Origin of the sequence: Legionella cincinnatiensis (assembly GCF_900452415.1) — a bacterium.
GTDB lineage: Bacteria > Pseudomonadota > Gammaproteobacteria > Legionellales > Legionellaceae > Legionella > Legionella cincinnatiensis.
Map to the genome: position 1 here is coordinate 2,363,362 of NZ_UGNX01000001.1, position 230,686 is coordinate 2,594,047.

Sequence of the window (230,686 nt, forward strand, 5' to 3'; positions counted from 1 at the left end):
CAAGTTCACTAAATCAAATCCAATTACAAAATGAAAGTTTATACATTATTAAATGAATCGTGCACGTCAGCCTTTTTATCCGTGTCCGGCCGAGGAAAAGTCGTGGTATTTCATTTTCCGTAATTTTTACAGGGCCGTGGATCCATACCTGAGTGTCCAAGATTAGGAAAGAATTAATATACTTTTTATGGAAATTTCGGGATAATGCATTGGATTTTTCGGAATAATATGTTGGATAAATCGGAATAATAATCTGGATTTTTCGGAATAAATAACAATATACTTTAATAATATATTAATTCAGTCTCAAATTATCAGGCGATAAAAATGTTTGAAAGAAAATTAACTGCTGTTGTTATTGAATTGTTAAAAGAGTTTCGCATCGTTTACCTTACTGGACCACGGCAAGCAGGCAAGACCACATTGACAAAATCTATTTCACCTGACTACGGACTTGAATATGTTTCATTTGATAATCAAAATATACTTCAATCTGCTCAAAACGATCCAATTGGCTTTATAGACTCTTTTAAAAGCAAAAAGTTGATATTAGACGAATTTCAATATATCCCAGAATTAATTCCCGCAATTAAACAAGCATCAGATAATCTTCCTATAGATGAGAAAGGTAAATTTCTTTTAACTGGCTCTGCTGATATTTTCAGATCTGGAAAAACTCAGGAAGCTTTGCCAGGCCACATGGCCAGCCTTGAACTTTACCCCCTATCCTTATCGGAAAAATTTAATACCCAAAACAACATCATCGATTTATTATGTAACCAAAATTTTAATATTAATCTGATAGAAAATCTTAGCCGTCAGCAATTGGCAGATTTGATCCTTCAAGGGGGTTATCCTGAAGTCCAAGATAAAAGTTCGAGAGGTAAACGGATTTGGTATGATTCTTATCTTGAAGGTCGCTTATTTAAAGATTTTGAAACATTATATGCTGCTCGAGGTGACTATCGCTCCAAATTAAAATCATTAGTACCCTATCTGGCAGGTCTTGCTGGAAATCTTATTAAATACTCAAATATCTCGAATGATCTTGGCCAAGAAGACAAACTGATAAAAGCATACATAGAGATTCTTGAATTAATGTTCATCATTAAAATCGTTCCCGCTTACTTAAAAAACAAGGCTAAGCGGCAAGCGATTAGCATGCCTAAACTTCAAATGATTGATACTGGTCTGGCATGTAGCCTTCTCGGTATTAAAAACAAAGATCAATTAATAAATAGTTCTTATTTTGGCGGACTTTTAGAAAATTTGATTTTCATGGAATTATTAAAACAAAATGGTTGGTCAAATGAACAGGTAGGTCTTTTTCATTTTCGAGATAAGTACAAGAATGAAGTGGATATAGTCTTAGAGCGAGATAATCATCAAATCATCGGAATTGAAGTTAAGGCCTCTGCTACTATAAAGCAACAAGATTTTAAAGGACTAATCAAGCTGGCAGAATTTAATCCCGCAAAATTTCAATATGGCATTGTCTTTTATTCTGGCAAAGAGGTATTACCTTTCTCACAAAATAATGTGCAACTATATGCTTTGCCAACAGGTTTATTTTTAAAATAACTACTAAATAAGAGCTTCCAGAGAAGCTCTGTGCCCTAAGGGCTAAGTCCTGCAGAAGTAGTATTATTAATTTATGCTTCAATTTTCAAATCAATTTATGAATTTGCCTGCTTCGACTGTACTGTTCGAAATGACATTTTTAGTGGATTCCTCCGATAAATTACTGGGGGGAATTTGCGTATTTGAGTACGACACTATTATACATCGTAGGACATTTATAGTGACTCTATGAGATATGAATTATAATAAAATCAATTGCCTATTTTTCAACTAGAGGACTAAAAATCCTCCTGTCGGCAGCTCGACTCTGCCTCTGGCTACCATGAGAATCCGAGTATAATCAATAAGTCAAACGCTTTTTTATCTCTCTTAAATAGATTAGATTAAAATCATCTAATCTCCCTCCCTATCCTAGTCCCATTAGAAAATATAATTAAATTATGGCCTATAATTTAAACATGTTGCATTAATTTTTAGTCTGCCATGAAATTAAAAATTGACCCCACTTTGATTAATAACTCCCCTCAGGAAGCACAAGCATTAGGTGCTTACTTGATTAAGAATGATTTAGCTTTTCTAGAAAAGAAAGGAGAACATAAGGTAACACCTTCTCTCGAACTAGAAATAACTCATAATTTGATTCTTGATCAAGAAAATAACAATTCTAACATTAAACGGTACTATGTTATAAGTAAAGACTTTCTAGGAAAAGGGGCTTTCAGTAAGGCCAGAGGAGCTATGGGTTATATTGACGTTGACATAGCAAGTGGTAATGTTTCATATACACCAAGTGGAGACAAGGCTATTAGAGTAAAAAACACCAAGTACGCCCAAAAGAAAAGACAAGATGCGGGTACAACTCCATATAGCCATTCAGAAGCAGTTGCAGATTATCAACAAACTAGAAACTTTAGTCATATAGGTATGCAATCCCCTATTGAGGTTAAAAAATCTCACGCTCAACTCGGCTTATTTTCAAAAAGTTATGCGATCATGAATAAGTTAAAAGGTCGAGATCTTGATGTAGAAATTGACGATTTTATTGATAATGCTGCTCCTGACACTGCAACAATGGTTAAACGTGTCCTGCTCCCTATATTGGAAGCATATAAAATACAAATTTCCGATAAAAATTTTGTTCACAGAGATATCAAACTAGAGAACATACGAGCTTATCTATCTGTGTTGGGATCTACAATTAATTTTTTAGATGTAGATAGTGCTTTAAAACTTGGTGCAAATGATACTGCTTATGGTAGCCCAGGCTTTTTACCACCAGAGCTCTCTCAAATTACATCATCAAATACAATACCAGTGACTCAAGCAAGAGACATTTTTCAACTTGGTGTATTGTTGATAGCGTGTTTGAATCCTACTTTAAATCCTAACGCTTACTTTCCAAATGAGTTAAATGCACAGAATGGTAATGAGGTTGTTCAATTCGCGCTTGAACAACTACAACAGAATGGATGTTACGATCCAGACAAGATGGGACATGATTTATTTGAGTACATCCAAGACTCTCTCATCATTTCTCCATCAGAAGAAACTGACCTACGTAACGAGATAAAGGAAATTTTAAAGAAAATGACAAATAATGATCCGACTATACGTCCTGACGTTGATACTGTTATTTCTAAACTTAATGATGTATTAGTTAGGTTAGAACCGCAGCAACCAGGTATCGTAATGTAGGATGCAAGCAAACCAAGATTCTAGTAATGAAACATTATTTGACTCAGAAGAATGAGAACAAATACGTCATTGATTTCTCACCACAACTTCCCTAGTCTCATTGGACTTAAATACCTTCAGCAAATTATTAGCCGATGAATCATCATGATTCGATCTCACATATTTCCCATTGACTTGGTGAAAACTAGATACATAAATTTTGCCATTCTGCATCAATCTGGCCAATTCTTGTGCACGAAATTTTCTCCTGTCCTCAAGTTCAAAAATTACGAAACGTCGTAATTTGTGAGAGTATTCTGCTGAGCGCATCCTCGCCATCATCGAAGTAATAATAACCTGAGCAAACAAGACCATATTGCCATTCACTACTAAAGCTGAATCAGGAGTACCATCAACAGATAGTTCACCGGCAGGAGTTGAATCATCAAGAGAATCAGCAAGTAAGCTTAGTTGAGCACCTAGGCCGGAACCCAGGCTGTCTCGAAGAACATTAGGGGCATTGTCAAGTTCCACGCCGCTGTTCCAAACTTTCTGCACCAGTGTTAGCCACAAAAGAATACCTAGAGCAGTTAGGCTTCCTACTCCAGTGAAGAGAAGTGCCGATGCTCCAACGGTTATTACCCATCTCAGCGCTCCATAGAATATCTCATCGCTGTCATCAACATCTACATCAATTCCGGATGTATCCATAGTCATGCCTGTTGTACCACGGATCAGCACCGGAATAGCCACACCATTAAAGTCTATATCAACATCGGGAGCCACATCTATAACAGGTGTATCAATTGCTCGAATTACATGTCCTGTTATTTGAATTCCATTATCAGCCATCGACATTGACAAGGATGTTATCTTGGCACTGTCAACTTCCTGACCTATTTTGGCAGTGGCGCCTCTCCCCAACACCATGTCCAAAAAATTCCTGTTATATGCTATAGCAAGTCCGGTTCGTGGTGCGACAAAACTTTCTGTTATTGTTAATGCTGCAGACGTTGTTGGCGGGCTGGCTGATACTACGAAGGCATCGACACTGTCAGAACCAGCCGGTGTTAAGGTAATCTCAACATCCCATTCAGAAGCTTCGGGCTTAGTATCGGGAACGATGAATCTTGTGTTATTCAGACCTTCCACCAGACTATTGGCGATCGGCAGCCGTGTATTTGCCAGTATATCCTGCACTTCAGAACTATTCATGAAATTGTCGATATCACTTGCAATTTCAGCAGGTGAAGGAGTTCCGTCAACTCCATCATAGCGAAAGCCGATCTCCGCAACTGGATCAGAATCTACCAAGATGACTGTTAATTTTGCTGCAGCATCAAGAGGGACCGTCAATGGAGGTGCATTTGGATCAGAGGCAGGTCGTATTTCGATCGTTCCCAAAATACGTAATACACTTCGGGGAGAATCAGGTCCCTGAGTTATCATTGCAAACTCTAACGGATCGAGAAGAACAGTAATATGAGATAGTTGTCCTCCAATGTCCCGGTCAAACTCCAGATGATCCGGTAATCGGCCAAGCCGAGTTAACTCACGAAGAAAATCAGTGATTACACTAAAAGAAATTCCAACTGCAGCATCTGCGTTTCCTAAATCAATATTCATGATAATCTCCCTATTTGAAATATTTCATGCTATTAGGACGCCTTTCCATTCCATTAATTTGCCATTGCTTCACTTCATTAATATCCATTTCTGAAATAGCAAGCAACGGTTTGATCTTTAGTAGATAAATATTGATAATTCCATACAAATCATTGCAGAATCTCTTATAATTATAGCCAATTTTTTTATAAATAGCTCAAGGAGACTGTCCTTTCAAATGGTTGGAAAAATAACTTGGTTTTAGTTACAGCGCGCATCTTGGTTGCTTGCCACCAGATTTATCAAATACATCAACGATATTATGGTTTTCTTAAAGCATTTTCTCATGAATTTCTTGTAAGAATTTCAAGAAAACACGTATTTTTTTAGGAATAATACGACTTTGAATATATATAGCGTAAATAGGGGTTGGAGGAGGATAAAAATTAGATAAAATTTCTTCTAATTGATGACGCTTGATGGCCTGATTGACCATGTAATTTGGCAATCTCGCAATACCTAACCCACTTAATGCTGACTCCAATAATATTGAACTACTATTCACTTCCAATTTAGGGTTGATAACAACTGGTATCATTGCTGAATCAATTAAAAAAGGCCAATGACTCTGTCTTTGATTATACGAATAGATTAAACAATTATGATTTAATAATTCCTTCGGATGCGAAGGCACCCCTTTTTTCTTTAAATATTGTGGGGATGCACAAATAATCTCTTGATATACACCGATTTTTTTTGCCACCCTATCTAGTGGAGGCTCATGAGTCAAGCGGATAGCCACATCTATTTTTTGATCAACTAAATTGACTAATTGTCCAGTGAGGTTTATTTCCACTCTGATTTGAGGATAATCCTTAAAAAAATGGGGCAGATTAGATGCTAAAATGCAGTTGGCATAGGTAGGAGGAGCGGTTAAGCGTAACAACCCTTCTGCTTTATTTTGCAAACTTGCAATAGTATTTTCAGTATTTAGGTATTCTCTAACAATCAACGCCGCATGTTCAAATATTGCCTCTCCAGCTTGTGTAAGCTGTATGACTCTAGTATTACGATGTAACAATATAACGCCAATTTTTGATTCTAATTCATGCACCTGCTTGCTCACATAACCCTTTGAATAATTCAGGTGATGAGCAGCCTTAGTGAAACTCTTAAAGAGAGAAACATAATAAAAAATAATAAGTTGATAATAGTGCTTTTCCATTTATTGTTTCCCATCAGTAAACAATCTGTTCACCTTTATCTATGTTGTTCATTATAACATAAACAATTAACATGGCCTTGATACAAACAGTCCGATAAATAAACACAAGGCAACATGTTATGAAATCATTCATGAGTAAAAACTTATCCCACAAGCTGACCAAGCTTAAATTCTTTAACTGCAATAACAGGGGCGCATTTAAGAAATATTCTCTCCATACTGAGAGTAGTACCCGCTACCCCTTCAGCAACCTGAATAAACTAGGTGAAGTAACAGGTGTTACACCGGATATAGAAAAGCTTGGAGAGGAACAAACGGCAAAGTATCAAAAAGAATGGCAGAAACACGTAGAGAAAGTACATAAAGAGTTGTATACCCAAGGTAAAAATGAGCATAAATTTATAAAAAGTGCGACTATACGCTCTTACGACTATGCAGCTTTGAGATACATGGGTTTATCTACAGAATCAGTTTTTAAGATAAATCAAGATTTGATTACCTTTCTCGACAAATACGGGTTATTCACTGAAGGCCACACTGGTTGCTGGGATGGTGATATTTATATTGATAATCGCAACGCATTTATGGAAGTATTATTTAACAAAGGATATCCTAGCTCTAACATTACTTCGCACGTAAGAAGTATGGGTTTTTATGATAATCCCAGCATAAAAAAGCTTAATCAATATCTCACTTTACAAATTCGCAATCTAGATAAAGAACAGAAGAAAGAATTAATTGATTTTAATCCTCAGCCATTTAATCAATCGTATAAAATATAAATTAATGTGATTAAGAATTAACTCTACCCATACTGGGCTTAACGCCCAGCCTACTCTTGCTAATTCCACTGCCTTTTGATCGATGTCAATTAGCATAAAATTTGTACCTTATTTTCTATAAAATACTGCCATTATCACCCCTCCTTAGGTGTATCCATCCTACCAGTAGGACAAATAATGAAGAAGGCAGAAAAGTATTCGCACAATTGGTTGCTCAATACAACCAAGTAAACACAATTGGATTACTAATAAGGACAAATCCACCCATAACAAGTTCATGTTGAGATTTCCTCATTGGTTTGAAACAAAAGCGAAACTCATTTAATTAAGTATTAAATTTTTATTCATCCTCATAGCCCAGACATTTAATGAGATTATGAGCTATAATTAAAGTAGTATGTTTGATATTTAAACAATGCGTTAAATGGAGGTCATAAATATGTTCTTATCTACGATGAAAGATATCTACGAAGCTCGAGTTAAAATTGGGAATAATATAATATCAAAAATTACTGGAATAAAAGTTGATCCGTTGAAGGTACATTTGAGCGTACAATGTGATTTGGAGTCTTCAGGAGCTAACGGAGAAATCATAGATCTTATTACTGGTAAAATTATTTACAGATGCCGTAAGCAAACCATTGTAGATAAATAATTAATAAGAACTATTTTAAATTAAAAACAATGTTGATTCATAGTCTTGTCCTTTCATAAATCAGAAGCCTAATTTCACCATTATGTCTATCAATGCACACACAATAATCAATAAAAAAACATAATGGCACATAAGGTTCACTGTAAAGCACGTTTGGTAATACGAATAAAGATTTTTTTATAATTATGCGCTAAATAAAATTAACTACTTATCAAAGGTGCTTTTCATCAGCAGCAATACAGTTTCATTAATTGCTTGAAACGCTTTGTTGCTTTGGCGTTATGATGAGGCACTCAATTCCAACTGTCTTGAAATAAAATTTAAAAAGTTGCTACTTTTTATTTTATAATTTGGGCAAACGATACCGGGCATTATTGTCTGAGTAAATGTTTTACTTTATGCCGGCGGCGGCACCGCCAACATGTCAACATTGCTGAGCTGTAATAATCGTTTAGCCACACTTCCCATTAGCAAGTAGTGTAGTTTAGAATGTCCTTGTGTCCCAAAAGCTAATAAATCTGCCTTCCAGTTTTTTGACTGCAGATTAATTGTATCGGCCAAATAACCACCCATGATTTTTTTCTCAAATTGATCCTGTTTAACATGGCACTCTTTTAAAAAATGGTCTAGCTGAGCCATAATATTCTTTGATTCATCATGATCTATTTTTGATTTAAGTGTGCCAACAGCATCACCATTTAATTGCTGACTATTAAAAATATCCACAACATGCAGCAGCTGAAATCTGGCTTCTGGAAAGCATTGAAAAGTGAATTCAATGGCTTTTTTACTGGGTTTTGAAAAGTCAGTGGCAATAAGTATTCTACTATAGGAAAATGAGGGCTCCGTTTTGATTAGCAAAACAGGGGTGTTCCCTTCTCCTAAAATATCACTCGATGTGGTTCCTAACACATGCTCATCAATATAATACTGTCCATGAGCTCCTAAAATGATTAAATTTCCTTGATTTTGTTCTGTATATTGAATGATTTCATCTGCTGCCCTTCCAGCAAGAACTGACAGATCAACTGAAATATTGGTAGAATATTTCTTAATAAGGGAAGACAGCTTATCCAACGTATCTTTCTCTAATGAACGAATATCGTTTTGTTGTTCTCTGGTTGAATACGGTCCAAAACTTACTGATGGTTGTGGTAATACGTGTACAAAATGAAGAGAGATATGATGTCGCTCAGCTAAAGATATAGCTCTTTGTAAGGCATATTCGGCGTATTTAGAAAAATCAGTAGCAATTACTGGATGTTTTAGTGGCATTATCTTTCCTCTCAAAAAATATTTAATACAGTATGGCATGCTTGCTTTTTTAACAATTTCTAGGCTAGGAAAAAACAAGACCTTGCCCCACAACATCAATCAATAAGCCCTTACAGGTGATACAAAACCCTGTGGTTTAAGTGCCCAAAGCGAACAATCGATTTTTTGCAGAATATTTTCGGCTGTATTACCAATAATAAAACCAGATATTCCTGTTCGTGCTACTGTCCCCATTACTAAAATGTCAATTTTATTCTCCTTGATGCACGAAGGGATAAGTTCTGTAGGACGCCCTTTCAGGTGATATATGGTTGGTTGATCTTTTATGCCCGATTCATGAATCAGTGCACCTAAGGCACTATAATGCGAGCGACTCTCTTTCATAACCATTTCATCCAGCTCTGGTGGGGGAATATCAATAAGAACGCTACAGCGCAGATAATCTTCCAAAACCAATTCCCAGCAAGTAATAACACTTAATCGACTCTTATAATGAATTGAAAGAGCATGGGATAACCTTAAAAGGTTAATAGCGAGATCATGGCCTGAAACTTCTTCATCTTTGGGATCGATAGCAACAGCGATATGAATGGTTTCATCAGAGCTTATCGGACGATGAAGAAACAAAGCGCAAGGGCACTGGCGTAATAGAGCCATATCTAATGCTCTAAATCCTTTTTTATTCCCATTTTTTTCTGCTGCTTTCACTACAAGATCGTAGGAGTGACGAAGTACGCGCTGAATGATACGAATATCAGGTGTATTTCCATACTCGATTTCTATTTGTATTGATGGTTTTTTCTTATTAGGAGATAAAGAGCTTTTCGCAGAGTTAATGGTCCGATGCATTTTTTCTATAAGAAAAGTCTCATACGAGCTTTTATATTCATCAAGACTACGAGGGAAGGGAGGACATGTTATCAAAATATCAAGATTTGCGTTATTATCAGCTGCCAATCTTATAGCATGTCCTAAGGCATTTGTTTCTTCGTCAATTCCGTTACTTACAAACAGAATATTATGAAATTGCTTCATCCTTTTTCCTCCATGAGTTCATAAGCCAAATTTGACCTTCATTACTTTATTTAATTGATTTTTAGAGTAAACTTTAATAATTACATTTTAGGCTATTTTCTTGAGTAGGCAGTGAGCATAGAAAAAAATTAAGAAAAGGACTATTTAAATTGCATCATTCGCTCCCCCTGATTACCACCATCGCGATGGGATTTGCTTTAGCATTAATCTTAGGCTTAATGGCTGCACGCCTTAAGATTTCTCCACTAGTTGGTTATTTATTAGCTGGTGTTGTTATTGGACCATTTACTCCTGGATTAATGGCAGACATCAGCATTGCCCAGGAGCTTGCCGAAATTGGAGTCATGCTGCTGATGTTTGGTGTAGGATTACATTTTTCATTGTCCGATTTGATGCGAGTTCGCAAAATTGCTATCCCTGGAGCGCTAGTTCAAATCATTGCAGCAACCTTACTTGGAGGTAGTGTTGCAATCCTATGGGGTTGGAATTATGGCAGTGCTCTAATTTTTGGACTTTCTCTATCCGTAGCCAGTACCGTTGTATTATTGAGGGCTCTTGAAGAACGAGGCGCACTTGAGTCGATTAATGGCCACATTGCTGTGGGCTGGCTTCTAGTCGAAGACTTGGCTATGGTTATTGTGCTGGTGTTACTCCCACCACTGACACATTGGCAGGGTGACAACTCCTCCGTTGGCGTTCATAACAAGCCTCTATGGTTTGTTTTTGGTCTAACACTCCTTAAGGTATCAACATTCATTGCGTTCATGCTCTTACTCGGCCGACGATATTTTCCTAAGTTACTTTGGCTTGTTGCACGAACCGGCTCACGTGAATTATTTACTTTATGTGTGATTACTGCAGCAATTAGCATTGCCTACGTGGCGTCTAAATTATTTGGCGTTTCATTTGCATTAGGCGCATTTTTTGCTGGTATGATCATGCGAGAGTCTTCGTTTAGCCATCGTGCTGCTGAAGAATCCTTGCCACTTAGAGATGCGTTTGCTGTATTGTTTTTTGTTTCAGTCGGTATGTTGTTTAATCCCACTGTTTTGGTTGAACAACCCTTACAAATTTTAATGGTGGTTGGTATTATCGTTATCGGCAAGTCAATTGCAGCATTTATACTAGTTCTTGCTTTTCGCTACCCATTACAATCCGCATTAATCGTATCAGCAAGTCTGGCACAAATTGGTGAATTTTCATTCATCCTTGCTGAGCTAGGGATTCGCTTAGGAATGCTTCCTGAAAAAGGTCAAAGTTTTATTCTGGCTGGTGCACTGATATCCATAGCGATTAACCCTCTTATATTTAAATTAATAAATCCTGTACATGCGTGGATAAAGTCTTACCCTCGATTACTTCATTTTTTTGAACACACTCATGATTCTTTGGCTGAATTACCGATATCCACAAAAGATGAGTATCTTGCAGGGCAAGTGGTTTTAGTGGGTTATGGACGTGTTGGGAAACACGTTGCTCACTTGCTCTCTGAAAAAAACATTCCTTATGTTGTAGTTGAGGAAAACAGAGAATTAATCGCAAGTCTTCGGGCTACCGGGTTACCTGCGGTGTACGGTGATGCATCCGAGCCTTCCGTGCTGATTCAAAGTCATATTGTTCACGCCAGTATGCTTATGATTGTTATATCAGATGCTGTCCACCTAAGAAAAATGATTCAATATGCTTATCAACTTAATTCAGAAATAGAAATTGTTGTCCGTACACATGATGAAGAAGAAGCTGCGTTATTACAGAAAGAAATTCCCGGCAAAGTATTTTTTGCTGAGGGAGAAATCGCTAAAAGTATGGGAGAATATGCCTTAAGACGATATGGAAAATCATGAATGATCGTGTTTAAAATCAGTTTTTGGAGGTATAGCAAGCATATCCACAGTACTAAGATGGAGAATTCGTTTTGCAACACTCCCCATAAGTAAGTAATGTAATCTCGATTTACTCTGTGTCCCAAATGCCAACAAATCAGCATTCCATTTTTGGGTTTGTCTAATAATACAATCAGCATAGTAGCCACCCATAATTTTTTTTTCGAACTTGCTTTTATCGACCTGGCATTGATTTAGAAAATCATCCAGTTTTTCAAAAATACTTTTTGTTTTAGGCTGTTTGGGGTCTACAAATTCTTCACTTATGTCGGTTGGATTGAAGAATTGTTGGTTATGAATATTAATGATATGTAACAACTGAAAAATAGCCTTGGGAAAACGGTTAAACGTAAATTGTACCGTCTCTTTGCTTGCTTCTGTAAGATCTGTTGCTATCACTATCCGATTGTAAGCAAAGTCAGGTTCTTTTTTTATCAGCAACACAGGAACATGACTTTGGCTAATAACGGAGCTAGAAGTGGTACCTAAAACGTACTCATTAATATAATAACGGCCATGGGCACCAACAACAATTAGTTCACAATGATTTTCATCAGAATATCGGACAATCTCCTCAGATGCTCTACCCCATACCACTGCCGCGTTGGTAAAGGGTTTATAGGTATTATCTTTTAATTTTTTTAAAATCTGCTCTTCGATTTCTTTTTTTTCAGACAGCAATTCCATATCTGAAGATGGCACTATACGACTTAATGGCGATGTTATGACATGGAGGAAATGAATCTTTGCCTGGTTTGACTTTGCTAAATCAATGGCTCGCTGCAAAGCCCAATCGGCATGTTTTGAGAAATCGCTGGCAATCAATAAATTTTTTAATATCATGGCTATCCCTAAATAAGAAAAACAGAGTCATCTTTCTTATCCTAACCAGTCCTTCACAATAGGAAGAATAAGAGCGTGACTATTCGATTGACTCAGTTTTTATCAATGTACTATCGGTTATTTAAATAACTAACCTGATTTGGTCATTTTCTTAAAAAATCACCTATTGACTAAGTAAATCCTATCACATCAAACTTATTTATTAAAGAATACGGAAAGTTGGGCTTAGCGATTCTTGGTGACTATTCGATAAATGATGTACAAACTATGTTAGAGGAGCATTATCACAATTGTTATGATTCTGGGTTGATTTTGCCAGAAGGCTGTTTGAAAAATTATTACAACTACTTTTCGATACAAACACCGCAGCTCAATTGGAGACTGCAGTATTTGAATAATTTTTGTGGGGGTCTCTCAGGAACAAGTCGCGGCACATAGTCGGGGAGATAAATTATCAACATGCGACTCTAAAACAAAAGCAATGAGGATAATTGTAAAAAAAACTTAATGCTAGCCATTTTTAATGATAGAGTCACCCACGAAACTAGTTTTAGGGAAAAATATGTTGTCATCATCTGTAAAAATGCCCAAAGGAATTATCCCTCTGTATTTAATACAGGCTTTTTCAACCTTTTCATACGCTATCTTTTATTCGTCATTGTCATTGTTTCTTACTAAACAGTTAGGTTTATCTAATACAGTATCCAATAGTATCGTTGGGTTATTCCTAGCTTTTAATTATGTATTACATTTACTCGGCGGTGTTATTGGTGGACGCTTTCTAAGCAACCGTGCGTTGTTTTTTATTAGTACAGCAATACAAACTATTGGTATCTTATTCGTAGCGCTTTTGCTGAAATCGGTTCTTTATATTGGCCTGAGTTTATTTTTAGTTGGATGTGGCTTAAATACTACAGCGTACAACAGCATGCTGACACAACGTTTTGCACCAGATGATCATCGAAGAGACAAAGCGTTTTTCTTAAGCTATGCTGCTATGAATGTTGGATTCTCAGCTGGTTATATCATCAGCGGATTTTTTGATTATTCGAACCAATATCAAAATTTATTCTACGCAAGCATTATTCCAAACGTAATTACGCTTATTTTAATGTGGTGCTATTGGCCAAGCTTGAATGATAGTAATACTCCATTGCTTAAAAGCAACCAAGCCACTATGAGTCTGAAAAAGGCAGCTGGCTGGATGCTGGTTTTATCACTAATTCCCTTTAATTTACTTTGCTTTCATATCTCTCAATTAAGCAACGGAGTTGTTGTGGGCCTCAGCACTATCATGTTTTTTGTTATTTTGTACCTAGGCTTTAAGCAAAAAACACTACAAGATAAACAAAAGATCATGACGTTTCTGATTTTGACAGTCACATCCATTCTATTCTGGATGATTTACTTTACCGGACCAATGGGGATCACCTTATTCATCAAAAATAATGTTGATCGACACATTTTTCATTATGAAATGGCGACACAATGGATTTTAAATATCAATGCCGTCATTATTATTATTGGTGCTCCACTCTTATCAATGTTATTGACAAACCTTCAGGAAAAAGGATACAAGATTTCAGTTAGCACACAATTTATCTGGGCCTTTATAATACTTGCCCTCTCTTTCTTCCTCTTATCTAGCGGCATTCTTTCAGCCGATAGTTATGGATACAGTAACATCTATTGGGTGATTTTCCATATTATCACACAAAGTATCGCTGAATTACTTATCGGGCCTGTAGGCTATGCAATGATCGGCAGAATTTCTCCACCACAATTACAAGGTGTGCTCATGGGCACCTGGATGATGGCATCAGGCGTTTCTGCATCACTATCCCATTACTTTTCCAACGCCATGAATAAAACCGATTCAATCGACCCAATCATATCTAATCATGATTATTTGCATGTATTTAATCAATTAGGTATTTGGGCACTGGTGGGTGCTTTTTTTCTATATCTGATTGCAAGAAAAATTACGCCAATTATTGACCAAGAGAATAATTCGGCTGCGTCCGCAAAAATTACGACAACATAAATAAATATGCACCCAATTTATAATTAGCTACAAAAAAAGAGTTTTGTTATTTGGTTTAATTCCTGGATAACATTATAAATCGAATTATTGACACATTAGCTTCCAGTAGCTTACGAATTTAACGCAGAGCATGTTTTAGTCATTGATTAATCAGCTTTTGAAAATGGAACTCTTTACATTCAGAAGTTATCCTATATAAATTGATTTAAAAATACAAATAAAAGGAATGTATTATGCAAACTAAATTACATTTAGAAATTGTTAATAATCTAAAAACATTGAAAATTAATGAAGATTGCATCCAGCGTATCATGGATGCAGTGGATAAAATGCCCGGGAAAGAGCATGTAAAAGGAGCACTAAAATTTCTGACCGAAATTACTTCTCAAAAAAGCAGACGTGAAAGTTATTATCAATATTCACATTACTTTGCAGAATACTTCTGCACTATATCAAATCTAGGCCTTTTTGCTGTAGCCTATTATTATGGAGATTATGCGACTCTCGCTGCCGCTACATTTTCTGCATTGAGTCATGCTATTCCATTACAAAGATTACATGATCTTGATCTGCTCGGCGTTTTTATCATTTTTGGAAAAGCAATTAGCCAATATAAAATAATCATGGAAAGACCAGAGGTGCTTGCTTGGGGAACGGCGGCCTTAGGAGTCAATATTATGGATACACTAATTACACGAAAGCACCTAGATAAAATTGGTCCAGCAATACATGTAGTCTGGCATTTAGCCGCAGCTTTTGCACTATATAAGTTTAATCAAGCTCAAGTTGAAATCGCAGAAAATGAACTTCAAAATGTTCTAGAAGCTATTCCCACACACCAAATTCCCGGTTTTCTTCAAAGCTCGTATGAAGTAATATCTGACTATATTTACAATTTTTCAATTCAGACTAATTGTGTCCTTCAATAGGTTACTCCAATACCCTGCTATTTAAAAGCTAAGGAAATAATTAACGTTTAAATACCAGGGGTAAATTCTTTCTCCCACATTACTTACAATGATTGATTGGCAATAAATTTTTTTGATATAGGACAGAATTTATTACTTAGTGAATTCAAAAAGCTGATCTTAATTAATCAGCTTTTCAACTTCATTTTATGAATTTAAAGTTAACCACCACATACTTTTTGATAAGTTTCGGTTGGAACTTGACATTTTGCTGGCAACGCTTTTATTGATTTACAAATGGTTGCTTTAGCTTCTTCAGCACTATCAAAAGTCCAGCCTGGTTGTTGAATATAAACGCCACGAAATAGCTTGCTAAAATCGCCAGTGGTATTTGCTAAATTAATACTACTATTGCCTTCACTAATGTTATTTGCATAATTTTCAATAGTACTTTTTTGATCATCAAATAATACAATACATTCGTTTTTCGCATCCGACATACCACCTTTAGTACCAGAATTATCTGGTGAGCGTACATAATCTTCGTAATAGAATTCAGCAATTGATTCTAACCCTTCATGCTTATAAGGCCAGCTAGTGCAAGAATGACTAAAGTTTTCTTTGCAACCACCACTGTATTGAAATAAAGTGTCACGGTTGACATCCCCAGGATGTTCCATTGTTTCTTCACCCTCTCCAATAATATCAATTAAATCAGTAGATTGGTGGTAAGTATTATAAGCAGCATACACAAAATCATAATAGCGATCGCCAGTGTCAGGATGTAAAGCCTCTAAGCTTTTGCCACGCTCTGAAACGCCATTATAAATAGCATTCATCGACACTTGTGCAGTGTCTTTATTTTCACCAGTATTAATTCCAACGCCATATCCTAATTGTGCGCAAATTTTTGTGGCTTCGAGTGATCCTGGTTCCGTTAAAGTCCCATCAATATCAAACACACAGACACCGACAGGAGGCAATAGTGTGTACTCCATAGCGCAGGCTTGGTAGCTGCCCCCTAATAATGCAGTTACTAATAAAATTTTTAGTTTTTTCATTATCATAGAATATAAATCCACCCCAATGTTACTCATCTTAGGTGTAAAATAATACATCAACTGTACAAAATTTGCCAGATCTCTCCGAAATTGTAGGAGACAAACCTTTTAATATAATGACTGTAACATAGCCCCTTCATAAGGACGAATCATTTCATTATTATGTAATTGTTGGATTAAGTTTGGATTTGCGATAAAAGGCCTGCCAATTCCAAGTAAATCAAAGTCATTGTTTTCAATTTGATCTTGCCCTTCTTTGAAATCGTAGCTTCCACAAGCAATTAGCGTCCCTTTGTAATGCGAACGTATAAAACTTGTCATAGTTTGACTATTCAACTCTTCGAAGGTCGTTTTATCATTAAAATTGCCGGTATGAACGTAGGCAATTGGAACGAGATTAAGTTGTTCTAATAAATATTTGAATACAAGAGCATCACGGTTATCGCCAATAATCTCATTAAGATACGCTCCTGGTGAAAGTCGAATGCCTACTCGTTCATAACCAATAGCCTCACCACAGGCTTTAACTACTTCTAAGGCAAAACGCGCCATATTTTCAGGAGTCTCCCCGTAAGCATCTCTCCGATGATTTGTGTGGTAATGTAAAAACTGATCGATGAGATAACCATTGGCTCCGTGAATCTCAACGCCATCAAAACACGCTGTGATTGCATTTTTGGCGGCAATTGCATAACTATTAATAATGTCTTTTATTTCATTTAATGTAGCTGCACGCGACGCTCCATAGTTTAAGCCCTCAGCTCGCGTCACTCTGCCTGTCATTAGTGTTTCTGAGGCGGAAATAGGTAATTGACCATTTAAAAAATGAGGGTGCGACACTCTACCCAGATGCCAAATTTGTGAAAAAATATGGCCTGAGTTTGCATGGACTGAATCTGTTATATGGCGCCAACCTTCGATGTGTTCGCGCGTGAAAATACCTGGAACATTACTATATCCTTTTGCGTCAGCACGAATAATGGTCCCTTCGGTGATAATTAATCCTGCGTCGGCCCTTCGTGTATAATAATCTTTCATCAATGAGGTTGGGCTAAGATCATCATTAGCCATATTACGCGTCATTGGAGCCATTACAATGCGATTTTTTAATCGGATTTCTTTATTTAATTGGAATGGCGATAAAAGTAAATCAAGATTCATAACAGCCTCCTTTAAGTAAATCTATATATCGCAAATTTTCGATTAATAGCTGTAAAAAATTTTATAGTGCGTTTTTCAATTGATCCATGAAGTCACTAATAAAGGGTTTATTGAGCTTATAGTAAGTCCATTGACCTCGGCGTTCCATTATAATCAGTCCAGCCTGCTGAAGCTGCAAAAGATATTGGGAGACTGTGGATTGTGATAAACCTATTTTTTGCTCAATTAAACCCACGCAAACACCATCAGTGCTTACATCACAATGCGATGAAGTGAAGTGTTTGCTTGGCTCTTTTAGCCATTCAAGGATTTGTAAGCGATTCTTATTAGAGAGCGCTTTTAAAACAATTAATCGATTCATGTAGATCAGTATATCGGAATTTTCCGATATATCAAATTGTTTTTACAGGACTCATGAAAAATACTCATCTGCCTTATCAAAAAAAGCAATACCCAGGACTTGCAAAATTGTAGCGCATTTTAAAGAACATGTTGGACAATAATTACTCACACAAGCAACATCTATTTTTATACGGGGTTTGACAGAATATAAACAGACTTATCCACAGAAAATGTGCATAACTAACGATAAGGTATTTTATCGACTAAATGAAAAAACCCATATAGAACAAGGCGCCTACTAATTCGATGTTTGAAGAAGGGGTGTTTGGTGTAATAAATATCCACAGGAAAAAATGCGGGAAAAGGAAATAATTGCTTGGCTATTTTAAACAAATCAAAATTAAAAAAACAGACTTGACTTCGACTATTTTCTATTAAAACTGCCTATACGGCAATAAACAAAAGGTGAGCATTCAGTGCATCAGACATGAATGGCTACAATATCCCCTATTATGTACAAAGCCTAGTCTCAAAAGAGCTAGGAAATTCTTGCTGTTGAATAAGGTTTGAAATATGTTGATGATCCAGAAATAACGTTTTGTTAATGAAATCTTGATGCAAATCATTTCGGGAAAACTGAACAAATTGCATTTCCAGTAAATTAAAAAGAAACTCAGTTGTGAAATTATCTGAACGCTCCATCTTCAAAAGAATATTTTGGAGCGCTTGTTCTATTTCATCGCGATGCTCTTCAGAACAATAAGGAAAAAATCCTATAGTTGTTGTAATCACACTGCTTCCATGCTTAGCAATTCCCCCAATTTGACTAAGAATTCTACGTAAATCAAGAATCTGTTCGTTTATTTTCCATTTAATCCCTAAGCTTCCATTCGCATTTAATAATATGGATTCAATTTCCAACTTAACGAGAGGATTATTTTGTATTTGATTAACAATAGATTGATCAACAGAGTCTGTAACTAAAGAGGCATGGCTATCGTAGGTGATAAAACGGTGAATATCTATAGTTTCACTCTCAATTTTTAATATTTTTCTCAAAAGAGCAGGTGTTAAATGAGTAAAAATTTCCTCTAGATTCATGCTGTTGAGAAGCAATGCTTTACACTGATTAATTTTCTCAATTTCTTCTGGCGCTGGTTGATATTGGATTAACTTTACATATAAGTAAGATCGAACAAGGCAGTTATCCCAGCTGCTTTTATCATAAGAATCAATAACTCTCATTGCAGTTATTGTAGTATGAGGATTATCAATTACAGCAAACGAAGTGGGTTTTATTGGTTCATTGGATTCACAAATGAACTCCTTTTTCTCCTCACTTGGAATAGCTTTGGAAAAATAGGTGAGTAATTCTTTTTGGAAGTTACGAATAAATTGGCCTATAGGCGTAGTCACATCATGAAAGATGACGAGCGTTTCGCCAAAAGAACCAAGCACTTTATTCGCTCTATTTAAACGCACCATGTCCTCATTAATAGGGGCAGTTTTCAGGAGTATATTCTCTAGCTTTCTATTCGTCTGGGAGGCAAAAAAAGTGTTATTGCTCGTTTTTAACAGTGCTCGCATAATTCGTCCATTCCAATACAGAGGATTCTTCTTAACGCTCTCTTAATGATCATTATTTATACTACTAGTAATATTATTTTTTTCATAGCGATTTATACTATGGTAACAATTTCTTTTGGCCAAGCACTATTACTTTTAATGAATAAGTACAAAGATACTCCACTCACCTGCAATAATTTGAAACAATTTTATATCCAAGGCATAGTTTCACCAACAGAGCTCAATTACATTCAACAATTATTTGACGAAAGTGGCTTAACAAAAGAATACGAAATTTCTTACAGTGAGAAAGAGATCGATGAAGATCCTTCCCGGCGCTATTTTGAGACCCATTTGGCATTTGAAACGTTATTAAATTCCTTGGGTAAAATAAACATAGAAGATCTTGCAAAATATTATCAAGCACTCTACAACACCTTGCCTGAAGTAATTAAAAATAAATATAATCATTTTATAGAAGGTAAAATTTCTTCAAAAGAGGATAGTTTTGCTACGGAATATATGGATGCACTACAAAAAGTGCAAGACCACGAAAATTACCAAAGATTATTACCAGAGCAAAAAGAAAAAGTACTATTAATACTAAAAACCTCTTGGTTAGGTGTATTACATGCTAAGAATCCACAAGTCCCTCTTAATCTTTATGGTACTGGATTTTTCTCGGAAGCAAATAGAGGAAGGATCGTTAAAGAAAAACCAGGCTTACCTACTGAAAAGTCACCTTACTACTCCAATCATTTTGGGCTGATGAAAACCTACATGCCAGTACCTCGAAATGATATCGCCTATGCAGAGAGTGGTTTCACGTTCCTAAAGCCCTCCGATCAAAATACGTTTAATCCAGAATCAGCGTGGTCTAAACAGAATTTTTCAAAATTAGTTCATCCTTTTTCCTGCTCCATATCAGGCACTACATTATGTCAATTACGTGTCATGAAAAAATTACAGGAGGACGAGGGACAATTACCCTTTAATTCGCAAGAAAAATTTTCTACTTTTTTAAAATGTTTTATGTCGAGTTTATTATTTAACAGTGGTGGTCATTGTTTCAATGAGTTTTTAAGTGTATTGGAAATACCCCAAATCAAAAAAGAATTTAGCTTTATTGATGGGTTTGAGCAAATCAATGCGACAACTTTATTGTTCCATGGAAATGAAGAAGCTTTTGATAAAGCTCTAAAAGATACCCTAGAGTACACTCAAGTGTTATTGGCAAAAAAAGAAATGCATCACGAACTGAAGGCTCAATTTGGATTTTAAATTGAGTTCAATTAATGTTCATTTGATCTAATAATATTTTGGATTTGCTTTCAGGAAGATTAGATAGTAAAGATTATATGATAACTCGTTTACTGACACCCTGCTGAAAACTCCCGATTAAATGCGTAACTATCCCATCCATTATTTGTGTTCATATTCTCTTAATTATTTATTGATAGAATCACGTCACTTTTGATCTGAAAATGAGGTTTTTATGATTACTGAAGAAGAAGTGCTTAGTCAACAAGAAAATACTATTGCCCTTCCAGCAAGAAAAAAAAAGAAAACAGTTTCTTGGAATGACAACCAAAGTGAAGGGAAAATTAGTGAACAACACCTTAAAGTTGGTCCGAGTGCTACTCCATCTAAAAAAACGCTAGATACTCAAATGAAACAACTAGTGGAGAAAGAGGGATATTCCGAACTTGAAGCTGCTGCGTTTACTGGAAAACCCCAGACTCTCAGTGGCGAAGTAATTCTTACGGAGCCAACTTTTTATATTTCTCCGGAAGAGATACAGAAACAAGTTGCTGAAAAAAAAGAACTTAAAAGTGCGAATGCCAACCAAGAAAAAAGTATTAAAAATAGTTTTTTCAGACCCAAGATGATTCACATTGGAATGCCTAACCCAGATGCGCAAGAAAAAAACATGAAGGATAAAAATGAAGAAAAAAGAACTATCCAAGGGCATGAAAATACTTTCTTTGGTACCCGACGTCCACTTATTATTGGAGCAACATCTATAGATACTTCTGTAATTATGGCTTTAGCTAATTTCAATTATTAATTTATCAAGAGATGACTTACTTCATATTGCTATGATAATTAGGTACGACCATTTTGTAAGTAATGAGTCATCAAGTTAACCGTCACATCGCGGCGGTTAATTATTAAAATTAACTTTGTTTCTTTGCTTATGCAAGATCAATCTCCTCAAACAAATAATACGGTCAAACCACGTCTTTCTCAAAATTGACTAAAATTAGAATAGAACGAACAAAATAAAGGCTATCTTATGTTGCAACTAATTTATATTAGCTCAGCAACTAAAGTGTTTACCAGTCAAGAACTCAGAATGCTATTGAACCAGTCAAGAGCTCGTAATTTAAAACAGGATATTACTAGCCTCTTGATTTATTCTGGGCATTCCTTTATGCAGTTATTAGAGGGAAGTGAGATAGATGTGAGGGACGTTTATGCATCTATACTTAATGATCCTAGAAATATGGGCAACTTTATAGTTCTTGAACAGCATGTAGAGCAGAGACTGCTCTTAAATTGGCAAATGCAACTCCGTAAATTAGAACTTAATTTATTTAGTGATTTGTATGGATTATGCTTAAACAATAAAGCCGATTTCATTCAAAAATTGATAGATTTAGCGAATGATACACACCCATATGGTAAAGAATTCAATCCCAACAATCTTCCTTTTTTTAAAGAAAAAGAGGTGATAGAAACACCCTTTAAAGATGATTTTTTTAGATTTTCAACAGAAGTTGGCGCTGATGAAGTCTTTTTAATGAGGGATGATTCTAGCATTGTCTATGTCAATCACTCTGCATGTCAAAAACTTGGTTATACCAATAAGGAATTAATTGGTATGTATGTTTGGGAGTGGGACCCTCTTTTTCCAAAAGAAAGTTGGCCTGGCTTTTGGGAGGAATTCCTCAAAAAAAGACGACTTCATTTTGAGACCAAACATAAAAAAAAATCTGGAGAAATATTTCCAGTTGAAATTCATGCTCATTTGTATACGCATGATGGGAATGATTACGCCTTGGCATTTGTTAATGATATCAGTCAAAGAAAACAAATCGAAGCTGAGCTATTAACTCACAAAATGCAATTAGAAAAAATTATTGAATCAAGAAATGAGAAATTAAAAAAATTAATTAGTAAATTATCTTTGCATAAAAGAATATTGGATACCCATTGCAGTGTGGCCATAACAAATGCCGATGGCACTATAACATATGTGAACAACAAATTTTGTGAGCTATCTGGTTATTCGAAAGATGAACTTCTTGGGGCCAATCATAGAATTCTTATGTCTGATTATCACGATAGAATATTTTATAAAAATATGTATCAAACTATAACCATGGGAAGTATTTGGAAAGGTATTTTTTGTAATAAAGCGAAAGACGGCCACTTATATTGGATTGATATCAGTATCATTCCCAAACTGGATAAGACTGGGAAGCCTTTTGAATACTATTCCGTATGCACTGACATTACTGCTAGAAAACTCATAGAATTAACTTTGGAAAATAAGGAAAAACAGGTCAGAACCATTTTGGAATTAGCTGGAGATGGTATCCATATTCTTGATAAGAATGGCTTTGTTATAGAATGTAGCGAATCATTTGCTAAATCTTTAGGATATACGAAAGAGGAGGTACTAAAGTTGAACGTGCTGGACTGGGACGCAAAAATTCCTAAAGAAAAAATGCACAATATTCTTAAGCATTTATTACATTCTGTTGAAGTATTTGAAACCAAACATAAACGGCAAAATGGTTCTGTTTTTGATGTTGAAATTAATGCAAAAGGAATTGTTCTTGATGGACAGCATTATATCTATGCTTCTTCTAGAGATATCACTGAACGACTAAAAGCTCAAAGAAGAATTGCAAAAATGGCTAATTTCGATCAGTTAACTGGATTAGCGAATAGGCATAAATTATTAGAAGCTTTCGAAAATTACATGCAAATCGCGCGAAGAGATCAAAAAAAATTAATACTCATTTTAGCGGATATGGATAGTTTCAAACATATTAATGATACCTACGGCCATTTAGCTGGCGATGCAGCATTAAAACATGTAGCTGGAAAATTGAAAAAAAAATGTCGACCGTATGATATAGCAGCGAGAATTGGAGGAGATGAATTTGCAGTTCTTATATTTAACGCTGAATTATCAGTGGGTATCCAATATATAGAACAGGTATGTTCAAAAATAAAAAATACATTCTTAATTCAGGATAATCCCCTTTTGTTAAGCTTAAGTATAGGTGTTGCGATGTTTCCGGATCACGCTCAGTCAATAGACGAATTATTTAGAAAGGCAGATTTAGCACTTTATCAATCCAAAAAAGATAGTAGAGTGAGGTATTGTGTGTACGGAGATTATGCCTCTAACCCGAATAATTGGTTTTATTAAGATAACGTAGGCTGGGCTATACACTACTTCTACTTGCAAACACCTTATGTCTAAGTCAGCCAACCTTTTAAAATCGGTGCGATTGTTATTCTTCCTGCTCATTTTGCCTCTTTTAGCTCTAACTCAAAGCGATGGAATTTAATAAAAGATACGTGCTCAAGGTAAATTAAGTATTATTAATCAATAAGTTAATTCATATTTTTTCAACATGCCTGTCTCCTACCTAAGTTTATAGTTTAGAGTGTTAATTGCTCCTTTCAGTGTAGAATGATTGTCCCGCATTATAATGATTATTATATTGACACATTATAAATGTATTGATACCTTTGGTGAAAATTTTAACCTTTAACTTTAAATGGAGTTACCAATGCAAGAAAAAAAAGAAAATCTAACTCAATCACAAGAGCTTTCCATGAAGCGCAGTAATAGTATGTCTAAAATCATGGAATCTCTTTCTAAAGAAACACAAACTAATTCTAATGATCAATATGAAACAATCTCCAAAATCAATGATTCTCTTTCAAAGGAAGAGATAAAAGAAAATTCAAAGGAAGAGATTCAAATTAATCCCATGGCATTGATAAATAATGCGCCAAAAATGATGGAAGAGATGGAAAAGCAACTCAAGGAAATTGAGGGCGATAAAGAAATTGATGAGCTAGAAAAAGGCTTTAAAATGATGGGAGTGGGTTTAGTCGGAGTTTTAGGATTACTTGCTAACAGCGCTAAAGATAATAAAGATCAAGAAAATAATACTGAAAAATTAGAGTGCAGAATATTTTAACCTAGAAAAAGCAGTTGACCTCGTAGCGAAAAGTTCGACTCCACTGCTACCCCCCCATAAAAATCAGCGAATTACGGTGATTTCCCGAACACCACAAAAGTGTGGTGGGGGGATTTTGAGGGGTACAACAACCAAAATATTAAAAACTAATTACCGTCCCTTCTTGTGTTGTCTCTTTTGCTTTTCTTAAGTTAACTTTTAAGATAAAGCGATATTTATTTGCTTATTTTTGTATTTTCTGTATAATTTTTAAACATTTCATTTACTGATTTAACTATGACTAAAAATGTAACTCCCATAAAAAACCCATTATCTGCCGCGAATACTTGGCGATTAGTGATCGATGGATGTCTACAAGCTGATAAGCATGAATATGGTTTATTGTCCGCATGGCAACACGTAAGTAACACATTAGGCTCGCCACTTAATCTCAATTTCTCCAATAAGCACAAATAAATTATTAATCGAAATAACTAATAACCCCTCTTCTTGCAATAAACTCTTCACAAATATTTCTAATATTCAAACATTAACCAAAATATTCAACGCACCTGAGCAAAAATAAATTATATTCAATAAATTGATAAATAACGAAGCAATCCTGAATGAGCTATTTTCCTTTGCCTATGATGTTGAAGAATTAGCTGATACATTCCATACGACAGAACAACATAAAATTTTATTTAATCTCTTATTAAATAATGAAATAGCTCTAAATAAACTATTCTCCGATAGTTCATATTTTAAAATAATAGCTAAAATTTTTTCACCTCTTGCTGATGCAGAAAAAATTTTTAAACGATCTCGTGAGAGTGAACCAAAAATTTCTTCTTCGACTCTTGGGTTCTTTAATCAAAATGACTTAGAACTAAATAGTAAAAAAAGAGCAGCGACTCAATAACTTATGTGTTCTTAAATCACAAAATATGGTAGCAACCCCTCTTTTTTACTAAAGAAATGTTCATTGATACCAAGAACAACGGGGCGGGCTTATTGATGGAGTAGCTCTTTATTTTGCTCTTGGTAATGACGTTGATACAAGGGTTCTATGGTGGATTTTACTTTCTTATAACATTCACTAAGGTATTTTTTCCTTGAAAAGAAAAAATTAAACACACTACTATTATGGGCCACATGAGCACTATTAGAAAATTTCTGAATAAGCTAGTCTGTATATTTTTTTGTCTTCGACAACCCCTTTTATTTAGGGGATAGACTTATAGCACTGTCAGTCAATATTTCCGGTTTTACATATTTATGGGTGTATTCGAGTAATCCTTCGTTAAATTCCGGTTTGATAGCTATTACTATGGGAGCTTCCTTCTTATCCATGCCCTTTTGTTGGATTAATGATGTACCTGTTATTGCGTCACAAAGTATATTAAATTTTCCAATTAAGTTTTTAGTATTCAAAGAAGTAGAGTCTGCCAAGATCAAATGATAGGTTGCCGGAGACTTATTTGGTTTCCAGGTGGATTTTAATAAACCACTGGCGTGATCTGCACAAATCTCTATAGCTAATGATTGAGTTTTGTTTAAAGATATTATATTTCTATTGGTACCGGGCTGAAATAAAGTACTGCCTTGTACCAAGGGCGCTCTCACCGTTGAACTATTAGGTAAAGTATATTCAAAACAAGGGACACGTTTGTCCACTTTATTCAATACTATCCCCCCACTTAACAGATAACAAACATTGCGTACAACAGTAATTGTATGGTCAGAATTATTGGTTTGTGATTTATTTAAATAGTTTTCAAAGTCTTCTTGTTCAACAGTATAAGCACTTTTTTTGTGCGAATTTTCTTGGTAGCGTTGCGCCATTTTTAGCAACTTAGGAAATTGATATTCATTTTGATATTCTTTGGCGAAGGCGTATGGAAAAATAATAACGCAATTTTGATTTACTCGAGTAAACTCTTTTAATCTTTCCTGGATCCTCAGATGCTCGGAATAATCGAGAATTTTCGAATTTGAAGGGTTGGCCTTTGTTATTGCATATTCATGAGTGAGCAGAATGATTCTATGCTTGGGAAATTTTTGTTTTGCTAAGTTATATCCATCTTCAAAAGCACTCAGATACAGCTGCAGCTTTTCTTCAAATGAGGTAAATTTGGGGCTGACATCACCAGTAAGTTTTGAAAAATTAAAGCTTAAGATAAGATTTTTCATAAAGTTCCACTAAGTTTAAATATAAATATTTGCTCATATTGAATTATAATCGACTATTATGAAGAGAAAATATGAAGGAATTATTAAAAATCACTTATTTCCTTTTCTGCACTATTCCAAACAATTTAAAGGAGTTAATGGTAAACAAAGCAGGTCAAATAAAAGCCGCCACATTTGTAGAAAGCTGCAGTGTCTTTAATGGTTATATTGTAGAGTCAGGAACCCATAACGAACTACTAGCAATGAGGAGCGCTTATCATACTTATTGGACTCATCAGTCAAATGGATTCATTAAAAGTTAAAGATCCAGAATATGGAGAGGCAACTAGTGCCAAGTACAGTTCGGTGGCGATAATGGTAACAAGACTTTTAAGGTTTAATCAAGTTGGCAGAATTCAATCTGGCAAAATTTCAATCTGGAGTTGTCTTTTATTCCGGCAAAGAGGTGTTCACTTTATCACCAAATAATATTCAACTATATGCTTTGCCAAAATGTGCTTTATGATACCATATTAGGATGAATTACAGATGATTCTACTGACTAAAATCAGATTATTGGAGCGTTAATATGTGGAAAAAAATTCCAAGTAATTTTAAGAATTTGAAAGATAACAATAAAATTACTTTTCTCGGGAAGCGATTTATTTCTGATTCTTCGTATGAAAAAAGTTATAAGTTAATTGAAAAATATTGCGCTTATGATCCTAAATTTTGGGGAGAAATAAAAGAGGCAGTACAAAAAATTGAGCATGCTGAAAAAAATAAATCTCCATTGTTCCCTGAAGACATTGAAAAGTTACAGCAAATCCAACACACTTTATTGCGATCTTATGATTTTCCCGATTTATTTACAAAATTCAATCCCTTGCTTTCGACATTGAATAAAGCAGATAACTTACCCTACAAAAATACACCATTTTATTGAACACTTGGCGAACTAAGGCCTATCATAATAACAAAGATTGGCTTTGGAGCGAGTGTTTTCATGGCATTATTTATCACTCCAGCGTTTGATTGTAAAATATGGGCGGCATCTGAGGATACCTCAGACACCGTACCAATTTTTGAGTAATTCCATTCCCCACAACCTAATCGCGTCAAATCAGGATGCTTGTTCTAACTTTCAAATTTCCTGCGATAACCCTCTTTCATAAACTAAAAAATCAAAACTCATATTAAATACATCCATACTATACTAATAGTATTCATTGTGAATAAAATTTAACTTTATTGTGCTTAAATACGCTATGAGGAACTAAAATGAGTAAGAGTAAAATACTTAAAGAGTTAATGAAAAAAAATGCAAAGGACCTCGTAGAAAAACCAAGAGAGAAAAGAGAACCTTCTTATGCATCAACTAATAAAAGTCAACCAACTTCAAAAGAGAATGGGCGTGAAAGTGATAAAAATGAATTTAATTCAAAAGAAAATGAGCGTAATGAATTAAATGCAAAAGAAAATACGAGCACAAGAAGTAATAATAATTATGAGGAAAAAAATACAACTCAAGTTATCAATGAAAATGAAGAGTACGACTCAAGTAATTACGGTTCAGGCGCCATGTGGAACCATGTTTTTGATTCCAGGGATGATTTCAGTGTAAGTGTAATCGATATAGATGGTGTTATAGAGAGCTATATAAGTAAAGAACATGACTTAAGCACGGCTCAGAATATTCCTCTTTCATGGAAAGAACTAGAAATTCTTAACCAAATGTCTATTAAATTCAATGGAACGGAAATAATGGATCTCAATGAAAAGGTTGCCTTAATAATGCTAAGGGAATCTATTCATGATCCAAAAGCATTAAAGGAACAATTACCAAGTATGAAGCAACAAATGGAATTTACATCAAACGATTATCATACATATCCAGCCCTTCCATTGCCAAAATACAATATTCAGCTGCGCGATACAATAAAAGAACTAAGAAAAATACAAAAAAGCCCGATACATGACAAACAATTAAAACCAATAATTAATGAGGCTATAAAGGAAGCAAGAAAAAGCATGGGGATAACAGACAAGAAATCAAAATTTGAATATCCACTCCCAGAAAGATTCAATGAAATTACTACTGACAAGAGCAGGATAGTTACAAGACAGCAAGTACTGAAGAAAAATTTATCAAAGTCAAGAAAAAATCCAATGATTGCAAATCAAGAGCTTGGTAAAAATGATATACGGAGACGATATTATCATTATCAATCAAACTTAAATAATACAAAAAAGACTGTATACATACCAGATAATTATGTTGTAACTAACATAAGCAAGTATTTGGAAAAATTAAAAAAAGGAATAGAACAAGCAAATAATGGCATTGAAGGTATAGATAATGAATCATTCAAAGGATCTTTTAATAACATAAGTTGGCATACATGCAGTGAATTTTTACAACATCATTTTCATCATTTTGATCATATTATTCAAGGGTTTAGAAATAGCACCTTTGAAACATCAGTTGATATAGTAAAATCACTAGGAGAAAAGTATTTAGATTATACAGAGTATTGCAAGAAACAAAATAAACAGGCTGTTAATTATGACGAGTTCATCGATGCATTGATTAAAGCAGCAGAATCACAAGGGTTAAAGCTTGACCCTAACATTTTAACAGAAAACGATATCGTTTTACTCCCAGAAACAATGAGTATAGATGGTTTTGAGTATATCAGCGCTACACGTTTAATCAATGAAATTGCCTATCGATGTCCAAATGCGGTAGCACAAAGCGAAAAAACTAAAACTGAAACGACATTGGTTCGCTTTGAGGGAGAGCATGGGTTGGAAAAATTTAACGAAGGTAAAATAGGCGTTTATTATACTCGGGGCTTACCCGTTTGTGGTTTAAAAGATTGCAAAGATATCGAGATGCATCCGATACAACTCGCTTATTTATTAAATATTTCAGTAGGACCATTTCATCAATTATTAAAAGACAGGGAGCTGCTTGAAAATGGATATAAATATTTACAAGATAAGGCGTTGGGGATCAAATCAGATCCCAAATATGAAAATGCCTATAATAGCTGGATGAAAAATTATGAAAATCCACCAGATAATGGTTATAAGGGTTATATACTCACCATTCAAGTAAAAGAAGGTACTGAATTATGTCATAGCAAAACAACCGGAGGAGAGGGGAATCCTTTTGCAGATGAGGTTTATTTAAATGAACCTCCTAGTGATAAAAATATAAAGAAAACCATGGAGAAATTTCAGAATGGATGTAGTTATCCTATTTATGATGTTGATAATGGAGAAGTAAGAATTGTTAAAGTAAACGGCAATGCCCCATTTTTGAATGTTAGGGTGGTTGTTCCTGAATGTACTCCAACACCAGTAAATAATTTACGCGTACCCTACGATAATACAGGGGGGTTAACAAAAGATGATTTAGATAAAATCGATGATCAACTTAATGGCATTGATGAAGGAATAACTAAATTAAAAGATGTTCGTGGCATGGGTTTATACTAGCTTTATCACTGGTGGAAAATTATAGAGGATTTAAATAATGGAAATTATAACGCTTCAAGAATTAGTTAAATTAAGTAAGGATATAGTGAATAAGTATTATTCAGATGATCCAACGTTTTGGGATGTTATAAACAAAAGGATCAGTTATATTGAGAAAACTGGAACATTGAAAGCAGCTGATTCAGAGGATGAACTTTCAAATGATAAAATTACTTACATTCTTTCACGAAAATATTGCACGGTAGATGATATTAATATAATGAACCCACTCTTCGAGCTATGGGATAGAGCCTCATGAAGAGAGTTAAGCAGGAATCACGGAGTCGAGCATAGGCATATTCTTTATATCATGGCTTAATTTTTGCAAGAATAATTAATTACTTCAAGCGGCCTGCCACATAACGGCTAATCAATTGGCCAATAATGATTGCTAAATAACCTTGTCCTGTAAAGGACTCCAGCCATACAAAAGTTTGAGCAATCGGTTTAAGTGGAATAATTTCACCAAATCCTACGGTGGTTAAGGTAATAAATGAAAAATAAATTGCTTGTATTTCATCCATTGTCTGTAACCCCGCGAAAGATACAGGATTTACTAGTTCAATCAATAAGTAAATATAGGCAAAAATAAAACCAATAAATAAATAAGCGGACAAAGAACCAAATAAGGTAGTTACACTAATTGTTTGATCTCGCAACGTGAAACAGAGACAAAAGTAGGTCATTAGAGTTAAAAAAATGACAACCGTGAATAACCTTATTGCATTTACAGCCGTTTCATTAAAGTAGTATTGTAGTATTAATAAAATAATCTTCAGCAAAACAAGAGCTGTAATAAATAACAGCACATGTTTATTCTGTCCAATGATCAATAAGCTTGATGCTGTAAGAAGCCCAAAAATAACATCAGTTCGATCAGTCCACCCCAATTCGGCATAGACCGCTTTAAAGAGACAAAATGCAATCAGGATGATAAATAAAGCTAGAAATCGATAACGAGAGATCAACTTAACCATATTATTCCTTGGTGAAATAAATCCTTTCTAATAACCCACTCTGCTCATGATACAACGTTTCATTACAGCTTCAATTATTGTATAAATAAAACCGGCATAAAATAAATGGAAATTAGAGCTTCTTTGAAATAATGGTCATTCTTGATATTTTTTTAACTATGTTTGGGTGTGAACCAACGGATCAGTACTACGATCCGTTCAACTTATTGAAGGCATTGTGAAAGATACTAATAGTTACACTAAACATTGATTATTAGCAAAATTCTCCGCTTCGGAGCGGGTTTTATTCATACCACCACTTGAATAGGCAAAAGTATAACTATCAATATAACATTGCAATGAATTTCTTATGTAAAATTTTGACGCTTCATAATCACTAATCTTCGCAGCAGTTTTCTTTGCTTCTGACCTGGTTTTATCCATACCGGTGCTTGCATAAGCAAAAGTATAAGCGGGTTTAAACACTTTAAAGTAAGCTGCTGGACAATATTGATTTGTAATTAACGTAGCAAATTTTTCTGCATCAGAGGCTGTATCATTCAGGCCACTAGAACTATAAGCCCATTTATAAGCCTCTTGAAATACTTCAGTTTTCTTACCACACGTAGTCTCACTGGGTTGGCTTATGACAGCATCGATTTGATTGGCTAATTCCCCTGTCATTTTTAGTTGTTCGGCACTTAATGAATACTCAATGTAATAAACTTTTTCTGCGAGTCTATACAATTTATCATATAAACTAGGATTGCTCGTCGATGCTATGGCTGTCATAGATAAGGAGCACAGCACTATTGATACTGATTTATTGATAATTTTCATTATTTCCACTTCCGTTTAATAGGCGCAATGCATTGTAGTATGAACATGCGACTTAGCCAAGTTTATCACTTGTTAACTTATTAATAAATTTGAAATAACAGATTAGATCATCCAAATCTTTATCATGCAATCCAATGTAACTCGAACCACTCATTCGACCATTAGGAATTTTTCTTACTGATTGAGGATCGCGTACAAACTGCTTAAATTGTTTTATGTCTGGATAATAATCAAATGGATTTTTAGGCCACATCAAGTCAGGCCCTATACTTGCCTTTCCTTGATAATTTATCGTATGGCAAGAAGAGCAATGACTCACATAGACTTTATAGCCATTTAAAATTTGATTTTTTCGAGATAAGGGGAGATTTTTTGGAGCCGGTATCACTCCCATCATTGAAGTATGTTCGATTATTTTAGTAACACTCCATGCCCAATATTCATCTGAAATATAAGAGCGCTCTGGATTTGTCCATATGAGGGCATAAGGCCCTGCTGTGGTATTAGTATAATTCTCCAGAATTGGCCATTTATTTTTTGGTTCAATGACCAAATAAGCTACAGATGCAGTTTCCTTACAGTTTAATACATAGTGAGCAGGGATTAATACCGAAAAATTGTCTTCAGCGATAAACTCAAGAATGCTGTTTGGTTTAATGGAATCATTCTTCAATAAATTACATAATCTAATCCCCTTATAATTCATTAATCTCTTAGGATAAGCCCGACTGTAATCCATTTTTATTGTCTCTAATTTCATATTAATCAAGGCATCTCTTGAAAATGATGTTGTTTTTATATGGGTAATTAGTGTCAATGGTTTGTTGTCTGATGCACTATAGGCATGTTGGCTTTCTAGACTTGCAAGCAAGACGATCATCAATAAACAGAACAGGTTCATTTAATTAACTCTCAAAACAATCTCAATGAAGGTCAGTGGAGAGTAATTGAATTAAAACAATCTTATTACCGTATAAATACAGTAGCGTTTAAATGAGATTAAAATCTTTTTTGCTCAGAAAATGGGAAGGAATGTATCTTAAATAGCCTCTGTTTATTGCAAGACATATTAGTTCTGCTTTTGATGTACACCCCATTTTATTTTTAATATTTTCTAGATAAAATTCGACAGTTCTTTTTGATAAATCAAGTTGTTCCGCTATTTGTTTTGCAGTCATCGATCTAAGAGTAAAAAATAAACATTCCAATTCTCGATGTGAAAGCTGAAAGGGATTGTCTACAGCATCTATATAATATTCATAAGGTTTTTGGTTTGGGCAATTATTTTTTACATCATAAGCAATCAATTGTTTTATAAAATTGGATTGAATTAATGGCATACAATGATAAAGGATTCCAGTAATTTCATTTTCTTTATTCATAAGTGGTTTTTTTATAAGATAATAATAAGAACCATCATACGGTGAGGATGAACGGTGAATACAACGCACTGTTTTACCTTTTAAGGCTAGGACATCATTTTTGTGATGAAAACTATAATTTTCTTCAGAATAGTCCAACAACTCAAAATCACTCAGTCCTTGTATTTGGCTAGGAAATTTAAGGCCCATAAGTACTGCCAAATTATTATTACAGGTTAAGTAGATTCCTTGAGCATTTTTCATAGCCGCATAACCAGGAATCTGAGACCATAATTGAGAGTAATCTTGAAAGTCCATAAAGTCCCTTAGTAGTGAATCTACGTCGCTATTAAGCATTCACTATTTATGTTTCACCCAAACAATGATCCAAATCTGCCCTGCTTTTTGTCTATTAATATAATAAGCAGGAATGAGAATACCTTCATTAAACCAATCAACATATTCTGTTACTTAAACCCTTATTACAATTTTAAGAAAATGTTTCTCAACTGTTCACCAATACCCTCTGGCTGTGAAAAGCAACCACTGGGATAAGAGACTATATCATATTGAGGCTCTGTTACGTATAGCCGAGACATTGCCCAATCGCAAAGAGTAAAAAAATAAAATACACATTCCTATTATTTTAATGTATGTTACTCACTAAAATATTTATTATTCGGTTGCAAGCAATGGCTATATATTTTTTGTTTGGTAAAACTGGCTCAGGAAAAAGTTACATAGGAAGGCTACTCGAACAGCTCAACATCATCCATATCGATGGCGATAAACACATCACTCCAAGGATGCTAGACTGTTTAATTGAAGATGAACAAATGACCCCAGAAATGATCGATGAGTTTGTCAATGTCTTGATTGATGTTATCAAGACACAAAAAGAAAAAACCCCGACGCAGAGTTTTGTTATCTCACAAGCCATGTATCTCGACAAAAACCGACTTAAACTATTAAATGCTATATCCGAGCTTAAATTTGTAATGATTGACGTCGCACCAAAACTTCGAAAAAGTTTCATCACCAGCCGATTTCAAAATAAAGAAAGTACAGTAAGCCCGCAATATGCCAAAGAGATGGATAAATTTTTTGAGAAGCCTTCCCATGAAATAATACTATTTGAAAACAATCAGCAAGCAGATGAAATTCTTATCGAACAAATCCATGAAAAAATGCCAGCTCTCTTTAACATAGTGACAAAAAAAGAAGAATTAAGCTCATATATGCAACTACAATTTACCTAAATTCAATCCCTTTCAAATGAGTATGAATTTATCGATGAGTTTACCAAAAAAAGATTTTTATTCAACAAATGCAGACTTTAGTTCAGCACACCATAATTTTTTATCAATTTTCATAGTACCTACTCAATAATCTGGTTGCTCTGACAACACACTTATATCGAAGTTGAAACCTACTTGATTCAGCGTCTTCTCTTGGAGCAAAGAGGATAAGACTGATTAATTGGTGAAGATCGAAATTTGATCATTTGAGCATAAATACTACAATATATATATTATTTGTTTATTTAAAGTTGTAAGAAAATGCCTCCTATAGTAGTCCGCCTTAATGATACTAACAGCCAAATTAAATCTAAAACGAGCTCAATAGAAGAAAATGAGCGAATGCAACGGGAATTAAGCCAAAAAATTAAAACTGATTCCCAAGCATTAAAGCTTTTAGAACAAGATCTCAGTGAAAAAATCCGCATAAAGAATGAACTTCAGAGTAACAACCAGAAAACATTAAGCCAAATGCAATCTTACTTAAAATCAATAGACATTCCCACTGAGGGGATTGATAAGATTGATAGCAAAGATGGAATTATGCATTTTATACAGCCCAAATTAGTTGCAATAACAGAAGAATTTGAACGATTTAAAGAAATTTCTAATTTAGACTCAATAGATAAAAAAATTAAGCTGTTAGAATCCGTACAAGAATATCTTAAAGATAATGAATTCTCGATAAATGCGCTAAATGACATTGTAGATTCTTCAGATTTTGCAAAATCGGCTCCTCATCACACCCAAAAAGGGTTTGACCTATTACTGAGCCTAGTCGAGCAAGATAAATCAGAGTATGAAAAATTCCTTCAATTTAATAAAGATAAAAAAAATCTTCTAAATAATGCTGTTTCGAATAAAATTGATAAACTCCGCGAGATTTATGAAATAGCCAGAAGAGAAGAAACAGAAGCATCAGAAGAAGTAAATCTTCAAGCTGCAAAGATGGGTGAATTTAAAAATGAAATAGGTGCTAATTTTTCTAAGATTGATGAGTTAGAAAAAGAAATTGGGGAAATGTCAAAAAAACTTGAGACAAATCGAAAAGCCCTTGGAGAGGATGAGCAAAAATGTAAACAATTGAAGGAAATTCACTCAGGACTAGAAAGTGATATAAAAAAATTGAACGAAGAAAAAACCAAGCAGGAGGAATTGTTTCAACAGTCTCAAGCACTTTCAAAAAGAAAAGATATAACTCTTCAAAAAATCGATAATGCGATAGGTGCCTTAGAAGCTAAAATACCAGACATAAAAAACGAAGATGCTCGTAAAGCCTCAGAAGAAATATTGGTAGACTTAAAGAAACATAGACAAAGCTATAGTGAAAAACTAGAGAACATCATTTCAGAGATGCCAAAAGATAGAGATGCTTTGATTTCTGAGGCCGGCGAGCAATTTATTAAAAATTGCGATCAGGCAATTAATTTGAGACAAAAAAGACTAGACGGAGAACAACTTAGTCTCTTTTCCTCTTTTCTCAATACTGTAAAATCAATCATTAATCCTTGGTTAAAAAAGCCATTCGATCTCGAAATTACAAAAACACAGCAAATCGTAAAGAACTTTAAAGAGACTTTTAATCAACAAAAAGAGACACACGTTGAAAAAGAACAAGCACAAGAAAAAACACAAGAAGCTCCTCCTCGACCTTTTATATAGCTGTACTTGATAGTTAAAAGTATATTGGCAATACTTCTTCTTTGTCCTCAACCAAAATAAGTTGGGCTTCTCCTGCAAAACAGAGGAAAATATCACCCCTACTATGGTTTTATCCTCCAAAGAATACAATGAAACAACGGAATTAGTCATTTACTGCCCCCATAAATGAGTATCCGAGGTGGATTACTAGATAATTTGGATTAACCATCAATTGGTGCTGCCAGCTTAATCCAAACTTTATCCTAACATTATGAACACTATTTAATTACAAAGCGATTGATATGGCTAATTTGCATATTTGCTCGTCCAAAACTAGGAGGAGGAAAACCAGGTATACTAGGGTCATACACGCCTATCCCTTCGCCACCTGCAGCAAGATTAACATTCAAATAATAACCATTATCAAACCCGTGTGTTAAAGAGTCGAACATAACTTCAGCCTCTGTTAAAGGCATAGGTACATTTAAAACAAGATTGCATCTGTTTGACTCCACGGTACAACATCTTGGACTAGAACTTGTACACCATATTAGTTGCTGCTCCCCATTAACTTCTCTTTCTGCACTAAAAATCATGTTACCTGTTGTCTCACTTTTCTTACGAGTTATAGTTAGAGAAGTATATTTAATGCCATCATAGTACCAGCTGAGAACATAACTAGTAAGTGAGACTCCATCCTTTCGCTCCCAAGTGAACCCATAGTTATGCCAGTTAGATGAATCTGCAACTGGATATAAAGGCAATATTTGTCTGTCATAATCTCCTATATTATTAATATAATTCCATGAGGTTGCAGTTTCATTGGCTAAATAACCATAATGTATTGAACCAATAATAGGAGTGGTTGCAGTCCAACCACCGTTAATTAGTTCCAAAATATCAATTTCCATAGCAGATGGCCAAAGATTTTTTGGTATAAATGTTTCTGAATTAAAGCGAAATGTATCATCTATATAGGGCGACATCATCCATACAGCAGGCCACGCTCCTTTTTGATAAAGCTGGTCCATTGTTAAATTGGGATCTTCTTTTTCAATTCTTAGTCTAATCTCTATACCACCATGATTAATAGTTTTTCCTTGAGAATCTTTATTAACATAAAAACCCTTACGATATGAATAAAAAGCTCCTGATGTGTATGTGCATGTTCCGGTAGATACTATAGCCCGATTGTTTGGATCAACGTATCCTCTTCCTATGCATGGAAAATCAGCGGAAGGAATCGCTGATAACTTAATAAAAGCCGGAGATTCCGTATTTTTGGGGATAAAAGTAATATTCTTTGGCAGGTACTCTTGATATTCTTGTGTCCCAACATGATAACCATTGACGATAGTAAAATAATTATCGAAAGTTGATTGCTCTCCACTAAAAATTGAGAGCTTCTCAGTACATAAATTTGTATCACATAATGACTGGATGTTTTTTATATTAAGAGAATTTTCCTCGCTTGGTTGATAACATTGAAGACCATTACCTCGTTGACATACTTGTGGTCCACTAACTATATTACTTTTCAATTCACTTCCATCGACATACAGACCTAAAATGCAGGACTGCTTATATCCTAGCGTAAATACATTGGGACAATATCCCGGGCTTGTTATTTGACTTATGCCTGGTATGGGAGTCATTACCAAAGAATGAGTTCTTTTTGATTGGTTGGTAACTGTATATTTTACGGTTTGCTTACTGTTTCCAATGATGGTTAATGTAGTGTCAGTTAAAGGCACAAATGTCCATAAAGGACTTGCAGTAGAAGCCATAGCCATGGATATAGAAAAAAAAGTCAATAACCCACCGAATATCTTGTTCATGAAGTAACATTTTTTCATAGTGTGTCCGTACATAAAAAGTGAGCATGGATTACAAAATTCGCAAGTGAGCTAGGGTTGAAGTCATATATGGTCATGCATCTCATGTAACATTGACGAAACCAATTACCACGAACTTTATTTTAGATATTATCTAACGTATTGAGAGGAACAGTCAATGAACAAGATCTTAAGTGACAGCAAAATAGAGTAACTCAAGTAATTTATCTAATTTTCGCAAGAAAAAACACCATGTTTCAAAAGAATATCTAACATACTGTAATCAATCGTTTTTTAGAACTTTTCTGTAGCCTCATAATTTTTTCTTAATTTCTTCAATGTAAATTACAAAAATAATAATCATTACACATAGTTTATCTATATAATCCTAAAATTAACAATTGAATCTACTACGAGACGCACGTTTAGGATAATTGATCAACATGCCTAGAACCGTTACTACAAGGAAAATGCAATGATAAAAAAAATAAGTCTCATCGTATTAGGCTTTATTTTAGTTGCTTGTACTCGGAGCAAAGAACCCCAGTATTATCTATTAAATCCTATCGCTATGCCCAATAAACAGATGAATCACTATAATAATTTACATTTGGGCATTGATGACATTACCATTCCCGCCTACCTTGAAAAACCGCAAATAATGATCTCTTACTCACCAAACCGAGTCGAATTGGAAGAATACCATCAATGGGCTGGAGCTCTTGATAAAAACATAAAAAGTGTCATTTCAACTAATTTAAGCAGTTTACTACCCGGCGCCATTGTTGAAAGTTCACCTTGGAATGTTAAATTCAAACCAAACTATCAATTACAAATTGATATTGAACAATTTACTATCGATATGCAAGGCAATAGCATATTACGTGCTGAATTCATTCTTTATCATCAAGATAATATTTTTAAGAAACAAAACGTTTATTATCGATTAAAAGTTCCCCACATCACGATAGAAAATCTTATAGCCAGTATGAACAATAACTTGACGCATTTGACACAAGACATTGCTAAAGCTTTTCGCTCTTTCCATGATAAATCATAACACTGTCGTCATAATGAACTAATAAAAAATACTATTAAAATTGCTTTAGTTTTTTACGCTTTACCCCGTAATAAAGATTCGGGATGTCGCGCTAAATAATCAGTTAAATTTTCAAATGAATTTGCCGCTTTTGAAAATTGAGTTAAAGCTTGAGTAAAATAAGCAATAAATGGCGGTGTATTTAGATCTAGATTATTGGCTAATTTTTCAATACTATCAGCCATAGCTTTAGTTTGCTTAATTACTTGCGCAACTTCTTTGGATTGTAGCAAATTATTAATAGTATTTAACGTTGTTTTAACTGATGTTAATGCATCAGTTAAAGAGGTTGTTTTCTTATTTTCTACCGTGGGAAAAACTGGATATTGATTATAAAAACTTTTTTTATTAGTGAACTTTTCTGTAGATTTTTTAGATGGGATGAGAGCAATTTCTGCATCTCCAGTTAAAAAGTTAGTCTGCGTTACAGTGGCTGCATAACCTTTTTTTATTAAAATATCAACGGGATGATATTTTGCTCCATAGGTCCTTGCAACATAAAAGTCGACATACACAGGTATTTCAACTTCGGTTTTATCTTTATTTTCTGCAATTTCTATAAGCTTAACTTCACCAATTTTAACTCCACGATAAGTTACTTTTGACGTAACCTTTAAACCGGTTAATGAACCCTGAAAAAACATTACATAAGTATCATGACGTGCTACTAAGTATTCTTTATACAAAAATCTAGCGGCAAAAATCATCAAACAAAGTGCACCCACAACAAAAATACCCACGAATGTATAATATCGTTCTTGATGCATAATTGTCCTATTCCCAATAATTCAAACAAAGCCCTGTTAGAGCGAGCCATAAAAAGCCTCTCGTCATCATCCGTGATACGGTTAGCCTTAATGAAAGGCTTCTAACAGTCATGTCATAATAGTAATACCCTATTGTCAAGCTAACAATGGTACAATACAGTGTCGTTTTTAAAATGGAGTAGACCACGTCGTAAATTGTTATAGCAGTGAGTATACGTACCATGGGTACATAGAGATTAGTATACAAAAAATATTGGTACGTAATATAAATGCTTATAAAAAATGCCGCAACAGCATAGGCATACAACAACCCACCCGCAATATTAATGCCAATGAGTACTGGCAATATATGGTTAACAACAACTTGCTGAGGTGCATTAAGCTCCTCTTCATTTACTTTCACATTAATGAAATTTAATGCAGATTGTATGCATAACAATACTCCAATGACAAAAGGCACTAAATCATGGGTTAAAATATTCTGTGCAATTAACCGTCCATCACGTTGCAAATTATAAGGTGTTAGAATGCTATTCACTTTCATAACCATTGAAATGCCTAAGAAAGTACTGATGAACATAAAAGGAATTACAAGCTTGACACCTGCATAATATATTGTCCTTACAATGTTAAGCCACGCAAGACGTAATCGTCCCATCAGCATATTAATAAGGCTGCAATATAAATGCCCCATGAAACGTAAAAATAATATAAATGAATAAACAAACTCTACAACGTAAGTGCCCAATTTGTTGAAAACATACATCATATTATCCTTAATTAATTATGATGATCATGAAAACTTTATCAAAATAACGATGTGATAGATACGGTGTAGTTCTTTAAAAACTCATTTTCAAGATTAGATTGTTAAGAAAGCGGTTATCAGAAGCCGCTAATTCAACAAGGTGATATTTTCTTAATTAAAGTCTATTTTTCGGCTACACTTTAATGAAACATTCAAAAAGCATTATAGGAAATGACTGCTCTATTTTTAAATACAAAATTGCACCCACTTTTTTTAAAAAATGAAAGAAAAAATCGTTTTTAAAAAAATAGTCTTATATAATCTGGTTGTTATTTTTTTCTATATTTTAAGCGGCTTTTTAGGGCTTATGCTTGCCGTACCTCCAGGTTATGCGACCACAATTTGGGCCTCATCAGGGATTGCGCTTGGTTCCGTGCTCGTTTGGAATTTGCGAACTTTACCTGGTATTTTTATTGCCTCATTTATCCTTAATTGTTATATAACATTTAACAATGTTGGGGATTTATTTGATTTTTCGAAATTATTTCCAGGATTAATAACAGGAGCCGGTGCTTTACTTCAGGCATTATTTGGTTGGTGGCTTGTCAAACGATTTGTCCGATTAAACAACCCCCTACATCTCCCTAAGGATATTCTTATTTTTGCACTTCTTACGGGCCCAGTTTCTTGTGTTATTGCTGCAACTATAAGTAATGTAGGCTTATATTGGTTAGGAGTAATATCTTCTGAAAATCTCTCTTTAAGCTGGATTACCTGGTGGATAGGAGACAGTATTGGCGTGCTGATTTTTACTCCAGTTTTTCTGATTTTATTTGCCAAACCCAGAAAATTATGGCGAAGCCGAATAATCCCTATCCTCGTTCCCTTATGTTTGACGTTCATTATCGTGATTATTGCTCATGTATTTTATAGATACTCAGAATTTAAACACATTCAATCAAAATTCGCTGGAGCCATTCAATATAAATTTAACCTGCTCACCGAAAAACTTAAATTAACAAAGGAAACTGCCCATACAACTTCTCTTTTCCTTGCCGCAGCACCCATTATCAATAAAGAAGAGTTTCAACGCCTAGGAACTTTGCTGTTACAAGAAAATTCAATCATTCAATCCATACAATGGGTACCCAAAGTAACCAACAGAGAGAATTTTGAAAAAAAATATCATCTTGAAATTTTGGGAAAAAACTCTAAAAACTATTCCTCTTCAAAGAAAAAATCGGTGTATTACCCTATTCTTTTTACCGTTTCAAAAAGTCATAATATTTTTCCTAATGGTTATGATTTATCATCAAACCCCAATCTCATTAACAGGCTAAACGACACACCTGTACTATTAGGAAGTAAAGGAAAAATTGATAAGATGCTCATTATTTCTCCGGTTTATCGATCTAATCAAATTGCAGGATTTACTATTTTACAAATTAATTTTGTTCAGTTATTCAATCAATTTTTTGATAATTTTTTAAATTACTCAAACCTTATGATTAAAATAAGCTCACCTGATTTAAATTCCCCTATTTTTGAGATTTATAATAAAACCATGCGATACAATCCTGACGAATCATATAGTATTTCTTATACAAAATATTTTGCAGATTCAGCATGGAATATTACTGCTACTTTATCTCCATACTTTTCGCTTAGTCGATTTCCTTGGCATGCATGGTTAGCCCTAACAACAACTCTATTTTTTTGTGTGTTAATGAATATCATTTTATTTATTCTCTACGGCCAGCGTTATTTAATCCAATATCTTGCTTATGCAAAAACGATGCAACTAAAAACAGAAAAGGCAAAAAATTTATTACTGTTAAATGCAGCAGGCGAAGGCATATTTCGAATAGATATCAATTATAAAATCACGTTTATTAATCCAGCTGCCAAAAAATTACTAGGCTACTCAAGTAACGAATTGAAAAATGAATCTATAATTAAAATTCTGTGCGAAAAAATAACTCCTCCCAACAAAATTGAGAGCACATCAATTTATAAGGCGATCCAGGAGCAAACGATCATTAGAGCAAAAGAAGCGGTATTCTGGAAAAAGGATCATAGTTACCTTTCAGTGGAATATACCTGCATCCCTGTCATAATAAATCACAAAGTTATAGGTGCTGCTATCATTTTTAGTGATATTACTGAACGATTGGATAATGAGAAAAAATTAATAAAGATGGCTCATTATGATCCTTTAACCAAATTGCCCAATCGACAGAGTTTTTTTGACTACTTAGAACATGCCTTAGGTCGAGCGTGCAGAAACAAAACCCAATTAGGCTTATGTTTTATTGATATTGATAATTTTAAAGTGATTAACGATACTTTTGGACATGCCTATGGCGATAAATTATTAATGGCTTTGTCTGAAATTATAACTCCTTATTTACGGGAAATTGATTATTTTGCAAGAATAGGAGGAGACGAATTTGGGTTGATTTTTGAACAAATTCATCAACATGATGATTTAATTAAAATATTCGAACGCATTTTATCCGCTTTTCATAATCCGATTCAAATAGATGATCTATTCATCAAAGCATCCATCAGTATTGGAGTCGCAATGTATCCTAAACATGGTTCGGATACGCAAACACTTTTTGTGAACGCTGATATTGCTATGTATCATGCTAAAGCACAAGGAAAAGCCACCTACTCTTTTTTTAGGTGAAGTGATCACTAAACGTAGCAATTTCTTTTGCTTACGGAACAATGAATTAATTTTTTCAATCAATTAGGAAATATCGCTAGCAAAAACCCATTTCATCCAAACGATGGCTCAGTTTTCTTGGGTCCTTAATTCTTTTATCTTAAGTTCCGGCACTATTCGATATACGAATCGCAATATTTTCAAAAAATAAAAATAGAGTGAATTAATCATTAAATCAACAAATACATATAAAATTGCGGCTGCGGAAGGGGTAAACCCGATAGGAGGGAAATGAGGATGAGCTCCTGTAACCCCATACCATGACCAGGTGTAAAATATGGTGCCCATCAATTCCAAGTAGTACGTCATAGCAAACATAAACAAATAAAAAAGCTTATTTTTGCGAAAACGTAAAACGACCAGAAATGTAAGGTAACCAAGGAAGCCCGCAACATCGTTGATCATAAATAACGACAGGAATGCGGCTAGAAAAGCAAATTGAGCCAGACATTGTTTCACTTTTACTTTGTTCCGAATTATACAGGGGTGTCTACTGGTGTAGTAAACCATCGCATAGAGAAGAGCATGACCCAGCGGAATATAGACTGGAATATTTTTTAAGCGATACTCATAAAGCCCTAGAATCAAAGAGCCAAAAATTTCACCACCCAAACCGCATAAAGTCATTAATAAAATCAGCCAATACAGTTTTTCGCGAGTATAAAAAAGGAAGAGGCTATAAGTGACGATACTGATTATATTACAGATATCTTGTCCATGGCTAATGAATTGAGCTGCCCAGGGACTATCAATTAATAAAAACAAAGGAAGGCCAAGCAACACGAAATTGACCAGTCTATACATCATTTGATCTGAATGAATAGAGCTATTTACTGACATATTCTATGTTTATTAAAAAGAATGATTGATATGATAACGTAGCTTCTATTGAGAAAGCATTATAAAATATATTTTTTTTAAAGGAAATTTTGATGAGCAAGGAAAAGAAAATTCTGCTGTTAAAGAACTGGATTGAGCAACTTGTTCGTAATCCTAATCTCTATGTTGCCCTGGCAGTCAGTGCACTGCTTGGCGGCGGTAGTGGAGGGGCCATTGGCCTTTTCTCGGGTGGGTTCATTGGTCAGTCATTTTCTCTTTGCAACAACCCCAGTAACTTTGTTTTGAATCTTACTCCAGGAATTATGGTTGGAGCACTTTTAGGATTAATTGCGGGGGCACTCTTAGGAGGAGGCATTACTATCACTATAACTTTGTTTAAAATTTATAAAAAAACTAAAAACTATCCTGTGTTATCACACGATAATATCGTGCAAGTATTGTCCGCATCCTTCTGGATCAATCTAGAAATTATCATCGGAATGGGTTTGGGAGCGATTATCGGTAGCCTAAAATCCAGAGGAGTAGGAACTCTAACAGGGGCTGCTCTTGGTCTGTTGATTATTGGGTTGACCTCTACACTTAAATCCCCTAAAAAAAGTGAAAAAACAGTAAGAAACTGATTTCATTTCAGCTCCTGGTAAAATCCATGCCCTTATCTTCTCTGACAATAAAAAAGTCATTCGTAATTGTTTGTGCCATTCATTGTTAAATTAGAATGAAAAACACTATAGTCTTAACCTGTTATCTGTACTGTATTCATTGTTAAGCAGGTAGATTTGATACAGACTATATAGAAATAAATAAGTAGAGACAGGGTTGATCTAGTTTCTCTATAAGTTCTGTTTTTATTTGATGTAATGACGTAAGCGGGAGCATGATTTCAGGAAGTACAATAATATGAACAAAAATAGCCCTTCCTGCTTTTCGTATAAATATTTTTGTAATAAATTTATCTAAATTTTTCTCTTTAAAATGCTCATAAACGATACGATCAATTTTATTGCCTAATTGACTATCGGACATTACATCCAAAAGTTCCTCTGAATTTATTTTTAATAATTTAATCGGTTCACGTATAATGATAAAAACTAAACAAATAACGAGCACAGGATCAATATAAGGAATAATAAAAGCATATGCAGTGCCATTGAGACCGACACCCAAGAAAAATGCAATGCTCAACATAATACTTTGTAACCCATCAATAAACCACACCAGTCCTTGGGACAATAACAACTGATTGTTCTTGGGTCTTGCAAAACGATAAAAAAGAAATGCCATCAAAAAGCAGGCACCAGCAGCTATTCCTTGATAAAAAGCTGGCAATAAAAAATTCTTGATATGATGTAAATGGATGATGTCTCTAACAGCAGAGGTTAAAGCAAAGGCACAAGAACCTATAATCAATGCACCTTCACCTAGAATTACCAGTGGTTCAAGTTTATAGTAACCAAACTGAAATTTCTTAGAATAATGCAAGTTCATTTTCTGACTGGTCAGAAAAATCAGATAGGTACTAAAAATCCCTATCGAACAATACATCCCATCGATAGTAATGGCGGTAGAATCAATATGCGCGCCAATAAGGATACCTATTATTCCCATAACAGCAGTAAGGGCAATAGAAATCTTTATAAGATCCTGCTCTTTTCGAAAATCATCCGAAATTAAGTTTTTCATTTCAAATAATATGTTAAAAGCGTTGATAATATGATCACTTACTTTTCAGTATATCACAGCTATACCTTGCAAATGGATAAACCCATGTTTTTAACTCAACTAAGTTTATATTTAAATATAATTTAGTTGCGCTACTAGGGATTTGCTTTTGCCACTGAACCGAAATAATTACCACTACTGGTACATGGCTTTTATCATAATCAATTTGTAAAATTAGAGCTCACTCTACTTTTCTAATCCAAAATCTAGCTTCAATATATCAAGCTGATGAACTATGGTAGTGTCCTCATCCTTCTTTTATCAGTCACACAAGCTTATCCAAAGTTTGGGATCAAATGACTCTTTATATTTCTTTGCTTCAGGAAATATCCAAAGGAGTTACCGCAAAAATTTGTGCCAAAATTTTGCTATACTTTGTTACATCTATGCATAAATACCATCAATCAAAATAAGGATAGACGATGCACAAACTATATGGATCTCTTGTTTGGTTGATCGTTACCTTATTTGTTGTTTATTCTTTTTGTTTAAATACTGCCGCAGCAGTATTTTCTGAGCCAATAAAGCAGACCCTAAGTACCAGTGATTATGGGGTTTCTATTGCCACGGGGGCATTTATTTTAGGTTTCGCTTGTATGCAAATTCCTGCGGGTTATTTTCTTGATAAATTTAGTCCAAGAATAGTAGTTAGCGGAGGAGTTTTTTTATTGGCCTTCGGAAATATTTTTATTTCTATTGCGGATAATTTGCCTGTTTTTACCTTTGCTAATTTGATACAAGGAGTAGGTGCTTCTTTTGCATTTGTCGCCGCAGCAGTTTTAATTTCGCAATGGTTTTCAACAAAAGTCTTTCCTATATTATTTGGTTTAACGCAAACACTTTCATGTATTTTAGCTGGAGTACTGCATTATTATTTTAAAGTTGAATTGATATCGCATACTTGGAATGAGATTTATCAAAAACTTGCTATTTTTGGTATCATTTTATTTATTTTATCTTTGATTATTGTTCGTGCTCCCAATAAAAAAGACACCTCTGTATCACTCAAGAGCTCTTTGTTATTCGTGTTTAAAAACAAACAAATTTTACTGTGTTCGCTTGCTGCAGCAATGTCATTTGGTGTCTTACTTGCTTATGCAAGCCTGTGGTTTATGCCGATTCAAAACTATTATTCAGTAGATACTCTACAATCAATCCTGATTAGCAGTTTGATTTTTGCAGGAATTGGCATTGGTACCCCCCTATTAGGTTGGCTTTCAAATGCAGTCAAATCAAGACTTATGATCATACATATTACCTTAGTCACAGGAACGATGGCGTTATTGCTTGGTATTTATCTTCCTCATTACAACACTAGTGCTGACATCATCACCAAAATAGTTTCTTTTTTTATTGGTTTCTTACTTTCTGGTTCAATGCTTTTTTATACTATGGTTAATGAAATTTCATCAGATAACACACGAGGTGTAGCGATAAGTGTATTGAATACAGCTGTTTTTTTATTTAATACGCTTTTGCTTTTTATTCCCTATTTATTCATCACTACTGTTTCCAAAGAATTTTTTACTTATTTATGGATACTACCTTTTTTCATACTTTTTTCAATTTTGTTGATTTATTTTATTAAGGACACAAGCCCATAACTCATGGAGATTGTTATGAGTGATAAAATAGCTTACCGAGGTACACTCTTTTATTTTAAGGACACAGCAACTCTTGAAAATTTTCCTATTAAGAAAGACAAACCATCAGAACAAGAATGCCAATATGTTTATATCGAAGATGGCATACTGATCGTTGAAGCGGGAAGAATTCTTGATGTAGGCAGCTATGCCGATTTAAAGAATAAAATTAGTGAGATAAAACAAGTTGATTATAAAGATAAATTAATTACTCCTGGGTTTATTGATACACATCAACATGCTTCACAAAGCTCCATAGTTGCCGCTTATGGGGAAAAGCTTCTGGAATGGCTGGAAGACTATGTATTCCCTGGTGAGAGCGTTTATAGTGATAGAGAGAGTGCAACAAAAGATTTAAATTTCTTTTTGGACCATCTTTTAAGAAATGGGACGACCACAGCCGTTTCTTATGGACCATTATTTTATGAAGCCTCTGACATCTTTTTTGACGAGTTGCAAAGAAGAAATATGCGTTTTGTGACTGGTAATATTTTAATGGATGAAAACTCTCCTGATAAACTCCGCTTAACGACACAGGAGAATTATGACAATTGTGTTCGATTAATTAAAAAATGGCACAATAAAGGACGTTTATCCTACTGTATTTCTCCACGATTTGCTTTATCGTGCTCTAATACAATGCTTGAATTGTGTGGATCCCTTAAAAAAGAACATCCAGATTGTTACATCCAAACCCACTTGGATGAAAATGTGAATGAAGTGGCGTCAGTAAAAAAACTTTATCCTTGGAGTAAACATTATATGGATGTTTATGATCATTTTGGTTTGGTAACAGACCGAAGTATATTTGGCCATTGCATCCATACAACCGATGAAGAGCTGGAATTATTTAAAAAATCGGGTGCAATTATATCCTGGTGTCCATTGAGTAATAACTTTTTAGGCAGTGGTTTATTTAATTTTGCAAGAACATCCAAATATACCAACAAAATTACTTTAGGAACGGATTGGGGAGCCGGAAACAGTCTTTCCATGTTTGCTGTTTTAGACGATGCATATAAGGTTTCTATGTTAAACAGTGTCAAATTACCTAGTATGGTGCGCTGGTATATGGCAACTTTAGGTGCAGCAAAAGCATTACAACTGGATAAGCAAATTGGTTCTTTTAAACCAGGAAAGGAAGCTGATTTTATTGTCATTGATCCCGATGCAACAACGTACCTGAAATATCGTCGTGAAAAAGTAGATGATATTTTCGAGTTGCTTTTTATTTTGATGACTTTGGGATCTGAGGATAATATTAAAGCGACTTACATCATGGGTAAGCCCGCATATATCAATAACGTGAGTTCGACATAAAAGGCATAGCAATTCCCTTTATGTCGCTAAACGACCGTTAAATTAATGTGAGTTTCGGATAAAGAATCTATTTAGATCCAGTCATTATTTAGAGCCTCTCAACCTGAGGAGAGGCAAAATGCCTCGTCCCGAAGGCTTGGTATGCTCCTATTAAAGCTTCGAGACAGCGCTTTGCGCTTCCTCAGCTCGAACGATCCAAGGGGAGAATCGAACAAAATCATTTTTTAGTTTTAATTTTGTGGGCCTTTCTCAATTCGAGACCTGCTCTATCCCCACGAAATTTAAAAATGAGGAGCCCGTCCTTATTTAGAGCCGTTCAGCCTGAGGAGAGGCAAAATGCCTCGTCCCGAAGGCTTGGTATGCTCCTATTAAAGCTTCGAGACAGCGCTTTGCGCTTCCTCAGCTCGAACGATCCAAGGGGAGAATCGAACAAAATCATTTTTTAGTTTTAATTTTGTGGGCCTTTCTCAATTCGAGACCTGCTCTATCCCCACGAAATTTAAAAATGAGGAGCCCGTCCTTATTTAGAGCCGTTCAGCCTGAGGAGAGGCAAAATGCCTCGTCTCGAAGGCTTGGTATGCTCCTATTAAAGCTTCGAGACAGCGCTTTGCGCTTCCTCAGCCCCGAAATCCACATTCGTTTATACGAAACTCACGTTAATTTAATAGTTCATTGCCCCTATGCCCCAGGGAAAAGTGAATCTTATTGTATGACGCTCATGTTGAGTTAGCACACTCATCATCCCCAATTATTGTTGAAATGAGCAAAGCATTTCTTTTTAGGTTTTTCATGGCATTGAAACACTTTCATAACTTTTAAGATTTGCAATGAGCCAAAAATACTTGATATAGAAGTATCAAAAGCATATGAATGAATAAAATAAAAACTTTTTGGCTGTTGCAACTTTAGATATTCAGTTTGATTATAGATGTAATTAACGACACCTCGTTGTTCCACTAACACACCTTTGGGTTTACCAGTCGAACCTGAGGTGTAAATGAGATATGCTAAACAATTAGGCCCACTGATTTTCTTTAGATTGACACTATCACACTCAGCAAGCTGTTTTTTTATTTTAATGTCATCTAATACAAGTAATTTATTAGAATATAATTTAGAGATAAAAGCATATTTCGCAACAATATCCTCCTCAGTGATAATTAATAGCGGTTGGCAATCTTCCAAAATATATTTTAACCGCTCTTCTGGATATTCCGGATCTAAAGGAACATAGGCGGCTCCAGCCTTGAGAATACCCAAAATTCCTATAATCATATTCAAAGATCTAGGCACACAAATTCCTACTAAAGTATCCGCATGCAAAGAGTCATTTTGATTATGTTGATAGAGTCTACGAATCAAGTTTGCGAGTTAATTCGCCCTTTGATTAATTTCTTCATAAGTATAAACATGTTCATCATATTGTATTGCGATTCTTTGCGGATCTTTTAACACTTGCTCTTCAAAGAGTTGAGGAATCGTTTTATCTAGGGAATACCCTTTCGCTCTTCCGCACCATTCATTCAGAATTTGCAATCGCTGTTGCTCAGTTAAGATTTGGATATTTTTAAGTTGCTTTTTGGGAAACGCAACAAACTGTTCTAGAATCAGTTTAAAACTTTCGAATAAAGCTTTAATACTTTCATCATCAAAATACGTGCCATTATGATCGAATTTTAAGTATATTTTCTCTAAATATTGAAAATGACATCCTAAATCTTCTATATGTTGCAACTCCCTGGGATATGTTTGACATTCACAATGTTCAAGTTGTAGTGGCACCAATCCAAGTGTTGTCTCAGCTATAGAAACATTCAAAGCATTTTCTTCATAATTATTAGTTCTACGTAAACGTGAAACAATATCAAATAAAGGAATTTTCTGATGCCGTTTTGAAATTGCTCTTTGTTGTGTCACATGTTCAATAAATTCTTTAACTGTATTATTTGAATTAATAGAGAGCTTAATCAATCCCATATTAACGAAACATCCTAATAAGGGTTGCAATGCTTTTGGCTTAAGATTAACAGGATAACTGAGCACACACTCTTTCTGAGCAGTGTATTTTTCAATTAATAAAGAAAATGCACTCATCAGAAAAATAAATAAAGTGGTATTGTTTTGCCGAACAGCAGATAATATTTTTTGACTTAATTGTCTGTCCAATGAAAACAGTTGATGTGTCGGTTTTTCCTGAGAAAATTTAATTTTGGGTAAATTAATATGGAGTTCTGTTGAAGCAAGCTCTTTCTCCCAAAATATAAGATCTTGTTTGTATTCATTTTTCGTATAGTATTTTTTTTCATAATCTATATATTCGTTAATATTAACTAATTTGGGCTCTTGAACTACTTTATTTGCGATGAGAGCGTTATAAGTCCGCGAAATATACCCAACAAAATTACTAAAAATGCCCCATCACCCACTATATGATGCCAAACACTAGTGAAAAGATACTCATTTTGAGACCGCTTTATGAGTGCATAACGATACAGTGGTAAAACTTTAAGATTGAACTTATTTTGATGAATAGATGTTAATAATTGTTGGGCAGCATTTTTTTGCATTTTCGTTTAAGTGGCTAATATCATAAAATTCCAATTCAAAATTTTTAATATTATCAACAATGACTTGTTTCAGCTTATTTTCTTCTTCTATAAAAAATGTTCTTTGATTTTGCCCGTAATTAATAAACTGAATGATTGATTTTTCAAGTAATTGAATATCAAGAGTCCCATGAATTTCAAACAATAAAAATAAGTTATACTTAATTGAGTCAGGATCAAGTTTCCATTCTAAATAGAAATTCTTTTGGTAGCTGGAAGCTTCTATTTTTATCATCGCTATCCTTAGCAGTTATATGTCTGCAAATTGAACAGACTGTTCTTTTTAAAATCCATCTACTATTTAGAGTAGCATGCGGGCGATCTTTTTCAACTTAAGCTAATTTTTTATTTATTGTGCTTAAGTAACTTTATCCTTTAATATCATTAATAATGAGATCTGTTTTTAATAAATTTTTAATAGGTGAGATAAGTCGGCATTTTTTATTGTTTTTTTTAAACGAAAAAAGAGAATAATCGCACCTAATATCATTCCAAAGGTTAAACCATACCAGATACCTTGAACATTATGATTCAATACAATTCCCATTAAATAGGCTAAAAAAACCCCTAAAATGGAAAAACAAAATATGTTGACATACATCGTAAATTTTGTATCTTTTAATCCACGTAATGCTCCAGCTTCTAACACACGAATAGAATCAAAAACCTGAAATACTCCCAGAGTAAAAAACAGCGGTATAACAATCTGAACGATGTTTGCGTGTTCATGAATATTGAAATCAATACTGAGCATTTTCATAGGAAATAATACCAAAATTAAAAAAATCACTAATGAAATAAGAAAACCAAGAATAATTCCCACATAACTCGCATAAATTACTCCTGTTTTATCCATTCGTCCTACCTGGATTCCAACACGAACCGTAATTGCCTGAGATATGGAATGAGGAATATTAACAATAACCCCTTCAAACTGTAGAATGATTTGATGAGCAGCAAGCGCTATATTATTAAATCGAGAAACGAAATAAGTTACTACGGTGAATCCAACTAATTCGATAAAATAGGTAAATCCAATAGGCAAACCAATCCTTAACATTTCTTTACAAGGAGCCCAATTGAATGTCCCGATATGTTTAAAAATCTGAAAGGGTTTTGCAAATTTTGCACCATATAAATATATGAAGATAAAGATGCTCGTTAATGTGAAGGAAAATGCTAAGCCATAACCTACTCCTGCTATCCCAAAAGCAGGAATACCTAATTTTCCAAAAACAAAAATATAAATAAATACTATCTCGAGCGGAATTTCTATTAAACTGATGCATAAGCTCATTTTCGTTTTGCCAATTCCGGCCAAAAAATGGCCTATAATTGCAAGTGTAATTACACCTGGAACAGCATATATAAGTGCATGCGCATACTCCGCTGCATACATTAATACCTCTAGATTACGTGCGCTCCAATGCACTAAAAATGGAATCATCCACAAAAGCCCCATCATTGGAATCCAAGAAAAAAAATTCAACAGCAAGGCTTGTCCCATGATTTCACTGATAGCTTCATTATTATTGGCTCCCATTTGTTGTGGAATTAAAATACTCACCGCATGAAAAAGACCAAACCAGAAGGTAATGCCAGCCATCCAAATTGTTCCCACTAAAACACTACCTGCTAATGCATCTTTTCCCAAATGAGCAATCATCGCCGTGCCTGCAAAAGGCCCGAGTGAATGAATAAACCAGGCTGCCATTAATGGTAAACTAAGCAACAGATTTGCTTTGATCTCTGTTAGTATAGAATGTGGTATAATTGGTTTATCCATAAACTTACCCTCATTACAGACTTTTACGTCACTTCAATTAAATATATCACATAGTTGTGAATACCCCTTTTATTCTTACCCTCTAGATTTTTTCTATACTTGTTTGCTCTTATTGAAAGATGAGGTTTAAATCGAGTAACTTATAGTGTAAGTTTTTCAAATGGATATACGAGTAAGGACGCTTAAATGGCCAACAACGAAACGACGAGAAATAGAAGTAGCATCATCCGATGGATAGTGATTACTCTTTATCTTTTGGCAACTCTCTTTTCTGCTGCCTGGCATGGCCCGGTCGCAGTAATCTTTTTACCCATTATTCTTGTCTTGACTATTTTTATTGCGGCTTGTCTACATGGTAAAGAGCGATATGGAATAAAGAATATAATTTTATTTTTTATAATAACTTGGCTTGTCAGTCATTTCTTTGAGGCATTAAGTATTCAGACGGGATTTCCTTTTGGACATTATTATTATGATAAATTAGCTGGACCAAGATTATTTCAAGTACCCCTCATTATTATGTTTGCTTATTTTGGAACGGGTTATGCTTCTTGGATTCTAGCTCATATACTCTTGGGACAATACGCTGCTCCACTGACTGGGAAACAGATATTTTTTGTGCCTTTGATTGCCACTTTTATTATGGTGATATGGGATGTATGTATGGATCCTCTTTCTTCAACAGTCTATTCATTATGGGTATGGAAGAATGGAGGAATGTATTTTGGTGTTCCGTTACAAAATTATTTTGGTTGGTTTTTAGTAGTTTATATTATCTATCAAATTTTTGCAGTTTATATTGCCAAGTATGATGTTATCGCTGTAAACAATTGTAACGCATTTTCTTCTAAAAACTTTTGGAGAGAAGCAGTCGCTATTTATAGCATACAAGGTTTAACCCAATTAGTTGACCCTTTTGGGGCTTCAACTCATTTAGAGATTTATGCATCGATGGCATTAATTACCGTGTTTACAATGATGTTCGTATCTTTATTGGCTTTACTTAAAATTAATTCGAGTCATTTAAGAGATAAAAAAATGACTCGAATTAGAAGTAATGTACCAGGTTGAATTGGAAGCTTTGGACGAACTAAAGTAATCCCTTTTAAGTCTCTCAAAATAAACAAACTTTCAAGAAAGCTCTAAAGAGCTGATAGTTATGCTCCAGAAACGAGCAAGTGACTCATTATTGTTGAAAAATTTTCGACATAATTTTCTGGAACATACCGCTCATAAGTCTTTTTAAACTGGCCATTTTTTTCAAATTCAAGCAAAGCATTATTAATCTGCTGCAATAATTCACTGTCACTTTTATTTACAGCAATACCAAATCCATATCCATAGATAAACGATTTTCCAAATGTAGTAAACTCAGGAAACTCGGTGGCCCAATACTGTGCTGACAATACATCTTGCAACACAAAATCAACCTCTCCCTCGCTCAAAGCATTAATAAGCTGAGGGGTAGAATTATAACTTACAATTTTAACATTAGAAAAACCTGAGTCTTTAATATTCTATCAAAAATGGTGCCAACCTGAATACCTATTTTTTTTCCATCAAAAACATCCTCAGAAAAAGGCACAGTAGCCCATTTTTTTAATGCCAGATATTGAACATCACTTGGAAGGTAAGAAATGGAAAAATTGATGCGCTGACTTCGATCTAAAGTAATTGTAATAGAGGCAATACCTATATCTGCCTCATGTTTTTCTATATTAGATATAATGGTGTTTTCGAAAAATAGAGGACGATTGACACTCACGATGTATAATTTGGCAAATATCTTCCAACATTTCTATATCAAAACCAAATAATTGATTATTTGCTCCTTGCATAATAAAAGGAGGATTAAAGATTTCTGTAGCCACTACAAGTGGTCGTACTGGCTCAGCATAGGAAAAAGACATAGAGAAAGAAAAAATTAATAAAATTCGAATCTAACGTCTCTTTATACCCAAAAATCTCAAGTAAGAGAAAATTATGGTTTGCATCATCACAGACATTCCTTGTATTGTGAGCCCCTGATTTTTAAAAAATGTATCTCATTTTCAGGAATGATTCAATGACAGAGGCATTGGCCTAAGAGCCATATAAATTAATTATGAGGTAATTTTAATCAAAGTTGTCTATATTTAATAATAAAACTCGTTGATAATAGATATGTTTGCCAAAGAATTTAATGACGTTTTTTTAAATAAATATGCCCGCCAATTACAAACTTATAAAGGAATAACCAAAAATGATGGGGCTATTCCTTTGTATATACAAGGCATTACCACGAGCTTAAGTGGATTTATTGACAAACAATCAAAAGATCTGAATGGAGATACCTTTAAAAAAACAGCCGAAGCCTCGTCAAATGGCGGCGAGCTCTTTATTGAATTAGAAGAAAAGTCTGGAAAAAAACGAACCTGGACCACTGTTTTCGCAATTGGCGCTTTAGCAGCGCTCCGTAAAGAAAAAATAGGACAACATAGTCCGGAACACGAACCTCTTGATAAAATAATTGATGGGTTAAACCAAGGTTGGGTAGAGGGATTTGGTGGCTTGTCCTTGAGTGGTATATCCATAAATGAGGAAGTGATTAATAAATTATTAGGGGGTATAGAAGAATGGGTTAAAAATTTGGAACCCAATAAACCTAACCCTCAAGCGTTTTCAGAAACTGTTATCGCAGCGGTTACCTTAGTCAACATCTTAGAAACGAAACTCATTGAAAATAAATCAAGAGTCGAAGGCAAAATTCCAAATGCGTTTACAGTCCTAGCCGAAACGAAAAAAACACTGATGCTAAAAGCGCCCCAATTAGCCCTGAGCTATTATTCCCAAGACAACAGCTTATTATCGGAACTTCTTGATAAGCAACCAGCAATTGCGCTAAACCTTTTTAAAGAAAAGCCCTCTCTTATTGGTTCTTTATCTCTGACTACGCGTATAGCAGAAAATTTTGCTAAATTTTTAGGAAATAATCCAGAATTTGCTTTAGAGCTGCTTGGTAAAAGTACCGACTTAAAAGAGCAACAAAACTTTATCGTATCTGCCTTATTAAAAAATAATCCCAAACATATTGAACCGTTATTAAGCAGTGCCCCAAATTCAGTAAAACAAATATTACAAAAAGATAGAGGCCTTGTTCGTGCCATACAAAACTGGCTTGAGTCCGAGGAGGCACGAGCAAAAGATCTAGACACCGTCAAAAAATTTATGGTTCCTTATCAGATTCAAACTACAGCAGATGCCTTAGCAAAACTTGAAGAATCAAAAGGTGCAGCACCTAGCTTTAAATCAGCTTTAGAAAATATACAGCAAAAATATGAGGAACGCAGAAAACCATTTCATGAAAAACAAAAACGTATGGCCATATTTTCTAAGTTTATGGCTCAAAATCCATTAAATATGGACCGATTTTGGATAAATTATCCTACTGAAAAAAAAATGAACCAGTTATGTGATGATCTTGGTTTAGAGCCTGATTCAATACAAAGAGCCCATTTATTAATTCATGTCAGAGGTTCGGTAGGTAGCTATTTAAATAAAAAATTTAACCCATGGGGGCCACCTAGACTTTCAGAAATATTGCACAGTAAAGAAATAGAAACAGCACATAATAAGGTTAAATCCGATCTTCAGCAATCGCTTGTGTCTTTTACCGATCAGAAAATGAAAATTCAAAGATTAGCAGAAGAGCTGAATCAACTTGACAGCACGTTACAAGAAATCTCTATAGACGAATGGATTGGGAGTCAACAACAATTTCAACAATCTCTTAAAACCAGAGATAGTGATATACCAATGCGAGAAATTCAAAAACATGCGCAAGCCTTAATTCAAACTTTAACAAGCTATAAAAATGAACTAGAAAAACTAAGTACTATTGCCCTATCTATAAAAAAACTTGAAGATTCAGAGATAAATATTACAGAAATATCCCATTCTTTAGACCAATATGTTGAAGCAGTATATCAACAAGGCATAAAGCTGTATGAAGAAAAGCCTAAGAATTACAGTGAATTAAATATAATGCAAAAAATTGATCACTTAAAGAGCAAAATAGACCAAAAAATGGAGGCAACAAATAAAATCAAAGATGAGTTTAGTCAGCTACATACTAAAGCAATGACCTACAATCAATTTGGCGTTAAAGCAGATAAGCGTATAATTGAACATACTAGAGAAATAATAAATAAGTCCAGCGGTTTCACCCATTGGATTCTAAATATATTTAGCTCAAGTTATAGAAAAACATTCGCAGCTCTTAAGGAGGCGGTAGAAAGCTATGATAAACTCTCAACTGAAACTGAGAAAATTATAAGCATACCCGAATGTGCTGCAAAAATTCGAAATATAGTATTAACAACAGAAAGCAATAGCAATAAATTCAGTACGATGAAACAAGCAATGCAGGAAATGCAACACCAATACGCCCCCCCTGTTCCCTTACAAATGCAAGTGGAAGAACCAGATCACCTAAGTAACAACGCTAAAGGGGTTTAATCATCAAAGAAAAAATATACATGATTTTAGCAGCCACACTTGTAGTTAGCGTTTGCCTCAATTAAAGTGCCTATTAAATGGGTTAAAAAAATATTAGTTTTTTATAAAATTTTAACTTTATATGGCTTACAGAATGTCTTTAAAAAAATTTAGTGTCTACAGTGAAAAATGTCCCTCTCATAATGTTCTTGAGGGGATTAGCGATAAATGGTCAATTTTGGTAATTAATCTATTATTAAATCAAACTTACCGATTCGGGGAATTAAAACGAGAAATTGGTGGAATTTCTGCGAAGATGTTAGCACAAACGCTCAATAAATTAGAACGTTTTGGGTTTATAAATAGGGAGTCTTTTCCAGTATTACCTATGAAAGTCGAATATTCATTAACAGCATTAGGTAAAGAGTTGGGTAATATTCTTAATTTACTCACAAGATGGACCGAAAAAAATATGGATGCAATAATTACCGCTGAGAATAATTTTAAAGAAACAAATGCATCCTGATAAGCACCGGGCTATTCTTGTTTATTCTCATTAAAAAATTTTCAACTCAATGAAACATCCTCTATAGTGGAATCATTGAACCACTTTATTAATGTATCTTCTCCTAAATTGTCATAGATATAGGATAAATATAAAGTTAATTCTTCTTCATCATTTTTATCGAACACGTTATCATCAGAATTCATTAACGGCTCATGATGAAAGAAAACACCATCAAGATAATGGTTACAAAAATCATGGTAATCCTTGGTGAATAAAAGGAATGTATGCCACATATTATCTATGTCACTCATCTCCGCGTGTATGGCGCACGAAAAGTTAAGTGAATTATCATCCGCACGAATCTTCTTTTCTACCCTATGCTTATGACAAAGCCAAACAAATTTCATGAATTCTTGGAGTGCTTCTTCTGCGTTCATTTTAGCAGTAGGATAGTCCTTACGGTATCGAGAAATAATTTTATTATTTTTATAACTCATCAATTTGTTTAAATTAGGTAGGTTCATAATTAAATCTTTATTCAAAGCCATGATATTTGATTCACACAGCATATCCATAAATATGCTGTGATTCCGTGGAATTATCCAATACTAGTACAGGGTCTACACCAACCTTTGTCTTTTTTTAATATTTTTTGCTGGACAATTTTTTTAATAATTTTCTCTTTCATACGCATGCTCCTTTATTATTAATTAAAATTCATTTACAGGATATAAAGTCATTATTAATCAGTCAATTAGTTACTTTTTAGTAACTATTCGTATGTATCTAAACTATTTATGGATGAAATAATGATAATGCCCATAAGGTAGATAGCTTTGCATTTGATAAATTTAGGGATGAATACAGTTTTTTTTGAGCAGTGAATGCATGAAATTTAAAGAGATTTTAAAAATACTACAGAAAGAAATCGTTTTATACCACGCGCAAGATTTTTCGAATTGTTCTAAACTTTACTTACCTAATTCTTGGGAACAACTTATATGAAATATCAAAGGGCTCATTCAGAAGATTTTGAACAAATAGTTATCCTTCAAAATAAATATCAAGCTTCTAACCTATCTTCCTCAGACAAGACAGACGGCTTTCTTTCGGGTGCTTTTTCAGTGGAGCAATTAAAATCCATGGACGAAGATATTGGGGTCTTTGTATGTAAGGATAAAGATCTGGTCCGTGGCTATCTTTGTGCAGGTTCAGTGAAGTATAATAAAGGTGTACCAATAGTTGCTGCGATGCTTGATTGCTTTCCTCATATTAATTATCAAGGGAAAACACTATCAACTTATAATATTGCAATTTCTGGTCCTGTTTGTATTGATAAAGACTATCGAGGTCAAGGCCTATTTTTTAGTCTTTATCATCACCTCACCACTTTTTTATTGAGCGAACGTCCAGAATTAGAGTTATATGTTGTCTTCGTTTCTACTCAAAATCAAAGATCAATAAATGCCCATAAAAAACTTGGTATGGAAATTGTTGGTCAGTTTTCGTTCAACAAGGATCACTTTGTAATATTAGCAGTTCCTATCAAACAGCGTAAGGCTGGCGATTAATTCAAACATGCTTCGATGGTCACGCAGCATTTGATAGGGTTAGTTATTTTGATCTGTACCAATCCATGCCTTAATGGCTAGAAAAATCTTAACTCTCATGGAATGACATGCCTACTTGTTCAGCGTTGATTCATTATTCTTGAAGAAAAGAAATTTATTCGTAATTTTTATTGCTGATTCTATATAAAATATGTTTTGAAAGTCTATGATCTAAGGGTAAATTAGGATGAGCAAAATCACCATTCAAATCACGTATCATTCCAATCTTCTCCATCACCCGAAAAGAACGAGTGTTAGCCGGTACAGTAAACGAAACAATTTCTTTAAGATCACATTGATTAAACCCATACTGCAAACAAGCGATTGCTCCTTCTGTAGCATACCCCTTTTTCCAATACTGCGAACCAAGTCTCCAGCCAACTTCCACTACCTGCCCAAACGGAGCTTCCCATTTTATAAGATTTAAGCCAATGAAACCGATGAACTGCCTTTTTGCTTTTTCTTCAGCAGCCCAAAGTGTATAACCAAGTTCATCAAATTGCTTATTCATACAAGAAATAAAATCCCTCACTTCTTTCATAGTCAGTGAGCCTTTTAAGAACTCAATCACTTTAGGGTCTTGGTTTATACGATAGTATTCAGTAGCATCCCCAGCGCTCCACGTGCGCAATATCAACCTCTCTGTTTCAATTATTCTCATCAATCACCTCAATCAATTAACACAACTGATATTTTAATAGTAACTATTTTCTCAAAAATAGCATTTTAAGCATAATTAAAACAAAAAAACCAAATAATGTACTAAAATTATCGTTATTAAAGTTTAAGAAATACGTTTGATAATTATGTTTTATCCTCAAGAAATAGCCAACCAAACTCTAGCTAAATTAGCAAATGAATATTCCCGAGCACAGATATATGAGGGTACAACCCAACTTCAAAATAATTTATATGATATTGATAAACAAACTGCTCTCAACAAAGCTCTTGGTGATATTAGAGAGACTCTTGCAAAAGAAGCTTTTTTTCTAAATGTTGAAACTGCCATTACAAAATTTGAAAAACGTATCGCTGATTGTAAAAAATTTTCCATTGGAAATTGTTATGAATTGGCCTTAATGGCTTTAGATTACATGATAAGAAATCACCCTCATGTCAATGCAGAAGTTTATTCAATTAGCGGCGGTGATCACGTTTTTTTAGTCATTGGTCGTAAAAGCGATAGTGACCCTGCTAAACCTGAAACATGGGGAGATGAAGCATATATCTGTGATCCTTGGTCTAATAATGTTTATCCAGCCAAAGAGTATTTAAAGCAAACTAAAAATTTTTATTGGACCCAGGATTCTATGGGAAAACAGATCAATCATATTGAAGATTTTGATCCGTTAAGACATAAAATGGAGCCAATCAAGAATCAAAATAACATCCATTTACTACAGGAATCTTCAAAATTAAATACTGTTTTATTGCAGGTATTCACCACCATTAATGAAAAGCATTGCGCTATTTTTGATGAGTTAGTGAGTGATCTTAACAAAATTGCTGTTAGATTAAGTAAAAAATACGGAGCAGATGATCCTAAGGTTAAAATTTTAAATGAAAAAATAGAGATTATTAGAACAGAAATTGTAAAAATGAGAGCCGACTTCAATAATTATGCACAGCAAATAAAATCGGACATGAAACCTGAATCCTATCATGCACATAAAGAAATAAACGATCATTTACAAGGGATGATGAAAAGGCAAATAAAAAGTTTACGTAAGGCTAGAACCTTGTCCATTGAAGAAAATACGTGTTTAAATACATACCGAAAAGAAGATTCGCTTATAACCCTGATCATGAAATTTCTTCATATAAAACCTTCATCATCACGAGAATACAAAACTGCAATAGAAAAAACAGAAGAGCAGTTATCAGATTTTTCAAATTTAATAAATACTACATTTAGAAAGTAAAAATTTAAATTTTCGTAAGCGTTCCAGAGGTATGCCTCTTTTATCTTTGCAAGCCTTGGCAAAACAATCCAGAACGATCTCCCATTGAAGATTTGAACTGGCTTGTCTCACCTTGTTGCGATAACCACTGGTTTTTATTCTATGCTCAACGGATGACATACCCAGGAAACGCATACAACTTTTTAAATAATACTCAAAACCAAGTAGTCCCTTACAAAAATAGACTCTATTATAAAGATTGAGGATTTTTATAATAAATCGATAATTTTTTAGCCATCCAGCCATTATCTGGAAAAGTTGTTCCCGGTACTTCCCAAACACCTGTTGCAAAAGCACCTGCTCCCCATAAAATTGCAAATATATGTGCATCAACAGCACTTTTTAATTGATCAGTACTATTGTGTGCCCAATTAAAATTGTTTAGTGTCAGACACTGCGTTGCACTTTTGTCAGCACATAAACTATATGCAGCCGGTAAACGGGCAATATCATGATTAATCCAGGAGGCGATATTGCTTAAATCTTGATGTAAGTTGGCGTCACCAAAAAAGTATACCGGCGCGGTACCTTCTTCATGTGCATCGAGAATAGGCTCATCCTGTGTAGGAATATGGGCCGCGGGTATTTGCCATAACATAGCAGGGATATAATTTTTGCCCGCTTGTTTCCCTAATTCCTCGCTTATTTCTTTGGTCATAGTCAGAAAATTTTGCCATGCAACATCATTATAAAACGTCGCTTGATTGCTCAGTAAACTAGGAAATTTACTGCTGTAATCATCAGCACCATAACGATCAAAATAAATAAAATCGGGTTTGTAAACACCTGTGAATAATTCAAAGCTCTTTAAATCTGCTAGTACCTTATCAACATAGGGTCTTACAGCAGAAGGGCCTTGATGTATCCACCATCCCCCTTCTGGAACTGCAGAAATATTTTCATGTACGCCAAGAGCAACATGGGGTCCAAAATATTTAGCCATCCAGTTTTGCGCTTGTAACCAACCATTAAAATTATCCGTAAAAACAGGAATGTCACTTGTTGCATTTGATGCATTACAAAGGGGTTGCACATATTCATTAATACAAGCAGCAAAAGTTTGTCCTGCAGTATAATTATCAGTTTTAGATTTGAGCCAAAGAAGTAAATCAGAAGGAGTACCATTGACAGTTACCGGATTATTATTCCAGCCATAAGTACAATTTGGTGTATTGGTGTCATTATAATTAACTGTTTTAGTCATCATACAATATGCATCAGCAACAGCTTGACCAACCGGGATAGTTAACGATTGAACAGTCTCCACACGATTTGTATTGCCCAAATAACCAAGCATGTCGGGGTTTAGTAATATAGTGCCATAAGTTCCAGTATTGCTGTAAGCATTGTCTTCCAAAGTCTTAGCCAAAAACATAAGATTAAAAAAATGTTTTGTTAAATCTTCTAAATGCGCCACGCTATCAGTATTCCAACCCCCACTGAGTTGCCAGCCATATTCAACTAAGACAGGATTAACAGGATAGCCAGTATTCGTTTTTATACTTTTAGCCATGTTAATCATATTCCAAATTTTATATGGGGTTTCTATTTTTCCAGGGTCACCATCACCGCCAGCACCATTGTAGGTAAATACAGAATCAACACGAATATTCGTTGGCTCTTGCAAAGCTCCATTAGTTATAGTTCCCATCGCCAAGTAATTTGGCCAACCAGAAATCATAGAGTTATTTTTATCCGCGTCATACGCAAAAGTTGCTGTGCTCATGGCACATAGAATCAAAAATTTAAGAGCTCTATTTTTCATGTAATACTTCCTAAATTTAGTCATTAAAACAGCAAATAAATCGAACAAATATGATTTATTATTGATTTTCATGAATGAGTTTGTGATTATAATTTTACAGATTATATCATAATCACTCATATTTGCTCAAAATGAGAGCAAGAATCTTTTGAATAGATTAGGCCGTGCTGGCCATAATCAGCGTCACTTAAGAAAAATTTGACTATCGCTTTTATGGAAGGTGACGCGACTCCAAACATTTGTAAAAATGTCACCCTTTACGGAAGCAGGGAGCTATTGATAGCTATGCTGCGAAATGAGGTTTCTAGCAAGATTTGTTGCTTTTTAGATCTTCCACTTTATTTTTTCAAACTCGATGCAGTAGTATTGGCTGATAAATTAGAAAGTTGCTCTTGAGTCCAATTAAATAATTTTTGCCCCACAGCCATTCCCACTGCCACTCGCGCTGTACCCCATCCAATCCTAAATTGCTGTTGGAAAAAGCTCATCCGGCCTAGAAAAGAGCGTTGGGAATTTTTTGATTCATTCCAAACGTTAGTGAGTGCTTCCTTCGTAGTCGGTGGTTTGAGATTAGGAGGAGTGGCATATTGCATATTACGAACATAATTAAACGGGCTTGATACGATTGTAGCGACTCCAGCTGCCGTTGCATTATGGATAAACTCAAGACTCGGTGGATGTTCATGAGCAGTCTTATTCTCAGATTTTTTTACCGTACTACTCATAAGACTTCGCAACATTTCATAAGTACTTCCAAAAACCATGTCACGCGTCATTGTTGCAGTGGTTCCTTTTAGAAAAGGCTTAATACCTCCTAACCCCCACATTTCATGAATACTTGAACGAAAAGATGCGTTTTCTTGGCCCCAGGTATGGTATTTGATCGCAGCAATACTGTTTGTCAATATTCCTCCAATACTGCCCGCAGTCATACCTACAAAAAATTGAGACAGGGTTTGGTTAATCCCCAAATTATTACGTAAATAAGGAAACAAGTATCTATTTAATTCTCCTTGCGCCACATAGTAAATACCTCCAATAAAAGCACGCTGTACGAATGCTTGAGAAAAACCTTGATAAGGAGATTTAAAGTTTTGCAATAATAGAAAAGAACGATTATGTTTCACTGATAAATATAAGGCACGATCCCATGGATTAAACAATCCTGAGTTTGATGCCCCAGCAAGCAATCCACTTGCAACATCAATATTCAATTTTTGTTTATAATTTTTCTCTGTATCCGACTCAAATGCCTGTTCTTTCATCCCTTTTTTGCCCATATTTAACTCCCCCACTATTTAATTTTTTTAAGTAGGGGGCATTATAGTTGATTTGTTCAAAAAATTAACTTATTTGATGGAGATCGTTTTAAACGAGATATAGCTCTGCACATAAACATTTGTGAAAATCATCCAGCAGTTAAAGAAGAAAGTGAACAAAATAAATTGACTGGCTTGTTTTCTCGGTAAAGTCTTCTCTAGACAAGGAGGCTTGTTAGTCCTCTTGTCTTACTTTACTGAAATTATAAATTACTCACCAAAAAATGAGACTTCACCGGAAACCACATCATACAAACCACCGACTATTTTAATGGTTTTTTGAGCAACTAATTCACTTAATATACTGCTTTTATTGAGAATTGTTTTCATACTGTTTTCAACATTAATACGAGCCACTTCATTCACATAAGGAAGGTTATTTCCATTGCGATTTTCTTTAAAAGAAGTTTCTTGATCAATTGCGGGTGTGATTTTATGCAAGAGTTGGGTCAAATAACCTAATTCCGCTTGGTCGCACGCTCCTTTTATTGCACCGCAATTTGTATGGCCAAGAACTACAATCAGTTTAGATCCTGCCACTTTGCAAGCAAACTCCAAACTTCCGATAATGTCGTCATTCACAATATTACCAGCAATTCGAATACTAAAAATATCACCAAGTCCCTGGTCAAATATAAGTTCAGCGGTTGTTCTTGAATCGATGCAACTTAAAATTGAGGCAAAAGGATATTGTCCATCAGCTGTTTCATTCACTTGTTGGAGAAGATTACGGTTATAACGCAGATTTTGGACAAATCGCTGATTTCCTTTTTGAAGCAAATCAATGGCTTGATCTGGAGTAATATTAAGCTGCTCTTCTCTGCTAATCGTTTTCATCAAAATACCTCTCTTTAGTCAGTAATTTTTTTGTTCTGTACTGCAATAATCATTGTGAATTAAAGGATAATTTTAATTCTTTATGAAGTTATTAATCATATTTAAAATATGTTGGAAATACATTTTAACAACTATGCCATCATCAAATTATTGTTAACTATACCCTAAAAACATTTTATTAAAAAAAAAATTTTAAAAATTATAAAACTAGCAATCTTAAGTTTCACGGATATACTAATACACAGTCCCATAATTCAGGTTTGAAAAGGACTACTCCACGGGTCGAATATTAAGGGAGACATTTGAATGACTGACAAGGATAAGAATCAAAAATTTACAACAACAGATTCAGGAATACCTGTACCTAGTGATGAATACTCACTAACCATTGGGCCAAATGGTCCGATCGTATTACATGATCACTATCTAATTGAGCAGATGGCAAACTTTAACCGTGAAAAAATCCCAGAGCGCCAACCCCATGCAAAAGGTGGCGGGGCATTTGGTCATTTTGAAGTAACAGAAGATGTAAAAAAATACACAAAAGCTGCCGTATTCCAACCCGGAATAAAAACAGAGGTAGTCATCCGTTTTTCAACTGTTGCTGGAGAACGTGGAAGTCCTGACACGTGGCGAGATCCTCGTGGCTTTGCAGTAAAATTCTACACCAGCGAAGGTAACTTCGATATGGTCGGTAACAATACTCCTGTTTTTTTTGTACGTGATCCCATGAAGTTCCAACACTTTATTCGCTCTCAAAAACGCAGAGCCAACAACAACCTACGTGACCATGACATGCAATGGGATTTCTGGACCCTTTCCCCTGAGTCTGCGCATCAAGTAACATTACTGATGGGTGATCGTGGGATCCCCAAAAACTGGCGCCATATGAACGGCTATTCAAGTCATACTTACATGTGGGTAAATACACTGGGCGAGAAATTCTGGGTCAAATATCATTTTCAAACTGACCAAGGCATTGAATTCCTAACCCAAGAAGAAGCAGATCATCTTGCTGGTACCGATGGTGATTATCACACCCGTGACTTATATGAAGCAATTGAACGTGGTGACTACCCAAGTTGGACTTTGTACATGCAGATTATGCCGTTCAAAGAAGCTGAAACGTATCGTTTTAATCCATTTGATCTTACCAAAGTATGGCCACACGCTGATTATCCTCTGGTCAAAGTAGGAAAACTTACCCTAAACCGTAATCCCACTGATTATCACACTGAAATTGAGCAAGTAGCATTTGAACCTAATAATATGGTACCTGGCACCGGAATCAGTCCTGATAAGATGCTTCTTGCTCGAGTATTTTCTTATGCCGATGCACATCGGGCACGGTTAGGAGTGAATTACAAACAAATACCCGTTAACAAACCTAAATGTCCTGTACACAGCTATAGTAAAGATGGTGCCATGCGTATTGAGAATATTTCTGATCCTGTATACGCCCCTAATTCTAAAGGAGGCCCACAAGCAGATAGCTCAAAAAACCCTGAGGTAGCGACCTGGGAGGCCCATGGAGATTTCGTTCACGCAGCATACACCCTCCGTAGGGATGATAATGACTTTGTACAACCAAATACACTTGTACGCCAAGTTATGGACGATGAAGCTCGTAACAGATTGGTCAATAACGTAGTCACCCATCTAAAAAATGGCGTCACCCAACCGGTATTAGAAAGAGCATTTGCATACTGGAAAAAAATCGATCAACAAATTGGCGAACGCATTGAAAGAGAGGTAAGAAAGGGCTAAAACACTACCATATCATAAAAAAATTTACAACTTCAGTTCTGAGCTTTAAGGAACCTGCCGTCCTCCTAGCGCGTCAACTCAAAGAAAAATTGACTATCGCTTTTACGGAAGGTGACGTTTTGGAAGCGTTCCCCCACTGCAACGGCGGGGGATATTAAGTCAATGGCAGTAGTGCCAAGCTCATCAAAGAATTTTTCTATCTAATAATAAGTCCATTATTAAAAATAACTGAAATGGATGGAGAAATACATTTATAACTCACAGGTTGCAAATACCACTGCCCCACTCACGCCTAGAAAAGATCAAATACTTTACAAGATGAGTTAAAATATGTACCTTTTGACATCAATGGATTTGCCTAAACAGCATACTAAATTGATTTTTTGCCTTAATAGAGGTTTCCTCATGAAAATTTTTAAAATAAATAATTTAAGTATTTTAATACTGGGATTGACTGGTTTGTTAACTATAAGTAAGTGTGCTTTCTCACAAAACGAATGCAAGAATGGTGGCATGTCAGTTAGCTTTGACTTATCAAAAACCAACAATACAAGCATTGAAAATATAAATACTTATATCGTGGTATTAGGTATTGATCCCACAACCAAAAGACATGCTTATGTAAAATTTAATGAAAGAAATCATGTGGGCTCACTCATTGATATTACAGATGCCAACATGAATGGAAAAGACTATGGGATTTCATTATCAGAATTAACACCTAACTCAGAAGGGATGGCGCAAGCGTGTATACCCTATCTTACTTCAGGACGAATTTATATTTCCTTTGGAAATGCATTAGATATCCCTACTGACAAAGGAACATTAACGCCAATCCAGCCTGATGTAAATAACCCCAAAACAACTACAAATGGAACACTTTTTGACAAGGTCGAATTTAATTACAATACTCATGGCGAAACGGTTATTAATCCAACTGGCGTCGATTTTATTGCCATTCCCTATACCATTCAGCAGGCAGGCCATGAATATGGACATTTTGGTGGGCTTGATGGTGTCATAAAAAATATGAAATCCATTATTTGTCATGCCGCCGGAGAAACACTAAACTCATCCGAATGCGCTCAACGCTGGGCACATTCAGAATGGTCAAGTCTCGTTATTTATAATTCAGAAAATGCATTGATGCGAATTGATGCTCCAGGAAGATTTGGTCATCGATTTGATGGATATTTTGCCAACTATATCAACGAACTCAGTAGGTACTATTCCTCATCTACAAATCGTTCCATCAAGATTGATTTAAAAGAATTAAACAAGGGGATTTGGTCAGGCGCTTTTAAACCTAACACTCAAACCTTAGTCTTTACACCTGAAAACAGCTCAAGTTATGAATCTTTGTCCTATAAACTGGATTCACCACAAACAAGTAATTCCATTTTAATGGGCGCACAAACACCATTTAATAATCGTAATGCAATAGATTCAACCCTCGCCCGAGATCTGACTGCTGCGATTGTTTCAGGAATGTTGATGCGAAAAGAATCAGCTTTTATAAATAAGGATTTTTTTGATTCACAAGGCAATCCTATTTTTAAAAATAAAGAGCAAATGCAACAGCTACTTCCCTATTACTTCAATAATATTGATAATTCTGTAGATTATAGTGTAAATCAATGCGGAGTGACTCAAGATGCTCCATGTGTGAATGTTTATTCTGAGGCCATGCATGCATTGAGTTTCGATAAAAATATAGAGCATCCACAAGAGAGCTATACTAATGCTTACGCCTTTTCTTATGATGATTTTCTAGGTATGGATGGAACCAATACACAAACGGATAAGAAGCCAGTGATTATAGTAATCGGTGACATGAAAAATCGGAAAATTCCGCACGTTGATCCTTAACAATTTACAACTACTGATCTTTAGACTTTAAAAAAAACAGCAGCATCAAATGATTAATATCGAATCATTTTTGATGCTGCTTTATATTGAATTCAGCAAAAACTTTAGCCTATTCACTGATAAAGAAAAAAATTGAGATTCTAGCAGTCGGCAAGATGTAAGAAGATTTGGACGCTTAATGCCATTAAAGAATGCACCATGCTAAAAAATCGTAAAGATTTCTCCAATTTTACCTTCTGTAACCGTGAGCATCCTCAAAATGAGCCTATAATTACGTTAAGATGTACTTTGTTTCGAGGTTAAAATGGCTATTTCTCTAAATTATATAGACATAAATAGCATTAACCAAACTATTCAAACAGAACATGAAACTTGGGTTAAAAAAAATGCTCCTTCATTTCTTGATTTTATTAAAATAGTTAATCAGCAATACAGCATCCTGAATTTTCCCGAATTGTGGTCTGGTGCACGTCTTTTTGAAACAAAGATAGAAAAGAAAGGCAAAGATAGTCCTGCGAGTGTAGAAATTACTGAAGTAATTAAAACAGCACAAAAGAAATATAAAGACGATCCCTTAAAAATTAAGGAAATCAATGATTTTGAAAAAAAATACACAAAATACCTAGCACTACTAAAGGAAAGATGCTTACTCCATGCGATTGCACAAACCTTATATGAAATTAATCGTTCTAAAAAGCAAAAAGAAGCCCAATTACTTGAAGAGATCAAAAAGGATTTTCAAAAAACACTTAATATCTCTGCTTTATTAAATATGCAAACCCGTCAGGATTGTTTAAAAGCCCATAAGCAAATAACGATGCTTGCTTATGCTTTAAGGAACAAAGCTGATGATAATGAGCAAGAAAAAATAATTCAATTGGAGGTTCTGTCAAAGCGACTCTTAGACTGTCATTATGAAGGCGCAAAGAAATCGACGCTTCGTGAAGCTCTTGCTAACGATCTGTCCACAATAACCTCCTTTATTGGCCTAGGAGTTGGCATTCCGGCAGCAATCCTTGCCATAGCCGGTATTTTTTTCCCTCCACTTCTCCCTATCGCAGGTATATTAGGTACAATCGGATTTATTTCTTATACAGCCTCCGCCATTTCCGTTGTAAAAATGGCAAATGAAGCCATAAGTTACGGTCGTGGTCCTAGTCCAAGCGATGTCAAGTGGATGATTTTCGATATTGTACTCGCCCCTTTTTACATTGTAGGAGGACAAATTTTTTCGGGACTGTCGCATGCACTAAAAAATTTAAAACCGTTACGCAATATAGTGAAGGCAACTGGAGATATCTGGAATAATATTGTTTCTAACGTATTTCCTGATATTTTCTTTGTGAAAGATATAAGCTCTGAGATGATCTCAGTAGGCTCTGTATACACAGCTGCTGGTGAATTGAAAAATACCCTATCTGCGACATCCTGGAAGAAAATGAGAAGCGCTTTTTCAGCACATGATCATGATTTTTTAGATAAAATAAATCACGCAAAAGAAAAAATCGCACTTTTAAATAAAAGCAAAGCAAGGCCCATCCCCACTCCCCAGCAAAAAAAGAGCCAGGAAACTTTAAAAGAATTTGTAAAATCAGATATTGCTGCCCAACCTCAAATGCAGGAAATAAAAGCTGCTTTAGAAAAGTATATTAAATTGGAAGAAAGTATCGATTACACAATAAAATACTTACTCCCCGAACAATATGAACGCGAAATTTATAAAAAGGACTTGGCGCTGGAGGTTATTGAACTAGCCTGTGACAAATGTAACAAATCTAATCCTTCGAATGAACAACTGCAATGGAGTAATCAAATCAAGCAATTGGCAAATCAGATTGATCTTGATCTCATGAACGAATACACCATCTATAACAACTTAATTTCTGAATCAAGCACCACAGCCCTAAATGGACGTGATTTTGCATATACGAAAATTAATATCGATAATAAGCCAGGAGAAGAACCTATAACAGTAATTAAAAGTTTCCATGCACATATACTTTTATGGGATAGTGGTTTTATAGGAATAACTACTTCGAAAGAAGCTCAAAAAATTAAAGATGCAATTGAAGTGTATAAAAATTTGCCTCCCGATACCAGTATGGCCAAACGACTTGAGTCCTTATGCACCATACAAGATCATTGTAACACTTATCTGACCATATATAAAAATGATCACTCCAAAGGGCGCTATAAATTTGTAGAACATCTAGCCACTAATATTGAAAAAGAATTAAATAACTTATGTGTTTTTATAACAGCAAATAAAGAGGACAGCAATGATGCAACACCTGTTTTAATAGGTTTTAAAGCGTCTGGGTAAATTGTTGGATATCCTATTGATTCATATGTTAAGCTTTGAACCTTTCTAAGGTAAATTTATTTTGACATAAATAATGAATACCCAAATCAATCAAGAAAAAAAACAATTATGGATTATTTTATTAATTGTTCTAATCAGCTTTCTTAGCTCATCCATTGCTTACCCAATTTTTCCACCTTTATTTTTACACTCAAGTAGCCATTCAATTATTGGAGCTGACTGGAGTGAAACAGGAAGACGCATTTTACTGGGAATTACTCTGGCAACGTTTCCATTAGGACAATTCATTGGCGCTCCCATTCTAGGAAAAAACTCTGATTTATATGGACGAAAAAAAATACTCATTCTAAGTTTAGCTGGGAGTTTACTTGGCTATTTATTCACAGTTTTCTCCTTTTGGACAAATTGCTTTTGGCTCTTGTTGTTCAGTCGCTTTTTCACTGGATTTATGGAAGGAACCTTTGCTGTGGCACGAGCATACGCTTCTGAATTGACCACCATCAACAAATTTGTGAGTTTTGGCAGAATCAACAGCATGGCTGCTATTGGTTATATTATTGGACCAGTCATTGGTGGTTTATTATCAGATTCAAAGATTCTTCCATGGTTCTCCTGGACTTTTCCTTTTACTATCGCAGCCCTAGCTACTATTGCAACATTGGTACTTGCTTGGTGGAAATTACCAGAACATAAAGGACAGAGCATTTCGACAAAAGAGTCCGTATGGGATCAACTGAATATTGTTCGTCAATTCGTGTTATTATTTCAAAATAACCCTCATTTAAAACTGTTGCTGCTTATCAGCACCCTCTTTACCTTCGCAGTAGATATTTTTTACGAGTTTGGCCCAGTTTATCTTGCTGGGAAATGGCTGATGTCGCCGGCAATGATCGCTATTTATAATGCAGCTTTATCAGCAACCCTTGCTTTAGGTGCGTCATGGCTTCCACGTCATCTTTCAAAACACATCCCTGTTCACAAAATCATTACTCTTTCCATGATGGCCACCGCCTTGATTTTTGCCTGCATGATTGCTTTTCAATATCGTGTTCCTATGTTTTTATTTTTCGCGCTGATTGGTTTTAGCATCACTAGCGTTACGACAACCATGACGATTCATATTTCAAATAGGGCTCACTCTGCTATTCAAGGAGAAGTTATGGGCGCGCAATTAAGTTTACGAACATTAGGTGATGCTTTCATTTGTCTTTTTGGTGGTTTACTCATCGTGGTTTCTCTTATTTTACCCATTATACTTTGCTGCGTTACAGCATTGGTGGCCAGCTTTTTGTGTATATTATATTTAAAACCGGATGTACATTAAGATAATTTAATTAGTTTGATAAAACCAATTGATTTAAAGGAAATGCAGGATGCAAGAACGAATTTATCTTCTAGGACTTAGAGGATTATTTTTATTACTAATCATTTACACCAGTAAACCCGAGGCGAATCAGCCTTCATTAACGAACGAGCCCCCCTCCTAGGGAATTATTCTTTAGAGACATCGCAACAACCAGGTCCTTTTTTTTCCTTTGGGCAAAATATAATTGATAAAAATCAATTCATCGCTTCATATCTTCCCAGTTATATATATAGCAAAGGACAAAGCATTTTAGAGGGAGATTCCTCCCTACTTTATGGAATTACAGACTCCATGTCTCTCCTGGTCACGTTACCTTATGCTTTCAGATATAATAATGGCACTATAACTCGATCTGGAATAGGCGATCTTGCTATTGATTTAGAATATGCTTTTTATAATTTCGAAAATTCAAAATATTCCGACCAGGCAACCATTATTTTCTCACCCACGTTCCCGATAAGTAATTTGGATGCAATTTCTAAAAAAAATAATCCACGGCAACGAGTATCCGGATTTTCAAGAAAAAACTCACCTGCCAGCTTTAGTGTAAATAGCTATTTTATTGGTGCTACATATTCTCGGATGTTCATTGATTGGTATGGTTTTTTAGCTCCTGGGGCATTACTCATTGAAAAGCATGATTTAATTCAGGAAGGAAAACAATATTATTATAACTTGGGAATAGGCCGTGATATCAAAAGTAAAGAAAAAAAATACATATTTGCAGGATTACTCGAATTAAATGGCCAATATAGTGCCAAGACTACACTCGCATCAAATACAGTTCCGAATACAGGAGGAAATATCATTTACGTAACTCCCTCCCTTTGGTTTTCTACTCCTAAGGTAGTTGTTCAGGTTGGTATTTCTTTACCTATCAATCAGTATTGGTACGGTAACCAAAGTCATATCTCTTACTATACAGCCAGCATTATTACCTGGACCATCCACTAGTCAGTTAATGTATGTTTTGCTGATTCTCTAGAAAGTCTCTCGAAGAAATTATATCTAACATTGTGCATTGAGTTTTTTGGTTCTAGAATAATTTGTTGTTGTGAAATGGATTTCTAACTTAACAAGGATGAACAATGAAAATACCTTCTTATGTATTATTACTGACAAGCTTATTATTTAATACACTACATGCTGCAACGGAAATAGTTGTTCCCAAATTAGCCCCACCGGATACACTCGTCAAAAGGTATTCTAACCCAATAAATAGCGATTCTGGATTACCCATTGCGCAAAGAACTATAGACTACCCAACCCATGTAGTGCGTATGGAAGAAATACCACTACAAGACCCTACTCTCAATTGTGAGCAAGTACACCAAAAAATTAATGAATTCTTTGTCAAGAAGCTCCCCGTTACAATGATTTATTATAATATAATCGCTTATTGTAGTTATGATGCAGAAAACCCCGATATTGCTAAGAACTACACTATTAATGCCTATTTTGATCCTGTAACCGATCAAGCAATTGAATACTTAAAAAACTATATTCATGAACACAATGGGCAAGATTTAATGGGAGCTCCTTTTAACATTGAAGAAGCAAAAAAAGTAATCGTGTCATTAAACTTTGATGCCGGGATTCGAAAAGATGAATATGGTCAAATTATTTTGCGTTACTACCATGAAAATCAAACTCATAGCTTTCAAAATTTTTTTGATGTCCGTAAAGAATTAATTACAGACATTCATCGTCGTATTAATTCCAATGAAAGTGCCACCATTATTCCATTATTTACCAAATGGTTTTCTCCAGGTAGTGAGTCACTTTATACTCATATCTTAAGAAAATCTGATTATCTATTGTTACAACCCGAGCTAATTTTTCTTCTAGATCAAGAACCAAATGCATTTACCTCTAAGCTAAGAATGTATTATGCCCACTACTGCGCGAATAATCCTAATAAAAGATGCTTATAAAGGGATATCCCCTAAGGTAGATAACGCCTTAGGGGAGGTCATACTCAAATTTAACATGAATTTGGAGTAAGAATTTTATTGGCTGCAACATTTTTTTAAATTGAGTCGTTCTACTGAAGATTAACTAAAGCCCATGCCCTCTCTGCTCTGAACTGGCACATCTTCATCAATCTCACCCTTATTAGATTTCGTATTGGCTTGCCAAAAAAGAACACTACTTCCTCTAGGTTCAAAGTTATTACCCGTTAAAAGGTATTGACTCTCTGTAGATTCTTCCCAAGTTAAATAACACGGATCTTGGGGTTGAAAATCGACTAAAGGGAGATCAGGAAGCCATTTCTTTTTAAATTGATCTCCGTATAAAAAATATTGATATACCGAAATATACTTTTGATATTCGTTAAAAGACAAATGTCTATAGCTTTTACTTCGATACTCATAAAGAGCTAAAAATAAATCATTAACTGTTGCTGTTGGTTCAAGATTCAAAGTTATTGAGTCCGCACTATTTTTTTTAGTAATGATAAATTTCATTTTTAACCATCCAAATAAATGGGCCAGAGTTAATTAATATATTTTAAACAATGAGAAATCAATATAAAGTCTATAGATAATCACCTTACAAAAGATACCAGACTACCCTACATTGAAGAATAAAAACATATAAAATTATTTATAAACAATAAGTTATAAAAAATTACGCATTTTTTAAAATTGTCTACTATAGTAAATTTAAAAACAATTATAAATATAGGGGATATCATGTTACTTCGATGGACAGGTGTAGCTCTTTTGTTGTGTCTACTTAATTCTCCATGTTTTGCTGAAGAAAAAGAAATTGCAATCACCATTGATGATTTACCCTTTGTAGGCTCTGGTTCTAGTACCCCAGCCAGCCTGAAAAGAACTGAAGATCGCTTCATGGCTATAGTTAAAGCACTTGTTGATAACCAAGTTCCCGCAACAGGATTTGTTATTGGCGAAGCAGTAGCAAAAAATGAATGGTACTTGTTAGAAGCTTTCCGTAATCAAGGCTTTTCTTTAGGCAATCATACTTATACCCACAAAAGCCTCAATAACATGAGTGCTGCTAAATACATTGCAGATATAGATCGGGCAGATTCTATTTTAGCGCCAGTCATGACCGAACCTAAATATTTCCGTTATCCTTATCTGGCTGAAGGCAAGGGGTCAAAAAAACAAAAAGTCTATGAGTATTTGGCTGAGCATCAATACACAATAGCCCCTGTAACTATTGATAGCAAAGATTATGAGTTTAATGCGCGATTCTATAAAATACCCTATAGAAAAAGAGCACAGAATCTTCCTGATTTTAAAAAACGCTATTTGGCGTACATTTGGAAACAAACTCTTCTAGCAGAACACAGAGCCAAAAAAGGTGATGGCCAACCTGTAAAACAGATCTTATTGATACACGCAAATCTTCTAAACAGTTTATGCTTAGAAGACATTATAGAAATGTATCGAAAAAATGGATACAAATTCATCAGTCTTGCTGATGCTTTAAAAGGAAATACAGCACAACCATTAAGAAATAGTGTAGAAGTTCCTAATAATCCCAAATCTGAAAAAAAAGAAACAGAAAATAAATCAGCTACGATTAAAACAGTAACTGAGCATCAAAGTTAATTCTATTGACACACTTTATAACTAAATTCCCGCTTATGCGGGAATGACAGCTTTCTGAGTTCTCTTCTTTATTTGTAGACACTTTCAGGAATCAGGATGAAAAAACTCACTGGACATTTTAAGCTTTCCTGGACACAGTTCGCTTCATAATTGAGTTGATTTTTCGGAAATCAACTTATTCTTCTCCAATCGAGAAATTGCTTGCTTGGGCAACAAAATCCAATAATGTCCTTCATTTTTCATATGACCTGCGATTAGCGTTGCTTTCTCGCCCCCGCCCCAAAAAACATCTCCTCGCACTTTCCCACGAATAGCTCCACCCGTATCTTGAGCGATCATTAAACGTTGCATGGGCTTACTCGCATCAGGTTTTGCACTATCTGGTCGCGAGGTATTTAACCAAAGCGGAGCACCCATAGGAACCCATTGTTTGTCTATAGCAAGAGAATATCCAGGTGTTAATGCTACACCTTGTGAACCAAGAGCCGCCCCATCAGCCATTTTTTTGAAAAAAACAAATGATTTGTTTTGATTAATTATTTTATCCATTTGTTTCGGATGAGCTTCTAAATAACGCTTAATTCCCTGCATGGATGCATTATGCTTGGTCATAACTCCTTGCTTAATCAATACACCTGCAATTGCGGTGTACGGTGCCCCATTTTGAGCATCATAACCGATATAAATATTATTACCGTCTTCGAGCTCGATAACACCAGAACCTTGGATTTCTAAAAATAAACGGTCAACAGGACTATTAATCCAAACAAGAACCTTTGCTTTTTCTTCGATAGCACCATTATTAATTTGCGCGCGTGTGTAATAAGGAACAAATTTCTTATCCTCTAATCGACCTACAATACGACGATTTTTTAAATCATTAAAAAACAATCCCAGATCAGCCGTCACTAAATCATTAGGTGTTTCATAAATAGGAACATGAAATTCTTTGGATTCAGTATAACTGCCTTTAATAGCAGGTACATAATAACCTGTAAACAAACCTGGTTTGCCATTGTTATCTGTAAACTCTATGGGAGTAAACCATTCTTCAAAAAATTGCTTGGCTTGTTTTTCTGCAACAGGAGTAATTTTTAAAGCTGCCTCACACGCAGGCTGCCAATCTTTTACGCGCAGGTCAATCTGCTCGGTACCAACAATTTGCTCTGGGTTCTGGCGAATGAAAGCACGACAAGATACTTGAAATGTCTGCAAAGATTTTTTTAAATCAGCTGACTTCCATCCAGGTAATCGTTCAAAATCAGCCTCTTTAAACATAATTTCAGGTTGCTTTGGTGGCTGCTGTTTGATGAACCAAAATACCCTGAGCGAAATGCTAAAGACGATTAAAGTGAGAAAAAATGTTGTATAAAGTATTTTCGTTTTCATAAGGAGGACAATTTTTACACGTTATGGAATGTATTGCAACAAAAATGCGCGATTTTCACATTTTAAGTGCGTTTACCTAATCGGATTAAGAAAAAATTTGAATTAATAATTTTTTGATTTTAAATACTTTTTAAAAATTGTAAATAAACAATAAAAATTCGTTGAAATTTATTTGTATTTTATTCAAAAATTCAAAACTGTGTCATCCATCGCTCTGAATTAACTCAAGGCTAAGTAGCACCAACTGCTTATCCCTAGAGGAGTAACACGCTCTTTAACAAGACAATTTGTCAGTTTTCCAACAGCAATTAATCTCACTTGTAAAAAAGATAAAGGTTTGCCCTTATCAAGTTGAACAACAGATAATCGCTGATGATGTGTTGCATACTGCTGATTCTTAACACGAGTAACTAGGCAAGGAAAATTACCTAAATCCTCAATAAGATACTCATACCGCAATCCCTCATTCGACAAAGAACAACCTTGATGATGAAGTAATTTATGGAGCACTTGGCTCTGGGAGATCTCTTCAATAACACAGTTGGGAGCAGATAACGCCAAGTATTTTTGGGATAATTGTCTCACTACATTTTCTAAGTTATAAAAATTCTTATGTGACTCTTCTTGTCTGCTAATTACCTTGTGGTACAACAAAATATGTTGCATAGAAGCTAACAAAAGCAAACTAATCACTGTAATCATCAACAAAGTTACTGTAAAAATAAATCCCTTTTCCTTTTTCATGATCCACGTACTGCAACCATAATCTTATGCGTCTTATCATCTTCTAAGCCTAAAGTGACTTCAAGAAACTGTTTGCCTTGGATAAACTGTTTTTCCAGAGATAAAGAATGAACTAAAGAGGTTACCTCTTCGGCTTGTATCGATTGATAATAAAGAGCATTTTTTCTTTTAGCATTTTTCTTAATAAACCAACGCTCTTCTAAAAACTCACCCACGTAAGCAGATGTTTCATAAAAATGGAGTAAGGGCTTTTTTAAAATAACTCGTGTTTCGTTAACTTGCTGATTAACACCTATGAGTTCATGTATTTCAGCATGCTTACAATCAGCAATTAATAAAGGTCGTTTTTCATTTAGCGAAACCAAATGCTGCACTAACAGAGTAGTTGGACTTTCTATTTTAATTAACTTTGCAAAATGTTCTTTCATTCGACTCACTTGAATGAATTGCGAGGGCTGATTTTTAACGTTCAATGCATGAACATTATTCTGATAATTCCTGTGATCAGTCACTTTTAATTGATCAAGGCCTAAACAAGGAGTGAATCCCGCACGCCGAATACTGTCACTTAATAAATCATCCACCCATTGCACATCAAACTCAGCCTCTAGAACTTTTTCCATCTCCAGGTATTGATGCTTACTTTCTAAATAAAACTGAATTAACGCAGTCATAATCACACTTGCTAAAAAAAGACTGATCAAGACCTCTGAAAGACTCATACCGCCTTGTTTTTTCATTTTACTTTAGCTCAATAGAACTATGTTTCCGAATTATGAAATCTAATTGCTCATGCCAGGCAAGTTTTACAAATATTTCTCGATCTTGATGCTGTAACACTAGATGGAAAAACGTAGGAGGGAATGGGATTTTTTTAATTTGGATCGGTAAAGTTTCTTCAATTTGATCCAAATAATGAGTCGCTTGTATCCTTTTCATCAACTGATTTAACATATATTTGCTTTGTGATTGTTGCTGTAATAATGCGAGGGCTAGAGTAGTTACTAATAATAAAGACAATAATACTTCGATAAGGGAAAATCCCTTTTGCTGATTCATATTCCATTTTCCTTCAGTTGGATTTGCCCCTCAAAGGGTAATGTCATGAAATAAAAAATTCAAGAAAAACATCTATTATTTTTTTATTAATCATTAAATAAAATCAAAAACTTATCATTATGAGCTTTTTAAACAACATTATCGGGTCATTTGGTGAGTGATAATAACGATCTTATGTCTCAGCCACGAAAATACTTGAATGAGCTTGCTAAAGCAGTGTAAAGTTTGTTTTGAAAAAATGCACCGTAATAGACTATTTTAGTTGAATAATATTAAATTCTTAAAAAGGCAAGGAATGATTTATGGCAGTTAATTTTCAACAATTACCTCATCCAGGAATACGCGCTTTAGTTCCTTATAAACCAGGAAAATCTATAGAGGAATTAGCGCATGAAAAAGGAATAAGCAATATTATTAAATTGGCGAGTAACGAAAATCCTTTAGGTTGTAGCCCCTTAGCCTTAGCTGCATTGCAAAATATGTCTTCTCATGTGCTTGCTACTTATCCTTCGCCAATCAATCATCCTTTAATGATCAAACTGGCAAATAAACTCAAGATCAATAGCAATCAGCTTTTTTTAAGTAATGGTTCAGATTTTATATTCAATATGTTACTTACTTGTTTCGGCTTACATAATGAAAAGCATATACTGACCCATGAGTATGCGTTCAGTACTTATGCCATTCAAGCACACTCACTCAATATTCCAGTTCGTACCGTAGCAATTAATCCAAACTGGGAAATCAATATAGACAACTTAATTCATGCCTGCACCTCCGAAACGAGTATCATTTTTTTAGCAAATCCAAATAATCCTACAGGCGTGCCCGTGGATCCAAATGAAATAAAACGCCTCTTAGAATATATACCAGAAAATACTTTATTAGTGGTTGATGAGGCTTATTTTGAATTTGCAGAATCGCAACTGCGTTACAATAGCATTGAATGGATAGCGCAACACCCTAACCTAATAGTAACCCGAACTTTTTCAAAAATTTACGGATTAGCGGGTGTGCGCCTCGGTTATGCCATCGCACATCCGTCTATTATTGAAATTTTACTACGCGTACAATTGCCTTTTACCGTTAATCAGGTAGCACTCAATACCGCTTATGCAGCTTTAGATGATGAAGATTTTTTGCGGTTGAGCTTACAGACTAATGCAGATGGAATGCAGCAAATACGCCAAGGATTAGATGAATTAAATATTGATTATCTACCTTCAGCATGCAATTTTCTTACCTTCAATTGTAAAGAAAATGGAATGCCACTCTATAACTATCTTTTGGATAAAGGTATTATTGTTCGTCCTTTACATCCATATAAAATGGACAATTACATTAGGGTCACCATAGGCACCCAGGAGCAAAACACTCGCTTTCTTGAGGCATTAAATAATTATTATAAGTAAGGAAATAAAATGACTAGTGACTTAAGCAGCAAACATTGTGAATCATGCGAAGGTATAGGGACTGCATTAAATGCAGAGCAAATAAAAAATTTATTACCTCAATTGGATAAAAATTGGGTAGTCAGTGCGGATAATTGTAGCATTAAGCGCAGTTTGTCCTTTAAAAATTTTTATGAAACTATGGCCTTTGTCAATGCCCTTGCCTGGATAGCCAATATTGAAAATCATCATCCGGATTTAGAAATCGGTTATAACTATTGTCATGTTCATTTCATGACCCATGCACTCAAAGGTTTGAGTCATAATGATTTCATTTGCGCTGCGAAAATGGATAAATTATTAGCCGACTAAGAATAAAATTACCAAGAGTAGAGTATATGTACCCTAGCGATACAGATTTAAAGGATATGCATACCTGACGGATTATTCTAGGGTAAAAAATCAGAAATTGGAACTTGAGTTTTGAGCATGCGTAAGAGGTCAGGGGAATGGTGAATCTTGGCTGAGCGAGCAGGCTGATCTTTTACGAACATGAAATATAAAAACTTAAGTCCTGCCTCATAGATTTTTCAAAATGCGCCAGCAGCTTTTATATAAATTTTAAACTTAATATTTCATTATAACTTTATCGTCACCTAAGAGATTTGCTAAAAGTCCAAGTAACTCATCACTAGGTAATATCTGCCATTGTGGTGCCAAACTTAATTGTGCTTTTGCATATTCGTTAGAATAGGAAAACTGGACAGCACAACGTCCAATATGTGCTTTTAACAAAGCTTGAATGGATGGTAAAATGCCTTGTTGTTCAGCATGCACACGCAACTCCAAACACCGAGCAAATTTTGTACGTGCAGTGGGTACATCATAAAGTGAGCTCGCGCTCATTTTCACCCCGCCATTATAATCATCATGCGCTACATCACCTTCAACAACAAGCATATTGCCTATTGCCAAAGTAGATGAAAAAGACTCAAAAAGCTCATCAAAAATAACAATATCCATTCGTGCTGTAGAATCATCCACGCCAAGAATCACCAGTTTTTTACCTCGTTTTGTCACAACCCTACGAAGTCCTACTACCTGGGCACATACAGTTGCTTTTTTATGCATTGATGGGTTTAATTGGCTTATTGGTACAATAAAATCACTAAATTCACGTCGATACTGATCTGCTGGATGTCCAGTCAAATAAAAACCCAATACTTCCCGCTCACCCTCCAGGCGTTGTGCTTCAGACCAAGGTTTGCATAAAACGTATTCTTGCTCATTGGTACCATCATCTAATAATGAAAATAAATCAAATTGACCACTGGATTGATTTTGGTGTTCTTTCTCTGCTACTTTTAATGCTTTTTCTAAGGAAGCGGCCAATATTGCTCTTTCTACCTTCCAATCATCAAAGGCACCGCTTTTGATCAAGGCCTCTAATACGCGCCGATTCACTTTACGTAAATCCAACCGTTGACAAAAACTAAATAAATCGGAGTAGCTCCCTCCTGAGTCTCGTGCCTCGATAATGCAATCGATTGCGGATTCCCCTACCCCTTTTATAGCACCAAGACCATAAATAATAGTAGTATCGTCAATAACGGTAAATTGATACATGGAATGATTGATGGAAGGAGGTAAAACCTTTAACTTCATATGGGCACATTCATCGATAAAAGTAACTACTTTATCTGTGTTATCCAGATCCGAAGACATTACTGCCGCCATGAAAGCCGCTGGATAATGGGCTTTAAGCCATGCAGTTTGATAAGCTACCAAAGCATATGCTGCTGAGTGAGATTTATTAAACCCATAGCCCGCGAATTTTTCCATTAAATCAAAAATATGAGTTGCTACTTTTTCATCAACTCCTCTTGCCGTCGCTCCCTCGGTAAAAATTTCTCGTTGTTTCGCCATTTCTTCAGGTTTTTTCTTTCCCATGGCGCGACGCAATAAGTCTGCAGAACCTAAAGTATAATTTGCTAAAACTTGTGCGATTTGCATAACTTGTTCTTGGTATAAGATAACTCCATAGGTAGGCTTTAAAATAGGCTCCAAATCAGGATGAGGATAATCAACCGCAGCACGACCATGTTTACGATCAATAAAATCATCCACCATTCCTGACTGTAAGGGACCTGGTCTAAATAAAGCAACTAAAGCGATGATGTCTTCGAAACAATCAGGTTGTAAGCGATTAATGAGCTCCTTCATTCCACGTGATTCCAGCTGAAATACCGCAGTTGTTTTACACGCCTTTAGCAAATCAAAGGATACCGGATCATCAGTTGGGATGTGGCTAATATCAATTGAGGGTAATCCTTCACAACTCCGTTGTTTGTTGACGATGGCTAGGGCCCAATCGATAATGGTTAGCGTTCGTAAACCCAAAAAGTCAAATTTAACTAAACCCGCTGCTTCCACATCATCTTTATCAAATTGGCTTACAATTTGCGTAGAGCCTTCTTCACAATAAATGGCTGTAAAATCAGTCAACTGGGAAGGAGCAATCACTACACCTCCTGCATGTTTTCCTGCATTTCGCGTAATGCCTTCCAGTTTTAATGCCAGATCGATAAGTTCTTTAACCTCTTCTTCTTCAGAATAGCGACGCTTAAGTTCTTCTTCTTGTTCTAATGCTTTATTTAACGTGATGCCTAATTCAAAAGGAATTAATTTAGCTAATTTATCAACAAATCCATAAGGATGTCCTAATACACGTCCCACATCACGCACGACTGCTTTTGCAGCCATAGTACCAAAAGTAATAATTTGCGACACACTTTGTCTGCCGTATTTTTCGGCTACATAATCAATGACCCGATCGCGCCCTTCCATGCAAAAATCAATATCAAAATCAGGCATGGATACTCGCTCAGGGTTCAAAAACCGCTCAAACAGCAACTCATACTCTAAAGGATCTAAATCTGTAATCTTTAAGGCATAAGCAACCAATGAACCTGCTCCAGAACCACGTCCTGGTCCAACAGGCACACCATTTTTCTTTGCCCATTGAATAAAATCAGCCACAATCAGGAAATAACCAGCAAATCCCATATTGTTAATCACATCTAATTCAATCTGGAGTCTTTCGTCATATTCTTGTCGAGAAATGAGTAACTCCTCTGGCGATATGTTTTTAAATATTTGCAGAAGACGTTCTTCCAAGCCAATTTTAGATAAATGAGACAAATAGTCCTCAACAGTAGAACCATCAGGAATAGGGAAATTAGGTAAATAATTGTTCCCAAGATCTAGTTTCACAGTACATCGTTTGCTTATCTCTACAGTATTTGTAAGTGCTGAAGGCAAATCAGCAAATAAAGCGATCATTTCATCTGCTGAGCGTAAGTATTGTTGGGCACTGTATTTCTGTTCTCTTCTAGGATCAGCTAAAGTGTACCCCTCATGAATACAGACACGTGCCTCGTGTGCCTCAAAATCGTCTTTATCCAGAAAACGTACATCATTTGTTGCTACTAATGGCAATTTCAATTTATTAGCTAAAGCAATTAGCTTTTCATTATAAAGTGTCTCATCAGGTCTACCTGTTCGTTGGATTTCTAAATAGAAGCGATTGGGGAATAGCTCTTGCCAATATAATGCTCGACTTATTGCTAATTCTTCATCATCTGCTAATAAAGCTTGTCCAATATCTCCGCACTTTCCTCCCGATAATGCAATAAGTCCAGCTGAATATTCTGTAATCCACTGATGTTGTACCCTTGGTTGACCTTGATACTGTCCTTCCTGATATGCTTTTGAAATAAGGCACGTTAAGTTTTTATATCCCTCGGAATTAAGGCATAAAAGAATCAGAGAAAAAAAACGATCAGGATGTTCAGGATTATGGCAGGGTAAGTCACTGCCAATAATAGGTTTTATTCCAGCATCAATCGCGCTTTTGTAATGTTTCACAGCAGCAAATAAATTACAATGATCAGTCAATGCAACAGAGTACATTCCTCGTGAAGGTAGAGCCTTCATTAAAGGTTTTACCCGCACTAAACCATCAACTAAAGAAAACTCTGTGTGAATACGTAAATGAACAAACCGATGTTGCATAAAGGAAATAGACTCATTTAAATTAATTGAAGAACTTTAACCTAAATCATGTGCTTTGCCTATGGTGTTACCTATAAATCATTCTTCGTTTATAAGATTAGGACATATACAGGAGCATCAAATTGCACTTTTATTGAAAAACCCTAAGATCGACAATAAATTAAGTGCTTTTCTGGGGTAATTTTGTAACACCCGAATAAAGTTGGGTAATCATCGTATCAATTATTCGATATACCAATCCCTTTTTTGAGGCCAAATTTTGGCAATGTGGTCCTCTGCTTTTTTTATTTTATTTGCAGATAAATTGATTATCTCAGTATTCTTAATAAATAGGATAAATCTTTCCTTCAAAGTGACTTAATCCAATGAAATCCTTTATAAATTATAATAATGCTGGAATTTAAAGCATAAAACAAAATAAATACATAAATTATTATCAAAAAAGCGGCCATAATTAAAAGAAACCCATCTTTTTCGATTAATCCTATAGAGATCAAGATAATAGCAAAGGAGGTAATAAAATCTAGATACGGAATGGGGATCATTAATAAAATACTTAAAATAAATATAAAACCAATAAAAAGGTATTTAATCCATTTAGAACTAAAAAATAATGCCCTCTTTTTTATATATTTTTCTAGAAATACCACATACGGTACGATTTTTAATATTCCTTCATTGAAATCATCAGGTATTTGCTTATTTTTAAGTTTCATGGGCAACCAAATTTTATTGTGACCTATTAAAATTTGGGCGGAAATTAAGGCGATAGAAAATCCAAATAGTACTGTAACTCCTGGAATAAAAGATATAGGAGTAATAGCAAAAAAAGCCAATAAAATAATCAAAAAAAGATTATCCTTTTGTTGAAATTTATTGAGTAAATGATTAAAAGTGATTTTTTTTGAAGTTTTTTTTGAAGCTAATTTTTTTAAGCGTCCTGAGATTTTCATTTAGATTTATTTTTTATTGGTCTAATTTAATCATTTCTCCATATGGTATATTAGTAATCTTTATGAATGCAATTTAAAATACCATTAAAACTGATGCTTTCCTTCACACCAAAAACTAGTCCATCATCGAATGAAATTACTTTTTAAGCGTCACAAGACAAGTATGTTATCTCTTCTAGCCAATACAACTCGGTAGTCTATAATCTATGAAAGATGGAGTATTCTAAAAGGAGCTGATGCATGCAAAAACATCAGGTTATGGGAATAGACAGTCAGGGTTTTCATAATATGACTTATTATGAATGGGGTGATTCTAATAACCCCAAAGTTTTGTTATGTGTGCATGGTTTATTTCGTAATGGGAGAGATTTTGATGACTTGGCTCAAGTATTATCATCGCATTATCGTGTTATTTGTCCCGACATGGTAGGACGTGGATTAAGTGATAAAGTAGGTAGCCCTAAAGATTATTCTACTTTGACTTATCTTTCTGATATCACCATCCTATTAGCTCAGCTAGCTGTAACAAAAATTGACTATTTAGGTACTTCTATGGGGGGAATTATCGGTATAGTAATGGCGGCAATGAAAAAATCACCTATTAAAAAACTAGTTCTCAATGACATAGGGCCTTTCGTTGATACAAAGGCATTACAACGAATTATTGCTTATGGTAAAGAAGGAAGCGAGCGATCATTTGAAACATTAGGCGAGGTAGAAGCATATTTAAAAAAAATCTATTCAAGTTTTGCGCAATTAAGCCCTGAGCAATGGCAACACCTTGCGATGTGTGGCGTATGGCAGAATCCAATGAAGCAATATCAATTAGCTTATGATCCTCAAATAATTGAAAATGTGATCTTAGCCACTCAAAATAATATTCCCCAATGGGCATTATGGAGCAGAATTCAATGTCCGATTTTATTGCTTCATGCATCATTATCTGATGTTTTATCGAATGATACAGTAGCAAAAATGCAGCAATTGCAAACCACTTTAAAAACAATAAGCATTCCCGATATTGATCACCCTGTTTCATTGATGAAAAAAAATGAAATTGAGTTGGTGAAACAATGGTTGATTGGAAGCTAATTTTTAACCACTTTACATCAAATAAAAAAATATGAAGAAGAATCTCTTAAACCTTGTAGAGAGATGCAATCTTGTAAACACTGAGTTCCGCTGTCGCAAAATGAAAAACTCTTATAGCAATCCTATGACTTTTTACAAGTTCGAGCCAAAAGTGTTAAGTACGCTTTTACCACTCCAATTCTAATAATGTAATTAATCCAGACCAATTTTCAGTCCACTCAAAATTATAAGGATCATGCCCATCTTTTCTCTTTAATAAGATACCATTGTCCACTTTAAATAAAGGTGAAGTCTGGTTTAGTTGCTCCACTTCTTTTAATAGCGGTACTAACTTTAGTTCACTAAAATGTTCAGGAAAATTACCTGACTCAAAAGTATCATAAATATTATCTGCAGAGCGCTGCATAGCTTGCAATAAGATAATACGTTGTAATTCTGCTTCTTCTTTAAAAAGATAGTTATCGCCATAGACAGTCCAAAAAGTACCCTCCTGATTAACAACATTTAACCCTAATCGATTATCTTCATCATGCATTAGATTAGCGAGCAGTAAATTTAGAATAGAAGGTAAGAAGACTTGTTTTTCTATTGCAAGTCGAGGTGTTCGTATATGACCAGAGGCAAAAGAATCACTCAAGTAGTGATTTGCAAAAGCATTTTGAGCATATGCTAACTCCAATAACTGCTCCGCATGAGCAACATTACCTTTAATCTTTTGTTGATAACCAAGCAATGCTGTATCAAGAGCTACTTGATGACCAACTTCATAAGCAATTAATGAGTCAGGCTGATAGTGATCGAAATTAGCTTCCGAAATCTTTAAGTAATTACCAAAAGGAATATAATCACTGATAAAACTACCACCACAAGTCAAGCGATTTAGTTTTTTATTAATTGCTGAACCATATTCCTTATAAAACTCCGAATCCGCCTTTCCTTGGGATCGCCAATCCATTAGAAGTTGTGCAATCTGTTCCTGATATTGAATAAGATTTTCCGCTTGTGTACGAGGAGTTTGACAATTATTTTTGTCCTTATCTCCTGCCAAAGCATAAAATTGAAGATTAAAACATTCTTTGCGTTTATCCATGGGACACGTTGAGATTGGGTGTTGCGGATCACCAAATAAATCCCCCGCTAACATTACGATTTGACCATAAGTCAGGATTAAACCATTAGGCAAATGCAACAACTTATCAGAATTATTATTATAAAAGCGAAGATTAATCTGATCCCCAAAGTACTGGTGCTCAAAACCTGAAAAGTTTTTCAGGTGTCGTTCTAGCAGTTGATTTATTAATTCTTGGGAAAAATCAGATGAATTAGCATAAGAACTCTGAACTAGAGTTAATAGAATCATTAAAGCAGTAATAATCTTTTTCATTCAGTAATTCTCTATAAAGTTAAATTTGAGGCTATGCATTAAAAGTAAGGGTTAGAAAAACATTGTAAGTATAGGTAATACAATGAACAATTAGCCAAAGTAAGCTTCTTCTTTGGCTAGAATATACTACTATAAATGAAAAAAAATAAAGAATATTATAATTTCGTTTTTTTACGATTGAGAGGAATGGATTATCTTTAGGTATTATCGAAGTGGGAGGTGTTTCAGAGTTTTGAAGATTAGAGGCACTGACTGCAAAAAATCGATATAAGCTTTGCCCAACATCCTCTTTTGTCGCTTAGAGCTTATTAAAAAATTCCACCATTAAGCTACCATGCTTAACCTATATTTATGAGCTGTTGATTATCCATATCAGGATAGCTGCATGCTATAGCTATCCATGCCTTATCTTTCTCTTTCTCCGGTACTAGGAATAACTGTTTCCTACTTAGAAGTAAAGCTTACTAAAATCATAATGTAGCAATATTTATTATCATTCGTGGTATAATTGCCAATGAAATAAGCATACTGCGTAATAATATCAATACCAGCTTCTTCTTTCACAAATACCAATAAATAAAGGAAACAGCATGAGTTTTAAATCTTTAGGTTTAATCGAACCCTTACTTCAATCTATTGATGAATTAGGCTACAAAGAGCCCTCTTCTATTCAAACTCAAGCTATTCCAAAAGTATTATCAGGTAAAGACGTGCTTGCTTCAGCACAAACCGGAACCGGAAAAACTGCAAGTTTCGTGTTACCTATTTTGCAAGAACTCAGCGCGAAACCTCGAGCTCAAAGCAATAGAACACGAGCACTCATTCTAACTCCAACGCGTGAATTGGCCAGTCAAGTGCATGAAAATATCATTCAATATGGACGTTATCTATCACTTCGTTCAGCAGTAGTCTTTGGTGGCGTAAAAATTAATCCTCAAATGATGAAACTACGCTCTGGAGTAGAGATATTAGTTGCAACACCAGGGCGTTTATTGGATTTATATCAACAACGCGCCATACAATTTGATCAAGTTGATACTCTGGTACTCGATGAGGCCGATAGAATGCTCGATATGGGCTTCATTCATGACATGAGACGAATTATTAATTATCTGCCTAAAAACCGACAAAATCTTATGTTCTCGGCCACTTTTACTGATGAAATCCGTAGTTTTGTAAAAACCATTCTCAATCAACCCATAGAAATTGATGTGACACCACGGAACACAACTGTAGTTAAAATAAAACAAACGGTACATCCAGTTGATAAAAACCGCAAAGCAGCATTACTCAGCCATCTGATTCATAGAAATAAATGGAACCAGGCATTAGTATTTTCTAAGACAAAACATGGCGCTAATAAATTGGTTAAACAATTAGCTGAAGCACAAATCCATGCAGCAGCGATCCATGGCAATAAATCCCAATCCCAACGTACCAAGGCTTTAAATGATTTTAAATCTGGGGAGTTACATATTTTAGTGGCTACAGACATTGCCGCTCGAGGGATTGATATTGATCAATTACCTTGTGTCGTTAATTTCGATTTACCCCAAGTTGCTGAAGATTACGTTCATCGTATTGGTCGAACCGGTCGTGCTGGCGCAATAGGATTAGCGATTTCCCTAGTAAGTGCCGATGAAGTAAATCAATTGCAGTCAATAGAAAAATTGATTCAACACAAATTAAATCGTATTGAAATCGAAGATTTTGAACCCCAACATAATGTACCTCAAACCAATATATCTTCCACAACTAAAAAATATTCTCAGGTAAAGAAAAAAACGACTTCAACTTATGCTAAGCCCCGTAAAAAACCATTAGCTAGAGGTTCAAGAAATACTCGTTCTAAACCTTAATGTCGGTGTTTCCCCATAACAAAAGATAGGGTAAACGCAAATGACGCACAGTCACACAAAATAGCGGGAATAGCCTGCTTATGGGGATTAGGTACACTTACTTATAAATTAGATAACTTTATTTTCTATGGATAAATTATCGAGTTGTTGCTCTCTCTGTTTTTTATATTCTTGCCAGCCATGGTATGGTTTTTTATAAAAAACAATTCCAACAGTATCTCTAAAAATATAACCATTGCTTCTGGCCTCTCCATTACGAAGTGGTAATTTTATAGGATCGTTTGCATCACAGCCCTGCTCTCCTTTTTCTTTAGCTTGTTGATATTGCAAAATGTGTTCGCTATTTACAATATGCGTTGCAGCCTTATTATAAGAAGATGCTTGTCTTTCTAAGGTATGCATTACTGAGCGCTTGGATTGCGGTATTTCTTCTAAATTAGGATAACCGTCTGAAGTGTTCTCATAACCTAACGAGTTTTCAATTGCATTTAATTTAAAAGCAGATTTACAAAATTTTTCAATAATACATTGTGCAAGATAAGGATAATTAGTACTTGCTACAGTCATTAAATAGGAATGGAAAAAATAGGGATCCATTACATAAATATAGGGTGAATTATGTTCAGCCGCATTGGTAATAGATGTAGGTATATGTCTTTTAAGTAAAGGATGATCTTTCCTCATTTTAGCATTGTTTCCAACAGCGACGGTATCAATCATTAAGTCCCAAGCAGGCAGATTTGTTTCAGTATTTTTGATTTTTGCAAAAATAGTTTTTAATTCAAGAATACTTAATCCACCTATATCAAGAATACCTTGCTCAACTGCACTAATAATTAAATTAAATTGTAAACGATGAGTTTCTTTGCCATGAAAAAATAAAGGGGATATCTTATTTTCTTCACTCCATAATTCGTTTCTTTCTAAAACCTCATCTGCTTCTAGTTTGCTTATAAATCCAATAAAACTAGGTACTGGTCTTTGAATTGGAGTTTCATGTAAATTTATTCCATACTTTTGTTCTTTATAAAGCAAAACCTTGCTTAGTAGATTATTTGTTTTATTTGTAGTGAGCTCTTCGTCCGGACTAGGCCATAAGAGATCCATAAAACTGCAATATTGCTTCGGTTTCCTAAGCTCTAGCGCTTGCAACCCATTTCTATTGGAATTCTCTAAATCCCACAAAAACTTGACTTCTTGCTCTAAGTTTTGCAAAGACTTTGCTATGAGTGATGCATCCGATAAAAAGACTGATATATTTGCTAAAATGCGTGCATGGTTAGGAAATTTCTTTCGATAGAATTCGAGATATTCTTGGTAAAGTTCATTATTTTTTTCACCACCAGCAATATTAACCATACCTTGCATGATAATTTACCTTTTGTTTTGTATTAAAATTACATTACGTATTAAGTCATAACGTGGGTATTGTCGAGTAAGCTAATTTAGTTATCTAGATCATCTTCTCTAACAGCTTGATTATTACTCATAACCTCATAAATGATAAGAAAATATTCATTAATTTAACTCTCTGTTACAAATAAAGCCATATCTGGGTTCATAGCAATAAAAGATCGAATTTTAATCATATTAATCAAGAATGGATTGAATGAGAACTTACCAATGAACAAAAAATAAACAACGCAAAGTGTATTGACAAACACTACCGCAATAGTGTACTTTAAATATACAGCGATTTTTTTATAAATATTCATGTTCCATTCTACTGAGACCACCAAGTTAAATAAAAAAGCAGATTTGATACAAGTCTTTGCTGGCTTTTTTTATTTTAGCTTTTTTAGCCCGCGGCTGGGTGGTAGGTAGAGTTAACTAACGCTCCAACCCCCAGCTTAGTCTGGGGGGCTTTGGACATCCGAATTCCCAGACTGGTAAAAGTAAGGGAGTTGGATGAAACCAAGAGGAGTGTAAATCATGCGCCATCCCCCAAGAATTCATCATCCCCACGAACTCTCCATAATTGTTTCTTGTTCCAGGAGGCAAAGATGAGTTATTCAATTTTAAAAAAACTACCGCCAGTAGAAAAAATTATCCAAGAATTACCCTTATCCCCTTCTGCTTATCAACAAATTGCCCAAGATCGAAAGGAAATTAAAGCGATTTTGGAAGGGCGAGATACACGTCTCTTAATGATAGTTGGTCCCTGCTCTGCCTGGCCTAAGAAAGCTGTTTTAGAATATGCAAATCGTTTAGTACAATTAAATCATAAAGTAAAACACGCCTTAAAAATAATTATGCGTGTTTACATCCAAAAACCTCGTACAACTAAGGGTTGGACAGGTCCTGTTAATCAACCCGACTTATTCTTAGCACCTGATATTGCCTCAGGAATAAAATACACACGAGATATGATGATTAAAGTTATTGAGATGGGCCTTCCTATCGCTGATGAAGCTCTATTCACCCACAATGCCAAAGGTTTTCTTGAGCTTTTATCATGGGTAGCTATTGGTGCTCGCAGCTCAGAAGATCAAGAACACCGCATTTTTGCGTCTGCTCTAGACTGCGCGGTTGGATTAAAAAACCCTACCCATGGTTCACTGACAGTAGGAATAAATAGCATTATCGCATCACAACATCCCCATGTTGCCGTCTTTGATGGCTATGAAGTACAAACACATGGCAATCATCATGCTCATCTGGTTTTACGTGGTTCTAATCATGCCCCCAATTATTCTATTGCACATCTTGAGGAAGTAAAACATCAGATGGACCTCAATCAAATCATTAATCCTTCTGTAGTTATCGATGTTAGCCATGATAACTGTCTGATTAATGGCAAAAAAAATCATCAGTTACAACCATCAATTGCATTATCCATCATCGAGAGTCTCCAAAATAGACCCGATTTAAAACAGTTGGTAAAAGGGTTCATGGTAGAAAGTTACCTCAAAGAAGGAAACCAAAAAGTCGATCCCATCAATCCTAATAAACTAGATCTAAATGGGTTATCCATTACTGATCCTTGCTTAAGCTGGGAACAAACAGAGTCTTTTCTTTTAGAGTTAGCAGCATTGAAAACATTAGAAATGAATAATAAAAGAGAGGTGCAATAATGGCTGTTTTATTTGGTATTGCTGGTGATGTTGGGTCATTTTCTGAAGAAGCCGCCTATCTTTATGCCAAAAAGAAGGGACTCGACTCTATTTTTGCTTATTTATTGGATATGGAAGGTGTACTCAATGCTCTTGAAGATGGGGTAATTGATTTAGGCATCATCCCGGTTGTCAATCTTTTAGGCGGGCTAGTAAAACCTGCTTTTCTTGCAATGGGAAAACATTCCTTCACACCAGTTGATGAGTTTTGGCATGAAATTAATCAATGTCTTCTCGCTAGGAATGATACTGATCTAAGTCAAATCAAGCATATCGTCTCTCATCCACAAGGACTTGCTCAATGTCAGCAGTTTTTAAAGGAACAATTTAAAAATACAGGACAAATAGAATGGATTGATACAGCAAAAGCTGCAAAAGACTTAGCAAAAGGAGTCTTACCCTCCCATTCTGCTGTAATTGCTCCAGAGCGTTGTGCACAACTCTATGGTTTAGAAATAAAAGCGAAAAATATTCAAGACAGTTCTCCTAATCGTACTGCGTTTCTCTTAGTCCAAAAACATAACGATAAAACTACTGTCCTAAAATAAGGAGCATTTTATGTGTACGCTTGAAGAATTAAGAAAGCAAATTGAACAAACAGATGCTTACATCATTGAAAAATTAGCGCAACGCCAAGAATTGGCAAAACAAATAGGAGAGATAAAATCAAAAGAAGGTAAAAAAATAATAGATCGCCAACGTGAAAAAAAATTGTTTATATATTACGAAGAGTTGTCCAATCAGTACCACTTACAACAAGACTTTGTGGCTCGCTTATTCAAAATAATTATTGCAAACTCGAAAAAGGTGCAAAAACAATGAATCATTCTAAACAATTTTTACTGAAAGACTCAGCCACTGTTGCTATTAATTCACTGGCCCAACAAAAAATAAACGCGGGTCTTAAAATTTATAATCTCAGTGCTGGCGAACCCAAGTTACTGCCTCATCCCATCATAACCACCGCGGTCACCCAAGCTTTAGAACAAGGGCGAACTCTTTATCCCCCCGTATCTGGAATAACAGAGTTACGCCATCTTGCTTGTGAATGGATGAACAAATCCTACAATTGCTCATTCACAAGCGAAAACTGCCTGGTTGTTAACGGTGGAAAGTTTGGAATCTATTTACTGATGCAGTTATTGATACAAAACAATGATGAAGTCATCATTCCCTCTCCTTATTGGGTTTCATATCCACAAATCACCCACCTGTTTGGAGGCACACCTATAATCATCGAAACCAAGGAAAGCGAAGGATGGAAATTAACCCCTCAAACACTTAAAAATGCCTGCAGCCCCAAAAGTAAAATACTTATTCTTAATAATGCAGCCAATCCAACTGGAGCACTGTATACAAAATCTGAATTAGCTGCACTCTTACAAGTTGCGCATGAACATGATCTTTTAGTGATTGCAGATGAAGTATATAGTGGCCTCATTTACGATGGTCATACTTATATATCTTGTGGTTCATTTTCTCAGTTTAAAGAGCGCGTCGTTATTATTCAAAGTTGTTCAAAAAACTTTTCCATGACCGGTTGGCGAGTGGGCTTTGTATTCGCCCCCAAAACTATTATTCAGCCATTAACAACATTAATGAGTCAAAGTACGAGTGGAGTTACAACACTTGGTCAATGGGCTGCCGTTGCAGTATTGAAGGAAACCAATGTTGGTCTGTGGGTTCAACAATGCATGCAGAAAAGAAGGGATTGTATCATCCATGCCTTAGATAACTATTTTGGACTTACAATAACACCGCCCCTTTCATCACTTTATATTTATCTTTCCTTAAATAACTTAGGAGTTAAAAATCAAAACTCAGAGGAATTTTGCAAACAGGCATTAGAAGAAGCCAATGTTGCTCTTGTACCCGGAACTGCATTTGGAAATGAAGGTTATGTACGATTATCCTTTGGTGGGTATGAAGAAGATTTACACTCAGGAATTCGCAACTTAGCCCAATGGTTACATTAATATTAAACCATTATCAACAGCACCATTTAGAGCACTACACTTATTGCAATTTAATCATTTTAAATTAAAATATTACTTTCTTTATTCATAAAGCACAGTCTGATTTAAATTTAACGATTAAATTGCCATTTATGTAAAAATTATTGGAGTAAAAATGTTTCAATTAAAACTATTTAATAACCAACACAATGAAAATCTAATGACCGCAAAGCCTTGCTTTTCTGCATATAAGCGCGCTTTTGATGAGGCAGTAAAAAATTATGATCCGTCACAAAAAAATCCTTATATAAATATCAAAATTACAAGTGATTTTCCCAACAAAGAAGATGTAATGAAGTGGAATAGCTCGCTCACCCAATTATATGCACAAATTAATACAAAACTGAACGAATATATGAGTGACTATAATATGAGTGTTAAACAATCCTCTTCAGGATGGACCCATACATTCACACATCTATTAAATGTAAAAGGAATAGAGACAATGCAACAATTGCTTGCGGATATTTCTTTAGAGCTAAACTCACAGGTAGACTCATCCTTCTGTCCATAACATGTACCTCGGATTGCAAATAAAATGGCCGCAAAAACAATTGATTAAATTTTTTTAACAAATTGAGATTTTAATTTCATAGCCCCAATGCCATCGATTTTGCAATCAATATCGTGATCTCCTTCAACTAACCGAATATTTTTTACTTTTGTGCCTACTTTTACAACCTGAGATGAACCTTTTATTTTTAAGTCCTTGATAACAGTCACTGTATCACCATCTTGCAGCATATTTCCGTTGGCATCTTTGATAATTCGCACCGACTCATCATGACGTTCATCAATATCTTTTGGCCATTCATGCATACATTCAGGACAAATAAAGACGTCACCATCTTCATAACTGTATTCAGAATTACATTTAGGGCAATTCGGCAAGTTGCTCATTTCCTTTATCCTTTCATTGTGTACTAAGCAGGGAAGGTCCAAAATCATACTTAGACATTAGCATAAAATCCAATTTTAACAGCAAATATAAGGTTTGTGGACAATTAACTATGCCCCCTCACATTTCATACGCTTTATTTGCGGACTCCAAACAGCGTGGGTCTATTTGACCTAATATGAGGCTCTCGCGTAAATTCATGCTTGTTTTCATTAACAGAATTCTCTTTTTGACTCTCATCTAACTTAGATTCAATTCCTTTGGCAATGTCAAATCCAATAACACTTGATAAAACCCCACATCCAACGGCAATAAGAGCACCTACAGCTAAAACACCTAATCTATTTATACCAAGCATTCCTGTTTCAGCCAGATTAAATCCTATTCCTAAGCCCGCTGTAAATCCTATACCAGCCCAAATAGTCATCATTTTTAGAATATAATAATTAGAGGATAAATTTGGTTTATTCCTATTCATTAGTAAAGAATTTTCCTTCAGCGCACCACCTCCAACTGTTTCTTCATAACTGACTAAAAGTGGAACAATTTCCTCAATATATTTTAGGTATTGGATCCATGCAAATTGTCCAGACTTCTTATTGTATCCTCGGATTTCTTTCTCATTATATCCGTTATTTTTTACGGCACGAAACATCTCGATATACTCTGCCTCGCTGTCATCAAGAATATAAATACGGTTTGCTTTATCTTTTTGGTGAGCAAGTTGAGAATTAACATCAAAAAATTTATCTCCTGAATCAAAAATGGTTAATTGATTAATTTCTGCGTCAGAAAACCCCTGATATCTAAAAACTGCTTTAATATATTCAACACGATTTTTTGTCACAATATTTACTGCAATATCAGGATTTCTTAAGATCTTATGAAAAAATTTGACCGCATTTGGATTCATAAGAAAACTAATATCTTTTTGCTTGTATTGAAAATTTTCGTTATATTTTCCAAACTTAGCCTCAAATATAGAGTGAATTTCACTTAACTCTTTCATTGGAGTTCTTTTATAGTCTTGTCTTACACCTTCTTTATAACCTCGCAAAAGTGACTGATAAAATTCTGTAAATACAACATTTCCCCCAGGCTTTTCAGTTATGGTACCATCAAAATCGGTATAAATAATAATTATTGACATTATCCTTTCCTCCCTATTATTTATAATAAAATTGTACAATAATTATTCAAAAATCAAATTAAGAAATTGTTAGTTTAATGAAACATTTAAAGTATAAGAGGGCCATTTATACCTTAACTTACTTAATGTAGACTTAATATTTTTATATTATGATGACTCCTATATTATTACTCTAAATTGGACTAAATATGCATAAACTACGTGAACTCGAACAAGAATCTAAAGAATTATCTATTCTTCTTGATAACGCACTTCTTAGTAATTCACGAGAAGAAAAAGAAAGCGCATTGATTGATTTGAAAAACTCTGAATTAATGAACAATGCAACTCAATTAAGAATCTTTATTGATCCTGAACATCCTATTGTGAGTTTAATCAAATTGGCTTCAGTTACATTGCCTGAAAAAATAAATGAATTGCACAAAAAGGCACGTTTAGTCCAACATCAATTAGACGCTGAAAAAGATGTAAAAATTATAGAGGATTCTGTTTTAGAAACTGTAGCAGTTAAAGATGAACCGATCATCGACTTAAAAAATGAAGTGATTGCCGTTGAAAAAGATGTAACTGCTCCTAAAGTTATTGCAGCAATTAACCCTAAGTTAGAAATGCTCGCAAAAGTAAAAGAGGGCTTAAAATCTTACATAGAGTCCACTGAAAACAGAACCAGTGAATATTATTATGGGACGGTCGGAACTCTTTTTAACTATATGGCATCATATGTGGGCATGTCGGGATATACCAGAACGCAAAAACTCGATGCCATAGATAAATTATTTAAGAATTTTGAAACCGACAAAGTATCAGAATTAGAGGAGCAAGATATAACAATATTAACTACTGGATACCTTGGAGATGCGTTAAATCCATTATTAGAAGATGAATCAGTGGGTCAAAAATTAAAAGAACTATTGAAAATCGAATCATCAACAAATAAGTTACAATAGTTTAATATCATCGGGCGGTTATTTTGTTTTAAAATAACCGCCTGATCATTGAATTTCTAAATTAAATTAGAAAAGGAACAATCTTATACGGCACAAGCTCGCAATATTTTTTCCAATCTTGGCCATATTTAGTCGCACAACGTTTATCATCACGAAAAGCTCTATCAAATAAAAGCACTGTTAAAAAACTCAGATAAAAATACGGTGAGAAATTTTCAAATAAAGCAGGCACAGACCAAAAAAATGTTCCAGCAAGCTCTGGAATATAGTGAAAATGCCTGGCGACTCCCCACCATCCGGAAGCAAGCAATATAGTTTGTTTTTTATCACCTTCTGTAGTTTTATAACGAGCTAAAACAGTAACTGGTTTTTTACCCCATATTGTACACTCACCCTGTGTTGCTCTAGCCATCAATCTTTGTCTGTCTGCAAGATAATTGATCATAATGGATGCAAAACCCAGGAACAAAATGAGGATTGCCCAAACAAAAGGTAAATGAATAGGATGAAGAACAAGATACATGCTTGGCGAAGTATAAACGCAAGGAACCCATACCATACATCCCCAACAAATATAAAAACCAGCGCGATCATGCATCATATCTAAGGAGCGCAAATAACCTTTTTCCCACATATAAAATTTGCTTAAATAAACAAATTGTAGGAAAACAGAAATAAGCATGGAGTTTGATAAACCACCTAATTCTGCTTGTTTTGCACAATAAGAAATCAAAAATAAACCCCAGCTCATCATTCCAAAACGACAGGTGATGAATTTCTTAATATGCCATCCAAACACTTTAGGATAAAGTTCCGTGCCCCAATAGTAATCAAACAAAATATTCTTGGTTATCCCTGAATCAGTGGATGAAGGAAAAAAACGCCCCTTAAGATATAAAAAAGCACAAAATATAAGACTAAATAGATTAAGTGCACCGAAAAGAGCCCCAAGATTATCATAGAGAATAGAAGCCGAAAATAAATTAAAACCAAAGGAAGCGACACAAAATGTTGCCATAGTCACGCTAAATGCAAAAAAACCATTGTCTTTATACTCAGGTACATTTCCTTTAGGAGAAATTGGTCCATGAAATATTTTTCCTGGCAGTAATCGCATTAACGCCAATTCAAATACAATAAATACGACTATGATTTTCCAAGCGATTGCTGAACCCCAAAAATAAGGTTGCCATATTGAATAAATCGATTGTGAAAACCCTTTCTGGAGCATCAAGTTCCATAATGCCAACAAAGATCCTTCAAGCTGAGTATTGGTATACCACATTAGCATCACAAAAACAGGGCATACAAGAATCAGGAATAACGGACCTAAGGTATTCCGAATATTGAAATTCATCATGTTTCCTTACATTTTAAAAATTAACATCATACAGGAATTTTCAGTATTTAATACCACTTACTGAACGCTGAAAATACTAAATAATACACTTACTAACCATCAACCTCTATAAGTCAAAATAATCATGAACTTATAAGTAAAAATCATACAAAGTGATATCAGTTTTATAATTCACTTGGATAATATAAATATGATATAAGAACACTAAACAAACAAAGGACTGTTTAGCACGCTACATTGCCCCAGTTTCTGAATTACAGTTTCTGTGCAGAAAATACGATAGCTGGCTTTTTATTGATGATGCTCATGGTTTTGGTATTTTCGGTGAATCACCGTCAATCGATAATCCATGGGGTTCAGGTGGAAAGGGTATTATCAAATATTTCAAGGGCGATACACGCAGGACTTTTTATATCTCCAGCTTTGGCAAAGCATTTTGCACCCATAAAGCTTTTCTAGGCATGCCTGAAGAATATGAATCTAATATCGCAGTCAAGTCTGATCAATTTGTTTATTCAGCCCCCATCAGCCCAGCACTTGCAGGGATGGCCTATGCTGCGTTACAAATTAATAAAGAATCTGGAGATGAGCTTCGTAGAACGCTTCGTGAAAAAATCATCTATTTCACTTTCGAAACGCTAAAAAAAACGTCACTCTCTGCGAAAACCTTCCTTAAGTATGCCCGACCTAATGATATAGTTTTTACCATTCTTTTTTGTTCATCACCATATCATTGAGAAGCTACCCGTTTATTTCAATAGGAATTTACATATTTACTTTAGTCTCTCCTTAATATTAAATTTAACGAATAATTTATTTAAAGTGATTATTATGGACGATTATCAAATAACGCGAATGACCGGCGATGAAGTCTCAACTGCGGTGGAATGGGCACGTCAAGAAGGTTGGAATCCGGGGTTACATGATGCAGAATGTTTTTATCGTGCTGATCCCCAAGGTTTTTTTGCAGGTAAATTAAATGATCAAATCATTGCTGTTGGATCAGCTGTAATTTACGACGATTACTTTGCATTTTGTGGTTTTTATATCGTAGACCAAAATTACCGCTCAAAGGGATATGGGATAGAATTAACCCAAGCTCGGCTTACTTATATCGGTGATCGCAATGCTGGACTCGATGGGGTACTGGATATGATCGACACTTATGCACGTATTGGTTATAAATTTGCGCATAATAATGCACGATATGCTTTAGAGCACAAACTACCCTCTCCCAAACCCGAGCCATCCATAGTGAACTTACAGACAGTGCCCTTTGCCCAGCTCATCCACTATGATCGCCATTTCTTTCCAGCACCAAGGCCTCAATTTCTTACAGCCTGGATTCAACAAAACACCGCTTTAGCGCTTGGTTATGTTCAAGAAGATCAATTAAGAGGCTATGGAGTTATTAGAAAATGCTTTGCCGGCTATAAAATAGGCCCACTTTTTGCAGATACTGCTTCCATAGCAGAAAAATTATTCGCGCACTTATCAGAGTTTGCTCAAGGAGAAACAATCTACTTAGACATTCCTGAAAATAATCCTTTTGCAGTTGATTTAGTACAAAAATTGAAGATGTCTAAGGTATTTGCAACTGCAAGAATGTATTTAAAAGGTGAGCCTAAACTATCTACTCCAGGAATTTATGGCATTACCTCTTTTGAATTGGGATAAGCAATGCGTGATTTAGTAGGCTATGGACCGGAAGGAAAAGAGTTTTTTTGGCCAAACAAAGCCAAAGTGGCGATTAATTTTGTCATTAACTATGAAGAAGGTTCTGAGTTAAGCCCAGTCAATCATGATGGACAAGCTGAAACAAGTGGCGCAGACTTTCCCTTCCTACCCAAAGCTAAAGGACAGCGTAATCTCAGTATGGAATCATTTTATGAATACGGGAGTCGTGTAGGAGTATGGCGGCTCCTGCGTTTATTTGACGCCTATCAAATACAACTTACTTTTTTTGTGACTGGACATGCCCTAACGCTTAACCCTCTACTGGCAAATTATTTAGCTCAACACCATCATGAGGTAGCTGGCCATGGATGGCGTTGGCTAAATTATGCAAATGTTCCACGAAAAGAAGAAAAAGAACACATCCTTTTGTGCCTTGAAACCCTGAAAAAACTAACCGGACAAAGGCCTAAAGGTTGGTATACTGGAAGACGAAGCGAAAACACGCGAGAATTGTTACTCGAAATAGGTGGTTTTCTTTATGATTCGGACAGCTATGCCGATGAGTTACCTTATTATGTGGATCATCATCTGATAATTCCCTATTCTCTTGATTGTAATGATTTCAGATTTACAACAAGCCCTGGGTTTTGTAGTACGCAGGAATTTTATGATCGATTAATCAATACTTTTAACTACCTCTATCAAGAAAAAAGACCCGCAATTATGACAGTAGGATTGCATCCTCGTCTTAGCGGAAAACCCGATCGGTGCTGGGTGTTAAGGAATTTTTTAAATCATTTAGTAAAACATAAAGACATTTGGATAACAAGACGAATCGATATCGCTAATTTTTGGTTAGAAATATTTTCTACAAAAATGTAACTGAGTTGCTATTTCCTTAATTCAGTTTGCTGGTCTTAAACGGATATTTGTCTTACTTGATCTAATGATATAGGTCCAATTCCCGCAATATTCAATGTTAATCCTTCTCCATTTTGTCCAAGACTCACACTATTAACATTGGCTAATATCATCGTTTTCAATGCTATTTCTTTATCTTCATAAATAGCATGCACTGCAATCCTATATATGCCTTCTTTAATCCTCTTGTCATCGTATCCAATGCCATCCCAGCTGAATTGAAAAAAGCCAGATTCTGGTTTACCTAAAGAAATTGTTTTTATCATCTCTCCTGCTTCGGTATATACAGAAGCACGCAACATGCTAAGATTAGCAGGAACATCAAGTGCAACTCTTACGGAAGCCTCAGTGCCTAATGGAAGAATATCACTCTCCAGCAAAACTTTACGTCCAACTAAAGCCGAAGCTTGTAATGCTTGATTTGATTGTAATGAAGTGGACATTTGTTGCCATGACTCTTGCATTTCGATGCACCCATCCTGAGTGGCAAATTGTGCCAGTTGAAACAAAAACTCATGATTAACTTGCCGTTGCATTATATTTTGATTCTCAATTTGTTCCGCCATTAAATATAAAAAATCCTGCTCTTCCAAATTTTTCTTTAGCGGAGAATCAATTTGTTCAAAAGACAAACTAACTGTATCCGTTTCATTAAATGAATTATCTGTCATTACTTTTCCCCTTATTCACTTAACTTTAAGGCACGTTACATTAATTATAAAAGCAAACGTTGTGCCAACTTCAAATAAGTGAGAAAATTAGTTGCTATCACTTGGGGTACTATCTATGTTAAAGAGCAATATTCTTCCTGAAAATGCAATAGAGCAGGTAAAAACTTATCTATTACAACTGCAAAATACCATTTGCTCAAGGCTTGAAAATTTAGACGGACAGGCCCAATTTATTGAAGATGCCTGGCAACGTTCTGCCGGCGGCGGTGGTATTACACGTGTTTTATCCCAGGGTTTGGTTTTTGAAAAGGCAGGTGTTAATTTTTCCCATGTTTTAGGAGCGCATCTTCCAGCATCCGCGAGTGCCCATCGCCCAGAATTAGCCGGTAGAAATTTTAATGCTCTTGGTGTCTCACTTGTCATCCATCCAGATAATCCATATGTTCCTACTTCTCATGCCAACGTCCGTTTTTTTATTGCTGAAAAAGAAGATGCAGATCCTGTTTGGTGGTTTGGCGGAGGATTTGATTTGACGCCCTATTATGGATTTGAAGAGGATTGCAAGCATTGGCATCAAACTGCATTACAAGCTTGCCAACCTTTCGGTCAATCCATTTATCCTAAATTTAAGCAATGGTGTGATGATTATTTTTTCATTAAACATCGAAATGAAGCACGAGGAATCGGGGGCTTATTTTTTGACGATTACAATGAAATAAGTTTTGAGCACAGCTTTTCATTAATGCAAAGTATAGGAAATCATTATATTGAGGCTTATGCCCCTATAGTAAGTCGTCGCAAATCTCATCCATTCGGGGAACACGAAAAAGCGTTTCAAAAATATCGTCGTGGGCGCTATGTTGAATTTAATCTCGTCTATGACCGTGGAACCTTATTTGGCTTGCAATCAAATGGCCGAACGGAATCCATTCTCATGTCATTACCTCCTGAGGTAACATGGGAATATAACTGGCATCCCGAAGCCAATAGTGCAGAGGCAAAACTTTATACTGATTTTTTACCACACCGTAATTGGTTAATATAACGATTAATCAGAGCCCTACCCATTGCGTCACCCTCTGCAACAACACCGCAACAGTGGAGAGTCTAAAAGCTTCTCCCTTTCGCAAAACGATATTTTCTTACGAGTTTAATGGATCATTTTCTTTTACTTCGTGGTTTACTGGTAAAACTACTTTCTTTAAGTAAATCTTTGCTAACAATGCCGCAAAAGCATTTAATAAACTCAAAATTAAAAAAATTTGTGGAATCGCAGCTGAAAAATGTAATAAAGCAATAACCATCAATGCTCCAGCAACCATAAACATGGAATTATAGATATTATTCGTCGCGATCACTTGCGCTCTTGATTCGGGGGGACTAGTCACTTGTAAATAGGTATATAAGGGAACGATAAAAAGACCAGCGCTAAAAGCCAACATAAATAAATCAAATGCAATGCGCCAATGAGCAAACTGGGTAAAAAAATTAATTAGAGTAAATACATTTTTCGGTTCATTTAAATGAGGTGTAGCCCAATAAAGATCCATTGTAAAGCAAGTAAAAGCAAACATTGCCCAAGGAACAATAGGAAGATGTATTTTTCCTTGAAAAATAAAATTAACAGTTAAGGAACCACAAGCAATGCCTATTGAAAACAAAGCAAGAAATATTGCAAAAACAGTATTATTAGCTCCTAATACATAGCTTGTATAATCAGGAAGCTTAGTGAGGATTACTGCTCCTAAAAACCAAAACCAAGACAAAATCAAAATTGCTAATAAAATGCCGAAATGCTCAGTAGCCTGTTTCAGCATTTTATAAGTCACACGCCAAATCTGTTTGTCTATTTCAATATTTATCGACCTTGAAGGAGCTTTAGGTATAAACAAACTGGAGGTAAATCCTGCAAGAGCAACAACTATGGTTAAAAACACAGCTATATAAGGTTGGGGACTATTGATTCCTATAGATAAAGTACCCATAGTAGTTCCCAATAAAATGGCTATAAAAGTACTCGCATCAATTAACCCCGTTGCTCCTAGTAAATCCTTTTTAGGTAAATGATCAGGCAAAATAGCATATTTTATTGGCCCAAAAAAAGTCGAATGAACTCCGAGACCCGTTAAAGTAACCATCATCAAAAAAATACTTTCCCAATAAAGGGCAAAACTACCGATAATCATTAAAAATAACTCTAAAATTTTAATGACGCGTGTTATAAGCGCTTTATCATATTTATCAGCCAATTGCCCTGAAGTCGCTGAAAGAAGAAAAAAAGGGATTATAAATAAAGCACCTGCTATTGCTTGGTAGAACTCAGATTGAGCTTGATTATGAGTGAGATGAAAACTAATTAAAGTAAGCATTGCTAACTTAAAGGCATTATCATTAAAAGCACCAAAAAATTGAGTCAGAAAAAAAGGCAAAAATTTACGTTCTTTCAAAAGGTAAAAAGCACCATAACCCATGCATAAGGCTCCATTAGTAATACGTAATCGCCCTCATCGAGCAGGAGATGGGGCAATTACACTCTTCTTATTTTTATGATATTTATCAATAAAATGAAAGTTTGGTCTATTCACCTAGGGTGTGGAAGGAACAAGATGATTAGGCTCTAATATCAAGCGCCTAAGTGTATCATGAGCCTCTGTTTCACGTAAGAGTTTAGCTAAACCTATCTCAGAAATTTCATTATCTGATAAATCAACATACTTGACATGAGTGTTCAATTTTAATGCATTCATAATAAGATAAACCCCTTCATCATGCATTTTATTACTTTTAATATTTAAATGAGTTAAAGATCGAGACTCATTAATCATAGTAGCAATTTCTTTTGCACATTCTTCGTTCAAATTATTATAGGATATATCAAGAACCTCTAATGAAGGGTGTTTCAATACAAAATGACGCAATGCCTTCATCCCTTCTAAACCAAAATCATTACAGCTTAACACAAGTTCTTTTAACTCCGTATTTGAGTTAATCGATTCTAATAAACGTTGTACTCCGGAATCACGAAGCCAATTTAGTGATAAATCTAAAACCGATAACTTCTTCTTTTTTAAACATGAGAAAAAATCAGCAGGTATTTTGTCACCTATCCAATTATCAATAAATTTAATTGTATTCAGTTTCCTACGGGGTAAGGAATCAAATAAATAACGAATATCTTTTGTGTCAATATGATTTGCATAAAATGAAATTTCATTGACTTTTGAAGCTAATTTTAAAATATCATGTAAGGCTTCATAATCTTTATCATTTAAATTGGAATGATCAATACTAATTTTTTTTATAAATTTACAGCGTCTTTTTCCTTTTGATTGTAAGTACTTATTCAGATGAGGAAGAGCCAAATGATGTTGTACTTGGATAAGCTCTATCGACTCCAATTTGCCATGTTCATGTTTTAACCTAATCGTCATATCCCCTTCCCCTCTATAAATGAAACTACAATTTTAAGTGTAGATGATATTTAAAAGGGGGATGCAATAATGATGAATTTTTTATATTTTTCGCCCAAGATTTATAGGTCCATCTTCGCGAGTAAATTTCAAAAATAGACCTAGTTCTTCAAAAGCGGAAAACAGTCAATTTAGCTAAAAATCTTATTCCACCTTTTTTACACAACAGTTTTAATCGATTTATTAAATTTGTGCGTTCAAACGAGTAAGTACATTTCCTGGTCCGACCTCTATAAAAATACGCTCGCCTTGATTTTTTAAATAGCGGATAGTGTCGGTCCAACGAACTGGATATGTTATTTGTTTCACCAGATTTTCTTTCGCTCTCTCATTGGTATAAGGTTCTGCAGTTATATTTGCAATCACTTCAATTTGTAGTGGCGAAAACTGAAAAGATTCCATAAATTGTTTAAACTCATCGGCAGCAGATTGCATGTATCGGGAATGAAATGCACCACTAACTTTTAATGGCACACACATCAACGCTTCTTGAGCAAGTATTTCATTTGCCCTGGCTATATCTGCTGCTGGCCCTGAAAGAACGATTTGTTTCGGTGAGTTAAAATTAGCAAAATCTATAGAATCTAGCCCATTGGCTTGCAACAATGATTTAATTCGGTCTTCAGCTAAATTAATCACTGCGAGCATTCCGCCTCCACTTGCTTTAGCCATCAATTCGCCACGTTTTTTCACAAGCTTCAATCCAGTTCCAAAATCAAAAACACCAGCAGCAAACAAAGCAGCATACTCACCTAAACTATGCCCTATTAAATAATTAGGTGGTGGCTCTTCAGATATTCGTGCCAAAAAAGATAAGGCTTCAACAATATATAAAGCAGGTTGAGTATATTCGGTATTATTCAATTGCTGCTGTGGATCATCCAAGCATAGCTCTTTGACAGAATACCCTAAAATTTCATCAGCTTGCTTTATTTGTTCAGGAAAATAGGAAAATAATTCAATTCCCATACCTTTTGTTTGAGAACCTTGTCCTGGAAACATGTAAATGGTCATTGATGCTCCTTTTCAAACGATAAATCCAAACATATAAGCCATGATAAAATAGAATTATTAATATTGTCATTAAATAAATATCATTAAGTAAATTTGATTATTAAGTTTATAATTATGCATCATGCGTTAATTGAATTTTGCTCATTTAAAGAAACTATATGAAAAAAAGCGTGATCATTTTATTTGTTCTACTTGTTTTTATTGCCGTTTATTATCGCCTCTATTCAATCCCTTCGACCCAAAAAAGCTTTTCTGAGCTTGCTTTAACTGAGCGACCATCTTGGGCACAATGGCGTACTGAAGGCAAAGGAGTTTTAAAATATTTTCTACATTTCTTTGATTACCAAAAAAAAGCAACCCTAATGGTTTTAAATCCATTTCCTGGCCAAACGGCATATTTTGCTCATCAAAAAAAATTATTAGCCAAGTTACCACAACCCTCTTCTGAAGAAACATTTGTTCGTGTTGGTTTTGTAGGTGATTTAATGGCAGTTCCCAATTATGATAAACAATTTATCGCACCCCAAATTTTAAATCTTTTAGCGCAAATGGATTTTGTCTTAGGTAATTTGGAAACACCTGTTTCATCATCCAGTGCTCTTTCAAAATTTCGTAATGCATTGTCTCAATTTAATGTTCCTAATAACTATCTCAATGCCCTAACTTTGAATGGAAAACCAGTATTTGATTTTTTATCTTTGGCCAATAACCATGTTCTTGATCGCGGTGATTTAGGAGTACAAGAAACCATGGAAGAGCTAAAATCAAGAGACATCCAAGCTCATGGGGCAGATCAGCAAAAATTTATCACTTACACAATCAAAGGAATTCGCTTCGGTGTAACCACTGCTACGTGGGGCGTTAATCCTCAATTTTCTCAAAATACTACCCCTATTTGGTATTTACGAGGAATTGCTCCCCTTGATAAAAATAAAGTGGAGCTCAGTCAATTAATAGATGCTCTTCATGAAATGAAGCAGGCCAAAGTTGACTTTAAGATCTTATTTTTACATTGGGGATTTGAATTTGAACTCTATCCCGATCCCTTAATTCAAGATATTGGTTACCAATTAATTCAAAATGGTGCCGATCTAATCATAGGAAGCCATCCTCATGTACTACAACCTTTTGAACTCGTACAATCTTCTGAACATAAAGGATTAATCGCCTATTCTATGGGTAATTTTGTGAGTGATATGAGCAATCCCTTCACTCGAATTGGGCTTATCCAAGAGTTATACGTTTGGCGTAATGCTCAACAAACCATTCAATGGGCATTGGGCCCAAGCAGGCTCACTCAAATAGCGGATATAAAACATCCACGCACCGAATTGCTTAGAAATCCTCCACCGAAAGATCTTTATAATGCTTATACCAACTACCAGCACTCTTTAAATTTACCATTTTTAGTCTGGAACTAAAGACTCTCATTTGAGTAAAACTCAGAATTGGCATCATTGCATCCTGTGAATGCTTTTTATTTATTTTTCTTCAGTGATTTTATGGCAAATAAATTGTTCCTTGCAAATAAAGATGAGCCGTTCCATAAAGAAAAACTCGTTCACCTTTTACCTCGCATCGCACTTTTCCTTGTCGTATTCCACCTTGTATCGCATTAATTTCACATTTCTGCAATTGTTCACTCCAGTAAGGTGCAATAACGCAGTGAGCTGAGCCTGTTACTGGATCTTCAGCAACGTTACATCCGGGATAAAAACATCGTGAATAAACATCTGAATTTACTCCAGGTGCAGTTAAAATCAAACCTCTATAATCCAGCTGAGCAACGGCATTCAAATTAGGAGCAGCCTGTTTTACTTCTTGTTCATGCTCATAAACAAACATTAAATCAAATTCACTTTTCAAAACATGTAGCGGTTTGTTTAAATTTAACTCAGATAGTGCTTGAGAGTATTCAATGACATGATAAGGTAATGCTGGAAAATCCATCATCAATCCATTGCCATTTTTTCGAACCCTAAGCTCTCCACTTAAGCAACGAAACTTTATCTCCTCTCCTTTAAATCCCAGTTTTTCAAAAATAACATAGGCACTTGCAAGGGTTGCATGACCACACAAAGCTACTTCTTCATTTGGGGTAAACCATCTAATATAAAATCCGTTTTCTTCAGAAATAAAAAAAGCTGTTTCTGAAAGATTATTTTCTAAAGCAATATTCTGCAATTCTTTGTCCGTAAGCCAATTGTCTAATGGACAAACAGCAGCGGGATTTCCTTCGAAAAGATTGGTGGCAAAAGCATCAACTTGATAGATGGGTAAAGTTCTCATAGCATCTCTCTAAACTAAATTGGAAAAATAACAAGAAGAATACATATGAGGGGCATTTCTAGAAAATTCAAGAGCTCAATGATTTAACTCGTGAAAAAGACACAGGCATATACTTTTTCGATAACGAACACATCCCTGTGACAGCTATTAAATTAAGACACAGCATGAGCGTTTAACGAAATATAAATATATTCCTTCTCAAAATAGCTTTCATTCTCTTCGTTGCATGAAAAATAAATACCCGGGTTACGGCTGGCCTTAGCCCAGGTCCATTTAACTAGCAGCGAGAGCTGAGAATACTTACGTGTACTCTTTTACTTATTCAGTAATAATAGTAACGTCTTGTGCTTTTAAGCCTTTTGGTCCTTTATCTAGCACGAAGGATACAGGATCATTCTCATGGAGTGTTTTAAATCCAACACCTTGAATATCTTTGTAATGAACGAAGATATCGTCACCATTCTCATTAATAATAAATCCAAATCCTTTTTTCTCATTGAACCATTTTACATGGCCCGTTTCTCTTTGCGACATTAGCGATCCCCTTTGTCTTAAGCTTTACAATCCAACTATTACAGATGTTTATTTCCAGCATAAAAATACTTACTATTCCAAAGCTGCGTTATAATAAACATTTTCTACATATACGAAATAAGTCCGTACATATAGATTAGCATAGCAGCTTTTTATTGATTGTTAAGGATTTTTTGAAAAAATCGCTATCTTTATCTTTTTTTATATAATGGAAACACATAATGAATCATACAAAATCAGCTTTTATAAAATTAGCACTCGATTGTCAGGTATTAAAATTTGGCGAATTTATATTAAAATCGGGACGAAAAAGTCCTTACTTTTTTAATGCAGGTTTATTTTATCAAGGGAGCTCTTTACGCCAATTAGGCCAATTTTATGCCAAAACATTGATCGAACATCAAGCTCGATTGGATCATTTATTTGGCCCAGCATATAAAGGATTACCGCTTGCTACCACTACCGCTATAGCCCTCTCTGAATTAGGTAAAGAAGTAACGGTTACTTTTAATCGTAAAGAAATAAAAGATCATGGCGAAGGAGGTCAATTAATTGGAGCCCCTTTAACGGGTAAAACAGTGATTGTTGATGATGTTATAACCGCAGGCACTGCTTTTAGAGAATCTCAAGCTTTGATTAAGGAGCATGGTGGTCAGCTGACTGGAGTTATTATTGCTTTAGATCGTTGCGAGCGTGGATTAACAAACGAATCAACACTTTCTGAAATTAAAGCTCAAGGTATTGAAGTTTACTCTATTATTACTTTATTTGATTTAATTGATTACTTAAAAAGCACAAATCAATCCGAACAAGTAAAAAAACTGGAAGAATATCAATCAACTTATGGTTGCTAGTATGGCTATATAGATATTAATTCATCTTTAACTGTGCCCCTTTAAAAAACCAGTGGAAATCCTTCTTCTGGTTTTCATATCACATCAAATAAAAAACAAGCACCTTCAAACACAACAAATAGTCAAATTGATTATATAATTAACAATAGACGTATGTTGTTTATGAAGCCCATTATGAAAAGTAAATATGATTCAGTTTTAGATATATTAAAAAGCCTCCACGGTAAAAAGCTCTCTGAAGAAATACAAAAAACAGCTAAAAACTTATCCGATAAAATATCTCCTACCCTAAAAAAGAGTCTTCAAGAAAAGCTATCAGAACCGTCTTATTTAGAGGATTCGGAAAAAGCGAAACTACCTGATAAATCAGAGTGTTCATATCCAAAAGCCCATAAAGAAACTGATGCTATTAAATGGGCTAAAGTAGCCGAACATTGTATTAATAATTTTGAATTAGCATTTAAAATACAATCTCTCGAAGCGGAAACCGGATTAGAGTACCCTCATTTCACCGAAGAAAAAAGATTTTACTGTGACAAGCGCTCGCAATTAGACTCGGTTATAAAAAAAGCAGGTCCTTCTTTTGAAGAAGCTATTGGCCCAGTAAATAAGGGCCATGATTTAGCCAAAACACCATTACATGCAGAACCATTAGCTTCAATTTCATCACAGGTCGCTAAAAGTAGCAAAAAATCTTTGAGACCATTTCAACCCAATAAATATTCACTTTTTCATGAATTAGGAAATGCAAAAGCATTTATGAAAGCAGCCCAAGATCCAGACCATGGCGAATATGCAAATCAAAATTTTGCAGGTGCATTTATTCATATGTTTAAAGGTCTTGTAGAAGGAGCTATCATACACGCTACACCCTTTGAAGATGCAATTGTTAGTTGGGCTCATCCCGAATCAGGTACTGATAAAATAAAAGGTACTAAGAAAGATAATGAAAATAATTTATTAATAGCGAAACTATATAGAGCAATTAAGAATTCATTTGATAAATCCCCAGAAAGTGAATTAGTTGCTCAAAATCCATCATCCTCTTTAATGGATAGCCCTTCTCTCCCAATCACCACAAAATCTGATGAAACTGCTCCAAGTATAATAGAATCCTATTCGTTTGAAGATACATTAAAAACAACGGCAAAAAACATAGCAGAAACTATTCCCGATCTCTCGAAAATTATTGAAGAACAAATTCTTAAATGCATCCTCGAATTTGACACCGCAAAACTCGAAAGCAGCGAAGAGATGTCTCTTTTCAAAACAATTCAAGAAAATAGCTGGGTATTTAAATTCATTGAAAAAGATATATCCAAACATCCACGTTTATATGCAAAAGCAGCTATTATAAATCCTAATGCAAGTACCTATCTTAGTGAGAAACAGAAAAATGATTTTGATTTTATACTGGAAGCCGTAAAAGCAAATGGATTAGTGTTAAAAGATGTCGGAGAAAAACTTCATCATCATAAACGCTTTAAAGAGTTAGTCATTTGTGCTGTTCAACAAAACGCAAAAGCCATTGAATACGTAGACACGGAACTTAGAAATGATCCTGATTTAATGTATAAGTTGTGGGGAACCTCTAAAGGAGGTGGCTTAACTCATGCAATGATTATTCAATATGGAGGCCCTGATGTTCGCAATTACGAATTATTTTCTGATAAAGAATTTATCAATGTAGCAGTACGTCAAAATGGTCTTGTTTTAGAGTTTTTGCCTAAGTACCAAAATGATCCTGACATTGTTAAAATTGCCGTTCAGCAAAATGGTCTAGCATTAAAATTTACTAAACTACGTGACATTTCTATTGTTTTTCCTGCGCTTAAACAAAATGGACTGTCCTTGAGATTTGCAGGAAAAGTATTTCAAAATGATGAAGAGGCAGTAACTCTTGCCATAACAAGTAATCCAAAAGCCATTTTATTTGCCAGTGAAAAGCTAAGAAATAATGACTCATTCATTCTCAAACTCATCAAGATAACCCCCCGTATTTCTAAATACATTCCTACGGAAATGAAAAATAGTCCCAAAATACTAACAGCATTGGAAGACACATTAAGCCCAGAGAATACATTAAGAAAAAATAAAACAGATATGGTTTTTTTCGGTACTCCCAACTCCCAAACCACTACTAAAGAAATAAAGGAACCCGAAAAGAACTCCAAGAAAACACCTTAATTAAACGTCAGTTATGGAGAAGCGATCGAGTTATTACTTCGAACCGTTCGAGCTGAGGAGGCGTAAACGCCGTCTCGCAGCCTTGACACAATAAAAATACTGACTCCCATTGACAATATTTAAATAAATATATTAATATTGTATTAATGTTACATCACGATAATACATTAATATGAAAATACACACTTCCATAAAACACTCAGCCCTTCCCAATTTAATGCATGCAATCAGCTTGCTGGAAAATAAAGAGGAAGCGTTGCAATTTTTTACCGATTTATGTACTCCAGCCGAATTGGAAGCAATGGCAGATCGTTGGCAAGTGGTTCCATTATTGCGGCAAGGTATTCCTTATAGAACCATTCATGAGCAAACTGGAGTTAGTGTAACCACTATAACCCGAGTTGCACGTTGTTTAAGTTTTGGTACAGGCGGTTATGAGTTAATCGCAAAGAGATCGGAGGTATCGTGAAAAATCGTTTACGTTTAGCCTTACAAAAAAAGGGGCGGTTATCTGAAGAATCGTTAATCTTGTTACAGCAATGCGGTTTAAAATTTCGCATTAAGCCTAATAGCTTACTCACTCACGTAGATAATTTCCCTATCGACCTGCTTTTCGTTCGTGATGATGATATTCCTACCCTAGTTTTTGATGGACTCTGTGATGGAGGCATCGTAGGTGAAAACGTACTTTTAGAGAGTGCTCTTGCCAATCCAGAAAAATCTTATAAGACCATAGCACAACTAGGTAATTGTACCTGTCGCCTCTCTATAGCTGTCCCTGAAGCCATGGATTATCAAGGACCAGGAAGTCTCGATGGCAAACGAATTGCGACCAGTTACCCTAACTTACTGAAGCATTACTTAAACAAACAAAAAATATGTGCGGAAATCCTGGTTTTATCTGGCTCTATTGAAGTTGCTCCTCGTATGGGGATGGCTGATGCAATTTGTGACTTAGTTTCAACCGGTCAAACCCTGGAAGATAATAAACTTTATGAAGTGGATACCCTATTACAAAGCCAAGCTGTATTGATTCAAGGCGGGGGAAAAAGCTCTCCCCTATTTCAAGATTTATTTGCAATGCTTGCGCGTAGAATACTCGCAGTACAGCAAGCCCAAGAACGAAAATATATTGTTTTTCATGCCCCAAAATCAGCTCTTGAAGCAATAGCTGAAAAATTACCTGGAGCTGAATCACCCACTATTTTGCCCTTACCGGGAAACATCAATAAAGTCGCTGTTCATGTTGTTTCTAGTGAGCGAATTTTTTGGAACACATTGGAAACCATTCAAACACTGGGAGCCAGTTCTATATTGGTTTTACCCATAGAAAAAATGTTGGAGTAACTTTATGTTAACAATTAAAAACTGGCAAGCATTATCTCAAACAGATAAAAAACAATATCTTACTCGGCCCTTGCAAATATCTTCGGTAAGAAACCAGGTACAAGAAATTATAAAAGAAGTACAATCCTTTGGAGATAAAGCATTATTTGCGCTTACAAAACAATTTGACGGAGTTCATTTAGAAAATATTCAAGTTTCACCATCACAAATAAAAAATGCTCGCATTAGTTCTCAAGCTTTAAATGCAATTAATGAGGCCATAAAAAATATTACCAATTATCACCAAGCCCTTTTACCCGAAAATAAAAAGATAAATACCACTCAAGGAGTGAATATTTATAGTACTTATAGGCCGATTCAACGGGTAGGATTATATGTCCCTGGAGGTCATAAAACTCCTTTAATTTCCTCATTACTAATGCAAGCAATCCCTGCAAAAGTTGCGGGATGCCCTCTGAAAATATTATGCACTCCACCTAATCGTGATGGTTCTATTAATGAACATCTACTTGTTGCTGCGCGATTATGTGGTATTGAAACCATTTATACTGTAGGCGGTGCTCAAGCAATTGCAGCTATGGCTTATGGCTCTGAAACCATTATTAAAGTGGATAAAATCTTTGGCCCAGGAAACAGTTACGTTACCGAGGCCAAAACTCTTGTTTCCACCGATCCTTATGGTGCCGCTATTGATATGCCAGCAGGGCCTTCTGAAGTAATGATCATCGCCGATAATAAAGCAAACCCTACCTTCATTGCCGCTGATTTATTGGCACAAGCAGAACATGGAACTGACTCACAAGTGATTTTAATTTGCGAGAACCTGCAACTGGCAGAACAAGTGAATCAACAATTAAAAGAACAATTAAAACCCTTATCAAGAATACAAATTATGAAACAATCATTGGCAAACAGCGTCATCCTTGTTTGCCCTGAAAAAGAAGAACAATTGCATATAATTAACACTTATGCTCCAGAGCATTTAATTATAAACCGTGACGATGCAGAATTGTGGATCGACTCAATCCATGCTGTAGGTACCGTATTTCTTGGCCCTTGGGCAGCAGAAACTCTTGGTGATTATGTAACAGGCTCAAACCATGTATTACCAACCAATGGTTTTGCTCGCAATCATAATGGTTTAAACACGCTAGATTTCCTCACTTGTTTTAATGTGCAATCCATTAATCAGGAAGGAATCCAAAATATAGGTCCCGCAGCAATCACTCTAGCACACATTGAAGGATTGGATGCACATGCACAAGCAGTAGCAATCAGACTAAACTCACTGGAGGTTTAAATGTCCGTACTTAACTTAATACGCCCTGAGCTATTAAACAACCAAGCTTACATCCCAATTAGTGGCCAAATCAACCATCGCCTACACGCTAATGAGCTTCCCTGGTCTGTATTAAACATGGAAATTGATTTAAATTTTTACCCTGAAAAAATGGTACAACAACCACTATTGGAACAATTAGCAAAGCTGTATCAAATAGATGTGGATCAACTTGTTTTGACTCGTGGCTCGGATGATGGAATTGATTTAATCACACGGTTGTTTTTAAGCGCAGGTCAAGATGCTTGCATGCAATTTTCACCTACCTTTCCCATGTATTCATTTTATGTTCATTTACAACAGGCCCAATTGATTGACTGTCCTTTAAAACCTTTGAATTGCTTTGAAATTTCAGTAGAAGAGATTCGTAATTATTGGCAAAAAAATTGTAAAATGATTATTTTGTGTAACCCTAATAATCCTACCGCCAGTTTAATCGACATCGCTCGAATTGCAGCTCTATGTGAAGAATATAAAGACCGATCCATAATCGTTGTCGATGAAGCATATATAGAGTTTACTCAGCATCAAAGTGCAGCTTGCCTCATTCCTCAATTCGATAATTTAATCGTCCTGAGAACGTTATCCAAAGCCTATGGGCTTGCGAATCTTCGCTTAGGGAGCGTTTTAGCTCAAGCTCATGTCATCCAAGCATTAAATAAAATCATGTCACCTTTTCCGCTTTCCACTGTTGTAATTAATATAGCGCTAAAAGCGTTGGCAAAGCCAGAATGGTTTTCCGAATCGATTAACAAGATTATAAAGGCTCGTACTCAATTGATTCAAGCATTAACACTATGCCCCCTTATCGAGAAGGTTTATCCCAGCCAAACCAATTTTATTCTCATTAAAACTTTGTATGCGTCACAACTCGTCGCGTGGCTTTTTCATCACGGTATCGCAGTTAAAAATTTTCCACCACATTCCTCTTTACAGGATCATTTACGTATCACTGTAGGCGATGAAGCACAGAATATGTTTTTTATGAATACATTATCTTCTTTTCAACCTAATTCGTCCTTAGAGGGATACAAATGAACCATAATGTTTTAGGATTTAAAAATGCAAAAAATTTTATTTATTGATCGTGACGGGACTTTAATTGAAGAACCCTATGATTTTCAAGTTGATTCATTGGATAAAATCAAACTTACCTCTGGTGTAATCCCCGCTCTCCTGCAACTGCAGAAAGAAGGATTTCGTTTCATTATGGTAAGTAATCAAAACGGTATAGGTACATCCGCTTTTCCCGAAGATGCTTTTTTGATGTGTCATGAATTTACTTTAGATCTTTTTTCCTCACAAGGCATTTATTTTGATGAAATTTTTATTTGCCCACATATGCCCGAAGATAATTGCTGGTGTCGCAAACCTAAAACGGGTTTGTTAGATCAATTTATGAACGAAACCATAATTGACAAAACCTCTTCTTGGGTTATTGGTGATAGAGAAACTGATCGCCAATTAGCCGATAATTTAGGGATAAAGTTTTTACCCATCAACAAAGAACATGGATGGGAGCAAATTACGAGCACCATACTGAATAACAAACGTAGTGGATTTATTCGAAGAAAAACACAAGAAACAACGATAGAATTATCAGTGCTATTGGACTCTGACCAAGCCAGCTCTATCAACACCCCTATCCCCTTTTTTAACCATATGCTCGAACAAGTAGCAAAACACGGTGGATTTAGTCTGGATTTATACGCTAATGGGGATGTAGAGGTCGATGACCATCATTTAATCGAGGATACTGCAATTGCTTTAGGAGAAGCATTGAAAGCAGCTCTTGGGAACAAATGGGGCATTAATCGCTATGGTTTTACTTTACCTATGGATGAATCCATTGCTTCTATCGCAATAGATATAGGAGGCAGAGGTTTTTGCCTGTTCCAAGGACAATTCACGCGTGAGTTTGTTGGAGGCATGGCTACAGAGATGGTACCTCATTTTTTTAATTCGCTAGCCCATGCTTTAGGAGCGACAATTCACATCGAAGTTACCGGTAAAAATCATCACCATATGATCGAAGCCTGCTTTAAATCACTGGGTAGAGCACTAGGGCAAGCGTGTACCAAAACAACTAATTTTTTACCATCGACTAAGGGGGTTCTATGATTGCAATTATTGATGTAAGTGGAACCAATCTAACTTCCTTAGCGAATGCATTACAAAGATTGGGATTTAACTATCAACTCACTCATGATGCTCAAGAAATACACAACGCAAGCCATGTGATTCTCCCAGGTGTAGGTACTGCATCTTATGGTATGAATGCGCTACGTCAATATGGTTTAGTGGATGTTCTTACTTCATTAAAACAGCCATTATTAGGCATCTGTCTAGGTATGCAATTATTATTTGAAAGCAGCGAGGAAGGTGATGTGCAATGCTTAGGCCTCATTCCTGGAAAAGTACAGCGCCTACCCCGCAAAAAAGGTTATCCAGTGCCGCACATGGGTTGGAATCAATTGCAATGGTGTAAAAATACGTCCTTACAACTTGGGTTAAATGAAAATAATTATGTTTATTTTGTGCATAGTTATGCGCTTTACGCCTCTGAACATGCTTTGGCCTATTGTGAGTATAATGAATCTTTTACAGCCATTATCCAAAAAAATAACATTTGGGGTATGCAATTTCATCCCGAAAAATCAGCAGACACCGGAATGACATTGCTTAAAAATTTTTGCAGTACTTAAAGCACGTGAATTATTCCTACGCAAGTTAGATCTTATTATTATCGGAGGTTGTATGATTCTTATCCCAGCAATTGACTTACAAGCAGGTCGTTGTGTGCGATTACGCCAAGGGCAGTTTGATCAAGTCACTCAATTTGATATGTCACCTATAGATCGCGCATCTTATTTCGCCAAATTAGGAGCAAAACGATTACATATTGTTGATTTAGATGGAGCTAAAACCGGAACTATGCAACAACTACCGTTAATTTCTGCCATGCAAAATACAGGCATTACTGTACAAGCAGGTGGTGGAATTCGTTCTTTAGAACAAGCAAGAGCTTGTTTTTCTGCAGGAATATCGCTCTTGGTCATAGGAAGTATAGCGATTACCAACCCTCCATTAACCACACAAATTATTAATGAAATTACACCCCAAAAGGTTATTCTTGCTCTTGATATTCGTATGGAAAACAGCATTCCTCTACCCGTTACTCATGGTTGGCAAGCTACTTCAACTATGAATTTATGGGAGGTTGCTTCCTTTTATCAACAATTGGGCATCACGCAAATATTATGTACCGATATCGCCTATGACGGTATGATGCAAGGACCCAGTTTTGCTCTTTATAAAGAAGCAGTAGCACGTTTTCCTAATATTGCTTGGCAAGCCTCTGGAGGCATTCGCCATCAAGATGATATTACCAAGCTTCAGAAATTAGGTATTAAAGCAGCAATCTTAGGCCTGACTCTGTACCAAGATGCTTTTAACTTAAAATCCTTGTTATCAAGCCCAGTAACATCAATGGAGTGAAATACTCAAACTACATTTTAATAAAGAGTGCAAATTATGTTAACGAAACGAATTATTCCATGTCTTGATGTACGCGAGGATCAAGTCGTCAAAGGAGTCCAATTTCGCAATCATCAAATTGTGGGTCATATTCTCGAGCTCGCAGCCGAATATTCTGCATCTGGAGCAGACGAGCTGGTCTTTTATGATATTACTGCAAGTTCTGAACAACGTTCTGTTTGTCCTAAATGGATCCATCAAGTTGCGGCACTAATTAACATCCCATTCACGGTAGCAGGTGGAATTCGATCTCTTGATCAGGCAAAATCACTACTAAATGCCGGAGCCGATAAAATATCCATCAATAGCCCCGCGTTGGAAGCCCCTCACTTAATTAACGAATTATGTCGTAATTATGGGAGTCAATGTGTGGTTATTGGAATTGATAGTCAATGGATAAATGATGATTATTATGTTTATCAATATACGGGAGATGAGAAAAAAATAATTAATTCCAGACGTAAAACAGGTGAGTGGATTAAAGAGGTTCAAGATAGAGGCGCAGGAGAAATTGTATTAAATTGCATGCAAGCAGATGGCGTGCGTATGGGGTATGACTTACCTCAGTTACACCTTATGCGGTCTTTATGTGAGATACCCTTAATTGCCTCAGGAGGAGCAGGATCATTAAATGATTTTACGCAAGTCTTCCTTAAAACCCAAGTAGATGGAGCTTTGGCTGCCAGTGTATTTCACAATAAAATTTTAACAATTAACGACATTAAATTAGCATTAAAAAAAGAAAATATTGAGGTACGATTATGAACCATCTGGAAATTAACGCTTTGGATTGGAAAAAAATGAATGGCTTATTACCTGCCATTATTCAAAATGCAGAAAATGGTAATGTTTTGATGTTAGGTTACATGAACCAAGAAGCTTTAATTGCAACATTAACTACCGGCCAGCTTAATTTATACAGTCGAAGTCGTAAACGATTATGGCGTAAAGGAGAAACTTCAGGTAATAGCATGTCGGTTCAGCATATTAGTGTCGATTGCGACAATGACAGCTTATTGATTCAAGTTTTACCTAAAGGCCCTGCTTGCCATTTAGGATATGCGAGTTGCTTTCAACCTACAAATAATACAAGTCTTGGTTTTATACATGAACTCATTGAGCTCATCAATGAGCGTGCTGATGCGCAAAATGAAAATAGTTATACAGCAAGATTATTAGAATCCGGACGCAGCAAATGCGCCCAAAAAGTAGGTGAAGAAGCTGTGGAAGCAGTCATCGCCGCCGTAAATAATGATCGTGAAGAATTAGTAAATGAATCTGCCGATTTAATTTTTCACTTATTCGTTTTATTAAAGGCTTGTGAGTTAAATTTTTACGATGTCTTACAATGCTTACAAGACAGAAATGCAACTGTGCATAGCTAATGACCTAAATGGAGGGTAGCCTAGGTGAAACGTGAGTTTCAGTTCTCTGGATCTGTACCTAGGCTTATCTTACGTTGATACCGAACAGATATTAGACCACTGCCAACAAAACCGCTGTCAGATAATTTCCTTCTGGAAAAGAGGCTAATGTAGGATGACAACTTGCCGGACCATAGACACCTAATATGCGTGCTTGTATTCCCACAGCCACTGCTTGTGCACTCACTAAAGAACAAAATTCTTGGGATGAAAGCGCTGCGGAGCAATTACAGGTCATTAATAAGCTCCCTTTCTTCATGTGCTTAAATACTTCACGATGTAAAAAACGATAATAATTTTTCGCCCGTTGTAAATGCTGTTGGGAAGGAACTAACTTAGGAGGATCTAGAATAATAACATCATATTCCCCTGCTTTTGTTAAATAATCACGAGAATCTGCTTCAATAAACTCTATGTGAGTTAACTTATTTAATAGTGCATTTTTTCTACCTTGGGTAATAGCCTGAGCAGAACTATCCACAGCAGTTACTTTTAATGCCCCTGCCTTGGCTGCATGTAAAGCAAAACCACCTGTATAAGAATAAAGATCTAATACATTTTTACCTTGAGATAACTGAGCAAGACGTTGATGATTCTCGCGTTGATCAAGAAATAAGCCTGTTTTTTGTGCTTGGGCAAATTCAACTTCATAAATCACTCCTCCTTCAAGAACATTCGCATGATGATGCGCTTCTTGTTCACTGCTTTGCTTCCATCCATCCTGGCTTAAAGGTTTTTTTTGTGGCAACCAAACCAATTGATCTGCAGGCAACAATTTCTCAAGAGCTTGTATTATTATTTCTTTATGAAGCTCTACCCAATAAGCCGAACTCGCAATAACACATGTTTGATTAAATCTGTCTATGGTTAAGCCAGAAAGACCATCTGCTTCGCTATTAAACAATCGATAAGCAGTAGTTTCTGCATTAGGCAAATTTAAACACTCCCGCACCAACATTGCCTGTCTTAAGCGAGCAACAATTAAAGCATTTAAATGGCTGGTATCAATAGACTCAGAAGTAAGTGCTAATACCCGGACTCTATACAGAGAATGTTCATTGAACACTCCCACACCAATAAGTTCTTCATCTGCATTATAAATATTAACTAAATGGCCTGTAACTAATTTCCCCTCTGTTTTTGCAATAGCTTTAGGAAATATCCATGGATGCCCTCGTAGAACTGTATTTTGCTTTGCTGCCAGCAATGTAATTTTTGCATTCATTTATCTATTTCCCCAAAAACAAAAATCGGCTAATCTACACAAAGACCGAAAAACCTGCAATAATCTTTCTCTTAACAATCTGAAAAGAACAGTTCTCGATCGTAATCAACTAATTGAAAAATAAAAATACAAGGCCCATTATGTCGCAAAAAATAATAACACTATTTAATAATGTTAGAGATCATAAAAAGGGACTTGCTCTCAATCTAAAATACAATTTTAATTCATATACTGTGATTATTAATAGTGTATGTACTCCTGTTTTAAAGAATAATACATCATGTTTCGAACATTATACTTTAGCTATTAATTCATTCTGGTAACAATATGGAAAAAACACCCAAATTATCCTTTGGCCTTACTCTAGGTGCTTTAGGGGTGGTATTTGGCGATATTGGTACAAGTCCATTATATGCTTTAAAAGTGACGATGGATAATCTACCAATTACTCAATCAACAATTTTGGGGGTTTTATCCCTCATTTTTTGGTGTTTGATAATTATCATTTCGTTCAAATACTTAATCATGATTTTTCGCGCGGATAATGATGGAGAAGGAGGTATTCTTGCTCTTTTAGCGTTAATGAAACATAAAAGTACTAAATATGTACCTATATTTTATATCGTCGCCATTTTCGGAGGAGGTTTACTCTTAGGTGATGGTATGCTCACGCCTGCTATATCCGTAATTAGTGCTGTCGAAGGTCTTAGCACTCTTTCACCCTCATTTGAACCTTATATACTGCCTATTGCCGTAGTTATTCTCATATTCTTATTCATGCTGCAATCAAGAGGAACTGGAAATATAGGAAGTCTCTTTGGCCCTTTTATACTTATATGGTTCTTCACTATAGCAATCCTTGGCATCGTACAAATTGTTAAAGCACCTATAGTCCTTACCGCAATTAATCCTTATTATGCTTTTGCATTGATCCATGAGACTGGGTATAAAGGCTATTTATTATTAGGGGGAATCTTCCTGGTTGTTACTGGAGGAGAAGCACTTTATGCTGATATTGGACATTTTGGCAAAAAACCGATTCGCATCAGCTGGTTCACCATTGTCCTTCCTTCCTTAATATTAAACTATTTTGGACAAGGAGCTAATTTACTTTTACACCCCAAGGCCATTAGTAACCCTTTTTATATGATCGCGCCTAATTGGTTTTATATTCCTTTAATTATTCTGGCTACTATTGCCACAATAATTGCATCACAAGCAGTAATTTCAGCAACCTTTTCTTTAACAAAACAGGCGGTATTACTAAGCTTATGTCCACGTATCCCCATAGTACAAACATCCAAAGACTATTCAGGCCAAATCTATGTACCCCAAATTAACATCATTTTGTTCATTGGAACCTTAACATTTTGTTTTACTTTTAAAACATCAGATAATCTTGCCCATGCCTATGGTATCGCGGTAAATACGTATATGCTCTTAATTGATGCAATGGTCGCTTATGCTGCTCTGTCCATTTGGAAATGGTCAAAATTTAGAGTCGGACTGATATTTGGGCTGTTTTTAAGTATCGATTTTGCATTTTTAGGTTCAAATTTACATAAATTTATCACCGGTGGTTGGGTTCCAGTTACCTTTGCTTTGCTTATAGCGACCATTATGTATACATGGAAATGTGGGCTGGAATATTTACAACAAAATTATTACATGAATAAAGATGATATTTCTAAAATTCTCAAGCAACTCGAATATAAAAGTTTAAACCAACTCACTGATCTAACAGCAATTTTTATAACGGATATTTACGATAAAAGTGGAGGAAGTTTTCTTCATTTCTTAAAGCTTTGCCGAGCAGTTCCAAATCGAGTACTTATTCTTAATTACGTTGTAGATAATATTCCTTATGTACATTACAGCCAACGTTATGAAATCACTTGTTTGCACGAAAAAGTATTTAACTTAACTTTGCATTACGGATTTATGGAGACCATTTCCATACCTAGAGCATTGGAAAGAGCTTCGAACAAAAATCTTTTTCCCTTTAAATTAAATATCGATCGTGCAACATATATGGTGGAAATTCCCAATATTTCAGCCTCTAAAACAAAAAGATCATTAACTTTCTTCTGGCAAGAAAAATTATTCGCTTTTTTAATCCGTAATTATTCAACTAATTTGAATATAGATTTTTATAAATTACCTTACAATAGAACTATGGCAATTGGCACTTACTATATTATGTAATTCAGGAGCTTTTATATGTGGTTTAATAACGCCCTTATCTATCAATACGAACAGGATGATACTTGTGAGTTCACTGTTTCTTTAGCTGAAAACATCCTAAAACCTTGTCCTCCTCATGCACGCTTTGTGTATGGCTGGCTCCCTCTCATTGGGGATGAAATGATTCAAGAGATTGCTGGGAGTTCTCTCATTTGTTTAGGCAAAGAAGAACGCCTACTTCCTCGAGGTGTGATTAATAAAATGCTTGCCGAAAAGGTACAACTGCTCGAGACACAGCAAGGACGCATGGTAAAACGAGCAGAAAAAGCACAAATGGCAGAAGATATTGAGTTTGAATTATTACCAAAATCATTTTGCGTCCAAAAAAAATTGCTTGCCATTCTTGATAGTAGCAGTAAAAGACTCATTATTAATACTTCCAGCCCAAATCAAGCAGCACAACTCACCTCCTTTCTACGTAAGTCAGTAGCAGGAATCTCTATTGAGCCCCTATCTCATACAGAAAATCTTGCTTTACGATTTGCAGAATGGATTCATTCTCCAGAAACACTTCCTCAGCATTTTCAATTAGCCTCAGATTGTTTACTTTTCTCTCTTGATGATGAAAAAAAACGTGTGCATTGTAAGGGCTATGAGTTACCTGCTGAAGAAATTTTAACCCTACTCTCCCAAGGTATGGCTACAGCAGAAATCTCTTTAATCTGGAAAGAAAGAATTCAATTGACCTTGACACATGACTTTACCTTTAAAAAATTGAAAAGCCTTGATTACCTCATTGACGATTTTAATGAAATCAAACAAATTGATGAAGAATACCAGCAGCGTGATGCTGCACTTGCTTTATTATCAGGAGAGCTTCGAGAATTAATTAATGATCTTTTAGCAGTATTAATAGTTAAAGAGACACAGACAAAAACCGAATTAGAGGCAGTATAAGCACACTCTCTTGAAGATAGTTATATTATTGCCGCATAGACGTCAACGTAAGGACGTGAAGCCCGCATTAGACGCAGTCGTAATCAGGGAATTGTGTACCACGCCTTCCCCCGGATTACGGCTTTGCCTAATCCGGGCTACAGAAAAATAGAAATCAGTTTTCCTTAAGTTTTGACACCTCTCTATGTGTGTAAAGCAGGAATCTATCTAAACGGTTCCTCTTTTGTTATCAGCTTACAATATTGTGCCGGTATTATCTTTCTTATGTATATTGGAGTCCATCCTTACTATCAATCTCCAGTTTATACTTATCATGAAACCAATTTGCAGCATTATTAACCATACTGCCAGCTTGTTTTATTGAAGAGGCCTGTTGCTGTAAGTTAGTTACTTGTTCTTTTAGAGATAAATTTTATTTTCTAAAGCATTTATAGATTGGTCTTGGATGCTTAGTTTTTCTTTTACTCGATTTTGTTCCTTTTCTATAGGTTTGATTTTTTCGGATGCTATTGCAGCAGAAGCCAATACGGTAAGTGTTAAATATCCTGGCGTTCAAAACGCCAGGCATGATACAAAATACCAACCTCTTCAAAGATTTTATTTTAAGCGCTACACTATTCGTTCCATTTTAGTGGTGTGATAAGTTGCGTTATATATAGACAGTGCTTCTTCAGCTGCTTTATTAAAGCCCAAAGCCTTGTTTGCCTCATACATAACTACTAAGGCTTGCTTTACACTAGGAGCCTGTGAGTAGTTTTTCACGACATAATTTGCTCGCTCAATAGCAGCAACATACATTTTACGTTTAAAATAAAATGTTGACGCATTCAATTCATGCTGTGCAAACATATTGCGTAAATATACCATTCGTTGTAACGCATTTGCCTTATATTTGCTGTCAGGGAATTTTTGAACCAAGATACCAAAATCTGAATAAGCTTGGGTTTGTGTCCCTGGATCTCTCCATGATTCATCTAAAGGTAAAAATTTTGCGAAAACACCACGCGTTTGTTGAAAGTTTGCCATACCTTTCATGTAATAAGCATAATCTACATTTTTAGCACGTGGATAAAGATGAATAAATCGTTCTGCCGTAGCCGCAGCTGCAGGATAATCTTCATTCTTATAATAAGCATAAATTAAATCCATTTGTGATTTTTCGGTATAATCACTAAAAGGATACATTGTCTCTATTGCCTCTAGGTGTTTTATTGCAGTTGCATATTCTTTTTTGTGCAAATCTTTCTGAGATGCAGTATAAAGTTGTTCTGCAGTCATTCCTCTATAAGGGCTATTATCTTCTTCATCTTTGTGCCACCATGACTTACAAGCAGCTAAAGACACAATAAGGGCAAACAGGAACAACATTTGAATTCGTTTCATAAACCACACCTATTTAAAATATATTCACCACAATTACTACCAGCCATAAGGGCTCAAAAAACAGAAAACATTATACCTATGACTATTGAATTTGCGAATATTCTTATGTCTTTTAGACAATGAAATAAATAGAAATTTTATATTATCAAAAATATACAATTTTATTGAATAGAATATAAAAAAGTATTTGCAAAAATATAAGGGTTGGGATAGTATTGCCCGTGGAGAGATGGCAGAGTGGTCGATTGCGGCGGTCTTGAAAACCGTTGAAGGGCAACCTTCCCAGGGTTCGAATCCCTGTCTCTCCGCCAAGGGACTGTTATATTTTCTTGTTATACTTCAAGTTTAATTTTTATAAATCATTTAAGAGCACCCTCTAGGCTACCCCATCGTCATAATTAAATTATTATTAAAAAGAATAGTAATGACAAAATTACTTTCCAAGACATTGTTAATTGGTTTTGTTGTATGAGAGCTAGTGATTTAGTGTTTAGTCATTAATAAAGCCTTGGTAGCAACGTAAAGGGTTAGTTAATTTACCTAAACTAGAATATTAAGTATTTACCTCAGTACCTAAACAGACATCTAAAAATTTCTAGCTAGACTAATTCTCAAAGAATATAATCTCTGCCGTTTAATCGCTTTGTTTCTATCTGGATCATTGAGCGCTGTAGTAACACAGCAGCGCATAATCCTTCATTAAAGTACAAGGAGAGTCGTTTGTCAAATCAAAAAACTTGAAGATTGACTATAATTATTTATAAACATAATGCAAATGGAGACTATTATGATCAATAAAGATGAAAAAGAGGAACCAACTAAACAAAAACCCTCCACGTCAATTAATGAAGTCCCGCTAGGTGTATTGGGATTGATTGCCGCACATCTTGATCGGGAATCACTTGGAAAATTTAATCAAACCTCAAAAAAAATGCATAAGGGAAGCTCATCTGTATTAGGAAAAGAAAAATGCAGTTATTATGTAGAAAAATTAAATAATGAGAAGGTTACATTACCTACAACTGAAATCATTAAGGCATGCGAATATTTATTTAAGCATCAGATACCTAAAGAAACTGTTTTTAAAATAATAGTGGAAAACTATAACAAAGAATGTAATAAAATGATGAATCCTATGTTTTTTACACGCAATGAGGAAAGATTTAAAAACTATGAGCATTCACTAGAAGAAGTATTTCCTATTTCTTCGTGTTTAATACCATTGAACTTTTTTATGATGGCGCATGGAGGTGGAGAGGAACAATTTGTTGCTCTAACTAAATTGGTGGCCGCTAAAATATGGCTTGAACACTGTTTAAAGAACAATGATAAAGAAGGTTTAAAGGAGATTCAATTAGCTGGTATTTTGTTTAAAGGTGAAGAAAATCTATTTATAATTAAAGACAATGCGATATTTTTAGAAGAAAATAAATTGGATGACTCTTTTATAAAAAAAATCATCGAAGAAACTCATTATAGTTCTCATTACAAAGGTGTAGACTCAGCTGAGGGTAAATTAGAAATAATTTATAAAGCAGCTAAAGAGTATTTATCTAAAAATGGAATGATGGAGTTCCCGGAGTTAAAATCAGGCAAATGTACTATATTGTAACTCAGCAATTGCATTGCTCATTAAAGCTGCAATCTCTCGAGCACTCACCTAGTGCTCGTGTATGAGTTGCACCAAAGCCAATAGAGATTTGTTTGCCTTATTTTTTATAACGAAATATCCATACTCGAGAATCGTCTCTTACACGTAAAAATAAATTTGCTCCACTGCATGAAAACCATTTGGTTTAGTGCTCACATCTCGTGCTGTTAGGACTTTAATTTTCGCCATATTTCTTCTCGCTTAATGGGTTACCATTGGGGGTACCCATTAAGCGCGGATTGTAATAAACTTTGGCGAACCATTACGAGCAAAATATATCATAAGTCATTATAAATACTGGATTTAATGAACTACTACGAACATGCGCAAACACCAGTTTGGCGGACTGTCTCTCCGCCAGAAAGTTTCCACTAAATCATTGTGGGTGCATTATGCATCATCTGCATGAGCTTCTTCATTCAGACTTAATTTTTTACCATAAAACATTAAAAGAATATATTTAAAAGCCTTCTATAAACAAAATTATATTAATTTATTGCTATTCTCTATCATCAATTCATTCAGAAGATTAAATAAAGTAGTTGATCTTCTAAACTGATTTGAGATATTTTATTAACGTTTATTTCCAAAACCGCTTGTTACTTCTTTTTGATCGTTTGTGCTAATAGCACGCATAGTTTCTGGTTTTACATGACCATTAAGTTTAAATAGACCAAATAGTGAAGTGACCACAGATAACGAATTGTCCGATGTTTTCACAACAGGCACTGTTTGCTCTACTTCTACTTTAAAATAAGGAACCATACCTTTGGCTGTTAAAGTACCATCTCCATTGTCTTTAACTTCCGCTGGCCCTTCATATTCTTTTATTGGACAAGAATAACTACCTTTATTTTTAATTGATACATTGACATTATAGTGATTTTTTTCTATTTCATTAAATATTGCCACTGTATCGAATTTACATGGCCCACATTCTACTTCACCCCTGTATGTTCCTTTGTGAATAAGAGATTCTCTTTGGGAGTCGCTTTTTGATCTTGTATTAGTCATAAAGAACTATCCTTCTTAAAAATTTTATGTGAATTTTCTAATTCATGTATGAATTATTGGTTGACAATTAGTCTATTATTTGGCAATAGAATACTCAGACATCATTAGCTATAGACTAGCCACCAACCCCATAATTGCACAAATAATGTATTTTGTGCTTATTATTCTATCATTTATTTATTAAGATTTTATTAGGTAACGACTCTAACTGTATGAATCCCTACGCATTGCCTCCAATTACCTGTTTCCGAAGACGAATGCTGATAAGCAGGTAAATTGCATCGTTGCCTCAAGATCACTGTTACCGAAGGAGAGAAAGCGACATGGGAGCATTGAGGATGGATTTATATTTAAAACACAGCGCTTTACGTTATTGCCATGGCAATCGTGCTGTAAAAAAACGTATATTGGATGAATTTTGCGAAACGCGTGGTTATCATCGTAAGTCGGCAGCATGGTTATTAAGACAGTTGTTCATTTCCGTTCAAAAGCCTAAAAAACCAGGTAAAAAGAAAACTTATGAGCCAAGTTTATTATTGGAGCCGCTGAAAAAGATTGGGCTCGCTACGGATCAGACGTTCGGCAAGCGCTTAAAAGAAGCTTTGCCTCGTTGGTTACCGCATTATAACAAACATCATGAGTCTTCATTAGATAAGCTATCGGCTCACCTGCTCGCAAATGAGCGCGGCAAACAATTGATCGTTTGCTAAAACCCATTAAATCTCGCTATAGAAAAGGTTTAAGTGGCACTAAACTCACCCTATTCCGATTAATACAAACCGCTCAGTTGATTTTATGGAGGCAGATACTGTGTGGCCCATTGCGGCACCTCACTCATGGGTGATTTTGTCTGGTCTATTACAATGACCGATATTTTCAGCGGTGGGACAGAAATGCGTGCCACTTGGAATAAAGGAGCGATAAGGGTCAGGCCTTCAAGACATACATGAAAAGCTTAAAAACCACTTTAGAGACGCCTGGAGCTGCAACAGGTTAGATATGAGGGACACCACCCTCTGTCTTCTGGGCGTATGGACAAAGCGATAAATAACAAAAAGACGTTACCCACAGGTGTTGCTCACACTCTCGAGCTTTTCGCCCCATACTCACCAGGCGCAACAACAATTACTTTTTAACTGATATAAAACCTCTCAAAAGCAATACCTTTCATTGAGGCAATAGGCCAAACGAATCCGCAAAGATTAGATCATCTCGTACAAATAGAGCATGATTCATATTTAAAGCAGTAATCATTCTATATCCAATAAAGAATGTCACTCATGATAATTTTGCTTATTAAATTTAGTGTTTCACAATTTTGGCACGACTCATTAAACTTTTTGCATACAAGTCATAGTCCATCATGCCATAACTTGCTTCTATTTGTTGAGTCAAACTATCTTGTGCTTCACCATCTAATTCATTCAATTTTCCATCATTAATATGCTTTAGTTTTACTACAGCATAATCACCATTAGGCAACACAAAACCATCCTTGCTTTCTGGTCGTAGCAGATTAAATGCCATATCGTTTATTTCTGCATCTTCTTTATCATTATCTCGAGTCGCCTTAACTACAGGTTTCCATTCTAATTGATTCGAAATAATGAGCTCTTGCTGTTGCTTTTCTTCACCTGGATTTAATAAACTCATTCCAATTTTTTTGGCTGTAGATTCTGCAACTTTTTTTACTAGAATCTTTTTGATTCGATCTTGAACTGCATCCAAAAATTGTTCTTTTTCAGGCCAGTGTTGATTAACTCTTACTACTACAACAGAATCATTATCGATTTGTATTGGTTCGCTATTATTCCCTAAATCAAGTACATCATTGCTAAAAGCAGCATTAATTACTTGCTTATTTTTTGTAATACTTTCAGTACTTCCTTCTCTAGAAAAAGGCTGGGTTTTTTCTATTTTTAACTTTAAAGCATCCGCAACAGGTTTCAACGAATCTGGAGATTGATAGCTTAAATCAGATAATTGTTCCATAGCTTGTGTATAATGAGTCTGCGCCATCTCCACAACTAATTGTTCTTTAATTGATGCATCCACTTCAGACAACTGTTTCGTTGTAACAGGTTTATAATCAATTAGTTTAAAAATTTCATATCCATGCTTGGTTTTCTCTGGAGATGAAATTTGCCCGGGTGTAGTTAAATGAGACAAGAACTTACTGTATTCATTTTGTCCCGCGGTGATCCATGGAAGAACCCCATTGTCAGCGATAGAAAGTTTATCATCAGACAATTTTGAAACAAGATGATCAAATTGTTTTGGATCCTTCTGTAAAAGAAGATAAGCAGAATTCGCTTTATTTTGGATTTTTTCTAATTCATCTTTATTTGCACCCTGGGGAACAGCAAATAAAATATGAGCCACCTGCCATTGCGCAGGAGTTAAATAATTACTTTGATTGTCTTCATAATAGCGTTTAACGTCATCCTCAGATACATTAACTTTATTTTTAATGTCATGCATGGATAAAGTGACATAATCCAAACTGACTTTTTCTGGAGACATAAATTCACGTTTATGTTTGTTATAATAGTCAGCAATAGCCTTTTGAGAAATTTGGACGTCTTTTTCGAAGCGAGATACGGGAACGATTAAATACTCATAATCTCTGCTTTGCATATACAAACTTACAAAACGATCAATTTCATCAGGTAAAGCAAAAGAGCTTCCCATGAACGCAAACCGTTGTTGATTAAGGAGCATTCCTTGTTTTACTTCATTTTGAAAACTTGATTGAGTAAATAATGCAGCATTTAACGCTTGTTGGTATTTCTGAGCCGAAAAATGGCCATCTTCTTGAAATTGTGGGATATTCAAAATTGCTGCATTCGCTTGATCTGCGCTCACATTAAAGCCATTCTTACGCGCCGCTTGTACGAGGACCTCATTATTAATCATTTGATCTAAAACTTGGTTTTGCAGTTTTTTTTCATCTGCAGCAGTCAATTGTGACATATCTTGCATCGCACGAGCACGTCTGTAATTCGTATCAAATGCTTGTAAAGTCAGTGGGTAGTCATTAACTACTACTTTCGCACTTGTTGTTTGACGTGATTGCAAATAATAATCGACACCAAAAAGTGTAAACGTAATACCGATTAAGATGACCACTAACCAAGCTACAACACCCTGTATACGTTCATTTAACTTTTGCAACATATCCGATGATCCATTTTATATTAATAAAGCTGTAAATTTTTTGACGCTGATTATATCTCAATAGGATAAAGAAAAAAACAAAAACCAATGACCTGTTCTTGATTATTTACCCACGGAATGGGGAAAGAGCCAAACCTTACTAAGTGGCTTTCATCAAAAGATGAAACTCATTCAACATTGCGCTTATGGTTTTAGAAATTTTGAAAACTCCAGATTAAGGGTTAAGGTTTTGTATTCTTGATTAATGCTCGTAAAGGGGAAAGAACCGCGATATATAGCATGCGTAGCCTGGTTGCTTGCAACCAGGATTTCACCTGATGTTCGATCCTTTAATGCCAGCGTAAAAAAATACGTACCGCCCCGAGTTTTGTCTCATCTGTAATTGACCCTGAGGTTTTTGCTCTTCCTTGTGAACTTGCACCACATAAAATAGCCTCTTTATTATTACAAAAGCCTGATAATCTTTGCCGCCTCTGATAAATCCTGGTTGCAAGCAACCAGGCTACGCGTACTAAATTTGCCTAGATATTCTGTTAAAAAAGTAAGTGGAGAGAACCCGGTTTATATCGAAGTCACTTATCGATGTGTTGTACGATGCATTCATTGTGGGAATAAGAAGCTACGTAAAAAGGATAGTTTCATGAGGCGAATCCGTCATGAATCAATTGGATTGCGTCGTAGTTATTTGTGTATCAAGGCTCATAAGTATTATTGTCCTGCTTGTGGTCGCTATTTTAATCAACGTTTTCCGGGGATAGGTAAGTATCAAAGGGCGAGTGAGAGTTTACGGAAACAGGTGTTTCACTATCATAGCAGAGTGAGTCAAAAGGATTTGGCTCGTGATTTAAAGCTGGGTAAATCGACTGTAGAGCGCTGGTATCATTACGGTTATGAGCTACGTTATAAAAAGATAGCGACTCGTTCCTGTCCCCGAGGATTAGGTCTTGATGAGCATTCGTTCAATAGAAAGGTGGGGTATGCGGCAACCTTTTGTGACTTGGCCAAACATAAAATATTTGATATGGTTGAGGGACGTTCAGCACGCGTAGCCTGGTTGCTTGCAACCAGGATTTCACCTGATTGTCGATTCTTAATGCCAGCATAAAAAAATACGTACCGCCCCGAGTTTTGTCTCATCTGTAATTGACCCTGAGGTTTTTGCTTTCCTTGTGAACTTGCACCACATAAAATAGCCTCTTTATTATTACAAAAGCCTGATAATCTTTGCCGCTTCTGATAAATCCTGGTTGCAAGCAACCAGGCTACGCGTACTAAATTTGCCTAGATATTCTATTAAAAAAGTAAGTGGAGAGAACCCGGTTTATATCGAAGTCACTTATCGATGTGTTGTACGATGCATTCATTGTGGTAATAAAAAGTTACGTAAAAAGGATAGTTTCATGAGGCGAATCCGCCATGAGTCAATTGGATTGCGTCGTAGTTATTTGTGTATCAAGGCTCATAAGTATTATTGTCCTGCTTGTGGTCGCTATTTTAATCAGCGTTTTCCAGAGATAGGTAAGTATCAAAGGGCGAGTGAGAGTTTGCGTAAACAGGTGTTTCACTATCCTAGCAAAGGAGTGAGTCAAAAGGATTTGGCTCGTGATTTAAAGCTGGGTAAATCGACTGTAGAGCGCTGGTATCATTACGGTTATGAGCTACGTTATAAAAAGATAGCGACTCGTTCCTGTCCCCGAGGATTAGGTCTTGATGAGCATTCGTTCAATAGAAAGGTGGGGTATGCCACAACCTTTTGTGACTTGGCCAAACATAAAATATTTGATGTGGTTGAGGGGCGTTCAGCACGGGTAGCCTGGTTGCTCGCAACCAGGATTTCACTGATGTTCGATCCTTTAATGCCAGCATAAAAAAATACGTACCACCCTGAGTTTTGTCTCATCTGTAATTGACCATGAGGTTTTTGCTTTTTCTTGTGAACTTGCACCACATAAAATAGCCTCTTTATTATTACAAAAGCCTGATAATCTTTGCCGCCTTTGATAAATCCTGGTTGCAAGCAACCAGGCTACGCCAAAACACCGCACTGCAAAGCAGTGTATGCGTTTAATACCTCTTTTTCTTAAACTGGTTGCCAGTCTGAAAGAAAGTCCTTTTGAATCACTAAAGACTCTAGGTAAAACATTATATCAATGGCGAGAAGAAGTGGTTAGAATGTGGCGGTTTACTAAAAACAACGGCATTACGGAAGGCTTCCATCGCAAGATGAAGCTAATTCAACGACGTGCTTATGGATTTAGAAATTTTGAAAATTATAGGTTAAGGGTTAAAGTTTTGTGTTCTTGATTAATGTCCCCGGATTTGGGGATGAGCCCAAAAAAAACGCATCTTTCGATACGCTAATTTGGCGGAGTGGACGGGGCTCGAACCCGCGACCCCCGGCGTGACAGGCCGGTATTCTAACCAACTGAACTACCACTCCATTACTATTGGTGGGTGCTGTAGGGATCGAACCTACGACCCTCGCCTTGTAAGGGCGATGCTCTCCCAGCTGAGCTAAGCACCCTGAAAAATTTGAGTTTTCACTTAATAAAAAACGCGTCTTTCGACGCGTTAATTTGGCGGAGTGGACGGGGCTCGAACCCGCGACCCCCGGCGTGACAGGCCGGTATTCTAACCAACTGAACTACCACTCCATTACTTGGTGGGTGCTGTAGGGATCGAACCTACGACCCTCGCCTTGTAAGGGCGATGCTCTCCCAGCTGAGCTAAGCACCCTGAAAACTTAAGCTTCTTGAACTGCTTCTTTCAGGTTTTTACCCGCTTTAAACTTGGCTACTCGTGACGCTTTAATTTGTATAACTTTTCCAGTTTGTGGATTTCGACCAGTACGTGCTGAACGATTACCTGTTGAGAAAGATCCGAAACCAGGTATTACTACTTGATCACCACTTCTTAACGCATCAGTAATAGTACTAGTAAATGTTTCCAGAACTCTACTTGCGTCAGCTTTTGTTAAACCCGAACCACTTGCTATAGCATCAACTAATTCGCTCTTATTCATTGCTTCCCCTATACAGTTAATCTTCCATACTTCTAAGCTAATTTAACTTTAATAATCAAATTAACCGGTCAAGTAGTTACTTCCTTGCAGAGCCCGCTATTGGCGGGCCACGAAACGAACTATACCCTGTATTAATGGGTATGTAAATCATTATTTTTAATTTTTTTTGAGCGTTTACCAACAATTTTTCCAGATTGTTCATTTGTTGGCTCACCCACCCAGGGACTGCGTTGTAAAGCGAGTTCCAGCACCTGTTCGATAGTCTTAACAGGGTGAATTGTTAGCTTACGTAGTACATTATCGGGTATCTCTTCTAAGTCCTTAACATTTTCTTCAGGGATAATGACATGTTTAATTCCACCACGATGAGCTGCCAATAATTTTTCTTTAAGACCACCAATAGGTAACACTTGCCCTCTTAGCGTAATTTCACCCGTCATCGCTACATCCGCCTTAACAGGAATTTGTGTTACTACAGAAACTAAAACCGTACACATACCAATACCCGCACTTGGCCCATCTTTAGGAGTAGCCCCCTCTGGAACATGAACGTGGAAGTCATTTTTATCGTAAAAATCATCCAATAAACCAAGTTTTTTAGCTCGGCTTCGTACCACAGTCATCGCCGCATGGATGGATTCTTGCATCACTTCACCCAATTGACCTGTATGTGTCACTTTACCTTTACCTGGCATCATTGATGCTTCAATAGTAAGCAATTCTCCACCCACACTTGTCCAAGCTAATCCTGTAACTTGACCAACCTGATCAAATTGTTCAGCAAGACCATATCTATATTTTTTCACACCAAGATATTTTTCAATATTATTAAGTGATACAGCCATTTTCTTGATCTTTTTATTGGATAAAATTTCTTTTACGACTTTTCGGCAGACACTAGCAATATCCCGCTCTAAGTTACGTACACCAGCTTCACGCGTATAATGGCGAATAATTTCTCGTATAGCGCCCTCACTAATATGAATTTCTTCATTATTTAAACCATTTAAGACAATTTGTTTGGGCACAAGATATTTTTCAGCAATACTTACTTTTTCGTCCTCTGTATATCCTGCAAGACGAATTACCTCCATCCTATCCAATAATGGTGCAGGTATTTCCAGAGAGTTAGCTGTGGCAATGAACATAACATCACTGAGATCATAGTCAACTTCAAGATAATGATCGTTAAAAGTATGATTTTGCTCTGGATCCAACACTTCTAATAAAGCTGCCGCCGGATCACCACGGAAGTCCATGGCCATCTTATCGACCTCATCAAGCATAATTAATGGATTTTTTACACCCGCCTTACAGAGTTTTTGGATAATTTTCCCAGGCATAGAGCCAATATACGTTCTTCTATGACCGCGAATCTCAGCTTCATCTCTAACACCACCTAAAGCGATACGTATAAATGTACGTCCTGTAGCATTAGCAATCGATTGTCCCAATGAAGTTTTACCTACTCCTGGAGGACCAACAAGACATAAGATAGGGCCTTTTAGGCGCTTTACTCGTTGCTGAACAGCAAGGTATTCAATAATACGCTTTTTAACCTGTTCTAAACCATAATGTTCTTTGTCTAATAATTTTTCGGCTTTTAGCAAATCAAATTGAATTTTTGTTCTTTTTTTCCACGGTACTTCAAGCATCCAATCAAGATAATTTCGAATAACCGTAGCCTCTGCAGACATGGGTGACATCATTTTTAACTTATGAAGTTCCGCAAGTGATTTTTCTTTTGCTTCTTTAGGCATACCGGCTTTATTAATTAATTTTTCTAATTGCTCAATTTCATTGCCTTCTTCGCCTAACTCACCTAATTCTTTTTGAATAGCCTTCATTTGCTCATTGAGATAATACTCACGCTGGCTCTTTTCCATTTGACGTTTCACGCGGCCTCTTACACGCTTCTCAACATGTAATAGATCTATTTCATTCTCAATTGCAGACATTAAACGCTCAAGACGAGTTCCCACATCTAAAGTTTCTAATAATTCTTGTTTGTCATCAATTTTTAAAGTGAGATGAGCGGCAATAGTATCCGCTAAGCGACCAGGCTCTTCAATGCCAGATAAAGGAGATAGAACCTCAGGAGGGATTTTTTTATTAAGTTTAATATATTGCTCAAATTGCGACATGAGAGAACGCATTAAAATGCCTATGTCCGGTTCCTGCATGGCAGCATTCTCATCCTCCATTACATCAAGCTCCGCTTCTAAATAACCTTGCGTCTGATGATATTCTTTTGCTCTAGCACGTTTTTCACCTTCGACTAAAACCTTAACGGTTCCATCAGGTAATTTTAATAGCTGCAGCACACTTGATAATGTACCTATCTGAAAAATATCAGCTTCTCCAGGGTCATCATTGGATGATTTCTTCTGTGCTACTAAAAAGATTTGTTTATTATCAACCATAGCCGCTTCTAAGGCTTTAATTGATTTTCCTCGGCCAACAAAAAGAGGAATAACCATATGAGGGTAAACCACTACGTCTCTTAATGGTAATACAGGTATGTTGGACATTTTTTCAGTCTCATTCGAACTTTCTTTATTTTCAATGGACATAATGAACCCTTATTTAAACAGAAAACTTAAAATTAATATTTTAATGACTACTAACTTATAATTTAAGAGGAAGGGAGAGTTATTGCAAGAAATCAAAGCTTTATAATTGAGAAAGTCCCTTATAAGAACTTCTCTCCTACATTATGTGCAGGAGAGATACAGAGTAGAAAAATGTCTACTCTTGGCCACCTGCTGCACTCTTCATCCCATCTTGTTCATAAATAAGAATTGGTTTTGATGAACTAGTTATAACACCTTCATCAACCACAACTTTAATTATTCCCTCAAGAGAAGGTAATTCATACATTGTATCTAAAAGAATATTTTCAAGTATTGCGCGCAAGCCTCGAGCACCCATTTTTCTTTCTAAAGCTTTTTTAGCAATTGCTACCAATGCTTCATCCCTAAACTCAAGCTCCACTCCCTCCATTTTGAAAAGAGATTGGAATTGTTTCGTCAACGCATTTTTAGGATTAGTTAAAATATCAATAAGAGCTGATTGATCAAGTTCTTGCAAGGTAGCAATTACAGGCAATCTCCCAACAAATTCGGGAATTAATCCATATTTAATGAGATCATCAGATTCTAACTGGCTCAGCACCTTAGAAACTTCATCGCTGGTATCTTTTTTATTTTTCAGCTGCGCAGAAAACCCAATGCCTGATTTATCACTTCGCTCTCTGATTACTTTTTCTAAACCAGCAAAGGCTCCACCACAGATAAACAAAATATTTGAAGTATCTACTTGTAAAAATTCTTGTTGTGGATGTTTACGGCCACCTTGAGGTGGGACAGAGGCAATTGTTCCTTCGATTAACTTCAAAAGTGCTTGTTGAACACCCTCACCTGAAACATCACGAGTAATAGAAGGATTATCAGATTTTCGTGAAATTTTATCAATTTCATCGATATAAACAATACCATGCTGTGCTTTATCTACATCATAATCACATTTTTGTAAAAGTTTCTGGATAATATTTTCTACGTCTTCACCAACATAACCTGCTTCAGTAAGTGTAGTGGCATCCGCCATAGCAAAAGGAACATTTAAAATACGAGCTAATGTTTGTGCTAAAAGAGTTTTTCCACTTCCTGTTGGGCCTATAAGTAAAATGTTGCTTTTTCCAAGTTCAACACCATCTTCACTTTTATGTTGTAATCGCTTGTAGTGATTATAAACTGCTACAGACAAGACTTTTTTTGCATGTGCTTGCCCTATAACATACTCATCTAAGAAACATGCAATTTCTTTAGGCGAGGGTAAACGAACCTCAGCTTCTTCTTGTGCATCATGTGTTTCTTCACGAATGATATCATTGCATAGCTCAACACACTCATCACATACAAATACGGAAGGGCCAGCAATTAATTTTTTTACTTCATGTTGGCTCTTTCCGCAAAAAGAACAATACAAAACTTTTTCACCACTTCCGTTACCGGATTTACTCATAACCAAACCCCTTCTTACAACGATTATCGAAAAAGATAATATATGTAAAATATTAGTCAATCAGAAAAAGATATGCCACTGTAATTCATTATAAACCATAGTACTCTAAAAAACGTGAACCGCATATGTAGGAGCTAACAAATTTAAGAATAAATAAGTTTTAACTCCCTAGCAATTGCGGCTCAGTTCTGAATTCCGCTTACAATCCTACCCGGGTATTGACAATTGGTTTCTACTACCTACGTGTCACACTTTATGGGCGAAACGCAGAAGAGCGAAATGAATTGTATTATAATCTGGATCAAAATGCCTTGATGTTCTAGAATCAAAGCATTTTAACTCAAGCTAGCGAATTATAAACAAACTCTGGTTTACAAAAATAATTATTCTGCTTTGCTTGCTGACTCTCTATCATAAAGCACTTTATCAATAAGACCATACTCAGCGGCTTGTGTAGCACTCATAAAATTATCACGCTCTGTGTCACGCATAATTTGATCAGGCGTTTTTTTAGTATGTTTTGCCATTATATTATTTAGTCGCTCTCTTACTGCTAAAGTCTCGCGTGCATGAATTTCGATATCAGTTGCCTGACCTCGATAACCACCTAAAGGCTGATGAATCATTACTCGTGAGTTTGGCAAGCAGAATCTTTTTCCATCAGCTCCGGCACAAAGCAATAAAGCAGCAGCACTTGCGGCTTGACCTATACACAAGGTACTCACGTCAGGCTTGATAAATTGCATAGTATCGTAAATTGCCAATCCTGCCGTAACTACACCACCAGGTGAATTTATATATAGAGAAATGTCTTTTTCAGGATTTTCAGACTCAAGAAACAGCAATTGAGCAACCACTAAATTAGCCATATGATCTTCAACTTCACCTAAAAGAAAAATAATTCGCTCTTTTAATAATCTTGAGTAAATATCATATGAACGCTCCCCTCGTGAGGTTTGTTCAATAACCATAGGGACTAATCCACTGGCATTACGAATGATATTCTCTGAATAGCCTGACATATACTTACTCTCCTTTCTTCTCTGTCGCTTCAGTCGCTGGTTTAGGATTCATTACTGACTCATAGTCCTTTGATTTATATTCAATTTTTGCACCTTCAGCGATTTTATCTGCAACCATTTCCTCTAAAACAAGAGCTTCAATTTCAGCCATATGCTCTTTACTATTTTGATACCAGCTACGTAATTCATCTGGATTTTCATAAGCACCGGCAAATTTCTCAATCATAGCGTTTACTTTATCTTTATCAGGAACGATTTGGTGCTTTTTAACATATTCAGAGAACAGTAAGCCTAGGTGAACACGGCGTTTGGCTTGTTCTTCAAAAAGTTCGCGTGGAAAATCAGGAATTTTTTCATTCTCATGATGCTCATGTCCAAAAATACGATGATACATGTCATGCTTCAAATGCTCAATTTCTTTGTCGATTAATGCTAAAGGCAACTGAACTTCATTAACCTCCATTAACTTATCAAACATTTTTTCCCTGTTCATCATACTTACACGACGCTCTAATTCACGAGTCATATTTTCTTTAATATCTTTTTTGAGAGCATCCACACCCCCTTCTTTAATATTAAATTTCTCCGCAAATGCATCATCTAGCTCGGGTAGCTTTCCTTCCATGATCTTATGAATCGTGATTTTGAAAACAGCCTCTTTACCCGCTAATTCTTTATGACCATAGTCAGCTGGAAAATTAACTTTAATATCGAATGGCTTCTCTTTTTTATTACCAATAATTCCTTCCTCGAAACCAGGGATCATAGCTCCTGAACCAAGAGTTAACTCATGGTTCTCTGCACTGCCTCCGTCAAAAGGCTTATCATCCAGAAAGCCTGCAAAATCAATTACTACTTTATCACCATTTTTGGCCGCACGAGAAACCTCATCCCATACTTTATTTTGTTCACGAAGTTTATCAACCATGTGTTCAACGTCTTTATCAGTGACTTCTGAACGAGATAATTCAACCAGAGCTTGGTTTAATTCAACAATCTCAAATACAGGCATTACTTCAAATGTTGCGCTATATTTAAAATCTTTGCCTTTTTCAAGTTGTTCGGGCTCAACAGAAGGATAGCCAGCAGGAACTAATTCATTTTTTTGCAATGCTTCATATAAAGTAGATTGAACCATATCTCGAGCAACTTCTTCACGAACGCTATTTGAATAACGATTCGTAACAACATGTAAAGGTACTTTACCGGGACGAAAACCATCTATTTTGACTTTGCGAGCCAGATTCTTGAGACGTAAGCTCACTTCTTCCTCTACTTTTTCTGCAGGCACAGAAATTGTTACCTTACGTTCCAAACCTTTTAGGGTCTCAACCGAAACTTGCATTAATTTCACCTCATGGAATTTATAATGATAATGGTGCGAAAGGAGAGACTCGAACTCTCACGGGTCGCCCCGCTGGAACCTAAATCCAGTGCGTCTACCAATTCCGCCACTTTCGCAAATCAGGTTGGATTATCAATCAGTAATCCAGTCTTGTAAAGACCGAAATAAAATCTTTCGTGTTAAAACCATTTGTTTTTCAAATGGGGTGAACGATGGGACTCGAACCCACGACAACCGGGATCACAACCCGGGGCTCTACCAACTGAGCTACGCTCACCATAATTTTTCGCCAGAACTCTTATGGAATGATCTGGGCTGGCACGCCCGGCAGGATTCGAACCTGCTACCCTCGGCTTAGAAGGCCGATGCTCTATCCAGATGAGCTACGGGCGCAAAAATTTGGTCGGGGTGGAGGGATTCGAACCCCCGACATCCTGCTCCCAAAGCAGGCGCGCTACCAAACTGCGCTACACCCCGAAACCCGTCTCAAGGACAGAGCGCTGATAATACTAGCTGCCATCATTAAGGTCAATATCCTAGATCATTAAATTTTCATTAATTTTAATTTATCTTTTTTTATATTTAGATTTAACAACCAAAGAGAATTTTTTTAATCCATATAGACAAAAACCAACCCACCCCAACGTTTTAATTGCCCACTCGTATCTTCTTTAATTTTCCGCTAGCATTGATCATTATTCATTTCACATTAAAAAATAATGAAAGTTAAATTACTGCCTATTTTTGATAACCTCAATTACTTACATAAAAATCAGGAAAATGTCGTACTTCCTGATATAAAATTTCAAAATGATTTTAATTATACTTTGAGCTTCCTTAAAAGTTATACAGGCAGCCAAGGTACATTCAATAGTTATCGAAGAGAATCCGAACGATTATTGCAGTGGACATGGCTTATTAAAAATTCTACATTGGATCAATTAAAACGGGATGATATAGAACAATACATCCGCTTTTGCCAAAAACCACCCAATGCTTGGATAAGTTTAAAAAAAGTACCCCGCTTTATAGAAAAAGAGGGAAAACGAATGCCTAATGAAGAATGGAGGCCATTTGTAGTAACTTTGAGTAAAGCTGCGCTGAAGAGAGGTCAAAAACCAACGATTGATCAATTTAATTTATCCCAAGGTGCCCTCCAAGAAATATTCGCCATTTTAAGTACATTGTTTAATTTTTTAATCGCTGAGGAATATGTAGCCGCCAATCCAGTAGCTTTAATTCGTCAAAAAAGTAAATTTATTCGTAAAGCACAGCACAATGCCCCTATACGTCGCTTAAGCCTACTTCAATGGAGTGCGGTATTAGATGCTGCTGAATATCTTGCTAATGACTCACCAATAAAACATGAGAGAACTCGTTTTATGTTAAGCATGCTATTTGGAATGTATTTGCGAATATCTGAGCTTGTAGCTAGCGATCGCTGGATACCAAGTATGAATAACTTTGCTAAAGACAGCGATGGTCATTGGTGGTTTACCACTGTTGGTAAAGGGAATAAAGAACGACAAATCGCAGTGAGTGATGCAATGTTAGAAAGTTTAATGCGATGGCGTAGTTTCCTAGGATTAACACCCCTTCCCTCATCTGCAGATAACTCTCCTCTCATTCCTAAAATTCGGGGTAATGGCCCAATGAGTGATACTGCCCCTATCCGTAGAATTATTCAACAATGCTTTGACCTTGCTGGAGAACAATTGCGGATCAAAGGTCATGATGAAGAAGCCGACAATTTAGCTGCAGCAACAGTCCACTGGTTAAGACATACCGGAATTTCCGAAGATGTAAAGATCCGTCCACGCGAACATGTACGTGATGATGCGGGCCATAGCTCCAGTGCAACTACAGATCGCTATATTGATATTGAGAAAAAAGCGCGACACCAATCCGCTCGGAAAAAAACTATAGAACCAGAACCAAGTTGAATGGATTTATGATAGAATTTAAAAAAAGTATGCTTTTGATCCGTAGCTAAGTGGGTGCAACATAAGCCAAATATTCTGATTTAATAAAAATAAATCTTTATAACCCGGATTACACTATGCTCTGCCTTAGATACACATCAATTAAGTATCGAGTTTGTACCTCTAATTTTACTAATAGTTAAAAATTTATCATGCTTACTCTTCGTCAAATTACTTTAAGCCGCGGCAATAAAATTTTATTGGATAAGGTCAATGTTACTCTCTATGAAAAACAAAAAATTGGCCTAATTGGCCATAATGGTTGCGGCAAATCAACGCTATTTGATTTTTTACTAAGAAAATTAACTCCTGATACAGGTGAATTTTTAATTAATCCTCAACTCACTATCAGTCATTTATCCCAGCAATTGCCTGATAGCCATGAAAATGCATTAGATTTTGTATTAGGTGGTGATGATGGCTATATTAAGTTATGTCAGCGTTTACAAAAGGCAGAAACATCAGGGAATGATGCTGAAGTATTGTTATGTCATGAAGAGTTAAACCATACTGCTGGCTATAGTAAGCCTGCTCTGGCAGCTACAATTATGTCCGGGCTGGGTTTTAATTCGAAACAACAACAAGCTTCAGTCAATAGCTTTTCCGGTGGTTGGCGTATGCGTTTAAGCCTTGCACGTTGTTTAATGAAACCCGCTGATTTACTATTACTTGATGAGCCTACCAACCATTTAGATATGGAGGCAATTTTTTGGCTAGAACGCTTTTTAAAACAAAGCCCAAGCACCATTATTCTTATTTCTCATGATCGTGAATTTCTTGATGCTTTTGTGTCTCATATTTTGCATATTGAGAAACAAAATCTGACACTTTATAGTGGTAATTACAGTTGTTTTGAGAAAACTCATGCCCAGCAATTAGCATTACAACACGCTTTATATGAAAAACAACAAGCTAAAATTAATCATATGATGTCTTTTGTAAATCGTTTTAGAGCAAAAGCTACTAAAGCAAAACAAGCACAAGGCCGTCTGAAGGCGATAGCCCGAATGGAAATTATTGCCGCTGCACAAATAGATTCCCCCTTCTCTTTTGATTTTTTTCCATGCCCACGTGCGAGCAATCCTTTAATACAATGCAACCTAGTAGATGCTGGTTATCAGCCTGAGAAACCTATTTTAAAAAAAATAAATATCTCTCTTAATCCTGGCGATAGAATCGCTTTGCTGGGGCCCAATGGTGAAGGAAAATCTACTTTTATTAAAACATTAACCGGATCTTTATCCACTTTGAATGGTACAATCCATCGCTCTGCACATTTAAAAATTGGTTATTACGCGCAACATCAATTAGAACAATTGGATTGTAAATTAAGTCCAGTCGAAACCATCCAAATACTTTCCCCAGAGGTTCGTGAGCAAGCCATACGTGACTTTTTGGGTGGCTTTAATTTTATAGGTGATATGGCAGTACAACCCATTCATCACTTTTCTGGTGGAGAGAAAGCACGACTTGCGTTAGCAAAACTCGTATGGTTAAAACCTAATTTACTTTTGCTGGATGAACCCACTAACCATTTGGATCTTGGCATGCGCTCAGCAATTGAACTCGCATTACAAAGTTATGAAGGAGCATTAATTTTGATCTCTCATGATCGCCATATGTTAAAAACCAGTGTAGATAGTTATTATTTGGTTTATCAGCAAAAAGTCGAAGCTTTTGATGGTGATTTGGATGATTATTATTCTTGGTTGCAAAGCAAAGATACCCTCAAAGAAAACATTTCTTTTTCTACGGCGAATGACTATAAAGAAAAAAAAGCGTTACAAAATCGACTTAAAAAATTAGAGCAATTGATCGAACACTATCACGATGAAATCGCCCAACTAGATACTCAACTTAGTGATGCAAGCCTTTATGAGGACAGTAAGCAACAAAAGAAATTAAACCAGCTCTTAGAAAAGCGCTCGCTCACTCATTCCTCTTTAAATCAAATAGAAGAAGAATGGTTAGAGATCGGCAGTAGTTTAGAAGATTTGAATCTTCGTTGAAGATATAGTCAATGATGTATCATCCATACATGATGCGTCAGTATTACAACTTATCTGAACGTAATCGTTCTAACATTGCTTTGGCTGCTAACTGCTCTGCTTTTCGTCGATTGGAACCCTGGCCAAGGGTTTTTTGTTTCATTCCATGAACAGCACAAGTAATATAAAAAATTTGATTGTGCTCATCACCTTCTATTTGAGTCAATATGTATTCTGGAAGAGGAATTTTTTCTGCCTGCAAATATTCCTGTAATTGCGTTTTTGCATCTTTTAAGCAGTCATTTAAATTAGGACTTTCAAGTCGAAGTCGATATAATTTTAGAATCACTTCTTTTGCACAATCTATTCCACCATCCAGAAAAACAGCAGCGAAAATAGCTTCTAGCGCATCGGAAAGAATCGAAGCTCGACGAAATCCCCCGCTTTTTAATTCTCCTTGGCCTAAAAAAAGAAAATCACCCAGCTCAATTTCTTTAGCTAACTCGACCAACATCTCGCCTCGCACAAGAAATGAACGTAAACGACTTAATTGGCCCTCACTTTGCAAAGGGAATCGATGAAACAATTCATTTGCAATGACAAAGCTTAAGATAGAATCACCGAGAAACTCAAAACGCTCATAATTTTCACTACCCACACTACAATGAGTCAATGCTTGTTTGAGATATGCACTATTTTTAAAGTGATAGCCTAATCGTCTGCATAATCGTTCTAAATCAATTTTCACTACCTGCTACTACCTCTTCAGTATGATTAAAATCAAATAATAAACGTACATTATATATTAAAGGCTTTATCACTTGATATTTTAATTGGACCATAAACTTATTAGCTCCAATAGGTTCAATAGTTAATTGATTTTCATTTAAACTTGCTATTCCATTAATATCAAGACGTTTGTCCAAAACACTTTTCAACTCATTAATATCGTGCATTGAATCGCCTGTCAAATTAGATGCAGGTATAGAATTTAATTCATCAATCGACTTAATTATAGAGTAATACTGCCAATAAACAGGTACAACGCGCATGATCACTGTTGCTGCTATAACGAGTGCTACTATAGTCAGCAATGTTCCTATGAAAGTCATTCCCTGCTGCTTATGCATGCGCAATTCCTTGTTATTATCAAGCAAAAAACTAAATTCTTGGGGTACTTTTAAAAAACCTTGTCTTTACCCATTACTTAACATGAGCTTCGGATAAAGAATCTTTTTAGCTTCAGTCTTTACTTTGAACCATTCAGACTGAGGAAGCGCATAGCGCTATCTCGAAGTCTTAGCACAGAACTTGAAAATTCGTGCTGAGACTTCGAGACGGCATAAATGCCTCCTCAGTCCGAACGGCTCAAAGTAAAACCATGTTCGCTTATACGAAACTCACGTTATTTAAGGAATTAATTTTCCAATTTTTGACCACCGTACATTATCTGTTTTGCCATTCCAACTCATCCAGACCAAAAATGCTTTTCCTCTTAAATAAGGTTCAGGTACAAACCCCCAAAATCTACTATCTGCGCTATCATCTCGATTATCTCCCATCATAAAATAATTGCCTTCGGGAACGACAATATCAAAATCTACGGCAGGAACATCTGTTCTAACAAAAATATCATGCACTGTTCCATTCAAATTTTCTTGATATTTGGATACCGCTTTTCCAGAACTTTCATCAATTGTGTACTCAATAAAAGTCTGTTTTGCTTCTTTTCCATTTACGGTTAATACCTTATTGTGATAACTGATCTTATCACCAGGAATACCAATCACTCTTTTGATGTAATCATAAGAAGGATCAGGAGGCCAGCGAAATACAGCAATATCGCCAATTTTAGGATCGGATATAGAGATAACTTTCTTTTCCCACACAGGAAGTCTCAACCCGTAAATAAACTTATTCACTGCCACAAAATCACCAACCAACAAAGTAGGTTCAAGCGATCCAGAGGGTATACGAAACGGTTCAATAAGAAAGGAACGCAATATCAAAACAATAAAAAAAACAGGAAAAAATGAACGTGAATACTCAATAATCTTAGTAGGTTTTTGATCCTCTCCACGTTTTTTTGCCCAAAATAGAATATCAAGTAGATAGATAAACCCGCTGACAAAAGATAAGACAACTAATATTAAAGCAAAATTCATAACTTTAGATCCTAAATAGTACACCTATTTCTTTTTATCTGTTTGAAAAACAGCCATAAATGCTTCTTGGGGTATTTCCACATGCCCTACTTGTTTCATTCGCTTTTTACCCGCTTTTTGCTTTTCCAATAATTTTCGTTTACGTGTCACATCACCACCATAGCATTTTGCAGTAACATTCTTACGTAAAGCTTTAACTGTTTGTCGCGCAATAATATGGCTTCCTAATGCCGCTTGAATTGCTACATCAAACATTTGTCGTGGAATCAAATCACGCATCTTCTCTGCAATCAATTTACCTCGGCTATGTGCCGAGGAACGATGAACAATGACAGAAAGAGCATCAACACGTTCACTATTGATCAAAATATCCATTTTTACTAAATCCGCTTCCTGAAAGCGTAGAAAATTATAATCTAATGAAGCATAACCACGACTTACTGATTTTAAACGATCAAAAAAATCTGAAACCACTTCACTCATAGGAATATCATACGTTACAGAAACCTGTCGACCACTATAAGTCATATTCACTTGCACGCCACGTCTCTCGATACACAGAGTGATAATAGAACCAAGATAGTCTTGAGGTACTAATATATTAGCTCTGACTATAGGCTCATACATTTCTTTAATCTGTGGAATTGGTGGAAGAAGGGAGGGATTATCAATAAGTAAGATTTCCCCTTTTTGAGTTACTATTTGATAGACTACCGTAGGCGCTGTAGAAATTAAATCTAAATTATATTCTCTTTCCAGACGTTCTTGGACAATTTCCATATGCAGCATTCCTAAGAAACCACAACGGAAACCAAAACCTAACGCTTCTGATGATTCAGGCTCGTAAAATAATGAAGCGTCATTTAAACTTAATTTAGCTAATGCTTCCCGAAAAGCTTCAAAATCATCAGCACTAATAGGAAATAAACCCGCATAAACTTGAGGTTTAACCCGTTGAAATCCAGGCAGCTCTTTATCTGCAGGATTTTTTTCTAAAGTCAGTGTATCACCAACTGGAGCTCCTTGAATCTCTTTAATTCCAGCAACAACATAGCCTACTTCCCCTGCATTGAGCGCATCGAGTTTAGTGCGCTTTGGGGTAAATATACCTACTTGATCAACCTCATAAGATCGACCAGTAGACATCACTCGCATCTTGTCACCTTTGCGTATTGAGCCATTAACGATACGTACTAAAGAAACCACACCAAGGTAACTATCAAACCATGAGTCAATAATTAATGCTTGTAAAGGTTCATTAATATCCCCTTCTGGTGGGGGAATATGTTTGACTAATGCCTCAAGAACATCCTCAACCCCCAAACCAACTTTGGCGCTTACTCTTATTGCATCGTGTGCGTCTACGCCAATAATATCTTCAATTTCAGAAATCACGCGCTCTGGTTCTGCTTGAGGTAAATCAATTTTATTGAGCACTGGCAATACAGACAATGATTGATCAATTGCAGTGTAACATACTGCAACAGTCTGTGCTTCCACGCCCTGAGCAGCATCGACAACCAAAATAGCACCTTCACAAGCAGCAAGTGAACGAGACACCTCATAGCTAAAATCCACATGTCCTGGTGTATCGATAAAATTTAATAAATAAGTTTTACCATCTTTTGCCAGGTAATTTAAGGAAACACATTGAGCCTTAATTGTGATTCCTCGCTCTCGCTCAATGTCCATAGAATCGAGAACTTGTGCACTCATTTCACGCTCAGTTAAACCGCCACAAATTTGAATAAATCTATCAGCCAAGGTTGATTTACCATGATCGATATGGGCAATAATTGAAAAATTACGAATTCGCTTTAAATCACTCAACTGTCATAACCTTTTTGCAAATAGTGCATTTTAGCTTAAATATGCTCGGCCTGAAAGTATTTGCTAATGCATCATATTTTTAATAAAATTTGTCTCTACGTTTTAATATATATATATAGAGTATGCTATGAGACGAGCACATCGTTTGGGGTTTGTTGCACTAATACTGTTCTTTTTCTCCTTTTCAACTTATTCAGATACTGCGTTTACGCAAAGAAAAGATGTCCAACTTTTTATTAAAAGCATGGTGAAACAATATCATTTTAGCGCCAAAGAACTTACTGCGACAATGAATCAGGTAGTCATTCAGCCTCAAATCATTGAGTCTATGGAAAAGCCTTATGAAAAGAAAAACTGGGATGTGTATCGAGACCTATTCTTAACTCCAGCCCGTTTAAATAGTGGGCTAAATTATTGGGTAGCGAATAGAAAATCTTTAGAAAAAGCACAAAAAAAATACGGTGTTCCCCCAGAGATTATTGTAGCAATTTTAGGCGTAGAAACTTTATATGGCGAGAAACAAGGTGAATACCGAGTTCTTGATGCCTTAGCAACGCTGGCATTCAACTATCCTAAACGCTCGCCCTATTTCACCAAAGAATTAAAAGAATACTTACTTCTTTGTCGTGAGCATGGGGTTCCTGCAACACGATATAAGGGCTCTTATGCTGGAGCCATAGGTCAACCTCAATTTATGCCAAGCAGCTATCGTAATTTTGCTGTTGATTTTAACAATACTGGTAAACGTGACCTAATCACTAATAACGATGATGCTATAGGAAGTATTGCAAATTATTTCTATCATCATGGTTGGAAGTCAAATGATGGAGTTGCACAACATGCTGTATTAAGAGGAAACCAATATAAACATATTCATGTGAATCCTAAAACAGCAAATTACTCCTATTCACAATTAATAGCCAATGGAGTAAGACCTATAACAGCAGCGCATAATCATCCTTCACGCGCAGGTTTGATTGAACTTACTACTGCCCAAGGAAATGAATATTGGATAGCTTATCCAAATTTCTTTGTCATTACTCGTTACAATTCAAGTCCTCAATATGCGCTTGTAGTTTATTTATTAGCCCAACAATTAAAACAGCAATGGACAACAATGAACCTCAAAAAACATAGAGCTTATACTTAGGAATGGATACTCTTTTTCTATTCACCAAACATTTGGATGAAAACGGATGTTTTTGTCTAAAAATTGATGCAGATGGAACATTAATCGTTCCACCTGCAAAACGTGATTTCACTGAAATCAAAACCTTGCAAAATGATTGTAAAACTTTAGTCATTGAAACAAGCGAACAAGCCAGCCTTCTCAATCTTGAATTGTCATGGCTTCCTGAACGAAAAGCCAGAGCAGCAATCCCTTATGCGCTAGAAGACAAATTAGCACAATCAGTCGATGAGTTGCATTTTGCATTTGATAGAGCAAGATATCAAAATAACCAATACTTAATTACCGTAGTAAGCAAGCAAAGAATTCGCTACCTGATGCAATTGTTTCAGGAGCACGACATCGAATTTGTTGGAATTACATTGGACTGGTTTGCTTTAGAACCCAAAGAACTCTGCTTTAATGAAGCAACCCTACTTATTAATACCGACGAATTTAAAGGCGCTCTTAAAGAAGAACTGATTGATATCTATCTTAAAAATCATCCGGATCAACAGCCTCTACTTTTTACAGATAGCCTCTCAGCTTACCCCAGCCTTCTCCAAAAACAGGAATGCTCATCATCTGTCTGGATTGCACAAAGAATATTAAAAACTAAATTAATGAATCTCTGTCAAGGCGAAATGCAACATGGAGATAAAGCAAATTTACTGAAAAAGAGATATTTACTTACTGCTGCATTTTTTTGCCTTTGGTTAATATCGCTTTTATCAGTGAATGCTATTCAGTTACATTCATTAAATAAACAAATCCAAAAAATTGATGATCAGATCGCTGTGATCTATCATGAATTTTTTCCTGATGCGAAACAGATTATTAGTCCTAAATTTCGTATTACACAACTTTTAAAAAACAATAATGAAGAAGATCAAAATCGTTTTTGGTTTTTGCTCAATCAATTTGCTAAAGTAATGAAAAATGATCGAATTACTCTAGAGCAATTACGGTTTCAAAATAAAACTCTCTCTGTGACTCTAATAAGTACTGACTTTGCCAGTCTGGAAGAATTAGAGAATGAGTTAAAAAAACTTCAATTAAAACTAAAGCAAACCCAAGCATCTACCCATGAACAGCAAGTTGTTGCAACTTTGGAGTTAACATGAAATCTTATTTGAGTACACTCAATGAAAGAGAAAAATGGATGCTTATTGGAACGGGACTGTGTCTTCTTCTCTACATATATTATCTTTTCTTATATACCCCATTAAATAATAGCGTAACCCAAAAATCGGCACAATTAGTTGATAAAATGAACACGCTACAGTGGATGAAAAAGATAAAGCGACAAGGTCGTACAACACAAACGAAACAAATAGTGAATAATAGTCAATTATTAACTGCATTAGCAACCCAACTTAAAAATGATCCTACTTTGAAGTTTCCTTATCAGTTGCAACAAACTGGTTCTGGTGATATTCAACTCACTTTTGATGCGGTTGCATTTAACTTATTTATTGCTTGGCTGGAAAAAATTAATCAAGGATATGCCATCACAGTGAAACAATTTGAAGCAGATCGCACAAAAACACCAGGCGTAACTCGTTTAATGATCCTCATTAGTTCTACAGCAAAAACAACATAAAAAGCTAGACTGAAAAAAACCACTTTTTTTAAAGGTCTTCTGGGTGTGGCGCATGAGCCAACAGAGCAATTAAAGATACTGAAAAAATAATCCTCGCGATCAATAAAGATGTAGGATTTGTTGCTTTATATGCAATACAACCAGAAACGAGACATATAATTAGAAAAGCATAAGTATGAGAGAACATTTTTTTCCCTTATTGCACCTATTTTAATCTAAGTATAACTATTGTTGTACACTACTCCAATTAATCACTGAAGCCCTATTTTTAATTTCAGGTGGTAATGCATTAAGTGCTTTTTGAGCCTCTTCAGCACTCGTGTATGTACCATATACTCCTTTATAATGAGTTTTACCATCGCGATCATATTTTACTTGAGCCATACGATCATTTTTTGGGGCTTTATAGAGGACTTGCGCTACTTGAGATGCCTTATCTCCTTCAGCCAGTTCAATCGTATAACCTTGAGGACTCTGGCTATTTACCCAAGTTTGATCTCTATCCTTAAATGATACCGGAGAATGAAGTTCTCCTACATGATATGAATCAGGAACCACAACTTCTTGTTTTTGCCTATAGCTATAATCATAATTCATCGTATTGTAATTATTTAATGTATATGGTTGGGCAGGATCATAAACATAGGTAGGATAATTTGGATATTCATTATTCTCCATCATTGAACAAGAAGACATACTAACAGCACAAATCCCTATAAGCGCTAACTTAAATGTATCATTCATGATCATTCCCCTAATTTATAATTCTTTTTATTATTTGTTACGCCTTGAACTCACAACAGTGTCAACTTAAGAAAAGCTGGTTCCTATTCTTCTGTAGCCCGGATTAGGCAAAGCCATAATCCGGGAAGTATGATACAAAATTCCCGGATTACGACTGCGTCTAATCCGGGCTACCCGTACTTAAATGGACACTATTACCCAAACTCAAAGCATGTATTCAACCTATTAGTATTTACAATTCCTCTTGATTACTATATCTACGTATTTAGAAAAAACTTTAGGTTTTTGTGTTGTTAAAGAACAAATTATGTCTTACAGTAATTGTTTTTATTAGGGCAATCACTTATGTGGACACACAGACGTTCAGGACAAACCAATCAAAGAGGCTCTCAAGATCATCGAGATCCCTACGAGCGAGATCGAACACGTGTCATCCATTGTCCGGCGTTTAGAAGATTACAAAGAAAAACACAGATTTTAGGAACTGATGAAGGGGATTTCCATCGTACTCGTCTCACACACTCCTTAGAAGTAGATTCAATAGGCCGTAGTATTGTCCATAATCTTTTGATAACTCAAGAAAAGCATTCAATGCTTTCTGGTTTATTACCCAATGATGATCTTATTTCTGTTATATGTTTACTTCATGATATTGGCCATCCACCTTTTGGTCATGGAGGTGAAGTAGCGCTGAACTATATGATGCGCAATTATGGTGGTTTTGAAGCAAATGGACAAACGCTAAGGCTACTTACTAAAGTAGAAAGCAGTTATGGAACTTATGGCATTGATTTAACCCGACGTACACTTCTTGGTATTCTCAAATATCCAGTAAAACGATCTTCTGTAGTTGCACCTCAGCAACCCCCAGTCCATGATTCCATTCATAAAACAATCAAAATTAACGACTGGTTGCCTCCTAAAGCTTATTTTGATTGCGAACAGCCCGAGATTGATTGGTTACTTTCCCCTTTTTCCAATAATGATAAAAAATTATTTCAATCGCTTACACACCTCCCCCAAGGAACAAAGGCAGGTAAATCCGCTTATCATAGCTTTGATTGTTCCATCATGGATATCGCTGACGATATAGCTTATGGGGTTCATGATCTCGAAGATGCCATTCATTTAAGATTAATAAACCCTGCCCATTTAGATACCCAAGAGTTCAGGCTACTTTTAGCGAATACTTCATTAAATCATCGAAAAACTCATCTCATTGATTCTTTATTTTCGTCAGATTTATATTCAAGAAAACAAACTATTGGTGAAATGGTTAACTATTTCATCACTTCTACTCAGATCATTATCACCAACGAAAATTTTGAAAATAATTTACTTAAATATAATCTTGCATTAATTCCGGAGGCAGATGCACTGCTCCATTATTTAAAACAATGCATCTACACCAATGTTATTGATTCTCAAGAAGCACGTACTTTTGAGTATGGCGGCCAAACAGTGGTACTTAGATTATTTGATGCCATCAGCTCAAATCCTGGCAGTTTATTAGATAATAAAAATAGAATATTGTTTAAAGAGGCTGAGGATGAAATTACTGCATATCGAATTGTTTGTGATTATATCGCTAATATGACTGATGAATATGCCTATAGAATGCATGAGCGATTGTTTGGGTTTAATACAAGGACAATTTTTGAGAGGCTTTAATTCCCTGCATGCCTGATTCGTTAAGTTAACATCATTGCGGAAACGCTTAGCTCAAATGAAAACCTTACTAAGTGGCTTTCATCAAAAGATGAAACTCATTCAACATTGCACTTATGGTTTTAGAAATTTTGAAAACTCCAGATTAAGGGTTAAAGTTTTGTGTTCTTGATTAATGCCCGTACATGGGAAAGAACCGTGATATATAGCACGCGTAGCCTGGTTGCTTGCAACCAGGATTTCACCTGATTGTCGATCCTTTAATGCCAGCATAAAAAATACGTACCGCTCCAAGTTTTGTCTCCTCTGTAATTGACCCTGAGGTTTTTGCTCTTCTTTGTGAACTTGCACCACATAAAATAGCCTCTTTATTATTACAAAAGCCTGATAATCTTTGCCGCCTCGATAAATCCTGGTTGCAAGCAACCAGGCTACGTCTATGGACTCATCCGTTTTTGCAAGTAATTAGCTGTGAAAAGTGAAGTATTTGCATCCGTATATCCGACCATCCAAAGAGCGACTTATTTTATTCACTCGGGCCCTGATGATATTCGCACTCTGCCTCCTTTATCGCTTGCACGGACAATAATGCCCACCGTAGCCCACAGGTATTTACAGAGTAGATTTTACCCTTTTCACATCAGCTGTTATTTGCAAAACTCAGGTTCGTATTTTATCGTTTTAATTGGAACAGTTGGCCTATTATCTTGTTGTGCTGCTATGACTATTGCTCGTGCATCATTCTTATCATTTTTATTTCCTCATAACCCTAGGACATGAATTTTCGAGACCAGTAATTTGAACTACTACAAGCGTCCATCACTATTTTGCAAGAAGGTAAATTTGCAATTAACGTAGGCAATTCTGAGCGCTTTACTTTTTTGCCTAGTATCTTTTTTCCATGCTCATTTACTCCATGCAATTGAAATACTTCTTTTGCCAAATCCATGCCTAATAACGTAATATTCTTCATTGGAATCTCCTTCCGATAAGGTTGGGTGGACCTTACCCTTTTGGCTCTTATAGTTGCCGGGTAACAGGGAGGATGAGTCCATATCATTGCTTGCTGCATATCGAATTGTTTGTGATTATATCGCTAATATGACTGATGAATATACCTATAGAATGCATGAGCGATTGTTTGGGTTTAATACAAGGACAATTTTTGAGAGGCTTTAATTCCCTGCATGCCTGATTCGTTAAGTTAACATCATTGCGGAAACGCTTAGCTCAAATGAAAACCTTACTAAGTGGCTTTCATCAAAAGATGAAACTCATTCAACATTGCGCTTATGGTTTTAGAAATTTTGAAAACTCCAGATTAAGGGTTAAAGTTTTGTATTCTTGATTAATGCCCGTACATGGGAAAGAACCGCGATATATAGCACGCGTAGCCTGGTTGCTTGCAACCAGGATTTCACCTGATGTTCGATCCTTTAATGCCAGCATAAAAAAATACGTACCGTCCCAAGTTTTGTCTCATCTGTAATTGACCCTGAGGTTTTTGCTTTTCCTTGTGAACTTGCACCACATAAAATAGCCTCTTTAATATCTATTGCAAAAGCCTGATAATCTTTGCCGCCTTTGATAAATCCTGGTTGCAAGCAACCAGGCTACGCCAAAACACCGCACTGCAAAGCAGTGTATGCGTTTAATACCTCTCTTTCTTAAACTCGTTGCCAGTCTGAAAGAAAGTCCTTTTGAATCACTAAAGACTCTAGGTAAAACATTATATCAATGGCGAGAAGAAGTGGTTAGAATGTGGCGGTTTACTAAAAACAACGGCATTACGGAAGGCTTCCATCGCAAGATGAAACTGATTCAGCGGCGTGCTTATGGGTTTAGAAACTTTGAAAATTACAGGTTAAGGGTTAAAGTTTTGTGTTCTTGATTAATGCCCCCGAATTTGGGGAAGACCCAACACAAGCAAGGTCAATTTATATTTAACGGTATAAACTAAACGATGGCGTCCCCAAGGGGGTTCGAACCCCTGTTCTCGCCGTGAAAGGGCGATGTCCTAGGCCTCTAGACGATGGGGACCTGGAACTAAATGTACTACTAATACTACTATCAACACAAAAATGGCGTCCCCAAGGGGGTTCGAACCCCTGTTCTCGCCGTGAAAGGGCGATGTCCTAGGCCTCTAGACGATGGGGACCTGGAACATTTTTTACCCATCAACATCTAAGATGTTGATGGTGGAGCTAGGCGGGATCGAACCGCCGACCTCTTGCATGCCATGCAAGCGCTCTCCCAGCTGAGCTATAACCCCAAAATTAGGTTCGCAGTTTAATGAGCTCCCTCAGCTCTGTCAAGTAAATTTTACATTTTTCCAAAAGAAGATACTTTTAATTCCCAAAATTAGGTCACATCCCTAATACTTTACATGATTAAATTAAAATACATGAATTGTCATAACCCTAGATTATACGATCCACTTCGTAAGCTTAGAAAAAAGAAATAGCTTCTATTCTATTGCTTGATTATATAAATCCTATTAGAAACCTAAAGTGCTTATGCATATATCTAAGTTTGATTAAACCATTCAGTCTAACCCTTAGTTCTTGCACTAATAATCTCAATTCTTTGCTGAATAGCTTTCTAGAGTGCAATAGCACCATCATTCTTCAGACTCAAGTCTTCCTTATGCACCACTACTCACCCCTGACTGTATATTTTTATTTCATTTAGATTGATATGCTATCATATAATATATATGTATTTCAAATGGTGTAATATATGAACAGCGATCTCATTATTGATATTGAAGAATATAATTCTCAATATAAAAACGCAGGTTCATTAGCTGAAAAACTTGAAGTTATTGTTGCTTTCAAGTCATACATCGCTAGCTTTAATGATGGATTTTTTGGTCCAGAAGTCGACGAAAATGATGAAAATGAAGTTATTCAGAAACTAGAGATTATTGAAAAAGACTTAAATGAATATTGTCTCAAGGAAGGTATCAGCGGAACAAACATTAATGACATGTGTGAAAAAAGACAACAAGTAAGTAATTTAATTGCAGAAGTCGAGATCTTAAACAATCGAGAAAAAAAAGTAGAAGAAAAAAAGGCCCAGAACACCCTAACTCAAACAATCGCTAATGCTTATCATATTTATGATACTTGCCAAAAAGCATTGCTAGAAAAGGACTATGTATTGCCCAGTGAAAAAGAAGAATTACAAAAGACAGCAGAAAAGTATATGAATATAATGAAAACTCTTTGTAATAGAACAAATAATACACTGACATTGATAGCAGCTAAAAGAGTTTACCAAGCAATTAATAATGAAGATGAGTTACCAAAAAAATTAAAGCTGGATGGAGATAAATATAATCTGGTACCTAACGAAAGTATTAAGTTAAATAAGATTCCTGCAGAGAATAATGCTACTAGTACAGCAAAATATAGATGGAGGAGGACAGCAAAACTTGCTTTAGCCAAGGAGCGAGGACAATTATTGGAAGTGAACGAGGTGTCTAAACAACAAGACATCAGTGGACAAACAAAAATGCTCGAGCCTAAAGAGCGTGATCCACATCGTGCACTCATTCGAGATGGAAAGATTGTAAGATATGATAGAGAGTTAACCACAACAACTCCTGTTGATACAGCAGATATGTTGTCTCATGGTAAAGGAGGATATTGCGCTTTTACGATTAACGCGGATGGAGACATGTATCTTTTTAATCATAAAGATAAAACGGATAAAGTGGCTCATTCAACCATGACTGAAGGTGGATTAGTATTAGGCGCAGGTGAAATGCAAATTAAAAACGGTCAAATCGAAGTGATTACTTGTTATAGTGGCCATTACCGACCGGGAGTTAAAAACATATATGAAACTTTAAAATATTTGGCAGAAAAAAATGTGGATATTTCTCAGATCAAAGTTTCTTTTTTAGATGAACCTAAAGAATTAAATACTCTTACGAAAGAAACTATTAATTTACCAGAAAGAGTTGTACATAGTTCCGGAGAGCTTCGTCATATTGAAGAGGTTCTTTCAGATATTTCTCACGAAGATCGGCAAACCCACTTAGGCTTACGCTATATTTATAATGCCCAAGATATAGTCAACCATATGAATTTGCTTTCAAAACAACAGACAATTAAGGAAAACTTATCCGAAATTAAAAATATAGAGGATCCGAATAAAACTACTGAGCAAATAAAATTTTCAAATAATTGATGATCCTATCAATGTAAATAATGCTGCTTTTATAGCTCGGTTGAGTGCAAGAAAATACTCAGCCCCCCTAAAAACCCATTTTTATTATCGCTATCAAATGATTTAAAAAAGATTTTTATGAATATTTAATCTACATGACACGCTTTGTACATTCTTTTTTTTTCATTATAATGAAATCAATTTTAATGAAAAAAGAACAGATACTTTTCTTTTTTGCCAGATAATCTGCTGAACAAAGTTGAAAATAGTTCTGTATATTTTTCTAAATTCTACAGGAGTTTCGTTGTGGCTCAATCTTCAAAAAATAAATATCTTCAATCCCTACTCGAAAACTTGATTTCTTCATATGAAACTGAGGTCAATTATAATCCCTTAGAAATTGAACTGGATCCAGAACAGGTCTCTTCTCAGGACCTTGATATTTTATTAGATTTTATTAACGAACCACGCAAACGTCTTTTTATTTTTAAAATCCCTGGTAATGAACAAACTTCAAATCAACTCGCCCTTAATGCACGTCGAACAGTATTAAATAAAACAGCAGAAACAATACTCCAAAATACCTTGAGTGGGCCTAAAATTTATCCTTTAAAAAAAGCTTTGGCTACAAACTCTCAATCTGTTCGAGCTCGTATCCAAATTCAAAAAAACTTTATATTACCTAAAGCTCCTAGCATTCAAAAAGATATTCGGCAAGAACATATGGAACATATAGTAACAGAAGATCCTGTGCTAATTTCTGTTGAATTGCCTGAGTTTCCTGCACTTACCCGGCAGCTTAAAGCTCTAGGTATTAAGCACTTCCAAAAAACCGCTGCATTAAAAATTAAAGAATTTTCTTATGCATTTAAGGATGGAATTATTCCCAATAATCTACCCAAAGGATTTTATATTAATAAAGACAAACAAGCGCTTTGTTATACTGATACCCCAAGAAGACTTCCCTCTCCATTAGCTCCTACACTTAAAAATCAAACCCCACTAATTTTACCCACTACAGAACTAATAACTAATTTATTACCGAATATTTCTCAAAGCACCATAGCGTTACTAATAAACACCTCTTACTCAACAGCACAAAAAAATGCTTTAATCAGTTTATTTCCTAAATATGAAGATGAACTCAAAGCACTACTGCAAATTACTAAACCCAATAGCCAATCTATTATTTCACAAAAACAAATCCAGTCTATAGTTCCATTTTTGTGCAAACAATTTATACTTGGTGGTGAAGCACATACTCTTTTATTAGTAAGGCTACTTAATACATGCTTAAATAAAAAAATTAATCTTACGTTTCTTGAGAATCCAGAAGTACAAAATTCACTTTTGACTACCCGGGGTATTAAAAATCTTCAAAAACTAGTCCATCTCCCCGCAGAACAAAAAGAATGGTGGAATAGTTTAGTCACTGCTCATCTGAACTATGATAAAAATAGTTTTGACTTTAACACTTTTTTTGAGGCTTATACTCAAGTATTTCTACCGAGAATCGCAGAAAAAAATTTGACTCTCCCGAATCCATGCCCCATTGAACATAAGGGCCATCTTCTTATTACATTAAACCGGGTATTAGATGTTATAGAGCATGCAGAAAACCCACAAGAACAGTGTCTTTCTTTAACGCAACTTAATTGGGGGCCAACAGGCGTACACCATGCGATGACGCAAAAATATCCCCCTCAACAATTGAAGCAAGTCGCTTCTTGCATGAAAATCGAAAATCCTGAAGATACAATTACTGATCCAGAGATCATTTACCAACAAATCGAAAATGAACATTGTGAACTCACACCATGGTTATTTCGATATATGGGACAACATTGGAAAAAAGAACTCAGACTGTCCGATATTCAAACTCAACTGCATGACATTGAAAAACTTAGCTCCTGGACACCGCTACAAAGAAAACAATTAATTTTTATCTTAACCTGCACTTTTGCCGATAAAGTGGCTCTTAACAGCGAACAATGGAAACAAAATCTAACAAATTGTATTCACTCATTACAACAATTACATCAAAATCAGCGAAGCGATTTATTACAGGCTTTTACACGCTGCTTTAAATTTAAACCCATCCCTTCTTTGGCACAAATAGATTTTTTATTAAAACAATGCATTGACATTAAAGATGCATTTCCCAATAAAAATTTTAAAAATGATCTGATTGAACCACTTCTCTCTTGCTTAGAGAATGAAGGATTTGATGTATTTAACATACTACAAGAACGCATTCAAAAAACTGCACCATCTCCAGAAGACAATCTACACTCACTTTCCGTCATAAATTCTTTCACGACAATAATACAAGAGAGCCGCCAAATTTTGTCCTCTGATCTCATCAAATTATTAGCAAAACTCAATGAGCCCGCTTTAACTCAGCCAAACATTAATAAATTATTATTAGCCTTACAAAATTTAAACACTCAAAAAGGTGATGCTTTTAAAGAAATCGTTTTGAGCGCTTTAAGTCAAATTAATATCTCTAAATCACAATCATTGCCCAAAATTGAGCAAATTCAAACACTACTTGAAATGCTGGCAAACTCACCAGATTCCATTCCAACTGAAAATAAAACAGTCGAGAAACAAGAAGCTTGGATAAAAGAATACATCATGGAAAAAAATCTTTTACCAGGTTGCGTGATAGGCAATGGCGATATTTCTAAGCTTGATGATCTGATTGTCGATGCATTAGTTGATGCCATAAAAAAGCGAAGCGCTGCATTTAAAATCGATACCCTAAAAGCGGTGTTACAAAAAAATCTACAAAGCTTTATCGTACCACAACAATTAAGAGAACAACTGAATCAAGAATTAATACCACTTTTTGATGCAGTAAATGATCTGGTTACTTTATTACAAAGCCCAAACCCCAAGTTTCCAGATGTGATTGACAAATTACGTTTTTTTGAAGAGAAAAAACCTATATTACTTAATGGCATGTATGGAGTAGGTATTCTTGGAAAAACAAAAGGGGAATATATTTTAAGCTTCTTGCTTACGGGAAAAAGAAGTGTGAATGACAATACTACAGGCTCAGCATTTGCAACTATTTTAAGTCAGTTGCATGGATTATTTATTTCTGAAATGAATGCCTTCTTTAGTAATCCCCAAAATAAACTTATGGTGAAAGACTTAGATATAAATACAAGTCTTTCTTGGATGGCTGCATTTAATGATACCCATTCTTTAACCTTTTTTTTCAAAGAAGAACTCATTCAGAAGAAAGTCTTACCCGCATTAAAGAAAACACTTCAACAACTCAATACCCAAGATCCCGAGTTTGAAAGAAGTATTCTTAAGGAAGCAACCTTGCTGGTTGAAAATGCACCTTCTGATCAATCCTTACACGATTATAAAAACAAAATTGAATCCATCGCCAATTATCTCAATTTACTTATTGATATTCATGAACGGTTACCTGAACAATTTAATAAAATCTATAAACAACTGAATTCAGGTGCTTTAGCTCGCTTAAATTATACTCAAAAACAAATTCTGATTAATAAATTAATTCAAGAAAAGATCGAAAATCTAGATCTCTATTTAAAATTAACAACACAAGCCTTGGAAGAAAATCCTGAGGCAGACAGTACAGCCATTGAACGGGGAATTCATGGTTTAGTTGAACTCTTCGAGTTAACTGATCTTGATCATGAAGCTCAAGTCATGTTCTTGAAAATGAGCATGGCTCATAATTTAAAAAGCACTAGTCCTTTTCCCTTAGCTGCATTAAATGAATTAAAAAAATCGGATCTTCCCGAACATATTAAGTCATTAATTATAAAAAAAATAATTCATATTTTAACCGAACTTTCAGGGACAACCTCTCCCGAGCTCGTCCAAAGTCTTGTCCAGCAAACTCAATTATTCTTAACTCATAATCAAGGTCAAGCAGAACTTTGTATTGCTTTATTAAACCGTTTTTCCCCAGAAAACCCCCATCAGGATCTCACTGCTTATCCTCTTATTCTTCAACAATTGACGCAAATCAATTCAGAAAATAGAGCAAAAATTGCAACAATTTTAACTGGCCTTGCCCAAAACAAAAAAGACTATACAGTCAATTTATCTGCTCTATTAGAAGTAACTAAAGGTTTAGGACGACGTTCGTCCGTAGATATTGATCAAGTTTTAAAATTGTTTGCCACTTCTCCCTACCCTAATACTCAAAGCTTAAATTCCGCATTACTTGCCCATGACTCAGAGAAACTCCGGGCCTATTGTTTAAGCTTTGATACGAATCCCTTTGCCAAAACAGGGGAACAAAGAGATTTAAGCAAACAATTTGCAACCGATAGAGTAAAAGAAGCATTAATAAGCTTGCAAGATTCACTTCATGAAATAGATTTACCTCATTCATTACAATTAAAACTTGCCAAGCAATTAACTTTTATCGAAACATTGGGCTATACCGATCCATTAAACCCTAGTGATTTTAAAACATTAAAAAAATTAACTGCAAGTTCGCGGCACGATTTAAAAGAGCGAGCAAAAACATTACTGACGCAATTACGTTCAAAATCAATTGATCCAGAGCAAGTCGAAATCACCTATTTAGAGCTTTTAGCCTATCTTAGAGAAATTTATTTTCGCACTACAGGATTATTCCCAAACACAACGCAAATGCTTATCCTTTTACTTGCTCTAAATGATCCCTCTTCCAATTTATTAATGCGTATCAAAACTGGAGAAGGAAAAAGCATCAATACCCCAATGCTCTCAGTATTACAATGGACCCAAGGTGGAACCGTTGATCAGTGTACAGCTAACCCACAACTTTTAATTCGTGATTTCGAAAATAATTGCGAACCATTTTTTAAATTTTTAGAAATTAAAACAGCACTTATTCAACGTGACAGCCTTCCAGAAGTCTATAAACAGGATGGAATCAACTGCTCTACGGTTGAAGATATGGCCTTTTTCCGCTTGTCTGCAAAAGAATCTAAAAAAGAAAACCTACTTGAAACAAACGGACCTATCCATGTTGTTCTAGATGAGTGTGATGATGCCCTCTTAGATCAAGTAACCCTTTATAAATTAGTTGCAGAAAATGAAAATTTAGATAACAACCCTGCTGAGTGGATTTATCCACTTGCTTATCAATTTATCAATCTACCGACATTTCGCAATATTGATCCAGCACAAGGCAAAATTTGGGATGAAGAAGAAGACCTGGAGCAATTTCGTTTATTTTTAAATAAGGAAATCAATGAGCAATTCAAGGGCAGTGTTGAAAAGCAAAATTATTTGATGGCATCAAGCAATACTCAATTAAAACAATGGATTCATGCCAGTTGTATTGCAGCAACACTTGTAGAAAACAAACATTTTATTATTCAACCGTTTAAAGAAAAAGATGAGTCTGGGCATGAAGCAACCAAAAAAATTATTTGTGTGCCACTAATACGCAGTACTCCTAAAGCAGGCTCTATTTTCACTGAGGCAGTACAGCAAGCGTTACAAGCTCGTTTGAAAGCTGAGCGAAAAGATCATGCTCAATATTTTGTGATTGATCCAGTTCCTTCCGTACTATCTAACCAATCAGCCCGAGGTTTAATCAAGTTTTACCAAAATACAAATGGACGCCTGCTTGGTATTTCTGCAACACCTGGAGATAAGCGAGAACTAGAAAGCCTAGCCACTGCAATTGGTACGCAAGCAATTAGTGTTGCTCCCTACGCTGGTGATAAACGCATCAATCACGAACCTGTTTTTACTTTAAATCGTGAAGAAACCATTCAAGCGATGCATAAAACCCTGGACAAGATTAAATGTTCTATTACTAAACCAACAATGGAAATCAATCCTGATACCGAGATTCAAACTTATGCAGAGCGTGAAGCATTAATTACGCAAACTAAAAGTGCTATTGAAAAATGGAGCCACACTCAAACCCAACCTATCCTGGTCATTAGTGAAGATTTTGATGAGGCACAAGCACTTGGTGCCAGCTTAAAAGCATATAAAGATCAAGGATTCAAAATTCAAATTATCACTGGAAAAGAAAGTTCTAGTGAACTAGATCGCATTATTAAGCAAGCGGGACAAGTCAATACCATTACGGTGGGTACAGCAATGCTTGCAAAAGGCATCGATATAAATACAGGAGATCACCCTAAAGGCTTATTCGTCATCCAAACCTACCCCGATACAGAAAGGATGACCACTCAAATTGCTGGACGTGCCGCTCGAAATGGCAAGCCAGGTGAATGGTTGCCTATTTACCAAGTGAAGCCACCAGAGGATTTATTAACCCAATTTTTTTATTATGTTTTTCCCTGGAGACGCCAACGCATTAATGAACGTGCTGTTGAACTATTAAGAAATAAAATCAAATCACAAGCGACTATTGATGGACTATACACTCAAGCGATTGATGAAGCACAACACATATTAATGCAACAAATTGAAGCCTGGGAAGGATTACTCCTAGAACTTTACCCAGAAGATCCTAAAATACAATTTGAATTCTATCAGTGGCGTGAAGCTCTTTTAGGGGAACTCACTCGTTCCCAAGAAACAAGTATTTCCGAGAGTACTCTTGCTACAAGCATTAACCAATTTAAAAGCTTTGCATGCAAACTTTGGGAACTTGCTCGCGAAGAAAAATGGGCAGCTAAAGCAGAAAAAGCAACACACATGACTCACGAACAAAGTCTAAGACTAAAATATTTAAAACAATTAGACTTCGCTCAAGAATTGAACGTACAAACTCAATTACTGCAACAGTCCAAACCATTTACAGATGCGACCAACGCATTAATACAGCAAAACCTTGACACAATTATTGCTGATAAAGCTGGAGCCGTGCTTGACTACACAAAACCTACTGGTCAAATGAAAACCGATTTGGAGCTTGCACAAAGCAAACAGATTCTACCTCGACTGATTGGAGAATTCTGCGCTGTTTGTCCAGAAGCAATAGAAAAATTTTTCCCAACTCACTCACAAAATTCCTCGTTTATACCTGAAATAATCACCAATGTGATTAACAAAGTAATCGAGAAAAAAAATAAAATTTTATATAACGAGGAAAAGGAAGAACTGACTGCAAGTGTTATTCAATTCTATCAAAAGAAATTGATGAAGGCCGATCGCCATAAAGTCCAAGAATTGTTATTTCAAATGAAGTCATTAATGCTCAATCACTGCCAAGAATCCCGTCAGTTTCCATTAATTGAACAATTTAAAATTCAAGGCTTGGTTCTTAATTTTTGCACTCTATATCAAAATTCAGGTTTACCCCCAGATATCCAGTTAAAAAATCTCCAAACAGATTATAACGAAGAAGTAATGAAACAACTGGCCCAACGTCTTTGTGCGGAATTTTACTGGGTAAAAGAAAAGCCAGAACCTTTTCATGCGTTATTTGAACGTACCGTAGCCAAAGAAGCAGCCTTAATTCTTTATAAGCTAGCGGAGAATGTAATGACCTCAGGCCAAGACAAAGATAAAATTCAGGCTCTCTATATGGGACTTAAGAAACAGCAAGCAATTTTAAAAGATAAGTATCTGTTTTCAATAGGCCACTCATCCCCTCGCAATGTGATTAATGATGCCTTAAATGCAATAGATTCATTAACTCATCCCCTACATTGTGATCTTGATTTTCAAAAAAACTGTCATGACAAAGTGATTTCAGACCACCACATCGCCGCATTTCGTCATCATTTGGCAAGCACATCACCGTACTTCTTCGAAACTTATGATCCCATTTGGAATCATCTAAAAGAAGCCTTACTTAATATAAGTTATCAGAGCCAGAATAACCCAAGTCATATTGTACAAGAACTCTATGAAGCCACAGAACGATTTAGTACTTATGAAGCATACAAGCCTTATTCAAATCAACTTAATGCATTGAAAAAAAAGCTTCTTAGTTCAATTAAGGAATTAAATAATACTAATGGATTACACCAAGACGCTCTAGAAAATTTATTGACCCAAAAAACAACTCAATTTGCGCACTTATTGAATGTAAATCCTGAGCAAATTCGTATTCAAAATGGTACTGATGGAATCCAATCCTATATAGAAATACAAGTGGCAGATGCTCCCTTAAAAGAAGGGTTTACAGGATATCAATCTGCCTTCTTATCCCGAATAGAAAATGAACGAAATGAACTCAAAAAGCTACAGGTAACACTTGAAGAGAATAAAGAAGCTCTTCTTAACTTATCTGATAAACGTATAATTGACGTTCTTCCTCTGCTAAAACGCGCAGAATTTGAGAAGTTATTTAGATTAAAAGCACTTGGAGCAGAAGATTGGAATAGCATAAATATTGATCGCTCAGAACTTCCTGAATTCATTCAAAAAAGGCTCACCCAGACTGATGAAATGAGGCAATGGAATTGGACCAAAAACCCAGTCGATCTCGGTCAACTAAAAATGATGTTAAATACAAATCCAGATGAATTTTTTATTGATCTCCTTGATGAACAATCAAGAATAAGTAAGAATCTTGAAAATATTCGTAGTAAAATACAAAATACTGAGGAACAAATCCGTCAACAAGAGAAAGAAATATTAGAGACAAAAAATAGAATTAAAGCAGCACAAGAGCGCCGACAACAGTCTGATTGCGGCTATGTAGAAAGCGCTTCTCTAATGAGTCAAATCCTTTATCATCAAGGAAAAATTATTTACTTTAATCAATTAATCGCAAAATACGACCAACTGATACAAGCAGCTCAAAATGAAGAAATTGAGTGTATCGAAGGATTACGAAATCATAATCAATTACTTGATGATAAAAGAATCGAGCTCATAAAAACTCACTTGCAACAAACAAAACACGAGCTTATATCCTCGCTACAAGAGAGCTGTAAACAACAAATTACTAAAATACAAAAAGAGTTACAAATTACAGATCCCACTATTGACGCCTTAGAAAATACTGAGCGCCAAAAATCACGCTATCAAACACAGCGCTTTTTCAAAACAAGTGAGATCTTAAAATATGAAGCAAGTTTATCCCATGAAGAAGAACTCATTCCTAAAAAAACATCACTACAAAACATGCTTTTTAACAAAAAAAATCGAATAAACAGAGAAAGTCATCAAGCATCTTCTTTAACTTGTAACGTATAATTAATGGAAGTTCGACCTAAAAAATAATGTAATTTTTTAGGTCGAACCATTCCAATTTTAAAACGGGATCTCGTATCAATGTCGCGCATTTTCCGGGATAACGTTCGTTTAGCGCCACAAAAGACATAAAATATTGAACTCACGCTAATTAGGATAATTCATGATATGCCACAAATACCAAATGATATTTGCAGTATCATTTTGCGTGGCTTAAACTGATCATAAGGAAATGATGTTGCCATTTTTTCCTGCGTGGCTGCTAGATCCAAAGGAATACTCCGCAACATCCACTCTAACTGACTCTCGTTGGCCAGGTGCTTACCCATTAATGAGTTGGTTTTTGATTATTTGATAAGATTCAAAGCAACGACACGAAGAGCCACCTCTTCAAAATAAAATACAGGGAGTTTTATGAAGATACTATTAGCCTTGCTTCTATTTACACTAATGAGTGCAAACTTATTTGCAGAAAAACTCATTATTGGGGCATCATCCTTCAATCCACCCATGGAAATGCGAGCGACTACAAATAATGTATTTACAGGATTTGAAATTGATCTCCTCAATGAAATTTGTCGTCGAATTAACGCTACATGTGTCTATGAACCCATGACCTTTGAAGATATTATGAAAGCTGTAGCAACAGGGAAAGTTGATTTAGGTATAGACGGCTTTTTTATTACTCAAGAACGGCTTGCCTCTTATTTATTTAGCCTACCCTATTTACAAACTAAAGCCCAATTACTTACAACGGTTGATTCTAATATTGATAGCACTAACGTCAATACAGGAAAACGTATCGGCGTTGAAGCCGGAACCGTATTCAAATCTCTTCTAGAGCAGAAGTATGATAACGTTAAAGTGATCAGTTACGATAATCAACAAAATATGTTAAGAGACTTAGCTGATGAAGACATTGATCTGATTATGTTTGATTTTATTGGCGCATCATATTGGGTACATACCAACCCAGCCAATTTTAAACTAGTTGGCAAAGCAATACCTTTCGGTATGGGTTATGGAATTATGGCTAACCTCAATCAAGGCGCACTTATCTATAGAATCAATAATGCGTTGGATGCTATGGAGAGAGATGGCACTTATTCAAGTATTTACTCCCGATATTTCTAATGGAGCTACAGGGTCTGTTGACAAAAACTTAATAGCCATGATAAAAATAATTCTGTTTCCTGGAGCAGTTAGAAAAATGTTAAAATTTTATACTTTTATTAGTTTAAGTTTAATTGCCAGTATGGGTTTTGCTAAACCTTGCTCCCATTACAGAAGTTGTCTCATATTAAAAAATCAACATCCTCAATTTGCTATGATTAAATGTAATGGGTTAAGCGCCGTTACTTCAGAGGGAAACACGGAAGGATCAACACAATTGGATTTAAGTTATGGAGATGGACTTGGAGCTCCTGAGCCGCGGGCTCTTTATTGCTCATTTATAACTGCACAAACACAACACGACTTTAATTTTTATAATCCCTACTGGGGGTCACGCATTGAATTCAATCTAATCTCAGAAAAACAACTTGATGTACGTGTTATTGATGGTTGGGGTTCCAGAGATACCAAATATAAATTTAAGTGGTAAAAATTGTCTCAAGTACACTAATGAATGCAGATACATTAGTTTAATATAAGTGGATCTTGACGGTAAAATTGAACCATTAACTGATAAACTTCTACATAATAATATCTGATAATTTCGGGCCTTTCGAAAAATAATTCGCTTAAGACAGCAAAAAACTCAGCTGGAGATGTAGCTGCATAATGGTTAATGGGAATAGAATCATTTTGTTGTATGCGATTGATAAAATCATTATATGCACCATTAAATTCAGTAGCCCACTGCGAAGCGGACATTCCTCTATGTAGTGGCGGAAATCCATTTGCCCGGCCATTTTGCATGTCTAATTTGTGTGCGAACTCATGGAGCACTACATTGCGCCCCTCAGTGCCACCATGATGCAGTACATCGTTCCAGGAAAGAACTACTGGGCCACGTTGCCATGATTCACCACTTAAATGTGAACTTCCTAGATGTTCAATACCGTATTCATCAATCACCCTATTTTGCCGTGAATAAGCTTCGGGATATATTATTATGGAAACCCAATCATCATACCAATCTAATCCCAGGTTTAAAATCAAAAGACAAGCCTGCAATGCAATACTCAATTGCATTGCCGTAGTGATTTGAAAATTATTGCCTCCTTCCAAAGACTTGTAATGAAGAAACAAAATTGCTAATTGCTTAAGCTTTATTTTTTCTTGTTCACTCAGACGCTGAAGTAGCGATAAATGCTGAAATGCATCATTCCACTCAGCCTCAGTGATAAGAGAGTGTTGAATAATTCGTTTTTGCCGCCATGCTTTTAACCATTGAAACATGACTATAGTCCTTTACTTTACAAAATCCTATTTTTTAATTGAATCAAATAATCAACCGCATTAAATGCTGATGTATAAGCTGAAAAACAAGGATTAGAACTATTTATTTTGTTAGATAAATCACCCAGATCGCAACCTGAAATAATTCCGTTACCTACAATAACATCATTTAACGCAAATTGGGTAAAACAAGTATTAATATGAGACATAATATAATTATAGTGATCTCTATTTGAATTCAAAACTAACCCTAGAGCAATATAACCATCAAATGGATTTTTTTTCTGAAATGTATTAATAACGAAAGGAATCTCATAAGTTCCCGCTTGCAATGACTCAATTTGATACTCATAAGCAGAACCTTTAACAACCTCAATGCAGTAGGAAAGTTGCTGGGCTGATAATTCCTTATGGATGCAAGATGAAATAATTAAAATTTTTGCCATGGATTAACATTTATTCTTTGTCAGTTGTATGAGGTACGTAATTGCTTGGAACGCTTCCCTCACTCTTTCGCCATTTTCAACACGTTCCTGTAATAATTTCATACTAGGAGCGGAAATAATACCATTACCAATCATTAAACCCTTCATAGCAAATTGAATAAAGCATTCTTTTACATGCTCCCAAATGAACTCGTAATGATCCGTTTTTCCTTTGAGTAATAAGCTTAAGGGAATGTAACCATCAAATGGATTATGACTATGATAATACTGAATGACAGCTGGAATTTCATAAGTTCCGGCATTTACTGTTTCAACTTGGTATTCATATTCAGATGCTTTTAACAAATTTAAGCAACTGGCTAATTGTTTTTCAGCAAGCTCTTCGTAATAATTGGACCAAACAATAAGAATTTTAGCACTAGACATATTTTTAATTAAACTTAATGAAGACTCTAAATGAAACAGAATGGTACTCGAAAACAGAGGCTGATTCAATTTAGTAACTTAAACAATCATATATTGTTCTCTGATTTATATAAACCACCAATCGAAAATCAGTGTTAAATCCTCAATAGTGCAGACTGGGCTTCTTCGAGCTTTTTAATTTTTTTTATAGAATCCGTATCACAATGAAAAAACAAATGCTCTCCATGGGTCCAAGCATAATTAATTCCTAGAGCAACAGCATAAAAAACCCCTAAACCAAGAATGGCTGCAGTAACATTAAGCAATACATCACCCCAACCACGATGATTTTTGAGTTCAATAGATGCTTTTTTTATGGCTTTTTTACAATTGCTACGAAATAACTCATAATTTTTTGCATTTTTGTTATTAAAGTAAGTTTTTGCTTCATTCTTTAAAGTATCATAAAGTTCTACAGCCGCATCTGCAGCTTTCTGATACGTTTGGGGATTGGTTTTAGTCTTTTCACGCAATGCAAATGCTTTTAACTGAACCACAGCCAACTCATCATAAAATTTTGAAACCGCATCTTGGCTTGCATGGATAAACGCAATAAAGCAAGCTTCCTTTTCATTTCTATCAATTATATCTTTCTCAACTAAAATGGTTAAAAACACATCAAAGTCTTGGGCGCTAATGTTTCTAGTAAACTTCATATGAAAATGAGTGGCTTCTCTGTCCAAAGCATCATCATGATAATATTCATGATCTGGATACTCACGATGAACAGGGTGCACCGGCGATAGCCTTTTAACAAAAGGATCTTGTGGATCAAAAGGATTATATATATGTAAGGGCCAAATAGGTTTTAGTATCGCTTGAGTGGAACCATAATAATTTGCTTGCATTATTTGTTGATACAAAGAATACCAAGGTACTGTTTTGGGCACATATAGAGTCACGGTATTATGAGCTACACTAATATGGACATTTTTACATAAATAGGTAAACGCCGGCACAATCTCTCCCAAGCATTAAAAATTATTGAGCTTATTATTCTATTCTCAATAGATGTCCTTTGATTTACTATGCCTTTAAAAAGACATTCTTATTTTCAGTCGTTACATTATCATCCATACAATCAATGGCCTGTGAACCTACAGTAGAAAGAGTACGTGTCCCCAAAGAAACTAAGGAACAAGGAATACTAAGAATCGCTAATAAAAAGCTTACTGTAGATAAAACAAGTGCATAACCTGTAACATATAAAGAAAGAGCAGCAACATCTAGAGCATTTTCACTGAATTCTGAGGCACCAAAAGCAGCAGCACCAAGCGCAAAAAGCAAACTTCCCACACAAATAGCTGGAGCAATGGCGGTAACAAACGTACCTGCTGTACCTAAAGAGGCTAATCCTAGCGGATAAACCACTGGTGCAATCACTCCACCAGCAAATTCTTTGCCATTTTGGTAGGGCTTAAAAAAGCCAGGCCTTTTGTTATAAGTTTTGATACATCGTCTTAACTCACCAGAACAACAAAAATCCTCAGGCAGATCGTTACTACTATCCAGTACATAAGATAAATCATCTAAGGCTGCTAATCCCAGCATAAATCCCTCGCCGTGAGTAATTATTGATCATAATATCCGGTAAATAAACGGAAGTCAATTATTTTAGTCACAGTTAAAATAATAAAATTTCTTTACTTTTCAAAATGTTATTATGCAACTAACACGTTACGGCACGTAGAAATAAGGAAGCGACAAGGCAGCCTCATCATCACATAAGAACAGCCTATATGAAAAAACATATTGAATAACAAATAAACATCCAGTATACTAATTGTCAAATTATTTATCAGAGTGCTTCATCAAAGATAGAATAATTAATAACACCTCACAAAATAATCAAAATCAAGCCTTATTGTTTTTTTAATAAAATAAACTGATATAAACAACACGATGCAAACTAATTATCTAAGGAATTGAACCATGCCCGCAGTAAAAATCATTGGAATGGGCCGCTATTTACCCAGAAACAAAGTTTTTTCTACTGAGTTAGATACTAAACTTAATTTGCCCATAGGAAGCGTACAAAAAAAATCCGGCCTTATTTCCCGTCATTTTGTTTCTGCAGATGAAACAACTTCTTATATGGGTGCCCAAGCAGCATTAATGGCAATGCAACAAGCAAATATCAACCTCACAGACATTGATGCCATCATTGGCGCCTGTGGTGTCGGAGAGCAACCCATTCCCTGTACCTCTGCTTTAATTCAAAAACAACTGGGACTAGAACAATCGGGTATTGCATGTTTTGATGTGAATAGCACTTGTTTAAGTTTTGTAAGCGCCTTGGATATTGCGTCTTATTTAATTGAAGGAGGTCGCTTTAAGCGCATTCTTATTGTTTCCAGTGATATTGCTTCAATCGGACTCAATTGGCAGGATATGGAAACCTGTACTATTTTTGGTGACGGTGCTGCCGCTTGTGTAGTTGAAAAAAGTGATGGAACGAGTCGAATTTTATCGTCACACCATGAAACCCACAGTATTGGTTCTACTTACTGCCAAGTTGAAGCAGGAGGTACTCGCTTACCGGCAAAAGATCCACTCAAAAAAGTGGAACAAGGCTTATTTTACATGGAGGGTAAAAGAGTATTCAAATTGGCATCAAAATTATTAGATAGCCTTATGGAGAATCTTTTTAACAAAGCCAAGGTAAGTATGAGTGATATAAATTGGTTTATTCCACATCAAGCCAGTATGCTTGCCATGCATCATATTCAAAAAAGATTGAATATTCCATCAGAAAAATTTGTTTCTATCTATCCTTATCATGGAAATCAAATAGCAGCTTCTATACCTACTGCCTTAAGTACGCTGATTGACACCAAACAATTGCAACGTGGACAATTGATTCTTTTAATGGGTACTGGCGCTGGTTTGGCTGCTGGCGGAATTATTTTGGAGTATTAAAATGCTTTGTGTGGTTACTGGTGCAACAGGATGTCTCGGAATAAATCTAACCAAACGTTTGCGAGCAGAAGGTCAAGATGTCATCGCCTTAGGGCGCAATGAACAGCTTGGTAAGATGATTAGCCAAACAGGCGCACGCTTTATTGCTGTTGATTTGCAAGACAAAGTGACTTTAAAAAAAATAGCCAAAGATGCCCAGACAATCTTTCATTGCGCAGCACTTTCCAGTCCTTGGGGGCGTTATAAGGAATTTTATAACGCAAATGTATTGGGGACACAACATGTAATTGAGGCAACTCCAGAAAATGCACGCTTGGTGCATGTTTCCTCCCCAAGTATCTATTTTAATTTTACAGAACAGCATAATATTATGGAAAATGCGCTCTTACCTAATAAACCAGCCAACTATTATGTCAAAACCAAATTAATAGCCGAATCTTTGATTGATAAAGCTTATCAACAAAAAAAGCTTAAGGTCATTACTTTGCGCCCCAGGGCTATTTTTGGTCCATATGATCGTGCGATTTTACCGCGCTTATTACAGAATGAAAAAAACGGTACTCTCCCCATTATTGGGGATGGAAATAATTTAATTGATGTTAGCTATGTCGAAAATGTAGTGGACAGCTTGCTCCTGGCAGCTCAAGCCGACGAACAATTTTGCGGCAAAAAATACAATATCACGAATGATGATCCTCAAACCTTACTGACGATTATTTCCACTCTTTTTAATGCACTGGAAAAACCGTTTACGCCCAAATTTGTCCCCTATTCCATTGCAAAAATATATGCTAGTTGTATGGAAAGAATCTATAGTCTACCGTTTGTGCTTAAAGAGCCCCTCTTAACTAAATACAGTGCAGCAGTCTTATACTTTGGGCAAACTTTAAATATTGATGCTGCTAAAAAAGACTTGGGTTATCAACCGCAAATCAGTATCACCCAAGGGATAGAACGTTTTGCTCAGTGGTATCAACCATCATGATAGAATATCAATTATTTGAAGCAGGTTTTTGCAAGCATTGTGAACGAATGACTTTAAAAAATGGACGGTTTAAACAATGCGAATACCCAGCTCTTTGCGCTTTAATCAAGCATCCTCAAAAGGGTTATATTTTATTTGACACAGGTTATAGCAACCGATTCTACAAATTAACCCAAAAATTTCCATTTTCAATCTACCGACGTTTAACACCTGTGGTGTTACAAAAATCTCTGAAACAACAATTAGAAGAAAACCAAATTCAAGCATCAGAGATAAATGCCATTGTAATTTCACATTTTCATGCGGATCATATTGGTGGCTTAAGAGATTTTCCTAACGCTCAGTTTTTCTGTCATCCTGATGCAATAAATGGGATTCGCAACAAAACAAGAATAAAAGCTTTGCTTCAAGGATTTTTACCTGACCTATTACCTAAAGACTTTTATGAACGTTTAACTCTGTTAACCAATGAGGTAGTCCTTCCATCGAGTTTATTACCCTTTACTCAAGGTTTCGATCTGTTTAACGATGGGCAATTGATTGCTATATCTTTACCTGGTCATGCTAAAGGTCAAATTGGTCTGTATTTTAAATCAGTACAAGAAACCTTTCTGGTTGCAGATAGTTGTTGGCATCAAGAGGCTTTTAAGGAATTGATTCTCCCTAGTAATCTCACTTATTTAATTCATGATAATAAAGAAGCCTACCAAGAAACCATAAAAAATTTGCATCAGCTTTTTAAAAATAATCAAACAATGGACATTATTCCTGCTCATTGTCAACACATACGAGCTCGCCTTCTAGAGACTAAATCATGATTTTACGGCTTTTATATTATTATTTTAAAACTCAATTTCTGCGAAAACGTTTTAATTCACGTGAACAATTATCGACTTACCAGGAAAAGAGATTTAAAAAATTAGTCAAAAAAACTTTATCCAAGTCCCCTTTTTATCAAGATTATTTGGACAAACCACTCAGTGAATGGCCGATTATCAACAAAAAGATAATGATGGAGCATTTTGATGAAATAAATACGGCAGGAATAAAAAAAGATCAGGCTTTAAAATTGGCTTTAACAGCAGAAAACACTCGTGATTTTACCGCTTTAATCAACAATATTGCTGTTGGTCTTTCTTCGGGTACTTCAGGACACCGAGGTCTATTTCTTGCCAGTGCAAAAGAGCGTGATGCTTGGGCTGGTATTTTATTAGCTAAAGCACTACCTAAAGGCTTAAAGAAAAAAGAACGTATTGCTTTTTTTCTCAGAGCAAATAGTAAACTCTATACGAACTTAAGTAAAAGTAAAAAAATTCAATTTTATTTTTTTGATTTACTCGATAATTTCGAAAAACATATTAAGCGTTTAAATGAAATTCAACCTACTATTTTGTCCGCCCCAACTTCTGTTTTATTAGCCTTGACGAAAGAAAAACACCGCCTATCAATTACTCCTGAAAAAATATTTGCCGTAGCTGAAGTTTTAGAGGCACGAGATGAAAAAACTATAAGCCATACTTTTAAGTGCCAAGTCTCTCAGGTTTATCAATGCACCGAAGGCTTTTTGGCAATTAGTGACAAAGACAATAACCAATTATTGATGAATGAAGAATATTTAATTATTGAAAAAGAATGGCTGGACGAAAAACGATTTATTCCAATTATCACCGATCTTTTACGTACTACTCAACCAATAATCCGCTATCGTTTGGATGATGTTCTCATCGAAGAAAAATCAGATAGCGTGTTTACGCAGCTGACTGGAATCGAAGGTCGCATAGGTGATATTTGTTATGCTACTAAGAACAATAAAAAACTGCCCATTTTTGCAGATCTCATTCGTCAGAAAATGGCTTCGTTTCCTTTCGAGTTTGATGATTACACCATTCAACAACATGATTTAAACTCATTTTCCATTCAGGTCACTCCTGATGTACCCGAAAAAACCGCTTTAATTGCCCATTTGAATGAAATATTTCACGCACAAAACTATGATGTACCCGTATGGCAATGGCAACCATTTATTAAAAAAGAATTTGGAGCAAAAAATCGCAGAATCCAAGGTTTACGGGAAATTGCAGGAAAGTGGTGATGAAGTTACTTGAAAAGTATGCTTATCATATTTTAATTTTGTATCTCCCATTTAGTTATCGCCTAATTGGTATGATTAATAATCAATTTCAATTAGCGCGCACATGGAATACGACCACAATACTGGATGAGCTATTCAATGATTTCATTTGCTATAAAGGCATATGGGTTTTCATTTATATCAGTTACTTTCTTCTGATGATTTTTCCAGTTTTTCTCAAAAAGAAAGAGCGCTACTTAATGGCACGACGCGTATTTTTGATGAGTAGTTTTGCACATTTTTGCTTTCTTCTTTTTCCAACTTCTACGATCCGCTGGTCCTCAACTTTTTTGGCAAGCCCAACTTTAGATCACCAGCTGCTAAGCTATATTTATTCAGTGGATATCAATACCAATTGTTTCCCCACTCTTCATGCAGCACATGTACTGTTGATTTCCTTTTACTTAAGTGCAGAAGGCAAAATGAAATATCTTATCTATGGGCTGCGCGGGTGGGCGGTCCTTATCGCGCTCTCAACGGTGGTTACTCGTCAACATTCAGTTATCGATGTTGTTGGAGCAGTGCTCTTAGCTGCTATTTTCTATAGGGTTGAGCGACATATCACTTCATGGAATAAAAAAGTGAATATAGAGCCGCTACCCAAAATTAATTAATAAGCTGAAATAGGAGAATAATCTTAGGGTAATAATTTATAAACCATCCAATAGCCGCTATCGTTTTTCATTTTTTATTTTAGGAGGTAACGCTGTATTTGCTACCCAACCGCCCCCTAATGCTTTAATTAAACTCACTGCGGATGCCATTTGTAACCCGTCTATCTGCGTTGCTGCTTGTTCTGCTGCTAGTGCGCTAATCTGAGCGGTGAGTATATTAGCGTAAGGTAAAGTTCCTGCTTTATATTGATTTTTAGTGAGCTTCAGTGCATAGATTGCATCAGTTGCTTGTTTGTCTTGCACAATGCTTTGCTGTTCCAGAAGACGCAATGCAATAAGATTATCTTCAACGTCTTGAAATGCATTGAGTACTACTTGGCGATAATTTGCAACTTGAGCAATATATTGTTCTTTTGCCGCACGTACCCCTGCTGCACGATACCCACCATCCAATATAGTCTCTGCTATTTGCATGCCAGCAGACCAACTAATTGATGGTTTATGAATCAACTGATGGAAACTCTGACCTGCAGCACTGGTGGTACCTGTCAAAGTCAAAGTGGGAAAGTAAGCAGCAATAGCCACACCTATGAATGCACTTGCCTCTTGCACCAAACGCTCTGCTTGTGCAATATCCGGCCTGCGCTCCAGCCATTCAGAAGGGACTTGAAGAGGAATGGGAGGCGGTTTCAGTTTTAAGATTGCTGGTTTTAATGAAAAATAAGCAGGCGGTCTTCCCATAAGTACGGCAATAGCATGCTCATATTGACCTCGTAAAATACCATTATTAATTGCAGAAGTTTGAGCTGTCTCAAGCTGAATTTGCGCCTGAACTACATCGGCACGAGAAGCAACACCAGAGGTATATTGATTGCGTGTAAACTGTAACAATTTTTGATAAGCAATTACTGTTTCATTTAAATATTTTTGACTTTTATCCAACGCGCGAAGCTCAAAATAATATTGTGCTAAAGCACCTTGAGCGGATAAACGTGTCACACCAATTAAAGCTTCATTAGATTCGGCTAAGGAAAGATTTGCTTCTATAGTTCGGCGAACTAAACCCCAAATATCGGGCTCCCAATTCGCATTCAAAAATCCAGTATAAATGGTTGATGCAGTCGCTCTAGGAATAATATTTGTCGTTGCCGTACCTTCGCTAGCTCCAGAAGAGCTGATAATTGTTGTTGATCCCCCAGCTTGCCGCTGCCTAAATACGCTACCCGCGCCTATTAATGTTGGATATAAACTAGCGCGAGCTTGATCAACAATGGCCAATGACTGGCTGAAATTAGCTTCTGCACTAACAATGCTTTGGTTGTAATGATACAACTGTTCTTCCAATTCATTTAATATGGGATCATTGAATATCTTCCACCACTCACCTCGCTCTATATCATCCTGGGGTTTAATAGGTTTCCAATTTTTACGCTTAGTTTCTATTACTTTTTTATCTTTGGCTTCTTTAAATTGAGGTGGAACCACTAGTTTTGGAGGAACATAATTAGGACCAACCATACATGATGACAGAAGAAATAATGTTAAAGTTAAAATCATACACTTTTTTAATAAAAAGTGTGGGATCGAAGTGATATGGAATTTTTGACAGAACTCTATTCTTCGGCTGAACTTCGCCACTCTTTGTTTATATGGATTATGAGTGTCCATAGGCACCTCTTAATTTAAGCCGTTTCATAAAATGACGAACCCGAATGCCTGCAGTGTCCATTGTTAAATAAATTACTGGAGTGGTATAGAGCGTTAATAATTGACTCATAATTAACCCCCCAACAATCGCAATACCTAAGGGTCGACGTAATTCGGAGCCAACCCCAAACCCAATGATCAAAGGCATAGCACCTAATATAGCAGCCATTGTAGTCATCATAATCGGACGAAAACGCAATAGTGCCGCTTCATAGATTGCGTCACGTGGGGATTTATTCTCCAAACGCTCCGCTTCCAAAGCAAAATCAATCATCATAATGGCATTTTTTTTCACAATTCCAATCAGAAGAATCATCCCAATAAGTGCAATGATGCTCAGATCAGACTTGAATAATAATAATGCCAATAATGCACCAACCCCAGCTGATGGCAAAGTAGATAAAATTGTTATTGGATGAACTAAACTTTCATAAAGCATTCCAAGCACAATATAAACTGCTAGGATAGCAGTTAAAATCAAAAATTTTTCATTTGCAAAAGACTCTTGAAATGCTTGTGCAGTACCTTGAAATGCTCCTCGCATAGTTGGTGGTAAATTTAATTTATTAACCATGGTAGTAATTTTATTCACTACGCCACCAAGAGAGCTCCCTGGAGCTAAATTAAATGAAAATGTTGCCGCAGGAGCCAGACCTTGATGGTTTACAGATAATAAAGTAGAGCCTGACTTAAACTCAGCAAACGCCGATAAAGGAACCTCGTAACCCGCTGAGGATTTGACATAGATTTCATCTAAAACAGAAGGATATTGCCAATATTTTTGAGCGACATTCATGACCACATAATATTGATTCATTGGCATATACATCACTGAAATCTGACTTTGTCCAAAAGCATGATAAAGCACTTGGTCAACCTGTTGTGGCGTAATGCCAAAACGTGATGCCGTATCATGATTTACGTTCACAAAGGTTTGTAACCCATGATTAAGCTGATCATTATTCAAATCAACAATCCCATGAATTTTTGATAACTGTTCCATGATACGGGGAGTCCAGATCGCAAGATCTTGCAAATTATCAGCAGAAACCGTGTATTGAAATTGGGCTGCAGCAGCTCGACCACCAATAGTTAAATCTTGGGCTGACTGCATATATAAAGTTGCACCAGAAATTGAAGCCAGTTCTTTTCGCAAACGGCCGACAACCTGGTCGCTTGTAGGGCTATTAGCTTTTGGTGGTTTCAACATGATAAAAACAGTGCCCGTATTCGTTGTATTATTCCCTGGACCACTTCCTATAAATGCTGCAACATTTGCTACAGCAGTGTCTTCTTTTATTTTGGAAACAAATTGACTTAATTTTTTTCTCATTGCATGAAAGGAGATATCTTGATCTGCTCGCAAAGTACCTGCGATCCTGTCTGTATTTTGTTGGGGGAAAAAACCTTTGGGTATAATAATAAATAAATAAACAGTTAAAATAATCGTGGCAAACATAAGAACCAACATGAATCTTGGATGAAATAGTGCCCAATGTAAGCCATTAGCATAACGTAATCGCACTCGCTCAGTAAAACGCATAAAAAAATTACTTTGCTCTCCCTCATTTTCATGTAACATTCGTGAGCACATCATTGGAGTCAATGTTAATGAAATAACAAGTGAAATCAGTATTGCTATGGATAACGTTACGACAAATTCACGAAATAAGCGACCAACAATTCCCCCCATCAATAAAATTGGAATAAATACCGCAATTAAGGAAATACTAATGGAAAGTACCGTAAAACCAATTTCTCTTGAGCCATCAAAAGCAGCTTGTAATGGTTTTTTACCCAGTGCTATATGGCGAGAAATGTTTTCCAATACCACAACAGCATCATCGACCACAAATCCTGTAGAAATGGTTAAAGCCATGAGCGATAAATTATCAAGACTGTAATTTAATAATTTCATAACCGCAAAAGTTCCAAGCAAAGACAATGGAACAGCTATACCTGGGATCATCATTGCCCTGAAACTGCCAAGAAAAAGGTACGTTACAAAAATAACCAAACACATGGAAATAAGTAAAGTAAGCTCTACATCATGCAATGAAGTGCGAATTGTTGAGGTTCTATCCATTAAAATATTTAATTGGATGTTCTTTGGCATAGAGGCCTCAAGTTGCGGTAAAATTTCTCTTACCCGATCGACAGTTTTAATCACATTCGCTCCTGGTTGTTTAAATAAAACCAAGAGCACTGCAGGTTTTCCATTTGCTAAGCCCGCCGTATGTACATTAGCAACAGAATCATAGACATGGGCTACGTCTGAGAGACGTACAGGCTGATTATTGAAGTAGCTAATAATCAGTGGCGCATATTCTGATGCCTTAAGCATTTGATCATTACTTTTAATTACTGAGACAGTCTGATCATGAATTAGTTGGCCCTTTGCCAAATTCACATTAGCCTCTGCAATTATTGTCCCTAATTGGCCTAGTCCTATCCCATATTTATTTAAAGCAGTGGGATTTATTTCAACACGTACTGCGGGTAATGAACTTCCCCCCACATTGACCTGTCCTACTCCCTCTATACGCAAAATCTTCTGTTGTAACAGAGTCGATGCCACATCATATAATTGTCCTGGAGTAAATTCATCTGAAGTCAATGCGAGAAGCATAATCGGTGCATCAGCAGGATTCACCTTGCGATAGGTAGGATTGTTCGTTAAATTTGTAGGCAACTGGCTCATTGCGGCATTAATTGCTGCTTGAATATCACGTGCTGCCCCATCAATATTACGCGACAAATCAAATTGTACAATAATGAGCGTTTGTCCTAAAGTACTCGAAGAAGTAAGCTGAGTAATCCCGGCGATTCGCCCTATCTGTCGTTCTAATGGTGCAGCAACCGAAGTCGCCATGGTTTCTGGGCTCCCTCCAGGTAACTGAGCTTGTACGGTAATTGTCGGAAAATCAATCTGAGGTAATGGCGCTACAGGCAATAAATCAAAGGCAAGAATTCCTGCAAAACTTAAACCTAATGCTAACAAAATAGTTGCTATAGGTTTTTTAATAAATAAGGATGATAAATTCACAATCCAGCCTCCGATACATCAGAATTGCGTTTACCATAGCTCATTACCTTACGCGATATACGATCAAAAGTAAGATAAATAATAGGAGTGGTATATAAAGTGATTAGCTGACTCACAATTAAACCACCAATAATAGCGATACCCAGAGGACGACGCAGCTCCCCCCCTATGCCATGACTTAAAGCTAACGGAATTGCACCGAGCATAGAGGCCATCGTAGTCATTAGAATCGGTCTAAAGCGTAATAAAGCAGCTTCATAGATTGCATCTTTGGGTTGACGTTGGTATTCGCGTTCTTGCTCAAGCGCAAAATCAATCATCATGATCGCATTTTTTAAGACAAGGCCAATCAATAAAATAATTGCAATTAAAGCAATAATTGTTAATTCATTCCCACAGAGATATAACGCTAATAATGCTCCCATAGATGCAGAGGGTAAAGTAGATAAAATAGTTAATGGATGAATATAACTTTCATAAAGAACACCCAAGATAATATAGACGACTACAACAGCAGCAAATACCAGCCATCCTTCATTGGCAAGTGATTTTTGGAAACTTTTTGTTGTTCCTTGAAAATCAGCCTCTACACTCAATGGCAGATTCAGACTATTCTTTGCTGCTTCTATTTGGGTTACAGCATCGCCTAATGAAGCATTGTGAGCAAGATTAAATGAAAGTGTTGCAGAGGGAAATTGATCCTTGTGAGCAATCACTAATGGCGCTACTTGTTGTTTTAAATTGGCAAAAGTTTTAATGGGTACAGAGCCACTGACGCTAACCCCTGTGGTAGACCCAAGATTCAGCGAGCTAGCTACTGATGGATTTGCCACTCGATAAGACGTGGTAGGAGAATTAGGAACAGGAGCAGTAGTCACTGTACTATTTGGAGTAGTTGTGATTATAGAATTAATATAGATGTTATCAAAAGCAACTGATTCTCTTTGTAACGTAGGGAATACCTCCAACACGACCCGATATTGGTTACGTTGAGTGAACATAATGGATATTTGTCGCTGCCCAAAAGAATCATATAAAGTATCATCTATCATCTGCATCGTAATTCCAAGTCGGTATGCAGTATCTCTATCAATCTCAATTGCAGTCACCAACCCATTATTTTGTTGATCAGTATTCACATCTTTCAAAATGGGGATTTGGTGCATTTTTTCTAACATTAAATTAGACCATTTGGTAACCTCTTCCTTATCAGGAGCACTAATGCTGTATTGAAATTGGGTGCGACTTGTCAGTGTATCTATGGTCAGATCTTGCACTGGCTGCATGTATAACGTTGCCCCTACAACTTGCTGAACTTTAGACCGCAAACGATTCATCACCTCGGTTACACCTAGGCGTTCATCTAAGGGTTTTAAATTAATTAGAATGCGTCCATTATTTAAGGTAACATTTGTACCATCAATACCAATAAATGAAGAAACATTTTCAACAGCAGGATCAGTAAGTACTGCCTTTACTAAAGCTTGCTGACGATTAGCCATTTCTTGAAAAGAAACAGAGTCAGAAGCTACAGAAACTCCCTGAATAACTCCAGTATCCTGAATAGGGAAAAAACCTTTAGGGATTAGGTATAATAAAATACCGGTAATGAGTACGGTAATAAAGAAAACCAACAATATCAAAGGTTGTCGCGAAAGAACCCAACCCAAAGAAAGTTTATAATAATCAACAAGAGAATTTAACTTTCGCTCTAAAAATTGCTCTAAACGCGTTGTATGACTTTCACTGTGGGGTTTTAAAATCCGAGAGCAAAGCATGGGAGTCAACGTCAAAGAAACAAAAGCTGAAATCGCGATGGTTATAGTTAAAGTCAGGGCAAACTCACGAAATAATCGCCCTACTACATCGCCCATAAAAAGTAAGGGAATTAATACGGCAACTAGAGAAATAGACAATGAAATAATGGTAAAACCAATTTGCGCAGCTCCCTTGTGGGAAGCCTCTATAGGTTTTTCACCCATTTCAATATAGCGCGTAATATTTTCAATCATGACGATCGCATCATCGACTACAAAACCCGCTGCAATAGTTAACCCCATTAATGTAAGATTATTTAAACTGAAACCGAGCAAATACATTAGCCCCAATGTACCTACAAGAGCCAATGGCACTGAAATACTCGGAATAATTGTTGCGGAAAGTTTGCGTAAAAAAAGAAAAATCACCATAACAACTAATACTACAGACAAAAGTAATTCTAATTGGACATTTTCTACAGAAGCACGAATACTCGTGGTACGATCAGTCAGTATTTTTACATCCACACCCGCAGGAATTGCTACCCGCATTTGCTTGAGCAGCTTTTTGACTCGCTCTGTTACTTCGATAACATTAGCTCCTGGTTGGCGCTGTATGTTAATGATAATAGCTGGCTCTTTATTCATCCATGCTGCTTGCATGTTGTTTTCTGATCCATCAATAACACGAGCTACATCAGATAAACGAACAGGAGCTCCATTCTGGTAAGCAATAATTAAGGGACGATAATCAGCAGCAGATAATAATTGATCATTAGAATTAATGGTATAGGCCAACCTTGGTCCATCAAAATTTCCTTTTGCTGCATTCACATTAGAGGACATCACTAAAGTCCGTATATTCTCCATAGTTAATCCATAAGCGGATAAAGCATCAGGATTTGCTTGGATGCGCACTGCAGGCCTATGCCCGCCACCTATACTGACTAAACCAACACCCAATAATTGAGAAATTTTAGGAACAAGACGTGTTTCTGCGTAGTCTTCTACTTTGGTTAAAGGTAAGGTATTTGTAGTTAAGGCCAAAGTGAGGATGGGTGTATCTGCGGGATTTACTTTGCTGTATATAGGTGGATTGGGAAGAGCCTTAGGTAAGTAACTACTTGCCGCATTAATCGCTTGCTGCACTTCTTGTTCGGCCACATCAAGACTCATGTCCAAATTAAATTGTAAGGTGATAATCGATGAGCCCGTTGAACTATTTGATGTCATTTGGTCCAATCCAGGCATTTGACCAAATTGGCGTTCAAGTGGTGCAGTCACCGTCGTACTCATCACATCTGGGCTTGCGCCAGGATAAAAAGTAGACACTTGAATCGTTGGATATTCCACCTCAGGTAAAGCAGAAACAGGTAATAATTTGTAAGATAAGGCCCCTGTAAGGAAGATAGCAAACATTAATAATGAAGTTGCTATTGCTCTTGCGATAAATGGGCCTGAAATACTCATGTCACCCCAATAGCGAAACGGCTATACTGGCTGTTTTAACAGGTATCTCCTTAGAATGCTCAGCTTCTATCAGCACTTTAGAACCGTTAATTAATTTATCAGCACCATTAATTACAATTTTTTGACCAGGTAATAAACCACTTTTAATCACAGTATCATCGCCACTAGCGGGTCCCATTACAATTTTCTGAGTTGCTACAGTATGATCTGAATTAATAACATAAACAAAATCCTCCGTTGTTGTATGTTGCACAGCAGCTGTTGGTACAACAGTAGCGTCATGTAATGTGTCAACCAATATTTTCACATTAACAAACTGATTAGGAAATAATTTTTTTTTCTCATTATTAAAAACAGCTCTTAGTCTGACTGTTCCGGTAGTCGTACTAATTTGGTTATCTAAAGCCAACAACGTTCCTTTTGCAAGTAAATGCTCTTGTTGCCTATCATAAACGCTAACTTCCATTTCCTGGTTGCTATAAGCTTTTGGAGCTATTTGCGGTACATAATCTTCTGCGATAGGAAAAATCACAGTAATTGGATCCATAGTAGTAACAACAGCAATGCCTTGTGTATTTGATATTTGCACAATATTGCCAGGATCAATCAATCGTAATCCAATTCGCCCGTCAATTGGCGAAGTTATATTGCAATAAATAAGATTAATTTTAGTACTTTGAATTAGCCCTAAATCCGATTTAACGTTTCCCTCATATTGCTCGACTAATGCTTGCTGAGTCGCTAATGTTTGCTGTGAAATTGAATCTTCTTGCCATAATTTTTGATAACGTTTTAAATCAATTCTTGCATTGGCTAATAACGCTGAATCTCTTTTTAAGTTTCCTTCATACTGCGTGAGTAATGCTTCATAGGGACGTTGATCAATTTGTGCGAGCAACTGTCCTTTTTTGACCAATTGACCTTCTTTGAAGAGCACTTTCATTAATATGCCATTGATTTGAGATTGAACAGATACAGTATAAACCGGTGTTACTGTCCCTAAAGCAGAAAGGTAAATAGGTACATCGCGAGTTGTAGAAACCCCAGCCACTATAGGTATCGGTTTGGGGCCAATTTCTTTCGGTTTTTTATGGGCAAAGTAGAACCACAATAAAGCTACTAAAGTGATTAAAATGATAATCAACCCTAAAAAGTTCTCTGATGGAAATCGCTCTCGCCAATATTTAGAAATCACCATTTTTTTTTTATTTTTGGCAGGTGATGCTTCTCCTTCCATAAAAACCACGTTCCTTACACAAATTAATCGAAGTCATCATAACGAATTTTTGTTTGGGTAGCAAAAAAAATCGTAATGGCTAATGAGCATTCTATGCTGTTGTTATCCCCAAAAAATCATTGAAATCTAGCGAATAAGACAAAAATATTGAAGATGTTGGGATTTTTGAGTCTTCATGATGGCTGAAAAAACTTAAGAGAAACACTATACTTTTAACTGATGAATAATTATTCATCAATTAGTCCTGTAAGAGAACAAGGAGCGGGTATGGAAATTAAAACATTTCAGTTCTTTAAACATAAAGGATGGAGCTTAAAAAAATTTCCTGAACTTGATTCAGCAAATACCTTGGTTCTCATTTTTGCTGCCCCAAAATCCTATGATTTTCATGCGCCAATACTGCAATTAGCTGATGTTTATTCTCCATTAAAAATAGTTAATTGTTCTACTACAGGTGAAATTTTCGGTAATTGTATTTTTGATCAGTATTGCTGTTGTTGCGACAAAATTCGCTCATACGACTTTAAAACGTGCAAAAGCTCGAGTACATCAATGACCATTACTACGATATGTGAACTGTAAAATTATTATGGACATTCATAAATTATTAAAGAGACAGCTAGCGCGCTCTAAAATTGATCCGAATCAAAAACCGGAAAATACAGAACAATGGCTAACCTTCTTAAATCACATTAATAATACTTATATCGAAGCAGAGCAAGAACGTTGCATGCGTGAACGAGCCAGAGCAATTTCTTCTCGAAAAATGATGAAATTAAAGGAGAAACTTGAACGCGCACAACATATTGTTGGATTAGGATATTGGTCCTATGATGGAAATACTGATCATACAATTTGGTCAAATGAATTATTCAAATTATTTCATTTAAATCCTATTAACAAACCTCCTTCTTTGCGTGAGTTTATCGAATTAATCCATATACAAGACCGATGTGATTTTGTTCAAAAAGTAGAAAGAGCTTTAAGTGAACATATAGATTATGAATGTGAGATAAGAGTAAAAAATCCAAATAGAGAGTACCGCTGGTACCGGATGATCGGGCAGTGTGCAGATGCTGATAAGCATCTTACTGGTATTATGATTGATATCCATAAAAATAAAAGAACTGAAGAAAAAATTAAAGAGTTAAATCATCAAATTTCATCTGCTGCGCGTCGTGCTGGAATGGCTGAAGTTGCAACCACTATTTTGCATAACATTGGAAATATCTTAAACAGTTCTAATGTTTCCATTGCTTTAATAAAAAATAGCTACAAACAGGCTTATCATAAAAAATTAATAAGAATATTAACCATGATAGAACAACACCACAGCGATTTAGCTTATTTTTTAAATAATGATCCCAAAGGAATGATTATCCCCAAATTCCTCTTATCGCTTTCTAAAATTATTTTAGAAGAAGATGCGAGAAATAATATTGAAATTGATAACCTACAGCATCACTTGCAACATATTAATCAAATCGTAGACATGCAAAAATCAATTAGTGGGCTTTCAAACTTTAAGGAATCAGTTTATATCCCTGAGTTAATTGATATTGCCTTAAATATCACGATGGACTCCTCTAAAAAAGACATCACAATTGTCAAGGATTTTCAACCAGCACCCTTGATTTTTGTTGATAAGGCCAAGCTTTTACACATATTAATTAATTTGCTCCAAAACGCTAAAGATTCTGTTCTTGATAAATCGCCTACTCCGATAAAAGAAATTAAGATAAGCATACAAAAACTAAATAAAGAATCTTTACAAATAATTATCAGTGATAATGGTATTGGAATTACCTCAGATAATTTGCACCATATTTTTGCCTATGGATTTACCACTAAAAAAAACGGTCATGGCTTTGGTTTACATAGTTCAGCATTATCAGCCAAAGAAATAGGAGGAAAACTCTTTGCAGAAAGTTGTGGAGAAGGATACGGCGCCCAATTTATATTGACATTACCTGTTGCTGATTTAAGCAAACAAGGAGAAATTTATGGGTGACATACCATTACATATTATGATTATTGATGATAATTCTTCCATTCATATGGATTTTATTAAAGTTCTTACCTCCTCAGATGCCCGAGCTGAGCTTGCTTATTTTGAACAACAACTATTCGATGATCCGCTTTTAAATGAGTCAGAAAATGCTGATATGGAGCGCTTTTTACCTAAATTTATTTTTAATACAGCATACCAAGGACAGGAAGCAATAAAAAAAATAAAACAAGATCTGGAGAATGGGATACATTATGCTTTAGCTTTTGTCGATATAAGAATGCCTCCAGGTTGGGATGGAATTTCGACAATTAAACAAATGTGGCAAATTGATCCTGACATCCAAGTGGTAATTTGCACAGCATATTCTGATTTCAGTTGGGGAGAAACTGTAAAAGAGTTAGGAATGGGTGACAATTATCTTATTTTGAGAAAACCATTTGATATAGTTGTCGTAAGGCAACTGGCTTGTGCTTTGACAAGAAAATGGATTTTGACCAATAATGCAAAACATCATGAAAAAATACTCCAAAAAACTGTAGCCGAACAAACCAAATCGTTACAGCAATCTTTATCGATTCTACGTTCAACGTTTGAGTCATCTACAGATGGAATTTTAGTTACTGATCTAAATTATAAAATTATTGATTGTAATTCTAAGTTTATTTCCATGTGGGATATTCCAAAATCCATGTTAGAAACCAATGATGGATTAATCATCTTATATTACATGCTCAATCAGCTCTTTAAACCTAAAACATATTTGGAAGACCTTAACCGCCTTAAAAAAAATATAGCTGAAATCAGTAGTAGTATCGTGTCTTTTAAAAATGGAAAGACACTAGAATGCTATTCTCTTCCACATCGTTTAAATGATGTTATCATTGGACGGGTATGGAGTTTCCATGATATCACCGAACGCGCCAATCTTGAAAAAAAACTGACCTATCAAGCACTCCATGATCCATTAACCCAATTACCCAATCGCGTTTTATTAATCGATAGAATACGAACAAGTATCAATAATGCAAATAATCAAAAACGAAAATTTGCAATACTCTATTTTGATTTAGATCGATTTAAACTAGTCAATGACAGTCTATCCCATGAAGTTGGGGATACATTATTACGTATGATTGGACAAAGATGGAGCTTATTAGTTCGAGATGGAGATACCCTGGCAAGAATGGGTGGAGATGAGTTTGTAATGATTTGTCATAGAGTTGAGAAAAATAATATTTATACAATTGCCAATAAAATTTTAAATTCTATGAAGGAACCATTCAAAATCACAAATCGGGATTTATTTATAACTACTGCTTTGGGGATAAGTATCTATCCTCAAGATGGAGAAACCGCTAATGATCTATTAAAGAATGCTGATTTAGCAATGTATCAAGCAAAAGAACAAGGAGGAAACCAATTTTCTTTGTATGATGTTCGATTATATGAACACAATAAACAATGCTTTTTAATGGAAGCTGAATTGCATAATGCTCTGAATAATAATGAATTTTTTCTAGTATATCAACCTCAATTTAATATTCACCAACAAGGATTATTATCCGTTGAAGCATTAATCCGATGGAAGCATCCACAAAAAGGTTTATTACTTCCTATGGATTTTATTCCATTTACTGAGGAAACTGGTCTCATTATACCCATTGGAGAATGGATTCTTAGGGAAGTGTGCCAACAAATAAATATCTGGCATAAAAATAACTTGCCTTATGTTCAGGTCGCTGTAAATATTACTTCCCGACAATTACGACAACCTCATTTCATTGATTTTGTTAAAAAAATTCTAAATGAATATCAGCTTAATCCCCAATATTTAGAGTTTGAAATTTCGGAGAATGTTGTTATAACCCATCAAGATATTATTTATATGCTGAATCAACTCAAACAATTAGGCATTAAAATTGCACTAGATGATTTTGGTACTGGAAATTCCAGCATCAACTATCTAAAACAGCTCCATATTGATTGCATAAAAATAGACCAATCGTTTGTCCAAAATATATCAACATCACATAGTGATGAAGTTATTATAGAAGCGATTATTTCTATGGCACGAAGTTTTAATTTTAAAGTGCTTGCTGAAGGAGTCGAAAATCAAAAGCAATTGGATTTTTTAAAAAAACAACATTGTGATGAAGTGCAGGGCTTTCTTTTCAGTAAACCGCTAACATCTAAAGAAATTGAAAAGTATTTAAAGCATCCTAAAATGTTAAAAAGACACTATTAAGCATCTAACACCCAATATAACCAGGGTTTGTACAACTCACTCTCCTATGTCCTGCACTTTATGCCTGAACTGGTAGTGGAAATCAATGGCCAACACAGGCCTATATTTTATAAAGCAACGTGGGTATTATGCAATTCTGGACGAATCCTCTTCCATTGATTCAAGGGTGAAAAATCTGGATTAGCCATATTATCCACTGGAAGATAAAAGGTTTGCTCTAGTAAATGCTGACCACTAAGCGCCGCATGCGACACATGATCAGTAAACACTATCCAAGTACTTTGAGCAGGGAAATCAACTTGTATCTTTTGAGCTTTTGCTTGATACAAATCGTCAAGTTTCATCGTATCATGTAGATGCAACATATAATGATCATAAGGTGAACGCAAAGTTTTGGTTGCTTTAACAAACTTTAGAAGTTTTGCTTTGATTTTACTGTAAGATGCGATTTTAGGTCCAAAACGATGAAGCACATCTGTAAATGGCTCACCAAGATTCCAAATTCGAGGCTCGTTATTTGGATTGACATTACAAAAAACACGTAAAATTCTTAAGCCATGGACTGGGCTTGCTGCAAATGAATCTACATGTAACCGAGTATCATCTTTACGTTTTGAAGAAACACGGCCTTGAACTTGCGCAGGCCTAAAGCTGGTTCGTCCCCATTGTAAATGAGGGATATAAGAAGGAAGAACCTTCTGAATTAATTGATGCGTAAACTCAGCATACCCATGCATCATCGATGAAAGTTGCTCCTTCAACCCATTAATTTCTTTTTTATAAGCACCGAGCTTTTGGGTACGGATATCGTAACTTATATTTTTACGACTCCCATCGAGGATATTTTCAGAGAGCAAAACAGGATCTATAGAGGTATAAAAGTATTTAGGAAAAAATAAAACCGTCCCTTCCTCTAACCGACTAATACTTTCTTGATGATTGATTTGCTCTATATTTTGCGTGAATAAGTAGGAATTCATTCATTTACCCTAAATAATCGTGTAATTTAGTAAAAATTTAATACCATATCGAATATAATCTATAATCCCAAAAATTAGATTATGTTTCGCTTTGGATCATACCATGTTACTTTGTCCTTGTGGATCACAAAATACTTATGAAAAATGTTGTGGTTTATATCTTGATAGTCAGGAGCTACCACAAACTCCTGAGCAGTTGATGCGCTCACGATATACAGCATACAGCCTAGGAAAAATTGATTACATCAAATGCACCATGAAGGGCAAAGCACTCATAGGCTTTAATGAATTTGAAGCTGCTCAGTGGGCTACGAGTGTTAAATGGATTGACTTAACAGTGATTAAATCCGATATCCCTACTTCACATAGAGGTTTTGTCGAGTTTGCCGCACGTTTTTCTGAACACAATCAGATAAAAACCATTCATGAACTAAGTGAGTTTCACAAAGAAAATGGTCGTTGGTATTATGTATGCGGCGTACATAAACCAAATTTAAATAAAATCCATAAACCTCAAGTTGCGCGTAACGCGCCTTGTCCTTGTGGCAGTGGTAAGAAATTTAAGAACTGTCATGCCAAATAATAACCAGGTTTAATTATGAATAATCACATGCTACTTAATACATTCATTTTTTTAGTATCAGCGAGTATTATGGTCCCTATTGCTAGCCGGTTCAAATTAGGCTCGGTATTAGGATATCTCACTGTTGGTATTCTTATTGGGCCTTTCGGATTTAAACTCATAGAAAACTCACAACAAATTATGAATTTTGGTGAATTTGGTGTGATTATGATGTTGTTCCTTATCGGTTTGGAAGTAGAGCCTGCTATGTTATGGAAACTCCGGCGGCTTATCGTAGGCCTGGGGGGATTACAAGTTATCTTAACTACGAGCATACTCACTGCACTTGGACTTATGTTAGGGTATGCTTGGCAAGAAACCTTAGCGATAAGCATGGCTTTATCGCTTTCATCAACAGCTCTTGTTTTACAAATGCTACAAGAAAAAAATCTATTGAAAACGGCTGAAGGTGAAACATCATTTGCTGTATTGTTATTCCAAGATATTGCCGTAATTCCTATATTAATCATCATTCCTCTACTTGAACAGCATGGAGTTATTAAAGTCAATATTAATGAAGCAGCGTTTATGATGCATTTTCCTAGATGGATGCACGCTCTTTTAGTAACTGGAGTCATTGGAGCCGTTATTTTAATTGGCCATTTCGTATCCAGACATTTATTTTTCATCATTGCAAAAACAAACTTACGCGAAGTATTTACTGCTTTTTCTCTTGCTTTAGTGGTAGGAATTACTTTATTAATGGAATTAATAGGAGTATCACCTGCCTTAGGAGCATTTATTGCGGGGGTTGTATTGGCCAACTCTGAATACAAACATGCAGTTGATGCAGATATTCAACCATTTAAAGGGATTTTACTCGGATTATTTTTTGTTTCTGTAGGAATGGGTATGAACTTTTCTCTCTTTACCCATAAAGCATGGCTCATTCTTACAGCAGTTCTTGCATTAATTAGCATCAAAGCGCTTATTCTTTCCGCTTTAGGACGCATCTTTGATTTAACTAAATTGCAAACTTTGGGATTTGCTTTTGCTTTATCTCAGGGCAGTGAGTTTGCCTTCGTTTTATTTGATTATGCCAGTAAAACCAAAGTAATCAGCAATGACAATGCCTCATTTTGTACTCTTGTTGTTGCGTTATCAATGCTTGCCACACCTTTTTTATTGCTTATCTACCATCGATTTATTGTACCCCAATTTATGAGCCTCGTACCTGAACGCGAATATGACTCTATTAATGAAAAAAATAGCATTATTCTTGCTGGCTATGGGCGTTTTGGACAAATCATTGGTCGTTTGCTCAATGGAGAAAAAATTAAATTTACTGTATTGGAAAAAAATCCCGAGCAAATTGCATTACTGCGAAAATATGGATACATTGGACATTTTGGCGATGCAAGTCGTTTAGATTTATTGAAAAGTGCAGGAGCTGAACATGCAAAACTATTGATTGTCACTGTAGGTAATCCTGATGCAAATCTAAGAATTGTTGAGTTAGCTAAATACCATTTTCCCCACCTCAAAATTTATGCGCGTGCTCGTAATCGTCGTCATGCATATGAACTGCATCGAGTGGGTGTGGATTACTTTATTAGAGAATTATTTGATTCTTCTTTAACTATGACCAAAGAAATTATGAAATTCCTAGGCTATAAATCAGAAGATATTCAGAAAAAAGCGACTGCCTTCAAAAAACATGATGAAACAACATTAATTCGCTCATTTGATTTTTTTGATAAAGAAAGCGATTTAATTAATTTTTCTCGCCAAGCAAAAGGTGAACTAGAACGTATTCTTCAATCAAATTAAAGGTAATCAATGCAACCTCATGGGAGTAACCGCAGTAAATGATCAATCTGCAGCAAATTTCTTTAAAAACTTTTCTTAGTGACTATTGGCAAAAAAAACCTCTAGTGATTCGCAAGGCTTTGCCAGAATTCACTCATCCATTATCTCCTGATGAGCTTGCTGGACTTGCACTGGAAGAGGATGTTGAAAGCCGACTGGTTTTTGAAACCCCTAATGAAAAACCTTATTGGCATTTAAAACGTGGACCATTTTCTGAAAACGACTTTAGCACTTTACCACCAACTCATTGGACCTTACTCGTACAAGGTATAGATCGATTAGTTCCTGAAGTTTATGCCTTACTTGATCATTTCAATTTCATTCCACAATGGCGGATTGACGATATTATGATTAGCTATGCTGTTCTTCATGGAAGTGTTGGACCTCATTATGATAACTATGATGTGTTCTTATATCAGGCCAAAGGAAAACGCGAATGGTCGTTAACTACTAAGGGGTGTAATAACCAAAACTATATAAAAGACCTTGAGTTACGTATCATGAATCAATTTGATATTGAAGAGTGTTTTATTCTTGAAGAGGGAGATATGTTATACCTTCCTCCCCATGTGGGTCATTATGGTATCTCTCTGTCAGAGGAATGTATGACTTACTCTTTTGGCTATCGTAGTTATCAGGGACAAGAATTATTAGAAAGTTTTAGTGACTATTTATCTGAAAAAGGTTTATTCAAAAATCTGTACCAAGATCCCGATTGGTCTAATTTGCAAAATACGTCCGAAATCATGCCTTCTGCCTGGCATAATGCTCAGAAATTATTACAACAATTAATCAATGATGAAAAAACGATACAATCCTGGTTTGGCTGTTTTGCTACACGACTCGATCAACAAGCAGAATTCCACTTACCCCTTCCTTTGGAAGAAGATGAATTAATTGATTTATCGGGTTTTATGAAAGAAATAAAAGCAGGATTAAATCTTATAAGAGAAGCTTCATGCCGATTTGCGTATCAACATCAAAATAAGCAATCTGAATATCAATTTTATATCAATGGAAGTGCATGGGATATAGAGGGAGTGGATAAGGATTTGTTAGGTTATATTGCTAATAATCGCTTCTTATCTTATAAAGTGCTAAGCACTTATTTAAATACAAAAAAAAATCAATTACTTATTTATAATTTATGGAAATTGCAATGGCTACAGGCTGAAGAAAGTTTGGTATAAATTGGTTAAATTCAAAAACTTAGAGTATAGTTAATATACAGGTGCTAACAAGGATAAGTATGAAAAAAATAATAATGGCTGTAATTTTAGTGTGTTCAGCTGCCTTTCTGGCTAACTGTTCAAGTAACCCATGTTGCGGAACTTGTGCTACAGACTGCGGGGGTTGTGGCGGTTGTAATGGAAGTTGGTATTAAGGCATAACGTAAAAGAAGTGCAATGCAACCAAGTTACGTTGCACTCCATTAAGTACTTAACCAACATTTTCACGGCGCATTGATAGGACTCTTAAGTAGCCAAGATTAATTTTGTGACTAAATAAAGTCATCACTGCGCCAGCTAAAACTAAAACCATACCCACTACACTCCAAAGCTGAATTTTTTCGCCCAAAAGTAATACCCCAAAAATTACTACAAATACTGGCTCTAAAACCGATAAAATAGAAGCTTTTGCTGAACTAATGTATTTCAAACTATATAATAACAATAAAATAGGTATTACTGTTGCAATAATAGCTATGCCAAACAAATGAGCCCAAACTGTGATGGATGCTGGGACAACAAAAGAATGATTAAAAAATGAAACAAAGAAACTCGTTACCGTACATCCTAGACACACCATAAAGGTTGACATATTTGGAGAGAGTAAATTTCGTTTACTCCCAATAATGTAACAGGCGTAGAAAAATGCAGAAGCAATAGCGAGTACCATACCCCATAGATTAAATGATGCATCCAAATCCACCATGAGCACCATGCCGAATAAAATAATGAGGATCGCTAAATAATAAATTTGCGGAATCAACTGGCCATAAAAAAAATAATTTAACAGCATAATGACAACAGGATAAGTAAAAAAAATTACCATTGCCAATCCCGAGCCTATATATAGAGAGGCTAAAAAATACAGCCAAGTAGATATCCCATAAAAGAATATGCCTGTTAAAAAAGCAAGAACCATGTTTTTATAAGAATCGCTACTTTTTTTTATTTTTGGCAGCATAATAAACAAAATGATAATGCTTGAAATCAAAAAGCGCCAAAAAAGCATCGTGCTTGCTGACAAATGACCATTAATTGCACTTAATCCAAAATAGCCGATAAAACTGTAAAGAAATCCAGATAAAATTGCATAAATAGAGCCTCGATATTCTTGATTCATCATCATGATAATTACTGCCTGAAAATAATTAAAATAAAAGTAATTGGTAGTAGTCTAATAGTGCATAAGTATCAAGCTATAAACGCCACAATGTCTTGCGTAGGATGTACCAATCTATTTATAAATAGAATACAGATATTTTTAGCTTGGCATCTTGGGATTCATCAAGACTACGAATTGATAATTCTAATTAAAAAAATTACGACACGAAATAAAATAGCACATCATTTTTCTGCATAATATCATATTGAAAATAAAAAATACATAATGTATCATTTGGAAACTTTTTATCGAGGCTCCTTAGCTATGCGCTGTTTTTGGTTCATTATCTCTTTCCTTTTGGTAGTAACTGATGTTTATGCTGAGTCTGCTTCATGTACTGAACATCAATGTATTGCGGTAGTTGATGCAGGAAGCACCGGCTCAAGAGCACATATTTTTACCTATGATCTAGATGAAACTAACACTCCGACTCAAATTCATGAAATATGGTCTAAAAAAATTAAACCAGGTCTTGCAACAATCGAAGCGAATCAAAATACCATAGATGCCTATCTGACTATTCTCTTTTCCGGAGCTCCTAACCAAAACATTCCAGTTTATTTTTATGCAACTGGGGGAATGCGTCTTATACCACAAACCAAACAGAAACTTTACTATAAAGAAATACAAAACTGGTTTAACCAACGCCCTATGTGGCAACTGGTTGAAGCAAAAACAATCACTGGAAATGATGAGGCGTTATACGATTGGCTTGCTGTCAATTATCATATAGGCACACTTAAATCCCCCTCTGCTGACCCCATAGGTGTCATGGATATTGGTGGAGCTTCGGTACAAGTTGCTTTTCCAATACAAAAAAATACCGACACTAATAAAAACTCACAAGTAGAATTAGATCTTTATGGCAAACATATTAATCTGTTCGTCCATAGTTTTCTTGGACTTGGGCAGAACGAGGTAACACACCAGTTACTGGATGCAAACTCATGCTTTTCAGAGGGTTACCCCCTTCCTGATGGCAACTTGGGGCAGGGAGATGCTATTGCATGTCAGCAGGAAGCATCGTCATTGATCAATCGTGTGCACAAAGTCCAAAGCGAGGTACAACCTACTCTTACTGTCAATCGTATTAACATATGGTACGCTATCGGAGGATTAACAAATCTTGTGGAAAGTGAACCATTCCAATTTCAAAATAATCAAATTACCAATCAAGACTTATTGCAACAAGCAAACGCGCTGATTTGTCATCAACAATGGGACGGTCTGAGCACGCAATTTCCTGATAATGAATATATAGAATCGTTCTGTCTCTTACCGGCATTTTATCATGCGTTAATGGTTGACGGTTATGGGATCTCAGCAACTCAACCTGTAAATTATATTTCTTCAATAAAGAATCTAGATTGGACCACCGGTGTTGTGCTTCATCATTAAAAATTAGCTTCGAACACAGTTAATTCCAGACTTTGACGTGCCTTAAGAAATAAAAATAAGCTCATGCATTTCAAGGACGTCTGATACATATATCATGTGTTGCTATAACTCTTCCAAAGAAAAATCTCCCTCTCTTAAAACACGAGATTGATTATAGAAACAACATAGAGTATCTCGAAATTTTTTCGCGCGTTTTGATAGCCCGTGCTTACAGTAAGAAATTACCTGGTTATACACTGATTGTTTGAACGAGATCGTATCTGACTCGGTACCATTTAAGTTATCAATACTTATATGAAATTTATAACCCGAAGCCTTAGAAAGTATCCATTCTAATGCTTGTGGCTTTACTTCTACACATTGAAACAGTGTTTGTTGTTCTTCATTACGCCCATCAGGCATGTACCAATAACCAAAATCAACCAGCTTTCTACGTTCTTCCCCAGCAATTAACCAGTGGGCACATTCGTGTAAAGCACTACTAAAAAAACCATGCGCAAAACACAAAGCATGATAAGATCGCTTTGCATCCGCAGGTAAATAAATAGGTTCATCACCACCTTTTACAAGCTTTGTGTTATATTCAGTAGCAAAACAAATCTCAAAAAGATTGATTAAATCCTGATAATGATGCATTAATATCTTTTTTCATTAATTTACACATACTGATTAATTTATACTAATATATTTAGAGAGTCATTAATTTTTATGAGTTTGGAAACTCCGACTAGAAAAATGCCCAAAAAAACATTGTCGTATCGTTTAGGAAAGTTAATTAATAAACTACGGTGGCCCATCATAATTTTTTGGGTGCTCGTCGTCTTGTCCTGTATTCCCTTTCTGCCTCACATCATTGCTCCCTTTAAAACAACGGGCTTCATTGATGAAAGCTCTCAAAGTGCGAAAGCAGAACTCTATATGGATAAGAAACTCGGTTATGATGATAAAAATCAATTTATTGTCATGTATCACAGCTCCAAACTTTTAGCGACTCGCTCTCTGTTTAAGAAAAAAATGAAGCAATCCTTATCTGATTTGGAAGATTTTCCGATCAAGCATGAAATAATTTATCCTGATGACACACATCAGATCTCAAAAGATAAACATACTGCCTATGCAGTGGTCATCATAAAAACAAATAAGCCAATTAGTGATCAGTTACTGAAACAATTTAAAGATTCCATAAAGAAACCCTACAATATGACCATGCAAATTGGAGGAGAACCTCTTTTTGTTCAAAATGTAAACAAACAAACGCAAACAGACCTATATAAAGCTGATTTCATTGCTACCCCTGTAGCAATCGTTACCTTAGTCGTTGTTTTCGGTTCAGTAGTAGCTGCAACGCTCCCCATTATTCTGGGGGGTGGTTGTGCCTTAATTATTTTGACTACTCTTTACTTTTTAGGTCATTTTTTTACTCTGTCTATATTCACAATAAACATTGCTTTATTATTAGGGCTTTGTCTTTGTCTGGATTATTCGTTATTTTTTATCAGTCGATTTAGAGACGAATTAAAAAATGGCTCAAGTATCGAAGAAGCTATTGCAATAAGCCAAGAAACAGCGGGCAAAGCAATTTTCTTTAGTGGTTTGGCTGTATTTGTAAGTCTTAGCGCCTTATTTCTATTTCCAGTTAATATCCTATTTTCTGTTGCAGTAGGTGGACTAGCTGCCGTATTTTACGCTGTCTTAATTTCGACCATTCTTTTACCTGCCATACTTGCTGTCTTAAAAACTAAAATAAATTTCCTTTCCGTACGTATTTTTAAAAATAAAAATCATTCCAGTTATTGGCGTTGGTTAGCTGAACGAGTAGTGAACCATCCCTATCGCTTTTTCTTTCCCATACTTATTTTTTTATTATTACTAGGATATCCATTTTTAAAGGCTAATTTCGGGATATCTGATTACCGTATATTTCCTAAAAACTCAGAAAATAGGGCTTTTTATGATACCTATGCAGAAAAATTTAATATTGAAGAACTAAATCCTATTGTATTGTTAGTTGAATCCCCTTCCTCACCTATTCTATCGCGTCGCAATCTTTCTAAGTTATATGATTTCGTCCATAAATTAGAACAAAATCCTTTAGTCAAAGAAGTTAATGGCATTATTAGCAGTGATTCAGACGTGAAAAAAAGCCAATATTACACTCTCTATCATATGAATAAAAAACTACTCGATTCTCGAGTGAAACAATTGTTAGAAACAACAACAACCAAGCATTTAACAGTTATTCGTGTTGTTAGCAAATATTCTGCAAATTCGCCTGAGACTAAAAAGTTAATTACTCAATTATATCATATGAAAGTTGGTTCAGGATTAACTCTAGAGCTCACTGGAACTGCTGTAAGTAATAGTGATGTGTTAAAAAGTATCTATCATTTCCTTCCTTATTCCATTTTATGGATTATGGTATTTTCTTATTTAATACTTCTTTTATTATTACGTTCAATATTCTTACCATTAAAAGCAATTATTATGACTTTGTTAAGCCTTTGTGCCTCATATGGAGCTCTAGTGCTTGTATTTCAAGATGGTTATCTCTCTCAGCTACTTAATTTTCAACCCCAAGAGATGTTGGATATTAGTTTATTAGTAATTATATTTTGTGCTTTATTTGGTTTTTCTATGGACTATGAAGTATTCTTATTATCCCGTATTAAAGAAGCTCACCGATTAACTAAACATAATAATAACAGCATTATTTTCGGAATTGAAAAGAGCAGTCGTATTATTACTAGTGCTGCACTTATTGTTATAGTTATTAGCTGCTCCTTTTTAGTCGCTGATGTATTGATGGTTAAAGCATTTGGCTTAGGGATCGCAGTGGCTATTTTCGTAGATGCTTTTTTAATACGTAGCTTTTTAGTCCCTGCAACAATGGCAATTTTTAAAAATTGGGTATGGTACTTACCCAAATGGCTGGATCGAATCCTGCCTAAAATTTAGAGAATAATAATCTACTTAACTTATCCATCTATCATAGATTTCTTTTTGCAGACCACCTATTTTTCTGATACAGTAAACGCAGTTATTAATATCTACATAGAGGATGAATAAGAATGATAAGAACAATTTTTGCAGGATTATTATTTATATTTAGCTCAGTTACTTTTTCAGCTGCCTGTGGTAAAGCATTACCAATCGACCACCCAGGTTTTTGCTCTTCTTTCAAAACAGCTGCAACTTGTTATTGTACCGCTAAAGGATTACCTCCATATGTATGTCAAAACATGAAGTTTTTACATCAACAAATGATAAATTTATATGGTTCATTAGCGAATGCATGCTCAGCCAGAGTTCAACAAGAGACTACTCCTGAAGATTGTATCGCTAATTGGACATGTTATAAATCAGGTATTGGGGAACAAGCAAATGGTAGCACCACTATAAAGTGTGCATCTGTGTGTGAGAGATTTTAAATTTATTATTCAATAATAAGCCATTTCAAGTTGGGCTTCGGCCCGACGGAAATTCTGATTAGTTCATATAATTTCTTAGAGTATTTATTGTGCTTGTTAAACTATTAAAGTTATCACTATTAGCTTTCTTATTTTTATATGCCCCCTTTAGTTTGGCATATGAAGAAACACCCGTACGACATCCTTTTTATTTTGGAGCTATTGCTGGTTATGGTTCAACTACCTGGGATGGTTTAGTTCCCTCTCAAGAAAATCAAAATCCAGCATTGATGTTATCTACTCCAATAGATGTTGAAGAAGGGGGTAGTGCTTGGGGCGTTTTGGCAGGATATGAATTTACGCATTATTTTGCAATTGAAGCAAGTTATATGCACTTTTCTGACGCAAACGTTCACTTTGATCCCTTTAGCCTCTTCAGTTTTTTTCATGAAGGCTCTGAAACGTTGACCACTCATACTGAAACACTCAGTTTAATTGGTAAACTGATGGTACCTGTTCCTCATTCTAAAATGAAAATTTTCTCAGGCGCTGGAGTCGCTGGAGTGCATCGTAGAGATCTTATAGTTAATGATTGGAATCCTGGACCCACTTTTACTGTTGGGGTAAATTATAATTTTACGGAGCATATTATGGGGGAAATAGCTGGAAACTTTACTGCCGGCTATGGAGAGTCTCAACTTAACCCCGTGGATACCTATTATCCTTTTCTTTACTCTGTTGCAGCGCATCTTATTTATCGCTTTTGAGAAATAGTCTGGACTATCAGAGCAGATAATTTGTGACCAAGTAAATAGTCTTCAAAAATAAGAGTCTCGTCACCCTCTGCGACAACGGCGTTGTTGCAGAGGATGATATTTTTTAGAAATTTAATACTCCTCGGGAAATTAGAATTTATTTAACTCGACTTTATGAGAAACTCCAAGCGAATCCCCCCGGTCTTCGCTGCGGGGTGCAAATGAATCTTCGAAACGGAGGGAAATACGTGTAGTCCGGATTAGACGCAGTCGTAATCCGGGAATTTTGTACCACGCCTTCCCCCGGATTACGGCTTTGCCTAATCCGGGCTACAGAAAAATAGAAATCAGTTTTCCTTAAGTTATGACGCCTTTACGTGAACGCTTACTCCAATACTTTTATAGAAATAGAATCTCCCCTCTCGTGAAAATGACATAGCCCGTCAATGAGACAGCGGAAGCTGTCCTCTTACAATTCTCCCTAGTGCTTGCCAAGGAGATATGACTGATAGTTTTTCTCTAAAACCTGTTTTAAGTCTTCCTGATTATCAATGCCTATTTGATGAACTAAGGTTAAGGTATGTTTTATATGAGCTGCCTTAGCTTTAGTTACTTTAAAGGAAACAACACTATCCCCCTCTTGAAACTCTAAACTTTTCTCCAATAGAGCTTTTTTGCTCATGCCCTTCACATGTTTGCTTTCAGATTCTTGATTGGATAAATAATCTTTTTTCTTCACCAAACAACGCATCACGCTATAATAAGTATTGACTTGCTTGTAAGTAAGATTCATATCAATTGAATTATTAATATGATACATATCCATGGAAGAATTTCTTAAAAGCATAGGCTGATGAATTTTAGCGAGTTCAGAATTTTCTTCATAGGTCATATTATCAGTTTTTGTAAATAACTTATTCAACGCAAAATAGCTAATAGGACGAAAAACATAGGTGTAGGGAACTAAAAAATAATAATAAATAAAAGTCCTAGCAAGAGCATTGATGAAATTGTAAGGTGTTTTTCGTTTGCAATTATCGTATTCTGCAGCAATATATCTAAACTCAGTTTCTGCAAATCCAGCATAATTGAGACAATGATCACAAAAAGCATTAGGCCCCTGTTTGTCCTTTGGCGGAGTTACCTGCAAAATTTCCCACCCTTTTTTCCAGACTCCAAATGCTGAAACCGGATCATCGCCTTGTTTTTGTATCACTACTTTTGGCTTTTCATCTAATTCATCCCAGCAATCATGCTCGTTTTTAAATATAGGTTCATAAAGACCAGGAGGATTTAATGCATCAATTCTTGATAATTTATAATTTCCTTTATCAATAGCGAGCAATAAACTTAATGCCCCTCCAAGACTTACTCCACATACATGAATGGTATTTTCCTGCTGGTTTAACCATTCATGTATCTTTTCTCTACCCATTTGATACAAGGAATTACCTACTGATTCAACTCCTTTCGCGTCAGTTCGTATTTGAGTTAAAAAACCTTGCCCTGCAGGATAAGTTGTGCCCATAAAAATTAAATGGGACTCTGCATTGCTTTGAAAAAGAGGTTTCAAGCCATAAGCAAAAACTCGGTCATGGTCATATATGAATAAACTACGCCAACCTGATGTTGCTGTTAACTCAATTGGAGTAACTTGATATTCAACCAATTCCCAACGTCCTGAGATATATTGAGGAATTTTAAAGGACTCATAAGGAGTTAAGTCACCATAAGGAAGCATGCACAAACAGTTACTCAAATAAAGCTGAACCTGCTCACTTTGTTCCGCATTCAAATCTTTATTGTGTAACTGCTTAAAGAGTTCCAAAAACCCTTGTTGCATGGCAAAACGTACTTCTCTTAATAAATTGGAATTACGTTGTACGAAAAAGGAATATAAAACGGACGGTGTCAAAAATTGCGTCCAGGATTGTGTCCACCCCATTGTAAAAAAACGCAGTATATTACGCGCAAGAATAGCGTCTTGCTGTGAGGGCTCTACTCCATCTACATCTTCAAATTCCATTTGCTCAAAAAACTTTAACTCAAGACCTCCTTTAAAAACAATTCCAGTAGGCAAAATAAACCTCCATGTTCTATTTTGTTAGTAATTTTACGATCATTCAATATAAAGATAAAATTCAATGCTCACATTCTAATCAAACAGGTATTGCTTTAAACACAACAAATGAATTTCTTTCCAAGGTTTTTACGGTACTTCGCTCAGAATATAACCCTCATTAAGCATATTTGCCCATACGATAGTTCGAATAACTTTTATCCACTACCGACTGCAATTGTTCATTATCAGAACCTAACTTTTGAACAAAAGATAAAGTATGTTGTATGTGCGCTGCTTTAGCCTTAGTTACCTTAAAAGAAACAACATCATCTGCATTTTTAGGATTTTGACTGTTTTCCAGTAATGCTTTTTTAGTTATTCCTCTTACATGCTTGCTTTCCTTTTCTTCACAAGGAATAAAATTCTTGTTTTTTAAAGATCGCATCAGCTGATAATAAGTATGTATTTGTTGATAAGTGAAATCAATCTCTACCGCATTATCCTCATTATAGATGTCCATAGTTGGATTTCGAGAAAGTGAAGGATCATGTAATTCTGCCAGCCCTTTTTCTACATACTGATTCCTAAGAGTGGGCTCTTTTGCATCCTTTTTTATGGAGGATAGTGTAGAACATAGAAGACTGCTTGCTAATAAACCGCCAGCAATTCCTAAAAAAACAAGCCCAGGTATAACTCCGGCAACGGCAAGACCCACAGCTACGCAAAAGGTCGCTATATGTGCTGACAATATCCAATTTTGCGACACTAAGTGAACGAATGGACGTATTAAATAAGTATAGGGAGTTAGAAAACAATAATAAATCAAACTCCTACCAAGAGAATAAAGCCAAAAATTACGTGCGAAACGTTTGGAGTTATCTTGTTCTGCTTTGATGTAATGAAATTGAGTATCTGCAAAACCTGCATAATTAAGAAAATGATCGCACAAACTAATAGGACCTCGTTTATCTTTGGGGGGAATCACATGCAAAATGTCCCAGTCCGTCTTCCAGACTCCAAAAGCAGAAGCCGGATCATCTCCCTGTTTTTGTACTACTACCTTGGGTTTATAATTTAAACTATCCCAATAGTCATCTCGACTTTTAAACCAAGCATCATGAAGCCCTGCAGGATTTAATGCGTCAACCCGTGATAATTTATAATTTCCTTGATCGATAGCAAGTAATAAACTTAGAGACCCCCCCAAGCTTACACCGCATACATGAATACTATTTTCTTGTTGGCTTAACCACTCTTGAACTCTTGCTCGACCTGTTCGATATAAAGATTTACCTACCGTTTCAAAACCCTTAGAATCAGTATTTACTTGAGGCACAAAACCTTGACCAGCAGGATAAGTGGTACCCATAAAAATTAAATGCGATTCTGCTTTTTTTTGAAAAAGAGGTTCTAAGCCATAAGCAAAAACACGATCTTTGTCTTGGATGAAAAAACGTTGCCAACCTGATGTTGCTGTTAACTCAATTGGAGTAATTTGGTATTCAACCATCTCCCATTTCCCTGCAATGTATTGAGGAATTTTAATTGATTCATAAGGTGTTAAGTCACCATAAGGCAACAAGGTTAAACAATTACTGAGATAAAGCTGAACCTGTTCTTTTTGTTCTTCAGTAAGTTCTTTTTCTTTAAGTTGTTCAAAAATTTCAAAAAAGCCCTGCTGAAAAGCAAGGCGTAATTCTCTTAGTAACTCATGATCCCGTTTCACAAAAACAGCATTAAGTACAGTTGGGGTCAAAAATTGAGTCAAGGAATCAGTCCATCCCATCATCAAAAAGCGTGCTGCATTGCGAGCAATAATTGGTGCCTGTTTTGAAGGTTCTACACCGTCGGTGGATTCAAATTCACGTTTTGCAAAAAAATTAAGATCTAAGCCACCTTGAAAATCAGCTTTTACAGACACGTTTATCTCCGATAATAAATTACAGCTTTTCTTGTTGTAATGAAGTCACAACAGCTGGACGCTCACCCACAACACTCATAAACCGCTCTAAATATTTATAGGCTGAAAGATCCATTTTAAAATAATGGGCCCACCTTAAAATGACAAATAAATAAGCATCAGGTAAAGTAAAATGTTCACCCATCAAATATGGGCCGTTCGCCAGATGATCATTCATGTAATTCAACCTTGCCATGACGATAGACATAAACAAATTTTTTGTTTCTTCCTGCAAATTAGGATGGAAAAACATACCTACAGTTTTATGTAATTCGGTAGCAATATAATTGACCCATTCAAGAGTATGATAACGCATGAGATCACCTACAGGGGCTAGAAGCCTTTGGCCAGGGGTAATATCTGTTAAATATTGCAAAATGATTTGATTTTCAGTAAGTATATCGCCATTATCTAAACGAAGCGCAGGAACAGCACCTTTAGGGTTAATTTCTAAATAATTTTCCTCTGTTTTTGTTCTCTTTGCTTTTAAATCAACCTCTTCCTCTTGGAAAGTACGCCCTAACTCATTAAGAACAATACGCACTGCTAATGAGCATGCCGATTTACTATAATACAGTTTCATGTTCAACTCCTTATGATAATCGTTTTAATCAATATAAATGTGCTAATAACCGAACGAGCTAAAAAACTATACTTTTTGTGCTACTTGAAGATCACGTTCTACTTCTTCAATTAAACTCATAGTAGCCGATTTTCGGGTGAAAAATGAATCCCAAAAATATTTTTTTCGTAAAGCAGTGAGTATTGATTCATTATCTTTTTTCCAAGTTTGAATACTTTGCAGTAACTCAGAAAAAGACAATTTTTTTTGTGGTCCTACTATATTTAAATACAATTCTTTTAAGCGCAAAAACTTATCTTGGGTAGATTGGGAATTTGTTTCAAGCAATAACATGCGCTCCATGCGTTGATATAATTTAGTAATTATTTTTGTCTTAGTTTGCCCTAATCCAGAAAAAGCGACGGGGGGAGCAGGTAAAACATAAAACGGAATCTCTTCACTGGGTTTACCGTAATCTAATACAGTTTTATAAGGCAGGCTAGTAAAAAAAGAAGAGGATACTAAAGATGCAACTGGTGCATGCTGTGTTGCCTCTACAAGTGTTATTGCTGAATGCCTGCACGTATTACCAACATGTAGTTCATTAACATTCTCTTTGATCTTATTTTTGGGTTGAGGAGCAAAAATCAAATCATTATTAAGCTCTAGAGTAACCTCATTGTTTTGTGTTGCAACAGGTTTATAGCATAAAAATTTATTTTCATCTGTTTGTAATGATTCTAATATTTGTATAAATTCCAAATATTGAGCGTAGGTAATATCATAAGCTTGATACGTTATAGGTGTTGATCCCTTTGCTCTCCTTGTAATTCCCTCATCCCCCAATTTAGCTTTATTCTTATAAAACAGCGCATTACACAGAAACTTCGTTACTAAAGAACAATTGGGATCTTTATCATCATTGTCACCAAATTTGCCGACACGACAAAGCAAATGTTTGGCTTTATTTTGGTCATAAATGCCCAACATTATAAATGAATGCACTCCTTGCTTATTGATTGAAATAAAAAATTTATCAGCTTGCGGATTAATTGTAATTGGCATAATTGATCATTTTAAATATTAAACGCGCAAATTGTAGCATATTAAATAAACAAAAAACTACAATTTGTATTTATTTAAGTCACTCAATAGCAAAAGAATTAGTTAAAATTGATCTTAGCTTTATCATTAAACAGTAAGGATCAATCACTAATACAATTTAATTCAGGATGGTTCTTCAAAATAATTTTATATAAATTAACATTCGCCTTCCTAATTTCATCACCCAATTTTGAGTTAGGATTTCCCTCCCCTCCCTTGCTATTTAAGGCAACAACAGTAGTTACATTATTGCAAGACTGCCAAATATACATGACTCTAAATCCTAAAGTACTGCCTTTATAAAACCAAAAGCGTTGCTTAAGCTCTTTATCGTAATAGGAGCCCACGCCTAAACCAAATCCTAAAGGATCATTTTCTGTTACTGTAGGGATGGTTTGTCCCGTTTTCATAGAAACAACAGACTCTAATTCAGCCAAGCTACTTTCTCTATAAATAGGGTTAATTAATGTTCCGTGATAAAGCAACTGCACCCAACGTACTACATCCTCAGTATTTGCTACAATTGCTCCAGCAGCACCAGCCCAAGACAAATCATTAATAATGGTATCAATGAGTTTATTTTTTTCTTCATCATAATAATAACCATGAACTCTTAGTTCTTGAATTGCTTTTGCAACAGCTTGTCCATCTGGGCCTGCTGGGTAAAACATATCATTTAACCCATTTTCCTTGTTAATAATTCGTAGCTTTAATTGGTTTGCAAAAGTATCTTGAGTCACTTTTTCGATAACCATTGCGGCCAAAATGTAATTTGAATTAGAATATTCAAATTGATTCTCTTTTTTAGTTACAAGTGGCTTTTCAGGATGTGCATAAGCAAGTAATTCTTTATCAGTCCAAACCGTATCTAAATGAGCCTCCATTTTTTTCGAAAATTCCTTATCTTCAGAATAATTTGGAATACCGCTGGTCATGTTTAATAATTGACGTAAAGTGACATCTTTCCAATTTGGGTATTGTGGCAACCATTTACCTAACCGGTCGTCTAAAGATAATTTATTTTCCGTTTGCAATTGCAATAACAGTAATGACGTAAATGACTTAGTAATACTGCCAATATCAAATAAATTGTTTGGAGTAATTGGCTGGGATAATGGCGCATACCCCATAGTGCCATATACTACAGTTTGAATTTCTTGCTTATTATTCGTCCGATTTTGAGGAATCAAAACCGAAGCAGCGATTGCTGTAAATTTTTCCTTTTCACTATACTTTTTATAATAATCATTGATCTCCTCCTGAAATTGCTGAGTAAGATTATTTTTTGAGGTATTAGGATTAGCAGAAAAAGCCGGTGCAATAAAAAAAGCAGACAACGTCGTTAAAGTGAAACCCAGTTGATGTAATTTTAATCTCATAAGTGACCATCCGCTCTTATTTTTAATTGTTCCAAAGCAAAGGCAAGACGAGTTAGTACTTTTTCTTTACCTAATAACATCAATGTCATGTCAATAGATGGTGACATCCCTGAACCAGTCACTGCTACTCGCACGGGTTGTGCAATTTTTCCCATATTGATATCAAACTGCGCACTGATGTCATTAATACATTCTTGCAAATGCTCCTTTTCCCAAGGTTCTACTGTTTTTAAACGTTCATAAAGCGCAGTTAAAGGTTCTAAAATAACCGGGCGTAAATGTTTTTTGACTGCGGCTTCATCATATTTAATTGAATCTGCATAGAAATACGTACTCATTTGACATATTTCAGCTAAAGTTTTACATCGCTCAGCCTGAATAGTCACTAAATCAGTTAATGCTGGCCCGTCCTCCAATTTAATTCCTTCATGTTCAAAATGCCAACGCAAAGCTTCAGCCACGTCTTCAACTGGATCATTTTTTTGATAATGTTGATTGAGCCAATATAATTTTTCATAGTTGAAACTTGAAACCCCTCGACTTACATTTTTCAAATCAAAAGAGGCTATCATCTCATCGATACTAAAAATCTCTTGATCTCCATGAGACCAACCTAAACGAACTAAATAATTTAATAAAGCATGAGGTAAAATACCTAATTCTTTAAACTGCAATACACTCACTGCGCCATGGCGCTTGGATAAACGTTTGCCATCTTCGCCTAAAATCATTGGCAGATGGGCAAATACAGGTATAGGAGCATTTAATGCTTGAAATAAATTAATTTGTCTTGGTGTATTGTTAATATGATCATCCCCTCGAATTACATGGGTAATATTCATATCTATATCATCAATCACCACGGCAAAATTATAGGTAGGATGGCCATCGGAACGTATCAAAATTAAATCATCTAATTCACTATTAGCAACGTGTATTTCACCGTAAACCTGATCGTGAAAAGATACCGTACCTTGGTCAGGATTTTTAAAGCGAATGACAAAAGGTGCGTCAGAAATAGGTAAATTTTTATTGCGACAATGACCATCATAACGAGGCTTTTCTTTGGCTGCTATTTGAGCTTCTCGTAAAGCTTCCAGACGTTCCTTACTGCACTCACATCGATAAGCCTTCCCTTCATTTAATAACTGTTGCACCACCTCATTGTATCGGTCATAACGTTTAGTTTGATAAAAAGGTCCTTCGTCATAATCCATACCTAACCAAGTCATACCATCCAAAATGGCACGGACAGACTCTTGAGTGGAACGCTCTTGGTCAGTATCTTCGATACGCAAAATAAACTCACCACGATGACGTTTTGCATAAAGCCATGAAAATAAAGCAGTTCTTACTCCACCTACGTGTAAATATCCAGTCGGACTTGGTGCAAATCGGGTTCTAACAGTCATAATCACTTCCACATTGTAAGGAATAAAATAATCGGGCTATAATAACTGACTTTATAGCCTGGGTGAAAGGGAAAGATTTGTTTTTTCCCAATGCGCTTAAATATAATATCCCAACCATCTGGTGAATCATCTTGAAAAGCATTGGTATTAAGTATCAACTAAGAATTACTACTTTAATTCCTGTTTTTCTGGTCGCCCTACTCCTTGCCATTTTTTATAATGGGTTGTTTGGTAATGACTTAAAACAGCACATGTCTCGCCTCGGTGAAGCATATATTCGACAGTTACTCCCAGCCGCCCAGTACGCTATGTTGCGAGGGGACGATCGAACCTTACAAGGGCTTATCAATGCCTCAACAATTAATCCTGAAGTCAAAGCACTTGCTTTTTATAGTAGCGACGGCCAACTCCTTGCTTATCGGGGTGGTAAACACTCGCTAAACAAACCATTTACTGCACCTAAGTTCACTGGAGATTACATCAAAAGTAAACAAATTAATCCTTTTACTATTAATTTTATAGCACCAGTTACAATTCCAAAATTCAACTTATATTCAAACTCTTCTTTTAAAAATATTTTAAGTCCTATGACATCGCGTGCGGATGATATTCTTGGGTGGTTATCTATCGATATCGATACTCGTTCAATGATAATCAAACGTTATCAGATGCTTATTGTCACTATATTTATTACTTTATTTGGGTTATTAGTAGGATTAACCATTCACTACTTTCTCTCTAAGCAGATTTATTTACCTATTTCTCGTTTACGAAGAAGCATGAAACAAATTTTGCGTAACGAGTTTGAAACAGAAATAAAAACAACCAGCTCTGGAGAATTAGGAATCATTGAACGAGGGTGTTCCCATTTACAAAAAAAACATCTTGAAACCATACATGATCTGAATCAACACATTGAAATAGCTACTGCTGATTTACAACAAAGTCTGGAACTTCTAGAAGAAAAAAATATTGAACTTTCTCTTGAAAAGAAAAAAATAGAAGAAAAAAGTCGGCAAAAATCTGAGTTCATCGCCAATATGAGCCATGAAATTCGTACTCCGATGAATGGAGTTATTGGTTTTACTAATGTTTTGCTTGAAAGCAAACTTGATCCTTTGCAATTAGATTATGTAAAAACAATTAAATCATCAGCCCAAGACTTATTAGGAATTATCAATGATATTCTCGATTTCTCAAAAATTGATGCAGGAAAACTTCATCTCGATTGTATTCCATTAAACATTCGTCATTGTATCGATGAAGTACTCGCTCTTGCAGCACCTAATGCTCATAAAAAAGGCATCGACTTAATTCCTATAACCGAGCTAAATGTACCTAAAATTGTTTTAGGTGATCCTTTTAGAGTGAAACAATTTATTAGTAACTTGGTCACTAATGCAGTTAAATTTACTGATCATGGATATGTGTTAATCCGCACGAAAGTAGAACAGGAAACAGAGAAAGATTACACTTTATGCATCACAATCACCGATACAGGCTTAGGTATTTCTCCTGAAGATCAAAACAAATTGTTTACCGCCTTTAATCAGGCAGATACAAGTATTACCCGTCGTTATGGTGGATCAGGACTTGGTTTGGTAATCTGCAAAAAGCTCTGTGAAGAAATGAAAGGTCGTATTACTTTTGCCAGCGAGCTCAACAAAGGCTCTGTTTTTACTGCTTACATCAAAGTTGAAAAATTGCTTGCCTATGAAATTGAAAAAAATCAGACGCATCCTTTTGCCCATTTTAAAATGCTTTGTTTTGACGATAACCCGATGCAGTTGGAAGCGTTGTGTAATGGTTTAGGATATTGGGGAATAAAATGTATCGCTGTAAACTCACTGAGTCAACTCGCAAAAAAGCTAGAAGACAATAAAGGCTGCAAAATCGCTTTTCTTAATATCAATAAAGGCTACGAACAACAAATTACTAAGCTAATAGCTGAACATAATTATTTTCCCTATGTATTAACCTCCAAATGGCTTATTAATGATTATACAGCACTTGGAGCACAAGGATTTTTATATAAACCCATTAGTATTCAAAAACTCCAAGATATTATTGAGTCATTAACAAATCAAGAAAATATTGAAAAATCAGTTAATCATGAATTGGAAGGTTTAAGGGAGCAATTACGTTTCTTACATCCAGATCTTCTTATAGCAGAAGATAATCCAGTGAATAAAATGCTTCTTGACTCTTTGTTAGGCACTCGTGCCAATATTACAGCGGTTGATAATGGAGAAATGGCTGTATCGGTATGTAATGAAAAGAAATACAGCCTTATCTTACTTGACTTACATATGCCCAAAATAAATGGATTAGAAGCTGCTCGACTTATCCGCCAAAAATCAGAATTTAATCGCCATACACCAATAGTGTTAATTAGTGCAAATGGTAGAGAGATAAATGATATTGATCTAAAAAAATCAGGGGTGGATTTTTGTTTGCAAAAACCCATAGATGAGAAACAATTATTGATCCAAATTTTACGTATTGCTGATAAAGCAAAACACTCTGCAATAGATTGGCAATTGTGTATTCAAAAAGCCTCTGGAAATCAATCGCTTGCTGAAGAATTTCTTACTCGATTCATCGAGGAATTGCTTAAAAATCGCGAAGAGTTTATCCAATTAATGCATGAAAAAAATGTGAAACAATTGGGTGAAGCGGCTCATAAACTTCATGGAGCATGTTGTTTTAGTGGGGTCCCCACTTTACAAAAAAAAGTAGTTCAAGTAGAAAAACTTGCCGCTCATGCTGCTTCAATCGAAGAGTTAGCTACTCCTTTTGCAGAATTAATTCAAAGCATTGATGCAGTAATTAGTGAATACGAAAATCAAAAAATAAAAACTTAGCGCGCTACATCTGCGCATCTCAAATGAACAAGGAGATCGAATGACTATAAAAAATGCGATATATGCTCAATCAGGAGGCGTCACTGCGGTCATTAATGCCTCAGCTTGTGCAGTGATTCAAACAGCTAAACTCTATCCTCAACATATAGGAAAAGTCTATGCTGCCAAAAATGGAATTATCGGCGCGTTACATGAAGAACTTATTGACACCTCATTTGAAAGTGATGCAGATATTGCTAAATTATTACAAACTCCTGCCGGCGCTTTTGGTTCTTGCCGTTACAAACTTAAAAATGACGGGGCAGAATATGAACGATTAATTGAAGTATTTAAAGCACATAATATAGGTTATTTTTTCTATAATGGGGGGGGTGATTCACAAGATACAGCCTATAAAGTATCCCAGTTGGGTGCTACTATGGGTTATCCCATCACATGTATCGGCATACCAAAAACTGTAGATAACGATCTTCCTTTTACAGATGCATGTCCAGGCTTTGGTTCCGTAGCGAAATACGTAGCAGTATCCACCAGAGAGGCAGGATTTGACGTTGCCTCTATGGCCGCTTCTTCAACAAAAGTTTTTATTCTTGAAGTCATGGGGCGTCATGCTGGATGGATTGCAGCAGCAAGTGGTTTAGCCAGCCAAAACCCTGATGAACCACCCCATATTATTTTATTACCTGAGGTTCCCTTTGAACCAGCAAAGTTTTTGAGCAAAGTCGATGAGTGTGTCAAAACTTATGGGTATTGTGTTATTGTTGTTTCAGAAGGAATTCGTAATACAGAAGGTACGTTTTTAAGTGATGCAGGATTAAAAGATGCTTTTGGACATGCCCAATTGGGAGGTGTTGCCCCAGTTATTGCTCAGCTTATTAAAACCGAGCTCAATTATAAATATCACTGGGCAGTTGCTGATTATCTGCAACGCGCTGCTCGACATATTGCATCTAAAGTTGATTTAGAACAGGCTTATGCTCTAGGCAAAGCAGCCGTAGAGTTTGCCGTTAAAGGCCAAAATGCTATTATGCCCATTATCGTTCGTGAACAAGATGAACCTTATCAATGGTCCATAGGTCATGCGGCCTTAGCGGATGTTGCCAATCAAGAGAAAGCCTTACCTAAAGAATATATTGCGGCAGATGGGATGGGAATTACAGAAGCGTGCAAACGTTATTTATCTCCATTGATTCAAGGCGAAGCTTATCCTGATTATATAAATGGCCTTCCTGATTATGTTCGTTTAAAAAATAAACTAGTACCAAAGGTACTTCAAGTCAAATAGTTAACAGTATGGGGTGAAGTAAAACCGAATATCATTTGTGCCTCCTGAGTTCGGTTATAGCTTCGCCCGCTTACTCTATACTATTGCAAAAAACTTATATTTGTCATGAGCATATAAAATATAATTAATGCAAATATAATACATTCTCAGGTGACCTCTGCTAAACATAGTAAAAAGGAAAAGATCAAATAGGATTTGTGATGTATTTGTATATTTAAGATGTAATTAATTAGGGAGCTAACAATGAAGCAAAAAGGTTTTACTTTAATTGAATTGATGATAGTAGTGGCAATCATTGGGATTCTTGCCTCAATAGCTATTCCGGCGTATCAGGACTACGTGGTTAGAGCTCGTATTACGGAAGGATTAAGTCTTGCCTCTGCAGCAAAAACCACGGTTTCTGAGAATGTATCAAGTGGTGCTGCTAAATTAGATCAAGGATGGGTTGCTCCTACAGCAACCGCTAACGTAAAAAGTATTGGAATTGATCAGAATACGGGAATAATCACCATCACTTATAATACACCAGCAAAAAATATCGTTATTACTTTAACCCCAAAATCGGGCGGTAATGCTCTTGTTGCCGGTACCCCACCAACAGATGCCATTACTTGGACCTGTGCAGTTGATCAGGCTGAAAATGATCGATATGTTCCTTCAAACTGTCGTATTTAGTTTAAAAGCTGCTTCCAAGCAGCTTTTTTATTTTGATATGATATAAATAAATGAATAAATATTTAGAGTTAAATATGTCGCGTAAAAATCGTATTGAAGAATTATTAAATCAGGAGTTAACACCTGTTTATTTAAATGTCATAGATGAGTCAGCCAATCACCATGTCCCAGAAGGTGCGCAAACCCATTTTAAAGTGACCGTTGTATCTTTTCATTTTAATGATTTATCACGAATTGCACGCCACAGACTATTAAATCATCTGCTTCATAAAGAATTTGAGTTTGGGCTACATGCTTTAAGCATGCATCTTTTTACTCCTAACGAATGGGAAAAAAGAAACAAAACTGTTTTGCAATCCCCGGCTTGTAAGGGTGGATTTAAGAAAGATGAAGCATAATTTCCCCCAAATTTTATAAAACTATCTTAAAATCAAATCATTAATTTTTCAGAATAGTTAATTTCTTTAAAAAGGAATAAAGATTTCTTGGTAAGATAAAAAAATGTAACATCAATCAATAACTTCCTATATAATGTATATCATTTTAACAAATAGAATTAATTAATGAACAAGTGGTCTTCTGAAAAAATATCTGTACTTGCTTTGGTCTTATTGATTACTGGTGCAATTGATAGCATCAGAAATTTGCCAGGAACAGCTTTATTCGGTTCTTCATTAATTTTTTTCTTTATTTTTTCGGCAATTGTATTTTTAATCCCTGTTGCTTTAGTTTCAGCGGAATTATCATCAACTTGGTCTGATGAAGAAGGAGGAATCTATAGTTGGGTAAAACATGCATACGGTGAAAATCTCGCTTTTTTTACCATTTGGTTACAATGGATAAATACTTTAGTCTGGTATCCCACTATTTTATCTTTTATTGCAGGGGTACTTGCTTATTTGATTAACCCCGATCTTGCACAAAATAAATACTATTTAATTTCCGTTATTCTCATTATATTTTGGTCACTCACTTTAATTGCTTTATCGGGTTTACGTGCCTCAGCGCATTTTGCAGGTCTTTGCGCTATTTTAGGAATGATTATTCCTATGGGATTTATTATTTTTCTTGCCGCTGTCTGGGTCATTAAAGGTAATCCTATAGCAATTGATTTAAGTTTGCCTCATTTATTGCCACAATGGAAGGACAGTCAATCTTGGGTATCACTCACTGCAATTATGACTTCATTTCTCGGTATGGAGCTTGCAGCAGTTCACGTTCGAAACGTGGATAATCCACAGAAAAATTTTCCCCGAGCAATGTTTTTTTCAGTATTATTGATTTTAACCACAATGATTTTTGGTTCTTTAGCAATAGCTTTTGTTCTTCCTAAAGAAAAAATCAGCCTTATTGATGGCGTATTACAAGCCTTTAATAACTTTTTACAGGCTTATAACTTAACCTGGTTATTACCTATTCTTATTGTGCTTTTGTTATTAGGTAGTTTGGGCAGCATGATCAACTGGATTATTTCACCCGCCAAAGGCTTACTTATGGCTGCAAACCACAATTTCTTACCTAATTTTTTATCTCAATTAAATAAGCGTGGTGTTGCCTCACGAATTTTAATTATTCAAGCCATCCTTGTAACACTTCTATGTAGTGGATTTCTATTATTTCCAACCGTGAATGCTATTTATTGGTTATTTACTGCATTAAGTACAGAACTCTATATTATGATGTATGTTTTAATGTTTATTGCTGCGTGGAGATTAAAAGGTAAATTTGCACATGTTGAGAGACCTTTTGCTATACCCGGGAAAAAATTCGGCTATTATCTAACGTGTATTTTAGGATTATGCGGCTGCACAATGACTTTAATTGTAGGGTTTATTCCCCCAGTTGAATTTATGAATTTTGGCAGCGCATCCCATTTTAGATTTGTTTTTTCGATGGGAATTGTATTGATGATGATTCCAGCATTTTTATTGTATTGGCGTAAAAAATACATCAGCAAATAATAATCCATTTTTATGGGGACGTCTCAACATCGAACGTAATCGTTCACTGTTTCAGCCATTCTCATAGCCTGAATGAAATTCGGAGTTCACTCTCTCGGACCTTCTCCATGCTACCTCTATTCTTACTGTTCAATCATTTAAAATTCGAAAAAAATTATTATAAATCATAAAATTACAACTTATTTTTAACATCTTGTCCCGTGTTTCAGCTTTTATTGTTTTAAAAATTATCAAATTTATGTGAATATCAAAATGATTTAAAACAACCCATAATTTAAAAGTTGCAATAATAATACCTCAAGCTTCAAAATTGGGATTGTTTCGTCACTTTCAACATAAAATGCCGGAAGATATTCTGCAAGAGGAGAATCACATTGTTTTTGGAGGAGCCATGAACTCAATCTAGTTTACTCTATAGTTTGTCACCTTTTGCAAAAGCAGCGTTGTTGTATGGAGCAACACATGTCTTGATGTAAATCTCATCATTGGTTTATGCCGAATCCCCATGGCGAAAACAGCGGGCGTTAGCAGAGTTGTGATCAAGACAGGCTGCCGCAGAGGATAACGCTCTTTTGAACGTTTTTGAATGAGGCACGTCAAACAATCATTGAATCCTGTTAGGATATATTAAACCGTTATAATGTTTTTTTATAACTTATCTTTTTCTTCCAAGGGGATAACTCGAGCTTCATGCTCCAACATTACCGGGATATCATCATGAATAGGAAAAGCCAGCCGATCAAACTTACAGATTAGTTCTTGTTTTTTTAACTGCAATTTTCCTTTGCATAGAGGACAAACTAAGATTTCCAATAATTTTTTATCCATGAAAGACTCCTAAGTGACTTTATTTCGGATGTATATAGGGTGTGCTGCAGCGGCTGAAACAGGTTTTAATGCAGAAAATTGAGCAAATTGAATCATCGCAGCAGCAGAAGGGTTGATAAGCAATTTTTCACTGAGTTGTGATTTAGTCTTGGAGGTAAAATCTTCCCAATATAAATCCACCCCTACTCCCGCAAGAATTACAGAGTGCTCTTCGGGTATACTTATTTCATGTACTGGATTGACCTTTTCCTCTGCCACCCATTGATCTTTGGCAAAATAAGCCCAATACATTTCATGCATGCGCGCGTCTAATACGGTTAATACAGGCAAATGTACTCCCTGCGTTTGTTGACGAGCTGACCAAGCTATAGCGACCAAATTACTTACTGGAATTAATCCCAAGTCATGAGCATAAGCTAACCCTTTTGCAATACTGCAAGCAATACGTAAGCCAGTGAAACTCCCTGGTCCACGTCCAAATACAATGCCATCAAGCTGATTCATTTGCAAACCAGCATTGATCATTAATTTATCAATCATAGGTAAAATAAATTGTGCATGTGTTTTAGGGTTGCTTTGTTCTTCACAAAGTAACTCTTTTCCAGTTAGCAACGCTATACTGGCTATTTCAGTCGATGTATCAATCGCTAATAGCTTCATTGGTCAACTCTAATTCTTTAATGAATTGCAGTACTTTTTGTTCATCTCGGGTTTTTGGTAATTGCGGTAAACTGGCTAATATTCGTCTACCATACTCTCTACCAGTAAGTCGGGGGTCGGCGATCATCAATACCCCTTTATCCGTGTTATCCCGAATTAAACGCCCCACTCCTTGTTTTAAAGCAATCACTGCGCTTGGCAAAGATAACTCATCAAAACCAGATAATCCTTTTTCCTTCAAATAAGTCATTTTACCACGAATTACAGGATCTATTGGGCTAGAAAAAGGTATTTTATCAATAATAACGCAAGATAATGCCTCTCCTTTTACATCAACCCCTTCCCAAAACGTTGAAGTTCCTAACAAAACTGCATTTCCTAATTGTCTAAAACGTTCCAATAAAATAGGTTTTGCCTCTGTTCCTTGGATAAGTAAGGGATAATTTAAATTATTGGATATAATTTGCGCAACTTGTTTTAAAGATCTGTGACTGGTAAATAAAAAAAAGCTACGTCCTCCTAACGCTTCGATAAGTGGAATAGCACGTTGGATTAATAATTCATTATAAGTAGCATTCTTAGGATCAGGTAATCCTCTTGGAAAATATAATAATGCTTGTTGTTGGTAATTAAAGGGACTAGGCAATACTAAAGTCTGAGCTCCATGTAGCCCCAAAGGCTTACAAAAGCAATCAAAGGAATCCGCCATAGTTAAGGTTGCCGAGGTAAATATATAAGTACAAGATTGCCTTTTTAGTAATTCGCTAAACGACTTAGCAACATCATAAGGCGTGGCATGAAAAACTAAAGTATGTTTAAAACGCTCCAACCATCTAATTTTCTCGTTAGTTTCTTCAGTGAAAAGCAATAAAATTCTGGCAAAATCGACTAATCGCTCTCTACAACGTGCAAGACCAGGAAACTCAGAAAGAGAGATCTCATTGAAACACTCCATTAACTCATCTTTCAATGCCAACCAACGAGACCATATGTTCATAAATGTTTTATTTCGCTTGATTTCCTCCCAACTTACTCGCTCCTCCGCAGGAAAACTTGTTAATAATTCATCCATCAACTTATCTGCTTTATGGCTTAAAACTTTTAAGGGTTGATTTGCAAGATCTAAAACAGGCCATTCTCTAATAAGATCATCCAATAAATCATGAAATTGTCGCGTACCAACTCGCTCTCCATTAAAATGAGTCGCTATTTCAGCAAGTTGATGTGCCTCATCAAAAATAATGACATCAACTCCTGGTAATAACTCACCGAATCCCTCTTCTTTTAGACGCGAGTCAGCAAAAAAAAGATGATGATTAATCACTACTACATCTGCCTCTAGCGCTCTCTTACGTGCTTTAACCAGAAAACATGTTTCATGATTAGGGCATTCAACACCTAAGCAATTATCTACTGTTGATGTTACATAGGGCCAAACTGGAGAATCCTCACTAAGCTCGGGTAATTCAGAACGATCACCATTTTTCATTTGGGAGAGTTTGCTTCGCACATGAGCCACTTCATGCGCACACTGCGGGCTTTGAAATTGCCCTTCTTCAGAATAGAGCTCAACACGATATTCACAGATGTAATTTGCTCTACCTTTAAGATTTTGTACGCGCACTGATAATCCTAATGCCTTGACTAAGGTCGGTAAATCTTTTTGATAGAGTTGATCTTGTAACGTTTTAGTGGCAGTAGAAATGAGTGTTTTTTTTCCGCTTAATAAACTGGGTAACAAATAAGCGAATGTTTTACCTGTTCCAGTTCCTGCTTCAGCTACCAGAGTAGATTTTTCCTCTATTGCTGCAGCAATCGCCACAGCCAAATCGGATTGTGGCGCGCGCGCTATAAATCCAGGGATCGCTGTAGAAAGTCGACCTTTCTCTCCTAGAGCTCGCTGACATGATTGAATAAGTGAAGTGATTTCTACCACTCTTCTTGTAGATATTGAAGTTTATCCTTAACCTCTTCCCAATCTTTAGCATCCGAAGGAGCATCTTTTTTAGAGGTAATATTGGGCCAGTTTTTAGCAAGCTTTGCATTTAGCTCTTTAAATTGCTGCTGTTCGGGCGTTAAATCATCTTCGGAAACGATTGCATTCACAGGGCATTCCGGTTCACACAAAGCACAATCAATACATTCTTCGGGATGAATAACCAAAAAATTAGGCCCTTCATAAAAACAGTCAACAGGACAAACTTCAACGCAATCAGTATACTTACATTTAATACAACTTTCTGTTACTACAAAAGTCATGATAAACCTTTTTGAGCTAGTAATAATAGTTATTAAAGCATAAAACAAGCCATTTAAGTAGTAGTTTTCTCAGTAATTGAATAAAACAACTGGCCCTTTATTTTTTATGTTGCAATAAATCTTAACCTTAAAGTAATTTTTAATATCTTTTTGACCAAAAGCATCAAAATTGTCTATATTTATAAGCAAGTTGGATTAATTTTTTCACAAGGATACAGGCAAATGGAGTTGGAGCAAAAGAATAGGATTATGAAACGCTTTTTAACCGAAAAAAGTGAAAATCCTATTGCAATGGATCTAAAAGATGAGGATTTAGCAAGTTACGCTGATCTGAATGTTTTATTAGAACATATTGAACATCATCAAAATGGCCTCTTTAATTTTGAAACTCTCGAAACAGATCCAAACCAATGGCGAGAATTTTGTAGCATTATTAAATACGCCACTACTTTTAAACCAGGCTCTCCTCCTCTATTAAAAAGAATTAGTCTTAAAAAGGCTGAAGAAGGGTTACGTTATACATTAAATGCGCATGATATCGTCGCATTACCAAATGATAATTATTATATGCGTTCAGCCAAAGTGCTTACCGAAATAGAACCAGAACTAAATGAGTTAATTTTAAACAGTAGAGTAAAATTGTATACTTTGGTACACGCTTTTCCTGAAACGCTAACTTTTGATGCCTCCAACACCTCGCAAATCATCTTACACATGTCACAGTTAGAAGAAGAAATACTCTTACTTGATAACGACTCAAAAAAGGAACAACTACGAAAAAAGTTAACTATCTTACACGATCTTAAGAAAATTAATGAATTAAAACAATTGTGTATCGCTCAAGACGATGGCTCTACGCTCGATTACTGTACACTAGCAGAAGATATAGGTGGCGTTACAGAAAAAATTCCTTTGGTCAGCTTAAAGAGTGTAAAAAAGCAATTACGCAATCTGTGTGAATGCTCAGAGCACTTTCTTATAGATAATTATTATGCTGCAAGAGAACAATATAAGCTTTGTACTGAGGCCATAATAAAACTGCCTAAACGCGGTGATATTAGAGAGGTGCAACATGAAGCTATAGCACTTAATATTTCTCGCTTATTGGGACTAGATACTGCTATTACAACATCAATTACTTATAATAATCATCCAGCATTATTCATTATTTTTTCCGATATACGTTTATTAAGTGATTTCTCTTCGGGAAAAACATTTACATCATGGCTAAGTGGTAAAACCTACACCCATTATTCAACGATTAAGCCTGTAGGTGAGGGTCTAGAAGCAGATTGTTTTATTGATGATTTCGGCAAGGCACTAAGCTTGTTTTATATATGTAGTGATCCGGATACAATAGGCGGTAATTGTCAGAACAAAGCCTTAAAAGAGGGAAAATCTCTTTTTATTTTTGATCAATCCTTGATGGGTACTGACAAATTCATTCTTGATTCACGCCTTTGCTTAATACCCGGTGAATTTCTTCGAAAACATACACGTCATGGTATAGGACGTAATCGCACTATTATTGAAGATTCATCATTCAATTCCAAATTTGAAAGCATCATGCAACTAAAAAATCTAAAGGACAAACTTGTTCAATATGTGAATCATGTTGCATGGCAACATCATCAGAAAATAACTAAAATTCAACGCAAGCTTAAAAAAAACCTGGGCTATGAAAAATATAATCAACTCACCACCCAGTTAAACAATTTAATAATTCTTGAAAAAGATGCTGAGATACTTAAAGCAAAAATACAAGAACGTATAAAAACAATTGAAAATTTGTTGCCTCAAACAACTGGAGAAGTGAGTTCTATCGAAATAAGACAAGCATTAATTTTTGAAAAATTGATCCATAATCCAATCTTATTTAGTGATGATGGACGCCCCTATAAAAACCCATGGACATACAGACAATTCAATACAATTAAAAAAGTAGATGATTTGGGCAATGGCTCTATTCAACTTACTTTTGATGATAAAATTTCTACAGCTATGGTTGAGTTTATTAAACGCCGCAGCAAAAATGACTCGATAGTCCTGAATTCAGCTAAAACAATACTTATAACCAAAGAACAATTGATGGGATTGACTGAAAATCTACTTCACCCCGAACATCAATTAATTCTAAATCCCTCCACTAACTATATAGATCTTATGGATTTAATCGTTATTAAAGAAGCTTATAATGTGGGAAACAGGTCTCGCGTGATCAATACTATTGCCTCCTACCGTACAAAAATGAATTGTGATACGAGTTCTAGGGAGGAAAAAATAGTATTTATTACTGAAACAGAAAATCAACTTAAAACATACCTCACAACAGCTTATGATAAAGGATTTTGCAAACACGTATTAAAAAAATTCTACTTTGAGGCCCAACAACAATTGCAGAAACTCATGCCTATATTAGAAATTCCAACTCAATTAAATGATGCATTTATTGCTGCATTGCAATTGGATAGAGTATCGGAGTTTAATTCTGTGGTTATGGAAGCAATAACACACGACAAGATTAATGATTCTCAATTTGTATGCTTTCTGGAGGAGTGCATTCAAAGGAGAAATAGTACCAAAAACTATATTGAGGCCCAACAACAAAGTCGTGAATTATCAAATACAATAGAAAAGACAATACATCAATTACGTGCTTCTAAATCTTTTACAGTTTTATTAACATCAAAAACACAATATAGTGAATTAAATCAAGTTGATCCTATAATTATTAATAAACCTGATTTAGAAAAAGGATTTACTTTTATAAAAGAACCGTTAATTGTTGTAGCAAATACCGAGGAAATCAATGAACAAGAACAAATTATATTCTCTCTTTAACATAAGCGAGCTAATTTGTTCATTAAAAGGTAGTAAATGGAGCTATTATGCCTATACATGAAAGACGTCAACATTTCCGGGTAGAAGATCATATCTACTTTAATTATCAAATTATGGAACCGGGAGAATTATGTCCCGATCGAGCAGTTGTGGAGCAACTCTTAGGGAAAAATGGGCAACGGTACCTGGAAGCAGCACATTATTTTCAAGAGATTGATTATGAAATGGCAGAGTTAACCCAAATTATAGCGCTCAAAGAGCCAACCATAGCTCATTACCTTAATCTACTCAATGCAAAAATCGATTATTTATCGCGACAAATGCTCATGACAAATACGATTCATTTACGTAAGGTCAATATAAGCTTAGGTGGAATGGCATTTAAAACTCCTGATCTTATTAAAGAGAAAACACGTTTAAAATTAGTGATTTATACCAAACCTAAAATGATACCCATTATTGTGGAAGGCACTGTAGTTTACAGTCAATATCAAACTGAACATACCTACCGTACTGCAGTATCATTCAATGAGTTAACAAGTGAACAGGAACAAATTCTTTCACAACATATTTTATTAGCTCAGGCGAAACATCGTTCTGACTAAAAATAAAAAGTAATTTTCAGTACAAAACTGCCAAATAACACGTAAACTATAGCACGTGGTTATGAACAAGAGGCAAATATGAGCAGAATAGTACATTGTTGTAAATTAAAACAAGATGCGGAAGGTATGTTAAAACCTCCCTTCCCAGGACCATTAGGAGAGCGAATTTATAATGAAGTATCAAAACAAGCCTGGAATATGTGGCTAAGTCATCAAACCATGCTTATTAATGAATATCGCTTAAATTTAATGGAAGCCAAGGCACGCAACTTTTTAAAAGAAGAAATGCAAAAATACTTTTTCGGCGAAGGCTCAGAAAAGCCAGCAGGCTATACTCCTGAATCATCATCCTAAAAAATACAGTGAAACGAACATAAATCGCTAAATGATCCCATAACCCTCCTCGGAGAGCAAGGAAATGCATTACATATATGGGGTCTATTTCTTAATAAATCAGGTAGATATAAAAACGACATTATTGTATTTTATAAACCACTTAAAACCAAAATTGTACCACTCTATTTAATTTCTGCCTCTGTAAATTTCCCTCTCTCATACGTTAAAGTAAATCCAGTACCAAATTCTACTTTTGTTTCATAATAACCACCAAATAAAATGAAGTTTTATTCTATAAATTAATGATTAAGAATTATTAATAAAAATAAAGCATCAATTTAGATATACATGTAAACGAAAAATAATTTTATCCTTTATTCACTTTTTATGAGTGGACTAAAAAATCAATTTCTTCTGATTATCAAAATAAAATTTATTGCCATCAGACAGATGAACAAAATGGACATATTGGAGATTTATTAAATGTATTTTATCTTCTTCACTATTTTTTTCTTTAATTTCTTAATTTATTCATATAATAATAGAAATTTGACGATGCCATTTTTTTTGATTTAATTTATTATTTTAAACACACATATTGTAAAAGAAGATACTCATGAAATTTTTTAAAGGTTTGTTGTTTTTCCTCTTTTGTTTCACTGCTGCCGTTCAAGCACAAGATCAACCTTTGAGAGTAGGAATAGGACGCTTTTATCCTCCTTTTATCATGCAAGGAGCAGATAATGAGCTCTTTGGTTTTGACATCGAAACAGCAATAGCGCTCTGTAATATCATGCATCGTACTTGCTCTTTTCATGCCATGAGATTCAAAGATTTAATTCCAGCAATAATGAGACAAGAGATTGATATGGCAATCAATGCAATTTCGATCACTCCGGAACGTTTAAAATTAGTTAATTTCAGCAATCCCTACTTGTTAAGCTATTCTAGATTTCTTACACACCATGTTTATGCTCATCAACCATTTCATTTAGCTCTTTTAAATAACAAACGGATTGGAGTAGATGCTGATTCTATCTTTGAAAGTGAAGTTAAAGAAATGGACATAAAAAATCCCACTATTGTCCCGTTTTATGGTCGCCATAGTACTGAAGAGATGTTAGAAGCATTGGAGAATGAAAAAATTGATTTTGTAATTATGGATAATCCTTCCGCACTTTACTGGGCAGCAAATTCATCAGGTGAAGTTCAAACTGTAGGTAGACCTATACTCTATGGCTATGGTTTAGGCATCGCAGTGAATCTAAATAACAATGCATTATTACAAGCAATTAATCACGCCTTATTACAATATGAACTCTCAAACCAATACATCAAAAATTATAATAAATATATCTTACAGTTTTAATAGTACTGTCGTTAATAAGCGTCCTCTTATGGCAAAAAGATACATTTAACGTATTTTTCAATCAAATATAGCCCTTCATGACGCATCATCCTCCTAAACAGAGAAGGTGATCTAAGCGTAACAAATTAGCTTTGCAATAACACCCTCTACGGAAACGTATCTGTCAGGGTGTATGCTTGCCTTTCACTGCAGGAGGTGTGGATGCTCACACGGAAACAGGAGGTCTATTGAAGATGCTGCACGAGGAAGTTTCTAACACGTTTGTTGCTTTTTAGACCTTCCGTTGTTACGGAAGGTCGCCTTTTTTACATCCTTTGTCATAAACTTCTCAGAATGACCCAATTAATGACCTAAGTATTCTGTATTACAAGCAATAGCGAAAAATCATGCTCATTGCTGGTACACTTCATTAATAGGTTGAGTACTTATTTGGCTTTGACTGGCCTTGAGCGTAACTTCATCATCTTCAGCCATCAATTGAGTTTCCTTACATAACTTGACATATTCTTTATGTGTAATCAGTGCATAAAAAAGAGCTGATATTGATAAAATGTAATAAATATTTTGATAAAAATAAATTAACCACAAATAAGTCAGAAATGGTGTTGATAATACTAATAATGTGGTTACTTTCATTTTCCTTGTGATCTGTATTACTCCGTAAATTACCATCAAAACTGAGATAGACAGATTCATTTTTAGAAAATCAGCGGCAGGCAAAGTGCTCATCATTAGACCAAGGATACAAAAGATGATTATTCCATATATTCTGGTATTGGGTTTTAAAGCCCCCATACTAATTGGTGCGGCCATATATCCAATTAAATGATAACCGGTAACAATTACCATTAATGAAGCCCAACTGTCTGAATTCCAAAGAAATATTGCAGTTAAAGTAAAATTGATCAGTAAGGAGCGGCGACATAGATTATACCGCGGATGTAATTTAGTAATCGTTCTTTTTGGCATTTGACCCTCTTTGGCCATAGCGTAGAACATGCGAGAAGCCCCACCTAAATAAGAATATCCTGTACCTGATGGACTCACTATACTATCCGCGATTAGGATCATTGCTAAAAAGTTCACACCTAATAGCATTGCTAAATTAATCAAAGGCGAATGAAAATTCAGACTACTCCAACCCCCAGCTAACACATCGTGAGGCACTGCTCCCATAAAAGCTAATTGCAATAGCATATAAACAAACATCACAATAACAATTGAAAGCACAATTGATAAAGGAATATTCCGTTTGGGATTTTCTATTTCACTTGCAAAAGCCACCGCTAATTGGAAGCCATTATAGGAATAAATTAAGCCTGCCGAAATAATCGCAGTAATTGCAGAGCCTACTCCATATTGTGAATTTGTATCCAAACTAAAATTGCTCGTGTCAAAACGCATAATTAAAAAAACAATAATGGTAAAAATTGGGCTAAGAATTTTAATTACTGTAACCGTATTATTTATTTTGGCGAGCAACTTAATACCAAAGTAATTAATTAATAAATAAATTACTAAGATACTCAATGCAAATAATTTACCGTAAAGAGTTAATGAATGATCCGTCATTAAAGTATCACTTTTGATTGCAGCAGCTAGGTACTGTGTAGTCGCTTGAGCTTCTGTACCAATAGTCACCATCAACCCAAACCAATTCGCAAAAGCAAAAGGCATACCGAAAATATTATTATGTGACAATGCACTAGAGCGAGCAGTTGCTCCACGAACTGGATAAATTGATGCAACCTGTGCAAGGCATAACCCAACTGCCATAACTAATAATGCCGCCAAAATCCATGCAACAAAAGAATAATTTCCTGCAATTTTAGCGTTTAATTGAGCGCTAAAAAGCCACCCTGATCCAACCATAGCAGTAGCAGAAAGTGCTGTTGCGCTAAACAATGAAATTTTGGCATGTTGACCCATAACAAACGACCCTTGAAAATACTTGTTCTTAATAATTGAAAATTAAATACCTATATTGCATATTATTATGACATCGTCAATAGATATGGCACATAGTGATCTAAAAAAATATATTCTCTATGATTAGATTCACAAAAAAACAATTCTACTTTTTTATAAGCAAAAAATAAAATAACTTATTGTTTTTATTTTGGTTTATATAAAATCACTTGTCCCATAACTGCAGCATTATCGTGCTTATTCATTCTTATAAAGTCAATAATTAAAAAATTCCAAAATAAATTGATTTTTAAGCCCATATTTCAAAGCAATCATAGAATCTTTGAAAAGGTTTAAATAGCTTTTTTGTTTTTTATTTCATTTAAAAATCAGATTTACTGAAGAAATCAGCAAAAATATAAATATGCTACAATTAAAATGAAAACGTCGTTTTGAAGCAAAGAAAGAAATGGTTAACAGACCTAATTAATAAAAGGATTTAATCATGTTAGCACGACTCTTTATTTTTACTCTAAGCTTCA

Annotated in this window: 188 protein-coding genes, 12 tRNA genes and 8 pseudogenes (1 of these 208 cut by a window edge); 109 read left to right on the forward strand and 99 right to left on the reverse strand. The window is 35.6% G+C overall.

Annotation, left to right across the window (positions count from 1 at the left end; all coding sequences use genetic code 11):
* The first annotated feature begins 327 nt into the window (after window positions 1-327).
* Together DYH34_RS10600 and DYH34_RS10605 are read left to right on the forward strand one after the other, a co-directional pair.
* Window positions 328-1,581, forward strand: a complete 1,254-nt coding sequence (locus DYH34_RS10600; protein WP_058465251.1) for an ATP-binding protein — start codon at window positions 328-330, stop codon at window positions 1,579-1,581.
* Window positions 1,582-2,064: 483 nt separating this feature from the next.
* Window positions 2,065-3,276 (forward strand): protein kinase domain-containing protein, encoded by a 1,212-nt coding sequence (locus DYH34_RS10605; protein WP_058465252.1) that lies wholly within the window; start codon window positions 2,065-2,067, stop codon window positions 3,274-3,276.
* A 66-nt stretch (window positions 3,277-3,342) separates the two neighbouring features.
* On the opposite strand, the gene DYH34_RS10610 is transcribed toward DYH34_RS10605, so the two are convergent.
* Together DYH34_RS10610 and DYH34_RS10615 are read right to left on the reverse strand one after the other, a co-directional pair.
* Entirely contained in the window at window positions 3,343-4,881 is a 1,539-nt protein-coding gene (locus DYH34_RS10610; RefSeq protein ID WP_058465253.1) for a hypothetical protein, read from the reverse strand.
* A 310-nt stretch (window positions 4,882-5,191) separates the two neighbouring features.
* Complete coding sequence (locus DYH34_RS10615) at window positions 5,192-6,085, reverse strand: LysR family transcriptional regulator (protein WP_058465254.1); 894 nt, start codon at window positions 6,083-6,085, stop codon at window positions 5,192-5,194.
* Window positions 6,086-6,216: 131 nt separating this feature from the next.
* Here DYH34_RS10615 and DYH34_RS10620 point away from each other — a divergent pair, with 131 nt between their 5' ends.
* Together DYH34_RS10620 and DYH34_RS10625 are read left to right on the forward strand one after the other, a co-directional pair.
* On the forward strand, window positions 6,217-6,867 hold the full coding sequence (locus tag DYH34_RS10620; protein WP_058465255.1) for a hypothetical protein: 651 nt from the start codon (window positions 6,217-6,219) through the stop codon (window positions 6,865-6,867).
* Between the two features lie 439 nt (window positions 6,868-7,306).
* Window positions 7,307-7,522, forward strand: coding sequence for a hypothetical protein (locus tag DYH34_RS10625; protein WP_058465256.1), 216 nt, complete (start codon window positions 7,307-7,309; stop codon window positions 7,520-7,522).
* Between the two features lie 396 nt (window positions 7,523-7,918).
* Here DYH34_RS10625 and DYH34_RS10630 read toward each other — a convergent pair whose 3' ends face one another.
* Entirely contained in the window at window positions 7,919-8,797 is an 879-nt protein-coding gene (locus DYH34_RS10630) for a universal stress protein (RefSeq protein ID WP_058465257.1), read from the reverse strand.
* A 99-nt stretch (window positions 8,798-8,896) separates the two neighbouring features.
* Window positions 8,897-9,832, reverse strand: a complete 936-nt coding sequence (locus DYH34_RS10635; protein WP_058465258.1) for a universal stress protein — start codon at window positions 9,830-9,832, stop codon at window positions 8,897-8,899.
* A gap of 149 nt (window positions 9,833-9,981) precedes the next feature.
* Here DYH34_RS10635 and DYH34_RS10640 point away from each other — a divergent pair, with 149 nt between their 5' ends.
* On the forward strand, window positions 9,982-11,676 hold the full coding sequence (locus DYH34_RS10640) for a cation:proton antiporter domain-containing protein (RefSeq protein WP_058465259.1): 1,695 nt from the start codon (window positions 9,982-9,984) through the stop codon (window positions 11,674-11,676).
* Here DYH34_RS10640 and DYH34_RS10645 read toward each other — a convergent pair.
* Complete coding sequence (locus DYH34_RS10645) at window positions 11,671-12,558, reverse strand: universal stress protein (RefSeq protein WP_058465260.1); 888 nt, start codon at window positions 12,556-12,558, stop codon at window positions 11,671-11,673. The two genes, DYH34_RS10640 and DYH34_RS10645, sit on opposite strands and share 6 nt — an antisense overlap.
* A gap of 562 nt (window positions 12,559-13,120) precedes the next feature.
* Here DYH34_RS10645 and DYH34_RS10650 point away from each other — a divergent pair.
* Window positions 13,121-14,602 (forward strand): peptide MFS transporter, encoded by a 1,482-nt coding sequence (locus tag DYH34_RS10650; RefSeq protein WP_058465261.1) that lies wholly within the window; start codon window positions 13,121-13,123, stop codon window positions 14,600-14,602.
* Between the two features lie 233 nt (window positions 14,603-14,835).
* Complete coding sequence (locus tag DYH34_RS10655; RefSeq protein ID WP_058465262.1) at window positions 14,836-15,531, forward strand: hypothetical protein; 696 nt, start codon at window positions 14,836-14,838, stop codon at window positions 15,529-15,531.
* Between the two features lie 200 nt (window positions 15,532-15,731).
* On the opposite strand, the gene DYH34_RS10660 is transcribed toward DYH34_RS10655, so the two are convergent.
* The 4 genes from DYH34_RS10660 to DYH34_RS10675 form a co-directional block, all read right to left on the reverse strand.
* The gene (locus DYH34_RS10660) at window positions 15,732-16,577 is read right to left on the reverse strand and encodes a hypothetical protein (RefSeq protein ID WP_115342603.1); all 846 of its coding nucleotides are present in this window, start codon (window positions 16,575-16,577) and stop codon (window positions 15,732-15,734) included.
* 102 nt (window positions 16,578-16,679) lie between these two features.
* On the reverse strand, window positions 16,680-17,732 hold the full coding sequence (locus DYH34_RS10665) for an alkene reductase (protein WP_058465264.1): 1,053 nt from the start codon (window positions 17,730-17,732) through the stop codon (window positions 16,680-16,682).
* Between the two features lie 61 nt (window positions 17,733-17,793).
* A complete protein-coding gene (locus tag DYH34_RS10670; protein WP_058465265.1) occupies window positions 17,794-18,093 on the reverse strand; it encodes an ArsR/SmtB family transcription factor in 300 nt (99 codons plus the stop codon).
* A 491-nt stretch (window positions 18,094-18,584) separates the two neighbouring features.
* The gene (locus DYH34_RS10675) at window positions 18,585-19,661 is read right to left on the reverse strand and encodes a hypothetical protein (RefSeq protein ID WP_058465266.1); all 1,077 of its coding nucleotides are present in this window, start codon (window positions 19,659-19,661) and stop codon (window positions 18,585-18,587) included.
* Between the two features lie 99 nt (window positions 19,662-19,760).
* On the opposite strand from DYH34_RS10675, the gene DYH34_RS10680 reads away from it, so the two are divergent.
* The 6 genes from DYH34_RS10680 (at window position 19,761) to DYH34_RS10700 (ending at window position 25,772) form a co-directional block, all read left to right on the forward strand.
* Entirely contained in the window at window positions 19,761-20,921 is a 1,161-nt protein-coding gene (locus tag DYH34_RS10680) for a hypothetical protein (protein WP_131775165.1), read from the forward strand.
* Between the two features lie 214 nt (window positions 20,922-21,135).
* Window positions 21,136-21,708 carry a hypothetical protein gene (locus tag DYH34_RS10685; protein ID WP_058465268.1) on the forward strand — a complete coding sequence of 191 codons (573 nt, stop codon included), beginning with the start codon at window positions 21,136-21,138 and terminating at the stop codon, window positions 21,706-21,708.
* Window positions 21,709-21,936: 228 nt separating this feature from the next.
* Window positions 21,937-24,087, forward strand: a complete 2,151-nt coding sequence (locus tag DYH34_RS10690; RefSeq protein WP_058465269.1) for a PAS domain S-box protein — start codon at window positions 21,937-21,939, stop codon at window positions 24,085-24,087.
* A gap of 367 nt (window positions 24,088-24,454) precedes the next feature.
* Window positions 24,455-24,871, forward strand: coding sequence for a hypothetical protein (locus tag DYH34_RS10695; protein WP_058465270.1), 417 nt, complete (start codon window positions 24,455-24,457; stop codon window positions 24,869-24,871).
* A gap of 276 nt (window positions 24,872-25,147) precedes the next feature.
* Complete coding sequence (locus tag DYH34_RS17900; protein ID WP_131775164.1) at window positions 25,148-25,327, forward strand: hypothetical protein; 180 nt, start codon at window positions 25,148-25,150, stop codon at window positions 25,325-25,327.
* A gap of 124 nt (window positions 25,328-25,451) precedes the next feature.
* Window positions 25,452-25,772 (forward strand): hypothetical protein, encoded by a 321-nt coding sequence (locus DYH34_RS10700; RefSeq protein ID WP_058465271.1) that lies wholly within the window; start codon window positions 25,452-25,454, stop codon window positions 25,770-25,772.
* On the opposite strand, the pseudogene DYH34_RS18735 reads toward DYH34_RS10700, so the two are convergent.
* Both DYH34_RS18735 and DYH34_RS10705 read right to left on the reverse strand, forming a co-directional pair.
* A pseudogene (locus DYH34_RS18735) lies at window positions 25,770-25,963 on the reverse strand (ISL3 family transposase); the annotation flags it as partial. The gene DYH34_RS10700 and the pseudogene DYH34_RS18735 sit on opposite strands and share 3 nt — an antisense overlap.
* A gap of 108 nt (window positions 25,964-26,071) precedes the next feature.
* Window positions 26,072-27,043 (reverse strand): hypothetical protein, encoded by a 972-nt coding sequence (locus DYH34_RS10705; protein WP_058465272.1) that lies wholly within the window; start codon window positions 27,041-27,043, stop codon window positions 26,072-26,074.
* 71 nt (window positions 27,044-27,114) lie between these two features.
* On the opposite strand from DYH34_RS10705, the gene DYH34_RS18205 reads away from it, so the two are divergent.
* The 4 genes from DYH34_RS18205 to DYH34_RS10730 all read left to right on the forward strand — a co-directional run bounded on the left by DYH34_RS18205 (window position 27,115) and on the right by DYH34_RS10730 (window position 30,824).
* Complete coding sequence (locus tag DYH34_RS18205; protein WP_058465273.1) at window positions 27,115-27,345, forward strand: hypothetical protein; 231 nt, start codon at window positions 27,115-27,117, stop codon at window positions 27,343-27,345.
* Window positions 27,346-27,611: 266 nt separating this feature from the next.
* Window positions 27,612-27,968, forward strand: coding sequence for a hypothetical protein (locus DYH34_RS10715; protein WP_058465275.1), 357 nt, complete (start codon window positions 27,612-27,614; stop codon window positions 27,966-27,968).
* 335 nt (window positions 27,969-28,303) lie between these two features.
* A complete protein-coding gene (locus DYH34_RS10725; RefSeq protein WP_058465277.1) occupies window positions 28,304-30,526 on the forward strand; it encodes a hypothetical protein in 2,223 nt (740 codons plus the stop codon).
* A 37-nt stretch (window positions 30,527-30,563) separates the two neighbouring features.
* Complete coding sequence (locus DYH34_RS10730; RefSeq protein WP_058465278.1) at window positions 30,564-30,824, forward strand: hypothetical protein; 261 nt, start codon at window positions 30,564-30,566, stop codon at window positions 30,822-30,824.
* A gap of 79 nt (window positions 30,825-30,903) precedes the next feature.
* Here the strand turns inward: DYH34_RS10730 and DYH34_RS10735 are convergent, their stop codons facing one another.
* From DYH34_RS10735 to DYH34_RS10750, 4 genes are all read right to left on the reverse strand, one after another.
* A complete protein-coding gene (locus DYH34_RS10735; RefSeq protein WP_058465279.1) occupies window positions 30,904-31,542 on the reverse strand; it encodes an ion channel in 639 nt (212 codons plus the stop codon).
* Between the two features lie 234 nt (window positions 31,543-31,776).
* A complete protein-coding gene (locus DYH34_RS10740) occupies window positions 31,777-32,361 on the reverse strand; it encodes a hypothetical protein (protein ID WP_058465280.1) in 585 nt (194 codons plus the stop codon).
* A 52-nt stretch (window positions 32,362-32,413) separates the two neighbouring features.
* Complete coding sequence (locus DYH34_RS10745; RefSeq protein ID WP_115342604.1) at window positions 32,414-33,262, reverse strand: c-type cytochrome; 849 nt, start codon at window positions 33,260-33,262, stop codon at window positions 32,414-32,416.
* Between the two features lie 88 nt (window positions 33,263-33,350).
* A complete protein-coding gene (locus tag DYH34_RS10750; protein ID WP_058465282.1) occupies window positions 33,351-34,040 on the reverse strand; it encodes a helix-turn-helix transcriptional regulator in 690 nt (229 codons plus the stop codon).
* Between the two features lie 374 nt (window positions 34,041-34,414).
* Here DYH34_RS10750 and DYH34_RS10755 point away from each other — a divergent pair, with 374 nt between their 5' ends.
* Both DYH34_RS10755 and DYH34_RS10760 read left to right on the forward strand, forming a co-directional pair.
* Window positions 34,415-34,981: a zeta toxin family protein gene (locus DYH34_RS10755; protein ID WP_058465283.1), complete on the forward strand. Its 567-nt coding sequence runs from the start codon at window positions 34,415-34,417 to the stop codon at window positions 34,979-34,981.
* Between the two features lie 300 nt (window positions 34,982-35,281).
* Window positions 35,282-36,682, forward strand: coding sequence for a hypothetical protein (locus tag DYH34_RS10760; RefSeq protein ID WP_058465284.1), 1,401 nt, complete (start codon window positions 35,282-35,284; stop codon window positions 36,680-36,682).
* Between the two features lie 257 nt (window positions 36,683-36,939).
* Here DYH34_RS10760 and DYH34_RS10765 read toward each other — a convergent pair whose 3' ends face one another.
* Window positions 36,940-38,499: a glycoside hydrolase family 16 protein gene (locus DYH34_RS10765; protein WP_238589510.1), complete on the reverse strand. Its 1,560-nt coding sequence runs from the start codon at window positions 38,497-38,499 to the stop codon at window positions 36,940-36,942.
* A 472-nt stretch (window positions 38,500-38,971) separates the two neighbouring features.
* Here DYH34_RS10765 and DYH34_RS10770 point away from each other — a divergent pair, with 472 nt between their 5' ends.
* Window positions 38,972-39,556, forward strand: a complete 585-nt coding sequence (locus DYH34_RS10770) for a PqiC family protein (protein WP_058465286.1) — start codon at window positions 38,972-38,974, stop codon at window positions 39,554-39,556.
* Between the two features lie 53 nt (window positions 39,557-39,609).
* Here the strand turns inward: DYH34_RS10770 and DYH34_RS10775 are convergent, their stop codons facing one another.
* Window positions 39,610-40,362: an MlaD family protein gene (locus DYH34_RS10775; RefSeq protein ID WP_238589511.1), complete on the reverse strand. Its 753-nt coding sequence runs from the start codon at window positions 40,360-40,362 to the stop codon at window positions 39,610-39,612.
* A 7-nt stretch (window positions 40,363-40,369) separates the two neighbouring features.
* Entirely contained in the window at window positions 40,370-41,131 is a 762-nt protein-coding gene (locus DYH34_RS10780) for an ABC transporter permease (RefSeq protein ID WP_238589512.1), read from the reverse strand.
* Between the two features lie 259 nt (window positions 41,132-41,390).
* On the opposite strand from DYH34_RS10780, the gene DYH34_RS10785 reads away from it, so the two are divergent.
* Entirely contained in the window at window positions 41,391-43,802 is a 2,412-nt protein-coding gene (locus tag DYH34_RS10785; protein ID WP_058465288.1) for a diguanylate cyclase domain-containing protein, read from the forward strand.
* Window positions 43,803-43,910: 108 nt separating this feature from the next.
* On the opposite strand, the gene DYH34_RS10790 is transcribed toward DYH34_RS10785, so the two are convergent.
* Window positions 43,911-44,681: a hypothetical protein gene (locus DYH34_RS10790; RefSeq protein ID WP_131775162.1), complete on the reverse strand. Its 771-nt coding sequence runs from the start codon at window positions 44,679-44,681 to the stop codon at window positions 43,911-43,913.
* 92 nt (window positions 44,682-44,773) lie between these two features.
* Here DYH34_RS10790 and DYH34_RS10795 point away from each other — a divergent pair, with 92 nt between their 5' ends.
* Complete coding sequence (locus DYH34_RS10795; RefSeq protein ID WP_058465290.1) at window positions 44,774-45,301, forward strand: hypothetical protein; 528 nt, start codon at window positions 44,774-44,776, stop codon at window positions 45,299-45,301.
* A gap of 166 nt (window positions 45,302-45,467) precedes the next feature.
* Here DYH34_RS10795 and DYH34_RS10800 read toward each other — a convergent pair whose 3' ends face one another.
* The gene (locus DYH34_RS10800) at window positions 45,468-46,361 is read right to left on the reverse strand and encodes a cation efflux transmembrane domain-containing protein (protein ID WP_058465291.1); all 894 of its coding nucleotides are present in this window, start codon (window positions 46,359-46,361) and stop codon (window positions 45,468-45,470) included.
* Window positions 46,362-46,822: 461 nt separating this feature from the next.
* Here DYH34_RS10800 and DYH34_RS10805 point away from each other — a divergent pair, with 461 nt between their 5' ends.
* Together DYH34_RS10805 and guaD are read left to right on the forward strand one after the other, a co-directional pair.
* The gene (locus DYH34_RS10805) at window positions 46,823-48,004 is read left to right on the forward strand and encodes an MFS transporter (RefSeq protein ID WP_058465292.1); all 1,182 of its coding nucleotides are present in this window, start codon (window positions 46,823-46,825) and stop codon (window positions 48,002-48,004) included.
* Window positions 48,005-48,019: 15 nt separating this feature from the next.
* Window positions 48,020-49,363: a guanine deaminase gene (gene guaD, locus DYH34_RS10810; protein WP_058465293.1), complete on the forward strand. Its 1,344-nt coding sequence runs from the start codon at window positions 48,020-48,022 to the stop codon at window positions 49,361-49,363.
* Between the two features lie 738 nt (window positions 49,364-50,101).
* Here the strand turns inward: guaD and DYH34_RS10815 are convergent.
* The 4 genes and pseudogenes from DYH34_RS10815 to DYH34_RS10835 form a co-directional block, all read right to left on the reverse strand.
* Window positions 50,102-50,725: an AMP-binding protein gene (locus DYH34_RS10815; RefSeq protein ID WP_172465416.1), complete on the reverse strand. Its 624-nt coding sequence runs from the start codon at window positions 50,723-50,725 to the stop codon at window positions 50,102-50,104.
* Between the two features lie 9 nt (window positions 50,726-50,734).
* Window positions 50,735-51,930: pseudogene (locus DYH34_RS10820) on the reverse strand (condensation domain-containing protein).
* Window positions 51,881-52,204, reverse strand: a complete 324-nt coding sequence (locus DYH34_RS10830) for a condensation domain-containing protein (protein WP_058465296.1) — start codon at window positions 52,202-52,204, stop codon at window positions 51,881-51,883. Before DYH34_RS10830 ends, DYH34_RS10820 begins: the two are co-directional and overlap by 50 nt.
* A gap of 168 nt (window positions 52,205-52,372) precedes the next feature.
* Window positions 52,373-53,755: an MATE family efflux transporter gene (locus DYH34_RS10835; RefSeq protein WP_058465297.1), complete on the reverse strand. Its 1,383-nt coding sequence runs from the start codon at window positions 53,753-53,755 to the stop codon at window positions 52,373-52,375.
* Between the two features lie 186 nt (window positions 53,756-53,941).
* Between DYH34_RS10835 and DYH34_RS10840 the strand changes: the two genes are divergently transcribed.
* Entirely contained in the window at window positions 53,942-54,826 is an 885-nt protein-coding gene (locus DYH34_RS10840) for a carotenoid biosynthesis protein (RefSeq protein WP_058465298.1), read from the forward strand.
* Between the two features lie 86 nt (window positions 54,827-54,912).
* On the opposite strand, the gene DYH34_RS18550 is transcribed toward DYH34_RS10840, so the two are convergent.
* Both DYH34_RS18550 and DYH34_RS18555 read right to left on the reverse strand, forming a co-directional pair.
* A complete protein-coding gene (locus tag DYH34_RS18550; protein WP_058465299.1) occupies window positions 54,913-55,176 on the reverse strand; it encodes a type 2 periplasmic-binding domain-containing protein in 264 nt (87 codons plus the stop codon).
* Between the two features lie 56 nt (window positions 55,177-55,232).
* Window positions 55,233-55,520, reverse strand: a complete 288-nt coding sequence (locus DYH34_RS18555) for a transporter substrate-binding domain-containing protein (RefSeq protein ID WP_058465300.1) — start codon at window positions 55,518-55,520, stop codon at window positions 55,233-55,235.
* 398 nt (window positions 55,521-55,918) lie between these two features.
* Here DYH34_RS18555 and DYH34_RS10855 point away from each other — a divergent pair, with 398 nt between their 5' ends.
* Together DYH34_RS10855 and DYH34_RS10860 are read left to right on the forward strand one after the other, a co-directional pair.
* A complete protein-coding gene (locus tag DYH34_RS10855) occupies window positions 55,919-58,252 on the forward strand; it encodes a hypothetical protein (RefSeq protein WP_058465301.1) in 2,334 nt (777 codons plus the stop codon).
* A 133-nt stretch (window positions 58,253-58,385) separates the two neighbouring features.
* The gene (locus DYH34_RS10860) at window positions 58,386-58,757 is read left to right on the forward strand and encodes a winged helix-turn-helix transcriptional regulator (protein ID WP_058465302.1); all 372 of its coding nucleotides are present in this window, start codon (window positions 58,386-58,388) and stop codon (window positions 58,755-58,757) included.
* Window positions 58,758-58,798: 41 nt separating this feature from the next.
* On the opposite strand, the gene DYH34_RS10865 is transcribed toward DYH34_RS10860, so the two are convergent.
* Window positions 58,799-59,263 carry a glycine-rich domain-containing protein gene (locus DYH34_RS10865; RefSeq protein ID WP_058465501.1) on the reverse strand — a complete coding sequence of 155 codons (465 nt, stop codon included), beginning with the start codon at window positions 59,261-59,263 and terminating at the stop codon, window positions 58,799-58,801.
* 477 nt (window positions 59,264-59,740) lie between these two features.
* Here DYH34_RS10865 and DYH34_RS10870 point away from each other — a divergent pair, with 477 nt between their 5' ends.
* Entirely contained in the window at window positions 59,741-60,310 is a 570-nt protein-coding gene (locus tag DYH34_RS10870; RefSeq protein ID WP_058465303.1) for a GNAT family N-acetyltransferase, read from the forward strand.
* Window positions 60,311-60,464: 154 nt separating this feature from the next.
* Here DYH34_RS10870 and DYH34_RS10875 read toward each other — a convergent pair whose 3' ends face one another.
* The gene (locus DYH34_RS10875; RefSeq protein ID WP_083502772.1) at window positions 60,465-61,010 is read right to left on the reverse strand and encodes a GNAT family N-acetyltransferase; all 546 of its coding nucleotides are present in this window, start codon (window positions 61,008-61,010) and stop codon (window positions 60,465-60,467) included.
* A 145-nt stretch (window positions 61,011-61,155) separates the two neighbouring features.
* Here DYH34_RS10875 and DYH34_RS10880 point away from each other — a divergent pair, with 145 nt between their 5' ends.
* Window positions 61,156-62,271, forward strand: coding sequence for a hypothetical protein (locus DYH34_RS10880; RefSeq protein ID WP_058465304.1), 1,116 nt, complete (start codon window positions 61,156-61,158; stop codon window positions 62,269-62,271).
* A gap of 229 nt (window positions 62,272-62,500) precedes the next feature.
* Here DYH34_RS10880 and DYH34_RS10890 read toward each other — a convergent pair whose 3' ends face one another.
* From DYH34_RS10890 to DYH34_RS10900, 3 genes are all read right to left on the reverse strand, one after another.
* Window positions 62,501-64,075 (reverse strand): hypothetical protein, encoded by a 1,575-nt coding sequence (locus DYH34_RS10890; protein ID WP_058465306.1) that lies wholly within the window; start codon window positions 64,073-64,075, stop codon window positions 62,501-62,503.
* A 338-nt stretch (window positions 64,076-64,413) separates the two neighbouring features.
* Window positions 64,414-65,355: a hypothetical protein gene (locus DYH34_RS10895; protein ID WP_058465307.1), complete on the reverse strand. Its 942-nt coding sequence runs from the start codon at window positions 65,353-65,355 to the stop codon at window positions 64,414-64,416.
* 249 nt (window positions 65,356-65,604) lie between these two features.
* Window positions 65,605-66,231 carry a carbonic anhydrase family protein gene (locus DYH34_RS10900; RefSeq protein WP_058465308.1) on the reverse strand — a complete coding sequence of 209 codons (627 nt, stop codon included), beginning with the start codon at window positions 66,229-66,231 and terminating at the stop codon, window positions 65,605-65,607.
* A gap of 306 nt (window positions 66,232-66,537) precedes the next feature.
* On the opposite strand from DYH34_RS10900, the gene DYH34_RS10905 reads away from it, so the two are divergent.
* From DYH34_RS10905 to DYH34_RS10930, 6 genes are all read left to right on the forward strand, one after another.
* Complete coding sequence (locus DYH34_RS10905) at window positions 66,538-67,998, forward strand: catalase (RefSeq protein ID WP_058465309.1); 1,461 nt, start codon at window positions 66,538-66,540, stop codon at window positions 67,996-67,998.
* Window positions 67,999-68,403: 405 nt separating this feature from the next.
* Window positions 68,404-69,867: a beta-1,3-glucanase family protein gene (locus tag DYH34_RS10910; protein WP_083502778.1), complete on the forward strand. Its 1,464-nt coding sequence runs from the start codon at window positions 68,404-68,406 to the stop codon at window positions 69,865-69,867.
* Window positions 69,868-70,171: 304 nt separating this feature from the next.
* A complete protein-coding gene (locus DYH34_RS18405) occupies window positions 70,172-72,190 on the forward strand; it encodes a hypothetical protein (protein ID WP_238589513.1) in 2,019 nt (672 codons plus the stop codon).
* 73 nt (window positions 72,191-72,263) lie between these two features.
* Window positions 72,264-73,514, forward strand: a complete 1,251-nt coding sequence (locus DYH34_RS10920; RefSeq protein ID WP_058465310.1) for an MFS transporter — start codon at window positions 72,264-72,266, stop codon at window positions 73,512-73,514.
* Window positions 73,515-73,847: 333 nt separating this feature from the next.
* Complete coding sequence (locus tag DYH34_RS10925) at window positions 73,848-74,510, forward strand: hypothetical protein (RefSeq protein WP_238589514.1); 663 nt, start codon at window positions 73,848-73,850, stop codon at window positions 74,508-74,510.
* A gap of 134 nt (window positions 74,511-74,644) precedes the next feature.
* On the forward strand, window positions 74,645-75,490 hold the full coding sequence (locus DYH34_RS10930) for an Lpg0189 family type II secretion system effector (RefSeq protein WP_058465311.1): 846 nt from the start codon (window positions 74,645-74,647) through the stop codon (window positions 75,488-75,490).
* Between the two features lie 120 nt (window positions 75,491-75,610).
* On the opposite strand, the gene DYH34_RS10935 is transcribed toward DYH34_RS10930, so the two are convergent.
* The gene (locus DYH34_RS10935) at window positions 75,611-76,024 is read right to left on the reverse strand and encodes a hypothetical protein (RefSeq protein ID WP_058465312.1); all 414 of its coding nucleotides are present in this window, start codon (window positions 76,022-76,024) and stop codon (window positions 75,611-75,613) included.
* A gap of 228 nt (window positions 76,025-76,252) precedes the next feature.
* Here DYH34_RS10935 and DYH34_RS10940 point away from each other — a divergent pair, with 228 nt between their 5' ends.
* Window positions 76,253-77,140, forward strand: a complete 888-nt coding sequence (locus tag DYH34_RS10940; protein WP_058465313.1) for a polysaccharide deacetylase family protein — start codon at window positions 76,253-76,255, stop codon at window positions 77,138-77,140.
* Between the two features lie 144 nt (window positions 77,141-77,284).
* Here the strand turns inward: DYH34_RS10940 and mltA are convergent, their stop codons facing one another.
* The 4 genes from mltA to DYH34_RS10960 all read right to left on the reverse strand — a co-directional run bounded on the left by mltA (window position 77,285) and on the right by DYH34_RS10960 (window position 80,332).
* Entirely contained in the window at window positions 77,285-78,529 is a 1,245-nt protein-coding gene (gene mltA, locus DYH34_RS10945; protein WP_058465314.1) for a murein transglycosylase A, read from the reverse strand.
* Between the two features lie 219 nt (window positions 78,530-78,748).
* Window positions 78,749-79,273, reverse strand: coding sequence for a pilus assembly PilX N-terminal domain-containing protein (locus DYH34_RS10950; RefSeq protein ID WP_058465315.1), 525 nt, complete (start codon window positions 79,271-79,273; stop codon window positions 78,749-78,751).
* Complete coding sequence (locus tag DYH34_RS10955; protein WP_058465316.1) at window positions 79,270-80,013, reverse strand: PilW family protein; 744 nt, start codon at window positions 80,011-80,013, stop codon at window positions 79,270-79,272. Before DYH34_RS10955 ends, DYH34_RS10950 begins: the two co-directional genes overlap by 4 nt.
* A gap of 1 nt (window position 80,014) precedes the next feature.
* Window positions 80,015-80,332: a prepilin-type N-terminal cleavage/methylation domain-containing protein gene (locus tag DYH34_RS10960; protein WP_058465317.1), complete on the reverse strand. Its 318-nt coding sequence runs from the start codon at window positions 80,330-80,332 to the stop codon at window positions 80,015-80,017.
* 302 nt (window positions 80,333-80,634) lie between these two features.
* Between DYH34_RS10960 and hisC the strand changes: the two genes are divergently transcribed.
* Together hisC and DYH34_RS10970 are read left to right on the forward strand one after the other, a co-directional pair.
* A complete protein-coding gene (gene hisC, locus DYH34_RS10965; RefSeq protein WP_058465318.1) occupies window positions 80,635-81,744 on the forward strand; it encodes a histidinol-phosphate transaminase in 1,110 nt (369 codons plus the stop codon).
* A gap of 9 nt (window positions 81,745-81,753) precedes the next feature.
* Window positions 81,754-82,095, forward strand: a complete 342-nt coding sequence (locus DYH34_RS10970) for a 4a-hydroxytetrahydrobiopterin dehydratase (RefSeq protein WP_058465319.1) — start codon at window positions 81,754-81,756, stop codon at window positions 82,093-82,095.
* Between the two features lie 255 nt (window positions 82,096-82,350).
* Here the strand turns inward: DYH34_RS10970 and dnaE are convergent, their stop codons facing one another.
* Both dnaE and DYH34_RS10980 read right to left on the reverse strand, forming a co-directional pair.
* Window positions 82,351-85,797 carry a DNA polymerase III subunit alpha gene (gene dnaE / locus DYH34_RS10975; RefSeq protein ID WP_058465320.1) on the reverse strand — a complete coding sequence of 1,149 codons (3,447 nt, stop codon included), beginning with the start codon at window positions 85,795-85,797 and terminating at the stop codon, window positions 82,351-82,353.
* Between the two features lie 347 nt (window positions 85,798-86,144).
* Window positions 86,145-86,750 (reverse strand): exopolysaccharide biosynthesis protein, encoded by a 606-nt coding sequence (locus tag DYH34_RS10980; RefSeq protein ID WP_058465321.1) that lies wholly within the window; start codon window positions 86,748-86,750, stop codon window positions 86,145-86,147.
* Window positions 86,751-86,990: 240 nt separating this feature from the next.
* On the opposite strand from DYH34_RS10980, the gene DYH34_RS10985 reads away from it, so the two are divergent.
* Window positions 86,991-87,842, forward strand: a complete 852-nt coding sequence (locus DYH34_RS10985) for an alpha/beta fold hydrolase (RefSeq protein WP_058465322.1) — start codon at window positions 86,991-86,993, stop codon at window positions 87,840-87,842.
* Window positions 87,843-88,008: 166 nt separating this feature from the next.
* Here the strand turns inward: DYH34_RS10985 and DYH34_RS10990 are convergent, their stop codons facing one another.
* Window positions 88,009-89,226 carry a hypothetical protein gene (locus DYH34_RS10990; RefSeq protein WP_058465323.1) on the reverse strand — a complete coding sequence of 406 codons (1,218 nt, stop codon included), beginning with the start codon at window positions 89,224-89,226 and terminating at the stop codon, window positions 88,009-88,011.
* 590 nt (window positions 89,227-89,816) lie between these two features.
* Here DYH34_RS10990 and DYH34_RS10995 point away from each other — a divergent pair.
* On the forward strand, window positions 89,817-91,085 hold the full coding sequence (locus DYH34_RS10995) for a DEAD/DEAH box helicase (protein WP_058465324.1): 1,269 nt from the start codon (window positions 89,817-89,819) through the stop codon (window positions 91,083-91,085).
* Between the two features lie 108 nt (window positions 91,086-91,193).
* Here the strand turns inward: DYH34_RS10995 and DYH34_RS11000 are convergent, their stop codons facing one another.
* Complete coding sequence (locus tag DYH34_RS11000; RefSeq protein WP_058465325.1) at window positions 91,194-92,453, reverse strand: LirA/MavJ family T4SS effector; 1,260 nt, start codon at window positions 92,451-92,453, stop codon at window positions 91,194-91,196.
* Between the two features lie 635 nt (window positions 92,454-93,088).
* Between DYH34_RS11000 and DYH34_RS11005 the strand changes: the two genes are divergently transcribed.
* From DYH34_RS11005 to DYH34_RS11025, 5 genes are all read left to right on the forward strand, one after another.
* Window positions 93,089-94,159 (forward strand): 3-deoxy-7-phosphoheptulonate synthase, encoded by a 1,071-nt coding sequence (locus DYH34_RS11005; protein WP_058465326.1) that lies wholly within the window; start codon window positions 93,089-93,091, stop codon window positions 94,157-94,159.
* Window positions 94,159-94,746: a prephenate dehydratase gene (locus DYH34_RS11010; protein WP_058465327.1), complete on the forward strand. Its 588-nt coding sequence runs from the start codon at window positions 94,159-94,161 to the stop codon at window positions 94,744-94,746. Before DYH34_RS11005 ends, DYH34_RS11010 begins: the two co-directional genes overlap by 1 nt.
* Window positions 94,747-94,756: 10 nt before the next feature.
* Window positions 94,757-95,020 carry a chorismate mutase gene (locus DYH34_RS11015; RefSeq protein ID WP_058465328.1) on the forward strand — a complete coding sequence of 88 codons (264 nt, stop codon included), beginning with the start codon at window positions 94,757-94,759 and terminating at the stop codon, window positions 95,018-95,020.
* Entirely contained in the window at window positions 95,017-96,174 is a 1,158-nt protein-coding gene (locus DYH34_RS11020) for a pyridoxal phosphate-dependent aminotransferase (protein WP_058465329.1), read from the forward strand. Before DYH34_RS11015 ends, DYH34_RS11020 begins: the two co-directional genes overlap by 4 nt.
* A 154-nt stretch (window positions 96,175-96,328) precedes the next feature.
* Complete coding sequence (locus tag DYH34_RS11025) at window positions 96,329-96,727, forward strand: hypothetical protein (protein ID WP_058465330.1); 399 nt, start codon at window positions 96,329-96,331, stop codon at window positions 96,725-96,727.
* A gap of 44 nt (window positions 96,728-96,771) precedes the next feature.
* Here DYH34_RS11025 and DYH34_RS11030 read toward each other — a convergent pair whose 3' ends face one another.
* Together DYH34_RS11030 and DYH34_RS11035 are read right to left on the reverse strand one after the other, a co-directional pair.
* Window positions 96,772-97,113 (reverse strand): zinc ribbon domain-containing protein YjdM, encoded by a 342-nt coding sequence (locus DYH34_RS11030; protein ID WP_058465331.1) that lies wholly within the window; start codon window positions 97,111-97,113, stop codon window positions 96,772-96,774.
* 134 nt (window positions 97,114-97,247) lie between these two features.
* On the reverse strand, window positions 97,248-98,261 hold the full coding sequence (locus DYH34_RS11035) for a hypothetical protein (RefSeq protein WP_238589515.1): 1,014 nt from the start codon (window positions 98,259-98,261) through the stop codon (window positions 97,248-97,250).
* A gap of 188 nt (window positions 98,262-98,449) precedes the next feature.
* Here DYH34_RS11035 and ceg19 point away from each other — a divergent pair, with 188 nt between their 5' ends.
* A complete protein-coding gene (gene ceg19, locus DYH34_RS11040) occupies window positions 98,450-99,208 on the forward strand; it encodes a Dot/Icm T4SS effector Ceg19 (protein WP_058465332.1) in 759 nt (252 codons plus the stop codon).
* Window positions 99,209-99,269: 61 nt separating this feature from the next.
* Here ceg19 and DYH34_RS11045 read toward each other — a convergent pair whose 3' ends face one another.
* On the reverse strand, window positions 99,270-100,565 hold the full coding sequence (locus DYH34_RS11045; protein WP_058465333.1) for a phosphatidylethanolamine N-methyltransferase family domain-containing protein: 1,296 nt from the start codon (window positions 100,563-100,565) through the stop codon (window positions 99,270-99,272).
* 239 nt (window positions 100,566-100,804) lie between these two features.
* On the opposite strand from DYH34_RS11045, the gene DYH34_RS11050 reads away from it, so the two are divergent.
* From DYH34_RS11050 to DYH34_RS11060, 3 genes are all read left to right on the forward strand, one after another.
* Window positions 100,805-101,305 (forward strand): aminotransferase class I/II-fold pyridoxal phosphate-dependent enzyme, encoded by a 501-nt coding sequence (locus DYH34_RS11050; protein ID WP_115342606.1) that lies wholly within the window; start codon window positions 100,805-100,807, stop codon window positions 101,303-101,305.
* Window positions 101,306-101,399: 94 nt separating this feature from the next.
* A complete protein-coding gene (locus DYH34_RS11055) occupies window positions 101,400-102,245 on the forward strand; it encodes a GNAT family N-acetyltransferase (protein ID WP_058465335.1) in 846 nt (281 codons plus the stop codon).
* A 3-nt stretch (window positions 102,246-102,248) separates the two neighbouring features.
* Window positions 102,249-103,127 carry a polysaccharide deacetylase family protein gene (locus tag DYH34_RS11060; protein ID WP_058465336.1) on the forward strand — a complete coding sequence of 293 codons (879 nt, stop codon included), beginning with the start codon at window positions 102,249-102,251 and terminating at the stop codon, window positions 103,125-103,127.
* Window positions 103,128-103,162: 35 nt separating this feature from the next.
* On the opposite strand, the gene DYH34_RS11065 is transcribed toward DYH34_RS11060, so the two are convergent.
* The gene (locus DYH34_RS11065) at window positions 103,163-103,837 is read right to left on the reverse strand and encodes a flagellar hook assembly protein FlgD (protein WP_058465337.1); all 675 of its coding nucleotides are present in this window, start codon (window positions 103,835-103,837) and stop codon (window positions 103,163-103,165) included.
* A 115-nt stretch (window positions 103,838-103,952) separates the two neighbouring features.
* On the opposite strand from DYH34_RS11065, the gene hemF reads away from it, so the two are divergent.
* Window positions 103,953-104,882, forward strand: coding sequence for an oxygen-dependent coproporphyrinogen oxidase (gene hemF / locus DYH34_RS11070; protein ID WP_058465338.1), 930 nt, complete (start codon window positions 103,953-103,955; stop codon window positions 104,880-104,882).
* Between the two features lie 97 nt (window positions 104,883-104,979).
* Here the strand turns inward: hemF and DYH34_RS11075 are convergent, their stop codons facing one another.
* The 3 genes from DYH34_RS11075 to fabD all read right to left on the reverse strand — a co-directional run bounded on the left by DYH34_RS11075 (window position 104,980) and on the right by fabD (window position 108,321).
* On the reverse strand, window positions 104,980-106,308 hold the full coding sequence (locus tag DYH34_RS11075) for an MFS transporter (RefSeq protein ID WP_058465339.1): 1,329 nt from the start codon (window positions 106,306-106,308) through the stop codon (window positions 104,980-104,982).
* 114 nt (window positions 106,309-106,422) lie between these two features.
* On the reverse strand, window positions 106,423-107,268 hold the full coding sequence (locus DYH34_RS11080; protein WP_058465340.1) for a leucine-rich repeat domain-containing protein: 846 nt from the start codon (window positions 107,266-107,268) through the stop codon (window positions 106,423-106,425).
* Window positions 107,269-107,490: 222 nt separating this feature from the next.
* Window positions 107,491-108,321 carry an ACP S-malonyltransferase gene (gene fabD / locus DYH34_RS11085; protein ID WP_058465341.1) on the reverse strand — a complete coding sequence of 277 codons (831 nt, stop codon included), beginning with the start codon at window positions 108,319-108,321 and terminating at the stop codon, window positions 107,491-107,493.
* A 158-nt stretch (window positions 108,322-108,479) separates the two neighbouring features.
* On the opposite strand from fabD, the gene DYH34_RS11090 reads away from it, so the two are divergent.
* Entirely contained in the window at window positions 108,480-109,742 is a 1,263-nt protein-coding gene (locus DYH34_RS11090) for a CapA family protein (RefSeq protein ID WP_058465342.1), read from the forward strand.
* A 79-nt stretch (window positions 109,743-109,821) separates the two neighbouring features.
* On the opposite strand, the gene DYH34_RS11095 is transcribed toward DYH34_RS11090, so the two are convergent.
* Both DYH34_RS11095 and DYH34_RS11100 read right to left on the reverse strand, forming a co-directional pair.
* Window positions 109,822-110,610 (reverse strand): PhzF family phenazine biosynthesis protein, encoded by a 789-nt coding sequence (locus DYH34_RS11095; protein WP_058465343.1) that lies wholly within the window; start codon window positions 110,608-110,610, stop codon window positions 109,822-109,824.
* 318 nt (window positions 110,611-110,928) lie between these two features.
* Complete coding sequence (locus DYH34_RS11100) at window positions 110,929-111,144, reverse strand: cold-shock protein (protein WP_003631957.1); 216 nt, start codon at window positions 111,142-111,144, stop codon at window positions 110,929-110,931.
* Between the two features lie 221 nt (window positions 111,145-111,365).
* Between DYH34_RS11100 and pyrE the strand changes: the two genes are divergently transcribed.
* The 11 genes from pyrE to hisIE all read left to right on the forward strand — a co-directional run bounded on the left by pyrE (window position 111,366) and on the right by hisIE (window position 121,793).
* Window positions 111,366-111,998 carry an orotate phosphoribosyltransferase gene (gene pyrE / locus DYH34_RS11105; protein ID WP_058465344.1) on the forward strand — a complete coding sequence of 211 codons (633 nt, stop codon included), beginning with the start codon at window positions 111,366-111,368 and terminating at the stop codon, window positions 111,996-111,998.
* Between the two features lie 174 nt (window positions 111,999-112,172).
* Window positions 112,173-114,185: a DUF4116 domain-containing protein gene (locus DYH34_RS11110; RefSeq protein WP_058465345.1), complete on the forward strand. Its 2,013-nt coding sequence runs from the start codon at window positions 112,173-112,175 to the stop codon at window positions 114,183-114,185.
* Between the two features lie 172 nt (window positions 114,186-114,357).
* Window positions 114,358-114,654 carry a YerC/YecD family TrpR-related protein gene (locus tag DYH34_RS11115; RefSeq protein ID WP_058465346.1) on the forward strand — a complete coding sequence of 99 codons (297 nt, stop codon included), beginning with the start codon at window positions 114,358-114,360 and terminating at the stop codon, window positions 114,652-114,654.
* Window positions 114,651-115,532, forward strand: coding sequence for an ATP phosphoribosyltransferase (gene hisG / locus DYH34_RS11120; protein WP_058465347.1), 882 nt, complete (start codon window positions 114,651-114,653; stop codon window positions 115,530-115,532). The genes DYH34_RS11115 and hisG overlap by 4 nt, the downstream gene beginning before the upstream one ends.
* Before the next feature lie 4 nt (window positions 115,533-115,536).
* Window positions 115,537-116,832 carry a histidinol dehydrogenase gene (hisD, locus tag DYH34_RS11125; protein ID WP_058465348.1) on the forward strand — a complete coding sequence of 432 codons (1,296 nt, stop codon included), beginning with the start codon at window positions 115,537-115,539 and terminating at the stop codon, window positions 116,830-116,832.
* Window positions 116,833-117,909, forward strand: a complete 1,077-nt coding sequence (locus DYH34_RS11130) for a pyridoxal phosphate-dependent aminotransferase (protein ID WP_058465349.1) — start codon at window positions 116,833-116,835, stop codon at window positions 117,907-117,909. It abuts the gene before it with no gap.
* Window positions 117,910-117,933: 24 nt separating this feature from the next.
* Window positions 117,934-118,992 carry a bifunctional histidinol-phosphatase/imidazoleglycerol-phosphate dehydratase HisB gene (gene hisB / locus DYH34_RS11135; RefSeq protein ID WP_058465350.1) on the forward strand — a complete coding sequence of 353 codons (1,059 nt, stop codon included), beginning with the start codon at window positions 117,934-117,936 and terminating at the stop codon, window positions 118,990-118,992.
* Entirely contained in the window at window positions 118,989-119,576 is a 588-nt protein-coding gene (hisH, locus tag DYH34_RS11140; RefSeq protein ID WP_058465351.1) for an imidazole glycerol phosphate synthase subunit HisH, read from the forward strand. The genes hisB and hisH overlap by 4 nt, the downstream gene beginning before the upstream one ends.
* A 52-nt stretch (window positions 119,577-119,628) precedes the next feature.
* Window positions 119,629-120,369: a 1-(5-phosphoribosyl)-5-[(5-phosphoribosylamino)methylideneamino] imidazole-4-carboxamide isomerase gene (locus DYH34_RS11145; protein WP_058465352.1), complete on the forward strand. Its 741-nt coding sequence runs from the start codon at window positions 119,629-119,631 to the stop codon at window positions 120,367-120,369.
* A 36-nt stretch (window positions 120,370-120,405) separates the two neighbouring features.
* Window positions 120,406-121,173 carry an imidazole glycerol phosphate synthase subunit HisF gene (gene hisF / locus DYH34_RS11150; protein WP_058465353.1) on the forward strand — a complete coding sequence of 256 codons (768 nt, stop codon included), beginning with the start codon at window positions 120,406-120,408 and terminating at the stop codon, window positions 121,171-121,173.
* A complete protein-coding gene (gene hisIE / locus DYH34_RS11155; RefSeq protein ID WP_058465354.1) occupies window positions 121,170-121,793 on the forward strand; it encodes a bifunctional phosphoribosyl-AMP cyclohydrolase/phosphoribosyl-ATP diphosphatase HisIE in 624 nt (207 codons plus the stop codon). Before hisF ends, hisIE begins: the two co-directional genes overlap by 4 nt.
* A gap of 91 nt (window positions 121,794-121,884) precedes the next feature.
* Here hisIE and DYH34_RS11160 read toward each other — a convergent pair whose 3' ends face one another.
* Window positions 121,885-123,057 carry a class I SAM-dependent rRNA methyltransferase gene (locus tag DYH34_RS11160; RefSeq protein ID WP_058465355.1) on the reverse strand — a complete coding sequence of 391 codons (1,173 nt, stop codon included), beginning with the start codon at window positions 123,055-123,057 and terminating at the stop codon, window positions 121,885-121,887.
* A gap of 327 nt (window positions 123,058-123,384) precedes the next feature.
* Between DYH34_RS11160 and DYH34_RS11170 the strand changes: the two genes are divergently transcribed.
* Entirely contained in the window at window positions 123,385-125,262 is a 1,878-nt protein-coding gene (locus DYH34_RS11170) for a potassium transporter Kup (protein ID WP_058465356.1), read from the forward strand.
* 15 nt (window positions 125,263-125,277) lie between these two features.
* The gene (locus tag DYH34_RS11175) at window positions 125,278-126,198 is read left to right on the forward strand and encodes a recombination-associated protein RdgC (protein ID WP_058465357.1); all 921 of its coding nucleotides are present in this window, start codon (window positions 125,278-125,280) and stop codon (window positions 126,196-126,198) included.
* A 609-nt stretch (window positions 126,199-126,807) separates the two neighbouring features.
* Here DYH34_RS11175 and DYH34_RS11185 read toward each other — a convergent pair.
* Entirely contained in the window at window positions 126,808-127,581 is a 774-nt protein-coding gene (locus tag DYH34_RS11185; RefSeq protein WP_058465358.1) for an outer membrane protein assembly factor BamD, read from the reverse strand.
* A 223-nt stretch (window positions 127,582-127,804) separates the two neighbouring features.
* On the opposite strand from DYH34_RS11185, the gene DYH34_RS11190 reads away from it, so the two are divergent.
* Window positions 127,805-127,892: transfer RNA gene (locus DYH34_RS11190), tRNA-Ser, on the forward strand.
* Window positions 127,893-128,368: 476 nt separating this feature from the next.
* A complete protein-coding gene (locus DYH34_RS11195; protein ID WP_058465359.1) occupies window positions 128,369-129,193 on the forward strand; it encodes a hypothetical protein in 825 nt (274 codons plus the stop codon).
* A gap of 612 nt (window positions 129,194-129,805) precedes the next feature.
* Here DYH34_RS11195 and DYH34_RS11200 read toward each other — a convergent pair.
* Window positions 129,806-130,246, reverse strand: coding sequence for a hypothetical protein (locus DYH34_RS11200; protein WP_058465360.1), 441 nt, complete (start codon window positions 130,244-130,246; stop codon window positions 129,806-129,808).
* A gap of 338 nt (window positions 130,247-130,584) precedes the next feature.
* Between DYH34_RS11200 and DYH34_RS11205 the strand changes: the two genes are divergently transcribed.
* A complete protein-coding gene (locus tag DYH34_RS11205; RefSeq protein WP_147287495.1) occupies window positions 130,585-130,956 on the forward strand; it encodes a hypothetical protein in 372 nt (123 codons plus the stop codon).
* Window positions 130,957-131,548: 592 nt separating this feature from the next.
* Here DYH34_RS11205 and DYH34_RS11210 read toward each other — a convergent pair.
* Window positions 131,549-133,423, reverse strand: coding sequence for a SurA N-terminal domain-containing protein (locus DYH34_RS11210; protein WP_058465361.1), 1,875 nt, complete (start codon window positions 133,421-133,423; stop codon window positions 131,549-131,551).
* Window positions 133,424-133,562: 139 nt separating this feature from the next.
* On the opposite strand from DYH34_RS11210, the pseudogene DYH34_RS18740 reads away from it, so the two are divergent.
* The 3 pseudogenes from DYH34_RS18740 to DYH34_RS18745 all read left to right on the forward strand — a co-directional run.
* Window positions 133,563-133,664, forward strand: a pseudogene (locus DYH34_RS18740) (transposase); the annotation flags it as partial.
* Between the two features lie 246 nt (window positions 133,665-133,910).
* A pseudogene (locus DYH34_RS11225) lies at window positions 133,911-134,468 on the forward strand (helix-turn-helix domain-containing protein); the annotation flags it as partial.
* A 202-nt stretch (window positions 134,469-134,670) separates the two neighbouring features.
* Window positions 134,671-135,727 (forward strand): annotated as a pseudogene (locus tag DYH34_RS18745) (transposase).
* 59 nt (window positions 135,728-135,786) lie between these two features.
* Here DYH34_RS18745 and DYH34_RS11245 read toward each other — a convergent pair.
* From DYH34_RS11245 to DYH34_RS11305, 13 genes are all read right to left on the reverse strand, one after another.
* Window positions 135,787-135,863, reverse strand: a tRNA-Asp gene (locus DYH34_RS11245).
* An 8-nt stretch (window positions 135,864-135,871) separates the two neighbouring features.
* A tRNA-Val gene (locus tag DYH34_RS11250) sits at window positions 135,872-135,947 on the reverse strand.
* A 53-nt stretch (window positions 135,948-136,000) separates the two neighbouring features.
* Window positions 136,001-136,077 (reverse strand) — tRNA-Asp (locus DYH34_RS11255).
* A gap of 6 nt (window positions 136,078-136,083) precedes the next feature.
* Window positions 136,084-136,159 (reverse strand) — tRNA-Val (locus DYH34_RS11260).
* 7 nt (window positions 136,160-136,166) lie between these two features.
* Complete coding sequence (locus DYH34_RS11265) at window positions 136,167-136,445, reverse strand: HU family DNA-binding protein (protein ID WP_003631985.1); 279 nt, start codon at window positions 136,443-136,445, stop codon at window positions 136,167-136,169.
* 131 nt (window positions 136,446-136,576) lie between these two features.
* Window positions 136,577-139,018 (reverse strand): endopeptidase La, encoded by a 2,442-nt coding sequence (lon, locus tag DYH34_RS11270; RefSeq protein WP_058466313.1) that lies wholly within the window; start codon window positions 139,016-139,018, stop codon window positions 136,577-136,579.
* A 175-nt stretch (window positions 139,019-139,193) separates the two neighbouring features.
* Window positions 139,194-140,468 (reverse strand): ATP-dependent Clp protease ATP-binding subunit ClpX, encoded by a 1,275-nt coding sequence (gene clpX, locus DYH34_RS11275; protein ID WP_058466312.1) that lies wholly within the window; start codon window positions 140,466-140,468, stop codon window positions 139,194-139,196.
* Between the two features lie 383 nt (window positions 140,469-140,851).
* A complete protein-coding gene (gene clpP, locus DYH34_RS11280; RefSeq protein ID WP_058466311.1) occupies window positions 140,852-141,490 on the reverse strand; it encodes an ATP-dependent Clp endopeptidase proteolytic subunit ClpP in 639 nt (212 codons plus the stop codon).
* Between the two features lie 4 nt (window positions 141,491-141,494).
* A complete protein-coding gene (tig, locus tag DYH34_RS11285) occupies window positions 141,495-142,835 on the reverse strand; it encodes a trigger factor (protein WP_058466310.1) in 1,341 nt (446 codons plus the stop codon).
* A 31-nt stretch (window positions 142,836-142,866) separates the two neighbouring features.
* Window positions 142,867-142,951: transfer RNA gene (locus DYH34_RS11290), tRNA-Leu, on the reverse strand.
* A gap of 85 nt (window positions 142,952-143,036) precedes the next feature.
* A tRNA-His gene (locus DYH34_RS11295) sits at window positions 143,037-143,112 on the reverse strand.
* A gap of 39 nt (window positions 143,113-143,151) precedes the next feature.
* Window positions 143,152-143,228: transfer RNA gene (locus tag DYH34_RS11300), tRNA-Arg, on the reverse strand.
* 7 nt (window positions 143,229-143,235) lie between these two features.
* A tRNA-Pro gene (locus DYH34_RS11305) sits at window positions 143,236-143,312 on the reverse strand.
* A gap of 242 nt (window positions 143,313-143,554) precedes the next feature.
* On the opposite strand from DYH34_RS11305, the gene DYH34_RS11310 reads away from it, so the two are divergent.
* Both DYH34_RS11310 and DYH34_RS11315 read left to right on the forward strand, forming a co-directional pair.
* Window positions 143,555-144,778: a tyrosine-type recombinase/integrase gene (locus DYH34_RS11310; RefSeq protein ID WP_058466309.1), complete on the forward strand. Its 1,224-nt coding sequence runs from the start codon at window positions 143,555-143,557 to the stop codon at window positions 144,776-144,778.
* Window positions 144,779-144,969: 191 nt separating this feature from the next.
* The gene (locus tag DYH34_RS11315; protein ID WP_058466308.1) at window positions 144,970-146,826 is read left to right on the forward strand and encodes an ABC-F family ATP-binding cassette domain-containing protein; all 1,857 of its coding nucleotides are present in this window, start codon (window positions 144,970-144,972) and stop codon (window positions 146,824-146,826) included.
* A gap of 43 nt (window positions 146,827-146,869) precedes the next feature.
* Here DYH34_RS11315 and rnc read toward each other — a convergent pair whose 3' ends face one another.
* The 4 genes from rnc to lepA all read right to left on the reverse strand — a co-directional run bounded on the left by rnc (window position 146,870) and on the right by lepA (window position 150,800).
* Window positions 146,870-147,553: a ribonuclease III gene (gene rnc, locus DYH34_RS11320; protein WP_058466307.1), complete on the reverse strand. Its 684-nt coding sequence runs from the start codon at window positions 147,551-147,553 to the stop codon at window positions 146,870-146,872.
* The gene (locus tag DYH34_RS11325; protein WP_058466306.1) at window positions 147,543-147,935 is read right to left on the reverse strand and encodes a DUF4845 domain-containing protein; all 393 of its coding nucleotides are present in this window, start codon (window positions 147,933-147,935) and stop codon (window positions 147,543-147,545) included. The genes rnc and DYH34_RS11325 overlap by 11 nt, the downstream gene beginning before the upstream one ends.
* A 279-nt stretch (window positions 147,936-148,214) precedes the next feature.
* Complete coding sequence (gene lepB / locus DYH34_RS11330) at window positions 148,215-148,970, reverse strand: signal peptidase I (protein WP_058466305.1); 756 nt, start codon at window positions 148,968-148,970, stop codon at window positions 148,215-148,217.
* 24 nt (window positions 148,971-148,994) lie between these two features.
* Window positions 148,995-150,800 carry a translation elongation factor 4 gene (gene lepA, locus DYH34_RS11335; protein ID WP_058466304.1) on the reverse strand — a complete coding sequence of 602 codons (1,806 nt, stop codon included), beginning with the start codon at window positions 150,798-150,800 and terminating at the stop codon, window positions 148,995-148,997.
* Window positions 150,801-150,927: 127 nt separating this feature from the next.
* On the opposite strand from lepA, the gene mltB reads away from it, so the two are divergent.
* From mltB to lspM, 3 genes are read left to right on the forward strand one after another with little or no spacing between them, the layout of a single operon-like run.
* On the forward strand, window positions 150,928-151,950 hold the full coding sequence (gene mltB / locus DYH34_RS11340; RefSeq protein ID WP_058466303.1) for a lytic murein transglycosylase B: 1,023 nt from the start codon (window positions 150,928-150,930) through the stop codon (window positions 151,948-151,950).
* 2 nt (window positions 151,951-151,952) lie between these two features.
* On the forward strand, window positions 151,953-153,092 hold the full coding sequence (gspL, locus tag DYH34_RS11345; protein WP_058466302.1) for a type II secretion system protein GspL: 1,140 nt from the start codon (window positions 151,953-151,955) through the stop codon (window positions 153,090-153,092).
* Window positions 153,089-153,571 carry a GspM family type II secretion system protein LspM gene (lspM, locus tag DYH34_RS11350; protein ID WP_058466301.1) on the forward strand — a complete coding sequence of 161 codons (483 nt, stop codon included), beginning with the start codon at window positions 153,089-153,091 and terminating at the stop codon, window positions 153,569-153,571. Before gspL ends, lspM begins: the two co-directional genes overlap by 4 nt.
* Before the next feature lie 225 nt (window positions 153,572-153,796).
* Here the strand turns inward: lspM and DYH34_RS11355 are convergent, their stop codons facing one another.
* Window positions 153,797-154,315: a hypothetical protein gene (locus tag DYH34_RS11355; RefSeq protein WP_058466300.1), complete on the reverse strand. Its 519-nt coding sequence runs from the start codon at window positions 154,313-154,315 to the stop codon at window positions 153,797-153,799.
* Window positions 154,316-154,660: 345 nt separating this feature from the next.
* On the opposite strand from DYH34_RS11355, the gene DYH34_RS11360 reads away from it, so the two are divergent.
* Window positions 154,661-155,986, forward strand: a complete 1,326-nt coding sequence (locus DYH34_RS11360; RefSeq protein WP_058466299.1) for an anti-phage deoxyguanosine triphosphatase — start codon at window positions 154,661-154,663, stop codon at window positions 155,984-155,986.
* A 766-nt stretch (window positions 155,987-156,752) separates the two neighbouring features.
* On the opposite strand, the gene DYH34_RS11365 is transcribed toward DYH34_RS11360, so the two are convergent.
* Window positions 156,753-156,956 (reverse strand): transposase, encoded by a 204-nt coding sequence (locus tag DYH34_RS11365; protein ID WP_115342611.1) that lies wholly within the window; start codon window positions 156,954-156,956, stop codon window positions 156,753-156,755.
* Between the two features lie 89 nt (window positions 156,957-157,045).
* Here DYH34_RS11365 and DYH34_RS18750 point away from each other — a divergent pair.
* Both DYH34_RS18750 and DYH34_RS11375 read left to right on the forward strand, forming a co-directional pair.
* Window positions 157,046-157,162 (forward strand): annotated as a pseudogene (locus DYH34_RS18750) (hypothetical protein); the annotation flags it as partial.
* Window positions 157,163-157,232: 70 nt separating this feature from the next.
* A pseudogene (locus tag DYH34_RS11375) lies at window positions 157,233-157,331 on the forward strand (transposase); the annotation flags it as partial.
* Window positions 157,332-157,419: 88 nt separating this feature from the next.
* On the opposite strand, the gene DYH34_RS18080 reads toward DYH34_RS11375, so the two are convergent.
* Window positions 157,420-157,587: a hypothetical protein gene (locus DYH34_RS18080; RefSeq protein WP_157061471.1), complete on the reverse strand. Its 168-nt coding sequence runs from the start codon at window positions 157,585-157,587 to the stop codon at window positions 157,420-157,422.
* A gap of 17 nt (window positions 157,588-157,604) precedes the next feature.
* Here DYH34_RS18080 and DYH34_RS11380 point away from each other — a divergent pair.
* Window positions 157,605-157,874: pseudogene (locus DYH34_RS11380) on the forward strand (transposase); the annotation flags it as partial.
* Window positions 157,875-157,947: 73 nt separating this feature from the next.
* On the opposite strand, the gene DYH34_RS11385 reads toward DYH34_RS11380, so the two are convergent.
* The 3 genes from DYH34_RS11385 to DYH34_RS11395 form a co-directional block, all read right to left on the reverse strand.
* Window positions 157,948-158,023: transfer RNA gene (locus tag DYH34_RS11385), tRNA-Glu, on the reverse strand.
* A 42-nt stretch (window positions 158,024-158,065) separates the two neighbouring features.
* Window positions 158,066-158,141: transfer RNA gene (locus DYH34_RS11390), tRNA-Glu, on the reverse strand.
* A gap of 38 nt (window positions 158,142-158,179) precedes the next feature.
* Window positions 158,180-158,255: transfer RNA gene (locus DYH34_RS11395), tRNA-Ala, on the reverse strand.
* A gap of 467 nt (window positions 158,256-158,722) precedes the next feature.
* Between DYH34_RS11395 and DYH34_RS18410 the strand changes: the two genes are divergently transcribed.
* From DYH34_RS18410 to DYH34_RS11420, 4 genes are all read left to right on the forward strand, one after another.
* On the forward strand, window positions 158,723-160,180 hold the full coding sequence (locus tag DYH34_RS18410) for a hypothetical protein (protein WP_238589547.1): 1,458 nt from the start codon (window positions 158,723-158,725) through the stop codon (window positions 160,178-160,180).
* 285 nt (window positions 160,181-160,465) lie between these two features.
* Window positions 160,466-169,279 carry a preprotein translocase subunit SecA gene (locus tag DYH34_RS11410; protein WP_058465726.1) on the forward strand — a complete coding sequence of 2,938 codons (8,814 nt, stop codon included), beginning with the start codon at window positions 160,466-160,468 and terminating at the stop codon, window positions 169,277-169,279.
* A gap of 411 nt (window positions 169,280-169,690) precedes the next feature.
* On the forward strand, window positions 169,691-170,410 hold the full coding sequence (locus DYH34_RS11415; protein WP_058465725.1) for a transporter substrate-binding domain-containing protein: 720 nt from the start codon (window positions 169,691-169,693) through the stop codon (window positions 170,408-170,410).
* The gene (locus DYH34_RS11420) at window positions 170,373-170,879 is read left to right on the forward strand and encodes a hypothetical protein (RefSeq protein ID WP_238589546.1); all 507 of its coding nucleotides are present in this window, start codon (window positions 170,373-170,375) and stop codon (window positions 170,877-170,879) included. Before DYH34_RS11415 ends, DYH34_RS11420 begins: the two co-directional genes overlap by 38 nt.
* A 35-nt stretch (window positions 170,880-170,914) precedes the next feature.
* On the opposite strand, the gene DYH34_RS11425 is transcribed toward DYH34_RS11420, so the two are convergent.
* The 5 genes from DYH34_RS11425 to DYH34_RS11445 all read right to left on the reverse strand — a co-directional run bounded on the left by DYH34_RS11425 (window position 170,915) and on the right by DYH34_RS11445 (window position 174,141).
* Window positions 170,915-171,679, reverse strand: coding sequence for a M90 family metallopeptidase (locus DYH34_RS11425; RefSeq protein WP_058465724.1), 765 nt, complete (start codon window positions 171,677-171,679; stop codon window positions 170,915-170,917).
* A 17-nt stretch (window positions 171,680-171,696) separates the two neighbouring features.
* A complete protein-coding gene (locus DYH34_RS11430; RefSeq protein ID WP_058465723.1) occupies window positions 171,697-172,125 on the reverse strand; it encodes a 6,7-dimethyl-8-ribityllumazine synthase in 429 nt (142 codons plus the stop codon).
* Window positions 172,126-172,128: 3 nt separating this feature from the next.
* The gene (locus DYH34_RS11435; protein WP_238589545.1) at window positions 172,129-172,620 is read right to left on the reverse strand and encodes a 6,7-dimethyl-8-ribityllumazine synthase; all 492 of its coding nucleotides are present in this window, start codon (window positions 172,618-172,620) and stop codon (window positions 172,129-172,131) included.
* A gap of 65 nt (window positions 172,621-172,685) precedes the next feature.
* The gene (locus DYH34_RS11440) at window positions 172,686-173,549 is read right to left on the reverse strand and encodes a hypothetical protein (protein ID WP_238589544.1); all 864 of its coding nucleotides are present in this window, start codon (window positions 173,547-173,549) and stop codon (window positions 172,686-172,688) included.
* Between the two features lie 67 nt (window positions 173,550-173,616).
* Entirely contained in the window at window positions 173,617-174,141 is a 525-nt protein-coding gene (locus tag DYH34_RS11445; RefSeq protein WP_058465720.1) for a hypothetical protein, read from the reverse strand.
* 381 nt (window positions 174,142-174,522) lie between these two features.
* On the opposite strand from DYH34_RS11445, the gene DYH34_RS11450 reads away from it, so the two are divergent.
* Genes DYH34_RS11450 through DYH34_RS11470 form a run of 5 tightly spaced genes read left to right on the forward strand, consistent with a single transcriptional unit; the run spans window position 174,523 to window position 179,239 of the window.
* A complete protein-coding gene (locus DYH34_RS11450) occupies window positions 174,523-175,509 on the forward strand; it encodes a beta-ketoacyl-ACP synthase III (RefSeq protein WP_058465719.1) in 987 nt (328 codons plus the stop codon).
* A gap of 1 nt (window position 175,510) precedes the next feature.
* Entirely contained in the window at window positions 175,511-176,494 is a 984-nt protein-coding gene (locus tag DYH34_RS11455; protein WP_058465718.1) for an NAD-dependent epimerase/dehydratase family protein, read from the forward strand.
* Window positions 176,491-177,312, forward strand: a complete 822-nt coding sequence (locus tag DYH34_RS11460; protein ID WP_115342613.1) for an MBL fold metallo-hydrolase — start codon at window positions 176,491-176,493, stop codon at window positions 177,310-177,312. The genes DYH34_RS11455 and DYH34_RS11460 overlap by 4 nt, the downstream gene beginning before the upstream one ends.
* Window positions 177,309-178,586 (forward strand): F390 synthetase-related protein, encoded by a 1,278-nt coding sequence (locus DYH34_RS11465; protein WP_058465716.1) that lies wholly within the window; start codon window positions 177,309-177,311, stop codon window positions 178,584-178,586. Before DYH34_RS11460 ends, DYH34_RS11465 begins: the two co-directional genes overlap by 4 nt.
* Window positions 178,586-179,239 carry a phosphatase PAP2 family protein gene (locus DYH34_RS11470; RefSeq protein ID WP_058465715.1) on the forward strand — a complete coding sequence of 218 codons (654 nt, stop codon included), beginning with the start codon at window positions 178,586-178,588 and terminating at the stop codon, window positions 179,237-179,239. The genes DYH34_RS11465 and DYH34_RS11470 overlap by 1 nt, the downstream gene beginning before the upstream one ends.
* Before the next feature lie 57 nt (window positions 179,240-179,296).
* Here the strand turns inward: DYH34_RS11470 and DYH34_RS11475 are convergent, their stop codons facing one another.
* The 4 genes from DYH34_RS11475 to DYH34_RS11490 all read right to left on the reverse strand — a co-directional run bounded on the left by DYH34_RS11475 (window position 179,297) and on the right by DYH34_RS11490 (window position 188,456).
* A complete protein-coding gene (locus tag DYH34_RS11475) occupies window positions 179,297-180,796 on the reverse strand; it encodes an efflux transporter outer membrane subunit (RefSeq protein WP_238589543.1) in 1,500 nt (499 codons plus the stop codon).
* 97 nt (window positions 180,797-180,893) lie between these two features.
* A complete protein-coding gene (locus DYH34_RS11480; protein WP_058465713.1) occupies window positions 180,894-183,992 on the reverse strand; it encodes an efflux RND transporter permease subunit in 3,099 nt (1,032 codons plus the stop codon).
* Window positions 183,989-187,219: an efflux RND transporter permease subunit gene (locus tag DYH34_RS11485; RefSeq protein ID WP_058465712.1), complete on the reverse strand. Its 3,231-nt coding sequence runs from the start codon at window positions 187,217-187,219 to the stop codon at window positions 183,989-183,991. Before DYH34_RS11485 ends, DYH34_RS11480 begins: the two co-directional genes overlap by 4 nt.
* Window position 187,220: 1 nt before the next feature.
* The gene (locus DYH34_RS11490; RefSeq protein ID WP_058465711.1) at window positions 187,221-188,456 is read right to left on the reverse strand and encodes an efflux RND transporter periplasmic adaptor subunit; all 1,236 of its coding nucleotides are present in this window, start codon (window positions 188,454-188,456) and stop codon (window positions 187,221-187,223) included.
* A 267-nt stretch (window positions 188,457-188,723) separates the two neighbouring features.
* Here DYH34_RS11490 and DYH34_RS11495 point away from each other — a divergent pair, with 267 nt between their 5' ends.
* Genes DYH34_RS11495 through DYH34_RS11505 form a run of 3 tightly spaced genes read left to right on the forward strand, consistent with a single transcriptional unit; the run spans window position 188,724 to window position 192,712 of the window.
* The gene (locus DYH34_RS11495) at window positions 188,724-189,038 is read left to right on the forward strand and encodes a hypothetical protein (RefSeq protein WP_058465710.1); all 315 of its coding nucleotides are present in this window, start codon (window positions 188,724-188,726) and stop codon (window positions 189,036-189,038) included.
* Window positions 189,039-189,045: 7 nt separating this feature from the next.
* Window positions 189,046-190,467, forward strand: a complete 1,422-nt coding sequence (locus DYH34_RS11500; RefSeq protein ID WP_058465709.1) for a sensor histidine kinase — start codon at window positions 189,046-189,048, stop codon at window positions 190,465-190,467.
* Window positions 190,460-192,712 carry an EAL domain-containing protein gene (locus tag DYH34_RS11505; protein WP_058465708.1) on the forward strand — a complete coding sequence of 751 codons (2,253 nt, stop codon included), beginning with the start codon at window positions 190,460-190,462 and terminating at the stop codon, window positions 192,710-192,712. The genes DYH34_RS11500 and DYH34_RS11505 overlap by 8 nt, the downstream gene beginning before the upstream one ends.
* Before the next feature lie 107 nt (window positions 192,713-192,819).
* Here the strand turns inward: DYH34_RS11505 and kdoO are convergent, their stop codons facing one another.
* The gene (gene kdoO, locus DYH34_RS11510) at window positions 192,820-193,692 is read right to left on the reverse strand and encodes a Kdo hydroxylase KdoO (protein WP_058465707.1); all 873 of its coding nucleotides are present in this window, start codon (window positions 193,690-193,692) and stop codon (window positions 192,820-192,822) included.
* A gap of 103 nt (window positions 193,693-193,795) precedes the next feature.
* Here kdoO and DYH34_RS11515 point away from each other — a divergent pair, with 103 nt between their 5' ends.
* Genes DYH34_RS11515 through DYH34_RS18560 form a run of 4 tightly spaced genes read left to right on the forward strand, consistent with a single transcriptional unit; the run spans window position 193,796 to window position 197,507 of the window.
* Window positions 193,796-194,275, forward strand: a complete 480-nt coding sequence (locus DYH34_RS11515) for a YchJ family protein (protein ID WP_058465706.1) — start codon at window positions 193,796-193,798, stop codon at window positions 194,273-194,275.
* Between the two features lie 15 nt (window positions 194,276-194,290).
* On the forward strand, window positions 194,291-196,084 hold the full coding sequence (locus DYH34_RS11520; protein WP_058465705.1) for a monovalent cation:proton antiporter-2 (CPA2) family protein: 1,794 nt from the start codon (window positions 194,291-194,293) through the stop codon (window positions 196,082-196,084).
* A 38-nt stretch (window positions 196,085-196,122) separates the two neighbouring features.
* Window positions 196,123-197,313 (forward strand): cupin domain-containing protein, encoded by a 1,191-nt coding sequence (locus DYH34_RS11525; RefSeq protein WP_058465704.1) that lies wholly within the window; start codon window positions 196,123-196,125, stop codon window positions 197,311-197,313.
* A gap of 59 nt (window positions 197,314-197,372) precedes the next feature.
* A complete protein-coding gene (locus tag DYH34_RS18560; RefSeq protein ID WP_274519447.1) occupies window positions 197,373-197,507 on the forward strand; it encodes a hypothetical protein in 135 nt (44 codons plus the stop codon).
* Window positions 197,508-197,563: 56 nt separating this feature from the next.
* Here the strand turns inward: DYH34_RS18560 and DYH34_RS11530 are convergent, their stop codons facing one another.
* The gene (locus DYH34_RS11530) at window positions 197,564-198,475 is read right to left on the reverse strand and encodes a DMT family transporter (RefSeq protein WP_172465439.1); all 912 of its coding nucleotides are present in this window, start codon (window positions 198,473-198,475) and stop codon (window positions 197,564-197,566) included.
* A 303-nt stretch (window positions 198,476-198,778) separates the two neighbouring features.
* On the opposite strand from DYH34_RS11530, the gene DYH34_RS11535 reads away from it, so the two are divergent.
* The gene (locus DYH34_RS11535; RefSeq protein WP_058465864.1) at window positions 198,779-199,912 is read left to right on the forward strand and encodes an acetate and sugar kinases/Hsc70/actin family protein; all 1,134 of its coding nucleotides are present in this window, start codon (window positions 198,779-198,781) and stop codon (window positions 199,910-199,912) included.
* 102 nt (window positions 199,913-200,014) lie between these two features.
* Here the strand turns inward: DYH34_RS11535 and DYH34_RS11540 are convergent, their stop codons facing one another.
* Window positions 200,015-200,548: an elongation factor P hydroxylase gene (locus tag DYH34_RS11540; RefSeq protein ID WP_058465702.1), complete on the reverse strand. Its 534-nt coding sequence runs from the start codon at window positions 200,546-200,548 to the stop codon at window positions 200,015-200,017.
* 99 nt (window positions 200,549-200,647) lie between these two features.
* Between DYH34_RS11540 and DYH34_RS11545 the strand changes: the two genes are divergently transcribed.
* The 3 genes from DYH34_RS11545 (at window position 200,648) to DYH34_RS11555 (ending at window position 204,086) form a co-directional block, all read left to right on the forward strand.
* Window positions 200,648-202,867, forward strand: coding sequence for an MMPL family transporter (locus tag DYH34_RS11545; protein ID WP_165481785.1), 2,220 nt, complete (start codon window positions 200,648-200,650; stop codon window positions 202,865-202,867).
* A 113-nt stretch (window positions 202,868-202,980) separates the two neighbouring features.
* On the forward strand, window positions 202,981-203,340 hold the full coding sequence (locus DYH34_RS11550; protein ID WP_058465700.1) for a hypothetical protein: 360 nt from the start codon (window positions 202,981-202,983) through the stop codon (window positions 203,338-203,340).
* An 89-nt stretch (window positions 203,341-203,429) separates the two neighbouring features.
* Window positions 203,430-204,086 (forward strand): outer membrane beta-barrel protein, encoded by a 657-nt coding sequence (locus DYH34_RS11555; RefSeq protein ID WP_058465699.1) that lies wholly within the window; start codon window positions 203,430-203,432, stop codon window positions 204,084-204,086.
* 469 nt (window positions 204,087-204,555) lie between these two features.
* Here the strand turns inward: DYH34_RS11555 and DYH34_RS11560 are convergent, their stop codons facing one another.
* The 6 genes from DYH34_RS11560 to gltX form a co-directional block, all read right to left on the reverse strand.
* Window positions 204,556-206,154 (reverse strand): hypothetical protein, encoded by a 1,599-nt coding sequence (locus tag DYH34_RS11560; protein ID WP_083502790.1) that lies wholly within the window; start codon window positions 206,152-206,154, stop codon window positions 204,556-204,558.
* A 160-nt stretch (window positions 206,155-206,314) separates the two neighbouring features.
* Window positions 206,315-208,057: a hypothetical protein gene (locus DYH34_RS11565; RefSeq protein ID WP_058465698.1), complete on the reverse strand. Its 1,743-nt coding sequence runs from the start codon at window positions 208,055-208,057 to the stop codon at window positions 206,315-206,317.
* 19 nt (window positions 208,058-208,076) lie between these two features.
* A complete protein-coding gene (gstA, locus tag DYH34_RS11570; protein ID WP_058465697.1) occupies window positions 208,077-208,679 on the reverse strand; it encodes a glutathione transferase GstA in 603 nt (200 codons plus the stop codon).
* Between the two features lie 66 nt (window positions 208,680-208,745).
* Entirely contained in the window at window positions 208,746-209,723 is a 978-nt protein-coding gene (locus DYH34_RS11575; protein WP_058465696.1) for a hypothetical protein, read from the reverse strand.
* Between the two features lie 140 nt (window positions 209,724-209,863).
* A complete protein-coding gene (locus DYH34_RS11580; protein WP_058465695.1) occupies window positions 209,864-211,141 on the reverse strand; it encodes a serine hydrolase domain-containing protein in 1,278 nt (425 codons plus the stop codon).
* On the reverse strand, window positions 211,138-212,553 hold the full coding sequence (gene gltX / locus DYH34_RS11585) for a glutamate--tRNA ligase (protein ID WP_058465694.1): 1,416 nt from the start codon (window positions 212,551-212,553) through the stop codon (window positions 211,138-211,140). Before gltX ends, DYH34_RS11580 begins: the two co-directional genes overlap by 4 nt.
* 128 nt (window positions 212,554-212,681) lie before the next feature.
* Between gltX and letS the strand changes: the two genes are divergently transcribed.
* The 5 genes from letS (at window position 212,682) to DYH34_RS11610 (ending at window position 219,338) form a co-directional block, all read left to right on the forward strand.
* Window positions 212,682-215,417, forward strand: a complete 2,736-nt coding sequence (gene letS / locus DYH34_RS11590; RefSeq protein WP_115342614.1) for a two-component system sensor histidine kinase LetS — start codon at window positions 212,682-212,684, stop codon at window positions 215,415-215,417.
* Between the two features lie 40 nt (window positions 215,418-215,457).
* Window positions 215,458-216,702: a 6-phosphofructokinase gene (locus tag DYH34_RS11595; protein ID WP_058465693.1), complete on the forward strand. Its 1,245-nt coding sequence runs from the start codon at window positions 215,458-215,460 to the stop codon at window positions 216,700-216,702.
* A gap of 243 nt (window positions 216,703-216,945) precedes the next feature.
* The gene (locus DYH34_RS11600; RefSeq protein ID WP_058465692.1) at window positions 216,946-217,377 is read left to right on the forward strand and encodes a pilin; all 432 of its coding nucleotides are present in this window, start codon (window positions 216,946-216,948) and stop codon (window positions 217,375-217,377) included.
* A gap of 74 nt (window positions 217,378-217,451) precedes the next feature.
* Complete coding sequence (locus DYH34_RS11605; protein ID WP_058465862.1) at window positions 217,452-217,775, forward strand: BolA family protein; 324 nt, start codon at window positions 217,452-217,454, stop codon at window positions 217,773-217,775.
* A gap of 165 nt (window positions 217,776-217,940) precedes the next feature.
* Complete coding sequence (locus DYH34_RS11610; RefSeq protein ID WP_058465691.1) at window positions 217,941-219,338, forward strand: APC family permease; 1,398 nt, start codon at window positions 217,941-217,943, stop codon at window positions 219,336-219,338.
* Window positions 219,339-219,986: 648 nt separating this feature from the next.
* On the opposite strand, the gene DYH34_RS11615 is transcribed toward DYH34_RS11610, so the two are convergent.
* From DYH34_RS11615 to fdxA, 4 genes are read right to left on the reverse strand one after another with little or no spacing between them, the layout of a single operon-like run.
* Window positions 219,987-220,166, reverse strand: coding sequence for a Trm112 family protein (locus DYH34_RS11615; protein WP_058465690.1), 180 nt, complete (start codon window positions 220,164-220,166; stop codon window positions 219,987-219,989).
* 9 nt (window positions 220,167-220,175) lie between these two features.
* A complete protein-coding gene (gene tsaB / locus DYH34_RS11620) occupies window positions 220,176-220,826 on the reverse strand; it encodes a tRNA (adenosine(37)-N6)-threonylcarbamoyltransferase complex dimerization subunit type 1 TsaB (protein ID WP_058465689.1) in 651 nt (216 codons plus the stop codon).
* Entirely contained in the window at window positions 220,807-222,762 is a 1,956-nt protein-coding gene (gene yoaA / locus DYH34_RS11625) for a DNA repair helicase YoaA (RefSeq protein WP_058465688.1), read from the reverse strand. Before yoaA ends, tsaB begins: the two co-directional genes overlap by 20 nt.
* Window positions 222,756-223,085 carry a ferredoxin FdxA gene (gene fdxA / locus DYH34_RS11630; protein ID WP_058465687.1) on the reverse strand — a complete coding sequence of 110 codons (330 nt, stop codon included), beginning with the start codon at window positions 223,083-223,085 and terminating at the stop codon, window positions 222,756-222,758. Before fdxA ends, yoaA begins: the two co-directional genes overlap by 7 nt.
* A 249-nt stretch (window positions 223,086-223,334) precedes the next feature.
* Between fdxA and DYH34_RS11635 the strand changes: the two genes are divergently transcribed.
* The 4 genes from DYH34_RS11635 to DYH34_RS11650 all read left to right on the forward strand — a co-directional run bounded on the left by DYH34_RS11635 (window position 223,335) and on the right by DYH34_RS11650 (window position 228,236).
* Window positions 223,335-225,926 (forward strand): hypothetical protein, encoded by a 2,592-nt coding sequence (locus DYH34_RS11635; RefSeq protein ID WP_238589541.1) that lies wholly within the window; start codon window positions 223,335-223,337, stop codon window positions 225,924-225,926.
* Window positions 225,927-225,973: 47 nt separating this feature from the next.
* Complete coding sequence (locus tag DYH34_RS11640; protein WP_058465685.1) at window positions 225,974-226,531, forward strand: PilZ domain-containing protein; 558 nt, start codon at window positions 225,974-225,976, stop codon at window positions 226,529-226,531.
* 78 nt (window positions 226,532-226,609) lie between these two features.
* The gene (locus DYH34_RS11645) at window positions 226,610-226,885 is read left to right on the forward strand and encodes an oxidative damage protection protein (RefSeq protein WP_058465684.1); all 276 of its coding nucleotides are present in this window, start codon (window positions 226,610-226,612) and stop codon (window positions 226,883-226,885) included.
* A 598-nt stretch (window positions 226,886-227,483) separates the two neighbouring features.
* Window positions 227,484-228,236, forward strand: coding sequence for a transporter substrate-binding domain-containing protein (locus tag DYH34_RS11650; protein ID WP_058465683.1), 753 nt, complete (start codon window positions 227,484-227,486; stop codon window positions 228,234-228,236).
* Between the two features lie 390 nt (window positions 228,237-228,626).
* Here DYH34_RS11650 and DYH34_RS11655 read toward each other — a convergent pair whose 3' ends face one another.
* Window positions 228,627-230,165 carry an APC family permease gene (locus DYH34_RS11655; protein WP_058465682.1) on the reverse strand — a complete coding sequence of 513 codons (1,539 nt, stop codon included), beginning with the start codon at window positions 230,163-230,165 and terminating at the stop codon, window positions 228,627-228,629.
* Between the two features lie 484 nt (window positions 230,166-230,649).
* Here DYH34_RS11655 and DYH34_RS11660 point away from each other — a divergent pair, with 484 nt between their 5' ends.
* On the forward strand, window positions 230,650-230,686 hold the beginning of the coding sequence (locus DYH34_RS11660; RefSeq protein ID WP_058465681.1) for a hypothetical protein. Its footprint extends 425 nt past the window's final position; only the first 37 of its 462 coding nucleotides appear in the window; the start codon lies at window positions 230,650-230,652; its stop codon lies off the right edge, out of view.

Coding starts and splice junctions, on each gene's coding strand:
- DYH34_RS10600 (WP_058465251.1), top strand. CDS start 328: ATGTTTGAAAGAAAATTAACTGCTGTTGTTATTGAATTGTTAAAAGAG.
- DYH34_RS10605 (WP_058465252.1), top strand. CDS start 2,065: ATGAAATTAAAAATTGACCCCACTTTGATTAATAACTCCCCTCAGGAA.
- DYH34_RS10610 (WP_058465253.1), bottom strand. CDS start 4,881: ATGAATATTGATTTAGGAAACGCAGATGCTGCAGTTGGAATTTCTTTT.
- DYH34_RS10615 (WP_058465254.1), bottom strand. CDS start 6,085: ATGGAAAAGCACTATTATCAACTTATTATTTTTTATTATGTTTCTCTC.
- DYH34_RS10620 (WP_058465255.1), top strand. CDS start 6,217: ATGAGTAAAAACTTATCCCACAAGCTGACCAAGCTTAAATTCTTTAAC.
- DYH34_RS10625 (WP_058465256.1), top strand. CDS start 7,307: ATGTTCTTATCTACGATGAAAGATATCTACGAAGCTCGAGTTAAAATT.
- DYH34_RS10630 (WP_058465257.1), bottom strand. CDS start 8,797: ATGCCACTAAAACATCCAGTAATTGCTACTGATTTTTCTAAATACGCC.
- DYH34_RS10635 (WP_058465258.1), bottom strand. CDS start 9,832: ATGAAGCAATTTCATAATATTCTGTTTGTAAGTAACGGAATTGACGAA.
- DYH34_RS10645 (WP_058465260.1), bottom strand. CDS start 12,558: ATGATATTAAAAAATTTATTGATTGCCAGCGATTTCTCAAAACATGCC.
- DYH34_RS10650 (WP_058465261.1), top strand. CDS start 13,121: ATGTTGTCATCATCTGTAAAAATGCCCAAAGGAATTATCCCTCTGTAT.
- DYH34_RS10655 (WP_058465262.1), top strand. CDS start 14,836: ATGCAAACTAAATTACATTTAGAAATTGTTAATAATCTAAAAACATTG.
- DYH34_RS10660 (WP_115342603.1), bottom strand. CDS start 16,577: ATGATAATGAAAAAACTAAAAATTTTATTAGTAACTGCATTATTAGGG.
- DYH34_RS10665 (WP_058465264.1), bottom strand. CDS start 17,732: ATGAATCTTGATTTACTTTTATCGCCATTCCAATTAAATAAAGAAATC.
- DYH34_RS10670 (WP_058465265.1), bottom strand. CDS start 18,093: ATGAATCGATTAATTGTTTTAAAAGCGCTCTCTAATAAGAATCGCTTA.
- DYH34_RS10675 (WP_058465266.1), bottom strand. CDS start 19,661: ATGCGAGCACTGTTAAAAACGAGCAATAACACTTTTTTTGCCTCCCAG.
- DYH34_RS10680 (WP_131775165.1), top strand. CDS start 19,761: ATGGTAACAATTTCTTTTGGCCAAGCACTATTACTTTTAATGAATAAG.
- DYH34_RS10685 (WP_058465268.1), top strand. CDS start 21,136: ATGATTACTGAAGAAGAAGTGCTTAGTCAACAAGAAAATACTATTGCC.
- DYH34_RS10690 (WP_058465269.1), top strand. CDS start 21,937: ATGTTGCAACTAATTTATATTAGCTCAGCAACTAAAGTGTTTACCAGT.
- DYH34_RS10695 (WP_058465270.1), top strand. CDS start 24,455: ATGCAAGAAAAAAAAGAAAATCTAACTCAATCACAAGAGCTTTCCATG.
- DYH34_RS17900 (WP_131775164.1), top strand. CDS start 25,148: ATGACTAAAAATGTAACTCCCATAAAAAACCCATTATCTGCCGCGAAT.
- DYH34_RS10705 (WP_058465272.1), bottom strand. CDS start 27,043: ATGAAAAATCTTATCTTAAGCTTTAATTTTTCAAAACTTACTGGTGAT.
- DYH34_RS18205 (WP_058465273.1), top strand. CDS start 27,115: ATGAAGGAATTATTAAAAATCACTTATTTCCTTTTCTGCACTATTCCA.
- DYH34_RS10715 (WP_058465275.1), top strand. CDS start 27,612: ATGTGGAAAAAAATTCCAAGTAATTTTAAGAATTTGAAAGATAACAAT.
- DYH34_RS10725 (WP_058465277.1), top strand. CDS start 28,304: ATGAGTAAGAGTAAAATACTTAAAGAGTTAATGAAAAAAAATGCAAAG.
- DYH34_RS10730 (WP_058465278.1), top strand. CDS start 30,564: ATGGAAATTATAACGCTTCAAGAATTAGTTAAATTAAGTAAGGATATA.
- DYH34_RS10735 (WP_058465279.1), bottom strand. CDS start 31,542: ATGGTTAAGTTGATCTCTCGTTATCGATTTCTAGCTTTATTTATCATC.
- DYH34_RS10740 (WP_058465280.1), bottom strand. CDS start 32,361: ATGAAAATTATCAATAAATCAGTATCAATAGTGCTGTGCTCCTTATCT.
- DYH34_RS10745 (WP_115342604.1), bottom strand. CDS start 33,262: ATGAACCTGTTCTGTTTATTGATGATCGTCTTGCTTGCAAGTCTAGAA.
- DYH34_RS10750 (WP_058465282.1), bottom strand. CDS start 34,040: ATGGACTTTCAAGATTACTCTCAATTATGGTCTCAGATTCCTGGTTAT.
- DYH34_RS10755 (WP_058465283.1), top strand. CDS start 34,415: ATGGCTATATATTTTTTGTTTGGTAAAACTGGCTCAGGAAAAAGTTAC.
- DYH34_RS10760 (WP_058465284.1), top strand. CDS start 35,282: ATGCCTCCTATAGTAGTCCGCCTTAATGATACTAACAGCCAAATTAAA.
- DYH34_RS10765 (WP_238589510.1), bottom strand. CDS start 38,499: ATGAACAAGATATTCGGTGGGTTATTGACTTTTTTTTCTATATCCATG.
- DYH34_RS10770 (WP_058465286.1), top strand. CDS start 38,972: ATGATAAAAAAAATAAGTCTCATCGTATTAGGCTTTATTTTAGTTGCT.
- DYH34_RS10775 (WP_238589511.1), bottom strand. CDS start 40,362: ATGCATCAAGAACGATATTATACATTCGTGGGTATTTTTGTTGTGGGT.
- DYH34_RS10780 (WP_238589512.1), bottom strand. CDS start 41,131: ATGATGTATGTTTTCAACAAATTGGGCACTTACGTTGTAGAGTTTGTT.
- DYH34_RS10785 (WP_058465288.1), top strand. CDS start 41,391: ATGAAAGAAAAAATCGTTTTTAAAAAAATAGTCTTATATAATCTGGTT.
- DYH34_RS10790 (WP_131775162.1), bottom strand. CDS start 44,681: ATGTCAGTAAATAGCTCTATTCATTCAGATCAAATGATGTATAGACTG.
- DYH34_RS10795 (WP_058465290.1), top strand. CDS start 44,774: ATGAGCAAGGAAAAGAAAATTCTGCTGTTAAAGAACTGGATTGAGCAA.
- DYH34_RS10800 (WP_058465291.1), bottom strand. CDS start 46,361: ATGAAAAACTTAATTTCGGATGATTTTCGAAAAGAGCAGGATCTTATA.
- DYH34_RS10805 (WP_058465292.1), top strand. CDS start 46,823: ATGCACAAACTATATGGATCTCTTGTTTGGTTGATCGTTACCTTATTT.
- guaD (WP_058465293.1), top strand. CDS start 48,020: ATGAGTGATAAAATAGCTTACCGAGGTACACTCTTTTATTTTAAGGAC.
- DYH34_RS10830 (WP_058465296.1), bottom strand. CDS start 52,204: ATGATAAAAATAGAAGCTTCCAGCTACCAAAAGAATTTCTATTTAGAA.
- DYH34_RS10835 (WP_058465297.1), bottom strand. CDS start 53,755: ATGGATAAACCAATTATACCACATTCTATACTAACAGAGATCAAAGCA.
- DYH34_RS10840 (WP_058465298.1), top strand. CDS start 53,942: ATGGCCAACAACGAAACGACGAGAAATAGAAGTAGCATCATCCGATGG.
- DYH34_RS10855 (WP_058465301.1), top strand. CDS start 55,919: ATGTTTGCCAAAGAATTTAATGACGTTTTTTTAAATAAATATGCCCGC.
- DYH34_RS10860 (WP_058465302.1), top strand. CDS start 58,386: ATGTCTTTAAAAAAATTTAGTGTCTACAGTGAAAAATGTCCCTCTCAT.
- DYH34_RS10865 (WP_058465501.1), bottom strand. CDS start 59,263: ATGAACCTACCTAATTTAAACAAATTGATGAGTTATAAAAATAATAAA.
- DYH34_RS10870 (WP_058465303.1), top strand. CDS start 59,741: ATGAAATATCAAAGGGCTCATTCAGAAGATTTTGAACAAATAGTTATC.
- DYH34_RS10875 (WP_083502772.1), bottom strand. CDS start 61,010: ATGAGAATAATTGAAACAGAGAGGTTGATATTGCGCACGTGGAGCGCT.
- DYH34_RS10880 (WP_058465304.1), top strand. CDS start 61,156: ATGTTTTATCCTCAAGAAATAGCCAACCAAACTCTAGCTAAATTAGCA.
- DYH34_RS10890 (WP_058465306.1), bottom strand. CDS start 64,075: ATGAAAAATAGAGCTCTTAAATTTTTGATTCTATGTGCCATGAGCACA.
- DYH34_RS10895 (WP_058465307.1), bottom strand. CDS start 65,355: ATGGGCAAAAAAGGGATGAAAGAACAGGCATTTGAGTCGGATACAGAG.
- DYH34_RS10900 (WP_058465308.1), bottom strand. CDS start 66,231: ATGAAAACGATTAGCAGAGAAGAGCAGCTTAATATTACTCCAGATCAA.
- DYH34_RS10905 (WP_058465309.1), top strand. CDS start 66,538: ATGACTGACAAGGATAAGAATCAAAAATTTACAACAACAGATTCAGGA.
- DYH34_RS10910 (WP_083502778.1), top strand. CDS start 68,404: ATGAAAATTTTTAAAATAAATAATTTAAGTATTTTAATACTGGGATTG.
- DYH34_RS18405 (WP_238589513.1), top strand. CDS start 70,172: ATGGCTATTTCTCTAAATTATATAGACATAAATAGCATTAACCAAACT.
- DYH34_RS10920 (WP_058465310.1), top strand. CDS start 72,264: ATGAATACCCAAATCAATCAAGAAAAAAAACAATTATGGATTATTTTA.
- DYH34_RS10925 (WP_238589514.1), top strand. CDS start 73,848: ATGTCTCTCCTGGTCACGTTACCTTATGCTTTCAGATATAATAATGGC.
- DYH34_RS10930 (WP_058465311.1), top strand. CDS start 74,645: ATGAAAATACCTTCTTATGTATTATTACTGACAAGCTTATTATTTAAT.
- DYH34_RS10935 (WP_058465312.1), bottom strand. CDS start 76,024: ATGAAATTTATCATTACTAAAAAAAATAGTGCGGACTCAATAACTTTG.
- DYH34_RS10940 (WP_058465313.1), top strand. CDS start 76,253: ATGTTACTTCGATGGACAGGTGTAGCTCTTTTGTTGTGTCTACTTAAT.
- mltA (WP_058465314.1), bottom strand. CDS start 78,529: ATGAAAACGAAAATACTTTATACAACATTTTTTCTCACTTTAATCGTC.
- DYH34_RS10950 (WP_058465315.1), bottom strand. CDS start 79,273: ATGAAAAAGGAAAAGGGATTTATTTTTACAGTAACTTTGTTGATGATT.
- DYH34_RS10955 (WP_058465316.1), bottom strand. CDS start 80,013: ATGAAAAAACAAGGCGGTATGAGTCTTTCAGAGGTCTTGATCAGTCTT.
- DYH34_RS10960 (WP_058465317.1), bottom strand. CDS start 80,332: ATGAATCAGCAAAAGGGATTTTCCCTTATCGAAGTATTATTGTCTTTA.
- hisC (WP_058465318.1), top strand. CDS start 80,635: ATGGCAGTTAATTTTCAACAATTACCTCATCCAGGAATACGCGCTTTA.
- DYH34_RS10970 (WP_058465319.1), top strand. CDS start 81,754: ATGACTAGTGACTTAAGCAGCAAACATTGTGAATCATGCGAAGGTATA.
- dnaE (WP_058465320.1), bottom strand. CDS start 85,797: ATGCAACATCGGTTTGTTCATTTACGTATTCACACAGAGTTTTCTTTA.
- DYH34_RS10980 (WP_058465321.1), bottom strand. CDS start 86,750: ATGAAAATCTCAGGACGCTTAAAAAAATTAGCTTCAAAAAAAACTTCA.
- DYH34_RS10985 (WP_058465322.1), top strand. CDS start 86,991: ATGCAAAAACATCAGGTTATGGGAATAGACAGTCAGGGTTTTCATAAT.
- DYH34_RS10990 (WP_058465323.1), bottom strand. CDS start 89,226: ATGAAAAAGATTATTACTGCTTTAATGATTCTATTAACTCTAGTTCAG.
- DYH34_RS10995 (WP_058465324.1), top strand. CDS start 89,817: ATGAGTTTTAAATCTTTAGGTTTAATCGAACCCTTACTTCAATCTATT.
- DYH34_RS11000 (WP_058465325.1), bottom strand. CDS start 92,453: ATGCAAGGTATGGTTAATATTGCTGGTGGTGAAAAAAATAATGAACTT.
- DYH34_RS11005 (WP_058465326.1), top strand. CDS start 93,089: ATGAGTTATTCAATTTTAAAAAAACTACCGCCAGTAGAAAAAATTATC.
- DYH34_RS11010 (WP_058465327.1), top strand. CDS start 94,159: ATGGCTGTTTTATTTGGTATTGCTGGTGATGTTGGGTCATTTTCTGAA.
- DYH34_RS11015 (WP_058465328.1), top strand. CDS start 94,757: ATGTGTACGCTTGAAGAATTAAGAAAGCAAATTGAACAAACAGATGCT.
- DYH34_RS11020 (WP_058465329.1), top strand. CDS start 95,017: ATGAATCATTCTAAACAATTTTTACTGAAAGACTCAGCCACTGTTGCT.
- DYH34_RS11025 (WP_058465330.1), top strand. CDS start 96,329: ATGTTTCAATTAAAACTATTTAATAACCAACACAATGAAAATCTAATG.
- DYH34_RS11030 (WP_058465331.1), bottom strand. CDS start 97,113: ATGAGCAACTTGCCGAATTGCCCTAAATGTAATTCTGAATACAGTTAT.
- DYH34_RS11035 (WP_238589515.1), bottom strand. CDS start 98,261: ATGTCAATAATTATTATTTATACCGATTTTGATGGTACCATAACTGAA.
- ceg19 (WP_058465332.1), top strand. CDS start 98,450: ATGCATAAACTACGTGAACTCGAACAAGAATCTAAAGAATTATCTATT.
- DYH34_RS11045 (WP_058465333.1), bottom strand. CDS start 100,565: ATGAATTTCAATATTCGGAATACCTTAGGTCCGTTATTCCTGATTCTT.
- DYH34_RS11055 (WP_058465335.1), top strand. CDS start 101,400: ATGGACGATTATCAAATAACGCGAATGACCGGCGATGAAGTCTCAACT.
- DYH34_RS11060 (WP_058465336.1), top strand. CDS start 102,249: ATGCGTGATTTAGTAGGCTATGGACCGGAAGGAAAAGAGTTTTTTTGG.
- DYH34_RS11065 (WP_058465337.1), bottom strand. CDS start 103,837: ATGACAGATAATTCATTTAATGAAACGGATACAGTTAGTTTGTCTTTT.
- hemF (WP_058465338.1), top strand. CDS start 103,953: ATGTTAAAGAGCAATATTCTTCCTGAAAATGCAATAGAGCAGGTAAAA.
- DYH34_RS11075 (WP_058465339.1), bottom strand. CDS start 106,308: ATGGGTTATGGTGCTTTTTACCTTTTGAAAGAACGTAAATTTTTGCCT.
- DYH34_RS11080 (WP_058465340.1), bottom strand. CDS start 107,268: ATGACGATTAGGTTAAAACATGAACATGGCAAATTGGAGTCGATAGAG.
- fabD (WP_058465341.1), bottom strand. CDS start 108,321: ATGACCATTTACATGTTTCCAGGACAAGGTTCTCAAACAAAAGGTATG.
- DYH34_RS11090 (WP_058465342.1), top strand. CDS start 108,480: ATGAAAAAAAGCGTGATCATTTTATTTGTTCTACTTGTTTTTATTGCC.
- DYH34_RS11095 (WP_058465343.1), bottom strand. CDS start 110,610: ATGAGAACTTTACCCATCTATCAAGTTGATGCTTTTGCCACCAATCTT.
- DYH34_RS11100 (WP_003631957.1), bottom strand. CDS start 111,144: ATGTCGCAAAGAGAAACGGGCCATGTAAAATGGTTCAATGAGAAAAAA.
- pyrE (WP_058465344.1), top strand. CDS start 111,366: ATGAATCATACAAAATCAGCTTTTATAAAATTAGCACTCGATTGTCAG.
- DYH34_RS11110 (WP_058465345.1), top strand. CDS start 112,173: ATGAAAAGTAAATATGATTCAGTTTTAGATATATTAAAAAGCCTCCAC.
- DYH34_RS11115 (WP_058465346.1), top strand. CDS start 114,358: ATGAAAATACACACTTCCATAAAACACTCAGCCCTTCCCAATTTAATG.
- hisD (WP_058465348.1), top strand. CDS start 115,537: ATGTTAACAATTAAAAACTGGCAAGCATTATCTCAAACAGATAAAAAA.
- DYH34_RS11130 (WP_058465349.1), top strand. CDS start 116,833: ATGTCCGTACTTAACTTAATACGCCCTGAGCTATTAAACAACCAAGCT.
- hisB (WP_058465350.1), top strand. CDS start 117,934: ATGCAAAAAATTTTATTTATTGATCGTGACGGGACTTTAATTGAAGAA.
- hisH (WP_058465351.1), top strand. CDS start 118,989: ATGATTGCAATTATTGATGTAAGTGGAACCAATCTAACTTCCTTAGCG.
- DYH34_RS11145 (WP_058465352.1), top strand. CDS start 119,629: ATGATTCTTATCCCAGCAATTGACTTACAAGCAGGTCGTTGTGTGCGA.
- hisF (WP_058465353.1), top strand. CDS start 120,406: ATGTTAACGAAACGAATTATTCCATGTCTTGATGTACGCGAGGATCAA.
- hisIE (WP_058465354.1), top strand. CDS start 121,170: ATGAACCATCTGGAAATTAACGCTTTGGATTGGAAAAAAATGAATGGC.
- DYH34_RS11160 (WP_058465355.1), bottom strand. CDS start 123,057: ATGAATGCAAAAATTACATTGCTGGCAGCAAAGCAAAATACAGTTCTA.
- DYH34_RS11170 (WP_058465356.1), top strand. CDS start 123,385: ATGGAAAAAACACCCAAATTATCCTTTGGCCTTACTCTAGGTGCTTTA.
- DYH34_RS11175 (WP_058465357.1), top strand. CDS start 125,278: ATGTGGTTTAATAACGCCCTTATCTATCAATACGAACAGGATGATACT.
- DYH34_RS11185 (WP_058465358.1), bottom strand. CDS start 127,581: ATGAAACGAATTCAAATGTTGTTCCTGTTTGCCCTTATTGTGTCTTTA.
- DYH34_RS11195 (WP_058465359.1), top strand. CDS start 128,369: ATGATCAATAAAGATGAAAAAGAGGAACCAACTAAACAAAAACCCTCC.
- DYH34_RS11200 (WP_058465360.1), bottom strand. CDS start 130,246: ATGACTAATACAAGATCAAAAAGCGACTCCCAAAGAGAATCTCTTATT.
- DYH34_RS11205 (WP_147287495.1), top strand. CDS start 130,585: ATGGATTTATATTTAAAACACAGCGCTTTACGTTATTGCCATGGCAAT.
- DYH34_RS11210 (WP_058465361.1), bottom strand. CDS start 133,423: ATGTTGCAAAAGTTAAATGAACGTATACAGGGTGTTGTAGCTTGGTTA.
- DYH34_RS11265 (WP_003631985.1), bottom strand. CDS start 136,445: ATGAATAAGAGCGAATTAGTTGATGCTATAGCAAGTGGTTCGGGTTTA.
- lon (WP_058466313.1), bottom strand. CDS start 139,018: ATGTCCATTGAAAATAAAGAAAGTTCGAATGAGACTGAAAAAATGTCC.
- clpX (WP_058466312.1), bottom strand. CDS start 140,468: ATGAGTAAATCCGGTAACGGAAGTGGTGAAAAAGTTTTGTATTGTTCT.
- clpP (WP_058466311.1), bottom strand. CDS start 141,490: ATGTCAGGCTATTCAGAGAATATCATTCGTAATGCCAGTGGATTAGTC.
- tig (WP_058466310.1), bottom strand. CDS start 142,835: ATGCAAGTTTCGGTTGAGACCCTAAAAGGTTTGGAACGTAAGGTAACA.
- DYH34_RS11310 (WP_058466309.1), top strand. CDS start 143,555: ATGAAAGTTAAATTACTGCCTATTTTTGATAACCTCAATTACTTACAT.
- DYH34_RS11315 (WP_058466308.1), top strand. CDS start 144,970: ATGCTTACTCTTCGTCAAATTACTTTAAGCCGCGGCAATAAAATTTTA.
- DYH34_RS11325 (WP_058466306.1), bottom strand. CDS start 147,935: ATGCATAAGCAGCAGGGAATGACTTTCATAGGAACATTGCTGACTATA.
- lepB (WP_058466305.1), bottom strand. CDS start 148,970: ATGAATTTTGCTTTAATATTAGTTGTCTTATCTTTTGTCAGCGGGTTT.
- mltB (WP_058466303.1), top strand. CDS start 150,928: ATGAGACGAGCACATCGTTTGGGGTTTGTTGCACTAATACTGTTCTTT.
- gspL (WP_058466302.1), top strand. CDS start 151,953: ATGGATACTCTTTTTCTATTCACCAAACATTTGGATGAAAACGGATGT.
- lspM (WP_058466301.1), top strand. CDS start 153,089: ATGAAATCTTATTTGAGTACACTCAATGAAAGAGAAAAATGGATGCTT.
- DYH34_RS11355 (WP_058466300.1), bottom strand. CDS start 154,315: ATGAATGATACATTTAAGTTAGCGCTTATAGGGATTTGTGCTGTTAGT.
- DYH34_RS11360 (WP_058466299.1), top strand. CDS start 154,661: ATGTGGACACACAGACGTTCAGGACAAACCAATCAAAGAGGCTCTCAA.
- DYH34_RS11365 (WP_115342611.1), bottom strand. CDS start 156,956: ATGAAGAATATTACGTTATTAGGCATGGATTTGGCAAAAGAAGTATTT.
- DYH34_RS18410 (WP_238589547.1), top strand. CDS start 158,723: ATGAACAGCGATCTCATTATTGATATTGAAGAATATAATTCTCAATAT.
- DYH34_RS11415 (WP_058465725.1), top strand. CDS start 169,691: ATGAAGATACTATTAGCCTTGCTTCTATTTACACTAATGAGTGCAAAC.
- DYH34_RS11420 (WP_238589546.1), top strand. CDS start 170,373: ATGGCACTTATTCAAGTATTTACTCCCGATATTTCTAATGGAGCTACA.
- DYH34_RS11425 (WP_058465724.1), bottom strand. CDS start 171,679: ATGTTTCAATGGTTAAAAGCATGGCGGCAAAAACGAATTATTCAACAC.
- DYH34_RS11430 (WP_058465723.1), bottom strand. CDS start 172,125: ATGGCAAAAATTTTAATTATTTCATCTTGCATCCATAAGGAATTATCA.
- DYH34_RS11445 (WP_058465720.1), bottom strand. CDS start 174,141: ATGCTGGGATTAGCAGCCTTAGATGATTTATCTTATGTACTGGATAGT.
- DYH34_RS11450 (WP_058465719.1), top strand. CDS start 174,523: ATGCCCGCAGTAAAAATCATTGGAATGGGCCGCTATTTACCCAGAAAC.
- DYH34_RS11455 (WP_058465718.1), top strand. CDS start 175,511: ATGCTTTGTGTGGTTACTGGTGCAACAGGATGTCTCGGAATAAATCTA.
- DYH34_RS11460 (WP_115342613.1), top strand. CDS start 176,491: ATGATAGAATATCAATTATTTGAAGCAGGTTTTTGCAAGCATTGTGAA.
- DYH34_RS11465 (WP_058465716.1), top strand. CDS start 177,309: ATGATTTTACGGCTTTTATATTATTATTTTAAAACTCAATTTCTGCGA.
- DYH34_RS11470 (WP_058465715.1), top strand. CDS start 178,586: ATGAAGTTACTTGAAAAGTATGCTTATCATATTTTAATTTTGTATCTC.
- DYH34_RS11475 (WP_238589543.1), bottom strand. CDS start 180,796: ATGATTTTAACTTTAACATTATTTCTTCTGTCATCATGTATGGTTGGT.
- DYH34_RS11485 (WP_058465712.1), bottom strand. CDS start 187,219: ATGAGTATTTCAGGCCCATTTATCGCAAGAGCAATAGCAACTTCATTA.
- DYH34_RS11490 (WP_058465711.1), bottom strand. CDS start 188,456: ATGGAAGGAGAAGCATCACCTGCCAAAAATAAAAAAAAAATGGTGATT.
- DYH34_RS11495 (WP_058465710.1), top strand. CDS start 188,724: ATGGAAATTAAAACATTTCAGTTCTTTAAACATAAAGGATGGAGCTTA.
- DYH34_RS11500 (WP_058465709.1), top strand. CDS start 189,046: ATGGACATTCATAAATTATTAAAGAGACAGCTAGCGCGCTCTAAAATT.
- DYH34_RS11505 (WP_058465708.1), top strand. CDS start 190,460: ATGGGTGACATACCATTACATATTATGATTATTGATGATAATTCTTCC.
- kdoO (WP_058465707.1), bottom strand. CDS start 193,692: ATGAATTCCTACTTATTCACGCAAAATATAGAGCAAATCAATCATCAA.
- DYH34_RS11515 (WP_058465706.1), top strand. CDS start 193,796: ATGTTACTTTGTCCTTGTGGATCACAAAATACTTATGAAAAATGTTGT.
- DYH34_RS11520 (WP_058465705.1), top strand. CDS start 194,291: ATGAATAATCACATGCTACTTAATACATTCATTTTTTTAGTATCAGCG.
- DYH34_RS11525 (WP_058465704.1), top strand. CDS start 196,123: ATGATCAATCTGCAGCAAATTTCTTTAAAAACTTTTCTTAGTGACTAT.
- DYH34_RS18560 (WP_274519447.1), top strand. CDS start 197,373: ATGAAAAAAATAATAATGGCTGTAATTTTAGTGTGTTCAGCTGCCTTT.
- DYH34_RS11530 (WP_172465439.1), bottom strand. CDS start 198,475: ATGATGAATCAAGAATATCGAGGCTCTATTTATGCAATTTTATCTGGA.
- DYH34_RS11535 (WP_058465864.1), top strand. CDS start 198,779: ATGCGCTGTTTTTGGTTCATTATCTCTTTCCTTTTGGTAGTAACTGAT.
- DYH34_RS11540 (WP_058465702.1), bottom strand. CDS start 200,548: ATGCATCATTATCAGGATTTAATCAATCTTTTTGAGATTTGTTTTGCT.
- DYH34_RS11545 (WP_165481785.1), top strand. CDS start 200,648: ATGCCCAAAAAAACATTGTCGTATCGTTTAGGAAAGTTAATTAATAAA.
- DYH34_RS11550 (WP_058465700.1), top strand. CDS start 202,981: ATGATAAGAACAATTTTTGCAGGATTATTATTTATATTTAGCTCAGTT.
- gstA (WP_058465697.1), bottom strand. CDS start 208,679: ATGAAACTGTATTATAGTAAATCGGCATGCTCATTAGCAGTGCGTATT.
- DYH34_RS11575 (WP_058465696.1), bottom strand. CDS start 209,723: ATGCCAATTACAATTAATCCGCAAGCTGATAAATTTTTTATTTCAATC.
- DYH34_RS11580 (WP_058465695.1), bottom strand. CDS start 211,141: ATGAGATTAAAATTACATCAACTGGGTTTCACTTTAACGACGTTGTCT.
- gltX (WP_058465694.1), bottom strand. CDS start 212,553: ATGACTGTTAGAACCCGATTTGCACCAAGTCCGACTGGATATTTACAC.
- DYH34_RS11595 (WP_058465693.1), top strand. CDS start 215,458: ATGACTATAAAAAATGCGATATATGCTCAATCAGGAGGCGTCACTGCG.
- DYH34_RS11600 (WP_058465692.1), top strand. CDS start 216,946: ATGAAGCAAAAAGGTTTTACTTTAATTGAATTGATGATAGTAGTGGCA.
- DYH34_RS11605 (WP_058465862.1), top strand. CDS start 217,452: ATGTCGCGTAAAAATCGTATTGAAGAATTATTAAATCAGGAGTTAACA.
- DYH34_RS11610 (WP_058465691.1), top strand. CDS start 217,941: ATGAACAAGTGGTCTTCTGAAAAAATATCTGTACTTGCTTTGGTCTTA.
- DYH34_RS11615 (WP_058465690.1), bottom strand. CDS start 220,166: ATGGATAAAAAATTATTGGAAATCTTAGTTTGTCCTCTATGCAAAGGA.
- tsaB (WP_058465689.1), bottom strand. CDS start 220,826: ATGAAGCTATTAGCGATTGATACATCGACTGAAATAGCCAGTATAGCG.
- fdxA (WP_058465687.1), bottom strand. CDS start 223,085: ATGACTTTTGTAGTAACAGAAAGTTGTATTAAATGTAAGTATACTGAT.
- DYH34_RS11635 (WP_238589541.1), top strand. CDS start 223,335: ATGAAACGCTTTTTAACCGAAAAAAGTGAAAATCCTATTGCAATGGAT.
- DYH34_RS11640 (WP_058465685.1), top strand. CDS start 225,974: ATGCCTATACATGAAAGACGTCAACATTTCCGGGTAGAAGATCATATC.
- DYH34_RS11645 (WP_058465684.1), top strand. CDS start 226,610: ATGAGCAGAATAGTACATTGTTGTAAATTAAAACAAGATGCGGAAGGT.
- DYH34_RS11650 (WP_058465683.1), top strand. CDS start 227,484: ATGAAATTTTTTAAAGGTTTGTTGTTTTTCCTCTTTTGTTTCACTGCT.
- DYH34_RS11655 (WP_058465682.1), bottom strand. CDS start 230,165: ATGGGTCAACATGCCAAAATTTCATTGTTTAGCGCAACAGCACTTTCT.